Origin of the sequence: Lentzea sp. NPDC102401, from assembly GCF_044765805.1 — a bacterium.
In the GTDB taxonomy this organism is placed as follows: domain Bacteria; phylum Actinomycetota; class Actinomycetes; order Mycobacteriales; family Pseudonocardiaceae; genus Lentzea; species Lentzea sokolovensis.
This window is the reverse complement of record NZ_JBIWKS010000003.1, coordinates 224,058-450,337: the sequence shown is the minus strand read 5'-3', so window position 1 is coordinate 450,337 and position 226,280 is coordinate 224,058. Positions and strand designations below refer to the sequence as shown.

Below are 226,280 nucleotides of genomic sequence, written 5' to 3'. Positions count from 1 at the left end.
CCACGTTGTCCGGACTGGAGATCGGGCTGACCTGCGACTTGTCGTAGCCGCCGAAGTACGTGTTCGGGTCCTCCGGGAAGCCGCAGACCAGGAACAGGCCCCAGTTGAACGTCAGAGAGAGCGCGTCGCCGCGGCGTTCGACGATCTCCAGGACCTGGCCGTGGCGGTTGTTGACGCGCGGGTTCGGCTCGGTCGGACCTTCCTTGCCCGCGGTGACGCCGCGTTCGACGTTGTTGCTCAAAGCGCAGTAGATCGTGCCGGTGCGAGGGTGGCACTCGATGTCCTCGGGGCGGTCCATCTTCGTCGCGCCGACCTTGTCGGCCGCGATGCGCGTGAAGACGTAGACCTCTTCGGCCGTCATCCCCGGCACGAAGGACTTCTTGCCCGACGCCAGCGGGATCCACTCGCCGGAGCCGTCGAACTTGCCGTCGCTGGGCAGCTTTCCGGTGCCGTCGATCTCGGACACCGGGCTGTCGCCGGTGAACCGGCCCACGTACAGCGTGCCGTCGTCGAGCAACGTCATGTTGTGACGCCGCGCGGCTTTGCTGTTGCCGTGCTTCATCTTGCCGTTCGAGATGAACTTGTAGATGTACTCGAACCGCTCGTCGTCACCGGAGTACGCGACGATCCGGCCGTCGTCGGCGACGCGGATGTTCGCGGTCTCGTGCTTGAACCGGCCGAGGTGCGTGTGCTTGATCGGCGTGGAGTCGGGGTCGTGCGGGTCGAGCTCGATGACCCAGCCGAACCTGTTGACCTCGTTGGGTTCCTGCGCGAGGTCCCAGCGCTTGTCGAACCGCTCCCACTTGCGCGTGGTCGCCGTGCCGGTGACGCCGTAGCGGGTCAGCCTCGGGTCGTTGCGGCCGGCGGCGTTCGCGAAGTACTGGTTGAAGTTCTCCTCGCCGGACAGGATCGTGCCCCACGGCGTGACGCCGCCGGAGCAGTTGTTGATCGTGCCGAAGACCTTCTTGCCCGTCGGGTCGGCGGACGTCTTGAGCAGGTCGCTGCCCGCGACCGGACCGCGCACATCGAACGCCGTGTTCAGGGTGATGCGGCGGTTGTACTTGCTGAAGCGCGGCTTGTAGTGGCCGGAGAACAGCGAGCGCTTGATCATGAACACCGAGAGGCCGTGCGCGGCCCAGGCGATCTTCACCTGTTCCTCGGTGGGGTTCGCGGCGTTGTAGCCGCTGAACATGAACGGCTCACTGGTGTACTCGTGGTTGGTGACCATGATCCCGGTCAGTTCCAACGGGTCCAGCGGCAGGATCGCGGCGAAGTCGCAGTTGAAGCCGAACTGCTTCTCCTGTTTCGCCGCGGTCTGGTTGTCGAAGTCGAACTCGGGGACGCCGGGGAAGAGCGGGTCGCCCCAGCGGATCACGATCCCCTGCTCGTACCCCTCGGGGACGACGACCTCGTCCTTGGTGTTGACCGCGACGGGCTTGAAGTCGAGGCCCTTGGGTGGGCGACCCTGGGCCTCGGGTGCGGCGGCCGCGGCGGCCGGGATCGAGACGGTGGCGGCGGCTGCGACGACGGCACCGGCTTTGAGAGCGGTCCGCCGGCTGACCAGGTCGCCGAAGTAGGGGTTGTCCGAGGTGTTCGGGACCTCGTGGAAGCAGGCGTCGCCACAGCGGTACTCACATGTCACCGCTGCTCTGCCGACGCGATGGTTGACGAGCGGCAGGGGGATCATGGTGGTGGCCTCCTACGGTCGGTGCGGGAACCGCGACCGACCGTAGTTCACCTTTTGTTAACCGACTAGCTGCTCGCTCGCGATCACGACTTCCGTAGGTACCTCGTGCGTATCAGTACGGTTGAACGCCAGCAGCACCGCGGCGACCGCACACAGCACCGCCGCCACGACGAACGGCTGGGCCAGGTGGCTCACGAACGTCGCCGCCAGCGCACCGCCGAGCCAGCGCAGGAAGTTGTACCCGGCACTCGCCACGGGCCGCGGCGCGTCGCTGACACTCATCGCGGTACCGGTGAACAGGGTGTTCAGCAGGCCGCTGACCAGGCCGCTCATGACCACGGCGACCACCAGCAACGGCTTGCTCGGCACCGCCATCAGCAGCATGAGCACGGCGAACGCGAGGACCGACCCGATGATCGCCCGCTTCTCGCCCACGCGGTCCGCGAGCCGTGGCGCGAGGAAGACGCTGGAGACCGCTACGCACACGCCCCAGCCGAAGAAGATCAGTCCGATCTCGACGGCGCCCCAGCGCAGGACGAACGGCGACCAGGCGAGGACCGTGAAGAACGCGGCCGTGTAGAGCGCCGCTCCGACCGAGGTGCGGAGCAGAACGGGGTTCTTGAGGGCCTTGAGCGGGTCGAGCAGGCCGATCCGCGGACGTTCCAGGTGCGAGTCCCTCGCCAGGAACACTGCACAAAGGATCAGTGCGACGGCCATGAGGACCGCGGTGCCGAGGAACGGCCCGCGCCACGAGAAGCTGCCGAGCAACGCGCCGAGCAGCGGTCCGACGCTCAGACCGAGGCCGAGCGCGGCTTCGTAGAGCAGGATCGCGGCCTTCTGCCCGCCACTGGCCGCGCCGACGATGACGCTGAGCGCGGTGGCGATGAAGAACGCGTTGCCGAGCCCCCACACGGTCCGCAACCCCACGAGCTGGCCGATGCTCCCCGCCGCCGAGCACGCCAGCGTGGCGACGACGATCAGCGCGAGCCCGCCGACGAGCGTGTGCTTGGCCCCGAACCGCGCCGTCGCGGCGCCCGTGAAGAGCATCGCCACGACCTGAACGCCGAGGTAGGACGAGAAGAGCAGGGTGACCTGCGAGGGTGTTGCGTGCAGACCCTCCGCGATGGACAACAGGATCGGGTCCACGAGCCCGATCCCCATGAAGGCGATGACCGCGGCGAACGCCGTGATCCACACCTGCTTGGGCTGAGCTTTGAAATTCACTTAGCTATCCTAACCGATTTTACTTAGCATAGCGAAGTATCATGGGCCACAAGGTACGGTTCTCGGTGTGGATGCGGTGATCTTCGACCTCGACGGCGTGCTGATCGACTCCGAGCAGGTGTGGGACGAGGTGCGCCAGGCGTTCGCCGCCGCCCACGGCGGCACGTGGACGCCGACCGCGACCCCTGACATGCAGGGGATGTCGACGCCGGAGTGGGGCGCGTACCTGGTGTCGGACGTGGGTGTTCAACTGACGCCCGCCGAGGCGTCCGCCGGCGTGGTCGCCGAGATGGAGAAGGCCTACGCCGCGCACCTGCCGGTGATTCCGGGCGCCGTGGACGCCGTGCGCGCCGTGGTGTCGCGCTTCCCGGTCGCGATCGCGTCGTCGGCTCCGGCCGTGCTGATCAAGGTGTTCCTGGAGGTCACCGGACTGCCGGTGCCCGTCGCGGTGTCGTCGGAGTCGTGCGCCGCCGGGAAACCGTCACCGGACGTCTACCTCGCGGCCGCCGCCCAGCTCGGCGTCTCTCCGGCTTCCTGTTATGCCGTCGAGGATTCGACCAACGGACTGAAGGCGGCGCTGGCGGCGGGCATGACCGTGCTGGCCGTGCCGAACCCGCACTTCCCACCTGCCGAGGACGTGCTGGCTCAGGTGCGGGTGCTGTCCTCGATCGCCGACCTGCCGGACGCGCTGGCGTAACTGATCGCGGCCATGCCGATCGCGATGCACGTGCAGGCGATGACGCCCTTCGGCCAGTAGATGTGGCTGTCGAGGAACAGGTAGCTGCCGACCAGCAGGAAGACGGCGCCGGGCAACGCTTTGACGCGGTTCTTGAGCAGAGCGCAGACCGCGATCGCGAGGCTGGCCGCGAGGAAGCACCACGCGCCCACGGTCCCGAGCTGGTTGCCGATCTTGAACAACGGTTCGTCCATCGGCGAACGACCGCCGTTCCCCAGGGTCAGCGCACCGCCGCCGATCCCGGCCAACGCGTCGAGCGCGCCGTAGAAGACGACGAAGCCGAACGCGGCGACGCGCGCCGGGAAGCGGACGTACTTCGGGCTGTCGTCGAGCAGAACCCATTGCGCCGCACCGAGGAGCGGGAAGATCAACGCCAGGATGATGTGCATGTTCTGCCACCACTGCGCGGTCGACGCGTCGAGGTAGTGGGGGTGAGTCAGCCCGATGCCGGCGAGGATCAGGCCGGGGAGGGCGACGAGGAGCGTGCGCACCGGCCGAACCTAGCGGAAGCGTGGCTGTCGCTGAGACTCCGAACACGCGAACGTGGCTGTGCCTGAACGGCCGCCGCTGCCTAGCGTGGCGGGCATGACGCAACGAGTTGCTGTGGTCACCGGCACCGCGCAGGGCATGGGCCTGCGGATCGCGGACGTGCTGCGCGAGGACGGGTTCGCCGTCGTCGGGTTCGACCTGCAGGAGAGCAAGGACGGGATCGTCGGCAACGTCGCCAGCGCCGCGGACGTCCAGCGCCTGACCGATCACGTGACCAGCACCTACGGCCGCGTGGACGTGTTGGTCAACAACGCCGGGATCGCCGGCATCGTGCCGTTCGAGGACACGAGCCTCGAGCAGTGGGAACGGATCATGGCGGTCAACCTGACCGGGCCGTTCCTGCTCACGCAGGCGCTGGGCAGGGTCATGCTCGACCAGGGCAGCGGGAGCGTCGTCAACATCGCGTCCGTCGCCGGGCTGCAGGGTGTGGCGGACCGGGCCGCGTACAACACGACCAAGCACGGGCTGATCGGGTTGACGCGGACGCTCGCCGTCGAGTGGGGCGGGCGGGGGATCAGGGTCAACGCCGTGTGTCCCGGCTGGGTCAAGACCGAGATGGACGTCGAGTCGCAGGCCGGCGGGTACTACGTCGACGACGACATCACCGACCACGTGCCGATGAACAGGTTCGCCGCGCCGGACGACATCGCGCAGGCGGTGCGGTTCCTGGCCGGCGACAACGCGCGGTACATCAACGGTGTCGCACTGCCCGTCGACGGTGGGTGGACCGCGGACGGCAGCTGGCAGAAGCTGCGGCTCTCGAAGCGCTGAACGAGAAGGGCCGCCCTCGCGAGGAGAGCGGCCCTTCACCGCATCAGACCTCGCCGCGAATGAACTTCTCGACGGCCTCGTGCGCCTCGGAGTCCGAGTACTGCACGGGCGGGGACTTCATGAAGTACGACGACGCCGAGAGGATCGGGCCGCCGATGCCCCGGTCGAGGGCGATCTTCGCCGCGCGCACGGCGTCGATGATGATGCCCGCGGAGTTCGGGGAGTCCCAGACCTCCAGCTTGTACTCGAGGTTCAGCGGCACGTCGCCGAACGCGCGACCCTCGAGGCGCACGTAGGCCCACTTGCGGTCATCGAGCCACGCCACGTAGTCGGACGGGCCGATGTGGACGTTGCGCTTGCCCATCTCGCGGTCCACCTGGGACGTGACGGCCTGGGTCTTGGAGACCTTCTTGGACTCCAGTCGCTCCAGTTCCTTCATGTTCAGGAAGTCCATGTTGCCGCCGACGTTCAGCTGCATGGTGCGGTCGAGCTGGACGCCGCGGTCCTCGAAGAGCTTCGCCAGCACGCGGTGCGTGATGGTGGCGCCGACCTGGGACTTGATGTCGTCACCGACGATCGGGACGCCGGCGGCGCGGAACTTCTCCGCCCACTCCGGGTCCGACGCGATGAAGACGGGCAGGGCGTTGACGAACGCCACACCGGCGTCGATCGCGGCCTGGGCGTAGAAGCGGTCCGCGTCCTCCGAACCGACCGGCAGGTACGAGACCAGCACGTCGACCTCGGCCTCGCGCAGCGCCGCGACCACGTCGACCGGCTCGGCGTCGGACTCCTCGATCGTCTCCCGGTAGAACTTCCCGAGACCGTCGAAGGTGTGACCCCGCTGGACGACGACGCCGAGCGGCGGCACGTCCGCGATCTTGATCGTGTTGTTCTCGCTGGCCCCGATGGCCTCAGAGAGGTCGACACCGACCTTCTTGGCGTCGACGTCGAACGCTGCGACGAACTCGACATCGCGCACGTGGTAGTCGCCGAACTGCACGTGCATCAGACCGGGCACGCGGGTGTTCGGGTCGGCGTCACGGTAGTAGTGGACGCCCTGCACCAGCGACGCCGCGCAGTTGCCCACCCCGACGATGGCCACTCGAACGGTGCGGCGGTTTTCGCCCATTGCCGAGTCCTCCTTGATCAACAGTGAATCGCTACTCGTCCTGCTCGGACTTCTCGTGCGCGATGAGCTCGTTGAGCCACCGCACCTCGCGCTCCGTGCTTTCCAGGCCTTGGCTGTGCAGCTCACGGGTGTAGCGGTCGATCTGCTCACCCGTGCGCGTGAGCCGCTCGCGAAGCCCCTCCCTGCGTTCTTCGACACACCGCCGGCGGCCTTCCAGGATGCGCATCCTGACGTCGGCCGGCGTGCGCGAGAAGAACGCCAGGTGGACCCCGAACGAGTCGTCGTCCCAGGTCTGCGGACCCGCGTTGGCCAGGAGGTCGGCGAACCGCTCCTTGCCCTCGGGAGTCAACTTGTAGACCTTGCGTGCCCGACGTCCCCAAGAAAGAGCCGACTCCTCCGGCCCCTCCTCCGCGATCAGGCCCGCACGTTGGAGTCGCCGCAGTGTTGGGTACAGCGATCCGTACGAGAACGCTCGAAACGCTCCGAGCAGGTCATGCAAGCGCTTGCGCAGCTCGTAGCCGTGCATGGGCGCCTCGTGCAGCAGGCCGAGCAGCGCGAACTCGAACACGAGTCACCTCCTCGCACCTGCACCGATAGGTGAGGCGATTATATCGGCTCGATACATCGATGGCTCCTCGTAACTGTGGGATGTGGCACACCGTGATACCGCGCCGGACCTCGCTGCCCTGAACGGCCCATCATCGGAAAGCGGTCGGCACGTACTCTGGTCACGTGTTGACCCAACGGCAGGTGGTGGACTACTCGCTGCAGCGGCGTGCGCTGCTGGCGGAGGTCTATGCCGGTCGCACGGGCACCATGGAGGTCTGCGACGCGAACCCGTACCTGCTGCGAGCTGCGAAGTTCCACGGGACGGCGACCGACGTGCCCTGCCCCGTGTGCCGCAAGGAACCGCTCACTCACGTGTCGTGGGTCTACGGTGACGAGCTCAAGCACGCGGCCGGCTCGGCGCGCACGCCTGAAGAACTGGTGAAGATGGCGAACCTCTTCGACGAGTTCTCCGTGTACCTAGTTGAAGTTTGTCGCACGTGCAGTTGGAACCACCTGGTGCAGTCATACGTCCTGGGGAAGCGTGGGCTGGAAAAGCCACGCAGGAGGACTGCAGCGGAATGACCCACAGGTGACACTGCTCCGAATGAAGTACGACCACCGAACCGTGTGCTGATGCACGCCGGTCTGGGAGGCCTTTTCACGTGAACGACCAGCATGATGACCGGCAGCGCGGAGGCGAGCCGCAGTGGCCGACCGGGGACGACCCGGACGGCGGCGGCACGAGGCGCGATGTCCCGAATCAGCCACGACCGGGGACTCCACCCGGCGGTTTCGCGCGCCCTCCCCAGGGTGGCACGCCACCTGGTGGTTTCCCACAGCAACAGCCTCCACGCCGCCCGAACGGACCAGGCGGTCCGCAGGGCGGCCCTGGCGTGCCTCCAGGCGCTCAGGGGCGTCCGCCGGGACCCGGGATGAACGGTCCCGGCGGTCCTGGTGGCCCTCAGGGCGGCCCCGGTGGTCCGGGTGGCCGTCCTCCGACGCCTCCCGGCGGGATGCCGATCGCACCGCCTCCCGGTGGCCGTCGCCCCGGTGGACCTGGCGGACCCGGCGGCCCTCAGGGCGGCCCTGGTGGTCCCGGTCGCCCCGGCGTGCCCCCGCGCAAGCCCGGTGAGGAACGCACCACGCAGATGCCGCCGGTCAACCGGCCGACGCAGCGCGAACCCGAGCTCATCACGCACCGCGAGCCGGACGACGAGTTCCTCATGGCCGGTGTCGCCGACGATGACGACGAGTACTACGACGACGAGCCGGAGCTCACCGAAGAGGAGGAGCGTCGTCTGCGCAAGAAGAAGATCTGGAAGCGCATCCGAATTGGCGCGTTCGTCGCGATCGGGCTGATGATCCTCGGCCCGGTGATCGCCATCGCGGTCGCGTACCCGCTGGTCGAGTGGCCGCGACCGAACGAGATCGCGGACGCCCAGGACAAGACGATCACGCTGCTCTACTCGGACGACACCGAGATGGGCAAGATCACCTCGCCCGGTCAGAACCGCACGATGCTGACGTACGAGGAGATTCCGGACAACGTCAAGAACGCGGTCATGGCCGCGGAGGACGCGAACTTCTACGACAACCCCGGCTTCGACGCCAAGGCCATCGTCCGCGCCGTCTGGATCCAGGCGACCGGCGGCAGCAGTGGTGGTTCCGGTCTGACGCAGCAGTACATCAAGAAGGCGACGGGCAACGAGGAAGCGACGCTGACTCGTAAGTTCACCGAGCTCGTCAAGGCCTACAAGATGAGCAACGAGTCGGACCACAACACGATCCTCACCGCGTACCTCAACACGGTGTACTTCGGCCGTGGCGCGAACGGCATGAAGGCCGCCTCGCAGGTCTACTACAACAAGCCCATGAAGGACCTCACGCCGTCCGAGGCCGCCTTCATCGCCGGCATGATCCAGGTCCCCTCGTGGTCCGAGGACGAGGAGCACGCGAAGGGTCGCTGGGAGTTCGTGATGAAGCAGATGCGCGAGAAGGGGTGGATCAGCCAGGCCGACTACGACGCCCGCCAGTACCCGCAGCCGCTGCCGTTCGAGCAGACGCAGCCCGCCGGTCTCGACGGCCCGCTAGCCCGCGTGAGCCAGCAGGTCCAGAACGAGATCGACAGCGAACTCGTCGGCCTCACGATGGAGAAGGCGCAGAAGGTCGGCGTCACCGTCCACACGACGATCGACCCGAAGATGCAGCAGGCCGCGGTCGACGCCGTGAACTCCGTGATGGAGGGCCAGGACGCCGACCTGCGGACGTCGCTCAGCGCGATCGAACCGCAGTCCGGCGCCGTCAAGGCCTACTACCCCGGCAAGGACGGCCTCAAGGGCATCGACTACGCCAAGGGCACGATCCAGGAGGCCGGCTCGTCGTTCAAGCCGTTCGACCTGGTGGCCGCCCTGAAGATGGGCAAGGGCATCGGCGACACCTACGACGCCACGCCGCGCAAGATCGCCGGCGTCGAGATCCGCAACGCCGGCAACACCACCTGCGGCAAGCAGTGCACGATCAAGCAGGCCATGAAGGAGTCCCTCAACACCGTGTTCTACGACATGGTGGCGGGCCCCGAGGGCACGGGCACGAAGGCCGTGGCGGACGCGGCTCACGCGGCCGGCATCCCGAAGGTCGTCCGGGTCGGCGGCCAGGACAAGGAGACCCTGGTCGGTGAGGGCGGCAACCCGCCCACCGCCGGTATCTCCATCGGCGCCGACAGCGCCCAGGTGCGGCCGTTCGACATGGCCTCCGCGTTCGCGACGTTCGCGGCCCGCGGCATGTACCGGGCTCCGTTCTTCGTCACGAAGATCGTCGGCCCCACCGGTGACGTCCTCTACCAGCACGTCGACCAGCCGGTGCCGGCGTTCGACCCGGTCGAGACGAAGAGCCGCGACATCGCCGACAACGTCACCGAGACGTTGAAGGAGATCCCGTCAGGACCGATCGCGTGCGCCGGCGGCCGCCCGTGCGCCGGCAAGACCGGTACGCACGAGCTCCCCGGCAGCGTCGACCAGAACTCGAAGGCCTGGATGGTCGGCTACACGCCGCAGCTGTCCACCTCCGTCTGGGTCGGCAAGGACCAGGGCAACGTGGCCATCAAGACCAAGCAGGGCAACCCCATCTTCGGTAGTGGCCTGCCCGGTCTGATGTGGAAGAAGTTCATGGACACGGCACTCGCGGGCGCGCAGAAGGAAGCGTTTGCGAAGCCGGTCCCGCTGGGCAACTTCAACCCGCCGCGCAAGTCCGACCCGCCGTCGCCGCCGCCGAGCAGCAACAACCCGCCGAGCAACAACCCGCCGTCGCAGACTTCGGAGCCGACCAAGCCGTCGCAGACGAAGCCTCAGAACCCCGGTTGCATCCCCGGCATCAGCTGCCCCGATCCGTCCGAAGATCCCGATCCGTCCACCAGCGGCCGCCCCCGAGGCGGTAGTCCAGGAGACGGCTGACCCGCGAAGGGGCCCGGTGCACGTGCACCGGGCCCCTTCGCTTTGTGCGGTACCTGGGATGTTGACCACGGCGAAACGGTCTTGGCCGTAACATCCGCGACGTGCCCAGCAGCCCTGCCGAGCTTCCCGCCGAGGCCCCCGAGAAGGACCTCTCCGAGGAAACCGACTCGCTCACTCACGAAGAGCGCGTCGCCCCCACGTGGACCGAGTCGCTCGCCCGCGGCCTGAGCAGACCGTTCGGCGGTCCCCTCGGCGAGCACGCGCAGATCGGCCGGAACTACTTCTGGACGGCGCTGCGGGTGATCCTGATGCTCGCCGTGGTCACGTTGCTGCTGGGATGGGTGCAGAAGTCGCCCTGCGTCCAGCAGTACACGGACGACAAGGGCGTCGTGCAGCTCGACTGGCGGGGCAGCAAGCAGTTCACCGCGCTCTGCTACTCCGACACGGTGCCGCTCTACACCGCGGAACGGCTCGACCAGCGCGGTGCCTTCCCGTACATCACCTCGTGGAAGGACGACGAGGGCAAGCCGACCGAGCACGTCCGGTACATGGAGTACCCGGTGGTCACCGGCGTGTTCATGTGGCTCAACGCGCGGGTGGCGCAGGGGCTCGTGGCGCTCGTCCCCGGGCTGCCGATGACGGTGATCGTGTTCTTCGACGTCACCGCGTTCTGGCTGGCCGTGGCGTGGCTGGTGACGGTGTTCTCGGTGGCCAGGATCGCCCGGCGCCGAATGTGGGACGCGGCGATCGTCGCGGTGTCGCCGCTGGTCATCGTCCACGCGTTCACGAACTTCGACACGATCGCGACGGCGTTCGCCACGGCCGGTCTGCTGGCGTGGGCGCGGAAGAAACCCGTGCTCGCCGGCGTGCTGCTGGGGCTCGGTGGCGCGGCGAAGCTCTATCCGTTGTTCCTGCTCGGTCCGTTGCTGTTGTTGTGCTGGCGGTCCAACAGGATCAAGGCAGGCCTCACCACCACCGCGGCCGCCATAGGCGCGTGGGCGCTCGTCAACGCGCCTATCGCCTTGAACCCTGCCTCGCAGACGGGGTGGAGAGAGTTCTTCCGCCTCAACACCGAACGCAACGCCGACCCGGACACGCTCTACAACGTGCTCGTCCAGTGGACGGGGTGGCAGGGCTTCGACCCCGGACTGACGCAGGGTCAACCGCCGACAGTCCTCAACACGGTCAGCTCCGTGCTGTTCCTCGTCTGTTGCGCCGGCATCGCCTACGTGACCCTCTCGGCGCCGACGAGGCCTCGGCTCGCGCAGCTCGGGTTCCTGGTCGTGGCGGCGTTCCTGCTGACGAACAAGGTGTGGAGCCCGCAGTACTCGCTGTGGCTGGTGCCGCTGGCCGTGCTGGCGTTGCCGCGCTGGAAGCTGCTGCTGGCGTGGATGGCGGTCGACGCGCTGGTGTGGGTGCCGCGCATGTACTTCTACCTCGGCACGGACAACAAGGGTCTGCCGATCGACTGGTTCCTCGGCGCGGTGCTGCTGCGGGACGCGGCTGTCATCACGTTGTGCGTGATCATCCTGAAGGAGATCTACCACCCGGAGCGCGACCTCGTGCGGATGGCGGGCGACGACCCGTTGGCTGGCGTCCTGGCCGATGCGCCGGACCGGCAGATCGTCAGACCCGCACGAGGCGAGCCATCGCACCGAATGCGGTCCCGTTCGGATGCAGGTGATCACCGGAGTCGAACTCCGGACGCAGTCTGAGCGGATCGGCGGGGTCGCGCACGGCCTCGTCGAAGTCGATCGCGGCGGGGAAGGTGGCGCGGATCCACGCGTTCACCTTCTGCCGCTGCCGCTCCTTCTCCTCGGTCCACGTGTACCAGCCGTGCCACGGCGTGATGGTGCCGATGTGGAACTCCACGTCCTGGTTCTGGCACCGCGACTGAACGGTGCGGATGCCGGCGATGACGTTCTCGGCGCTGACGCCGTTCTGGATGTCGTTGATGCCGCCCAGCAACACGACCTTGCGCACTTCCTTGCTGTAGAGGACGTCCCGGTGCACACGGGTGACCATCGGCGCGTTGCCCAGCACCACGCCGTTGCCGTTGATGCCCGCGTTCAGCACCGCGTAGTCGCTCTCGACCAATGACGGCCAGGTGTTCTCGTAGAAGCCTTCGGTGATCGAGTCACCGAACATCACCACCGCACCCGGCGCGGTGAAGCCCGCGACCTCGACCGCCGAGACGAGGCAGATCTGCTCTCGTGTCGACGTGATCGTGCGATGGGCGCGCGCCTGACACGGCGTGCCGGCGGGGGAGTACGTGCTGATGTCGAGCGTCTTGGTGACCTTGAGCTGCACGGCGTCGCTGTAGACGTCGTCGCGGGCCCTGATCGTGACGGAACGGGACCTGCCGAACGTGAGCTGCCGCGTCTCGCCGTCAGCGGTGACGGTGACCTGCTCGACGCGGACCGGCTTGATGCCCATCAGGTTCGACAGCCGCACCCGGACCGACGTGCCGCCCGCCGCGAGGTCGACGGTCGTGCGCACGCTCTGGTCCGGCACCGAGCTCGACAGCGTCGGCACGGCCTGCCACACGGGCAGCCAGCGGATCAACTCCGAGCGCACGGGCACGCCGGAAGCGCCGCAGGCCAGCAGCAACGCCAGCACGATGATCACCCTCACGGGTGAAGTCTGCGGCTGATCAGGTCTTCGCTGCTACGGCCCCGCGGAGGAACTTCAGGTCTTCGTGATCGTCCTCGGTCACGTCCCTGGCCTTGAGGAAGACCACGAACAGCGCCACGAGCAACGCGGCCCTGCCCCACACGCCGATCATCACGGCCTGCGCGGAGAAGCTGTCGTAGATCCCGGCCGGCTGACCGAACTCGATCGCCCAGAACCAGCGGAAGATGCCGATGCCCATCGCGAGGTCGACCACGAAGTACGCGAAGGCCCACATCAGCCGCACGCGCAGAAGCACGAGGAACGGCACCAGCCACAGCGTGTACTGCGGCGAGTGGACCTTGTGCAGCAGCATGAAGCCGCACAGCATCGCGCCGGACACCGCGATCCACGGGTAGGTGCCCTCGCGCCGGAACCGCGTCCAGCCGTAGCCGGCGGCGATCGCGAACGAGATCAGGATCGTGATCGGCGAGATGACGCCGACCAGCGATTGCATCGCGTCGTCACCGATGAACGGCCGCAGGCCCCAGTACCAGATCGAGTTCGTGGTGATGTCGACCCGGCGCAACTGCTGGAACTCGAACGACGCCGCCCAGCCGTCGTAACCCGCGATCGCGAACGGCAGGTTGACCAGCACGACCGTGATGATCGAGGCGAGCCCGACCTTGACCGCGCCGGCGATGTCGAACTTCTTGCCGGTTCCCTGGAATCTGGCCGGCATCTCCTGGCCGCGCCAGCCGCCGGTGGCGACGAAGAGCATCAGCGGCAGCACGAAGGCCGCCGGGTAGACCTTGAACGCGAACCCGAGCCCGAGCAGCACGGACGCGACCGTGGCTCTCTCGACCAGCGGCCGGTTCCAGCGGTGCACCACGAAGACCGCGGCGACCGAGCACAGGACGACCGGCAGGTCCCAGTTGTGGAAGGCGTAGAGGATCAGCGGTGGACCGATCGCCCACAGCAACGCGCGCCAGCGGGCGAGTTTGCCCAGCAGCCAGCCCGTGAGCAGGCCGAACGGCGCCATCAGCAGCGACGAGTAGAGCAGGTACTCCGCGTCGTTGTGCGCGAAGATCGCACCCGCCCAGATGATCAGGCCGGAGAGCACCGGGTACTCGACCGAGCCCCCGATGAGGGTGCCCTTGTCGTTGATGTTGCCGTCGACGTACGGGAAGACGTGCCGGTCGATGTCACGCCCGATCCAGAGGTGCTGGATGTCGGAGTAGCAGACGTCTTCCTTGTTGCGCTCGTCGTAGTCGGGCTGCGTGCGGCCCCACTGGTCGAACGCGGGACCGGTGCAGCGGTCCTTGTTGATGAAGCCCAGCAGCAGCGTGAGCCCGCACAGCAGCACGAGCACGACAGCGGCGGGCCTGCCGAAGCGGGTCGCGAAACGCCCGGCGTCGCCTCGCTCGGGCGTCACGCTCACCACCTCGTGCACGCTGTTCACCGGCCGGCGCGGTCGCGCAGGAAGGCGATGTCGTCGGCCTGGCCCTCGTCCGGCGTCTCCACCACGACGGGGCATCCGGCACTGGCGACCACGGCCGCCAGCTGGTCCGCGTCGATGGTGCCAGTCTTGATGTTGTCGTGCCGATCGCGCGAGGAACCGAACTCGTCGCGCGAGCTGTTGAGGTGCACCAGGTCGATGCGGCCGGTGATGGCCTTCACCCGATCGACGATGCCGACCAGGTCCTCGCCGGCGGCGAACGCGTGGCAGGTGTCGAGGCAGAAGCCGGCACCGAACTCGCCGACCGCGTCCCAGAGCAGCTTGAGGGAGTCGAACGTGCGGGCCATGGCGCCGTCGCCGCCCGCGGTGTTCTCGATCAGGACCGGAACCGCGAAGCCGCCGTCGGCGACCTGGCGTTCGAAGAACTTGCGCCAGTTCGCGAAGCCCTCGGCCGGGTCCTCGCCCTTCGTGACGTGCCCGCCGTGCACGATCAGGCCCTTCGCGCCCACGGTCGCGGCGGCCTCCGCGTGCTGGATCACGTTCTTCCTGGACGGAATCCGGATCTTGTTGTTCAGCGACGCGATGTTGATCATGTACGGGGCGTGGACGAACACTTCGAGGTCGGAGGCCAGCAGGGCGTCCGTCTGCGGATGAGGTTTGGGTTTCTTCCAGCCCTGGGGATCCGACAGGAAGAACTGGACGACCTCGGCCCCGCGTTCGGCCGCGGCGCCGACCGGGTCGTCGTCGCGTACATGGGCCCCGATGCGCATACGCAGGAGGGTAGTCGGCGTCCATAACGCCATCGCAGCCGCCGCCGATAGGAGTAATTGGAAAAACTGGGGATGGTCTACGTCACCACCAGGACCTACGGTCGTTACTAGAGAGTAGGAAAGGGGTTCGCATGAGGCTGTTGAGCGTGGCCGCCACGGCGCTGCTGGCCCTCGTGTCCGCTTCGGTGGGCGGGGTCGCGCACGCGGCGGAACCCATCGTGGTCGGCAGTTGCGCCACCACCGTGCAGGGCGCGCCCGGCACCCCCGTCTCCCTCAGTCCCGCCGCGGTCACGCAGCCGATCACGGACCTGGTGCGCGCCGTCCCGTTGCTCGGGCCGCCGCTCGCGGAACCGTTCAAGCAGGCGTTCGCGCAGGCCAAGCCCATGCCCATCGGTGCGGTGCAGGTCGGCACGACGACCATCAGCGGTGCCACGATCGCGAACGCCGTGATGGCGGAGGTCCAGAAGATCCCATTGCTCGGCCCGATCCTCGGCACGCTCGACAAGACCGTCCGCGCCACCCTGACGCAGGGCTGCCAGGTGACGGTCGTCGCCGTCAACCAGGTCGTGGCACCCGTCCAGGACGGGTCCAAGGCGATCGCGGACGCCTCGCAGCAGGCCGTCGGCGCGATCCCCGGAGCACCGAAACCTCCTGGTCAGCAGCCTTCGCCGCAGCCTGGAACCCCGCCCGGTCAGCCCGGCGCGCAGCCAGGGGTTCCCGGTGTGGGCGCCGGCGCGCCGAGCAACCGCGACTTCTCGCTCTACCCCATCGGCTCCAACTTCGGGCGCGTGCCGCTGTTCAGCTACGGCTCGCTGCCGTTCGCGATGCCCGGCCTGTACTCGCCGTCGCCCGGCGTCCGGTACGGCTCGCAGGTGCCTCGCGCGTCCAACGGCACCGGCGTCCAAGGCGACTCGGTGCAGGCGGCCGGCCGCGCGACGGCGTTGCCCCGGCTCAGCGGTCCCGGCGGCGTCGGCGCTCCGGTGCTGGTCGCGGTGCTGCTGCTGGCCCTGGTCACCGGCGCGCTGGTGCGGACCTGGGTGCTCCGCCGCACCCCTGCGTAGTCGCCGGACGCGCTCTGTTAACCTTTGTCAGTTGCTGACGCGACGACCCTCCTGCCACGGAAAGCCCGTGGCCGCGAGTCCACAGGAGGTGAGTGGTCCTCATGCGTCATTACGAAGTGATGGTCATCCTCGACCCCAGTCTCGACGAGCGCACGATTGCGCCGTCTCTCGACACGTTCCTCAACGTCATCAAGACGTCGGGCGGCAACGTGGAGAAGGTCGAAGTTTGGGGCAAGCGCCGGTTGAGCTTCGAGATCAACAAGAACAGCGAGGGCATCTACGCGGTGCTCGACCTGACCTCGACGCCTGACGCGGTGAAGGAACTGGACCGCCAGCTCGGTCTGCAGGAGACGGTGCTCCGGACGAAGGTCCTGCGCCGCGAGCCCGCCAAGGCTGCCAAGTTGGCCGCCAAGGCCGCGGCCAAGTCGGACGCCAAGTCGGCCAAGTCGGCGGCCAGGGCCGCCGCCAGGGCCTGACGAACCTCGATTAGGGGAGCTCCCAAGACATGGCTGGTGAGACGACGATCACGGTAGTCGGGAACCTGACTGCCGACCCTGAACTCCGCTTTACCCAGTCCGGTGCGGCGGTGGCCAGCTTCACGGTCGCCTCCACGCCCCGCACGTTCGACAAGAATTCGGGCGAGTGGAAGGACGGCGAAGCGCTGTTCCTGCGGTGCAACGTGTGGCGGCAGGTCGCCGAGAACGTGGCCGAGTCGCTCACCCGCGGTTCGCGAGTGCTCGTCTCCGGACGGTTGCGCCAGCGTTCCTTCGAGACGAAGGAAGGCGAGAAGCGCACTGTCGTGGAGCTTGAGGTCGACGAGATCGGCCCCTCGCTGCGCTACGCGACCGCGAAGGTCAACAAGGTCAGCCGTGGAGACGGCGGCGGTGGCGGCGGCTTCGGCGGCGGCGGCGGTCAGCAGTCTCGTGGCGGTGGCGGCGGCGCGCCGGCAGACGACCCGTGGGGTTCCGCCCCGCCGGCCGGCTCCAGCGGCTTCGCCGACGAGCCCCCCTTCTAGACCGACTGCACCGGTCATCCAGTACTTCATTCATCGCGTATTCAGGAGTTAGAGACACATGGCCAAGCCGCCTGTGCGCAAGCCCAAGAAGAAGGTCTGCGCCTTCTGCAAGGACAAGAGCGCGTCCCTGATCGACTACAAGGACACGACGCTCCTCCGCAAGTTCATCTCCGACCGCGGCAAGATCCGTGCCCGCCGCGTCACGGGCAACTGCTCGCAGCACCAGCGCGACGTCGCTGTTGCCGTGAAGAACGCCCGTGAGATGGCCCTGCTGCCCTACACCTCGACCGCTCGCTAAGAGAAGGAGACACTGCGATGAAGCTCATCCTCACCGCTGACGTTTCCGGCCTTGGCGCTCCCGGCGACATCGTCGAGGTCAAGGACGGCTACGGCCGCAACTACCTGCTCCCCCGTGGCTTCGCGATCGTGGCGACCCGTGGCGCGCAGAAGCAGATCCAGGTCATCACCCGCGCGCAGGACACCCGCCGCGTGCGCGACCTGGACCACGCCAAGGAGATCAAGACCGCGCTCGAGGGTCTCTCCGTGACGCTCAAGGCCAAGGCCGCCGCCGGCAGCACCAAGCTGTTCGGCTCGGTCACCGCGTCGGACGTGGCGGCTGCCGTCAAGTCCGCCGGTGGTCCGGTCCTGGACAAGCGCGCCATCGAGCTGCCGGGTCACATCAAGACCGTCGGCAAGCACTCGGTCACGGTTCGCCTCCACCCCGAGGTCACCGTCGCTCTGCCGCTGGTCGTTACCGCCGGCGAGTGATCTTTGGGCGCCTCCACCGAGTAGCGAGCCCTGCTCGCCGCTGATGCGGCTTCGCAGGGCTTGGCTTCGGGTGTTGGTCGCGGGTGCTCCCGCAGACCCCGGCACCACACGTTGGTGGGGATCGCCCACAGTTCAGTTTGCTGAAGCGCTGCCTACCCGGAATGCTCCGGGTGGGTGGCGCTTTCGCTCGTTCGGACCAGTGCCGCTCTGTCCACGTCCTGTGGATAAACCGCGCGTTCAGCGTGGCCGCGACACGCCGAAGAGGGTGTTTTTCGCGACACGCCGAGGGTGTGTCGCACAACTTTTTCCACAACTTGTGCACAGCCACTGAGCTGCGGTTACTTCTGTCACTCCACTGGTTGTCAACAGGTTGTCCCCAGTGCCGCAACCCCTGTGAGCATCCATCCACAGGTTGTCCCCCAGTTGTCCACAGGGCGATCCACACGCTGGTTTGCTTGCTCCGGACGGGTCCCTCTAGCGTCGCGACCAGGGCAAGGCCATCGCACAGCGTGGCCACCCGAAATTGTCGGTGCCTCGCGGTACAACTAGGGGACTCACGCACCGGCTTTCGACTCTTCGCAGGGGTGATTCAGCAGTGGCGCTCGTGGACGACCGGGGCATGGCGGAGCCCGCATTCGAGCGTCAGCCGCCGCAGGACCTCGCCGCGGAGCAGTCCGTTCTGGGCGGCATGCTGCTGTCGAAGGACGCGATCGCGGACGTCATCGAGGCACTCGCGCCGAACGACTTCTACCGCCCTGCGCACCAGGCGATCTACGACTGCATCCTCGACCTGTACGGCCGCGGCGAACCGGCCGACCCGATCACCATCTCGGCCGAGCTCGAACGCCGCGGCGAACTGCTGCGCGTGGGCGGAGCGCCGTACCTGCACACGTTGATCGCGACGGTCCCCACGGCCGCGAACGCCGGCTACTACGCCGAGATCGTCGCCGAGAAGGCGGTGCTGCGGCGTCTCGTCGAGGCGGGCACCCGCATCGTGCAGCTCGGGTACAACGGTGCCGAGGGCGCGGACGTCGACGAGGTGGTCGACCGCGCACAGGCCGCGATCTACGAGGTCACCGACCGCCGCACCACCGAGGACTACGTCGCCCTCGAAGACCTGCTGCAGCCGACGATGGACGAGATCGACGCGATCGCGTCCCGTGGCGGCATGTCGCAGGGCATCCCCACCGGCTTCGCCGACCTCGACGCGCTGACCAACGGCCTGCACGGCGGCCAGATGATCATCGTCGCCGCCCGCCCCGGTGTCGGCAAGGCGCTGGCCCTGAACACGCCGCTGCCCACCCCGTCCGGCTGGACGACGATGGGCGAGGTCTCCGTCGGGGAGTTCCTGATCGGCGCCGACGGCCGCCCGACCCGAGTGGTCGCCGCGACCGAGGTGATGACGGGCCGCCCGTGCTTCGAGGTCGAGTTCTCCGACGGCACGGTGATCGTGGCCGACGGCGAGCACCAGTGGCTCACGGAATCGTGCAGCGAGACCGGCGGCTTCTGGGCGATCCGCACCACCGCGCAGCTGTTCGAGCGCGTCGGCGTGTGCCGCATGTTCGTGCGCCTGTCCGCGGCCTGGGACCTGCCGACGGTGGCGCTGCCGCTCACGCCGCGCTCGCTCGGCCTGTTCCTCTCGGGCCTGGGCGACCTGGAACTGACCGACGACGAACTGCGCGTCGCCAAGGACCTCGACCTGGCCGACGATCCGCACATCCCCGCCGCGTACCTGCGCGCGTCCCGCAAACAGCGCGAGGAACTGCTGGCCGCGCTGCAGATCGACGGCCGCTTCGCGCGCCTGCGCCGCGACCTGGCCGAACTGATCGCGGGCCTCGGCAGGCACGACCAGGTGGAGATCGTCGCCGTGCGCCCGATCGCCTCCGTGCCGGTGCGCTGCGTGGAGGTCGACAACCACGACCACCTGTACCTCGCGGGCGAGACGATGATCCCGACCCACAACTCGACGCTGGGCCTCGACTTCGCCAGGTCGTGCTCGGTGAAGCACGGCATGACCAGCGCCATCTTCAGCCTGGAGATGAGCCGCACCGAGATCGTCATGCGCATGCTCTCCGCCGAGGCGCGCATCCGCCTGAGCGACATGCGAGGCGGCACGATGAGCGACGACGACTGGACCCGCCTGGCCCGCCGAATGAGCGAGATCAGCGAGGCCCCGCTCTTCGTGGACGACAGCCCGAACCTGACGATGATGGAGATCAGGGCCAAGGCCCGCCGCCTCAAGCAGCGGCACGACCTCAAGCTGGTGGTCGTCGACTACCTCCAGCTGATGTCGTCGGGCAAGAAGACCGAGTCGCGCCAGCAGGAAGTCTCGGAGTTCTCGCGAAACCTGAAGCTGATCGCCAAGGAACTCCACGTCCCGGTGATCGCGATCTCCCAGCTGAACCGCGGCCCGGAACAACGAACCGACAAGCGCCCGATGCTCTCCGACCTCCGTGAGTCCGGCTCCCTGGAGCAGGACGCCGACATGGTCATCCTGGTCAACCGCCCCGACGCCTGGGAACGCGACGACCCGCGCGCCGGCGAGGCCGATCTGATCATCGCCAAGCACCGCGCGGGCCCGACCGCGACCATCGTCGTGGCGCACCAGCTGCACTACAGCCGCTTCACGGACCTGGCCCAGACCTGATCGTTCCTGCTTCTGCTGGCTGATCACCTTGCCGCGGAACTGTTCCGACGAGTCGCCCCCGAAATGCACCACGGCGGCGGCGAGGTTGTTGTTCGAGCAGACGGGTTCATCCGTGCGGGTCTGATCGACGCGCCGGTCCTGGTCAACGGCCCTGGCCTCGGCTAGAACCGGACTGTGCTGCACGACCCGCTCACGGGCCTGCCCGGCCACGCGCTGCTGCTCGACCGCCTGGAGCAGTCGCTGATCCGCGCCCGCACGCGCGGCACGCTCGTGACGCTGGTCCTGGTCACGGGGCCGGACGACGTGCTGGCAGCGGCAAGAACTCTGAGGCAAGGGCTGAGACCAGACTTCACGGTCGCGCGGTACGGCGACTCGGTGCTGGCGGTGCTGGCCGAGCACGACTTCGGGGACGGGGCGCCGATCGCTGAGTTGATCAGGCAGCTCGTGGGGGAGCGGCCGCACGTCCACTGGGTGACGAGTGACGGTGATGCGGAGCCGCGGAACATGCTCTCAACAGCACAAACACCCCCCGCACGGCACTGAGCCCCAGCGACAACGTCTGTCGCTGGGGCTCAGTTTCTTACCGGAGGAGGGTGTTACAACTGCGGGGTGTTGCTTACAGCGAGCCGGTCACCGTCTGGAACAGGTTGGCCGGGTCGATCGAGGCGAGCGCCGGGGCGTTGAACGGCAGCTGCGGCAGCGCGCGCTCGTCGGCCTTCGGGGCCAGGCCCTGGGTCGGGTTCAGGTTCAGACCCGAGAGGGAGGCCGGACCGTCGACGGGCAGCGTGGGCAGCGAGCGCTCGGTGGGGAGCGCGGGCAGCTGCACGGGCACCGGCAGGGCCGGGGCGGTCACCGGGAGGGACGGCAGCGAACGCTCGGTGCCGGCGGCCGGCACGAGGCCCTTCGCGGCGTCGAGCAGCTGGCCGAGGGGCAGGCCCTGGACGTTCGGGGACAGGCTCGCCGCGCCACCGTTCACCGGCAGAGCGGAGCGCTCCTGCGCCACCGCGGGCAGCGCCGGGGTGGGCAGCTGGCCGGTCAGTGCCGCCAGGTCAGCCGGGTTCGGGAGCTGGTTCACGGGCAGCTTGCTGTCGAGGCCGTGGAACGCCGGAACCTCGTTGGCCTTCATCAGGCTGTCGACGCCCTTGGGGAGCTCCAGGCCCTTGAGCTGCGCGGCACGCAGGGTGCCGGTGTCCTCGCCGGTGAGCTGCGTGTCGTCATCCGCGCCCTGGGTGACGGCCTGGCCGACGACCTCGACGGGGATGCGCGCCAGCTCGACGGCCGCCTCGACCGGAACGGTCATCTCACGGGCGGTCAGCGGTCCGCTGCCCTCCGTGAGCATCTCGCCACCGGCCTGGGTGTTCGACGTCTTGTCGGTGACGGTCGTCGCGTTGCCCGCAACCGCGACCGCGTCCGCGTACACGCCGGCGAAGGCGTTGGCGGGGACGTGGATCAGGTTGCCGGACACCGAGGCGTCGTCGGCCTTCGAGTAGCTGTCGGCACCGGACACGACGTTGGTGTCGGACACCACGTCGGAGTTGGTGATGCCCGCCGCGGCGACGGTGTTGCCCGGAACGGCCGGGAGCACGGCCGGCTGCGCGCCGATCAGGTTGCCCGAGACCGCGCCCTGGTCGCCGTTGCTGTTGACGTCGCCACCGGCGACGGACGACAGGGCGTTGGTGGAGAAGGCGTCGACGTTGCTGCCGCCGCCGACCGACCAGCCGAGCACCTGGGTGCCGGTGGCGACCGGAGCCGAGATGACGTTGCCCGCGATGGAGCCCTTCTCACCGGTGGTGAGGGCGTCGCCGCCGGCCTTCATGTCGGTGTCGTTGTCACCGGTGGTCTTGTTGTTGCCGACCAGGGTGACACCGTCGGCGAAGACCTGGGCCGGCGTCGAGGTCGGGACCTGGACGATGTTGCCGGAGGCCGAGCTCTTCTTGCCGGTCGCGTGGGGGTTGTTGCCCGCCTTGACCGTGGTGTCGTTCGACGTGTCCGAGAAGGTGTTGCCGACCAGGCCGGCGGTCACCGCGAAGACCTGCGGTGCGGCCGCAGTCGGGGCGGTCACGATGTTGCTGGAGACCGTGCCGTTGTCGTCCTCGGTGTTCGGGGTACCGCTGGAGCGGACCTCCTTGACCTCGTCGGCCGAGCCGGTCGCCTGGCCACCGAGGGCGGCGGCGAGGCCGTAGACCTCGGCGGGCGTCGCGACGGGGGCCGACGCGATGTTGCCGGAGATGACGGAGTCGGTGCCCGTCGTGCCCTGGTAGCCCGAGGTGATCGACTTGACGTCGTTCTCGCAGGTGCCCGCGGACTGACCGGCCAGCGTCGCACCGTTACCGCACACGTCGATGGCCGTGGCCGGCGGGACGTCCGCGATGTTGCCGGACAGCACCGAGTGGTCGGCGACCGTGTAGGCCTCGCCGCCCGACTTCGAGTACGACTGGTTGGTGTGGTCGGTCAGCGCGTTGCCGAGGATCGACGCGCCGTTGCCGCCCGCGGAGGTCGGCAGCGCGACCGGCGCGCCGGCGATGTTGCCGGACGCCGTGGAACCGTCGCCGAACGTGTGGATGATGCCACCGGCGACCGACTCGTTGGTCGTCTCGCTGACGGCGGTCGCGTTGCCACCGGCGGCGGCGGCGTTGTCGTCGACCGTGACGGGGCCCGAGAGGGCCGGCGCCACGACGTTGCCGGCGAGCGTGGCCGGGTCGCCGTTGGTGTCGGTCTTGCCACCGGCGTACGCGGTGCCGGACTGCACCGAGTCGGTGGCGGCGTTGCCCGCTGCGGCGGCCGCGTTGCCGTTGACCTCGGCCAGCGGGGCCAGGGCGACGGGCACGGTGTTGCCGGAGATCGAGCTGTTCTTGCCGCTCGTCAGGACGTCGCCCTCGGAGGAGGCGAACGTGTCGGCGGTCGAGTTGGCGTTGGCGATGCCGGCCGCACCCACACCGTTGCCGGTGATCTGGACCGGGGTCGCACCGTGCTCGGAGACGACGTTGCCGGAGATGGCGCCCTTGTCACCGTTGGTGGTGATGTCGCCGCCGGTCGTGGAGACCTGCTTGGCGTCGGTGTTGGTGGTGGCGTTGCCACCGGCCGCGATCGCGTTGCCGGTCAGCTGGACCGGGAGCACGTGGTTGACGGCGACGACGTTGCCGGCGAGAGCCTGGCCCGCGCCGTCGGTGACGATCGTGCCGTCGCGGTGCGTGGTCTGGGAGCAGTCGCCGGTCGCCTCGGTGTTGGCGAGAACCGCGATCGCGTTACCGCAGATGTTGATCGGCACATCGACGTGCGCCTGGATCGTGTTGCCGCGCACCAGGTTCTGGAGCGGGGTGCCCTGCAGACGCTCGCCTGCGGAACGGACCAGCGGGTTCGCGACGGGCGCTGCCGTGCGGGTGGGCACCGCGCTGGTGACGCGGTCCGTGCTGATCGTGCGGTCCACCTTGGGGACCGTGATCTCCTTGACCGGGGTGGCCAGCTTGTTCTGGTCGGCCTTGATCGGAACCGCGGCCGCGACGTCGACGGCCGGAGGCGCTGCGTCCGGGTCGACGTTCTCCTGGGCAGAAGCGATGCCCGTACCGAGCATCAGCAAACCACCAGTGACAAACGCGGTCTGAAGTCCGCGCTTTGCCCAGGTCTGCATTAGATCTCCTTCATCGGTTTCCCGTCGAGAAAGCGACGGGGGCTCAAGGGGGTGGGGCCGAAACGCGCAGGGGAGGGCGCGTCATCACCGGGGGAATCGCACGCGGTGATCGACCTGTGTGAGCGCAAGAAAAAAGCGCGACGGTCGACTTCCGGACAGCCGGGGGAGGAGGCTGCCGCGGACCGCGCGCTGGAATCAGTCGGGGTTGATACCGGGCTGCTTGCCCGGCGTCACGGTGACCTCGTCAGTGGACGGCGCGAGAGCGCTCGTCGACGAGATGCCGTGAGAGTTGCCGGACGCAGCGAAGGCAGCGAACGTGCTGCCCTTGGCAGAGCCAGAACCGTCGTTGCACGAAGAGCACTGCACTGGCGCGGGGGCCGGGACGGGCAGCTTCGGGAACGGGTTGCTGGGCAGGGACGGACGCTGCTCGGAGGGCACGACGAAGTCGCCCGGCTCCAACAGGTCCGTCCACTTGGCACCGGACGAGCCGGTGAACTGCGAGACCACCGGTGCCGGCGACTGTCCGGCATCGGTGGCGGGGGCCGGGATCTCCGGGAACGTCACGTCCATGGCCCGCTCGCTGGCGGGGGTGCTGGACTGACCGATCCTGGTGACCTGCGGCAGGATTCGCGCGGCAATCTGTTCGACCGCCTGGGAGACCTGCACGTCCGGCAGGGCGGCGCGAGCCTTCTCCTGCTCGGCGCGCAAGGTCTCGTCGAGCTTGTGCACTGCCTTGGCGGCGGGAACGACGACCGGCAGCTTCTCGTCCGTCTTGGCGACGAGCTTGCTGACGACGTCGACCTGCTGCGCATCGGCAGTAGGCACCGTCTCCGCGTTCGCGGCAGACGTGGTGAGCGCCCAGGCAACGGCCGTTCCCGCGATCGCCCCACCGACGGCGAGCAGCGCTCGGGTGGCGAACCGGCGGATGCCGTTCGCTCCCGTCTTCGCTCGCATGTCAGCGGACAACGCAGGAAACCTCGCTACTCGGTGGCGCTCAAGGGATTCGCCGACGATCAACGTGATCAAGTCGACGTCGGCGACTCTGCCAGTCCATCCACCCCGAATGCACGCTCTGAGCGCCCGGTTAACTACATCGTGTGAACGCCGTCCTGGGACTCACACCCGCTTCAGCACGCGTGCCGCACCCGCCGCCGCGGTCGACGCGAGCACCCAGCCCACGGCCACGAGCAGCGAAGATATCCACTGCGACGCACCCGTGAACTGCCACTTGCCGTCGTGGCCGAAGTCGATGATCGGGATCAGCAGGTCGAGCGCGAGCAGCCATGCGTTCCAGACCGGGTCCTCGTCCTGGTTGAGCTTGACCATCGGGTGCCAGTTGAACCACAGCGCGCCGAACAGCCAGAACACGCCGAGCCAGCAGATCGCGAGCCACGGCCGGTAGCCGTAGCCGACCGTGAACCGCTGCACGACGCCCCAGACCCGCCCGGCACGGCCGAGTTCGGAGTAGCGGCGGCGTTGTTTCTCCAGCTGGACCTTCTGCGCGAGCTCCTCCTCACCGCCCTGCTGGTAGACGGCGGCGAGCTGTTCGTACGGTCCTGGCGCGAAGTCCGGCTGCACCTTGAGCAGCCACCTGAGCCGCGTCTGCACCGGCACGTCGGGGTCGGCGGTGATGCCGGCGAACTCGAAGTCGTCCACGGCGACGCCACCCTCGGCGTCCCACAGGCCAGGCCCGTCGGTCACCGACACCGCCTTGAGCCGGCTCAGCACGACCTTGCCCTTGGGCTGCTGGCCCTCGGGGATGTGCAGGCGGAACTGGTGGACGGTGAGGCCGTAGGCGTTCAGCGCGATGTCCGCGGTGGTCGAGCCGAGGTGCGAGTTGCTGAACGTCGCCATCTTGCCGACCTCACCGAGCCGGAGCCGGACGCCGCCGACCGCGGTGAACCCGCGGCTGCACAGGAGGTCCTTGCCGATCGTGATGGCGCGAGCGTCGAGCGACGGCTTCTGCGTGCCGTTGGGACGGAGCCTTGGGAGGGTCAGTTCGGCGCCGGACATGTCGAGCGTCGAGCCGATGTTCGCGTTCTGCAGGCGGACCGAGCCCTTGGCCCTGAGCTCGCGCAGGAAGAGCGTGCCGCCGATCTGGAGGCGGTCGGCGAACAGGACGTCGATGCCGGGCCCGTGCAACGACACCCCGGACATGCTGGCGCTGCCGTTGATGGTCGCGTTGGAGAGCCGGACCTGGCCGTAGGTCTGCAACGCGAGCGAACGGGCGCCCGCGCCGTTGACCGCGCTGCGCGCCTCGACGTCGCCGCGGACGTGCATGCCGTCCGCGTGCAGGGCGACCGGAATGCGGTTCGTGACGTCGCCGGCGAGTTCCTCGGCGATCTCCCGCGGCCCGATCACCGCGCCGGACAGCCGGAGGTAACCGCCGATGCTCGCGTTGGGCAGCCGGACCGTGCCCTCACTGGTGAAGCCGTCGTCGAGTTCGACGTTGCCCTCGACCCGGATGCGGTCGGCCACGAGCGTCGCGGCCTCGTCGGCCGATCCGTGCGGCAGGACCAGCACCTGGTTGTCGACGCGGTGGGCGGAGTGCAGGCGGGCGCCGGTGAACTCGACGTTCCCGCCGACGCGCGCACCGTCGAACAGCACCCGGCCGTCCGCGTTGAAGCGGCCGCCCTCGGCGTTGCAGAAGACGTTGCCCGAGACGACGATCCCGGACGCGTCGAGCGCGTCCTTGCCGGTGTTGATCAGACGGGCGCCGCCGAGGTGGACGCTGCCGCCGATCGACGCACCCCTCAGGCGGACCTCGCCGTTGGCCCGCATCGCGATGGCCTGGACGGAGCCGCTGACCCGCAGCCGTGCGCCCAGCAGTGCGTGGTCGGTGTTGCTGCGCAGGACCGCGCCGGCCAGCCGGAGCGTGCCGTCGACGGCGGCGTCGGTGAGGTCGACGGTGCCGGTGCAGGTGAAGCCGGCTTCGAGGACCAGGTCGCTGAACACGCGGAGGTTGCGGCCCTGCAGGCCGGGGACGCGGGTGCCGCGCAGCCGCAGGCCGATGAGGCGGGCCATGCGGAGGTCGAGCGACTCCTCGAAGGCGCAGTGGGTGAGGTCGATGACCCGCGTGACGCGCGTGCCCTCCAGTTCGAACCTGCCGGTGATCCGCGCGTTTCGAAGCCGCAGAGCGGGCAATCCCTTGCGCGGCACCCGGTACAAACCGGTCAACAGACCGGTGAGCACCTCGCCGCGAACGCTCTGTCCGGTCAGGTCTGTCTCGGTACCACCCGCGTAGGCCCCTGCGACCTGGCGCTCGACTTCGGTCAAGTCTTCCGGCTTGATCACTTCGTCCTCCCCTGACGAGTCGGATCATCCCTTCTGGAGTTCCGGCTTGGCGAGGGTTCGAACAGTTACCGTGAGGTCCATGAGCGCGCCGGAGTCGGAGATCAGCAACCGCGTTCCCCTGCTGCTACGGGTCAGTGCCGCCCTGAGCTGGCGGTTCGTCGTCGTGATCGCCGCGTTGTACGTGGTCGCCTACGCGTTGAGCTTCCTGGCGTCGATAGTGATTCCCGTCGCCATCGCGCTGCTGCTGGCCGCACTGCTGTCGCCCGGCGTGGCGAAACTCGTCGAGTGGCGGGTGCCGCGCGGCGTGGCGACGACCGTGATGATGATCATCGGCATCGGCGTGCTCGGCGGCGTGCTGACGTTCGTGATCAGCGAGTTCTCCCGGGGCCTGCCCGAACTGCAGACACAGGTGGCGGCCTCGCTCGACACGATCCAGACGTGGCTGAAGGACGGGCCCGCGCACCTGTCCGACCAGCAGCTGCAGAACTACGTCAACGAGATCGTGAAGACGATCAAGGAGAACCAGGCCGAGATCACGTCCGGCGCCCTGACCACCGCGGCCACCCTGGGCGAGTTGCTCACCGGGTTGCTGCTCGCACTGTTCACTCTCATCTTCTTCTTGCACGACGGCGACGGGATCTGGCGCTTCGTGACGCGTGCGGTGCCTCGCGACGTGCGTCAGCGTGTCGACGTGGCCGGCCGCCGCGGGTTCGGCTCTCTCGTTTCTTATGTGCGCGCTACGGCCGTGGTCGCGATCGTCGACGCCGTGGGCGTTGGTGTCGGCTTGGCGATCATCGGGGTGCCGCTCGTGGTGCCGCTGTCCGCCTTGGTGTTCCTCGGTGCGTTCATCCCCATCATCGGTGCGGTGTTCACGGGTGCCGTGGCGGTGTTGATCGCGTTGGTGACCAACGGGCCTATTGCGGCTCTTGTCGTGCTGGCCGTGCTCATCGGCGTGATGCAGTTGGAGTCGCACGTGCTGCAGCCGCTGTTGCTGGGCCGTGCGGTCAAGCTGCACCCGTTGGCCGTAGTGCTGGCGATCGCGGGCGGGTTGGTGACCGGGGGCATCGCCGGGGCGCTGCTGGCGGTGCCGTTGCTGGCGGTGCTGAACTCCGGGATCCGGTCGCTGATCTCCGACTCGGACGCCGTGCAGAAGCCGGAGAAGGTGGACGTGCTGAATCCCCAGGACACGGCGCCGAAGGACGACAAGAGCGAACGGGTCAAGGAGCTCTGACGCCAGCCCGCAAGCTGACGTCGTCTGCAAGTACTACCAACTCATGATCAATCGCCGATAACTGCACCCAACCTGTTCGGTGATCGCCGAACAGGTTGGGTGCAGTTGTGCGCCTGTTGATGTTCAGTTGGTGGTACTTGCAGACGCCTTCAGGCCATCGACACGAGGTTGCGGCCGTACGCCTTGGCCGCCAGCAGCGCCGCGTCGGCCGCCACCAGCAGGTCCGGCAGCTCGTACCCGAACCGGGTCGTCGTCGACACCCCGATGGACACAGTCAGGCCGTGCAGCTCGTGCGGCTTGCCGTCGGTGGCCATCGTGGGCACGCGCAACGCGGCCACGGCCTTGCGGACGCGTTCGGCGACGTACTCGGCCTCGTCCGGCGTGGCTTCGGGCAGAAGGACCACGAACTCCTCGCCGCCGAACCGGCCGACCAGGTCGCCTCGGCGGACGGTTCCGCGCAGCAGCAACGAGATCGCGGCCAGGGCGGCGTCGCCTGCCAGGTGACCCACCTCGTCGTTGACGCGCTTGAAGTGGTCGAGGTCCAGGAGCATGACGGCCATGGGGCGGGTGCGGCCGGAGCCCTTGGTCAGTTCGTAGCGGGCTCGGCTGTCCCAGTGGACTGCGTTGGCGAGGCCGGTCTTGGCGTCGCGCTGGGCTGAGCGGCGCCATTGCGGGAGTTGGGCGGCTCGCTCCAGAAGAGCCAGAGGTGGGCCTGCGATGAGGGCGTGGATGGCGTTCGCCTCCGCCACGCAGCCCATGAGGCCGCCGATCGACACGGCGACTATGCCCAGGATGGCGTCGATGGGTTCGCCGACGTTCTCCTCGAAGGTGGCGGAGGGGCTGCGCAGCTTCAGGCCGAACGAGATCAGGCCCGCGCGCAGGATCAGCAGCAGGGCCGCGCCCAGGGCGAGGATCAGGAGGTTGGCGTGCGGGTCCGCCCAGCCGAGCACGTAGCGGGTGGCGAAGACGGCCAGTGCGGTGGCGCTCAGGGTGAACAGCCAGCGGTGGGTCTCCGGGCGTGGAGAGAGCAGGCTGTGCAGGGCGGGGCCGAAGAGGAGCAGGACGAGCAGGTTCGGCGGGAGGGCGAGGATGCCCGCCGTCAGGTAGCAGAGGTGGGCTGCCCACGGGTTGCGCTCGGTCTCGCCCAGGCGGTGGCTGTAGATGGAGCTGCCGATGATCACCGCGCCCGCCGTGCCCGCGATGGCGGCGAATCTGCCGATTTCGGAGGGTGACGGCGTTTCGGAGGAAACGATCGTGTAGACGACGGTCGCGAACGCCGCCATGTCGATCAGCAACCAGTAGCAGAGCGCAGGCCGCCGCAAAGTCCACACCGGCCAGTCCCGCACCTGCATCGCCCTCCCCCGAACCCGGAGAGCGTCGCACATTCCTCCGTTCGGCAGAAGACGGCCACCTGGGGGTTAGCCAGCACACGTTCACGCGGCAGGATGGTGTCCGAAAGGAGCACAGCGTGCGCAAAGAGCCTGCCGAACGTGTGACGAAGGTGATCGACGACCCGGCCACGCCCCTGTGGCGCGGGACGATTGCGCTACGCATAGTCACATTCCTCTTCGCGGCGGCGAACGTCATCGCGAACCAATCCGGTTACGTCCGGCCGTGGCTCGCGTGGACCACGCTCGGGGTGATGGCGCTGTGGTCCGTCTTCACGAGCCGCGCCTACAGCACGACGTGGGGCAGGCGGTGGCCGCTCGTGCTCGTCGACCTGGCCCTGACCTGCGGTCTCATGTCGCTGTCGCCGTTGATCATGTCCGACCACCAGCTGCTGGTCCTGCACGTCCCGCTGATCACGACGATCTGGGCGTGCGTGCCGGCGGTCGCGCTGGGCGCGCTCGGCGGGCCGGCCGCGGGCTTCGGCGGAGGGCTGACCGTCGGCCTCTTCACCTATCTGTCCCACCGTTCGCCGAGTCTCGACCTGCTGCGCGACGTCGTGCTGCTGGCCGGCGCGGGCATGGTCGTCGGCATGGCGTCCGCCACGGCACGGCGGTCCGCGGTGCTCCTCGCACAAGCTTTGAGAGCCGAAGCGGCCACGGCCGAACGGGAACGGCTTGCCCGTTCGATTCACGACAGCGTGCTGCAAGTCCTCGCCCGCGTGCGCAAGCGCGGCCTCGAAGTCGGTGGCGAGGCGGCCGAACTGGCCAAGATGGCGGGCGAGCAGGAGGTGGCCCTCAGGAATTTGGTGGCCGCCGCTCCCGTCGACTCCACTGTGGATGGAGAGATCGACCTGCGGCCCGGACTGCAGGTGCTCGCCACGCCCAGGATCCAGGTGTCGACGCCCGCGACCCAGGTGATGTTCGAGGCACCGGCGGCGGGCGAGCTCACGTCACTGGTGCGTGAGGCGCTGTCCAACGTGGACAAACACGCCGGTGAGGACGCACGGGCCTGGGTGCTGCTGGAAGATCTCGGGGAGGAGATCGTGCTGAGCGTCAGGGACGATGGACCTGGCATCCCGGAAGGCCGGATCGCGTCGGCCGCCGCGGAAGGCAGGATGGGGATCGAGAAGTCGATCAAAGGCCGGGTGGAGTCGCTCGGCGGAACGCTGGAGCTCCAGACCGGGCCGGGGGAGGGCACGGAATGGGAGGTTCGGGTGTTCAGGAAGGGGGCGGCAGGATGACGGTCTCGGTGATGGTCGTGGACGACCACCCGATGTGGCGCGACGGCGTGGCGCGCGATCTCCAGGAGCGGGGCTTCGAGGTGGTGGCGACCGCGAGCGACGCGCCCTCGGCCGTGCGCATCGCGAAAGCCGTGCGGCCCAACGTGGTCCTGATGGACCTCAACCTCGGCGAACTCTCCGGGGTCGACGCCACCGCGATGATCACCAGCGAACTGCCGGAGACGCGCGTGCTCGTGCTGTCCGCGTCCGGCGAGCACGACGACGTGCTGCAGGCCGTGAAGGCGGGCGCGTCCGGATATCTCGTGAAGTCCGCGTCCTCGGAGGAACTGGTCGAGGCCGTGTCCCGCACCGCCGCCGGTGACGCCGTGTTCACCGCGGGCCTCGCGGGCCTGGTTCTGGGCGAGTACCGGCGCATGGCCGCCGCGCCGGACGGCTCGGAGGAAAAACCGCAGCTCACCGATCGGGAGACCGAGGTGCTGCGGCTGGTTGCCAAGGGCCTGACCGCACGACAGATCGCGAACCGCCTGGTGATCTCCCACCGCACGGTCGAAAACCACGTCCAATCGACTTTGCGGAAGCTTCAACTGCACAACCGGGTGGAGTTGGCGCGTTATGCCATCGAGCACGGTCTTGACGCCGAACCGGAGGCAGAGAAATGACAGACCCCAGAGAGTTACGCGTGTCCGATGCGGAACGTGAGCACGTCGTCACCCTGCTGAACAAGGCGGTGGGCCGAGGCATGATCACGCTGGACGAGTTCACCGTCCGCACGGACACCGCTCTCGCCGCGAAGACCAGGGCCGACCTGAACGTCGTGCTGGTCGACCTGCCCGGCATGGTCAACAACGAGGTGGCCCGCGAGCGGACCGAGCTGAAGAACACGATGAGCACCACGACCCGCAAGGGCCACTGGGTCGTGCCGAACGAGCTCGTCATCCGCAACACCCTCGGCACCACGAACCTCGACTTCACCGCCGCCGACGTGCCACCGGTCGTCAACGTCGACCTGGACGTGTCGCTCGGCACGGTGAAGCTCCTGCTGCCGGCCGGGTCGTCGGTCAACGCCGACGCCGTCGAGATCACCGCGGGGGAACTGAAGGACAAGGTCCACAACTCGGTGGGCAACCCGCACTTCCAGCTCAAGGGCGCGGTGCGCGGCGGAACCGTGGTGATCAAGCGGAAGCGCTGACCCCGCTCGTCAGCTGAGCGCACAGTGCGTCGAGCGCGTGCGCGGCACGAGCGAGCCCGATGTGGTCGAAGTAGTCCCGCGACTCGACGATCAGCCCGTCGCGGACCCGCAGGACGATGACGCCCGGCACCGCCCAGCCCTCGTCACCGCGGTAGGTGAACTCGCCGATGACCACCTCGGGATCGGCCGTGTGGTGGACGCGCACGTCCTCGACGCGGAACCCGGCCGGGCGCGGCCGTTCCGCGGCGAAGTGCTGCCGCAGCACCTCCCGGCTCAGGAGCGGGGTGTCGCCGAGCGGTGCCATCGGGTGCCGCACGTCGGTTTCCTCCGCGTAGTACCCGGCCAGCCGCTCGACCTGGTCGCGATCACCGCCGCGGAGGCGGCGTACGCCGTCGAGCAGGCCGTGGAACACGTCTTCTGGGGTTCGCATCGAACACACCTCTCAATCGGAGTCTTCACTCCGGATAATACGGAGTAGAGACTCCGGATATCAAGGCTCGATCACCGTGCCCGCGGGAGCGGACCCGTGGCGAGGAAGAATGGGCGCATGCGGAGCGACGCGCGGGCGAACCGGGACCGGGTGCTGGCCGCTGCCGAGGAGGTCTTCGGCGAGTCGGGCAACGCCGGCTCGACCGAGGAGGTCGCGCGCAGGGCCGGCGTCGGGATCGGCACCGTCTTCCGGCACTTCCCGACCAAGCAGGCGCTGGTCGAGGCAACGGTCGTCCGGCACCTCACCCTGCTCACCGGCACGGCTCTGGCGCGGGCCGAGGCCACCGACGCCGGAGCGGCGTTCCGGGCGATGTTCCGCGAGATGGTCTTCGGTGCTCCGGCGAAGATCGCGCTCCTCGAACTGCTGGAGGAACCCGCAGGCGAGGCGGTGGCAGCGGCCGCCGCTCTGCGTGAGGCCGTCGCGGACCTGCTGTCCCGCGGCCAGCAGGCAGGCGAGGTGCGCGTGGACGCGACGGTGGCCGAGGTGTACGTGCTGATCACGGCACTGGCCAACGTCCGAGGCGACCGCGCCGTCCTGGACAGAGCGGTCGGCGTGGTGCTCGACGGACTGTCCCCGCGAAGCTCCGCCTAGCCGCCTGATCTGCGGCAGGACCCGCGAACCCGCAGGATCGAGGCATGCGATGCCTCGTGACCGGCGCGACCGGATACCTCGGCGGACGACTGGTGCCCAGGCTGCTGGCCGAAGGACATCAGGTCCGCTGTCTCGTGCGTTCACCGGAGAAGCTGCGCGACGTCCCGTGGGCCGCTGACGTCGAGATCGTGCGCGGAGACGTGCTTGGCGACCTCGACGAGGCCATGCGTGACGTCGAGGTCGTCCACTACCTCGTGCACTCGCTGCAGTCGAAGGACTTCGCCGACGCCGACCGCAAGGCCGCGGAGAACACGGCGCGGGCTGCCGAACGCGCGGGCGTGCAGCGGATCGTCTACCTGGGCGGGCTGCACCCGGACAACGTCGAACTGTCGCCGCACCTCGCCTCCCGCAAGGAGGTGGGCGAGGTCTTCCTGCGTTCGAACGTCCAGGCCGTGGTGCTCCAGGCCGCGGTGATCATCGGGTCCGGGTCGGCGAGCTTCGAGATGCTGCGCTACCTCACCGAACGGTTGCCGGTCATGGTCACGCCGCGCTGGGTCCACAACCGGATCCAGCCGATCGCCGTGCGGGACGTGCTGCGCTACCTGGTCGACGCCACGACGCTCGAAGGCCAGAACCGGACGTTCGACATCGGCGGACCGGACGTGCTGACCTACCTGGAGATGATGCTCCGGTACGCCGAGGTCGCCGGGCTGCCCAAGCGCCGCGTGCTGCCCGTGCCGCTGCTGACGCCGGGCCTGTCCTCGCACTGGGTCAACGTCGTCACGCCGGTGCCGAAGTCGATCGCCAGGCCGTTGATCGAGTCGCTGGTGCACGAGGTGGTGTGCCGCGAGAACGACATCCGCGAGGTGCTGCCCGGCGAGAACACCGGCTTCGTCAAGGCCGTCGAGCTGGCGCTGGACAAGATCCGTGACGCCGACGTGGAGACCCGCTGGTCAGGGGCGTCACTGCCGGGCGCACCGAGTGAGCCGCTGCCGACCGACCCCGACTGGTCCGGTGGCTCGGTCTACACCGACGAACGCGAGCGCCGCACCAACGCGTCCCCGGAACGCCTGTGGGAGGTCGTCGAAGGCATCGGCGGCGAACGTGGCTGGTACTCGTTTCCGCTGGCCTGGGCCGTGCGCGGCTGGATGGACAGGGCCGCGGGCGGCGTCGGGCTCAGGCGTGGAAGGCGTGACGCGAACCGGTTGAACGTCGGCGAGGCGCTCGACTGGTGGCGCGTCGAGGAGATCGAACGCGGGCACCTGCTGCGGCTGCGGGCCGAGATGAAGGTGCCGGGGAAGGCATGGCTGGAGCTTCGAGTGGCGGGCAACGAGGGACACGGGTCCACTTACCGCCAACGCGCCGTGTTCGTGCCCAAAGGGCTCGCCGGACACCTCTACTGGGCGGCTGTCTGGCCGTTTCACGGCATCGTGTTCGGCGGCATGGTGCGCAACATCGCCAATGAAGCTGAGCTGCACAAGAACTTCAGAAAGTCCTGATGGACTGCACAAGCAGCAAAGGGTGAAACTTCCCGCATGAAGGCTCTCGTCAAGGTCGCCGCAGGGCCTGGCCTCGAACTGACCGACGTCCCGGATCCCACTCCCGGACCGACGGACGTGCTGGTCAGGGTGTTGCGCACCGGCATCTGCGGCACCGATCTGCACATCGACTCGTGGGACGACTGGGCAGCGCAGAACATCAAGGCGCCACTGGTCCTCGGGCACGAGTTCGTCGGCGAGGTCGTCGAGACCGGCAACAGCGTCACCGGCGTCAAGGTCGGCGACCTGGTCAGCGGCGAGGGCCACCTCGTCTGCGGGACCTGCCGCAACTGCAAGGCCGGCCGCCGCCACCTCTGCGCCAACACGCGTGGTCTGGGCGTGCACTCCAACGGCGCGTTCGCGCAGTACGTCGTGCTGCCCGAGCAGAACGCGTGGGTGCACCGCACGAAGGTCGACCTGGACGTGGCCGCGATCTTCGACCCGTTCGGCAACGCCGTGCACACCGCGCTGAGCTTCCCGGTCATCGGCGAGGACGTGATCATCACGGGCGCCGGGCCGATCGGCATCATGGCCGCCGCCGTCGCCAAGCACGCGGGCGCGCGCAACGTCGTGATCACCGACATCTCCGAGCACAGGCTCGATCTGGCCCGCAAGGTCGGCGTCGACCTCGCGGTGAACGTCGCCGAGAAGACGATCGCGGACGCCCAGGCCGAACTCGGCATGGCCGAGGGCTTCGACGTCGGCATGGAGATGTCCGGCAAGCCGGTCGCGATGCGGGACATGATCGCGAACATGGCGCACGGCGGCCGCATCGCGATGCTCGGGCTTCCCGCGGACGAGTTCTCCGTCGACTGGAGCAGCGTCGTGCTGAAGATGCTGCACATCAAGGGGATCTACGGCCGCGAGATGTTCGAGACCTGGTACTCGATGACCGTGCTGCTGCAGCGCGGCCTCGACCTCACGCCGGTCATCACGCACCGGTACGACCACACGCAGCACGCGGAGGCCTTCGCCACCGCGCGCGAAGGCAAGTGCGGCAAGGTCATCCTCGACTGGACGGGAGCCTGATGTACGGCGAGCTGAAGAACGACCTCCTCAAGACGATCGAGGAGATCAGGGAGGCCGGGCTCTACAAGTCGGAACGCGTGATCGGCACCCCGCAGAACGCCGCCGTCCGGGTCGGCAAAGGTGACGAGGTCCTGAACTTCTGCGCCAACAACTACCTGGGTCTCGCCGACCACCCGCAGCTCATCGAGGCAGCCAAGAAGGGCCTGGACGACTGGGGCTTCGGCATGGCCTCCGTCCGGTTCATCTGCGGCACCCAGGAGCCGCACAAGGAACTGGAGCGCAAGCTCAGCGAGTTCCTCGGCACCGAGGACACGATTCTCTACAGCTCGTGCTTCGACGCGAACGGCGGTCTGTTCGAGACGCTGCTCGGCGCCGAGGACGCGATCATCTCCGACGAGCTGAACCACGCGTCGATCATCGACGGCGTGCGGCTGTCGAAGGCCAAGCGCTTCCGCTACAAGAACCGCGACATGGACGACCTGGAGCGCCAGCTCAAGGACGCGGCCGACGCCCGCTACCGCCTGATCGCGACCGACGGCGTGTTCTCGATGGACGGCTACCTCGCGCCGCTCGACGAGATCTGCGACCTGGCCGAGCGCTACAACGCCCTGGTCATGGTCGACGACTCGCACGCCGTCGGCTTCACCGGCCCGACCGGCCGCGGCACCCCGGAACTGTTCGGCGTGCAGGACCGCGTCGACATCGTCACGGGAACGCTCGGCAAGGCGCTGGGCGGCGCGTCCGGCGGCTACACGTCCGGCCGCAAGGAGATCGTCGAACTGCTGCGCCAGCGCTCGCGCCCGTACCTGTTCTCGAACTCGCTGGCCCCGTCGATCACCGCCGCCGCCATCGCCACCCTGGACATGCTTTCCAGTTCCACGGAGTTGCTCACCCAGCTGAGGTCGAACACCGAGCTCTTCCGCCGGCGGATGACCGAGGCGGGCTTCGATCTGCTGCCCGGCGAGCACCCGATCATCCCGGTGATGATCGGCGACGCGGCGGAGGCGGCAAAGCTCGCGGATCTGCTGCTTGAGCAGGGCGTCTACGTCATCGGCTTCTCGTACCCCGTGGTGCCGCACGGCAAGGCACGCATCCGTACGCAGATGTCGGCTTCACACACGACCGAGGACGTTAACCGCGCGGTTGACGCGTTTATCGCCGCGCGCGAAAAGATGTGAACACTGTTCTTGTACCGGCTCCAAAAACTACTTCTTTCGAGGAAAAACTGGAGCCGGTACAGGTTCTTCTTCTACTTTCGTCGTCATGCCACGACGAACGTCCACCGTGGTGGGACGAGAGTTCGGCGATGCCGTTCGCGGCATCATCGAACAGACCGGAATGACCCACCGCCAGCTCGCCTCAGAACTCGGCTGGGACGAAGCGAAGCTCTCCGACATGGTCCGCGGCAAAGGCGGCGTGACCGAGGCAGAACTGATGCAACTGCTCGGCTTCTGTCGAGTCAAGCCACCAGTGATCGAGCACTTGGTGGCGCTGTACCGAGAGACGCGCGAGTTGGGTCATCTCAAGCTGCCGGACGGGCCGCCGGACCAGTTGCCCACCCTGCTCAGCCAGGAACGCCTTGCCAACGCGATCATCGTCTGGTCGATGAACCTCGTACCCGGTCACCTTCAGACCGCCGACTACATGCAGGCCGTCATCGATGGTGAAGCTCGCAAGAGGGCGGTCGACTACAACAAGATCATCGCTGCGAAGCTCGAACGCCGTGCGCTCTTCCATTGGAGCCGCACGTTCCGGTTCTACATCCATGAGCAGGCTCTGCGACTGCCGGTGGGCGGGCCGAAGGTGATGACGGACCAGTACCTCCACATCTTGGCGATGGCTCAGCACAAGTACATCACCGTGCGAGTCCTACCTGTGTCCATCGGTGCACATGCAGGGGTTTCCGGGTCATTTCTCAAGCTCGGCTACGAGAAACTCGAACCGGTCATCTTTCTCGAAGGCAAGAACTCCGGCCTCTTCCTCGAAGACGCGAAATCGCTGGCCGTCTATGACTCCGTGCTCAAGGCACTCGACTCTCAGGCCATGGATCCGGAACAATCGAGGCAGCTGATCAACAGCATGCTGACTTGAGGAGCGTTCCGGATGACCACCTGGCGCAAGAGCTCTTACAGCGCAGACTCAAGTGACTGCGTCGAGGTCGGACGTGGTGTCGGCATCCGCGACAGCAAGGCGCCGGCCACCCACCTGCCCGTGTCCGGCGAGGCGTGGTCGGCGTTCCTCGCAAGTGTGACCCGCGTCACTCAGCTGTAAGAACCGGCCCGGTCAGCGCACTTCCTCACGTGGAGGAATTCTCGATCGTCTACCGCGAGTGCTACCCGCGAGTGCTCGCCTATGCGGCGAGCCACGCGGGCGGCCGAGTCGCCGAGGACATCACCAGCGAGACCTTCACGATCGCCTGGCGCAGGCAGGCCCAGATGCCGTCGAACGCGCTGCCGTGGCTGCTCGGCATAGCCCGCAACCTCGTGCGCGCGACTCGTCGCGAGGCGACGACCTACGAGCTCACCGACTTCCCGGCCGACGACGACTTCGCGGTGATCGAGCTGCGTGCGGCTCTCGCGAGCCTGTCCGAGACGGACCAGGAGGTCCTGACGCTCATCGCGTGGCACGGGCTGGCGGCGGCGGAGGCCGCGCAGGTGGTCGGGTGCACGACGGCGACGTTCTTCGTGCGGCTGCATCGGGCTCGGCGGCGCCTGCAGGCCGCTCTCTGGACTCCGAAATTCGACAGTGCGAGGGCGTCGTGGAAGACATCCTGAAAGACCTGGCCCAGGCCAAGCCTCCGACGCCAGAGGTCGACTCCGAGCGGATGGAACGCGATCTCGCGCGCATCGTGACGTTGCCACGGGAGAGGCCCGCCAGGAAGCTGCTCGTGCGGCGGTTCGCTCCGTTGGCGGTCATCGGTGCCGTGATCGTGCTCGCGGTCGTGCTGCTGCCTGCACCTCCTGAGCCCGCGCAGCCCGCTTCGCCGCCGAAGTGGTGGCACGCGCTCACGCGGCAGTGGTCGATGATGATCGTCGGCGACCCGGCGAAGCCGTATGTCACGTTCTTCGACTCCAAGACCGAACGGTGGCTGGCCGCCAACCAGCAGATCACGGTCACCCAGAAGGACGGTGACGTGCGGCCCTTCTCCCTTGTTCCCTACGGCAACGAGTGGGAGGAGGCCGGCAAGCCGGAAACGGTGCCCCAGGTCGGCGGGAGCCATCTCGTGCGCATCGGCCCGATGAAGCCGGCCGTGCAGAAGACCAACGTCTCCGGGTTGCAGATGTCCCTGCACAGCCAGGAGCGCTTCGACTCGCTCGACTCGTTGCCCGCCGAGCCGCAGGAGTTGCGGAACGCGCTGGAGACCGTCGTGGGGAAGGACACCTACCGGGTCGCGTCGCTCGCGATGGACCTGATGAGTTCGAACGTGCGCGACGACCAGCGGCGGGCGGCGTTCGAGCTGATCAAGACGCTCGACGGGGCGCGGTTCCTCGGTGAGGTGACGGCGCACAACGACCGCAAGGGAGTCGCGGTGGCGATCGCGGCGCCGTCGACGTTCCAGTTCTCCCACGTCGAGACGCAGCTGGTGATGAACCCGGAGACGGGCCTGCCGATCATGAAGAGGGACGTGATCACCACGTCTCAGTACGGCCTGCCGGCGCAGATAGCCATCACGGAGGAGGAGTACCTCCTGCTGGAAGAGGTGGGCTTCGACCCGATCCTGCCTCAGGACGTCCCCGTGAACGGCGAAGTGGAATCCCCCATCATTGAGCGGTGATCGACCCACGACGGCTCCGCGTGCTACGCGCACTCGCTGACCACGGCACCGTGACGGCCGCAGCCGCCGCACTGCACCTCACGCCGTCAGCGGTGTCGCAGCAGCTCGCGGCGCTGGAGTCCGAGGCAGGGCATCCGTTGCTGCTGCGCAAGGGACGCCGGGTGTCGCTGACCCCGGCCGGTTCGTTGCTCGTCGCGCACGCCCACGTGGTCGCCGCGGAACTGGAACGCGCGCAGGCCACTTTGGACGCTCTCGCCTCCGGTACGGCGGGGCGGGTGGCGGTGGCGGCGTTCGCGTCGGCGATCACGCAGGTGGTGGCGCCCGCGTTGGCCGCGTTGAAGGAACGGTCGATCGAACTGTCCGTGCGCGATGCCGAGGGTCACGAGAGCGTGCGGCTTCTGCTCGACGGCGAGATCGACGTGGCGATCACCGAGGAACACCGCGCGACCGACCGCTTCGCCCGGTTTCCGCTGTACACCGAGCCTTTCGACGTGGTGCTGCCACCGGGGCACCCGCTGACCGGACCGGTGGATCTGGCGGCGCTGGCCGACGAGGACTGGGTGGTGACGCTGCCCGGCAACCCGCTGCGGGACGTCGTGGAGATGGCGTGCGCGCAGGCCGGGTTCACGCCGCGCATCCGGCACACGTCTGATGACTTCCGCGCGATCCAGGCACTCGTCGCCGCTGGAGCCGGGGTCGCATTGGCTCCGCGCAACGCCGTGCGGGGCGTGCCGGTGGCGGGGGTGGCGCCGTTGCGGCGGGTGGTGGCGGCGGTGCGGCGAGGTTCGGAGGACCACCCGTTGATCAGCGCAGTCCTCGACGAACTACGGGCCCCGTCCCCGGTTCGCCGGGTGACCTCACGGGTGGCAGCTCGCCCTGACCACCCGTGACTGCCCAGGAAACAGCAGCCTTGTGCTCCCCGATGATCTGCTCCCCTCCCCGTTCCCGAGTGCACGCGGGGCGCTTTCGTTCGGTCGTACCGCACGAAAGCGCCCCGCGTGCACTTCGGCTACGGCGTGGCGAAGCGCGACACGCCGTCAAGAGAAGAGCGGTCCAAGCTCACGACCCTCAGGCGCGGGATGCTAGTGCGGGGCGCGGGCAGCGAGCTTGGCCGTCGCCGGGTCGCCCGCCGCCAGCGCGCCCCGTGCCGCGAGCTGGCAGATGTCCACACTGGTCGTCGCGAGCTTCGCGCCGACGCCCGTGAGAGCCGTGTGGTTCATGGACAACGACGTGATGCCCAGGCCGATCAGCACGCAGGCGAGCAGCGGGTCGGCCGCTGCCTCGCCGCAGACGCCGACGGGCTTGCCGGTGGCGGTCGCCGCATCGCCGACCTGGGCGATCAGGCGCAGCAACGCTGGCTGCCACGGGTCGTTCAGCGCGGCGACGCCACCGAGCTGGCGGTCGGCGGCGAAGACGTACTGGGCCAGGTCGTTGGTACCGATGGAGATGAAGTCGACGACCTGGAGGATCTCCTTCGCCGACAGCGCCGCGGACGGGACCTCGACCATCACGCCGGCACGCTGGATGCCCGCCTTGCGCGCACGGTCCACGAACCAGGCGGCCTCGGCGGCGGTGGCGACCATCGGGGCCATGACCGAGACGTCGGCGCCGGAGGACTTGGCCGCGGCGGCGATGGCTTCGAGCTGGCGGTCGAGGATCTCGGGGCGGTCGAAGGCGACGCGCAGGCCGCGGACACCGAGGGCCGGGTTGGGCTCGGGGTCCGGGTTCAGAAACGCCAGCGGCTTGTCCGCGCCCGCGTCGAGGGTGCGCACCACAACGGGTTTGCCCGCAAACGGCGCCAGCACAGCCTCGTAAGCAGCAGTCTGCTCAGCAACGGTCGGTTCCTCTGCGGCGTCCAGGAAGCAGAACTCCGTGCGGAAGAGGCCGACGCCCTCCGCACCCGCCTGAGCAGCGGCTTGAGCATCGGCGGGGGAGCCGACGTTGCCCAGGACCTTCACGCGGTGGCCGTCCTTGAGGACACCGACGCCGTTCCACTCGGCCTTCTTGCCGGTGCCGGCCGCGCGGACCTTGCCGTCCGACTCGCGGACCTGACCGGTGTCACCGTCGACGTCGAGAGAGGTGCCCTCGAACGCCAGGATGCCGCGGCACGCGACGACGGCCGGGATGCCCAGCGACCGGGCGAGGATCGCGGTGTGGGAGGTCGGGCCGCCCTCCTCCGTGACCAGGGCGAGGACCTTCGACGGGTCGAGACCGGCGGTGTCCGCGGGCGCCAGATCGCGCGCCACCAGCACGGACGGCGAGGCCAGGTCCGGAACTCCTGGTGCGGGCAGGCCGAGGAGTTCGGCCACCACGCGGTCGCGGACGTCCTGGACGTCGCGGGCGCGTTCGGCCATGTAGCCACCGGCGGCCCGCAGTGCCGAGATGAACTTCTCGGCGGCCTGGTGCACCGCACGGGCGGCGGTCAGCGACTGGTCGACGACGAGCTTTTCGGCGGCCTTGATGAGCGACGGGTCGCCCGCCATCGCCGCCGTGGTCTCCAGAACGGCACGGGCGTCGCCCTCGACCGTCTTCGCGCGCTCCATCAGGCGCTGCACCACGACCTCGGCCGCAGGACGGATGAGAGAGGCTTCCATCTTCGTATCCGCTGTTCGCAGGCCCGCAGGAGGTTCGGGGAGAGCCTCCGCGACCCTCACCACGGGGCCGGTTGCCCGTCCGCTGCTCACACCGACACCGCTCAGCCGCGCGCTCGACATGGTCTAGACCATACCCTCCGACGGGAAACCCTGGACAGCTCAGTCTGGCCAATCGAGCGGCAGAACGCGCAGCGGTGGCCCGTTCGTCATCATGGCTTAACACGAACAGCCGACAGCGGTGTGACATTAGGCCATTCGGAGCAGTACGGTCCCCGGCTGTGCGCCTTCTGTTCGTCTTCGCCGCAGTCCTCCTGGTCGCCGGATGCACGTCGGCGCAACCAGGCCTCGGCCCCGAGATCAACGTTCCCGCTCAGCTGAGCACCATCCAGGACGCCGTCGACGTGGCGCAGGAGGGCGCGACCATCGTCGTGTCGCCGGGCGTCTACGAGGAGTCGGTGCTGGTCAGGACCAAAGGCCTCACGATCAGGGGCGCCCGGCGCGGCAGCGTGATCATCGACGGCGAGGTCAAGCGCGAGAACGGGATCGAGGTCGCCGCCGCGGACGTGTCCGTGCAGAACCTGACGGTCCGCAACCACACGGCCAACGGTGTGCTGATCTCCGAACAGCGCGGCTTTCGCGTCTCGTACGTGACGGCCAGCAACAACGCGCGGCACGGCATCCACGCGTCCGACTCCCAGAACGGCGTGATCGAGCAGAGCTACGCGAGCGGCAGCGCGGACTCCGGGTTCTCCGTCAGCCGGTGCAAGCCGTGCGACGTCGTCGTGCGCGGCAACGTCGCCGAGCGCAACGCCGTCGGCTACGAGGGCACGAACGCGTCCGGGCGGATGTTCGTGCTCGGCAACAGGTTCAGCGGCAACCGCGTCGGCCTGACCTCGGCCGCCGAGCGCCAGGAGGACGTCGCGCTCGTCGGCAACCTCGTCTCCGACAACGACGAGGCCCTCTCGCCCGCGCAGGCAGACGGCGCGTTCGGGCTCGGCATGAGGATCCTGTCCAGCACGAAGAACCTGGTGTCCCACAACCTGATCACTGCCAACCCCGGCGTCGGGCTGGCGCCGAGCTCCAGTCAGGACCGCCTGGAGAGCAACGTGATCGTCGGCAACGGCCAGGACGTGCGCTACGACGACGTGCCGCAGAAGAAGTCCAAGGCGCCGCGCGGGATCCCGTTCAACCAGGTCGCCGCGCCGCCGCTGCAGCCGGAGATGCCCGCGGACCCGTTGCCGGACAGGACACCGGACGTCGAGAAGTACCTGGTGCCGAGCGAGGACCTGTTCGACGACCGCGCGGCGGTGCGGACCTAGGGCGTGTCCCGTGGGTCAGCCGACCTCGGCGGCGGTCGGGTAGGACGGTTGCGCGCCCGCCTTCGTGACGGACAGCGCGGCCACCTTCACCGCGTACTCGGCGGCCTGGACGAGGTCGTCGCCCTCGGCGAGTCGAGCCGACAGTGCTCCGGCGAACGCGTCACCGGCGCCGGTCGTGTCGACCACCTCGTCGACCTCGATCGACGGCACCTCGACGACTCCCGACTGGGCCACCACAGCGGCACCACGCGAGCCGAGCGTGACGATCGCCGACGTCGGGCCGAGCTCGAGCAGGTCACGCCAGTCCGAAGCCAGTTGCGCGGCCTCGTGCTCGTTCACGATCAGCACCGTGAGCTGCTTCAACGTCTCGGCGGGCAGTTCGGCCACCGGCGACAGGTTGAGCACCGTCGCGACGCCGGCCCGCGACGCGACGCCGATCGCGTGGATCACCGTCTCCAGCGGCACTTCCAGCGAGCAGGTCAGCACCTGGGCACCGTCGAACGACACACCGTCCACATCGGACAGCGACACGTCGGCGTTGGCGCCGGGCGAGACGACGATGGAGTTCTCGCCGTCCGGCGTCACGGTGATGTAGGCGATCCCGGTGGGGCGCGCGGAAGTCTTCACCAGAGCGGTGTCGACGCCGGACGACTCCAGCGACTCCCGCAGCAGCGAGCCGTACCCGTCGCCGCCGACGGCGCCGATCAACGCGACGGAAGCGCCGACGCGAGCGGCGGCAACGGCGGTGTTCGCGCCCTTGCCACCGGGCAGCACGACGGTGTCGCCACCGAGCACGGTCTCACCGCCGGCGGGCCGCCTGCCGACCTCGACCACGAGGTCGGCGTTGGCGGACCCGAGAACAAGCAGAGCGTTCGTCACTTGATGAACTCTGCCACGTTCTTCGCGTTGATGACCTTGACCTCGACGTCCACGACCTGCTGGACCGGCTCGCCCTTGGCGGCGTGCACGGCCTGTTCGACGGCCTTGGAGCCCAGCAGCTTCGGCTGCTGCGCGATGGTCGCGGTGAGCGTGCCGTCCTGGATCGCCTTCAGGCCGTCCGGGGTGCCGTCGAAGCCGACGACCATGACGTCCTTGCCGGCACGGGCGCCGAGGGCCTTGATCGCGCCGAGCGCCATCTCGTCGTTCTCGGCGAAGATGCCCTTGAGGCCGGGGTGTCCCTGCAACAGGTTCGTGGTCTCGTTGAGGCCCTTGGCGCGGTCGAAGTCGGCCACGGCGGTGGCGGTGACCTTGATGTTGCCGCTGTTCAGGCCCTGTTCGAAGCCCTGACCGCGGTCACGCGACGCCGACGCGCCGGGAATGCCCTTGAGGTGCGCGACCTCGCCGGAAGCGGCGCGGCCCAGTTCGATGGCCGCGAGGCTGCCGCCCGACACGTTGTTCGAGGCGACCTCGGCGGCGACCTTGCCGCCCTCGACGGCGCGGTCGACCGAGATCAGCGGGATGTTCGCCATCTCGGCGGCCTTGGCGGCGGGCGCGGACTGCTTGGAGTCGACCGGGTTCAGCAGGATCGCCTTGACGCCCTGCGTCACCAGCGTCTGCACCTGGTTGATCTGGTTCGTCGCGTCGTTCTGCGCGTCGACCACGGTCAGCTTGGCGCCGAGCTGGTCCGCCATCTCCTGCGCGCCCTGCTGCAGTTCCACGAAGAACGGGTTGTTCAGAGTGGACACGGCGAGGCCGATGGTGATGTCACTTCCTCCGGACGCCCCAGTTCCGCTGCACCCGGTCGCCACAAGAGCTGCGGCACCGAGCGTCAACGCGATCCGTCGGGTCACCTTCATTGGTGTCTTCCTTACCTGTTGCGGGTTTTCAGCGACGGCGAAGTGAGTCGAGCAGCGCGGCGAGAGCGATCACCGCGCCGATGACGACCTGCTGCCAGAACGGCGGCACTTGCAGCAGGTTGAGGCCGTTGCGCAGGACGGCGAGCACAAGTGCGCCGACCAACGTCCCGGTGGCGCGGCCAACACCACCGGACAACGACGCACCACCGATGACGACAGCGGCGATGGCGTCGAGCTCGTAGCCGGCCGCTGCCTGCGGACCGGCGGACCCGAGCCGTCCCGCGAGCACGAGGCCCGCGGCGGCGGCGAACAGGCCGGAGAGTGCGTAGATCCAGAGCTTCTGCCTGCGCACGTCGATGCCGCTGAGCTTCGCGGCCTCCTCGTTGCCGCCGATCGCGTACATCCGACGGCCGAGGTTGGTGCGCGTGAGGATCAGGCCGGTGATGCCGAAGAACGCCAGCATCAGCAGCAGTGGCAACGGAACCATCGGCGCGAGGTTCGAGCCGAGGAACGTGACCAGCGCGTCGGTCTCGTGCGGCTGGCCTTCGGAGAACACCAGCGTGAGCCCGCGGGCGACGCTGAGCATGGCGAGCGTCGCGATGAACGGCGGCAGCTTGCCGTAGCTGATGAGTGCGCCGTTGACGAGGCCGCAGAGCGCGCCGACGACCAGTCCGATCGGTCCCGCGGTGAGGGCGCCGACCATCGCGGCCAGCGCGGCGATGCTGCCGACCGAGAGGTCGATACCGCCCGCCACCACCACGAACGTCATGCCGAAGGCCATGATCGCGATGACCGCGGCCTGCACGCCGACGTTGAGCAGGTTCTGCGCGTTGAGGAACGCGGGCTGCATGATCGCGATGACCAGAGCGAGGATGACGAGCCCCGCGAGGGCGCCGTTCTCTGCCAAATACTTCTTGGGTGCGTACTTGCGAATGCTGATCGTGGTCATGCCGAAATCTCCTGCACGGCGAGTGCCATCACCTGGTCTTGAGTCGCGCCCTTGGGCAGTTCACCGGCCACCCGGCCGTGTGCCATCACGACGACGCGATCGCTCATCCCGATCACCTCGGGCAGGTCGCTGGACACGAGCAGCACGGCCCGGCCCTGCGCGGTCATGCGGTTGATCAGTTCGTAGATCTCGACCTTGGCGCCGACGTCGACGCCCCTCGTCGGTTCGTCGAGGATCAGCACCTTCGGGTCGGCCAGCAGCCACTTGCCGATGACGACCTTCTGCTGGTTGCCGCCGGAGAGTTCCTTCACCGGCTGCTCGACGCGGCCCTTGATCCGGAGCTTGCCCGCGATGTCGTGCAGGCGTTTCTCGTCGCGGTTGTCGAGGGTCACGAGTTCGAGGTTCTGGCCGACCGTGGCGGTGAGGACCAGGCCCTGGCCCTTGCGGTCCTCCGGGACCAGGCCGAGGCCCGCCTTGATCGCGGCCTGGACGTCGTGGCGGGGCAACGGTTTCCCGTCGACCGCGACCGTGCCGTGGTCGTAGCCGTCGACGCCGAACGCGGCCCGCGCGACTTCCGTTCGTCCCGCGCCGACCAGGCCCGCGATGCCGACGACCTCGCCCGCGTGGACCTCGATGCTGATGTTCTCGAAGACTCCGCGCCTGGTCAGGCCCTGGATGCTCAGCAGAGGCTGGCCCGGACGTTGTCGTGCGCGTGGGTACTGCTCGTCGATCGGGCGGCCGACCATCAGCTCGATCATGTGCCGGGTGGTGGCCTTCGGACCCAGGACGCCGACCGAGCGGCCGTCGCGCAGGATCGTGATCCGGTCGGCGACGCGCTGGATCTCGTCGAGGTGGTGGGTGATGAAGACGAGGCCGACGCCGTTGTCGCGCAGCTGGGCCATGATCTGCAGCAGGCGGTCTGTCTCGGTCTCGGTGAGGACAGCGGTCGGCTCGTCCAGGATCAGCACGCCGGCGTTCTTGTCGAGCGCGCGGGCGATCTCGATCATCTGCTGCTGGGCGATGCCGAGGTCTTTGACCTTGGCGTTCGGGTCGACGCTCAGCCCGACCCGTTCCAGCAGCTTCGGGGCCCTGCGGCGCATCTCGGCGCGGTCGACGAAGCCGTACTTCCGGGGGAGGCGGTTGAGGAACAGGTTCTCGGCGACGCTGAGCTCGGGGACCAGCGCCAGTTCCTGGTGGATGACGGCGAGGCTGGCGTGGCCCTCGATCGTGCCGGCGTCCTGTCCGTGGATGCCCGCGAGGACCTTGACCAGCGTGGACTTGCCCGCGCCGTTCTCGCCGAGCAGGACGTGGATCTCGCCCGCGTTGATGTCGAGGTCGACGCCGTCCAACGCCTTGGTGGCGCCGAAGTGCTTGATGATGCCGCGTGCGGTGATCAGGGTGTTCACAGCTCGGCCTCCCCGAGCGAGCCGCGCAGCACGAGCTTCGCGGTGAGACGGATGTCGTCGGGCTGCTGGCCGTTGATCAGGGCCAGCAGGCTGCGGGCGGCGGCACGGCCCATCTCGACGGTCGGCTGCGCGATGACCGTGATCGGCGGGTCGAGCAGCGGGAACCACGGCTGGTCGTCGAACACCGCCAGCGCGATGTCGTGCGGGATCTGCAGGCCGCGGGCCCTGACCTCGCCCAGCGCGCCGAGACCCATCAGGTTGTCCATCGCGACGAGCGCGGTGGCGCCGTCGTCGATCAGCCTGGCCGCGGCCTGACTGCCGCTCTCCTGCCGGAAGTCGCCGTGGACGACCTGCGCGAGACCGCCGAGCGATCCCGTGAGCACGTCTGTTCGTTCTCTTCCAGTGGAGGTGTTCGGCGGACCCGCGATCACTCCGATGCGGGTGTGGCCGGCGCCGACGAGCCGCCGGGCGAGCGCGGTCAATGCCTCGCTGCCGTCAGCGCGGACGACGGGGCATGTGGCGCCCCTGACCGTCCGGTCGAGCAGAACTAGCGGTACGCCGCCTGCGCTCACTTCGCGAACCAGACTCGGGTCGTCGGTCGCGGGGCACAGCAGGAGGCCGTCCACCCGGCGGTCGAGCAGGGTGCGCACGTAGGTCGCTTCCTGCTCGGCGCTCTCGTCGGCGTTCCCGATCACGACGCAGTAGCCGTGTGACCGGGCTTCGTCCTCGACCGCTCGCGCGATCTCGGCGAAGAACGGGTTCAGCAGATCGCTGATGACCAGACCGAGGGTCTGGGTGCTGGTGGTCCTGAGGGATCGCGCCAGGGCGTTCGGCCGGTAGCCGAGCTCGTCGATCGCGGCGAGCACGCGCTCACGGGTCTCGGGCGTCGGCGCGGCATGGCCGTTGAGCACGCGCGACACGGTGGCCGTGGAGACGCCGGCGTGCAGCGCGACGTCCTTCATGGTCGTCACGAGGCCGTAGTTAATCGATTACACATGTATGTAGTCAAGCCGAGACCAGTGGATGAGTAGGTGTACGGATGTCACTGGGCGTGCTCTGCCTCACTCTGATCACATGGACGGACAGGATCGCCTCGGAGACGAGCAGCGCCTCGCGCTGGAGCTCGCGGCCATCGGGCAGCGGCTGACGACGATCAGCTCGGAGCTGCGTCAGCACTCCACCTCGACCGCGGTGCTCGACGCACCCGAGGTGGCGCGGCCCGGTGAGGTGCCGCAGCCACCTGCCACGACCGTCCCGACGCCGCCTGCCGGAGTGCCGCAGCAGCAGCCGCCCACGAGTGCGCCGCAGCAGCCCGCCGGTGTGCCGCAGCAAGTTTCCGGACCTGCACCGCAGCAGTCCCCTGTGGGCGCGCCGCAGCAGCCGAACCCGTGGTCGCAGCACGCCGCCGCCTCGGCCCAGATGCCTCCCGGCCAGCAGTTCCCCGGCCAGCAGCCGCTTCCCGGCCGCAACTTCCCGCCGCCTCCCCAGGCGCAGTGGCCCCACCCGCAGCAGCAGCCGTGGCCACAGCAGCCGCAGGCGCCGCGCGAGACCCTGTTCGAGAAGCTCGGCAAGGACGGCGCGGGCGCGAAGCTGCTGGCCTGGGTCGGTGGCGCGATCACCGTGCTCGGCTTCGTGTTGCTGCTGGTCCTCGCCGTGCAGCGTGGCTGGCTCGGCCCGATGCCGCGCGTGATCGGCGGCGCGGTGTTCAGCGGCGCGATGGTCGGCATCGGCATGTGGCTGCACCGCAACCCCGCCGGTCGTACCGGGGCGATGGCGCTGGCCTTTACCGGTTTCGCCGGTCTCTACCTGGACGTGATCGCCGCGACCAGCCTCTACGGCTACCTGCCGGAAGGCGTGGGCCTGGTCGTCGGGCTCACCGTCGCGGCCGCCGGTGTCGCGCTCGCGCTGAAGTGGGACTCGCAAGCGCTCGCGGTCACCGTCGTCGCAGCCTGCGCCCTGTGCTCGCCGATCATCACCGAGGGCTTCACGGTCCTGCTCGTCGGCTTCCTGCTGGTGCTGAAGATGGCCAGCACGCCGGTCCAGATCAAGCGCAACTGGCCGGGCCTCGCGATCGCCGGTGGCTTCCCCGCGATCCTCGCCTCGCTGCTCACCACCGCGAACGCCATCCCGCGCTCCTACGAGTGGACCGTGGTCGGCGTCGCGGCGGCCACGACCGTCGTCGGCATCGCGGTCGCGTTCCTGACGATCCGCAAGCGTCCGGACGACATCGTCGCGGTCGCGTTGATCGCGGGTTCGGCGTTGCCTGCCCTGTTCGCGACGACGTTGTTGAAGGACCCGGCCAACTCGATCCTCGCCGGGGTGGTCGCCGCTGTGCTGCTGGCGATCTGGATGGTCCCCGACCTGCCGCGCGGGTTCACGACGGCGGCCGGTGCGACGGGCATGCTCGCGTTGTTCCAGACCACGGTGATCGCGCTCGACGGCAACGTCCGCACGGCGATCGTGCTGGCCGAGGCCGTGCTGCTGGCGGTCCTCGCGGCCCAGCTGAACAAGAAGAGCGCGCTGGTCGGGTCGGTGGCGTTCGGCGTGCTCGGGTTCTTCATGGCGATCGGGCAGGCCGTGCCGATCACCTGGCTCGTGGAGGAGCCGCGGTTCTTCAACAACGTCGAGCCCGGCGACTACGCGGCGGGCCTGGTGACCGCGGTCGTGCTGGCCGTCTTCGCTGCCGTGCTGCCGTGGGCCGCGTTGAAGATGCAGGTGCTGCGCGAGCCGGCCAGGCACCCGTTCCCGTGGATCGTCTCCGGGCTCGTGCTGCTCTATGGCGCGGCTGGTGCGGTGCTGTGCACGGCGCTGCTGGTCTCGCCGGACGAGACCGGGTTCCTCTTCGGACACTCGGTGGTCACGGTGTCGTGGACGATCGCCGCGTTGTTCCTGCTGGTCAGGGGGATCAACAACAAGGCGCTGCGGATCTCCGGTCTGATCCTGGTCGGTGCCGCGGTCGTGAAGCTGGTGCTGTTCGACCTCTCCGCGCTCGACGGAATCGCCCGCGTGCTGGCGTTCCTCGGCGCCGGTCTGGTCCTGCTCACCGCGGGCACCCGTTACGCCAAACTGGTGACATCGGCGAAGAATCCCGAGTCGTATGAATCCAAACCGGTGGCTCCGCACTCCTACTGAGTGTGCGACCGTCGCCCGCGCCGCCGTCGCGGGCGACGGTCGTACTACATCCAGGCAAAGATTTCCCTCGACAGAGTGACGGAAGTAGATCGAAAGCACCCGGAAGTGGTCCCATCGGGCGTATGGCAAAGCCACGCCTCGTGGCCGCGGTTATAGCGCTCTCAGCGGCCTTCGCGGCGACGGGTGTTCACCAAGGGCACGAGTACACAACCACTTCCTCCGCATCGGTCGCACCGCTTGCGTACGTCGTGGGCAAGACCGGTCTCGTCCAGGTCGTCGACACCCGCAACGGCGCCGTTCTCGTGCAGGCCGACACCGGGGGGCGTGCGACGGGTGTCGCCGTTTCTCCTGACGGGCGCCGCCTCTACGTGATCAACGGGTGGACCGGCGCGATCACCGTGGTCGACCCGGCCACCGGCGAGATCGTCGACCGGCTCTTCACCCAGGTCCAGCTCTCGCACGCGGCGATGCGCCCGGACGGTCAGCGGCTCTACGTCTCGGCCAGTGGCGGCATCGCGGTGGTGAACCCCGAGAACTTCCAGATGGTCGCGGTGATCAAGGCGGGTGGACAGCCGCAGGGCCTGGCCGTCCACCCGGACAACAAGATCCTCTACGTCGCCAACTCCCAGGACGGCACGGTCGGCCTGGTCGACACGGCGACGGCGTTCCAGACGTCGACGGTGCAGGTCGGCGGGCTGCCGCAGCACCTCGCGATCTCGCCGGACGGCAAGCGCCTCTACGTGAGCGGCATGCGCCTCGGCGAGAAGACGCCCGGCACTCTGTCGGTGATCGACACGGCCACGAACCAGGTCGTCGGCACGCTGGAAGCAGGCAGGGGAGCGGGCAGCATCGCCGTCACCCCGGACGGCGCCACGGTCTACCTGACGATGCCGAAGGAACGGTCGGTCGTGGTGGTCGACGCGGCGACCATGACGGTGCGCGAACGCTTGCGCATCGACTCGCCGAGCGTCGCCATCGCGCCGGGGGACACGAGGGTCTTCCTCGCCACCGGCACGACGACGACGGTCCTGGACAGCACGAACGCGGTGCTCACCACGTACCGGATGAAGACGGGCGAACTGCAGGAGGCGAGGCCGCGCCAGTTCGACGCGGCCATGATCGCCTTCCCGCCCGGTCAGCCGACGGCGACCGGCTTGCGGACCTCGTCGTCGAACGGGTCGTCGAGGTCGGCCGGCTCGTCGTGAAGCGCGAGGCGTTCCTGGATCCGCTTGAGCGGGCCGGGTGACCACCACGCGGCGTTGCCGAGCAGCTTGAGCACGGCGGGCACGAGCAGCATCCGGACGATGGTGGCGTCGAGCGCCAGCGCGAGGATCATGCCGACGCCGACGAACCGCATCATCGCGACCTGCGAGAACGCGAACGCGCCGGTCACCACGATCAGCAGCAACGCGGCCGAGGTGATCACCCGGCCGGTCTTCGCGAGGCCGGTGGTCACCGCCTCTTCCGTAGTCGCGCCCTGGCCGCGGGCCTCGACCATCCTGCTGAGCAGGAAGACCTCGTAGTCCGTCGACAGGCCGAACACGATGGCCGCCATCAGCACGACGATGCCGGATTCCAGCGGCCCCGGCGTGACGCCGAGCAGGTCGGCGCCGTGGCCGTCCTGGAAGATCCACACGAGCACGCCGAACGTCGCCGACAGCGACAGCGCGCTCATCAGCACGGCCTTGATCGGCAGCACGACCGAGCCGAACGCCAGGAACATCAGGATCAGCGTCGCGCCGACCAGCAGCGTGACCATCAACGGCAGCCCGTCGGCAATGGCGTCGAGCGAGTCGCTGACCGTGGCGGTGTTGCCGCCGACCAGCACCTCGGCTCCGGGCGGGGCGGGCAGCGCGCGGACGTCCTTCAGCGCCTGCTTCGACTCCTCGCTCAGCGCGTCGTTGTCCAGACCCGCGGCCGCGGCCGTGACGCCCTTGTCCGCACCCGTCGGCTGGACGTCGCCGACGCCGGGCACGTCCTTCACCTTGCCCAGGTACTCCTGGACCGCGGCCTGGTCACCGCCCTTGACGACGATCTTGAAGCCGGTGTTGGAGAGCGCCGAGAAGTTCTGGTTGATGTTCTCGGTGGCCACGCGCACGGCGTTGCCCTCCGGCAGGACCTTCTCGGTGACCTGGCCGAACTGGACGCCGAGGAACGGCGAGCCGAGCGCGAGCAGCACACCGACGATCGGCACGGCGATCAGCACGGGCCGCTTCATGACCTTGGTGCTGAGCTTGCGCCAGCCGCGTTCGCTCGGCTCCTTCTTGCGCCACGGCATGGCGAGCTTGTCGACCCGGTGGCCGAGCACGCCGAGCAGCGCGGGCAGCAGCGTGACCGAGACCAGCGCCGCGATCGCGACCGACGACACACCGCCGTACGCGAGGGACTTCAGGAAGCCGTGCGGGAAGAGCAGCAGTCCGGCCAGCGCGATGACCAGCAGCGTCGCGCTGAACACGACGGTGCGGCCGGCGCTGGCGACCGTGCGTCCGACGGCCTGTTCGGTCGTGCGGCCCTGGGCGAGCTCCTCGCGGAACCGGCCGACCATGAACAGGCCGTAGTCGATCGCCATGCCCAGGCCGAGCAGCGAGGCGACGTTGACCGCGAACGAGTTGACCTCGGCGAACAGGGCGACGGCATGCAGCACGCCGAGCGCGCCCATGATCGCGAGACCACCGACGACGACCGGCAGGGACGCCGCCACCAGACCACCGAAGATGATCACGAGCAGCAACAGGACCAGCGGCAGCGAGAACATCTCCGCGCGCGTCAGGTCCTCCTGGGACATGTCGTTGATGGCCTTCTGGGTGGGCACGAGCCCACCGACCTGCTCGCTGAAGCCGTCGATCTTGAGCTGCGACTGGACGTCCTGGAACTGCTTGATCTGCTCGTTCGAGTCGCCGCTGCTCAGCGTGATGGCGACGAGCGCCTGCTGCTTGTCGTCGGACGGCACCGGCCCGACGGCCTTGAGCACGTCGTCCTTCGGGAAGCCGCTGATGTGGTCGGCGATCTTCTTGAGTTCGAGCGGGTTCGCGAAGTCGCCGCGATAAATGACGATCACGTCACCGTTCTGCCGCCCGAACGCCTCCTCGGCTACCTTGTCGGCCCGCGCCGCCTCACTGGAGGGAGCCTCGTAGCCGCCCTGGCTGAGCTTGTCGAACACGCCGATGCCCCACACGCCGCCGACCACGGCGAGCAGTACGGTCGCGATCAACACCACCCACCGGCGGCGATATGCGATAGATCCCCACTTCGCGAACATCGACGACGGCCTCCTGGGTTACCGTGCTGTTAATCCCGTGAACTCTCGTAAACACCGTTCACTAAAACCGTACGGGTCCATGGACGGGGTCTACAACCCGATGGAGTGACATATGACCGAGGCCACTCGCCGAGAACGGCTTCGCGCCGAAACCGAGCGTGAGATTCGGCAGGCGGCCCGCGCCCTTTTGGTGGAGAGCGGCCGCGACGCAGTTACCCTGCGTGCCATCGCGCGCAAACTGGGGATCACCGCGCCGGCGTTGTATCGCTACTACGACTCCCACGACGCGCTATTGCGGCAACTCTGCGACGACATCTGCGCGGACATGGCGGCAGCTCTGTACGCCGACCTCGCCGCGGACACGTCAGGCCAGGTGGGATGCCAGGTCAGGGCGGTCTGCCACGCCTTCCGCCGCTGGGCACTGGCCCACCCGCAGGAGTTCGCGCTGGTCTTCGCCTCGCCACGCGACCCGCTCGGCGCCGACCAGTTCGGCTCGGTGTTCCTGCAGCTGGCGGGACGGCTGATCGCGTCCAATCTGGTGGCGAACCACGCGGACGACGACGTGCCCGAAATCCTGCACGAGGACCTGGCGAGGTTCCAACAGGTCCTGATGGACGCGGTGTCGGTGCACGGCGTCGTAGTCGAGGACTCCGTCCTCAACCTGGGCAAGATCTACCACGTCGTCCAGTCGTGGGTGCGGCTGTACGGGCACGTGGCGCTGGAAGTGTTCGGGCGGTTCCCGTTCACGGTGAGCAACCCGGAGCCGATGTTCGACAGCATGCTCGACCAGATGCTGACGGACATCGGCTTCCAGGACGCCCCGGACTCAGCTCTTCACTGAATCGCGCACGTAGTCGCGAAACGTGCGCGGCGCGTGCCCGAGCAGCTTCGTCATGGTCGCGACCTCGGCCTCGGTCGTGGGGCTCGGCACCGAGCTGAGCAGCTCGAAGCTGCGAATCCAGTCCACCAGCTTCTGACCCGACAGCCTGCGCTCGAACGCCCTGCGCCACTCGGGGTCGTCACCGGTGTAGACGACCGGCCGCCCGAGCTCCTCGGCCCAGATCTGCGCCGACTGCTCGCCGTTCAACGACTCGGGGCCCACGAGCTGGTAGGAGCCGGCCGCGAAGCTCACGTCGACCAGCGCGTTGGTGAGCACCTCGGCCGCGTCGCGCAGGTCGATCCGGTTGACCCCTCCGGGATGCAGGGGCGTCGGGAACGTCCCCGCCTCGATGTCCTGACGGAAGACCTCGTCGTTCTGGGCGAAGTTGGTGATGCTGACCATCGCGGGCTTGGTGTCGGTGCCCGCGAGGAACGCCGCCAGCTTCAGCTTCGGGATGTAGGCCGGGATCGCACTGCCCGCCGCCTCGCGCGCGTCGTCGTCCTCGATGTGGAAGCCGCCGAACACCAGGCGTGCGCCGGCTCGTTCGGCCTCCTGACCGAAGATCGTCGCGATCTCGACCTCGTTGGTCTCGTGCGGCGACACGTAGAACGCCGAGTCGACGCCCCTCAGCGCACTGGCCACGGCGTCGCGGTCGGCCAGGTCTCCTTGGACCAGCTCGACCGTGTCGGGCAGGTTCGCCCGTTCCTTGTTCCGCACCAACGCGCGCACGCCCACACCTCGGCGCACGGCCTCGGCGAGCACCAAACCGCCCACGGTGCCCGTCGCTCCGATGATCAGTGACTTCGTCATCTCGCATCCCCTCGTTGACTTTGAGTCAATGACTCTTAATCAAGATTTACTCCTTCACTGACTCGGAGTCAACGAGCTGTTAGCGTGGTGACATGACCCGAGCCGCCACCGCAGCCGCCACCAAGGAGAAAGTCCTGGCAGCGGCCCGAGAGCTGTTCATCACGTCCAAGTACGACGACGTGAAGGCAGCCGACATCGCCCGAGCGGCCGGGGTCGCGCACGGGTTGGTGTTCCACCACTTCGGCAGCAAGCAGGGGCTCTACGGCGAGGTGCTGTGCTCGATCGGCCGCGAGGTGCTGGACCTGCACGTCAGCGACCCGGCCGTGCCGTTGGGGAAGCGGATTCGTCAGTCGCACGCGGCACACCTGACGTACCTGGCGGCGCATCGCGACCTGGCGCTGAACCTGGTGCTGCGGCCGTGGGGCGTGGAGGAGCCGTTCGACGCCGTGCGGGACGACGGCAATCGCCGGCTGTGCGAGAACCTGGGGCTGGACTTCGAGCGACCGGCGGTCCGGGCCGTGCTGCGGATGTACACGACAGCGGCCGACCAGCTGGCTCGCGACTACCTGCTGAACGAGCACCCGTTCGACAAGGACGTGGTCGTCGAGATGCTCATGACAGTGCTCGGGGGAGCGTTGCGGGCGGCTCGCGTGGCCGACCCGTCGCTGGAGGTGGAGCAGGTGCTGGCAGAGCTGGCGCGGCCGTAGCCACGCCAGCTCCTCTCGTTGCTACAGAACGATGTTCACCAGGCGGCCGGGAACGACGATCACCTTGCGCGGTTCGCCACCGGCGACCAGCTCGGCGATCTTCTCCTCGGACAGCGCCGCGGCCTTGATCTCGTCCTGCGACGCGGACGCCGACACGACGACCCGCGAGCGGACCTTGCCGTTGACCTGGATCGGGTACTCGACCGTGTCCTCGACCAGGTACTGCTCGTCGGCCTTCGGGAACGGGCCGTGCGCCAGCGAGCCGTCGTTGCCCAGCTTCGACCACAGCTCCTCGGCCACGTGCGGGGCCTGCGGAGCCAGCATCAGCACCAGGGCCTCGGCCAGCACGCGGGGCGTGCCCGCCGAGTAGTGCTTGGTGACGTAGTTGTTCAGCTCGATCAGCTTCGCCCCCGCCGTGTTGTAGCGCAGGTTCGCGTAGTCGTCGTGGACGCCGGCGATCGTCTTGTGCAGCAGGCGCAGCGCTTCGACGGACGCCTCTTCGTCCGTGACGCGCAGCGAGCCGTCGGTCTCGTCGACCAGGTTGCGCCACAGACGCTGCATGAACCGTTGCGCGCCGACGACGTCCTTGGTCGCCCACGGACGTGACACGTCCATCGGGCCCATGGACATCTCGTAGAACCGGAAGGTGTCGGCGCCGTACTTCTCGCACATCTCGTCCGGCGTGACGACGTTCTTCAGGCTCTTGCCCATCTTTCCGTACTCACGGCGGACTTCCTCACCGTTGTACGTGTACTTGCCATCGGCCTCGACGACCTCGTCGGCCGGCACGTAGACGCCGCGCGGGTCGACGTACGCGTACGCCTGGATGTAGCCCTGGTTGAACAGGCGGCGGTACGGCTCGTCGCCGGACAGGTGGCCCAGGTCGAACAGGACCTTCTGCCAGAAGCGCGAGTACAGCAGGTGCAGCACCGCGTGCTCGACGCCGCCGATGTACAGGTCGACGCCGCCGGGGTCGGTCGGGCCGTGCTCGGCCGTGCGCGGGCCCAGCCAGTACTTCTCGTTCTCCGGGTTGACGAACCGCTCGGTCTCGACCGGGTCGACGTAGCGCAGCTGGTACCAGCACGAACCCGCCCAGTTCGGCATGGTGTTCGTGTCGCGGCGGTACGTCTTCAGGCCGTCGCCCAGGTCCAGCTCGATCGTCGTCCACTCGGTGGCACGCGACAGCGGCGGCGACGGCTCGGTGTTCGCGTCCTCCGGGTCGAAGGTGCGCGGCGAGTAGTCGTCGACCTCGGGCAGTTCGATAGGCAGCATCGACTCGGGCAGCGCGATGGCGGTGCCGGCCTCGTCGTAGACGACCGGGAACGGCTCGCCCCAGTAGCGCTGGCGGCTGAACAGCCAGTCACGCAGCTTGAACTGGACGGTGCCGTGGCCGTGGCCGTTCTCCTCCAGCCAGCCGATCATCGTCTTCTTGGCGTCGTCGATCGCCATGCCGTCCAGGAACCCGGAGTTCACCGCAGGCCCGTCGCCCGTGTAAGCGTCGCCCTCGAAGCCCTCGGACGGCTGGACCGTGCGGATGATCGGCAGGTCGAACTTCTTCGCGAAGTCCCAGTCGCGCTGGTCCTGACCGGGCACGGCCATGATCGCGCCCGTGCCGTAGCCCATCAGCACGTAGTCGGCGATGTAGACCGGAATCTCCTTGCCGTTCACCGGGTTTGTCGCATACGCCCCGATGAAGACGCCGGTCTTCTCCTTGTTCTCCTGACGGTCCAGCTCGGACTTCAGGGACGCTGCGCGCCGGTACGCGGCGATGTCTGCCACGCGATCGGGCGCCGCAATCTGGTCCACCAGCTCGTGTTCCGGTGCCAGGACCATGTAGGTCGCGCCGAACAACGTGTCCGGCCGGGTCGTGAAGACCTCAATGCTCTCGTCTCCCACCGCGAATCGGACTCGGGCGCCATGCGAGCGCCCGATCCAGTTGCGCTGCATGGCCTTGACCTTGTCCGGCCAGTCCAGCCGGTCCAAGTCGTCGATCAGCCGGTCCGAGTACGCGGTGATGCGCATCATCCACTGGCGCAGGCTTTTCCTGAACACCGGGAAGTTGCCACGCTCACTGCGACCGTCCGCGGTGACCTCTTCGTTCGCCAGCACAGTACCCAGTCCGGGACACCAGTTGACGGGCGCCTCCGACATGTAGGCCAGCCGGAATTCGCCCAAGATCCTTTGCTGGTCGGCAAAAGACAGCTCAGACCACTTGCGGCCACCCTCGACGTCCCGCTCGCCAGACTCGAACTGCGAGATCAACTCGGCGATCGGACGAGCCTTGCGCGCGTCGGCGTCGTACCAGGAGTTGAAGATCTGCAGGAAGATCCACTGAGTCCACTTGTAGTACTCGGGGTCGATCGTCGAGATGCGGCGACGCTCGTCGTGGCCCAGCCCCAGCCTGCGGATCTGACGCAGGTAGGTGTCGATGTTCGCTTCGGTGGTCTTGCGCGGGTGCTGCCCGGTCTGCACCGCGTACTGCTCCGCGGGCAGGCCGAACGCGTCGAAACCCATGGTGTGCAGCACGTTGCGGCCGTTCATGCGGTGGTACCGCGCGAAGACGTCCGTGCCGATGAAGCCCAGCGGGTGACCGACGTGCAGGCCGGCACCGCTCGGGTACGGGAACATGTCCTGCACGAACAGCTTGTCCGCGGGCACGTCACCCTTGAGCGCCCCAACGGGGTTGGGTGCGTGGTAGGTGCCGTTGCTCTCCCAGTACCGCTGCCACCGCTCCTCGATCTGGTTCGCCAGCTCGGCGGTGTAGCGGTAGGCGGGAATCTCCGCCGCGTCCGTGCTCATTTCAAGGTCCCTCTCACGTCGTTCCTGCCCCTGACATGACGAAACCCCCCAGCCCAGACAGGGCATGGAGGGCGGCCGCGCCGACCGTCTTGCGATCAGGTCGTCGCGGCTAGATAAGGAGCAGGCGGGCCGTGCTCATGTCGTCAACGGTATCAGCGGACCGCAAGCGCGATGAACCGGGCGGTGGCCTGTGGCACACCTGACCGGGGTGACTGCCGGGCGAACCGGGGATTCGTCTTACCCTCATGGGGTGAACATCGTGCTGTCGGTCGTCCTGGGTGTGCTCGGCGTCGCTCTCGGCGCGGTCGGTCTGCTGGGTCTGCAGGGCAAGCTGCGCCGCAACCGCTTCGTCGGCGTGCGCACCGCCGCCGCCGTGCGTGACGAGGAGACGTTCGCGCTGGCCAACCGCGTCGCCGGCGTGCCGAACGTCGCCGCGGGCGTCGTGGCGATCGTGTCGGGCGCGATGGCGTTCGTCATGGCCGACCTGGCCGTCACCGCTGGGATCATCGGACTGGTCGGGGCGCTCACGATCGCCTTCGCCGGTGGGCTCGTCGGTAGCCGCGCGGCTGAGGCTCTGCCGGAGCCGGTCAAGCCGAAGGGCTGCGGCGGGTGCGCGTGCGGTGGCGGCGGATGCTCCCCGCTCGCGGGTCTGTAACCCGACGTTTCACGTGAATCAGGGCCGCTACGCGGAGGCCTGGTCGGATGCCTCGTCGCAGCCTTGGGGCTGAGCAGCCCGGTTGGTAGTAGGTATGTGCTCGATGATCATGAGTTGGTAGTACTTGCACACGCCCTACCTGCCGTCCGGGTGAATCAGTTGTCGCGGACGTCCTTCGGGTAGGTCGACAGCAGCGCCAGCGGCATGCCCTGGCGGCGCAGCACCCGTCCCCACAGGTCGACGTTCGCGCCGGTCAGCACGTCGTCGGCCAGTCCGGTCACGACGATCCAGTCGCCGCGGTCGATCTCGCCCTGGAGTTGGCCCTCGCCCCACCCGCTGTAGCCGGCGAACACGCGCAGGCCGCGCACCAGCGGCATCAGGTCGTCCGGTTCGGCGTCGAGGTCGACGAGGGCGACCGGGCCCTGCACGCCGACGAGTCCCTCCACGGTGGACGGGTCGGTGCCCACCTTCAACGCTGCCAGGCACAGCGCCGTCTTCTGCTCGACCGGGCCGCCTACGTAGATGCACTGCGGCTTTGTGACGTGGGAGCCCCACGGTGGCAGTACGTCGTGGACCGCCACCTCGGAGGGGCGGTTCAGCACGACGCCGAGGGTCCCCTCTGGACGTTGGTCGATGATGTAGACGACGGTGCGTGAGAAGTTCGGGTCGTTGAGGCTCGGAGCGGCAACCAACAGGGAGCCTGGCTCGACTTCGACTTCGTCATCGGGACGCACGTCACCATGAAATCACCCGTGATCGCCGGAACAACTCAGGGCCGCGCCCCGTTAGACTGAGGTGTCGGATGTCTTTGTGTCCCCCGGGCTCAACAGACAACCGCCTTCGCGGAATACCGTTCGGCTGGAGCCGCGTAGTGCGCCGCGCCGTGAGGCGACCTGGCATCCGATCCAAGAGAGCCGGACCGTGAGGTCCGGCTTTCGTGGTTTTCACCACTACGCGCATACAGTGCAACGGTGACAACGCTTGCGGTGGAGAAGCACCACTGGGGATCACGCCGGTTCCTCGGCATCCCCGCCTACCGCAGGCTCCTCGCCACACGTCTCGCCTCGCAGTGGGGCGACGGGCTCTTCCAGGCCGGTCTGGCCGGCGCTGTGCTCTTCAACCCCGAACGGCAGGCCGATCCGGCTGCGATCGCGGCAGGGTTCGCGGTGTTGTTGCTGCCGTACTCGCTGATCGGGCCCTTCACGGGTGCGTTGCTCGACCGGTGGGACCGCAAGAAGGTCATCGTCGTCGCGAACATCGCGCGGGCCACGTTCGTGCTGTTCACGGCCCTGGCGGTCGGTGCAGGCCTGAGCGGGCTGCCCCTCTACGTGTCCGCGCTCATCGTCATGGGCATCGGCAGATTCGTCGGGTCCGGGCTGTCCGCGTCACTGCCGCACGTCGTCGACGAAGATCACCTGGTCGAGGCGAACGCGCTGACCACGACGGCCGGTGCGGTCATGGCCGTGATCGGCGCCGCCTGCGCGATCGGGTTCCGCACGCTGCTCGGCGCCGGGGACGGCGGTTCGGCGTGGACCACCAGCATCGCCGTGGTCGGGTTGCTGCTCAGCGCGTTCATCGCCAGCCGGTTCAAGGCGGGCGTGCTCGGGCCGGACGAGGTCGACGAGCCGCACAACGCCCTCACGGCCGTCGCCCGCGGGCTGATGGACGGCGCGAAGGCCACCTGGCACACGCCGAGCGTCACGGCAGGGCTGGCCGCGTTGCTGGCGCACCGGGCGGCGTTCGGCATGAGTCTGATGATCACGCTGCTGCTGATGCGCTACAGCCTGGAGGACGTCGGCATCCTCAAAGCCGGCATCGGCGGGCTCGGCGAGGTCGCGGTCGCCGGCGGCGCAGGTGTTCTGCTCGCCGGATTCCTGACCGACCGGGTCGTCGACAGGTTCGGCGTCAGGCGCACGATCTGCGGCGCGTTGCTGCTCACGGCCGCGGCCCAGGTCGGGCTCGGGCTGCCGATGACGCTGCCGTCCATCCTGATGGCCAGCTTCGTGATCATCTTCGCCGGTCAAATCGTCAAGCTCTGCGTGGACACCGCGGTGCAGCACGACGTCGGTGACGAGGTGCGCGGGCGCGTGTTCGCCCTCTACGACACCCTCTTCAACATCGCGCAGGTCACCGCGGTGACCATCACGGCGACGGTGATCCCCCTGGACGGGCGCTCGCCCGGCCTGATCCTCGTCGCCGCGAGCCTCTACCTGGTCGGCATGGCCGCCTACCTGCTCCTGTCAGCGCGGAAACGGCAGGTGCAACATGCCGGCCTCGTGGGCGAAGACGACAGCCGCCACACGATCGGGTAGATCCAGGCGCCGCAGGATCTCGGCCACCTCGTCGGCCACCCGCTGCTGCCCGATGCCGAGCACCCACGCGATCTCGTGCTCGGCGTGACCTCGTGCGAGACACCTCAGCACGGCTCGTTGATCGTCGGTCAGAACGTCCAGGTCCCGTACGGCAGGACCTGCGGAAAGTCCCCAAGCGAACATCTGCACCACCCCCGTGCGCCCCCTAGCGCACTTCTCATGGTGCATCCCCGCGCTGACACTTCGCTAACGCGGGGATTCCATTCGCTCACTATGCGTCACGGAGCGGGCGGTGTGATGCCCTGTTCGCGGGCCCACTCGAGCAACGCGGCCTCCGCCTCGTCGCGGTCCAGCGGTCCCCGGTCGAGCCTGAGCTCCTTGAGGAACTTCCACGCGGCACCGACCTCGCGACCCGGCGACAGGCCGAGCAGCTTCATGATCTCGTTGCCGTCGAGGTCCGGGCGTACGCGCGCGAGGTCTTCCTCCGCCGCGATGCGCGCGATGCGTTCCTCAAGAGAGTCGTAGGTCCGCTTCAGCAGGTTCGCCTTGCGCTTGTTGCGGGTCGTGCAGTCGGCACGGACGAGCTTGTGCAACCGCGTCAGCAGGTCACCGGCGTCCGTCACGTACCGGCGCACGGCCGAGTCGGTCCACTCGCCGTTGCCGTACCCGTGGAAGCGAAGGTGCAGGTAGACGAGCTTCGCGACGTCCTCGGTGATCTCCTTCGAGTACCGCAACGCCCGCAAGCGCTTGCGGACCATCTTCGCGCCCACGACCTCGTGGTGGTGGAACGAGACGCCGCCGCCGGACTCGAACTTCCGGGTCGCCGGTTTGCCGATGTCGTGCAGCAGCGCGGCGATCCTCAGCACCAGATCGGGTGACTGATCAACTTCTTCAAGATCAATTGCCTGTTCCAGCACAACCAGCGAGTGGTCGAAGACGTCCTTGTGTTGATGATGTTCGTCGATCTCCAGCTTCATGGCCGTGAGCTCGGGCAACACGATGTCGGCCAGCCCGGTCTCCACCATGAGCTCGATGCCGCGGCGCGGATGCGCGCCGCACAGGAGCTTCGAGAGCTCCACCTGCACGCGCTCCGGCGTGATGCGGGCGAGTTCGCCTGCCATCGACCGCATCGCCTCGATCACCCTGGGCGCGGCGGTGAAGCCGAGCTGGGAGACGAACCGGGCGGCGCGCAGCATGCGCAGCGGGTCGTCGCCGAACGACTCCTGCGGGGTCGCCGGCGTGTCCAGCACGCCGTCGCGGGCAGCCTGGAGGCCGCCGGTCGGGTCCACGAACTCACTCGCCGCGATGTCGAACGCCATCGCGTTGACCGTGAAGTCGCGCCGGACCAGGTCGCCGTCGATGTTGTCGCCGAAGGTCACCTCGGGGTTGCGGGTCACGCCGTCGTAGACGTCCGCGCGGAAGGTCGTGATCTCGATGATCTCGCCCTGCTTCGACGCGCCGACCGTCCCGAAGGCGATTCCGGTGTCCCACTGCGCCTCGGCCCAGCCGCTCAGCAGCTTCTGGATCTCCGCAGGTCGCGCGTCCGTGGTGAAGTCGAAGTCGTTCGTCGGGCGCCCCAGCACGGCGTCGCGCACACTTCCACCCACGAGGTAGAGGCGCTTGCCCTCGGCTGCGAACCGAGCGGCGAGCTCAGCGACGACTGGTGCGATTGCGGGAGCTTCCACCACCGCATTCTGCTGGAGCGATCGAGACACGAGAAACCAGCGTACTCAAGGTTCGTAAGTACGATCGGCCGTATGCCCTCGTCAGCCGCACGTTCCGGGAGCCCCAAACCGGGGCGCCGGAAGAGGCGCAGGGGCAGGAGGCTCAAGACCGTCGACGAGACGTCGGCGGGTGGCCTGGTGCTCGACGCCGAGCAGCGGGCCGCGGTGATCGGCAGACTTGACCGGCGAGGCCGGTTGCTGTGGTCTTTGCCCAAGGGTCACATCGAGGCCGGCGAGACCGCCGAACAGACCGCGGTGCGCGAGGTCGCCGAGGAGACCGGTATTCATAGCAGGGTGCTGCGCCCGTTGGGGTCGATCGACTACTGGTTCGTCGCGGACGACCGCCGGGTGCACAAGACGGTTCACCACTTCCTCCTCGAAGCGACGGGGGGAGAGCTTTCCGACGAAGACGTGGAGGTCACCGAGGTGGCGTGGGTGCCCCTCGGCGAACTGGACGAGCGACTCGCATATGCCGATGAGCGCCGTCTGGTCCGCCGAGCCGCCGATTTGCTCGCCGACCGCTGCCGCAACGGGGCGGAGTCGGCGTGAGCCTGAGGAAGCTCGTCTGCACAGCAGCTGTCGCCGCGTTCGTGGTGATCACAGCGCCGCCCGCCGGCGCTCAGCAGGCGCAACCCGACGAGATCGACGCGTTGCCCTTCATGCCCGCTCCCGCCACCCAGGTGTGGGCGACCAGATCGCTCTCCGCCCAGCCGGGTCAGGCGCAACAGCAGTTCCTGCGGCTCGACATCGACCAGCTCACCCCCCGGTTCGTCACGAGCGACTCCCCGGCGACCGTCAAGATCACCGGCAAGATCGTCAACGTCGGCGACCGCAAGGTGTCCGACATCGTGCTGCGCCTGGAGCGCGGTGAGCCGCTCGGCACCGAGGACGACCTGCGCAAGGCGTTGCGGGAGCCCGCGGCGGCCGAGGCCGTGCAGCCGAAGTTCACCCCTGTCGCCGGCGAGCTCGAGTCCGGCCAGCAGAAGGACTTCACGCTGGAGGTGCCGCTGCGCGGTACCGAGCCGACCTCGCTGGAGATCGAGCAGCCGGGCATCTACCCGATCCTCGCGAACGTCAACGGCAGGCCCGACTACGGCGGCCAGGCACGTCTCGCGGCGCTGTCGACGCTGCTGCCCGTGCTCGGGGTGCCCGGCGGCGAGACCAAGGGCAAGCCGGGCACGCCCGCGAAGCTGACGGTGCTGTGGCCGATCGCGGACCGCCCGCGGCTGGTCAGGCTCGGCGGCGAGGACGACTCCGAGCTGATCGACGACGAGCTCGCGACGTCGCTGTCGGTCAACGGCCGGCTCTACGGCCTGTTGCAGGCCTACGAGCAGGCGATCCCGTCGATGAGCACGGCCATGTGCCTGGCCATCGACCCCGACCTGCTGCGGACCGTGCAGGCCATGAGCAACGGCTACCAGGTGCGTGGCGGGTCGGAGGGCAAGGGCAAGGCCGAGGCGAAGCTGTGGCTCGACCGGCTCAAGCTCGCCGTCACCGGCCGTTGCGTCGTCGCGCTGCCGTACGCCGACGCCGACCTCGTGGCGTTGAACAGGGCGAAGCTCGGCACGATGCGCACGCTCGCGGTGACCGACGGCCCGAAGCTCATCCAGGACGTCCTGTCCGTGCAGCCGCTGCCCGACCTGGTGTGGCCCGAGGACGGCGTGCTCGACCAGTCGACGTTCGACGAGCTGGTCACCCCGCAGCCGGACAAGCGCTACCCCGGCGCGAAGTCGCTGCTGCTCGACCCCACCGGTCTCGCCGACGCGCCGGGCACCGCGCCCGTCGGTGTCGGCGGCAAGAACCCGGTGACCGCGGTCAAGATCGACTCGATGGTCTCGGACGCGCTGCAGGGCAGTGAGTCCCGGCCCCGCACGCTGTCCGGCGTCACCGCGCCGTTCGAGAGCCAGCCGGTGTCGGTGCAGAACGCGCTGGCGGTGCTGGTGTTCCGGGCCGGCTGGCAGGGCGACGGCCGCAACGTGCTGATCGCGCCGCCGCGCCGCTGGCACGCGCCGCTCTCGGAGATGACCGAGTTCCTCACCACCTCCAAGAAGCTGCTGGCCGACGGCTACGCGGCCCAGACCGGGCTCGAGGAGCTCACCAGGGCCACGCCCGCGACGACGAACGCCAAGATCGCCTATCCGCCGGAGGCCGGTGCGCGGGAGATCTCGGAGATCATCTCCAGCTCCGTGACGAGCCAGAGCGTGGAGCTCAACGGCCTGGTCGCCGCCATGCAGCAGGAGGACAGCGAGCACGCCTCGCCCGCCGACCTGGCCGACCCGCTGTGGCTCGGGCTGCTGCGGGCCATGTCCGGCGCGTGGCGGGGCAACGAGCAGGGCGCCCGGTCCGCGGCCGAGGTCAGCCAGGGCGAACTGAACGCGCTGACCGGCATGGTCGGCGTGACGCAGCCGAACAGCCCGATCCTGCTCGGCTCCGGCGACAGCCCGATCCCGATCACGATCACGAACAAGCTCGACGTCCGCGTGACGGTCAGGATCAACCTCGCCGACACCCCCGGCATCCGCAAGCTCGACCTCGCCGACCAGGTGCTTCCCGCCCGCGGCGAACGAGTCGTGCGGGTGCCCGTCGAGGTGCTGCGCTCCGGCCGGTTCCCGGTCAGCGTGCGACTGACCACTCCCGAGGGCGTCCCGCTCGGCGACACTGTCAAGCTGGAGGTGTCGTCGTCCGCCTACGGCACCATCACGGTGATCATCACCGTGATCGCGGGCATCGCGCTCGTCCTGCTTTCCGGGCGCCGGATCTACAAGAGGGTCCGTGCTCGCAACGGCGAGAACGGCGACGCCCCGTCCATCGAGAACGTCACACCGGAGAAGTCGAGCGCGTGAGCGAGACAGCCACGACCACCCAGCCAGAGCAGCAGAAGCAAGCACCGTCGGTCGCCAAGGCGAGCGGCTCGATGGCGATCGCGACGATCGTCAGCCGAGGCACCGGCCTGCTGTCGAAGGTGCTGCTCATCGCGGTGATCGGCGCCGAGGTCCTCGGCGACTCGTACCAGGCGGCCTCCACGCTGCCGACGATGATCAACGAGCTGCTCCTCGGCGGCATCCTCACCAGCGTGGCGATCCCGCTGCTGGTCAGGGCCGAGAAAGAGGACGGCGACGGCGGCGAGTCGTACGCCCAGTGGCTGATCACCATGGGCACGCTGATCCTCGGCATCGGCACGGTCGTCGCGATGGCCTGCGCCCCGTTGCTGACCGACCTCTACATCTCCGACGCCGAGACCGCGAACCCGGCGCTGGTCACCGCGTTCGCGTACCTGGTGCTGCCGGGCATCGTGTTCTACGGCCTGACGGCGCTGCTCAGCGCCGTGTTGAACGCACGGCACGTGTTCGGCATCCCCACGTGGGCGCCGGTCCTGAACAACCTCGTCGTGATCGTCGTGCTGGTCGTCTACGCGCTGCTGCCGGGCGAGCTCACGCTCAACCCGGTCCACATGACCGACGTGCACCTTCTGGTGCTCGGCCTCGGCACCGCGCTCGGTGTGGCCGTCCAGGCGTCCGTGCTGTTCCCGGCGCTGAAGAAGACCGGCTTCAAGTTCAGGTGGCGCTTCGGCTGGGACTCGCGCCTGTCGGAGTTCGGCGGTCTCGCGTTCTGGGTGCTGCTCTACGTGGGGCTGGGCCTCGCCAGCATGACGGTGCTGACGAACGTGGCGACGAGCGCCCAGGGCACGCTGACGGCGTTCAACTACCAGTGGCTGATCGCCCAGGTGCCGTACGGCGTTCTCGGCGTCTCGCTGCTGACCGCGCTGATGCCGAAGATGAGCAGGGCGGCCGCGCACAACGACAACGAGTCGATCGTGCGGGACCTGCTGTTCGGCAACCGCATGTCGGCGATCCTGCTGATGCCGTTCAGCGCCCTGATGACGGTGTCCGGTCTGGCGATCGGCCTCGCGGCGTTCGCCTGGGGCAACTCCGGCGTCGAGGGCGGCACGAGGATCGGTCTCGCGCTCGCGCTCTCCGCGTTCGGTCTCGTGCCCTACGCCGTGACGCTGCTGCAGCTGCGGGTCTTCTACGCGATGAAGGACGCCCGCACGCCGACGCTCATCCAGGCGTTGATCGTGGCGGTGCGCATCGGACTGCTCTACCTCTTCCTCGCCGTGTCCACGCCGGGTGACGCCTCACAGCTCGCCGTCGGCGTGTCGCTCGCCATGTCGCTGAGCTTCGTCTTCGGCGCGATCGTCGGTCAGGTGTGGCTGCGGATCCGCCTCGGACGGCTGCGCACCGGCTTCACGATCTGGACCGTCTGCCTCACCGTCGTGGCGTCCTCGCTGGCCTTCGCGGTCGCCAAGGGCGTGAACTGGCTGGTCCTGGGCGCGCTCGGGCTCGAGGACCCGGTCATCGCCGCGTGGGTCGAGGTCGTTCTGGTGACGTTGGTCGGTCTGCCGCTCGCGTTCGGCCTTTTGGCGGCGTTCCGGGTGCCCGAGATGAAGCCGGCGATCGACAAGATCAACCGTTTGGTGCGGCGAAGGTGACTCCAGTCCGTGAGCGCCGTCCCGTACCCTCGTCTCCGTGAGTAGCGGAGTTCACGCCGCGCTGGTTCCCGGCGGCGTCATCGGCAATGGCCGCTACCGGCTGCTCGCGAAATCCGGCGCCGACGCCAGGTCCAACGCGGAGCTGTGGCGCGCGCGGGACGGTCAGCTCAACCGGGACGTCGCGCTGACGGTGCTGCTGGGAGATCTGGCGGACAACGAGGCGGCGGCCCGTGCCCGCCGGACGGTCGAACGCGCGATGCACGCGGCGTCGTTCACGCATCCCGGTGTGTCGCGGGTGATCGACGTGCTGACGCCCGGCACCGGCATCCGCGGCGACGAGGGCATCCTCGGCATCGTCATCGCCGAGTGGACCCAGGGCACCGACCTGATGGACCTCATCGCGGAGGGCCCGCTGCCGGCGGGCGCCGCGACCCGGCTGCTCGAACCGCTGGGCGCCGCCATCGAGGGCGCGCACCACGCCGGTCTCGTGCTGGGCGCCGACCACCCGCAACGCATCCGGGTCACCTCGGACGGCCGTCTGCGCCTCGCGTTCCCCGGTCCCCGGCCGGACGCGATCGCGCGCGACGACGTCAAGGGCCTCGGCGCGATCCTGTACCTGCTGCTCACCGGCCGGTGGGCGCTGCCGGGCGGCCCTCAGGGCGTGCCGGTCGCACCGACCGGGCCGGACGGGTCCGTGGTCGCACCGAACGCGTTGCACCCGTACCTGCCGCACGACCTGTCGTCCGTCGCGGTGCGGTCGTTGGAGGACACGTCGGTCGGCGGCATCCGCACGTCCGCGGCGATCCTCCAGGTCCTCGACCAGATCGCGGCCGAAGAGGCCCAGACCTCGCTGATCCCCGCCGTGTCGGCGTCGCGCGATGACGACGACCAGGTCGTGTGGACGACACAGCGGCCCAGGCAGGACAAGCAGCAGAAGAAGAAGCTGTGGATCAGCGTCGGCGTGCTCGCCCTGGCGACGCTGACCGTGATCGTGTGGCTGAGCGTGCAGATCGTCGGGTTCTTCAGCGACGAGCCGTCCAAGGGCGGCGGCCCGACCGTGGTGATCAACCAGCCGGGGTCGAACGGCCAGACCGCGCCTCCGCCCGCGCCGGCCGGACCGGTGCAGCCGGGCCAGATCGGCGTCTACGACGTGACGAACCAGCCCGACAACGCGAACCAGGCGAGCCGGGCGGTCGACAACAACGCGGGCACGTTCTGGCGGACTGACAACTACTTCCAGCCGTTCCCGACGCTGAAGCCCGGCATCGGGCTGATGGCGTCGTTCGCGGAGCCGGTGAAGCTGGCCTCGGTCACGATCACCTCGCCCAGCAAGGGCACGAAGGTCGAGATCCGGGTGGCGTCCGCGCTGGACTCGCCGATCGAGGAGACCAAGGTCATCGGCGTCGCGGACCTGTCCGACGGGCAGACGCAGATCCAGCTCAACGACCACGAACCGACCGGGCACGTCCTGATCTGGATCACGCAGCTGACGAACTCCGGCGGCGGCAAGAACCAGTCGGAGATCCGCGAGGTCGTCTACACGAGGGCCCAGTAGAACTACCTGGGCACGCTGCGTAGACCTGTCCGGGTGATCTGTGATCACTCTCGCTATCCTCCCAGCGTGACCGCCGCAGCCAGCTCGGACGCCGATCTCATCTCGGCCCACGCCGCAGGTGACCCGTACGCGTTCTCGGAGCTGGTCAAACGGCACCGCGACCGGATGTGGGCGGTGGCGCTGCGCACGCTGCGTGATCCGGAAGAGGCCGCGGACGCGCTCCAGGAGGCGTTCATCTCGGCCTTCCGGGCGGCGTCGTCGTTCCGCGCCGAGTCACAGGTCACCACCTGGCTTCACCGGATCGTGGTGAACGCGTGCCTCGACCGGATGAGACGACGACAAACAAGACCGACAGTGCCGTTGCCCGAGGCAGGTCCCGGCGAGCCCGTCGCGCCCCGTGACGCGATGAGCGACCGCGAGACCAGCCTCATGGTGCAGCAGGCGTTGATGGAGCTGCCGGAAGAGCAGCGGGCGCCCATCGTGCTGGTCGACGTCGAGGGGTATTCCGTCGCCGAGACGGCGAAGCTCCTGGGCATCGCGGAGGGCACGGTCAAGAGCCGGTGTGCGCGAGGTCGCGCCAAGCTGGCCAAAGTTCTCGGGCACCTCAGGAACCGAATCGCAGATGCGAACGTCCCAGCTGACGGTGTGAATGTGCAAGAGCAACGTCAGTGGGAGGGCCGATGACCGGCATGGAGCGCGTGCCGATGGGTCCGCCGTGGTCTGTTGACCTCATCGCGGACCTGCACGCGGGCGTGCTGCCCCCTGAGGTCGCCGCACAGCTGCGTCCGAGGGTCGAGGCGGACGCGGAGGCCAGGGAGATCCTGCAGGCGCTGGACGCCACGCTGATGGACCTGCAGTCGTTGCCGCCCGTCGCGATGCCCGACCACGTGGCCGCGCGGATCGACGCCGCGCTGGCCGCGGAGGCCCGTCCCGGCATCGCGCCGGTCGTGTCCCTCAACGACGCCCGCAAGCGCCGCAACCGCAGGCTGGGCCTCGGCGGTGGCGTGCTGGTGGCCGCCGCCGCGGCGTTCGGCATCGTGCTGGCCGTGTCGCCGGGCTCGCAGACCCCCACGAACGACAGCGCGCAGCCTCCGCAGGCGACGTCCAAGCCGACCTCGGCCGACCTGCAGTCGCTGACGAAGGCCCAGCTGGGCTCCGCGGTCGGCGAAGTGCTCAAGGCGCAGAACTACGGCCCGCTGGAGACGCCGGACCGGTTGGCCGGCTGCCTGCAGGGCGGCGGCATCACCAGCTCGGGCAACCCCCTCGGCATCAGCCCGGTCAACCTGGAGGGCAAGGACGCCGTGATGGCGATCCTGCCCGCCGGAATCGGGAAGTACCGGCTGGTCGTGCTGGATCCGGCGACCTGTGGACCGGACAAGCCGGAAGGCGTTCTCGCGGACACGACCGTGGGCCAGAGGTAGTCGCTCAAGTCACGGAATTAGCTGCACCTACGATCCGTTGAGCCAGTCAGACGACGAGATCGAGGAGTTGCAGAGCCGTGAGCGTGCGCAACGTGATCATCATTGGATCGGGACCGGCGGGCTACACCGCGGCGGTCTACGCGGCACGCGCGCAGCTGGAGCCCCTGGTCTTCGAGGGTTCGCAGTACGGCGGCGCCCTCATGACGACGACCGAGGTCGAGAACTACCCCGGCTTCCGCGACGGCATCATGGGCCCCGAGCTCATGGAGCAGATGCGCGAGCAGGCGATCCGCTTCGGCGCCGAGCTGCGCGCGGAGGACGTCGAGTCGGTCGAGCTGACCGGTGAGATCAAGAAGGTCGTCGCGAACGGCGTCGAGTACGAGGCCAAGGCCGTCATCCTCGCGATGGGTGCCGCTGCCCGTTACCTGAACATCCCCGGTGAGCAGGAGCTGCTCGGCCGCGGTGTGTCGGCGTGTGCGACGTGTGACGGCTTCTTCTTCCGCGACCACGACATCGCGGTGGTCGGCGGCGGCGACACGGCGATGGAGGAGGCGACGTTCCTCACGCGCTTCGCCAAGTCCGTGACGGTCATCCACCGCCGCGAGGAGTTCCGCGCCTCGAAGGTCATGCTGGAGCGCGCCCGTGCCAACGAGAAGATCAGGTGGCAGCTGAACACGCAGGTCACCGACGTTCTGGGTGACGGCACCGTGTCCGCGATCAAGATCAAGGACACTCAGACCGGCGCCGAGTCGGAGATGCCCGTCACCGGCTTCTTCCTCGCGATCGGCCACGACCCGCGTTCCGCGCTGGTCAAGGGCCAGGTCGACCTCGACGAGGAGGGTTACGTCCTGACCAAGGACAAGTCCTCCTACACGAACCTGGACGGCGTGTTCGCCGCCGGCGACCTCGTGGACCACGAATACCGTCAGGCGATCACCGCCGCCGGCTCCGGTTGCAGCGCTGCGATCGACGCGGAACGGTGGCTCGCCGAGCACGGCACCGAGCAGGCCGAAGTCGCCGCCGAGGCCGTCGGTGGCGGCTACGGCAAGAGCATCTGAAGTTCCTTCTGCGAGACGTTTTAAGGGAGAGCAACATGGCAGGCGCCACCGTCACGGTGACCGACAAGTCGTTCGCGGACGACGTTCTGACCAGCGAGAAGCCCGTGCTGGTCGACTTCTGGGCGACCTGGTGCGGCCCGTGCAAGATGGTTGCGCCGGTGCTGGAGGAGATCGCGGCCGAGCACGGCGAGAAGATCACCGTGGCCAAGGTCGACATCGACGCCAACCCGTCGATCGCCCGCGACTACCAGATCATGTCCGTCCCGACGCTGATCCTGTTCCAGGGCGGCCGTCCGGTGAAGCAGATCGTCGGCGCGAAGCCCAAGGCCGCGCTGCTGAAGGACCTGCAGGACGTCCTGGCCTGACGCAAGAATTTGCAGTGAGCTGAGAAGTTCCTTGCAACGCGCAACGTGACCCGCCCGTCTATCGATAAGACGAGCGGGTCACGTTCGTTTTGGTGCCGAGACGGTGATCTCGGTACGACTGTGAGTAGCCCTGCATCGATCACTTAGCGCAGCAGGGCACAATGAGGACTTCCCAACTGACGCGCCGACCACGTTCGGCGCCATAGTCGAGCGAGGGTGCATGCAGCTGCTCCGCCGCGGGGACGTCGGAAGTGATGTTGCCGAGATCCGGTCGACCCTGACCAGGCTCGGACTGCTTCCGCCGGCCGACCCACAGGCGCCGCCGGTGTTCGACCAGCAGGTCGAGCACGCCGTGCGCGCGTTCCAGCAGCAGCGGGGGCTGATCATCGATGGCATTGTCGGCCCGGCGACCTATCGCTCGCTGCGTGACGCGACGTTCCGGTTGGGGGACCGGCCACTCGCGTTCCTGATGTCACAGCCGACGACCGGCGACGACGTGCTGGCTCTGCAGGAACGCATGCTGGAACTCGGTTACGACGCCGGCCGCGCCAACGGTGTGTTCGGCCAGCAGACCGAGCAGGCCCTGAAGAACTTCCAGCGCGACTACGGACTGATCGTGGACGGCATGTGCGGTCCCGACACCGTGCGCGCGTTGCGTCAGCTCCAGCCGAAGGTGCGAGGCGGCCGTCCGCAGTTGCTGCGGGAGCAGGAGAAGCTCCGCGGGGCGGGCTCGCGCCTGTCCGGCAAGCGCATCGTCATCGACCCCGGCCACGGCGGCCAGGACCGCGGCGTGGTCGTGGACGGGCTGTCCGAGTCCGAGCTGATGCTGGATCTGGCACGTCGTCTCGAAGGCAAGATGGCCGCCACCGGCATGGAGGCATTTCTCACCCGCGGTCCGGACAACTGCCCGGACGAGGCGGAGCGGGCCAGGTTCGCGAACGAGGCGGGCGCAGACCTGATCCTGTCGCTGCACAGCGACGGCAACTCGTCGCCGAACGCACAGGGCGTGTCGACGTTCCACTACGGCACGGGCAACGGCACGTCGTCCACGGTCGGTGAGGCGCTGGCGGGGTTCATCCAGCGCGAGGTCACCGCCCGCACGTCGATGTCGAACTGCGGTTCGCACCCGAAGACGTGGGACCTGCTGCGACTCACCCGCTGCACGGCCGTCCGCGTCGAGGTGGGCTACCTGACGAACACCGAGGACCGCGCCCGGCTGGCGACGCCCGGATTCCGCGACATCGTGGCCGAGGGCATCCTCGTGGCCGTGAAGCGTCTCTACCTGCTCGGCAAGGACGACCAGCCGACGGGCACGTTCACGTTCAACGACCTGCTGCGCTACGAGATGGCCAAGGGCTGATCTCCGGCTCTGCTGGCTGACTGACGAAAAAGGCCCCCTCGCTGCCTGCGAGGGGGCCTTTTCGCTGTCCTACACGGGGCGGAAGCTCGGTTCCGCGGTGGAGACGGTGACGCTGTTGAGAAGCCGTTCGAGAGCAGCCTCGACGTCTTCCTTCCACGTGATGGCGCTGCGCAGTTCCAGGCGCAACCGCGGCCAACGCGGGTGCGGGCGCACGGTCTTGAAGCCGACGCTCGTGAGGAACTCCGCAGGCGTGACGCAACTCGACTCTTCGTCGTCCGGTCGCATGTCGCCGAACGCCTCGATGGCCTTCACGCCACGACGCGTCAGATCCTTCGCCACGGCCTGCACGAGCACGCGCGCGAGTCCTCCCCCTCGGAACTCCGGGAGAACGTCCAGCGACGTCATGAGGACCGCGTCCGGGCTCACCGGAGAGGTGGGGAAGGCGGCGCTGCGCGGAACAGCGGCCGGTGGTGCGTAGAAGACCGAACCAGCGGGGATGCCGTCGCAGTAGATCATGCGACCGCACGAACCCCACTCGAGCAGGACGCTGGAGACCCAGGCTTCCTTCTCGAACTCGGTGTCGCCGTATTCCTCAGCCTGTTCTCGCAGGTGAGGGGCCAACTCCCAGAAAACGCACGTCCTGCTGTGCTTGGAGAGATGCTCCAGGTTGTCCAGCGTGACGCCCACGACGCGACGGGACACCCCAACCTCCACCCGTTAACACACACAGTGAACCCATACGAGGGTAGGCGAATGTGACGGAACCCGGAAGGCGCGTGCCCTGAACGGGACGACGGTTACACTCGCTCGGGACATTTCCTATACAGGAGTCCCACATGACTGCGCCCGGACAGCCCGCCAAGCAGGGCCCCAGAAGCCTTGACCCCCACCTCCGCCGCTACGCAGCGCGCACGGCAGGGATGACGGCATCGGAGATCCGGGCACTTTTCGCAGTCGCGTCCCGTCCCGAGGTCGTATCGCTGGCCGGCGGCATGCCGCACCTGGCCGCTCTGCCTCTGGAGTCGCTGTCCGCGGAGATCGGTCAGCTGGTGGCCACCGACGGACTGGTGGCGCTGCAGTACGGCTCGGCGCACGGCGTTCCGTTGCTGCGTGAGCAGATCTGCGACGTCATGGCGCTGGAGGGCATCAACGGCCACCCGGACGACGTGGTGGTGACCGTGGGCTCGCAGATGGGCCTCGACATGGTCACCCGGATCTTCTGCGACCCAGGCGACGTGGTGATCGCGGAGGGGCCCTCCTACGTGGGCGCTCTCGGTTCGTTCACGGCGTACCAGGCTCAGGTCGTGCACGTCGCCATGGACGCTGACGGGCTCGTGCCGTCGTTGCTGCGTGAGGCTCTGGAGGCCTGCAAGCGCGCGGGGCAGCGGGTCAAGTTCCTCTACACGATCCCGAACTTCCACAACCCGGCCGGCGTGACGCTGGCGGTGTCGCGGCGGGCCGAGATCCTGGAGATCTGCCGGACCTATGGCGTGCTGGTCGTGGAGGACAACCCGTACGGACTGCTCGGGTTCGACGGCCAGACGTACCCGGCGCTGCGGTCGATGGACCCGGACAACGTCGTGTACCTCGGGTCGTTCTCGAAGACGTTCGCGGCCGGTCTGCGGGTCGGCTGGGTGCTGGCGCCGCACGCGGTGCGCGAGAAGCTGGTGCTGGCGGCCGAGTCGGCCACGCTGTGCCCGCCGACCCTGAACCAGATGATCGTGTCCCGGTACCTGTCGACGCAGGACTGGAAGGGGCAGATCAAGACCTACCGCGAGGCGTACCGGGAACGCCGGGACGCCGCGATCTCGGCTCTCGAGCAGCACATGCCGCAAGGTTCCACGTGGAACATTCCGGATGGCGGCTTCTACGTCTGGGTGACGGTGCCGGAGGGCATCGACACGAAGGCGATGCTGCCCCGCGCCGTGACGGCCCGAGTGGCCTACGCGTCCGGTACCGGTTTCTACGCGGACGGCTTCGGCTCCCGGCAGCTGCGGATCTCGTACTGCTACCCGACGCCCGAGCGCATCCGTGAGGGCGTCCGCCGCCTGGCGAACGTCATCGAGGACGAGATGCAGCTGGCCGCGACCTTCGGGGCGACACCGGGCCGTCAGCTGTCCGGTCCGCAGACCCCCTCGCCTGACACCGCCTGATCTTTCTTTGGAGTTGTGCTGTGGCTGACCGCATGGTCGCTGTGCTGTCCGGTGGGCTCTCCCACGAACGCGAGGTCTCGATCCGCTCCGGTCGCCGTCTGTCGGCTGCCCTGCGGTCGGCGGGCGTCACGGTGGAGGAGTGGGACGCGGACGCGTCTCTGTTGACGCGTCTGCGGGACCACCGCCCGGACGCCGTCGTCGTCGCCCTGCACGGCGGTGAGGGTGAGAACGGTTCGGTGCAGGCGATCCTCGAGATGTTCGGCGTCCCGTACGTGGGCACCGACTCACGGGCGTGCCGGCGGGCCTGGGACAAGCCGACCGCCAAGGCCGAACTCGCCCGCGCCGGGCTGACGACGCCGGAGTGGATCGTGCTGCCGCACGCCACGTTCCGGGAGCTGGGTGCCAAGCCGGTGCTCGACGCGATGGTCTCGACGCTGGGACTGCCGTTGATGCTGAAGCCGGACCAGGGCGGGTCGGCGCTGGGCGCTCAGGTCGTCAGGGACGCCGCCGAACTGCCGCCGGCGATGGTCGGGTGTCTGGCGTACGGCGACACCGTCCTGGCCGAGCAGTTCATCTCCGGCGTGGAGGTGGCGGTCGCGGTCGTCGACGGCCCGGACGGTCCGTACGCGCTGCCGGCCGTCGAGATCGTTCCGGAGACCGGGGTCTACGACTACACCGCTCGGTACACCGCGGGGCTGACCGACTTCCACGCGCCGGCTCGGCTGGACGCGGCCGCCGCGAAGTCGGTCGGGGAGCTCGCGGTCGCGGCGCACCGGCTGCTCGGGCTGCGGGACGTGTCGCGGACCGACGCCATCGTGGCCGAGGACGGGACCGTCTACTTCCTCGAAGTGAACGTGTCGCCGGGGCTGACCGAGACGTCGCTGCTGCCGATGGCGGTCGAGGCGGCGGGGGAGTCGTTGGGTGAGATCTACGCCGGGTTGATCGAGCGCGCTGTCGCTCGCTGAGTTCTCTCCGGTCTGAGTGCGGTGCCGAGCTTCTCGGCGCCGCACTTTTTGTTTGTCGGCGGCGGGCTCGGCGGCTCGAAAGCCCGCGTTGACTGATCGACAAATAGGTGACGCCCCGTATCCGCATGGATGCGAGGCGTCATCGTCACCGTGACATAAGGCCCTGGTGTGATCCTATGGGCCTACTCCGATGTCCGAATTGTCGTTTCTGGGCTCATCATGCCGATGATCCTTTGAAGATCATCAACTGACCCGAATTCGACCACGATCCGGCCTTTTCGCTGCCCGAGTTCGACCTTCACGCGGGTGTCGAAGTTGTCCGAGAGGCGCTCGGCGAGCTCCTGCAGACCGGGCGCGTGCAGCTGCTTGCGCGGAGCCTGCTTCGGTTTCGCCGGCTTCTCGTTCTTGGCGATCGTCACCGCTTCTTCGGTCGCGCGGACCGACATGCCCTCAGCGATGATCCGTGCCGCGAGGTCTTCCTGTGCTCCCGCGTCGTCCAGACCGAGGAGTGCCCGCGCGTGCCCGGCGCTCAGGACACCCGCCGCGACCCGTCGCTGGACGGCGAGGGGGAGCTTCAGCAGCCGGATGGTGTTCGTGACGACGGGGCGGCTGCGGCCGATGCGGTCGGCGAGTTCCTCGTGCGTGACACCGAACTCCTCCAGCAGCTGCTGGTAGGCCGACGCTTCTTCGAGCGGGTTGAGCTGGACGCGGTGGATGTTCTCCAGCAACGCGTCGCGCAGCATGACGTCGTCGGCGGTCTGCCGCACGATGGCCGGGATCGTCTTGAGCCCGGCCTGCTGCGTGGCACGCCACCGGCGCTCGCCCATGACGAGTTCGAACGTGTCCCCGGTGAGCTCGCGGACCACGATCGGCTGCATGAGCCCGAACTCCTTGATGGAGAACGAGAGCTCGTCGATCGCATCCTGGTCGAACACCTGGCGCGGCTGCTTGGCGTTCGTGCGGATCGCGGTGACCGCGATCTCGCGGTACACCGCCCCCGCGACCTCACCGATCGGCTGCTGGGCCTTGGCCCCGTTGCCGGCCATGGCGGGCCGGATGGTGCTGGGTGCACCGGCAGGCGGACCCTGCGGGATGAGTGCGGCCAGGCCGCGCCCGAGTCCGCCCTTGCGCTGCTCGGTCATGCGCCCTCCTTCTGGGCCCCGCGGATCGCGATCTCCTTGGCGGCGTCGAGGTAGCTCATCGACCCGCGCGAGCCCGGGTCGTACGTCAACACCGTCTGCCCGAATCCTGGTGCCTCGGAGACCTTCACGCTGCGCGGAATCACCGTCTTGAGGGCGACGTCGCCGAAGTGGCCACGCACCTCACTGGTCACCTGGTCCGCGAGCTTCGTGCGGCCGTCGTACATCGTGAGAAGGATCGTGGAGATCGAGAGGTCCGGGTTGAGGTGCTGCTGCACGAGCTCGATGTTGCGGATCAGCTGACTGAGCCCCTCCAGCGCGTAGTACTCGCACTGAATGGGGATCAGCACCTCCTGCGCCGCGACCATCGCGTTGACGGTCAGCAGGCCGAGGCTCGGCGGGCAGTCGATGAAGACGTAGTCCGGCTGCAGCTGGTCGAGCGCCTCGGAGGAGAGCGCTTCCTTGAGTCGCGACTCGCGGGCCACCATCGAAACGAGCTCGATCTCGGCGCCAGCGAGGTCGATCGTCGCGGGCACGCAGAACAGGTTCGGTGACGTCGGGCTGACCTGAGCCGCCTCGGCGATGGAGATCTCGCCGAGCAGCACCTCGTAGACGGACGGCGTGCCACTGCGGTGCTCGACGGAGAGCGCCGTACTGGCGTTGCCCTGCGGGTCGAGGTCGATCACGAGCGTCTTGAGCCCGTGAATGGCGAGCGCGGCGGCGAGGTTCACCGTGCTCGTCGTCTTGCCGACGCCGCCCTTCTGGTTGGCGACGGTCATCACCCGGCGATGGGTCGGGCGGGGGAGCAGTGACTCGTCGGGGTGCAGCACGCTTGCCGCACGAGCCGCCTCTTCTGCAATCGGGGTCCACACCACGGCGCTGTCATCTCCGTTGTTGGTCGGCTTGACTTTGGGTTTGGAGGGCTTCGTTTCACGTGGAACATCGGCGGACTGGAACTCCGGATACACGCTCACCGATCCCTCCGCGTCTGGCGCTCCACGATGAGCACCGTCGTAGGCACCTCAAGTACGTCCGCTCCCACGACGACGACCTTGGCGTTGGCGCCCCCAGCCTTGAGCACCGCCGCGCCGTCGCGTTCCAACTCTTCCTGCGCACGCTCGCCCTTGAGCGCGACCATCCGCCCGCCACCCCGGAGGAGCGGGAGGCACCACTTCGTCAGCTTCTCCAGCGGGGCCACCGCCCTCGCAGTGGCCGCGTCGCAGTTGAGGAGCTGCTTGCGGATCGGTCCTTCCTCCGCACGCCCGCGGAGGACCGTCACGTTGTCGAGCTGGAGCCGTTCCTTCACTTCCTCAAGCCACGCGATGCGGCGAGCCATCGGCTCCAGAAGCGTGATCCTCAGGTCGGGCCGCGCGATGGCGAGCGGCACCCCCGGCAACCCAGCGCCTGAGCCCACGTCAACGACACGTTCGTTGGGTTCGAACAGCTCCTCGATCACTGCCGAGTTGAGCACGTGCCGATCCCAAATCTTCTCGACTTCACGAGGACCGATGAGTCCGCGCTCGACGCCGTGCTCCTCCAGGAGCCGGACGAACTCGGCGGCGCGATCGACGTGCTCACCGAAGACGAGCTTCGCGTTGTCGGGCAAATCCCCGGCCATGTTCTCCATCCGCGTTTCACGTGAAACCACGCGGCGGCGGTGTTCCAGCGGCCGGTGGAAAAGCTGGCGAATGCCAGGGCACCATCATGACGGATCGACCGTGCGCTCTGCCAAATCCTGAGCGCCGTTTCACGTGAAACTTGGGGGAAAGTTGCGTCCGATGCTCTACACGGTCTCTCGGCCCGGTCCCGGCGCCGTCTCGACGATGGCGCACCCGGCCGGCGGCGTGTATCTGGAGGGCAAGATTCGCGAGCTCCGCCAGCTTGGTGTGGACGTGCTCGTGTCCGCGCAGACCGACAGCGAACGGGTCGAGTGCGATCTGGTGGACGAGGAGCGCGCGGTCGTCGCCGCGGGTCTGCAGTACGTCTGCTTCCCGATCGAGGACCGCTCGGTGCCGGACCTGGCATCGGCCGTTGCTCTGGTTCAGCCGCTCCATGCGCTGTATCTGGGTGGGGCGCATGTCGTGTTCCACTGCTGGGCTGGGATTGGGCGGTCGTCGTTGTTGGCCGGGTTGCTGTTGGGGATGGACGGGGTGGAGCCGGGGGAGGCGTGGAGGTTGATCGCGGCGGCTCGCGGGTTTCCGGTGCCCGACACGGCGGCGCAGCGGGAGTGGCTTGCTGCTTGGTGGGCGGGGCGGGGGTAGGTGTTTCACGTGGAACGTTGGCGGGCGCTGGGCGGGGTGGCTTGTGGTGGCGAGTGTCAGCTGGGGCGGCCTGTGGTGGGGGTGCCTGCCAGAGGGCGACTTGGGTCGGCTGGGCCTTGTTCCAGCCGGGAGCAGTCGCCCTGCTGGGCGGGGGCTGCCGGACAGGTGGTCGCCTTGCGGGCGGGTGGGTGCTGGACAGACGGGTGCTGGACAGACGGTCGCCTTGCGGGCTGGCGGGTGCTGGACAGACGGTCGCTCTGCGGGCGGGACCGCGCGAGTGGCCTGCGTTGGCTAGTCGCGTTTCGGCTGGGCGGTCAACGGCTGGGCGGTCACCTGCCGAGCGGTCACCTGCCGAGCGGGTGGTCACCTTGCGGTGGGCGGGGTGCCACGCGGGTCGGCTGGCGTTGGCATGTCGCGTTCCAGCGAGGCGGTCACCTGCCGGGCGGACGGTCACCTTGCGAGAGTGGCCGGGCGGGCAGTACCGAGCCGGTGCCGGTCATCGCCGCTTCGCGACGATAGCGATTGGGGCTTGACCTTGAGCCTCTGGCGGGATGCTTGACGGCCGGAAAAGGCCGGGCTGAAAAGCGCCCGGCCGTGCCCATGAGGGGAGCATCCCGCCCACTCAAGGTAAAGCCCCAATCGCCGAGTGCGTGGGTCACCACCGCTTCACCGGCAGGTCTTGGTTCACACGCCTCGGCTTCGCCATTGCCGTTGGCGGAAGGTGGCTTGGCTTCGCCGTTGCCCGTTGGGTGCGGAGAGACGTCTCGGCTTCGCCGTTGCGTTGGACGGCAGGGTGGCTCGGCTTCGCCGTTGCCCTGACCGTGTAAGGGGGAGGGGGAGTCGTCTTGAGGCGTTGCACGTGTCGACAAGTCGCCATCGGATGCTGCACTCCTCGCTGGGCTTGCGTGTCAGCGGGACTGTCTGTTGTTCGCGTCGCGACTGTCAGGCGGGATGTCCGTCCAGCTCGGAGCTGAGTTCCTCCTGCCCCCGCCATCTCGTCTCGCGCTCGTTCTGGCTGGGACAGCAAACGGCCCCTGGTTCCGGTGGGAACCAGGGGCCGTGAGTGAAAGCTGAGCCGTCAGGGCTTGGTGAAGATGATGACCCGACGCTGCGGCTCCTCACCCTCGCTCTCGCTGTGCACGCCCGCGACCGCGGCGACGGCGTCGTGGACGACCTTGCGCTCGAACGGGGTCATGGGGTGCAGGCGGGCGCGCTCGCCTGAGGCGGCCACCTTCTCCGCGGTGGTGCGGCCCATTTCGGCCAGTTCGGCGCGGCGGCCCGCTCGCCACTGGGCGATGTCGAGCATCAGGCGGGAGCGAACTCCCGTTTCCTGCTGCACGGCGAGGCGGGTGAGTTCCTGGAGCGACTCGAGGACGTTGCCTCGGGGGCCCACCAGCTTGGCGAGGTCCTCGCCGCCGTCGATGCTGACGATGGCCCGGCCGCTTTCCACGTCCAGGTCGATGTCGCCGTCGTAGTCGAGCAGGTCGAGGAGGCGCTCGAGGTAGTCGCCCGCGATGTCGCCTTCCTGGACGAGCAGGTCCTCGGTCTTGCTCTGCGACTGCGGCTCGGCCGCAGCCTCGGACTCGGCCGAGGCGTCTGACGACGCCTCCACGTCGTCGGTCGCCTGCAAGGTCTCCGACACGATGTCTCCTCTCCGGGGCGAACGCCCGAAATCAGCGGCGCTTCTTGCTGCCCGGCTTCTTGCTGGTGGATCGGCCTGGGGTCAGGCCGGGGATCTCGGTGTTGGAGTTGCCGTTGGCGGCGGTCTCCGACGACGCCGACGGGGAGGGGCCGCTCGGGCCCGCGGTCGGCATGCGCTTGGCGCCGTTGGCCGGCTTGGCTCCCGGTGCGGGCTTCTTCGGGTTCACCGGCTTCACACCCGGCTTCGGGGCGAGGGCCTGGCGGGTCTCGACGACCGTCGCCTTCTTCTCCTCTTCCTCGGAGTCGATGCGCTTGTACACGAAGTGCTGCTGGCCGAGGGTCCACGCGTTGTTGGACAGCCAGTACAGCAGGATCGCGACCGGGAAGAAGAAGCCGCCGGCGAGGACGCCCAGGGGGAAGACCCAGAGCGTCAGCTTGTTCATGATGGCGGTCTGCGGGTTGTCCAGTGCCGACGCGTTCTGACGGGCCACCGAGTGACGGGCCGTGAAGTGGGTCGCGATGGACGCCACGATCATCAGCGGCACCGACAGCAGGATGACGTTCAGGCGCTCCGTGCCGTACGTCGCGAGCTGGTCGGCCGGCATCGTGATGAACGTCGAGAGGTTCGTGCCGAAGAGCTTGGCGTTGACGAACGAGTCGACGCCCTGCTTGTCGAAGAAGTAGACCTCGCCCCAGCCGGGCTTGAACGAGCGCAGCACGTGGAACAGACCGATGAACACCGGGATCTGCACCAGCATGGGCAGGCAGCCGCCGAGCGGGTTGACGCCGTGCTCGGACTGGAGCTTCTGCATCTCCTGCGCCTGGCGCTGGCGGTCGTTCGGGAACTTCTTCTTGATCTTCTGCATCTCCGGCGCGAACTCCTGCATCTTTCGCATGGAGCGCACCTGGCCGACGAACGGCTTGAAGAGGATGGCGCGGAGGGTGAAGACCAGGAAGATGACGGCCAGGGCCCAGGCGAAGCCGCTCGACTCACCGAAGACTTTGCCGAACACCCAGTGCCAACACCACAAGATGAAGGACACCGGGTAGTAGATGAAGTTGAGCACGGAGCTACTCCTCGGTGGATACGTCGGGGACCTGCCGCCTCGGCGGAACGGGGTCCAGGCCTCCAGGGTGCCAGGGTCCGCAGCGCAGCAACCGGCGGATGGTCAGCCAGGTTCCGCGCAGCGCACCGTGGACGGTCAACGCCTCCACCGCGTAAGCGCTGCAGCTCGGGTAGAAGCGACAGGTCGGCGGCAGCAGCGGTGAGATGAACCGCCGGTAGAAGTGCACCGGCAGCAGCGCGACCTTCGCGGGCAACGTGGTCATCGCAGCACCTTGCGCAGGGCGGAAGAGAAATCAGCGGCGAGCTCGGAACTCGACGCTTCGGCTGCTGGAGCCAACGCGCGCACCACGACGAGAGTTCCCGGCGGCAGTTCAGCCAGTGCCGGGCGCACGACGTGACGCAGACGTCTGTAGACACGGTGGCGAACCACCGAGTTGCCCACGGCCTTGCTCACGACGAAGCCCACCTTGGACGAATCCAAGGTGGGCACGTCGGGCTTCAAGACGTGGACGACCAACCGGGGCCGTCCGGCGCGGCGGCCTCGGCGGACCACCAGGCCGAAGTCCTGGCTGCGGGTGAGCCGGGCGGCCGGTGGTAGCACGACGACGCTGCGCTTACCAGCCGCTGTCAGGCGGACAGCGTGTCACGGCCCTTGCTGCGGCGCGCAGCCAGAATGGCGCGGCCGGCGCGGGTCCGCATGCGCAGCCGGAAGCCGTGCGTCTTCGCGCGGCGGCGGTTGTTGGGCTGGAAGGTGCGCTTACCCTTGCTCACGGTCGGTCTCCCGGTGCTTCACTGCTGACAAAGCCTGTGTGGTTGTCCCCGACGACAGTGGACGTAGGCGCGCGAAAGGCGCCCGTCGCAAGCGGGAGACTCGTACGAGGGTACGCATGCCCGGGTGCGGCAACCAAATCGGGGTGCCCTGGGCCACGTCTTGTGAGGCGTGCCGAGCCTTGTTACCGTTCGTCCTTCGCGCGTGCCGGGGTTGGCGTGGGAGCCGCCGCCTGACCGGCAACACAACGCACCTTTTAGTGCACAGTTGTGGATAACTCTGTGGATACCTCTATCCTCCGTGTCCACATGTGGAGTCTTGGGCTCCGGTGGAGGGGAGGGGAGCGCGGAGTGTCGAACCAGCAGGTCGATCTTGGTCTCGTGTGGGCCGAGGTAGTGCAGGAACTGGCTACGAGCCACCTGTCCCCTCAGCAGCGCGCGTGGATGAGGGTCACCCGTCCGATCGGTTTGCTGGATGGAACGGCACTGCTCGCGGCCCCCAGCGACTTCGCGAAAGAGGCGATCGAACGCGCACTGCGCGACCCGATCACCGCGGCGCTCTCCCGCAGGCTGGGCCGCACTGTCTCCCTCGCGGTGAAGGTGGACTCGCCGGAACCCGTCAGTCCCGTGAGCCCGCCGACCACGCCGATCCCGGTCCAGGCGATCCAGCAGGTGGCGCCGATGCCGGGGATCCAGGGCGTTCCCCACGGCGACACGCCCGGCCTCGCGGACGAGCCGACCAACGTCGACGGCGCCGAGGAAGAGGTCGACGAAGCCGGCGACGCGCTCGCCGCCGTCACCGAGATCTGGCCCACCTTCAACACCGCCAGCGCGGCGGGCGGCGCGACGCCGAACGGGAACCTCCCGTACACCCGGCCCGCGAACCCGTCGCCGTCGCAGACGCGCCTGAACGAGAAGTACAACTTCGACACGTTCGTCATCGGCGCCTCGAACCGGTTCGCGCACGCCGCGGCGGTCGCGGTGGCCGAGGCTCCGGCCCGTGCGTACAACCCGCTCTTCATCTGGGGCGAGAGCGGCCTCGGCAAGACGCACCTGCTGCACGCCGTCGGGCACTACGCCCAGCGCCTGTTCCCCGGCATGCGCGTGAGGTACGTGTCAACCGAGGAGTTCACCAACGACTTCATCAACTCGCTGCGTGACGACCGCAAGGTCGCCTTCCAGCGCCGCTACCGGGACATCGACGTTCTTCTCGTCGACGACATCCAGTTCCTGGAGGGCAAGGAAGGTACGCAGGAGGAGTTCTTCCACACGTTCAACACGCTCCACAACACGAACAAGCAGATCGTGGTGTCGAGCGACCGGCCGCCCAAGCGGCTGGAGACGCTGGAAGACCGCCTGCGCACGCGGTTCGAGTGGGGCCTGATCACGGACATCCAGCCGCCCGAGCTGGAGACCCGGATCGCGATCCTCCGCAAGAAGGCGGCCCAGGACCGGCTCGCGGCCCCGGCCGACGTGCTGGAGTTCATCGCCTCCCGCATAGAACGCAACATCCGCGAGCTCGAAGGCGCGCTCATCCGCGTCACGGCGTTCGCGTCGCTCAACCGCCAGCCGGTCGACATCCAGCTCGCCGAGATCGTGCTGCGCGATCTGATCCCGGACTCGCACGCGCCGGAGATCACCGCACCGATGATCATGGCGGTCACCGCCGAGTTCTTCGGTGTGTCGATCGACGACCTGTGCGGCCCCGGCAAGACGAAGGCGCTCGCGCAGGCACGGCAGATCTCCATGTACCTGTGCCGCGAACTGACGGACCTGTCGCTGCCGAAGATCGGTCAGACGTTCGGCGGCCGCGACCACACGACGGTCATGCACGCGGACAAGAAGATCCGCAAGGAGATGGCAGAGCGCCGGCGGATCTACGACCAGGTGCAGGAACTGACGTCCCGGATCAAGCAGCGCGCTCGCCACGCTCCCTGATCCACCCGGGTGGCATCGAAGGGGTCCTCCATCGCGGAGGGCCCCTTTTTCGTTCGCCGCGGCGGAGCGGGCGAACGGACCCCTGCGCCTGGGGACGCGACGAGCGGACGCGATGGCGAGCACCCGGGTACGCGGCTGCCGCTCGACGGCCAACACCCGGGGACGGCTTCAGCGAAGTGATGGGACTGCATCAGTGCGTGCGGCTCCAACCACCACCACGCGCCGCACACGTACCCGGGTAGACGCGGGCCGATCGGCCGCCCGCCGAGGCTTTCTGTTCGCCCCCGGCACTCGAAGGGGTGGGGACAACTGGAAAAGTCTGTGGCCCCGGCCACGATCTGGCCACAGAAGCCTGTTGAACACCCGGGTACAACTGGCCCGCACCCGGGGACGCACCCGGGGACAACTGTGGACGATCTGTGGATCGAGAGCTGTGCACAACTGGCTGTCCCCGGGTGCGCCGATCTGTCCCCGGGTGCCATCCCCCCTTAGTCCACATGGTGGGTGACACCTTGACCTGCAGGTTTAACGGCTGTCCCCACAATCCACAACCCTTACTGTTACTGCTGTTTGATCTCTTCTAGAGAGAACTCAAAAGCAAAACAGCGGTGGATGGTTCCCGGGGATCGGTGCCGAACCCCGAAGTGACGGGAAGGGCCAGGACGCTCTAACGTTGTTGCTCCGCACCTCGGTCAGCTCGGTCAGCCGAGGTCGAGGCTCCCTAACCCCCACTGGCACGTTGTCGTGGTTGGGCTTGTCGACTGTCGAGGAAAGGACGCCTCATGAAGATCCGCGTCGAACGCGACGGCCTGGCCGACGCAGTCGCCTGGGTCGCTCGCAGCCTTCCGTCCCGTCCACCGGTTCCCGTGCTGGGCGGCGTGCTGCTCGACGCGGAGTCGGACGACTCGCTGACGGTCTCCGGGTTCGACTACGAGGTCTCGGCACAGGTCGGTGTTCCCGCGACGATCGCCGACGGTGGCCGTGCTCTGGTCTCCGGGCGTCTTCTCGCCGACATCACCAAGGCGCTGCCGAACCACCCCGTCGAGATCGCGGTCGACGGCTCTCGGATGATGATCAGCTGCGGCAGTGCCAGGTTCAGCCTCCCGACGATGCCGGTCGAGGACTACCCGGCCCTGCCGTCGATGCCGCAGTTGATCGGTGAGCTTCCCGGCGAGATCTTCGGTGAGGCCGTGAGCCAGGTCGCCGTCGCGGCCGGCAAGGACGACACGCTGCCGATGCTGACCGGCGTCCGCGTCGAGATCGGCGAGGGCAAGCTGACCCTCGTCGCCACCGACCGGTTCCGCCTGGCGATGCGCGAGTTCCCGTGGGAGCCGGACGAGGCGCTCGGTGAGGTCGCGGTTCTCGTTCCCGCCCGCACCCTCGGCGACGCGGCCAAGACGCTCGGCTCGAACGGCGGCAAGGTCGAGATGTCCCTCGCGGCCAACGACGGACTGCTCGGTCTGTCCGGTTCCGGCAAGCGGACGACCACCCGCCTGCTCGACGCGGACTTCCCGAAGTACCGCCAGTTGCTGCCCTCAGAGCACTCGGCCGCGGCGATCATCGACATCGACGCGCTGCAGCAGGCGATCAAGCGCGTGTCGCTCGTCGCCGAGCGCGGTACGCAGGTGCGCCTCGAGTTCGTGGACGGCGGCCTGCGCCTGTCCGCCGGCGGCGACGACGAAGGTTCGGCCGAGGAAGAACTTCCGGTCGAGTACACCGGCGACGCCGTCACCATCGCGTTCAACCCGGGCTACCTGCTCGACGGACTCGGGGCCGTCCGCACGCAGAAAGTCCACTTGTCCTTCACCACACCCAGCCGACCGGCGCTGCTGAAGCCGGTGGACGAGGATGGGAACGTGGCGCCGGGCTATCTGTACCTGCTCATGCCCGTTCGCCTTCCCGGCTGAGAAAACCCTTACCGGGTAACAGAAGAACGTAGGGGAGAACACCGTGCAGCTCGGACTCGTCGGCCTCGGCAAGATGGGTTTCAACATGCGCGAGCGGGTGCGCCGGGCCGGTCACGAGGTGATCGGCTACGACCGCAACCCGGAGGTCAGCGACTCGGAGTCGTTGGCGGACATGGTGTCCAAGCTCGAAGCGCCGCGCGTCGTGTGGGTCATGGTGCCCGCGGGCGAGATCACCCGTGACACGGTGAAGGAGCTTTCCGAGCTGCTGGCGCCCGGCGACCTCGTCGTCGACGGCGGCAACTCCAAGTTCACCGACGACCGGATCCACGCGGACCTGCTGGCGGAGAAGGAGATCGGCTACCTCGACTGCGGCGTGTCCGGTGGTGTGTGGGGCCTCGACAACGGCTACGCGCTGATGGTCGGCGGCGACGCCAAGCACGTCGAGCAGGCCCAGCCGATCTTCGACGCGTTGCGTCCGGAGGGTCCGCGCGAAGAAGGTTTCGCGCACGCGGGCAAGGTCGGCGCCGGCCACTACTCGAAGATGGTGCACAACGGCATCGAGTACGGCCTGATGCAGGCGTACGCCGAGGGCTTCGAACTGCTCGACAAGACCGACGTCGTCGACAACGTGCCCGCGGTCATCACGGCGTGGCAGCGCGGAACCGTTGTGCGGTCGTGGCTTCTCGACCTGCTCGTGCGCGCGTTGGAGTCCGACCCCGAACTCGACGACCTGCGCGGTTACGTCGAGGACTCGGGCGAGGGCCGGTGGACCGTCGAGGAGGGCATCAACAACGCGGTGCCGCTCCCGGTGATCTCCGCCGCGCTCTTCGCGCGGTTCCAGTCACGCCAGGAGGACTCGCCGGCGATGCGTGCCGTCGCCGCGCTGCGCAACCAGTTCGGCGGTCACTCGGTGCACCTCGCCGGTCCGTCGTCCGGCGCGGGCAGCACTCAGGCCTAGCGAGTGCACGTCAGACACCTCCAGGTCAGCGACTTCCGTTCCTGGGAGCTCGCCGACCTGGAGCTCGAGCCCGGCGCGTCGGTGCTCGTCGGGCGCAACGGCCAGGGCAAGACGAACCTGGTCGAGGCGATCGGGTACGTGGCGACGCTGGGTTCGCACCGCGTGTCCAGCGACGCACCGCTGATCCGGCACGGCGCCCAGCGCGCCGTGGTGCGCACGGCCGTGGTCAACGAAGACCGCGAGCTGCTCGTCGAACTGGAGATCACGGCCGGCAAGTCGAACCGGGCGCGGATCAACCGGGGACCGGTGCCGCGACCGCGTGACGTGCTCGGGATTCTGCGGACCGTGTTGTTCGCGCCGGAGGACCTCTCTCTTGTGAGGGGCGATCCGAGCGACCGGCGGCGGTTCCTCGACGAGATGCTGGTGTTGCGCGCGCCCCGGTACGCCGGTGTTCGCAGCGACTACGACCGTGTCCTCAAGCAGCGCAGCGCGTTGTTGAAGACGGTGAAGCACTCCCGATCGGCGGACCTCTCGACGCTCGACGTCTGGGACGGGCATCTCGCCAAGCACGGCGCGGAGCTGCTGGCCGCGCGGTTGAAGCTGGTCCGCGACATGAAGGACCACGTGACCTCGGCCTACGCGGAGGTCGCTCCGGAGTCACGACCGGCGCTCATCTCGTACCGGTCGAGCGTCGGTGAGATCCCGGAGGACAGGGAGAGCATCGAGGATCTGCTGCTGGCCGAGCTCGACCGGGTGCGGAAGCAGGAGATCGAACGCGGCGTGTGTCTCGTCGGTCCCCACCGGGACGATCTCGACCTGACGCTCGGTGAACTCCCCGCGAAGGGCTACGCCAGTCACGGAGAGTCATGGTCTTTCGCGCTCGCCCTGCGGCTCGGCGGGTACGAACTGATGCGTGTCGACGGCATCGAACCGGTGCTCGTGCTGGACGATGTCTTCGCGGAACTCGACCGCGGCCGGCGTCGGCAGCTGGCCAAGGTGGCGGCCGCCGCCGAGCAGGTGCTGATCACCGCGGCGGTGGCGGAGGACGTTCCGGACGAGCTGACCGGGGCCCGGTTCGAGGTCCACGGCGGGGAGGTGCGACGTGTCTGACTCGGAGACTGACTCAGGGGGTTCAAAGCCCCCACATGTAGCTCGATCGGGTGTGTCCGCCCACACATCTGGGGACAAGTCTGTGGATGGTGTGGATAACTCCGTCACAAATCCGGACTTGTCCACAGATTCATTCACACCTGAGGGTGAGTCACTGAAGGGGTCCGACCTCGCGAGGGCCGCCCTGGAGGCGGCGAAGGCGAGTGCGAAGGCCCGCGGACGGGTGCCGGGGAGCAAGTCGAAGGGCCGTCCGGCCGACCGTCGCCGGCGTCGCTGGTCGGGTGCGGGGCCGGACGACCGCGACCCCCAGCCGCTCGGGCGGATCGCGTCCAGGATCGCGGCGGACCGCGGCTGGGTCGCGCAACTGCAGGGTGGCCAGGTCTTCGGTCGTTGGGCAAAATTGGTGGGCGAGGAAGTCGCCGAGCACGCGAAACCGATCGCGCTCAGTGACGGGGAACTGACGGTCCAGGCGTCGTCGACGGCGTGGGCCACTCAGCTGCGCCTTCTGCAGCGCGAGCTGATCAAGCGGATCGCCGCGGGTGTCGGCAACGGCGTCGTCAAACGACTCAAGATCAAGGGACCGGACGCGCCAAGCTGGCGACACGGCCCCAGGCACGCGCCTGGGCGCGGTCCGCGTGACACCTACGGGTGAGGTCCTGTCAAGGGCTCAGCGGCGATTCTGCGGCTCAATGAGCGTTCACCTGCGGATTTGAACCCCCGTTTCAGCGGTCCTGACCCGTCTGATGGCGCTTGAGGCGCTCTGTGACCGAATCAAAGGTGTCCTTGGCCCCGTTCTGTCGGGGTGCACCGGTAGAATCACAGAAGCGTCACCCATCACCGTGCGGGTTCTGCCCGCATCAGCGAGGAGACTCCAGGCCCGTGTCAGCTAAGAAGAATGAGTACGGCGCGTCCTCGATCACCGTCCTCGAAGGCCTCGAGGCCGTGCGCAAGAGGCCGGGCATGTACATCGGCTCGACCGGCGAGCGCGGTCTGCACCACCTGGTCCAGGAGGTTGTGGACAACTCCGTCGACGAGGCGATGGCCGGCTTCGCGACGAAGGTCGACGTCACCCTGCTGGCCAACGGCGGCGTCCGGGTGATCGACGACGGTCGTGGCATCCCGATCGACATGCACCCGGTCGAGAACGTGCCGACCGTCGAGGTCGTCATGACCAAGCTGCACGCGGGCGGCAAGTTCGACAGCGACTCCTACGCGGTGTCCGGCGGTCTGCACGGCGTCGGCATCTCCGTGGTGAACGCGCTGTCCACCGCCGTCGACCTCGAGATCAGGCGCCAGGGTCACGTCTGGACCCAGCGCTACGAGGCCTCCAAGCCCGCGCACGAGCTGCGCCAGGGGGAGGCGACCGACGAGACCGGCACCACGACCACGTTCTGGGCCGACCCGGAGATCTTCGAGACCACGACGTACAACGTCGAGACGATCGCGCGCCGCCTGCAGGAAATGGCGTTCCTCAACAAGGGGATCACCATCATCCTGCGCGACGAGCGGGTCTCGGAGGAGGACGAGGTAGCCGACGCCGAGGGCCACCAGGCCGCGGTGAAGGAACGTGTCTACCACTACCCGGGTGGTCTGGAGGACTTCGTCCGCCACATCAACCACACGCGCGAAGCGGTGCACCAGAAGGTCATCGCGTTCGAGGCGAAGGGCGAGGACCTCGAGGTCGAGGTCGCGATGCAGTGGAACACCGGCTACACGGCCTCGGTCTACACCTTCGCGAACACGATCAACACGCACGAGGGCGGCACGCACGAAGAGGGCTTCCGCGCCGCGTTGACGCGTGTCGTCAACGAGTACGCGCGCGAGAAGAAGCTGCTCAAGGAGAAGGACACCAACCTCACCGGTGACGACATCCGCGAGGGTCTCGCCGCGATCATCTCGGTGAAGTTGAAGGAGCCCCAGTTCGAGGGCCAGACGAAGACCAAGCTGGGCAACAGCGAGGCCAAGTCGTTCGTGCAGAAGTCGACGAACGAGCACCTGGCCGACTGGTTCGAGCGGCACCCCAACGAGGCGAAGACGATCGTCAGCAAGGCGGTCTCGTCGGCGCAGGCCCGCATGGCCGCGCGCAAGGCCCGTGAACTGGTCCGTCGCAAGGGCGCGCTCGACATCGGCGGCCTGCCCGGCAAGCTGAAGGACTGCCGCTCCACCAACCCGGAGGAGTGCGAGCTCTACGTCGTCGAGGGCGACTCCGCGGGCGGCTCGGCCAAGGAAGGCCGGGACTCCATGTACCAGGCCATCCTGCCGATCCGCGGCAAGATCATCAACGTGGAGAAGGCGCGCATCGACCGCGTGCTGAAGAACAACGAGGTCCAGAGCATGATCACCGCTCTGGGCACGAGCATCCACGACGAGTTCGACCTGTCGAAGCTGCGCTATCACAAGATCATCCTGATGGCCGACGCCGACGTCGACGGCCAGCACATCCGCACGCTGCTGCTCACGCTGCTGTTCCGCTTCATGCAGCCGCTCCTCGAACACGGGCACGTCTACCTCGCCCAGCCGCCGCTCTACAAGATCAAGTGGCAGCGGATCGAGCCGGAGTACGCGTACTCCGACCGCGAGCGCGACGGCCTGATCAAGGAAGGCCTCGCCGCCGGCAAGAAGCTCGGCAAGGACGACAACATCCAGCGCTACAAGGGTCTCGGCGAGATGAACGCCGCGGAGCTGTGGGAGACCACGATGGACCCCGCGAACCGGGTGCTCCTCCAGGTCACCATGGACGACGCCGCCACCGCGGACGAGCTGTTCAGCGTGCTCATGGGTGAGGACGTCGAGGCGCGCCGCTCGTTCATCACGCGTAACGCCAAGGACGTGAAGTTCCTGGACGTCTGAGTCCGGTCCCTTCTAGACATCCACGGCTGGCGAAGAGGAAAGAAGAACCGTGACTGAGACGACCCTTCCGCCGGAGCACGACCGCACCGAGCCGGTCGACATCCAGCAGGAGATGCAGAACTCCTACATCGCGTACGCGATGAGCGTCATCGTCGGCCGAGCACTGCCGGACGTGCGTGACGGACTCAAGCCCGTCCACATCCGCGTCCTCTACTCGATGTTCGACTCGGGGTTCCGGCCGGACCGCGGCTACAACAAGTGCGCCCGTGTCGTCGGCGACGTGATGGGCAACTACCACCCGCACGGCGACTCGTCGATCTACGACGCGCTCGTGCGGCTCGCCCAGCCGTGGGCCATGCGCTACCCGTTGATCGACGGGCAGGGCAACTTCGGCTCACCGGGCAACGACCCGGCCGCCGCGATGCGCTACACCGAGTGCCGCCTCACCCCGCTGGCCATGCAGATGCTCGCGGACATCGAGGAAGAGACCGTCGACTTCCGCGACAACTACGACGGCCGCATCCAGGAGCCGACGGTCCTGCCGTCCCGCATCCCCAACCTGCTGATCAACGGCAGCTCGGGCATCGCGGTCGGCATGGCGACGAACATCCCGCCGCACAACCTTCGCGAGGTCGCGTCGGGCGTGGTGTGGGCACTGGACAACTGGGAGGCCTCCGACGAGGAGACCCTCGAGGCCGTGATGGAGCGGATCAAGGGCCCGGACTTCCCGACGCACGGCCAGATCCTCGGCAACTCGGGCATCCAGGACGCGTACCGCACCGGTCGCGGCTCGGTGAAGATGCGCGCGGTCATCGAGGTCGACGAGGACGCCAAGGGCCGCACGATCCTGGTCGTCACCGAGCTGCCGTACCAGGTCAACCCGGACAACCTCGTCGAGAACATCGCCGCGCTCGTGCGCGACGCGAAGCTCACCGGCATCTCGAACATCGCGGACGAGTCGAACAGCCGTCGCGGCATGCGCATCGTGGTCACGCTCAAGCGCGACGCGGTGGCGAAGGTCGTGCTGAACAACCTCTACAAGCACACCCAGCTGCAGTACTCGTTCGGCGTGAACATGCTGGCGCTGGTCGACGGCGTGCCGCGCACCCTGCGGCTCGACCAGATGATCCGCCACTACGTGAAGCACCAGATCGAGGTCATCGTCCGGCGGACCAGGTTCCGCCTGCGCAAGGCCGAGGAGCGCGCGCACGTGTTGCGCGGCCTGGTCAAGGCGCTCGACCACCTCGACGAGGTCATCGCGCTGATCCGCCGGTCGCAGACGCCGGACATCGCGCGCACGGGCCTGATGGAGCTGCTCGGCGTCGACGAGATCCAGGCGAACGCGATCCTGGAGATGCAGCTGCGCCGCCTGGCCGCCCTGGAGCGCCAGAAGATCATCGACCAGTTGGCCGAGATCGAGATCGAGATCGCGGACCTCAAGGACATCCTCGAGAAGCCGGAGCGGCAGCGCGCCATCGTGCGCGACGAGCTCATGGCCATTGTGGACAAGTACGGCGACGACCGGCGCACGGAGATCATCCCGTTCGACGGCGACGTGTCCATGGAGGATCTGATCGCGGTCGAGGACGTGGTCGTCACGATCACGCGCACCGGCTACGCGAAGCGCACCAAGACCGACCTCTACCGGGCGCAGAAGCGCGGCGGCAAGGGCGTTCAGGGCGCGCAACTCAAGCAGGACGACATCGTCGCGCACTTCTTCGTGTGCTCGACGCACGACTGGATCCTGTTCTTCACGAACAAGGGCCGTGTGTACCGCACGAAGGCGTACGAACTGCCTGAGGCGAACCGCAACGCCCGCGGCCAGCACGTCGCGAACCTCCTCGCGTTCCAGCCGGAGGAGGAGATCGCGCAGGTCATCCAGATCCCGAACTACCTCGTGTCGCCGTACCTGGTGCTCGCCACTCGCAAGGGTCTGGTGAAGAAGTCGAAGCTCTCCGACTTCGATTCCAACCGATCGGGTGGACTTATCGGCATCAACCTGCGCGAGGACGACGAGCTGGTCGGAGCGGTGCTCTGCTCGGCCGACGACGACCTGCTCATGGTCTCCGCCGATGGCCAGTCGATCCGCTTCCACGCGACCGACGACGTGCTGCGCCCCATGGGTCGCGCCACGTCAGGTGTGCAGGGCATGCGGTTCAACGCCGATGACGAGCTGCTTTCCGTCGGCGTCGTCCAGGAGGGCCTGTTCGTTTTGGTCGCGACGGACGGTGGGTACTCGAAGCGAACGCCGATCGAGGACTACCCGGTCCAGGGCCGTGGCGGCAAGGGTGTGCTGACCATTCAGCACGACCGCCGACGTGGCAGGCTGGTGGGCGCGCTCATCGTCGACGTCGACGACGAGCTCTACGCCATCACCTCGACGGGCGGGGTCATCCGGACCCGAGCCGAGCAGGTGCGCAAGGCTGGACGGCAGACGAAGGGCGTGCGGCTGATGAACCTCGGCGAGAGCACCACTTTGATCGCCGTCGCACGCAACGCGGATGAGCCCAGCGACGTCACTATCAGTGAAGCGTCTGCTGCGGAGGATTCTGCCGCCGACCAGGCAGCCACCCCCACCGACTCGGCTGAGTAGTCGGAATCGCTAGCGAGAGGTCAAGGACAAGCTCGTGACTCCACCCGAGAACCGCGAAGGTCGGGACGCGGACAAGACCGCGGTGATCACCAAACCGACTCCCCAGAAATCTGCGGAGAAGAAGTCGGACTCGACCGCCCCGGCGGCCTCCGGTTCCTCGGGTGGAAACGCGCAGGACAAGACCAAGCCGGTGTCGGCGGAGAAGGCGGCCGAGGCCGCCACCCCCGCCGCACCCGCCAAGGAGAAGGCTCAGGAGAAGCCGGCCGCACCGGCCGCCACTCCTGCTCCGGCTCCCGCCCCGGCCGCCGCGACCCCGGCCCCGGCTCCCGCACCGGCTGCTCCGGCAGAGGAGAAGACGGTCTCGCTCGGCACCGCGGCACCCGCGGCTCCGGCCGCGCCCGTCGCCGACGAGCCGGTCGTCGTCTCGGCACCGCCGCCCTGGCAGCGAGTGACGAACGACACGGAGGCCACCCAGCACGACGCGACGGAGACGTACGTGGCTCCGTCCGCGCCGCCCACTCCGTCGGCCACGGAACCGTCGCCGGCCTTCCCGGTCACCGACCCGGACACCGTCAAGGTGCAGAAGCCCGTGGTCACCGGCTCGGCCGTGCCGGTGGGCCTGGGCAGCAGCCGCACGTCGGTGAACATGGGCAACAGCGCCCGCCCCGCGGCGTCCAGCCCGTCGGCCCGCCGTCCCGGCCGCGGCCCGCGCCGCGCCTCGCTCCAGGTGAAGCGCGTCGACCCGTGGTCGGTGCTCAAGCTGGCCCTGGTGCTCGGCGTCGCGTTGTTCTTCGTCTGGCTCGTGGCAGTCGGTGTGCTCTACGGCGTCCTGCACGGCATGGGCGTCTGGGACAAGATCAACAGCACCGCGAACGACCTGCTCCAGGCCAACGAGCCGGGCGAACCGCTGATCAGTGCCGGTCGCGTGTTCGGCGTCTCGGCGATCATCGGCGCGGTCAACATCGTGCTGTTCACGGCCCTCGCAACCGTGGGTGCGTTCGTCTACAACGTGTCCGCGGATCTGGCCGGTGGCTTGGAGTTGACGCTCTCCGAGCGTGAGTGACCCCCGATTTGGGAGCGGCGAGGACGATCCTGTAAGGTTCTCCTCGTCGCCCCGAGGGGTGACAGTTTGATCGAGGGCCTATAGCTCAGGCGGTTAGAGCGCTTCACTGATAATGAAGAGGTCGGAGGTTCAAGTCCTCCTAGGCCCACTCGATTCGAAAACTTCTCTCGAATCACTATCTCGATTCTGTCCGGACGTTGAGTTCCGGAGCCCCGGCCGAAGACCCAAGAAGCCTGTAGGCTGGTCCGGTAGTCGGGGCATAACTGTCTTTGGAGGGGTTCAGAGTGGCTAAGAAGATCATCGCACTCGTCGTGGTCGCCGGTGCGGTCCTGTTCTTCGTTAAGCGCAGCCGTTCGGCGAAGGCCGACGCGGACCTGTGGCGCGAGGCCACCGCTCCCACCGACTGATCTTTGCTCTGACGGGCGGTTCGCCGCCCCCAGACTTGGGGACGTAGCTCAATTGGCAGAGCACCGCCTTTGCAAGGCGGGGGTTAGGGGTTCGATTCCCCTCGTCTCCATTCGTTCCTCGGGCCGAGGAGTGTCTGCAGAAAGCGCAGACCTCCTCGGCCCGAAGTGTTTTTTGGGGGCCGAGCCCCCAAACCCCATGCCGGGGGCAAGCCCCCGGACCCCCAGCCGTCTCGGCGGCCCATCAGGCGACTGCTCGGTGGTGACGCAGAAGCCCCGCTCGCGTCGTTGCGAACGGGGCATCAGTGCGTTCCGCGCATCACGTCACGCTGCGGTGAGTGACTTCTTCGGCGACTTGCGAAGCGTGTCGATGCTCCAGGCGCCGGCACCTGTGAACGCCAGCAACAGGAACGCCCACGAGTAGACGGCCGCGAGCTCGCCGCCGTTCTCGATCGGCAGCAGTCCCTGCGGCTGGTGCACCACGAAGTAGGCGTAGGCCATGGCGCCGGAGCTGAGCAGCGCCGCCCAGCGGGTCCACAGGCCGATGAGGATCAGGCCGCCACCGATCAGTTCGATGAGAGCCATCGGGCCGGCGGGCCAGGACAGCAGCTCGACTCCCTTGGACAGCTTCTGCACCCCGTGAAACACGAAGAACAGTCCGATGACGATGCGGAAGAGTGCGACAGCGTGCTCTCGTCGTTGCTCCAGGAACTCCATGAGCGGTGTCCTTCCAAGGCGGGGCAGGGGCAGGGGCACAAAAGGTATGGACCAATTTAGAGTGTCCCGCTCAAGGCGCTTTAGGTATCTGGTTGACTGTTGCCCCTATGAAACGAGCACTGTTGCTGCCCCTGCTCGGCCTGCTCGCCGCCTGTGGCCCCGATGTCGTCCCCAGCAAGCCGGTGCCCGCGCCCCAGAACCAGCAGGCCCCCGCCACGACCAGCGCGGCTGCGACGGTGCCGCCCGCGCCCAAGCCCGCGAACGATGGCACCTGCCCGTACCTGGCGACCAGTTTCGTCGCGCAGGCCAACGGACAGCTTGTACCCAGAGTGAAACTGTCAACGGACGAGCCTCACCCAGCGTGTTTCTTTTACGCGAACGCAACTGAGATTCAGTTGACCGTGCGCGTGTACGTGGGTGACGAAAAAGTTGCCAAGCTCATCGTGAACGAAGCGGCGCCGGACGGTTCACAGCCCGCGAACTCGCCCACCGGCTGGACCGGAGGGTACGTGAACAACGACAGCGGCGTCGTCTACGCCGTAGCGAAGAGCGACGCCGCTGTGGTCGTCACGAGCAATCAGAAGCAGTCCATCAAGGCCCGCCGCATCGCCGAAGAGGCGATCAAGGGCCTCAAGCTCTGATTCGAACTACTTGACCGGCTCCTTCTGCGAGGGCACCTGCCCGTTGAGGACGGGCTCCGCGTGCGGGGCCTGCTCCTCGTCCTGCAGGTGGACCTCCTGCGGCCTGCGCGTCAGCGCGACGTAGCCGGCCGCCGCGGCCGCGACCAGGAGACCGAGCACCCACGGCCAGCGGCGCCGCTTCGGTGCGTCCGCACCGAGCTGGGCCGCGGCCTTGCGGATCTCCTTGGCGCGCACCTTGGCGTCCTTGCGGGCGCCCTTGGCTGCTTTCTTCACTTCCTTGCGCACGACCTCGGCCTTGCCCATGAGGTCGGCGCGAGTCTTCGCGCTCTTCTTGGCGAGGCGCTTGCGAGAGCGACGAGTCTGCTTCTCCCAGTCCTCGGCCTTGCCCATGAGCGTGTCGGCCCGCTCGACGAGTGCGCCGCGAACCTGGTCAGCGGTGATGCCGCGGTCAGCGAGCTTGGCCTCGGCCGCGTGACCAGCGCGAACGACACCCTGACGCGCGGCCTTCAGGCTGGTGCCGACAGCCTTGCCAACGTTCTCGCCGGCGCGGGTCATGACGTCCACCTCGTCCATCCTGTGCTCCACACGTTGTCGTCCGGTGATGTCATAGAGGTACCCATCGTGCCCCTTTCTGAACATCGCCGCCCGTGGATGGCACGATGGGGTGGTGGCTGACAGCAACGAATCCTTTGTCGGGACCAAGGTGACGGCGACTCTGCACACCACGCAGGGCGACATCCGCATCAACCTGTTCCCCGACCACGCCCCCAAGACGGTGGCGAACTTCGTGACTCTCGCCGAGGGCACGAAGACCTACACCGAGGCGAACGCGAGTGGCACGAAGTCGGGTCCGTTCTACGACGGCACCCTGTTCCACCGCGTCATCGCGGGCTTCATGCTCCAGACCGGCGACCCGACCGGCACCGGCCGCGGTGGCCCCGGCTACCGCTTCGGCGACGAGTTTCACCCCGAACTCCAGTTCAACAAGCCCTACCTGCTCGCGATGGCGAACGCCGGGCCCAACACCAACGGCTCGCAGTTCTTCGTGACCGTGGCGCCGACGACGTGGCTGAACTTCAAGCACACGATCTTCGGTGAGGTCGCGGACCAGGAGTCGCGCGACGTCGTCGACGCGATCGGCAACACCACGACCGGTGCGGGCGACCGTCCGGTCAACGACATCAAGATCGAGCGGATCACGATCGAACGCGCGTGAGCAACGCCCCCGTGCCACCGGACGGGCCGATCGGAGCGCAGCCGGAGACCCCGGTCTGCGCACGTCATTCCGATCGGCCCACCCGGCTGCGCTGCACCAGGTGCGACCGTCCGGCGTGCCCGGAATGTCTGCGCGACGCCTCAGTCGGCATGCAGTGCGTCGACTGCGTGAACGAAGGCGCCCGCACGGTCCGCCAAGCCCGCACGTCCGCGGGCGCGGTGGTCTCGACCGGCCGGCCGATCATCACGCAGGTGATGATCGCGCTCAACGTGCTGGCGTACGTCGTCACGGTCTTCCAGTCCGGCAGCCCGATGAACAACCAGCGCGCAGGGCTGTTCACGGCGACGTCGATGATCCCGGAGCTCACCGCCAACGGTGAGTGGTGGCGCATCCTCACCTCGGGCTTCATGCACTTCGGCCTGATCCACCTCGCTCTCAACATGGCCGCGCTCTTCGTGGTGGGGCCTGTCGTCGAGCAGGAGCTGGGCAAGCTGCGGTACAGCGCCGTCTACTTCCTGTCGCTGCTCGGCGGCAGTGCGGCGGCGTTCTACTTCGGCACCGTCTGCCAGCAGCTCGCCGGCGCGTCCGGCGCGGTGTTCGGCCTGATGGGCGCCTTGCTGATCGTGTTCAAGCGGCAGAAGCGGGACATCTCGACGATCGTCGTGATCGTCGGGATCAACCTGGTGTCGAACCTCTTCACCAACGCCTCGCTGCTCGGGCACCTGGGCGGGTTCGTCATCGGCGGCCTGCTGACGCTCGCGATGGTCAAAGCGCCGCAGAAGAACCGCAACCTGTACCAGATCGGTGCGGTCGCGGTGGCGCTGCTGTTGCTCGGCGGCATGTTCGCGTTGCGCGCCGCCGAACTCGACACGGCGGCCGAACTCGTCCTGGAGTACGCCAGGACGTGTCGCTAGAACCGATTCACGGCCGCAGTGCGTGGAGCACTCCGGCGACTTCTTCGGGATCGGCGCCGAGGTCCACTCTCGTGAGCACCACGAGACGGTCGTCGGCGTCGAGTTCCAACGTCTGCTGTTCCCTGCCGAGCCGGCGGGTGGTCTGCAGCTTGACCTTCACCTCGTGCCACGGCAGCCGCGTCGTGCTCGCGAACCCGCGCACGGCCAGGCCGTCGACGTCCGCGGTGAGCCTCGGCCGCGCGATCGTCGCGAACGCCGCGAGGTAGGTGACCAGCAGCGTTGCCAGTCCGATGAGGAGACGGCCCGCGTTGTCGTCGACCGTCAGCGCCGCGACGGCAAGGGCGAGGGCGACCACCCACGCGACGGCGACCAGCGGGGCGGGAGTGGACCAGGTACGAGTCACACTGTCGAGTGTCCCGCATGAAATGTGGACAACTGAACGGGTCCGCATGAGGGAAAACCGTCGCTTGTGCATTTTGGTGCAAAGTTGTCCACAGGACTTGTCCCCAATGGGGATGACTTACAACTGTGTGCTTCGGTGACGCTCGGATGAACCCGGTGAACGTGACGCGAACAAAGGTCGGCCCGGACGTGTTACGTCCGGGCCGACCAGTACGAACAGTGAGCTGCGGGCGCCTAGCGCCAGCGCATCGTCATCAGCAGGCCGATGATCATCAGCGCGAAGCCGATCGCGAAGTTCCACGCGCCCAGCTCGAGCATGAACGGGATCTTCTCGGCGGCGATGTAGTTGACGACCAGCCACGCGAGGCCCAGCAGCATGAAGCCGAGCATGACAACGACGTAGACCGGGTGAGACGGCCCCGCTGCCTTGACCTTGACCGGCGTGCGGCGGTCAGTGGGTGCGGTGTAGACCGCCTTCTTCCGGACCTTCGACTTGGGCATGCTGTCCTCGCCTGACGTGGATATCCGTGAGTGACGCGAGTTTACGTGCACTACTCAGTAGACACGTTAACGTAGCGGCGGTGGTCAGCGAACCATCCTTGTAGACGCAGTTGTTTTCAGTTCACAGTGCGCGCGGAGGTTCTCAGGTGAACTCGGGACCGCAGCAGCCGCCACCACGGCGTCCTGCACCCCGTCGTGATGACCTTCAGCACCCGCGGGCCACCCCAGCTCCCCACCCGCTGCCTCCGCCGGAAGCAACGCAGTTCACCAGCGCTTTCTCCGGAAGCCTGCCTCCGAACGGCCAGACGCAGCACCGTCAGGGACCGCCTCCGTGGACCCCGCCGCCGGGCACTCCCGTGCGCGGAATCCCGGTGCCGGGCCGTCCCGGTCCGCCGCCCGGAACGCCGCCTGCACCGCCTGGAACGCCACCGCGGGGCATGCCTCCGCGCCCGATGCCGCCGCGTCCCCGCCCGGTCGATCTGCCCACCGAGGTGATCCCGCGCGTCGAGGACGATTACGACGACTACGACGATGACGAGTACTTCGACAACGAGCCCGCGGCCAAGGACGAGTTGCCGCCGGACAGCATGGCGCGCAAAACGGTGCGCGGTGTCGGCGAAGCCCTCATCACGATGGGCCTGATCGTCCTGCTGTTCGTCGTCTACGAGGTCTACGTGACCGACCTGCTCTCCGCGGAGAAGCAGCAGGACGCGACCGCCGCGCTCGACTCCGAATGGAACTCGAACGTCGTCACACCCCCGCCCGCCGACCCGAACCGCCAGTCGAAGCTCAACCTCATCGAGGGCAAGGCCTTCGCGAAGATGTACATCCCGGTCTTCGGCAACGACTGGAAGTTCTCCGTGGTCGAGGGCACCACCGACAAGCACCTCGAAATCGGCCCTGGCCACTACAAGGACACCGCCCAGCCCGGCGAGGCAGGCAACTTCTCCATCGCCGGCCACCGCGTCGGCAAGGGCGCGCCGTTCAACGACCTGGACCTGCTCGAATCCTGCAACGCGGTGGTCGTCCAGACCCAGACCCAGTGGTTCGTCTACCGCGTGCTGCCGATGAGCAGCGAGGTAGCCGGCTGGGCCACGAACCCGAAGGCGAAGGAAGCCGCCTGCACCGGCGTGGCACCACTCTCCACGACGCTGGGCGACGCCTACTCCAAGACCGTCGGCCAGGAGATCGTCGTCCCGACCCAGGGCGAGGTCATCGCCCCGATCCCGCACCAGGTGGGCGCCGCGGTCCCGGCCGACAAACAGGCCCGCCTGCTCACCCTCACGACCTGCCACCCGCGCTTCTCCGACAAGCAGCGCCTGATCGTGCACGCCATCGAGACCAAGAGCTACCCGGTGGCCGACGGCTTCGTGCCGCCCGAGATGACGGAGGGCTGATGTACGGCTGGATCTGGCGGCACCTGCCGGGCCCGCTGTTCCTGCGAGTGATCGAGGCCGTCGTGCTGGTCGTCGGCATCATCGGGCTGCTGATGTTCGTGGTGTTCCCGTGGGCGGAACCGAAACTGCCGTTCAACAACGTCACCACTCAGTGAGCCGCTCGTCGGCAAGCCGCAGGTACTCCCGCACGTAGCCGCGGAACGGCTCCGGGTCGTACTCGTAGGTGTTGAACGCGGCGTAGACCCCGTCGTTCTCGTCGTTCACCCTCGTGGTGATGCGCCAGGTCTTGTTCTTCCACTCGGCGCGAGGTGCACCGGCGAGGATCTTGCGGGCGGTCTCGCGGCCGAGGTACCAGTCGGCTTCCTCTTCGGTCATCAGCGTGACGCCGAGTTCGACCAGCACCTGCCTGACCAGTGCGTCGGCATCCCTCTGCTCCAGGCGGGCAGGCGACTCACCGGCGAGTTCTCGCAGCGTCGGGGAGTCCAGACCGGCGATCAACAGGTCGCACGCGAGCCACACGACCCGTTCCGGGTCGATGGTGCCGTCGGCGTGGTCCAGGTTGAGGCGCAGCAGGCGGTCGCGCGGGTCAGGGCTCACTCGCCCAGTGTCCGTGCGGGCGCGACCGAAATTGGTGAAACCGCCACCGCGCCCACACGCGATGGCGGCTTCATCGGGGAACGGCCGTCAGTCGTTCAAGTTCTCAGCCGTTCGAGATCGAGGTCATCTCCTCGCGCGACACGACCTTCACGCGTTCACGGCCGTGCGCCGCGCCCAGGGCGATCTCGTGCGCGTCGAGCCTGCTCCAGCCCTCGTTGGTCACGAACGGCACGCCGCGCTGCGCCAGGAACTCGACCACCGAATCCGGTTCGGGCGAGGAGGCGAGGGGCAACCCAGGGGCGTCTTCGAGGAGGCTGGTGATGGTCTCCAGGGCGTCGCCTTTGGTGTGGCCGATGAGGCCGATCGGGCCGCGCTTGATCCAGCCGGTCGTGTAGACGCCGGGGATCGGCACCTCGTCGAGGTCGAGCACGCGGCCGGACTGGTGGGGGATCGTGCCTGAGACGTGGTCGAACGGAATGTCGGCGAGGTGCGTCGAGAGGTAGCCGACCGCGCGGTACACGGCCTGGACGTCCCAGTCGGTGTAGGCGCCGGTGCCTCGGACGTTGCCGTCGCCGGTCAGTTCCTGGGTTTCGGTGCGCAGGCCCGTGACGCAGGACGTGCCGAGCACCTCCACCGGCGCTTCGAGGAAGTGCAGGTGCAGGCGGCGAGGGCGGGTGCCGACGTCGCGGATCGCCCACTCCTGGAGGGTCTTCACGATCATTTCGACCTGCTTGTTGGTCCTGATCGCGTGCATCGAGGCCTCGTCGAACTCGATGCCCTCGGCGTGGACGATCACCTCCACATTCGGCGAGTGGTCCAGTTCGCGCAGTTCCAGCGGCGTGAACTTGGCTTGTGCCGGGCCTCGGCGGCCGAAGACGTGCACGTCGGTCACCGGGGAGGTGGCAAGGCCCTCGTAGACGTTCGCGGGGATTTCCGTCACGAGCAGCTCGTCGGCGGTCTTGGCCAGGATGCGGGCGACGTCCAAGGCGACGTTGCCGACGCCGAGCACCGCTACCGAGGTGGCCGTCAGCGGCCAGGTGCGCGGGACGTCCGGGTGGCCGTCGTACCAGGACACGAAGTCCGCGGCGCCGTAGCTGCCCGGCAGGTCGATGCCCGGGACGTCCATCGCGCGGTCGCTGGAGGCGCCGGTCGAGAAGATGACGGCGTCGTAGAACTGGCGCAGGTCGTCGAGCTTGATGTCGACGCCGTACTCGACGTTGCCGAAGAAGCGAACCGACGGACGGTCCAGCACCTTCTGCAGTGCGCCCACGATGCCCTTGATGCGGGGGTGGTCCGGTGCGACGCCGTAGCGGACGAGGCCGTAGGGCGCGGGCAGCTTTTCGAACAGGTCGATCTGCGCGTCGACGTCGGACTTGGTCAGGATGTCGGCGGCGTACACGCCGGCCGGTCCGGCGCCGACGACCGCGACGCGCATGGGGCGACTCATGACACCTATTTTAGGTTAGCCTAACCTGCTCGCGGACGAGAGCTAACTCACTCGACGCGACCGACTAGGCTCTCTTCATGCGCGTGCTCGTGGTCGACAACTACGACAGCTTCGTCTACAACCTCGTCCAGTACCTGGCTCAGCTGGGTGCCGAGTGCGTCGTGCGGCGCAACGACGAGGTGGACCTCGACGAGATCGACGAGGTCGACGGTGTGCTCGTCAGTCCCGGTCCCGGTACGCCGGAGCGCGCGGGCGCCAGCATCGACGTCATCAAGAAGTGCGCCGACATCGGCAAGCCCGTCTTCGGCGTGTGTCTCGGCCATCAGGCGATCGGCGTGGTGTGGGGCGGCACGGTCGACCGCGCGCCAGAGTTGTTGCACGGCAAGACGAGCATCGTTTTCCACGAGGGCAAGGGTGTTCTCGGCGGGGTGCCGCAGCCGTTCATCGCGACCCGCTACCACTCGCTGACGGTGCTGCCGGAGACGATCCCCGCGGAGTTCGAGGTCACCGGCAAGACCGAGACCGGCATCGTGATGGCCATGCGCCACAAGGAACTCCCGGTCGAGGGTGTGCAGTTCCACCCCGAGTCGGTGCTGACCGACGGCGGCCACCGGATGCTCGCCAACTGGCTCAAGGTCTGCGGCTTCGAGGTTCCGGAAGCCACGGTCGCGCAGCTCGAGAACGGCATGCGCACGCTCGCCGCGGCCGCTCGCCTGTAAAGCAAAAGGGGCGGCTCCCCGAAGGGAAGCCGCCCCGAAAGTGCTTGAGCGCTACGACGAGATGATCCCGAACTTGCCGACGTTGATCGTCACCGTCGACCCCTTGGTGATCGCGGAGCCCTTGGCCGGGTTCTGCGACTGGACCTTCCTGTTCTGATCCGGGGTACCGACCTGCTGTTCCTGGACGTTGAGGTTTCCGTTCCAGCCCAGCGACTTCAGCTTGTTCGAGGCCTCGTTCTCGGTCAGGCCGGTCAGGTCGGGCATCTCGATCTGGTTGCCCTTCGAGACCTTCAGCGTCACCGTCGTGTCCTTGGCGGCCTTGCTGTTCGGCGCCGGGTTCTGCGAGAGGACCTGACCCTCCGGCTTGGCGCTGTCGGTCGGCTCGATGACGACCTTGAAGCCCGAACCCTCCAGCGTCTGGCGCGCGTCGGCCTGGTCGTCGCCGACGACGTTCGGCACGTTCTGCTTCTCCGGCGCCCTGCCGAGCTGGATCGTGATCGTGCCACCCTTCTTCAGCTTCACGCCGACGTCGGGGTTCTGCGAAGCGACCTTGCCGACCTTGGCCGGGTCGTCGACCTCGGTGGTCTGGTCGCTCTGCTGCAGCTTGAAGCCGTTGGGGTCCTTGTCCAGGATCGCCTGGGCCTCCTGCGGGGTCTTGCCCTTCAGGTCGGGGGCGACGCCCTCACCGGGGGGCGCACCGACGGAGATGGTGACCTGCCCGCCCTTCGCCACCTGGGTGCCTTCCGGCGGGTTCGTGCCGATCACCTTGTTGATCTGGTCGGCCGTGCACTTCGCCGCGGCGCCGTTCGGACCGGGCTCGCAGGCCACGGTCTCCTGGGTTGGAACCAGGCCGACCTTCGTGATCTTCTCCGAGGCTTCCACGGGGCTCAGGCCCACGATCGACGGGACGGAGACCTTCTCCGCCGCCTCGTTGCCGGAGTTCATGACGTTCGCGGTGATCCACGCGGCGAGGCCGAGCACGGCCACGCACAGGATCACCACCAACGTCACCATGATGGCCTTCTTGCGCTTCGCGCGACGTTCTTCTTCCTCGTCGGCGATCGGGTCGTAGTCGTCGTCCGGCTCCGACTTCAACGCAGCCGGACGGTGCCGTCCGCCGGACACGACCTGCGTGCGCTGTGAACGCGCCGCCGCCTGCTCGTTCATCACGGCGGTGCGGTCCTCGGCCGTCATCACGGCCGGCGCGGACGGGCGCTGACCCGACAGCACGCGCACCAGGTCGGCGCGCATCTCCGCGGCCGACTGGTAGCGGTTCGCCGGGCCCTTCGACATCGCCTTCAGCACGATCGCGTCGAGCTGCGGCGACACCTTGGGGTTGAGCTGCGACGGCGCCTTCGGGTCCTCCCGCACGTGCTGGTACGCGACCGCGACGGGAGAGTCACCGGTGAACGGAGGCTCGCCGGTGAGCAGTTCGAACAGCACGCAACCGGCCGCGTAGACGTCGGAACGGCCGTCGACGGACTCACCGCGCGCCTGCTCCGGCGACAGGTACTGGGCGGTGCCGATCACCGCGGCGGTCTGGGTGACGGCGGCCTGGCCGTCGTGCAGAGCACGGGCGATGCCGAAGTCCATCACCTTGACGGCGCCGGACTTGGTGATCATCACGTTGGCCGGCTTCACGTCGCGGTGGACGATGCCGTGCCGGTGGCTGAAGTCGAGCGCGGCCGAGACGTCGGCCATGACCTCCATGGCGCGCTTGCCCGACAGCGGGCCCTGCGTCTTCACGATGTCGCGCAGCGTCCGACCGTCGACGAACTCCATCACGATGTACGGCAGCGGGCCGTACTCGGTCTGCGTCTCGCCGGTGTCGTACACCGCGACGATCGCCGGGTGGTTCAGGGCGGCCGAGTTCTGGGCCTCGCGCTTGAACCTTTCCTGGAACTGGGCGTCACGGGCGAGGTCGGCTCGCAGCACCTTGATCGCCACGTCTCTGCCGAGGCGGACGTCCCGCCCCTTGTGGACCTCGGACATGCCGCCGTACCCGAGAGTCTCACCCAGTTCGTAGCGGTTTGAGAGCAGTCGCGGAGTGCTCATCGGTGCTTCGTCCCGCTCCTCGTCGACGGTATTCCGAACTCGGTTCTTGTGTTGCTCATGGCGCGCACGTCACCTTCACCTGCGAGCCGACCGGCACATCGCCTGTGGGCGCGATGGCGGTGACCCGGCACTTCTTCAAGTCGCCCGGTGGCGTGCCCTGCGCGCTCTGCACCTTGGGTTCCATGCCTTGGTCGATCAGCGCGATGCTGACCTCGTCGCCGGAACGGCCGATGTAGTCGTCCTCGTCGATCCGCTTCGGCGAACTGCCCGGAATCCGGTCCGCCGAGTCGGGTTGACCGTTCGCCGGGGCGTTCGAGTTCGCCGTGCTGGACGTCGTCGGCCGGCCACCTTGCCCGGTGCTGTCGTTCGGCTTGACGGTGTACTTCCACAGGAGGAACACGCCAAGGATCAGCAGCACTGCCACCAGGAGAGCGACCATAACCCAGACGGCGGTCCGGTTTCTCCCCGGTGGCGTCGGCATGGGAGTGAACGTTCCGGTTTGGTGCACCGGCTGCATTCCGGTCTGATGCACCTGTTGCATGCCCGTCTGGTGCGCCGGTTGCATGGTCGGATGGGTGCCGGGACGTCCCGGTCCTCCCGGGTGGTGCGCCATCTGCGGTGGAATCGGCAGCGGCTGTGACGCCTGCGGAGGCGGTGGTGCCTGCACCTGCTGCGGGATCACCGGAGGCATCGCGAACCCGGACGGCGTCGGCAGCGGCTGGCCCACCCGCACCGCGCTGACGGCCGCGGCGAACTCGCCACCCGTCCGGTAGCGCTTCCGCGGGTCCTTCACCAGCGTCGCCTCGATCAACGCCCGCGCACCAGGCGGAACGTCCGGCGGCAACGGTGGCGCCATGTCGCGGATGTGCATCATCGCGACGGTCACCGCGTTGTCCGACAGAAACGGCCTGTGTCCGGCCAGGCACTCGTAGCCACACACCGCCAACGAGTAAACGTCGCTCGCCGGTTCGGCCTCGCCACCAAGTGCCTGCTCGGGAGCGATGTAGTGCGCGGTGCCCATCACCATGCCGGACCGCGTCACGGGTGCCGCGTCCACGGCTTTGGCGATGCCGAAGTCGGTGATCTTCACCTTCCCCGACGGCGTGACCATGATGTTGCCGGGCTTCACGTCGCGGTGCACGAGCCCGCGTTCGTGGGCCGCCTGCAACGCGTTCCCGGTCTGCTCCAGCAGGTCGAGAGTCACCTCGGCGGTCAGCCGGCCGCGGGAGATGATCGTCGCGAGCGGTTCGCCCTCGACGAGTTCCATCACCAGGTACGCCGTGTCCTCCGGTCCGTCGGTGACGGACGCGGTCTCGCCGTAGTCGTGCACCGACGCGATGCCGGGGTGGTTGAGCGACGCGGTCATCCGCGCCTCGACGCGGAACCGGTGCAGGAACTCGGGGTCTCCGGAGAGCTCCGCCTTGAGCACCTTCACCGCGACGCGGCGGTCGAGCCGGTCGTCCGCGGCTTCCCAGACCTCGCCCATGCCACCGACCGCGATCCGCCTGCTCAGGCGGTAGCGGTCGGCGAGGAGCTGGCCCTTGGTCAGCATCAGCGGCCTGCCAGGTACGCGTTCATCACGGCGCGCCCGATCGGGGCCGCGACCTTGCCGCCGGTGGCGCCCAGACCGCGGTCGCCACCGTCCTCCACGATGACCGCGATCGCGATCTCCGGCTTCTGCGCCGGCGCGAACGCGATGTACCAGGCGTGCGGGTTGTTCTGCTTCACGTCGGTGCCGTGCTCGGCGGTACCGGTCTTCGACGCCACCTGCACGTTCTGCAGACGGCCCTCACCACCGGTGTTGATCTCGGACTGGATCATCATGTCGCGCAGGGCGTTGGCGTTGGCCGTGGTCATCGCGGTGTCGACCTGGTCCGGCTTGGTGTCGTCGATCGACTTCAGGTCCGGGCCGAGGATCTTCGACACCAGGTACGGCTGCATGCGCTTGCCGTTGTTCGCGATCGTCGCCGCCACCACGGCGTTCTCCAGCGGCGTGATCTGCACGTCGCGCTGGCCGATGCCGGTCTGGTAGAGCGCCGCGTCGTCGGGGATCGGGCCGAGCGTCGAGGTCTCGACGACCAGCGGCACCGCGAGGTCCGGGTCGTTGAAGCCGAACTTCTCCGCCTGCCTGCGCAGCTTGTTCGCGCCGAGCTGGCCCGCCATCTCACCGAACGCCGTGTTGCACGACTTGGCGAGCGCGGTCTCCATCGGCACCGTTTCGCCGGGGCCGCACGGGGTGCCGTTGAAGTTCGGCAGCTGCGTCTGGCTGCCCGGCAGCGTGATCGATCCCTTGGCGGTGTACTGCGTGTCCTTGTTCTTGCCGTCGGCCAGCGCGGCCGCCGCTACGACGACCTTCAGCGTCGAGCCGGCCGGGTAGAGGGCCTGCGTCGCGCGGTTGACCAGCGGGTCGTTCGAGTCCTTGGCGGTGAGCTGCTTCCACGCCGACGCCTGCTCGTTCGCGTCGTGGCTCGCGAGCAGGTTCGGGTCGTAGGACGGCGTGCTCGCCATCGCGAGGATCTCGCCGGTGTCCGGCTTGATCGCGACGACCGAACCGGTGAAGCCCTTCGCCGTCAGCTGGTCGTACGCGGTCTGCTGCACCTTGGCGTTCAGGGTGAGCTGCACGTTGCCGCCGACCGGGTCGCGACCGGTGATCAACGCCGAGACGCGGCGCGCGAACAGCCTGTCGTCCGAGCCGTTGAGCAGGTCGTTCTCAGCGCGCTCCATGCCGGAGGTGCCGTAGGTGACGGACAGGTACCCCGTCGCCGGCGCGTACACCGGCCCGTTGTTGTAGGTGCGCAGGAACCGGAGACGGTCGCTCGTCTCCTTGACGTCCGCGATCACCGTGCCGTCGGCGACCGTGATCAGACCGCGCTTGCGGGCGTACTCGTCGAGCAGCACCCGGCGGTTGTAGGCGTTCTTGCGCCACTCGTCGGCGTTGATCACCTGCACCCACGTGGCGTTGCCCAGCAGAAGCAGGATCATCACCATCATGGCCATGCCGACGCGGCGGAGCGGTGTGTTCATTTGGGACGCTCCACCATCACAGTGTGCTGGTCGGCGATAGCCGGTTGTTGCGGTTTCGGCTTCGCGACCCGCTGCGGGGCCCTGGCCGCCGCGGAAATTCGCAGTAGCAACGCGACCAGGATGTAGTTCGCGAGAAGGGACGAACCGCCGTAGGACAGGAACGGCGCGGTGATACCCGTCATCGGGATCAGCTTGGTGATACCGCCGACGACGATGAACACCTGGAAGCAGACCGCGAACGCGAGACCGCCGCCCAGGAGCTTGCCGAAGCTGTCGCGCACGGCGATGGCGCCGCGCAGGCCGCGCAACGCGAAGACCATGTAGACCAGCAGCAGCGCCGCGAAGCCGACGAAGCCCAGTTCCTCGCCGATCACGGCGGTGATGAAGTCGGTGTTGGCCTCGGGGATCATCTCCGGACGGCCGGCGCCGAGGCCCGCACCGCCGATGCCGCCGGTCGCGAGAGCGAACAGCGACTGCGAGATCTGGTACCCGCCGCCGACCACGTCGTAGCGCGCGATCGGGTCCTGCCAGTTCGCCACGCGCTGCTGGACGTGCGTGAACAGCTTCCACGCGATGATCGCGCCACCGGAGAACATGCCGAGACCGAGCACGACCCACGCCGCGCGTTCGGTGGCGATGTAGAGCAGCACGAGCACGATGCCGAAGAACAGCAGCGAGGAGCCGAGGTCCTTCTGCAGCACCATGACCGCGACCGTGACGCCCCAGGCCGCGAACAGCGGGCCGAGGTCACGGGCACGGGGCAGGTCCATGCCGAGGAACCGGCGGCCCGCCACGGTGAAGAGGTCCCGCTTCGACACGAGGAACGCGGCGAAGAAGACCATCAGCAGGATCTTGGCGAACTCACCCGGCTGGATGGACAACGGTCCGATGCGCAGCCAGATCTTCGCGCCGTTGATCGTCGGCGCGATGAAACCGGGCAGCACACCGGGAAGCAGCAGCGCGACCAGTCCGACGAGGCCGAACGTGTAGCCGAACCGCGCGAGCATCCGGTGGTCGGGCAGGAACTTCAACGTGGCCGCGAACAGCAACAACCCGATGCCGGTCCAGATGACCTGTTTGAAGGCCACCGGGTCCCACGTCGAGCCGTCGGGGAAGACGGTGCCTTCCAGGGCCAGGTCGATCCGGTGGATGACCACCAGGCCGAGCCCGTTGAGCAGCGCGACGCACGGCAGGATCGCCGGGTCGGCGTACGGCGCCCACCTGCGCACGGCGAGGTGGGCACAAGCGAAGAGTCCGAGGTACGCGAGACCGAGGTAGAGGATCCTCAGACTCAGCGAGCGCTCCTGGTTCAGTTCGACCAGGATGAGAGCGAGCGTCACGAGACCGGCGGCGAACGACAGCATCACCAGTTCGGTGCCGCGTCGCGTCGGCGCCTTCAGGCCTGGCGACGTGTTGGTCGCCGCCGACGCACCTGGTGAACCTTCCCCGGAGGGGACGGGCGAGCCCATCAACTACGGACCCTCCCGGCATTCCACACCCGGCTTTTGCTGGGAGGGGGTGAGCGAAGGCTCGGTGGAACCGGTCTCCGGGTTCGGGGAACCGTTCGTGGGCGGCGCGCTGGACGCACTGCTCGACGGGTTGCTGCTCGGCGTGGACGGCGTCGTCGAGGGCGTCGTGCTGGTCGACGTCGACGACGTGTCCTTGCACAGCGGCAGCATGTGCTCGGTGCGCAGCAACCGGACCGCGGCGCGCGCGCCGTCGAGGCCGTTGTCGCTGCGGATGCCCGCGGTGATGGTCTTGCGACCGGCTTCCTGCAGGTCCTTCAGCGTGATCGGGGTGCAGCCCGTGGATCCGGGCGGGCAGGAGTCCTCGACCTTGGACGACAGCTTGAAGCCGATGACGGTGCCGTTGAGACCGCGGAAGATCGCGACCTGGCCGTCCTCGGTGGCGCCGACGTAGTACTGGGTGTTGAGCCACAGCTTGCCGCCGACAGCCACCACACCGGTCAGCAGGAGCAGCACGAAGATGATCGCGAACGCCTTGATGGCGCTGCGCTTCTTGCGCTTCGGGTCCTGCGGAGGCGGGGGAGGCGCGTCCATGCGCTGCTGCATGGGCGGGCGCTGCTGCGTGATCGTCGCCGCTCGCGAGGCCGCGGAGTCCGGCGGAGGAGTGTGGTCCTCGCTGCCGTCACCTGCCGCGCCGCCGACGATCGGGTAGTCGTCGCCGAAAGCGACGTCCTGGACGTCCGCCACGATCACCGTGACGTTGTCGGGACCGCCGCCCTTGAGCGCGAGCTCGATCATCCGGTCCGCGCAGGCCTGCGGGTCCGGGATGCGGATCGCCTCGTCGAGCGTCTCCAGGCTCACGACGCCGGACAGACCGTCCGAGCAGAGCAGGAACCGGTCGCCGGCACGCGCTTCGCGCACCGTGAGGCTGGGCTCGAAGTCGTGCCCGGTGAGGGCGCGCAGCAGCAACGAGCGTTGCGGGTGCGTGGCGGCCTCGTCCGCGGTGATCCGGCCCTCGTCGATCAACGACTGGACGAACGTGTCGTCGTGCGTGATCTGCGCGAAGGAGCCCTCTCTCAGGAGGTACGCGCGCGAGTCGCCGATGTGCACGAGTCCGAGACGGTTGCCCGCGAACAGGATGGCCGTGAGCGTGGTGCCCATGCCTTCCAGGTCCGGGTCGCTCGTCACGAGCTCGGAGATGGCGCCGTTGCCACTCGCGACCGCGTCGCGCAGCTTGCCGAGGAGGTCGTCGCCAGGCTCGTCGTCGTCGACGTGGGCCAGCGAGGCGATGACCACCTTGCTCGCGACTTCACCGGCGGCGTGGCCACCCATGCCGTCGGCTACTGCGAGCAGGCGGGGGCCCGCGTACACGGAGTCCTGGTTGTTGTTGCGAACCAGGCCCCTGTCGCTTCGGGCCGCGTATCGAAGAACCAAGGTCATGAGCGCAGCTCGATCACCGTTTTGCCAATGCGGATCGGGGTGCCGAGAGGTACGCGCAGGGGTGCGGTGACCTTGGCTCGGTCTAGGTAGGTGCCGTTCGTGGAGCCGAGATCCTCCACGTACCAGTCGGTGCCGCGCATGGACAGCCTCGCGTGCCTGGTCGACGCGAAGTCGTCGTCCAGCACGAGAGTGGAGTCGTCAGCGCGGCCGATCAGGATCGGCCTGCCGTCGAGTGAGATTCGGGTGCCGGTCAGCGCCCCGTGGGTGACCACGAGTTGCCGAGGCGCCTTGCTTCCCCTCGCCGACTTCTCGGACCTCCGGAAACCGGGCAGACCTGACGCCCGGAGCCCTGAGGCTGCGTAGAGATCAGAGCGGACCACACGTAGGGCGGCCAGCACAAAGAGCCAGAGGAGCACGAGAAAGCCCGCTCTGGTCAGCTGCATCACCAGCTCTGGCACCGGTTGTAACCGCTCCTGCCTTGAGTTGCTTACCGACGCCCGTATCGACCTCTAGCCCGCGGTGCGGAAAACCAGTGACGAGTGGCCGATGCGGACGACGTCGCCCTCCGCGAGCTGCCAAGTCTGCACTGGCGTGCCGTTCACCGTGGTGCCGTTGGTCGAACCGAGATCAGCGAGCATCGCATTCTGCCCGTCCCAGGAGATTTCCAGGTGGCGCCTGGAGACTCCGGTGTCCGGGAGGCGGAAGTCGGCTTCCTGCCCACGTCCTACGACGTTTCCACCCTGCTTCAGGTTGTACGTGCGGTTGGAACCGTCGTCGAGGTGCAACGTCGCGTTGAGCTGACGGTTGGCGCCCTGGGTGGCCGGCGGGGCGTATCCGCCCTGGTTGTAGCCCTGGTCGTAGCCGCCCTGCTGGCCGTAGCCCGCCTGCTGGCCGTAACCCTGGTCATAACCGCCGGCCGGCTGCTGGCCGTAACCCTGGTCGTAACCGCCGCCCTGCTGGCCGCCGGCGTAACCCTGGTCGTAGCCCTGCTGGCCGTAGCCCGGCTGCTGGCCGTAACCCTGGTCCTGGCCGTAGCCAGGCTGCTGGCCGCCGGCGTAACCCTGGTCGTAGCCCTGCTGCTGCTGGCCGTAACCCTGGTCCTGGCCATAGCCCTGCGGCTGGCCGTAACCCTGGTCGTAGCCCTGCTGGCCATAGCCCTGTTGCTGGCCGTAGCCCTGGTCCTGCGCCTGGCCGTAACCCTGCTGCTGGCCGTAACCCTGCTGGTCATAGCCCTGCTGCTGCTGGTCGTAGCCCTGCTGGCCGTAGCCGCCCTGACCATAAGGGTCCTGGGCGGGCTGGCCCTGTCCTTGTCCGTAGCCGGGAGGCTGGCTCATGGGTCGGTCTCCTGCGGTGCGAGGTGGTGCTGACCGTCGGCTGGCCGCTTTCACGTCGGGGTCGACGGACGAGCTGGTTCGGAACTGTCCGGTGTGCAGCGCCTCGGAGCGCTCCAGGGAGACTACGACGTCACCATAGGTATCCCATCCGGACTCGGCCAGGTGCTCTCGCAGGCCCTCTGCGAGAAGCTGTGTGATGCGTAGTTCATCCTGCTCGTCGCCCGCAAGACGTTCGTGGTCCTGAGGTCCGAGGAGCACCTTGTAGTGGTTGGGGGCTAGCAGTCTGCCACCCGCGAGCTCGCGGATGTTGCTGTCACCCTCCCGTTGCAGTGCCTGTGCCACCTCTTGGGGCACGACGCTGCCGCCGAACACGCGCGCGAACGTGTTGCCGACCAGACCTTCCAGCTTGCGCTCGAAGCGTTGCAGGCCCATGTCGACTCCTTCCGCTCGTTCCGCTCGGCCGGGCTCCTGTACCGATCGTATCCGGGTACGACCGCACCTACAGGGGGCGATTAGGAACCTGGTTTCGGCGCGTGCTAGTGTTCCTCTCGTCGCCAGGGCAAGTGGCGGAATGGCAGACGCGCACGGTTCAGGTCCGTGTGTCCGAAAGGACGTGGGGGTTCAACTCCCCCCTTGCCCACAAGCGAAAAGCAGAAAGGCCCCGCACATGTGCGGGGCCTTTCTGCTGTCCGGAGTTGTGTCTTCCCCTCCGTCTCGATGTGGCACGTACCACTCTTTCGGGCTAGTGCTGTGACCTGACCGGATGGCGTCTGTTCGGTGATCGCGCCTCCCGAACGCCTCCGCGCCAGGGTGCTGCGTCCGGTCAGGACGGCCCGCGACCGCAGGCCTCGTAGTGATCTTCGTCGCAGTGCGTCAGGTCGCCGTTCATTCGGTTGGCCTAAGGGCAAGCCCGGTTGACGGCCGAATAGGGTCCAAGAAGAATCAGATTCATGGATTTGGATCCCCGAATCGACGATTTCCTCAAAGCCAACATGGAAGAACGCGGCTACCGCGTGGTGCGCGAGAACCAGCTCCTCGCCCTGGGGCTTCTGGCGGCTCGTGGTGATGCACCGGCTTTTCCCCTGGACGTCATCAGGGGATGGCGACGCCTGGTGACGACACATCGCCGGCAGGTCGATCAGTCCGAGGAAAAGCTCCTCGAAGTCGTGCAGCGACAGGAACTGAGCGAGGCGGAGATCGTCGAGCACCTGGGCGTCGAGAGCGCCGCCGCGGTCGAACGGCGACGCCTGGAAGTGGTGGAGCAGCTGGCGGCGAACCATCCCACGACAGCGCCGGGGAAGTGGACCTGATGAGCAGGAGGACCTGTGGCCGTGCACAGGGGACGGCACGGCCACAGGTCCTCGGCTCAGCTCAGTGCGTCGCTCCTGGTCGGTGACCCGCGGTTCGACTAGTGATGGCTGACCCAGAGGTCGATCGAGTACCAGGGACCGGGGGCGGTCATCCAACAGTAGTAGTCGCGCCAAGCCCCGCCACCGAGGCCCTCGAGGCCCATGTCGATGCATTCGTCACAGGCACTCGCACCGAAGTACGTGTGGTTGTAGAACCACGTCTTCTCCTGCGGCGGCGCCTCTCCCCGGCAGAGCAGGAGCTTCTCCTCGCGCACCTTCGCCAGCGCTTCGGCCTTCTGCGCACTGGTCGCCGCGTAGCTCGGCGGAGCGGACACCAGGAGTGAGAGCACGACCGCGAACGCGGCCATCAACAGTTTCCTCATGTGCAAGACTGCCCCCAATTTTCGTGTTTCTGTTTCGGCACAACCGATCGGCGTGCCCGCTTCAGAGTTTCCCGATCACCGTCGACCGTTTGCGGAAACGCAGGAAGATCCAGGTGATCAGCGCGGCCGCCGCCAAGGTGAACGCGCTCGATTCGATTACCTGGAACAGAAAAAGGCGAGATCCGGGTTGATAGACGGTCACCACGTCCTGGACGCCGTGTCCGCGGACGCAGGTCTGGAACTCTTCGCGAGTTCCCGCCGACCTGCACTCCGTCCAGGGAAACGGCTTGGGGGCGCCGGACGCATCGGCGTACTCCACACCGAGCCGTCTGGAGTTCTCCCCGATCGGAGCCGCGCGGGTGACGCCCGTGTCACCCGTGAACGGGGTGGCCAGCCGCTCCGGCGGCAGGTACTCGGACCTCGACGTGGTCGCCACGACCCTGGCCGCGATGAAGACGCCCAGGGACAGTCCGATCGCGGGAACCGTGCGCCGCAGGAGCGCGCTCGCGGCGAGGCCGATGGCGAAGGCGAACAACGAGTAGCCGATCTGGATCGGGACCGACGCCTCGAACAGGACGGACTCGAAGAGGCTGGCGGATTTCTCGACCGACTGGATCGACCGGGCGAGTTGTGCGGAGCACACGCCCGTCCAGGCCGCCGCGACCAGCGTCAGCCCGCCGAGCATCGCCACCTTCACCGTCAACCAGGCCGCGGGCTTCACATCCTGCGTCCAGACGAAGACCGCGGTGCGCTGCTCGTGCTCCCTGGCGATGGCGGGTGCGGTCCAGAACGTCGCGATCAGCACCGGAGCCAGGATCTGGGCGATGAGCAGGATGTTGGCGAGCTCGGTGAGTTGCTCGAGCTCTCCTGGCGCCGTCGACGGCGAGCGCAGCATCCGCGACAGGATCACCATGCCGATACCGAGCAGGCCGATGGCGGTCATCGTCCAGACGACCGTCGCACGGTGCTGACGCCATGCCAGCCACAGCAACTGGCTGGTCGTGTTCTGACGGGATGGGACGTGTGTGCGCGTGATGGTGTTCATTCGCTGACCAACTTCTTGGACGCACCGAGGTAGGAGATGACCAGTTCTTCGAGCGTCGGCCGCCGCGTTTCGCGGTCGCCGGCGTCGGCTGCCTCGACGACTCGCCACGTCGCCCGGTCCCGTCCGGTGCGGCTCTCGCCCTCGGCCCCTTCGCCGATCAGGACGTGCGACCCGAGAAGGTCGTCGACCCCGGCATCGAGCAGGAGCCGTCCCCGGTCGAGCAGCAGGAGGTGATCGGCGGTGCCCGCCAGCTCGGTCACGACGTGGGTGGAGAAGAGGACGGTCATGCCTTCGTCACGTGCTTCGTCGATCAGCTGGTCCGTCACTTCACGACGTGCGATCGGGTCGAGGTTCGCGAGCGGCTCGTCGAGCAGCAGCACGGTCGGGCGTTTGCCGATGCCGAGCGCCAGCGCGACCTGAGCCTGCTGACCTCCGGACAACCGGCCGCACGTGGTGTTCAGCGGGATGCCGAACGCATCGATCCACCGAAGCGCCCGAGACTCGTCCCAGACGTGGTTCAGGCTCTTCCCCGCCCGCAGCATCTCGGCCACGGTGAAGTTGCGGTAAAGGGGTTTGTCCTGGGTGACAAGGGCGACGGCGGTCGTGGATCCGTGCTCTCCGCTGACTCTCACGACTCCGGACGACGGACGCAGGATCCCCGCGATGAGGGACATCAGCGTGGACTTTCCAGCGCCGTTCATCCCGACGAGTGCGGCGATCGATCCGTTCGGCACGGAGAGCGAACAGTTCTCGAGCGCCGATCTGCGCCCGGCCTTCTGTCGCTGGCGTGAATAACTGAAGCAGAGATCCGTCGCCGTAATCGCCGACGCGCTGCCGACGCGCACTTCGGCCCGGTCGGTCGAATTCATGATCTTGTTCACCTCTATGCGTCCCTGGGCTGGTGAAAGAGCAAATCCAAAGCGTCGAACGTCATGAATGAGAAAGGGTGCTACCCTGATTTGGTCCCTTAGTGGGCGGCGGTTCTTCGGGCCAGAGCGCAACTGGCCCGAAGAACCGTGCTGTCATGCCAGTCCGGCGACCACCGATTCAACGGCTCCCCAGCAGTGACCGGCCAGCGTGCCCTGGCTCTGGGCCGGGATGTCCGCGTAGTTGGTCACGTCCGGGTCCCAGAAGTCGACGCACGTCACCACGATCTTGAACGTCTTGGTGACTGCAGAGCTGTTGTAGCACTGGGCTTTGCCCCACTCGCCGTCGATCCAGGTGTCGCACCCGCTCATGACCTGAGCGGGTCCCGGAGCCGGAGCCGGCGCCGCGGAGGCCGTCGGTGTGAGCGTCAGTGCGGGGCCAAGTGCCAGAGCACTCGCCAAGACGGCAATGCTTCTCTTGTTCGGCATCAGGTGAAATACTCCTGTTTGTTCGCATGGTGAATCGACGGGCCGGGTGGCCCGACGCCGAGGTGCGCAGAAGTGCGCGAAGGGCGGTCGGCGACAATGTGCAGCGACCGGAATTCGAGAAGCTTCTCAGCTGTGTGAGGTGCGTACCGCAGGGGTCAAAGACCGGCTACTGCGGAAATGGTGTGCGCACAATGCGCAGAAGTAGAACATCTAGTTGCCCCCCCAGGCTTGTGGCGATGAATGATCAATCGCGCAGAACCGATCGTATCGGCGTGGTTCTGCGCGCAATAGGTCAGAACGGGTGAACGGAATGTCCAGTTTCGGTTGTTCTGAGTGTCTCGAGCAGTGCTCGGATCGCCGATTCTCCCGTCGTGCGACCATTCGTGTGAATAACTGTTAAGTTGATGGACACGCTCGGTAGTGTTGCTCGTGCCATGGAGGAATGAGATGTGGGCAGTAGCTGCTGCGGAATTCGGTGCTGAACTCGAACTCGTCGAACTCCCCGAGCCGACCCCCGGTCCTGGGGAGCTCAAGGTGCGGATGCTGGCGGCGAGCGTCAACCCGTTCGACCGCAAGGTCGTGGACGGGATGCTGCGCGGCTCGGCGGAGCACCGGTTCCCGATGGTTCCCGGCACGGACGGCGCGGGGGAGGTGGAGGGCTCTGGCGAAAGGATCTTCGGCACCTTCTTCCACCGTCCGGTCGGCGGCGGAACGTACGCCGAGTACGTCACAGTTCCGGCCGGGAACGCGTTGGCTCCCTTGCCGGACGACATGGATCCCGCGGTCGCCGCCGCATTGCCGACCGCGGGAATGACCGCTTTGCAGTTGGTCGAGTCGCTCGGGGCCGCGGAATCCGTGCTGATCGTCGGTGCCTCCGGTGGCGTGGGGTCGTTCGCCGTCCAGATCGCGCGTGCGGCGGGCAAGCGGGTCATCCCCATCGGCCGTGGCGACACCCTCGTCGAGGCCGACGCTCTGATCGACCTCGTCAGCGCCGACCGTTCGTCGTTCGAGGAGAACGCGCGCTATGCGCCGCTGGCCTTCAACACGAACTACGTTTCCGCTGATCAGAAGCAGAACTTCGGCATGAAGGGCTCGCGCGAAACGTTGGTGCGGCTGGCGTCGATGGTGCAGGCGGGGGACCTGGAAGTACCGATCGCCCGACGCGTGCCGTTGCGTGAGGCGACCGACGTTTTCGCAGGTCACGGGCCCGGCAAGACCGTGATCATCATGTAGGTGGTCGTTCTGGCGCGGTGAACGGTCGACGGACGGTGACCGGTACCGCTGACCGGCTTTTTGCCCCCACGCCTGGCGCACACACCCTGAGCAGGTCTTTTGGTGCGTCCATACGGATTAACGTCACCCAGACGGCAGCACCGTAGGACCGAACTCCCCTCACCACTCCTCGACCGGTCACCGACCGGTCGGCGCCGTCGATCGCAGGGGGTCCTGTGGCCTGGGGGCGGGCCGCGCGCTTACTGCTAATTCTTTATCCAGAGCACGAGTCGAAACGCGGCGGATCTCCCGCCGCGGGTGACGAGGAGGCACTGGCGTGAGCAGCACCCCAGCAAGGATCGCGGCACTCGACAGCTCGAACGGTCTGTCGACCACCCCGGTCCCGGTTCCGGAACTGCCCGCGTCCGTCGAGGAGTTGGCAGCCGCTGCGGCGATCCGCCTCGGCTGGCACGGCGTGGTTCTCCCCGAAATGGTCCTGATGGGCCGCAAGGTCGTCGTCGTGGCCGAACTCCTGGCCGACGCCCACGCCGAGCGCGTGTGCGTGGGTGCGGGCCCTGAGGCCGACAAGACCACCGTCTCCACCTGGGTGTGGCCGGAGATGGAAGGCCGCGTCCCGCCGGCCGCCGTGCGCATCGTCGGCGTCCTGGCAGTCGCCCGCCACTGGCGCACCGCGCTGGCCTCCGCCGTCCCCTTCGCCCGCTACGGCAACGCCGCGGTCGTCCTCCCTGAGTCGGTCGCGTTCTCGCACGACTACCTCGCGAACTGCCTGCCGCGCGTCCGCCGCTACGGCGTCTCCGTCCTGCTGGCCGACGACGAGAAGGACCTCTCGGTCGACGTGTCCGGCCGCCAGGAGAACGCGCCCGCCGAGGACACCGCCATCACCCGCTGGGTCAACGAACTGGTCTACGAGCAGGTGCTCGCCACCGCGTCCTGATCCACGCGTCGTGCTGGTCGCCGCTCACTGATCTACGGTCAGACCATGCGAGTAGTGATAGCCGGCGGACACGGGCAGATCGCGCTGCTTCTCGAGCAGCAGCTGGCCACCCGTGGAGACGCCGCCACCGCGCTGGTCCGGAACCCCGATCACTTTGGTGACGTGCAGGAAGCCGGAGCCGTTCCGGTGTTGTGCGACCTGGAGTCCGCTGATCTGGACTCGGTCGCGGCGTATTTGAACGGTGCTGACGCGGCAGTGTTCGCCGCAGGTGCCGGCGCCGGATCTGGTGCCGCCCGCAAGGACACCGTGGACTACGGGGCCGCCGCTCTGTTCGCCTCTGCTGCTGTGGAGGCCGGGGTGCGGCGGTTTCTCCAGGTTTCCACCGTCGGGATCGAGTCTGCCGACTCGCCTTCGGTGGATCCGGAGTTCGCTGTGTACCTGAAGGCGAAGAAGCTCGCCGAAGAGGATTTGAAGGCTCGGGATCTGGATTGGACGATCCTGCGGCCTGGGCCGTTGGTCAATGATCCTGCTACCGGGCTGGTCACCCTGGCTGAGCCTCGGTTGCCTCGGGCTTCTGTCACCCGTGCGGATGTTGCTGCTGTGCTGGCGGCGTTGCTGGATGCGCCTGGGACTGTTGGGAAGACGCTGGAGTTGGTGAACGGGGAGACGCCGGTTGTCGAGGCGGTCCGGGCAGTTCTCTGATCTTGTCGGACCCTCTGAGTAGGTTGAGTTGTAGGGGTTCCCGGATCGGGGGGACCCCTGCGTCAGCGTGGTCAGCTTTGCGATCCGCGGCTTTGTCGGGTGGTTGCCTTGCGTATCCGCAGCCGGTGGGTGGTTGCCTTGCGATCCGCGGCCGAGCGAGTGGTCACCTTGCGGGCGGCCAGCTTGCGTTGGGTGCTTCCCCTGGGGGCTCTGCCCCCAGACCCCCGGCAATCTGATCGGGGGGTGGCGCCGCGGGCGGGTTGATGGCACGCCTGTTGCGTTGGGCGGCTGCCTGTTTCGTAGTTTCGGTGCGTTGGCGGTGGGGTCCCGTCACGAGCCGCACCAAGAGCGGGCCACATGCAGGTAGGGGTGTCAACTCGACGAAAAGCGTGTCGAGTTGACACCCCTACCTGCATGCAGCAAGAGCTGTGGTGCGACTCGTGACGGGACCCCACCGCCGGGCCCGCTCGGTAGGACCGCTCGGCTTCGGCTTCGCGGGTGAGTGGGCTGGTGGTTTTAGCCGAGCACGCGGTCCAGGTAGGCGTTGGTGAAGGTTCGGTTGGGGTCCACCTCGTTGCGTACCCGCAGGAAGTCGTCGAAGTTCGGGTACAGCGGGCGGAGCTCCGTTGCGGTCAGGTCGTGCATCTTGCCCCAGTGTGGGCGGCCGCCCACCGACGCCGCGATGGCTGCGTACGCGTCGAAGAAAGCCTTGTACTGCATGCCCAGTGCTTGGTGCATTGAGATGTACGCGGTGTCTCGGCCGCTTGCCGTCGAGAGCCAGATGTCGTCGGCCTGGGCGATGCGCACCTCGCACGGGACGATCAGGTGGTCGCGTTCGCCCAGTTTGTTCGCCACGGCGCGGAGTTCGCCGATCACGTCCATCAGGGTTTCGCGGGGGATGGAGAACTCGGTCTCCACGAAGCGGACTCGTCTTGGGGTCACGAAGACGTTGTGCGAGTAGTCCGAATAGGACCGTTCGGAGATCAGGGAGCCGCAGAGTTCGTTGAGGCGCTTGGTGTAGCGCGGGAAGGTCTTGGCCACCTTGGTGACCGCGCCGAACGCCGCGTTCTCCATCACCTCGTACTCCCACGCCTGGCGGAGCTTGGAGAGCGGGCGGGCTGGTTCGGTGATCCTGTTGTTGCGCTTGAGGATCACGCGGTCCGAGTGGGTGAACCAGTGGAACTCGACGTGGTCCTCGACGGCGCAGAGGTCGTCGAACTGTTCCAGCACCGCGTCCAGGCGGCCGGGGGACTCGGAGGCCCGCAGTACGAACGACGGGACGCACTGGAGGGTCAGGGTGCTGATGACGCCGAGTGCGCCCAGGCCCACTCGGGCGGCGTTGAAGAGGTCTGGGCGGTTGGTGCGGTTGCAGGTCACCACTGAGCCGTCGGCCAGGACCAGTTCGAGTTCCACGATCGCGGTGGCGAGGACGCCCAGTTTTCCGCCGGTGCCGTGGGTCGAGGTGGAGACTGCGCCGGCGACGGTCTGGGCGTCGATGTCGCCCAGGTTCGGCATCGCGAGGCCAAGGCGGTGCAGGTCGGCGTTGAAGGCCCACAAAGGGGTGCCTGAGCGGACGGTCACGAGGCCGGTCTCCGCGTCCGCGCGTACGATTCCTGTCCATCGGTCCAGGTCAAGCGCTACTTCTGGCGCTACGGCGATGTCGTTGAACGAGTGACCGCTGCCTCGCGCGCGGACTCGGGATGCGGAGAGGATCGTTGTGGCGATCTCGTCCGTGCTGGACGGGTGGACCACGCGCGCCGTGCACGAAGCCGTTTTAGCCCAGTTCGTCCACACGCGTACCTCCACGAGAGAGTGTGACCTGCGAGTAACGTAAGTGAAAGCTCTTCACGTTTCAAGGGTTCAGCACGTACCGTCAGAGCATGCGCAGAACTCGACTCGATGCCGCGACGAAGGATCTGGATCCTCCGTTCGCGATCGTCGACCTGGATGCCTTCGACCACAACGCGGCGGACCTCGCCCGTCGCGCTGCCGGTCATCCGATCCGGGTGGCGAGCAAGTCGATTCGGGTGCGTGACCTGGTGAGCCGGGCGCTCGAACGGCCCGGTTACGCCGGGGTCATGTGCTACTCGCTGGCCGAGGCGCTGTGGTTGTCGGAGCAGAACGTCAGCGAGGACCTCCTCGTGGCGTACCCGACGGCCGACCGCGCGTCGCTGCAGAAGCTCGCGGCCAACGAAACCGCACGTCAGCGCGTCACGATCATGGTCGACTCGACCGAGCACCTCGACTTCGTCGACGCTGCCATCGGTCCGCACGCCGACATCCGGGTCTGCCTGGAGCTGGACGTGTCGTGGCGGCCGCTGCCGGGTGTGCACATCGGCCCGCGCCGGTCGTCGATCCACACGCCGCAGCAGGCGAAGGCGCTGGCCGCCAAGATCACGCAACGCACCGGCTTCAAGCTGGTCGGCGTCATGGCGTACGAGGGTCAGATCGCCGGCCTGGGCGACAACCCGCCCGGTCAGCCGCTGCGGGCGCTCGGGATCCGGTTCATCCAGTCCAAGTCCGGGCCCGAGTTGGTCCACCGCCGCACGGCAGTGGTGAGCGCGGTCCGGCAGGTCGCAGACCTGGAGTTCGTCAACGGCGGCGGCACCGGAAGTCTGGAACTGACCGGGTCCGACCCGTCCGTCACCGAGCTCGCGGCGGGCAGTGGTCTCTTCGGGCCGACGTTGTTCGACGGGTACCAGGCATTCAGGCCGGAACCTGCCGCGCTGTTCGCGTTGTCGGTGGTGCGCAAGCCGACCAAGCGGGTCGCCACGCTCTTCGCCGGCGGCTACATCGCGTCCGGCACGCCGACTCCCGACCGCCAGCCGTCGCCGTACCTGCCGTCCGGGCTGAAGACGCTCGGCCTCGAAGGCGCGGGCGAGGTGCAGACGCCGGTCACCGGCAAGGCGGCGGAGCAGCTGAAGATCGGTGACCGCGTCTGGATGCGGCACGCCAAGGCGGGCGAGCTGTTCGAGCGGTTCGACGAGGTGCACCTGGTGCACGGTGACCGCATCGAGCGCACCGTGCCCACGTACCGCGGCGAGCGCCGCAACTTCGGTTAGACCGGGAGCCGCGACGACAGGTAGCCCCTGACCAGAGCCCTGGCTTCGGTCAGGATCGCCTGGTCGCCCGTCGGGTTCTTGCGGAACGCCATCTTCATCACGGCGTCGGCGGCTTCGACGGCGATCGCGATGGGCACCTGGACCTCGACCATCGGGATGCCGAACTTGCCCGAGATCAGCTCCGAGATCTTGTCGGAGATGACGGCGTTGTTGTCGCGGCGGTCGTCGAGCAGGCGCATGTCCACGACGTCACCGAAGTGCAGCTTCCCGAACGCGGGGATCTCCCGGTGCATCGTCACGTAGACGTCGAACACCGTGTCCACGGCGTCCCACCAGTGCTCGAGTGTCGCCTGCTCGAGCCGTTCGGTGATGCCCAGGGAGAACTTGTCGACGTTGCGCAGCGTCAGCGCCTGCACGACGGCTCTCTTGTCGGGGAAGAACTGGTAGAGCGAGCCGACCGCCACGCCCGCTCTCTCCGCGATCAACGTCGTGGTGACGCCGTCGTAGCCCACCTCGTCGATGAGCGTCGCGCAGGCCTCGAGCATGCGCTCGACTCTCTTGGCGCTGCGCTGCTGGACGGGCTGACGGCGAAGCGGGGTGGTGCTCGTCACGGCGACTCCCAGTAGTTCGGGTACTTCCATCTTGCCTGTTGTACGGCTCTTTCACTTCCCTGAACCAGTCAACACGCCTACGATCCGAACAAGTTTCACATTTTGGAGGATCGATGAGCGACTTCCTTTGGGGAGTGTCGACGTCCGCGTTCCAGATCGAGGGCGCGTTCACCGCCGGCGGCCGCGGCCCCTCCGTGTGGGACGAGTTCTCTCCGGTACACGAGAACCAGGACGCTTCCGTTGCGTGCGACCACTACAACCGGTGGCGCGAGGACGTTGCGCTCATGACGCAGCTCGGCGTGAACGCGTATCGGTTCTCGATCGCGTGGCCGCGCATCCAGCCGTCCGGCAAGGGACCTGTCAACGCCGAGGGCCTCGACTTCTACGACCGCCTGGTCGACGCGCTCGTCGACGTCGGTATCGCCCCCGTGGTGACGTTGTACCACTGGGACACGCCCCTCGAACTGGAAGCGGAGGGCGGGTGGCTGAACCGGGACATCGCCGACCGGTTCGCCGACTACACGGCGCTGGTCGCGGACCGGCTCGCCGACCGCGTGAAGATGTGGATCCCGATCAACGAACCCGCGATGGTGACGTTGCAGGGTTATGCGATCGGTGAGCATGCTCCCGGCAAGGCGCTGCTCTTCGACGCGTTGCCCACCGCCCACCACCTGAACCTCGCTCACGGCCGTGCGGTCGAGGTGCTCCGTTCGCACAACGCGCAAGCGGTTGGCACGGCGAACAACCACACGCCGGCCTGGCCGGTTGGGCCGAACGACGTAGCAGCGGCCGAGGCCTACAGCGAAATTCACAACTGGATCTACGCGGACCCCATGTTGTCGGGCCGATATCCCGACGCAGTCGCCGAGCTTCTGCCTATCGCCGATGGTGACCTGGCCACGATCCACCAGCCGCTCGACTTCTACGGCGTGAACTACTACAACCCGACGCGGCTCAAGGCGCCGTCCGAGGGCAACCCGCTGCCGTTCGAACTGGCGGAGATCGACGAGTACCCGCTCACCGGTTTCGGCTGGCCGATCGTTCCGGCCGGACTGACCGAGATGATCAACGCGCTGCGTGAGCGATATCCGGACCTGCCGCCGGTGTACGTCACCGAGAGCGGCTGCAGCTTCCCCGACGAGATCGCGGACGCCGACCGGGTCTCCTACCTCGACGGACACCTCAAGGCCGCGCAGGCAGCGGACGTCGCCGGGTACTTCGTGTGGTCCCTGCTCGACAACTTCGAGTGGGAAGCCGGATATTCACAGCGGTTCGGCCTGGTCCAGGTCGACTACGAGACGCAGCGACGCACGCCGCGCGACTCGTTCCACTGGTACAGAAAGGTGATCAGCGGTGAGTGAAGCCCTCGCTGAGCCGGTGGTGCGGGTTCGCCGCGGCTGGATGGCCTGGTTGTTCTGCGCCAACCTCGGGTTGTGGCTGGCGGTCTACGCGCCGATCCAGGTGCTGCTGCCGCAGCAGGCCGAACTGCTGAACAAGGCGAACAAGGAGCTGGTGTTCGGCATCGTCACCGGCTTCGGCGGCATGGTGTCACTGCTGGTCGTGCCGTTGATCGGGTTCCTGTCCGACCGCACGACCTCGCGGTTCGGCCGTCGCCACCCGTGGACGCTGGCCGGAGCGGCCGTCGGCGCCGTCGGCCTGGCCGTGCTCGCGAACGCGCCTTCGGTGGTCGTGATGACCATCGGCTGGTGCCTGGTGCAGGCAGGAATCGGCGGAATGCTCGCCGCACTGACCTCTGCCGTGCCCGACCGGGTGCCGGTCGAGCAACGGGCCCAGGTCGGCGGGCTCATCGGGATCAGCCAGATGCTCGGCACCGTGCTGGGCGCGGTCGTGGTGACGCTGCTGGTCAGCGGACTTCAGGCCGGCTATCTGGCGTGCGCGGTCATCGTGCTGGCCGGCGCCATCTTCTTCGTCCTGCGCACGCCGGACACGCAGCTCATCACCAAGCCCGTGCGGCCGACTTTCTGGATCTCGCCGAAGCAGCACCCCGACTTCGCGTGGGCGTGGGGCGGGCACCTGATGATCAACCTCGGCAACGCGTTCGGCACCCTCTACCTCCTCTACTTCCTCGGCGACGTGGTCCACCACGAGTCGCCGGAGGACGGTCTGCTCGTGCTCATGGCGCTCTACGGGGTGGCGCTCGCCGCAGGAGCAGTGCTGTTCGGCGCACGGAGTGATCGTTCTGGCCGCCGAAAGCCGTATGTCTACGGTGCCGCGGCCGTGATGGCGCTGGCGGCGTTGATCCTGGTGATCTGGCCTACCTGGACCGCCGTGCTGATCGCCTCCCCGTTGCTCGGCGTCGGTTTCGGCACGTACTGGGCCGTCGCGATCGCGCTGCTCACGCAGGTGCTGCCGACCGCGTCCGACCGGGCCAAGGACCTGGGTGTGCTCAACGTGGCCAACGCGTTGCCGCAGGTCATCGCCCCCTTGCTGACCGCGTTGATCCTCGCCAACCTGGGCGGTTACCGCGGTCTGTTCGCGGTGTCCGCGCTGGCGACGACGCTGGCCGCGGTGTTGATGAGTCGAGTGCGATCGGTGGTCTGATGCAGGTCGAGGGCAAGAAGGTTCTGGTCACGGGGGCGTCCCAGGGGATCGGCGCGGAGGCGGCGTTCCGGTTCGCCGCCCACGGCGCTCATGTCCACCTTGTGGCCCGGAGCGCCGAACTGCTCGATCTGCAGGTCAAACGGATCAAGGAGTTCGGCGGCTCGGCGACCGCTCATCCGGCCGATCTGGCGGACGCCGAGCAGATTCGCGCACTCGCGGAAGAGGTGCCGGCGCCGGACGTGCTGGTCAACAACGCGGGTGTCGGACGCTGGTTGTTCCTGGACGACACGTCGGCCGACGAGTTGCAGACCATGACCGCCGTGCCGTACCTGGCCGCGTTGCTGCTGACCAGGGAGTACCTGGGCGCCATGCGGTCTCGCGGCTCCGGCTGGATCGTCAACGTGAACTCGCCGGTGTCCAGGCTGCCGATCCCCGGCTGCGTCGGTTACCAGTCGTCGCGCTGGGCGTTGCGCGGACTGACCGCGTCACTGCGCCTCGACCTGCGGGGGACCGGCGTCGGGATCAGCGAAGTGGTGCCGGGCAAGGTCTCCAGCGAGTACTTCAACAACAATCCCGGCGCCGAGGAGCGGATCCCGGCCATCGCCCGGCTGATGATCCCCACGGTCACGCCGGAGCAGTGCGCGAAGGCGATCGTCGACGCGGTGGAGAAGGAACGTGCCGAGCACCTGTTCCCGTGGCAGCTCAAGGCGTTCGAGATCTCCGGCCGGCTGTTCCCCGGCCTGACGTCGTACCTGGCCTGGAAGACCGGCACCCACCGCTAGAAGTGAAAACGGCCCTCGTCTGCGCGGGAGGTGCAGACAAGGGCCGTGGTTGGTGACCGCGGACCGACGACGGTCGGGGAGGGAAGGTGCACGTCACCGGCCCGCGGGAATCTGTGGAGTGGTAAAGCTGACCGGGGCCCGCGATGTAGCGGTCGGGGGTTCGCACATCGCGGGCCACCGGTCAGTAGGCGGTTTGCAGACCTGGTCGTGTCGGGGGGACGCCAGGTCAGTCGCAAACGCCCGTTAGTGGGCTCGAGCCACCGCGCGGCGGGACCGGGTGACAGGAGGAGTCACCGGGGCCTCGCGCAGATGGCGAGCCGGGCGCGGGGCGAGTCCGCCCGCAACCAGGTGTTCGTACGCGGCGCGCCACACCGAGCAAGGTGACTTCTGCTGGCGCCAGCGGCCGGAACATTCAGGGCAGTTGCCCTTCTCGTCCGGCTCGTGCGCTGCCAGCAGAGCACGCCATCCCTCGGTCAGCCGAGGGAGCTCGGATCGAGCCACCGACAGGAGGGACGGGGCGTCAGCGCGGCTCGCCAGCTCTGTGAGCAGGTCGAGGCGTTCCCACACAGCGTTGCGAAGAACCTGTCCGAGGATCGCGTCCATCGAAACGTCACCGTCACCTTTCCGCCTGGTCGGCGGCTTCGCGTAGCGCAGCCCTGAGCTGTACGAGCTGGTCGTGGGACAAGACTGCCGTCTCCCCGGGAGGGCCTACCAGGACCACTTGGCCCTGAACGACCTTCACGGTGAGCTGGCGGTCCCGGTCGACCACGTCGCCGCAGCTGATCTGCCACGTCCGACGTTGCCCGGTCATGCCGCGCCATGTGGATTCGGTGTCACCCGTCTCCACAATGGAGGTGGAGCCTGAGGAGGAGCTGTCCACTATTAGGTCGTTCCTCTCCGTGCTCACTCGCTTACCGGAATCTAGATTGCGATGATTCATGCCGGAACGGGACGTCACAGCGCCCACCGGTGGAAGTCTTACGGTGAGCGGTAAGCGGTGTTCGGTAGAGCCGATCAGCTCCGCCGAAGAGGACTTCTCGGGCTCGGGGACCTGCCCCTAGTCTGCCGATGACGCCCAACGGACTGTGAGGGTGCGCGATGAACACCATGAGTTCCCAGGGCTCTCCTATCCCCACCGAGGTGTGGGACCACCAGGAGATGCGGGACGCACTTGCCCGACGAGAGATCAGCTCGGTCTACCGGCTGCTCCGAAGGCACGGCGTGTCCCAGCGCCAGATCGCGGCGCTCACTGGGCAGTCGCAGTCCGAAGTCTCGGAGATCCTCAAGGGACGCCAGGTCATGGCGTACGACGTCCTGACGAGGATCGCCATCGGCTTGGGTGTCCCACGTGGATACATGGGTCTCGCCTATGACGAGACAACGGCAGTAAGGGTGGCCGCAGCTGCGGACTCACCCCATCCGGAGGAGGAAGAGTCGGTGAAGCGTCGGAAGTTCCTCGCGCACGCCGCCGCCGTGACAGTGGGCGCGGCCGTGTTCGGAGCGGACTCCGGGTCGTGGGTTTCACACCCCACACAGACTCCGGCTCCGGGACGCATCGGCATGACGGACGTGCGGCAGGTCGAAGCGGCCACCCGTGCTCTGCGTGCCCTCGACTACCAGTACGGCGGCGGCTCCTGCCGTGACGCCGTGGTCGCCCAGCTGTCCTGGGGACAGCAGATGCTCGGCGCGAGCTCCACGGACATCGTTCGCCAGCGGCTCTTCGTCGCCTTGGCAGACCTGCACAACCTCGCCGGCTGGACGTCGTTCGACACGGGCCTGATGGACTCGGCCCGCAACCACTTCGGTCAGGCGCTCGACCTCGCGAAGCAGGGCGAGAACGAGGCCCTGATGGCGAACATCCTGTACCGCATGGGCCGCGTCTACTTGCACCAGAACGCCCCGGACGACGCGCTGAAGGTGTTCCAGCTGGGTCAGCTGGCCGCGCAGAACTCCGGTTCCGAACTGGCGGTGGGCATCCTGTGCGCGAACGAGGCCTGGGCCTACGCGAAGATGGGTTCCGACGAGCAGGCGCTCAAGCTGCTCGGCCGCGCGCGTGACGAGTTCTCCCGCGCCGACGTCGTCGAAGCACCCGCGTGGGCGCGGTTCTTCAACGAGATCGACCTCTCGTCGATGATCGGCACCGTGCACACGGAGCTCGCCCAGTCCGTCGACGTCAAGTACGCCCGCACCGCGATTCCCTACCTGTCGAAGGCGATCAACAGCTTCGGCGACGACATGGCCCGCAGCCGGTCCTTCAACCTCACCTCGATGTCGATCAACCACCTCATCCAGGGCGACGTCGACCACGGCGCCAAGGTCGGCGGCCAAGCCGTTGACCTGTCGGAAGGCCTCAAGTCCGTGCGCACCAAGCAGCGCATGGAGCCTCTTCGCCAGGAGGCCGAGAAGCGCCGCAACAACCCCGAGGCCCGTGAACTGGCCGAGCGCGTCGCACGCTTCACCGGGGCTGACAGCGCTGCCTAGCGGCAATCTCGTTTGGGTCCTATAGCAGCACGATCGGATGGCGTGGGACACGAACCGGTAACGCCAGGGCCTTCGCACACGAATGCAGCATCGACGGGCGAGAAATCCACGCCTAGGGTGCGGCAGGTCGGGGCGAAGGACGAGGTGCGGCGCGTGAGCCTTACTCGGAGGTGGCGTTCCAGGAGAGCGCTGCGGTCCGCGCAGTTGCTCGACGAGGTGGTGGACACCCAGCTACCGCTGTTGGCTGGCTTTGACGAGGAGCGACGGCGACGATCCGCCGACTACCTCGCCGAGCTCGTGGCGCTGGCTCAGGACTACCGCTACTACGCCAACGGCTGGATCGACAGCCGTGAGCTGGACCGCCGCGGTCAGCGGACGATGAACCGGCTGGCGCGAATGCGGGAAGAATCTTCGGCCCGGCTGATCACCGACTAGTCCGTTCGCGCACAGCTCGTCGCGCCGATCAGACCACTCGCCGAGTCCGCGGCGAAGTGCATGAATGTTTCACGTTGAACATTTGCCTCACCAGGGAACGACCCCGGCGTCGTCGAAGAGACCGCCGGTCGGGCCGTCATCGGGCAACGTGGCCAGCCTGATCGCCGCTTTGGCACCGTCTGCCGGCGTGCTGGTGCCCTGGAACCCGTTGAGGTCGGTCGCCACGTAACCAGGGCAGACGGCGTTGACCTTGATGTTCGTGAGTTCCTTCGCGTACTGGACGGTCAGCGCGTTCAGGAACGTCTTCGACGGCGTGTAGATGCCGTTGACCTCGCCGAACTCCACTTCAGGGTTGGTCTGCAGCGTCAGCGACGCCAGGTGGCTCGACTGGTTGACGATCCGCGGCCGTGCGGAACGAGCCAGCAGTGGCAGCATCGCGTTGGTGACCCGGACGACGCCGATCACGTTGGTCTCCAGCACCTCCCGCAGGCTTTCCGGTGTGGCGGCGGACGGCGCCGCGGGCCACGCTCCGGCGATCGCCGCGTTGTTGACCAGCACGTCGAGGCGGCCGAACCGTTCCTCGAGCAGTGCCACCGCTGCCTGGACGCTCTCGTCGTCGGTAACGTCCAACGGCACGAAGAACGCGTCAACGCCGTCCGCGCGCAGCTTCGCCACCGCCTCCTCGCCACGCCGGGTGTCTCGCGCGCCGACTCCGACGGTCATGCCGAGACCTGCGGCGATCTCGTAGCCGATTCCCTTGTTCGCGCCGGTGACCAGCGCAATCGTCTGTTCGCTCATGCATTTGATCGTGGTCGGCGGCGTCGTCAGAACCAACATCACTTCGGTCTGGCACCGATACCCGGCGGATATCGATACGGTGGCCAGGTGGAGACCAGAGAGCTCCGGTACTTCGTCGCGGTGGCGGAAGAACTGCACTTCGGCCGCGCCGCCGACCGTCTCGGTATCGCCCAGCCGCCGTTGTCGCGGACGATCGCCCAGCTCGAACAACGGCTCGGCGTCGCGTTGCTGACCCGCACCAGTCGCAAGGTCTCGCTCACCGACGCGGGCGCGGTGCTGCTGGCCGAAGGCAGGGCGATCCTCGGGGCGGTGGCCGCGGCGGAGAGGCGCACCCGCACCGTCGAAAGGCCCTCGCTGGTGCTGGCCGCCAAGGCGGGTGGCTCCAGCGAACTGCTGGCGAAGCTGCTCGACGCCTACGCCGCCGAACCCGGTGCGGTCGCCGTCGACCTGCTGTTGTGCGAGGCCCACACCCGGCAACCGCTGCTCGACGGACGGGCGGACGTGGCGATCATGCACGAGCCGTACGACTCGACCGCGGGACTCGACGTCGAGCCACTGCGCACCGAGAGCCAGTTCGCGATCTTCGCGAGCTCGCACCCGCTGGCCGGCGCCGCGCGGTTGCGGATGGCCGACGTCATCGACCTGCCGGAACTCGCGCGCTGGCCGGAGCCCGACGGCTCCTACCTCGCGGGTACCGGCATGGAGGTGCACAACCTGACGCAGCTGTTCCAGATGATCGCGCTCGGTCGTGCGGTCGCGGTCATGCCGGAAGTCGTCCGCTCCGGCCTGCTCGAAGGCCTGGCCGCGGTACCGGTGGTGGACGCGCCGAAGGTGACGACGGTGATCGCGTGGCCGCCGCACAGCAGGTCGCGAGCGGTCGCCGACCTGGTCAGGGTCGCGACGGGGTTCAGCTGACCGGAGCGCGGCTCAGGATCACGGCGAGACCGAACGCGACGCCCATGATGGTCACCTCCAGGATCGCCCACTGCACGATCGCGGTGACCTTGTGCTGGGAGATCTTCGGCAGCAACCGCCACCGGATGTGCGCGCCGAGCACCGCGATCAGTCCCGCGCACACGGCCTTGCCCAGGAACAGCAGGCCGTAGCCGGTCGTGAACAGCGACTGCGGGAACGGCACGACGGGGTTGAGGATCAGTTCCAGCAACCCGTTGAACAGGCCCGTGACCGCGACGACGACCAGGCTGACGGTCGCGATCTTCGAGAACCTCGGCAGCGCGATCGCCAGCAGGCCCTTGCGGTAGGCGACCAGCGCCATCAACGCGCCGAGCCCGCCGGTCCACGCGGCGGCGCCCAGCACGTGCAGCTCCATGGAGACCATCGAGTAGTCGTGGTACTTCCAGTTGGAGGCGTGCCCGGTCACCGGGATCGGCAGCAGTCCGAACATCGAGACGAGAATCCGCAGCTCAGCGGGCACGGACTCGCCGCTGCGCACGGCCATCACACCGATGATCAGGTAGACGAACGCGCAGGACGCGCTGAACAGCAGGCCTTTTCCCGCGCCCACGTTCGCGATGTAGTCCACGGCGTTGCCGATGCTGACGTCACTGCCCGGCCGCAGCTCAGCGGCCTGCAGGACGATCGCCAGCAGGGCGGCGACCACCCAGACGGCGGCGGCGATCACCGCGGCCGGCCGGGCGAGCCGCATGACCGGTTCGGTGTGCGTCGGCCGGTCGAAGCCGAGCAGCTTCGGCAGGATCGACAGCCCGACGACGACCGTCGCCGAGATGTCGAGCAGCACCCGTGTGACCGGCAGGCCGTACCGGACCGCCGCCCCGGCGTCGACGACCCCGGCGACCACGACGGGTGGTGCCAGCACGAGGCCGAGCGCGATGCCTCCGAGTGCGCCGAACACGAGTCCGGCGAGCACGCGGTAGTGGGTGGGGGCGGCGGTCCGGACGTCGCTCATGCCTTCGCGCCTCCGCCACCGCGCAGGGCGAAGAACACGCCACCACCGAGCAGCACCACGGCGCCGACGATCCACACCCAGATGGGCAGGCCGTCGCTCGAACCCGAGTCACCGGACGTGGCGTCGTTCGTCGCCGCGGCAGGCGTGCCCGTGCCGTCCTTCGTGAGCGTGAACGTCAGCTCACCGGAGACGGGGTGCCCGTCCGCGGACAGGATGCGGTAGCCGATCTTGTACTCACCGGCCTTGCCCAGGGCGTTGACCTTCGCGGAGACCGCGGTGTCCTTGATCGTCGGGTCGCCCGCGACCTCGTAGTGGCCGCCGTTCGCGTCGACGACCGAGATCGCGTTGATGCCCTGGCCGCCCTGCACGTCCTGGTCGAACGTCAGCGTGACGGTCGACGGGCCGACCTCCAGCGAGGTCTTGTCCTTCGGGTCACTGCTGATCAGTGCGTTGTGAGCCGCCGCAGGGGCGGCCGTGGCGAGCACGGCCGCACCAGCGAACAGGAAAGCGATCAGAGCGCGCTTCATGCCTTGCGCCTCGAACGCAGGATCGCGCCGACACCGAAGCCGAGGCCGAGCGCACCGACCGCCAGACCGGCGCCACCGAGGTAGCGGGCGGTCTTGTCGGAACCGGCAACGGACGCCTCGTGCGTCTCGGTGCTGTTGGCGGCCGGGGTCGTGCCGTGGCCGTGATCGTCACCGGCGGCGGCCTTCGGGGCGAGCTTCAGCGCGGGCGCCGGGTGCTCCGGCTCCTTGCCGTCCGCACCGGCGGCCTGGGCCCAGTCCACGACCTCGCCGTTCTCGTAGGTCTGCTTGGTCGGGAGTTCGAGCTTGTCCTTGCCCTCCGGCAGCGTGCCGATGGCGACGAAGAACTCCTGGTACTCGTTGACGTTGATCTTCACACCGGGCTCGGCGGTCCAGGTGATCGTCTTGAACGCCTCGGTGACCTCCTTGCCGGCGAGCGTCACGGGCTTGTCGAGCTTGCCCTTGACGACCTCGGCCTTCCAGCCGGCCAGCGGCTTGGTGCGCACCGACGTGAGCGGCGTGTCCTGCGGCAGCGTCACTTCGATCTTGGTGGTGCCGGCGTTGTCACGCTCGTTCGGGACGCGGAACGCGAAGGTGGCGCGGCCACCCTGGGTGAACTCCGCGGGCTGGGCGCTGACGTGCGCCGATGCGATGGTCGGCGTGCCGAGCACGGCGAATCCGGCAACGGCGAGAACGGCGAGCGTGCGCACGCCAAATCGATTTGTAGACATGAAGTTGTGGCTCCTGATGCCAAAGGGGTCTGCAGAGGGATACGGATGATCAGGAGTCACAGGGCGGCCCGCGCCGCCCATTCGCCCGCGACAACTCCAGGTGGTGCGCGTTCTGGAGGTACGGCGTGCGGGGGAACGTCCGCATCGGCGTGGAGACCGGCAGCGGCGTGAGCCTGCGGGGGATCAGGCGGGTGACGGCGGCGAACAGCCTGAACAGGGCGTTCTCGGCGTGGAACAGCAACAGCCCGGTCAGCGTCGCGGCCACGAGGTGCGCCACGAACATCTGGCCGGTCAGCGTGTTGGTGTGCTCGTGGTTGACCCAGGTCAGCAGCAGGTGCTGAGCGAGCTGGGCCGTGCCGAGCCCGGCGATGACCGAGAGCCGTCCGGTGCGCTTGTCGGCCAGTGACGCCGCCGCGAACGCGATCAGCGCCACCAGTGGCAGCGCGTGGATGAACTCGGAGATCTCGCCGCCGCCCAGCCCGTGGGCGGTGATCGTGAGCGCGGCGGACGTCAGCGCGAGTGCGGCACCGCGAAGGGTGCGCAACTCACTCGTCCGTGTGCTCACGAGGGTGAGGGTAATCGGAGGAGTTTGGCCCGGTCTATGAGTGGGTATCTAGGGCCGCATGACCGTTCAATGCGACAAGCCGGGCCGTACCGACCGGGTTGTGTTCGGCGTTGCCGCAGGTCTCACGCTTGCGTTCGTGACCTGGGGAATCGTCGGTACCGAGAGTTTGGCGTCTGCCTCGAAGGCGGCGCTCGGCTGGATCATCCAGCATCTGGGCTGGGCTTTTGTGCTCTCCGCCACCGGCTTCGTGGTCTTCGCGCTGTGGCTCGCGTTCAGCCGTTACGGCAAGATCCCGCTCGGTCAGGACGACGAGAAACCCGAGTTCAAGACCGTGTCCTGGGTCGCGATGATGTTCAGCGCGGGCATGGGCATCGGGCTGATGTTCTACGGCGTCAACGAGCCTCTGACGCACTTCGTGAAGCCGCCACCCGGTTCCGACGGAGATCCGTTGGAGACCGCGATGGCGACCACGCTGTTCCACTGGACGCTGCACCCGTGGGCGATCTACGCCATCGTCGGCATCGCCATCGCCTACAGCAGCTTCCGCCGGGGCCGGTCCTCGCTGATCAGCTCGGCCTTCGCTCCGCTGCTGGGCAAGCGCGCCGCCTCCGGCTGGGGCCGTGCGATCGACGTCATGGCGATCTTCGCGACCCTGTTCGGCTCGGCCGCCTCCCTCGGTCTCGGTGCCCTGCAGATCGGGAGCGGGCTGGAGGCGGCCGGCTGGGCCGGTGACGTCGGCAAGGGCGTCCTGGTCGCGATCATCGCGATCCTGACCGTGGCGTTCGTCGCGTCCGCCGTCTCGGGGGTCGCCAAGGGCATCCAGTGGCTTTCGAACATCAACATGGTGCTGGCCGTGGTGCTGGCGCTGTTCCTGTTCGTCGTGGGCCCGACCGTGTTCATCCTGAACCTGCTGCCCACCGCACTCGGCGACTACTTCCGCGAGCTCGCGACGATGGCCGGCCGCACCGCCGCCTCCGGTGGCGACGCGACCGAGACCTGGCTGTCCGGCTGGACGATCTTCTACTGGGCGTGGTGGATCTCGTGGACGCCGTTCGTCGGCATGTTCATCGCACGCATCTCGCGTGGCCGCACGATCAAGCAGTTCGTCGCCGGCGTGATCCTGGTGCCGTCAGCGGTGTCGCTGGTGTGGTTCGCGATCCTGGGCGGCACGGCCATCTTCGAGCAGCGCAACGGCGTCGACCTCGCCGGTCAGTCCACTCCGGAATCGCAGTTGTTCTCGCTGCTGGACCAGTTCCCGCTGGCCGCCGTCGCCGGGGTCGTCGTGATGCTCCTGGTGGCGATCTTCTTCGTGTCCGGGGCCGACGCCGCGTCGATCGTGATGGGAACGCTCTCGCAGGAGGGCACCATCCGGCCGACGAAGCCCGTGGTGGTCTTCTGGGGTGTGGTGACCGGTGCCGTCGCGGCCGTGATGCTGCTGGTCGGCGGGTCCGATGCCCTGACAGGGCTGCAGAACCTGACGATCATCGCGGCGCTGCCGTTCATGGTCGTGATGATCGGGCTCTGCGTGTCACTGGCCAAGGACCTGCGCTCCGACCCGATGATCAGGCGCGAGGAACGGGTCGCCGAGGTGATGGAGGAGGTCACCGCGCATCTCGACCCCGGTCAGGTGGTCGAGGAGGCGGCGGTCAGGGCCGTGGCCGAGGTGACCGGCAGGAAACCGGACGTCAGCGCACGTTCAGACGCCTGAGCAACTCCTGCTCCAGAATCTCCAGATCAGTCCCGACGGCCCGGTGCGCTGCTTTGCGCCGGGCCGTCGGCATGCGCTCGGACGCGCGCACCGCCGCGAGGAGCTGAGCGAGTCGCGCCTCGGTCTTCGAAACCCAATCGGAATCAGTTGCCCGCAATGTCTCCATCGACTCGGAGAAGCCGACAATTCGCGCGTGCAGCCGTGCGCCGTATCCGGAGTACTTGCCGATGTCGGCGACGTCGATACCGAGCCGACGGGCCCGATAGCGGTCGTACTGCTCGCTCAAAACCCCAGCTCCGCGGGCGATCACGGGGGCCAGCACCGGAATGAGCGCGGGGGCCACCACCTTCGCGACACCGACCAGGCTCTTGGCCCTGCTGGGCGTGAAGCCGGCCTTCGCTTTGCGCGCCATTCGGGTACACCTCCTCCGTCACGTGAAACTTACTGCCCAGGTTGCCGACACATCTCCCCGACGCGCGACATACCCTCATCCTGTGACTTCCCAGGTGCAGCTAGACGCCGGCGTGGTCACTCGTTGTCGGCGGCGGGTGCACCTCGAAAACGATCCGGACATGCGCGACGTTCCCAAGGCGGCGCCAGATCCGGCTTCGGAACAACGGAAAGCGGACGCGACCAACCATCGGCGTGCGGTGGCGGACGCGCTCGGCAGGATCGTCGGCTCGAACCTCTTCGAGGTGCCGAGCGGGCCCGATGTGCGCAGCGCGGACCGGGAACGGGTGACGCTCGCGGCGATGGAGATGGGCGCCCAGTACATCTGGGGCGCCGCCCTGCCCCGTGATCCACGCGGCGGCCGTCGTGGCGGAATCGACCTGCTGGTCAAGGATTCCTCCGGCTACGTGCCGGTGCTCGTGGTCCGGCACAAGATCACCGATCCCGGCCAGGGCGCCCGCACGAGCCCGTTGACGATGCCGTTGCCCGACGGCAGCCGCACGGACCCGCATCGCAAGGTCCGTCCCCAGCCTCGTGATCAGCTGCGGCTGGCCCACGCGCAACGGCAGCTGCAGGCCGCCGGGTACGCGCGCAACGGCCGCGCCACGGGGGGCGTGATCGGCATGGACGCCGACGTGGTGCTGTGGCACGACCTGGAGGCGCCGACGTGGCCGGGCGGACGCAACGCGCTGGCCGAGTACGACGCCCGGTTCAGCGACCGGCTGGCCGTGGCGCTGGCGGCGGCGAACGAGCGGGAGCCACTCGCCCGGCCGTCGCGGATCGTCGACTGCAAGACGTGCCCGTGGTGGCCCACCTGCGACAACGATCTCAAGCAGGGCCGGGACGTCAGCCTCGTCGTGCGCGGCGAGGACGCGGTGGCGTTGCGGAAGATCGGCCTGTCCACTGTGGACGACCTGGCCGAGCTCGATCCTGCGGCCGTGGGTCCGATCCAGCTCGTCGGCATGCCGTTCGGGGACGCCGTGGTGCTGGCGCGGGCGTGGCTGCGCGACCTGACGCTGGTGCGTCGCGTACCCGAGATGAACGTGCCGCGCGCGGACGTCGAGGTCGACGTCGACATGGAGAGCTTCGGCGATCTCGGCGCGTACATGTGGGGCTGCCTGCTGTCCGGAAAGGACATCGACGAGGAGCACGGTTACCGCGCCTTCGTCACGTGGGACCCGCTGCCGTGCGACGACGAGGCGCGGTCGTTCGCCGAGTTCTGGACCTGGCTGACCGGGATCCGGTTGCGGGCCAAGGCGCGCGGGCTGTCGTTCCGCGCCTACTGCTACAACGAGCTGGCCGAGAACCGCTGGCTGCTGGCGTCGGCGGAACGGTTCGCGGGCAAGCCCGGCATTCCGACCGTGGCGCAGATCAAGGAGTTCATCAACTCGGACTCGTGGGTCGACCTGTTCGGCATCGTCCGCGAGCAGTTCCTGTGCGCGCACGGCAAGGGCCTGAAGGTCATCGCGCCGGTGGCGGGGTTCTCGTGGCGCGATCCCGAGGCCGGCGGCGAGAACTCCATGCGCTGGTACCGGTCCGCGGTCGGGATGAACGGCGACGTGCTCGACACCGATCAGCGGCAGCGGTTGCTGGAGTACAACGAGGACGACGTCCGGGCCACCCATCGCCTGCGCGAGTGGATGACCTCGGACGCCATGTCGCGTCTGCCCTTCGCAGGAGAGCTTTAGCGGGGTGCCATGCGGAGAGCGCCGTCCATGCGGATGACCTCTCCGTTCAGGTAGTCGTGCTCGATGATCGAGAGCGCGAGCTGCGCGTACTCGGACGGCTGGGCCAGGCGCTTCGGGAACGGCACGCCGGCGGCGAGACCCGCGCGGAACTCGTCGGAGACCGTAGCGAGCATCGGGGTGTCGACGATGCCGGGCGCGATGGTGAGCACGCGGATGCCGACGTTGCTCAGGTCGCGGGCGGCCGGCAGGGTCATGCCGACGACGCCGCCCTTGGACGAGGCGTAGGCGACCTGGCCGATCTGGCCGTCGAACGCGGCGATCGACGCGGTGTTGATGATGACGCCGCGGGCGCCGTGCTCCAGCTCCTCGGTCTTGCCCATGGCCGCGGCGGCCAGGCGCAGGACGTTGAACGAGCCGATCAGGTTGACCTCGATGATCTTGCGGTAGAGGTCGAGGTCGTGCGGGCCGGTCTTGCCGACGGTGCGAGACGACGGGCCGATGCCCGCGCAGTTCACCGTGATGCGCAGCGGGGCGCCGGAACCGGCCGCGGTGTCGACGGCGGCCTGGACCTCTTCGCCCGAGGTCACGTCGGCGGCCAGGTAGGTGACGTTCTCGACCGCGTCGGCGTTCGCGATGGCGCTCGGCAGGTCGAGAGCGAAAACCTGCGCTCCACGCGCCGCCAGCGCACGTGCGGTCGCGCCGCCGAGACCGGACGCGCCACCGGTGACGATGGCCGCGGTACCCGAGATCTCCATGCCTTCATCCTCCTCGAAGCGAACTGCTCGCGAGGAGGTTAACGCTCGTTACCTCGAACTCAACGGTCGGTCCAGTGGAGCAGGGCCACCAACGGCACCGCTGCCACGAGCGCGAGGCCGATGAAGATCGTCGCGACACCCAGAATTCCCATGCCTAGAACTGTGCCGTTCGACGGTGTTCGAAACATCGGCCGCGCCGGTAGACCTCTGGTAGGAGATCTGTCACCGTCCGCTACGACCAAAGTCGTACCCGTATCAGGGTCTGCTCCGTTCGGGTGTGGGGCATGCGTCACTTGGAGTCACACAATATAGTTAGCCTCGCGTACCTTTATTTCTGTGTTCACCACGCGCCCCGAACTCGTCGGCACCTTCGGCATGGTCGCTTCGACCCACTGGCTGGCCTCCGCGTCGGCCATGGCGGTGCTGGAGGACGGCGGCAACGCCTTCGACGCCGCCGTGACCGCCGGTTTCGTGTTGCAGGTGGTGGAACCGCACCTCAACGGCCCCGGCGGCGAGGTGCCGATCATCTTCTCGGCCGCGGGAGCGGCCCCGCGCGTGCTCTGCGGCCAGGGCGTGGCGCCCGCCGGAGCGTCGATCGAGCACTACACGGACCTGGGTCTTTCGCTGGTGCCCGGCAGTGGGCTGCTGGCCGCGACGGTGCCCGGCGCGTGGGACGGCTGGCTCACTCTGCTGCGTGACCACGGCACCAAGTCGTTGCGCGACGTGCTCGACCGGGCGATCGGCTACGCCCGCGACGGCTTCCCGCTGGTCGAACGCGCCGCACACACCATCGGACTCGTCTCGGACCTCTTCCGCGACCACTGGCCGACGTCCGCCGCGCAGTGGATGCCCGACGGCGTCCTGCCGGCTCCCGGCGGCCGGTTCCGCAACCCGAAGCTCGCTGACACCTGGGAGTGGCTGCTGGCCGCGGCCGAGGCAGCCGGCTCCGACCGCGAGGCGCAGATCGAGGCCGCGCGCCGGGCCTGGTCGCAGGGATTCGTCGCGGCGCAGATCGACGAGTTCTGCCGTTCGGAGTTCCGCGACGACTCCGGTCGTGACCACGCGGGAGTGCTGACCGGTGCCGACATGGCGTCGTGGGAGGCGTCGTACGAGGACGCGGTCGTCGCCGACTTCGGCGAGTGGTCGCTCGTCAAGGCAGGCGCGTGGACGCAGGGACCCGTTCTCGCGCAGCAGCTGCGGTTGCTGGAGGGCTACGACCTGTCCTATGTGGACGGCAAGCCCACCGCGGAGACCGTGCACCTCGCCGTCGAGGCCGCGAAGCTGGCGTTCGCCGACCGCGAGGCCTGGTACGGCGACGTTCCGGACGTGCCGCTGGAGACCCTGCTGTCGCGCGCCTACGCCACCGATCGCCGTGCGCTGATCTCCGACTCAGCGTCCCTCGAACTTCGGCCGGGCTCGCCCGACGGCCGGAAACCGCTGCTGCCCCAGCACATCATCAGCGGGCCGTCGACGTCGATCTCCGATCCGACCGGTGCGATCGGCGAACCGACCGTGGAACGCTCCGGCGTGACGCGCGGCGACACCGTGCACGTGGACGTCGTGGACCGCTGGGGCAACATGGTCTCCGCGACCCCGTCCGGCGGCTGGCTGCAGTCCTCGCCGACGATCCCGTCGCTCGGCTTCTGCCTGGGCAGCCGCGCCCAGATGTTCTGGCTGGACGAGGATCTGCCGAACTCACTGGCCCCCGGCAAGCGCCCGCGGACCACGCTGTCGCCGTCGATGGCGTTGCGCGACGGCCGTCCCGCGCTGGCGTTCGGCACCCCCGGCGGCGATCAGCAGGACCAGTGGCAGCTCGGCTTCTGGCTGGCGCACCGCGCGGGCCTGAACCTGCAGGAGGCGATCGACTCGCCGATGTGGCACTCGAACGCGTTCCCGAGCTCGTTCTACCCGCGGGCCTGGACGCCGGGCGAACTCGTCATCGAGTCCCGCGTCGGCGTGGACGTCCTGGATGCGTTGCGATCGCGTGGCCACCAGGTCGTGGACGCCGGCGAGTGGACGCTCGGCCGGATGTCCGCCGTGGCGAGGGATGCCTTCGACGCACTGCTGCGCGCCGGCGCGAACGCCCGCGGCGCGCAGGGCTACGCGGCAGGCCGGTAGTTCTAGCCGCCGATGATCCTGGTGCCGTCGTGGATCATCTCCACGTTGCCACCGAAGTTGTGCAGCGTGCTGACCCCGGCGCTGTCGCCGAACTCGCTGACCTTGCCGATCGGGTCGGCGTCGGGAAGCTGCGGCGCGGCACTCGCGGTGCCCGCCATCGCAGCGATCGCACCCGCGGCGATACCGGCGGAAGCGACGATCTTCTTGATGCCCAAGACGGTCCGCTCCTACAAAAGTGGAACGGCGCCCGATTCGAGGGGGAGGGAATCGGGCGCCGCCCCGGCCAGGAAGTGCTGGTCGGTCAGATCAGATGCCGATGGACGCGGCACCGGTCGGCACGCCGGCCGGCTCGTTCAGGCCGAGCAGCGTGGAGGCCGGCAGGCCCGTCGCGCCGGCGTCGACGTTCTCGACGAGCGCGTTGACGTCCGCGTCCTGCGCGTTGATCGCCTGGATCTTGCCCGTGGCGTCGGCGGTGTTGACGTGCGCGAGGTCGCCTGCCTGCGCGATGTCGCCCAGCTGGCCACCCAGGTCGGGTGCGGTGTGAGCGGCGGCGGACCCGGTGTCCGCGTGTGCGATACCACCCAGGCCGAGCATGACGGTAGCGCTGCCGAGGGCAACAGCGGCCCCCGCGACGGTCTTCCTGAGGTTCATGGGCGCGAACGTTTCTGGGTCCGGGCCCTCTACATCAAGCTGCGTAACTCAGGCGAGGGAAGTTCTTCATCCTTTGGGGGTACGCCACTCGATTCCGACCGTGCAAACCCGATCCTGGCCCCGCCACACGGATATCGCGTACGCGCCTGTTCTCGTTCCAGCCCGGGACATGAAGTCGTGCGCGCACTCCAGCGTGTACCGGCGGCGCCAGTCGTCGCCTTTCTTTATGTACCAACCGTGGTCGACGACCTCTTCGGTGTGTTCGAGGACCAGGGCGCCGCCGGGGAGGCGGCGGTGGTACTCGATGCGATGGAAGTGGTCCATGACCAGCACGTTCCTCACCGCACCCGGCGAGTGAGAATCTCATTTTCCGGATCTTGACCGTAACGTTTGGGCCGTGGCTGAACCCACGTTCCGGCAAAGGCGCCTCGGCGAGGCGCTCAAACTGCTGCGCGAACGAGCCGGGCTGAGTCAGCGTGAGGCTGCCGACCGGATCGACTACAACGTTCCGAAGCTCAGCCGCATCGAGAACGGCCAGGTGCCGGACGTCCACGCGTTGCGCACGATGCTCGACGTGTACGGCGTGATAGGCGACGAGTTGGAGCCCTACCTGGAGATGTGGAAACTGGCCAAGGAGAAGGGCTGGTGGAAGCAGTACCGGCTGGAAGATCAGGGTTACATCAGTTTGGAGCACGACGCCTCGGCGGTGCGGGAGTTCCAGCCGAACTACATCCCGGGGATGATCCAGAGCAAGGGGTACATGCGGACGCTGTTCGCCGGATCGCGGTCTCAGCGCTCGAAGAAGTGGATCGATGACCAGATCGCCATACGTGAGCGCAGGCAGAAGCGTCTCGCCGGCGACAACCCGTTCTCCTACCACGCGATCATCACCGAAGCGGCGCTCCGGTATGCGGACCAAGATCAACTCATCCACATCAAGAAGGTCGGCCTGCTACCGAACGTCACCATTCAGGTCGTATTGGACATCGCAGGACTGCACGACGGACACAACGGCGGCTTCAATCTGCTGGACTTTCCGTACAGCGGAGACCCGAAGATCCTCTACGTCGAGCACGTCGGCGGATCGCTTCACATCGACGATCCAGCACGCGTGAAAGCCACTATCCTTACCTTCAAGCACCTCTCGAAGCTGGCGTTGACTCACGAGGAGTCCGCAGCGTGGATCGAGAGGCTGGCTGCCGAGAGGTAGGGGTCCAAGTGTCTGTTGTGTGGCGCAAGAGCAGCCGCAGCAACAACGGCGGAAACGGAAGCTGCGTCGAGATTGCGCTGAACGGCTCAGCCGCGCGCGTGCGCGACTCCAAGAGCCGAACGAGTTCGGTTGTCGCCGCGCCCCAGTGGGCAGCGTTCATCAGCGCCGTAAAGCGCGGCGACTTCGAAAACAACTGACGGCCGGCCCTAGGCGATAGCCCCCGGCGGCAACTTCAGCTTGAACGGCAGCGTCGTCACGACAGCCAGGTCGGACGCGGTCGCCTTCATCAACGAGGGTGCGTTGCGCGCGCCGGGCTCAGGCAGGTCCAGCAGCCTGTCCACGGCCTCGACCAACGGGCCCTCGTAGATCCACACGGCCTGGGCCGGCCTGGCCGAGTCGCGAACCGCCGGCAGACGTCCTGCGCGCGCTTCCGTCTCCGACCAGAACAGGATCGAGTCGATGAAGCCTCTGCGCTGCTTGAACGCCATGATCCGGTCGAGCTGCCCGGCGTCGTCCCTCAGGTGGAGGAACTGAAAGCCACTCTCGCGCAGCTCGATGACCTTGTTCAGTGCGTGGTCCATGGCGCACCTACCCCTGTGAGGTCCCCTTCGGGTGACTGATCAGTCATACGACCCGAAAGGATCGTACGGTAAGTCAACGTTCCGCCGTAAGACGTACTCCGAACGAGTATCTCAATTGGCGGACGTTTGTGGCGCAGGGTAATCGTTGGCCTTCTTGGAAGAGGAAACGGCCAGGAGGACCGCTACGGTTCGCACCAAGAACGCCAAACCGCCCAATGTGACTAACGTCACGGTGATCAACATGTGTCGCCTCCGGGTGGTGACTTACACAAGTAGTAGACGTGTAGCACTGCCGGAAGGTTGTACGTACCCGCCACGCCGACAGCGCGTGGTCGGGCAGAATCCCAGGCGTGGACTTCGAGGTCGTGAAGAAGCAGGCTCTGGACTTCAGGCAAGAGCTGCTCACGCGCAAGGAACAACTACAGGTCGACTTCGACTGGTACCCGTACGACACGATGGCGAACATCTTCCACCTCGACGCCATGCTGACCGGCCCACGCAGAGACCTGTTCGCGCAGGTCGCGGGTGGCACGGTCGCGGACATCGGAGCGGCGGACGGCGACTTCGCCTTCTTCCTGGAGCAGCGGCTCGGGTGCGCCGTCGACCTGATCGACAACCCGCCGACGAACTACAACGGGGTGCGCGGCGCGCGGCGGATGCGCGAGGAGCTCGCGTCGGAGGTGCAGATCCACGAGATCGACCTCGACACCCAGTTCAGGCTGCCGCGAGACCACTACGACCTCGTGTTCTTCCTGGGGATCCTGTACCACCTGAAGAACCCGTACTACGTGCTCGAGGAGCTGGCGAAGCGCGTCGACCGCCTGGTGGTGTCGACGAGGATCGCGCAGCTCTCGCCGGATCACGGGACCGACTTCGCGCACCTGCCGGTGGCCTATCTGCTCCACCCGGCCGAGGCCAACAACGACTCCACCAACTTCTGGATCTTCTCCGAGGCCGGCCTTCGCCGGATCTTCGAGCGGACCGGGTGGACGGTCGAGGACTACGTCAGCGTGGGAGCCACGGAAGGTTCCGACCCCGCACACGCCGACCGTGACGAACGAGCCTTCGCCCTGTTGCGAAGCACCCGCCGATGAAAGGCGCTGGAGACAGATTCATGGAGCTGGATCGCCGGATCGAGTGGACCGGGGAGCGCTGCGTCCCGTGGACCGAGGACACGCAGGTGGTGTACGAGCACTACCACCGCTACGCGCTCGCGAGGGATCTCGTCGCCGGAAAGCGGGTCCTCGACCTCGCCAGTGGTGAGGGCTATGGCGCGGCCATGCTCGCCGAGGCGGCCTCGGAGGTCGTCGGGGTCGACATCGACGCACCGTCGGTCGAGCACGCGCAGCTGAACTACGGCGGCGCCACGCTGAGGTTCGTCGTCGGATCCATCACCGACCCCGCGGTGCTGGCCGAGGCGGGGCAGTTCGACGTGATCACCTGCTTCGAGGCGATCGAGCACGTCACGGATCACGCCGGGTTGATGGAGCTGGTCCGCGCACGGCTGGCGCCCGGCGGTCTGCTGGTGATCAGCACGCCGGACACCGAGGTCTACAGCCACCAGCACGACAACTGCAACGAGTTCCACCTCAAGGAACTCACCGAGCGCGAGTTCGGCGAGCTGTTGAAGGCGGACTTCGCCAACGTCGCGATGTTCCGGCAGAACGTCGCCGTCGGCTCGGTCATCACGGCGACCGGCACCCGCGAGGGCGCGGTCAGCGCGCACACGGCGAGGCCGAACGGCGACACGTGGTCGGTCGAGCGCGGTCTGCCGCACACCTACCTGTTCGCGGTGGCCTCGCAGGGCTCACTGCCGGCGCTGCCCGCGGCCGCGATCATGCTCGACCCCGAGCTGACGCTGGTGCAACGCAGCGTCGGCCAGCTGCGCGCGCTGTACGAGGCCAACAGGGCGGAGGTCGAGCAGCTCAAGTCGACGATCCAGACCCTGGAGCAGCACCGCCAGGCCGAGGAGCGGGACAAGCTGTCCGCGCTGGAGTCGGTGGCGGAATCGCGCGTCGAACGCGAGCGCCTCTCCGCCGAGTTGAATCAGGCGTTGCGCAACGCCGACCGGTCGGCGGCCGTCATCGAGTGGATGCAGGACTCGGCCAGCGTGCTCGAGCAGCGTGCGATTCGGGCCGAGGCCGAGGTGCAGCGGCTGTCCAGGCAGGTCGACGAGCAGAACGTCCTGGTGCAGCGCGCGCTCGGCAAGTACCGCAACGTCATCGAGAAGGTGGCACCGCGCGGCGGCACGTTGCGTGACACCTACGAAAGGGCTCTCGGGCGGCAGCCGGGCGTCGTGCCACACACGCCTGCCGAGCCGCGAACGCCCGTCGCCGTGCACACCAGTGACAAGCCGCTGGTCAGCATCATCATCCCGGTGCACGGCAAGTGGTCGTACACGCGGCAGTGTCTGCTGAGCATCAACAGCGTGCACTCCACTGTGCCGTTCGAGGTCATCGTGGTCGATGACGCTTCACCGGACGACAGCGCGGAGAAGCTCGCGGCGTGCACCGGCGTCCGGCTGGTCCGCACACCGCGCAACCTGGGGTTCATCGGCGCCTGCAACCTCGGCGCCGAGAAGGCGCGTTCCGAGCTGCTCCTCTTCCTCAACAACGACACAGAGGTGACGTCCGGCTGGCTGGAGGCGCTGGTCGAGACCGTGAACTCGGACGACCGGATCGGCCTCGTCGGCGCCAAGCTGGTCTACCCGGACGGCACCCTGCAGGAGGCCGGCGGCATCATCTGGTCCGACGCGACAGGCTGGAACTACGGCCGCAACGGCGATCCGAACGACCAGGCCGTCAACGTCCTGCGCGACGTCGACTACTGCTCTGGCGCGGCGATCCTGGTCCGGCGTGACCTCTTCGAGCGGGTCGGCAGGTTCGACACGCGGTTCGCGCCCGCCTACTACGAGGACACCGACCTGGCGTTCGCGATCAGGGCCTCCGGGCACCGCGTGGTCGTGCAGCCGAAGTCCGTGGTGGTGCACCACGAGGGCATCTCGCACGGCAAGGACGTCAGCAGCGGCGTGAAGCGGCACCAGGAGCTCAACCGCACGGTGTTCGCGGAGAAGTGGGCGGACGCGCTCAGCCGCCAGTTGCCGGGCCCGAGCGAGGCGAACCTGTGGCTCGCCCGCCAGCGCGACCCGTTCGACCGCGGTGGCCCGCTGGTGCTGGTCATGGACCACCAGGTGCCGCTCACCAGGATGGACTCCGGGTCCGTGCGCATGCGCGCGGTGCTCGAGGAACTGGTCGGCCTCGGTTGCCGGGTCGTGTTCTTCCCCGCCAACTTCAGCGAGCACCAGCCGGACACCGATGAGCTCCGCCAGCTCGGCATCACGGTGCTGACCCAGAACGAGCGGCAGTGGCAGTTCCTGCGCGAGGTGGCCTCCGAGCTGTCGTTCGCGTTGCTGTCCCGGCCCAACGTCGCCTGGATCATGCTGGAGGAGCTGCGCACGCGGGCCCCGCAGTGCGTCATCGCCTACGACACCGTCGATCTGCACTTCCTCCGGTTGGAGCGGCAGGCAGCGGTGACCGAGCGCGACGGGGACGCCGAGAGCGCGCTCGGATTGCGCCGCAAGGCCGAGGCCGCGCGCGAGCTGGAGATCGGCCTGGTACGGGCGACCGACGTGACGTTCGTGGTGTCCGAGGCGGAGCAGAACCTGCTGGGACAACTGGTGCCGACCGCCGACGTGCGGGTGCTGTCCAACGTCCACACGGTCGACTGGACACCGGCCTCTGTGGACGGTCGCACCGACCTGGTGTTCATCGGCGGGTACGACCACCTGCCGAACCGGGACGCGGCGCAATGGCTGGCCAAGTCCATCATGCCGTTGGTGCGCAAGGAGATCCCGGACGCGACGCTGCGCATCGTCGGATCCAACCCGACGAAGGACGTGCAGGCTCTGCACGACGAGGACGCCGGTGTGGACGTCGTCGGGTTCGTCGACGACCTCGGTCCGGTGTACGCGCGGGCGCGGATCACCTTGGCACCGCTGCGCTACGGCGCCGGGGTGAAGGGCAAGATCGGGCAGAGCGTCAGCGAGGGTGTCCCGGTGGTGGGCACGACCCTGGCGCTGGAAGGCATGCACCTGGTGCCGGAGCAGGACGTGCTCGTCGGTGACACCGAGGAGGAGGTCGCCGGCGCGATCGTCCGGCTGATGCGGGACGACGACCTCTGGTACAGGCTTTCCGGTTCCGCGAAGGAGAAGGTCGCGGAACAGTTCGGTCCGCAGGCCGCCCGCGCGATGCTGGAAGGCTTGCTCAAGTAGTAGACGCACAAGGGCCCCGAGTCGCCTCGGGGCCCTTGTGCTGTCTGTGGATCAGGAACGCTCGTTCGAGTGCGACGCGCCGGCTACCGCACCGTCGGGGGAGCGAACTCGAGCTGGTCCTTCAGCAGCTGCTTGAACTGGGTCTCCGCCGAGCTGCCCGACTCGGAGGTGAAGACCTCCACGACGACTGCCTTGTTGTAGTAGACGTAAACCGCGCGCAGGACCTTCTTGTCGGGGTCCGTGACGACCTTGACGCCCTTGTACGCGAGGTCCTTGTTCTCCTTCAGCGCGGACTGGTCCGCCAGGTAACCCGCCACCACCTTGCTCGCCGCGGCCTGGTCCGTGACCGCCATGACGATGATGCTCAGGGTGTTCGCGCCGTCGGTCGTGGTGCTGAGCGTCGCCTGGGTCATCCCGCCGGCGGTGAGCGCCTCGGTGGTCTTGCCGACCAGCAGCTTCTGCGCCGCCAACTTCGGCAGGTCGAACTGCCCGCCTCCTGGCCGCTCGGTACCGGGCAGCGGACCGAAGACCGAGTCGGTGGTCGTGCCGGCGTCCGGCTTCTGGGCGGGCGGATCAGCGAGCGGCTTGACCGTCGGGGTGGCCGACGTCGAGGTCTGGCCGACCGGTGGCTGCGCCTGGTTGTCCTTCTTGCTGGTGAAGAAGAAATAGCCGCCGACGCCGAGGCCGGCCACGAGCAGCACGATGATCACGATGCCGACGATCTTCTTGCCCTTGCCGGACGACTTGCCGGCCGAGTCGAAGACCTCGGGACCCTGGTTCCACGACGGCTGCGCGAAGGAGTCCTGGTCGCCGCTCAGCCACGGCGGTGGCGGTGCGCTGGTCTGCCCGCCCTGCCAGCCGCCGCCCTGGGGGAACTGCTGTTGCGGTTGTGCGTAGTTCGGCTGGGGGAACCCGCCGCTGCCCGGCACCACCTGGGTGGCGTCCGGGTTGTTGTTGCCGCCGCCGCCGTTGACGGACACGACCTGGGTCTTGTCCGAGTTCTGCTGCGGCGCCTGCTGAACGGGCTGGGGACCTGACACCGGCTGGATGTACTGGGTCTTCTCCGACGGCGGCATCGCCTGCCACCGTGCCGGAGGGGCGACCGAGCCGGCGTCCTGCGGCGCACCGGTGTTGCCCGCCAAGATGCCGTCGCGGCGCTGCCGGTACTCATCGGCGGACACGCGGCCGCTCGCCAACTCGGCGTCGAGCTTCTGCAACTCGTCCTGCCAACTCACAGTAGCCCCCTGCCGATGCGCTCATCCTGAAAACACGTCATTGTCGCACCTGTTCACGAGTGACTTCGGGCTGAGGGTAGTTGTTCACCGCGACTCGATACCGACGGGTCGATGGTCCAGTTATCGACTCGTAGTGATGGCGGCGTACGGGTGTTTCAGATAGGCCGCTTGGACGTCCTGAACAGGTCTGACGAAGAACGCGGCCGTCGATGAGTTGATCCCGGCTAGTACGGATATCAACCGCTACCTGAACTGTTCGGCCATCACGGGTGTTGGCCGGGCGACAGGAAGTTTCTTCTTGCGCCGCCCGTACGTCAGGAACCGCAGCAGCACCTCCAGGGGACCGCGAATGCCCGCGAGATGCATGCCCAGTGCCAGCAGGACGGTGGTGAGCCAGGTGAGAAGGCCTATGAGCGATGCCTGCGCGACGCCGATCTCGTAGCCGAGACCGCCGATCGTGAACAACGCCGTCCACGACACGGACTGCAGGATGTAGCACGTCAGCGAACGCTCACCGGTCGCCGCGATCGCCACCATCAGCAGGTTCGGCGTCTTCACCCGTGCCGAGATCCACCCCATCAGCGCCGCGTAGCCGAGACCGCCGGGCAGCAGACTGACGGTGTGCAGGATGGCAAGCGGCCTCGGCACGTAGTCCACCACCTGCGCGACCTTCAGCGCGAGCGGCAGGCAGCCGATGATCATGAACCCGATGCCCGCGAGCGCTGTGTTGCGCAGGAACCGCACGTGTCGTTCGGGTTCCGTCAGCATCCGGTGCCGTGCGGCCCACATGCCCAGCACCATCGGGACCAGCACGGCCGCCGGCCACACCACGGTGTGCAGTGCCCAGGTCTCGATCCCCTCCGGCAGCACCCCGTCGACCTTGAGGATCCCGGCCGCGGACAGGCCGATGTAGGCCAGGTGCACCACCATCCACCCGCCGGCGAGTGCCAGCAGGGACTGGTTGCGCCACACCATCGTGCTGACCAGCACCAGTCCGAGCACGCCGTAGGTGCCGAGGATGTCGGCCTCGAACAGGAAGTACGCGTGGAGACCGCCGAGCACGATCATCCAGAAGCAGCGCTTGATGATCACCCAGCGCGCCATGGGCCACGTGGCCTGCCGGCCCGCCATCTGCACCAGCCCGTAGCCGAACATCGCCGCGAACAGCGGAAGCGGTTGTCCGTCGACGAAGACCATCTGCACACCGGCGATCGCCTTGTCGAGCGAACTGCCGTCCGTGGGGTAGTAGCGATGGGTCGTCGGGTGGCCCCGGATGAACGAATGCGCGTGCGAGAGTGCGATCAACATCAACATCAAGCCACGCGCAAGGTCGGGCGCCAACGACCGCTTGCTCACTGTGTGCATCTGATTCCCCAGCGTCTCACTGCACCAGCGCGGTGAGTGACCTGCAAATGTACTGGGCGAAAGAGAGGCTTTCAGTGGTTTCCGATGTAGTTCGGGCGAAGTGTGGTGGACTCGTCACGATGGTCGGCAGAGATCTCTCCGCACTGGCTTCAGCTGACGAAGCCGCGTTCCCCGCAGGTCCGGACTCGTGAATGCCAAGGCCGGTTTCTTCGCCGACGTCGTGCAGACCGGCACCGTCCTCGGGCTCGACGCGAACCTGGGCCCGGACGTCGCGGCCGAGGTCATGGGTGGGCTCGGCGGGGAGAAGCACGGCGGGCGCACGTACTGGCGGTCGTACGGGCTGGTCGAGGTCGGCTGGTACCGGCGGGAACGCGAGCTGGGCTGGCAGGGCGAGCACCTCGCCGTGCAGGCGCATCGGCTGGAGTACGGCGACGAGTGGCTGGATGACGCCGTGGCCGCGAAGTACGGGCGGTTCGGCGGGGTGCTGATGTTCGACGAGCTCGCGGCCGAGTTGGAGCGGCGTGGGGTCGAGCTGGTCGCGGTCGGTGGGGTGGAGTTCGGGCATCAGCTGTACTGGCAGCCGGACGCTCAGGTCACGGTTCACGTGGGAGTGGATCCCGAGTTCCGGCCCGGCAGCGTGCGGAAGATCTTCACGGCGTTCGGGCAGGATCTGACGATCTCGTTCGACGGCGACCACCGGATGGTGTGGCGGCAGGTAAAAGCGCTTGCCTCGATGTCGGTGGAGGAGCGGATCGGTTGGGCTGAAAGGCCGGTGGAGGACTTCCGGTCGTGGTGGCGTTATTGCGCAAGGCTTCTGGCAGCGCGCACGGCTTCGCACGACGAGGTGCCTGAACGGCCCAGGTTCGTCGAGCTCGCCTTCTGGATGTGGGACCACGGCGTCACGAAGGGTGTGTACACGCCCAAGGAAATCGCTTACCTGCGTGCGGGTTTCGCTGCGCGAGTTGAGGAGCTGTATCCCGAACTCGCGTTGCCCAGCCATGACGAGCTGGTCGGCGCGTGTCTTGACCACGTCAGCGAACCGATGGCACGCGAGGACAAGAACCTCGTTGATGCCGCGCGGTTGTTGCGGCACGGGCTGCACGACACGAGCCGGTTCGACGCGATCTACGAGGGCCGCAGAACCGCCTGATCAGCAGAAGATCAGTCCGCACTGCTTGGTGGTCGTCGTCGTGGTCGGCGGCCGGGTGGTCGTCGTGGTGACGGGCGGCGGCGCCTTGGTGGTCGTTGTCGTCACCGCTGTGGTGGTGGTCGTGGTTGTCGTCGTAGTCGTTGTCTTGGAAGAAGAAGACGGCGCTGACGACGAGCTGGACGCCACTGTCTGTGACGGGGTCTCGGACTCCGTCGGGATCAGCGAAGGCGTGTTGATCAGTGAGACGCGGGCCGGTTTGTCGCTTCCCGGCCCTGCCGGATCGCCCGACGCGAGCGATCCGACAAGCGGTGCGAGCACGTAAAACGCGGCGACGACCGCACCCAGGAGAGCCCCGGTCGCGAGCCGTCCAGGCCCACTCATCGCCGCCAGCACCCCGATTGCCTATCCCGTTCACTCGATTGGGTCAAGCGAACCGGTTGTTTTCGGTTCAATCAAACCTTGGTGACCGTCACGCCGACTACGCCCTGTGACAGGGGCGCGATCGTCTTGAAGGCCTTCGGGGTCAGGTCGACGCATCGGCCGGTGATGAACGGGCCGCGGTCGTTGATCCGCACGGTCACCGTCTTGCCGTTGGAACGGTTCTTCACCTTCACTCGCGTGCCGAAGGGAAGCGTCTTGTGCGCGGCCGTGAGCTTGTTGGGGTCGAAGCGTTCACCGCTGGCCGTCGTGCCGCCCCCGGAGTAGTAGGAAGCCTTGCAGGTCTCGGCAGAGGCCACGGGGGAGAAGAACACAGCGGTGGCGGCGAGAGAGGCCAGCGTGAGGCCGGCGGCCGCGAGAGTCTTTGCCATGGTGCAAGGAACTCAGGTCCCGGCAAAGACTCGCCTAACGGGCGCCTAACCGGGAAACTGCTCGGCCGCGGACACCAGAAGGTGCCAGTCGCCGTCCGGCAGCGTGCGAAGTCGATCAAGAATTCCCGACATCCTGGCTAGTAACTCAGGGTGATCGGCCCAGAAGGAGTGGTCTACTCTCAGTAGAGCTGCGAGCAGGTCGCCGGGGTACAGGGCGACCGAGCACAGCGGGTCGCACTCGACGTGTTCCAGCGCCAGCAGCGCGGTCACGTCGAGCCCCACCTGATGCGTCACGAGCAGGTGCAACGACGTCGGCGTCAGCTGTCCCACCGGCAGGTCGCGCAGCGCGCACAGGTCGCGGTAGAGCTGGGTCGACGACGAGTCGGGTCTGCGCCAGTCGTCCTCGCTCAGGTGCGCGAGCGTGTTGTCCCGGTCCACGCACCCATGGTCCACGCAAAAGGGCGCCCTAGCGGGCTGACTGAGGCAACGGTTCGGCATTGGGCGACTGCCAGCCCACGCGGACGAGCACCTCGCCCTCGTGCAGCAACACCTGCGACGCCAGGCCCCACACCGTCGACGCCAGCAGCACGCCGCTCACCGCCTCGCCCACGCTCAGCCAGTCGTGCCCGACCATCCGCAGCAGGACACCGTTGCGCCGCGCGACCAGTTCGATGTCGCAGTTCTCGGCGCGGGCCGCGTGCAGCAGCCACGTCAGCGCCGAGTCCGGCACCTCGTCGGCCGTGTAAGGCCGCGGATCGGCCCTGCGCAACGAGATCGCCGCCGCCGGAGCCACCTCGCACGAGAACGGGTCGAGCTCCCAGCGCGGGTGCACCGACGCGACCTGGCCGTCCGGCTGAGAAGCCCGCAGCACGTGGCAGTCCCAGCCCATCGCCGACAACGCGACCCGTACGTGGTGCAGCACCGCACCACACGCGAGCAACGCCGCCTGGTCCGTGCGTGTCGTCAGGAGCTCAAGGCACTCGTTGCCAGTTCGCCATCGCCACGGCGGAACGATGCCGAACGACGGTGCCCTGGCGGCGAGTTTCAGCACTTCCTCGACGGTTCCCGCGTCTGGAGTGCGCACGCTGGTCCTCATCCGGCCAGCCTGCCCACCCCCGGTTGCACGGAACCTGCGTCACGACTGCGCGGCCGCGACCACCGAGGTCACGGTCATCGCCGCACCGCGCGCGAAGTGTTCTTCGTACGCTTCCGGTCCCAACGCCTGCCGGCACAACGCCACGCATTGGTCGTGCGAAGCGGCGAAGTTCGCGGAACCGAACAGCGGCAACCCGACCGACTGCCACACCCGGTCCGCGCCGCCCAGCAGCAGCGCGGCGTGCGACGCGGACCCGGTGACCACCGAGATCAACGCCAGCAGCTCCACGGACACCGCGATGCCCAGCAGGTCGTTGAACTTCTCCTTGATGCGCAACGCGGTGAGGGCCAGCTCACGGGCCCCGGCGACGTCACCGCGTCCCATCGAGACGAAAGCCAGGACGTACAACGCGAACGCGCGTGCCCACAGCTCACCGTTCTCCTCACACACGTCCCGTGCCTTGGCACAGATCTCCGCAGCACGGTCGAGTTCGCCGCCGAACGCCACGGTGATCGCCAACGCCACGCGCGCCATGACCACGTTGCTGTCCATGTGCCCGAGCTCGGCGTGCCGGCGGTCGGCCTCGGCCAGCAACGTCGCTCCCAGCGGCAGATCGTCGTCGAACACGGCCGACGCGCCCTGCACGTAGGTCGCGTAGACGTCGGCGTCCTCGTCGTCCAGCAGCGCGGCCTCGGTGCGGCACCGCTCCAGCAACGCCGGCACCGCGGACGTGTTGCCCTGCAACGTCGCCAGGTATCCGGTGACCCACAACGCCTTGCACCGTGCCCGTGACGGCTGGGTCTCGAGCGACAAAGCCCAGTTCAGCCAGTGCCGTCCCTCGGCGAACCGGCCGCAGCCGACCCAGTAGAACCACAGCGTCGCCGCCAGCCGCAGCCCCGAGTCGGCCTCTCCCGGTGTCGTCAGTGAGTGCTCCAGCGCCGCTCGCAGGTTGCCGCGTTCTGCCGTCATCGCTCCGACGGTCGCGGCCTGCCGCGGCGTGAACCAGGCCCGTTCTCCTTGCAGGGCAACACCTGCGTACCAGTCACGATGGCGCGTCTTCAGCCGTGGCTCTTCATCGCCCGCACGCAACCGCGTCTGCCCGAACTGGCGCATGGTCTCCAGCAACCGATAGCGCGCCACGCCCGCGTGTTCTTCGCGCTGCAGCACGGACTTGTCGACCAGCCCGTCGACCGCGTCGAACATGAAGTCCGCGGTCAGCGACTCGTCGGAGCACACCGCCTCGGCCGCGGCCAGGTCGAAGCTGCCGGCGAAGACCGACGCCCGCGCCCACAGCAGCTGTTCGCGCGGTGAGCAGAGGTCGAAGCTCCACTCCATCGTCGCGAGCAGGGTCTGGTGCTGCGGCAACGCGGTGCGTCCGCCGTCGGTGAGCACCCGGAACCTGTCGTCCAGCCGTTCCAGCAGCTGTGCCGGCGTCAGCGCGCGCACCCGCAACGCCGCCATCTCGATCGCCAGCGGGATGCCGTCGAGCCTTTTGCACAGGTCTGTGACGGCCTGCTCGTTCGCGCGCGTGATGACGAACGAGCCTGGAATCGCCGCGTCGGCGCGTTGGGCGAACAACGTCGCCGCCGGATACGGCACGGACAACGGCGCCACGGACATCACCTGCTCGCCATAGACCCGTAGCGCGCGACGGGACGTGGCGATGACACGGAGGTTCGGAGCCACCCGCAGCAGCGTGTCCACCAGGACCGCGCAGTGGTCCACGACGTGCTCGCAGTTGTCCAGCACCAGCAACGCGTCCTTGCCGGCCAGGAACTCCGTGAGGACGCTCAGCTGCCCGCGCCCGGTCTGGTCGACCACGCCCAGCGCCTCGGCGACGGTGTGGGGGACCAGGGCGCGGTCGCGCAACGCCGCGAACTCCACCAGCCACACGCCGTCCGGAGGCTGCTCGGCGCGCGCCACGTGCACCGCCAGCCGCGTCTTGCCCACTCCGCCGACGCCTATCAGCGTGACCAGCCGGTGCTTCCTGATCAGGTCGGCGACGTGCTCGGACTCCGGGCGGTCCACGAAGCTCGACCGGTCGGCGGGAAGGTTGCCGCGCACTGGGGCCGGCGCGCGTTCGGGCAGGTCGAGGCGCGGATCGGCGGTCAGCACCGCCTGTTCGAGATCGCGCAGCCGCGGGCCGGGCTCGATCCCGAGCTCGTCGACCAGGGCACCGCGCGCCCGTTGGAACGCGGCCAGCGACTCGGCCTGCCTGCCGCACCGGTAGAGCGCGATCATCAGCTGTTCCCACAGCCGTTCGCGGAACGGGTGCTGCTCGACCAGCGAGTTGACCAGCGGCGCCACCGCGGCGTGCTCGCCGAGCGCCAGCGACGCCTCCATCAGGTCCTCGGTCGCGTCCATCCGCAGGTCGAGGAGCCGCGCGGACTCCTGCCGGGTCCACTCGCCCGGCCGGCAGTCCGCGAGCGGGTCGCCGCTCCACAACGCCAGGGCTTCGCGCAGCATCTTCGCGGACTGCAACGGTTCGTCGCTGTGCCGTGCTGCTGCGACGAGCGCCTCGAACCGTGCGACATCAACGGTGTCCGCAGGCGCGTTCAGCACGTAGCCCGGCTCGCGGGTGGTGATCAACTCACCGAGCCCGGCGTCGCGAATCTGGCCGCGCAGACGGGCGAGCAGGCTGTGCAGGGTCTTCGTGGCGCTCGCCGGCGCCTCGTCCGACCAGAGCGCGTCCACGAGCGCACTCCTCGGCACCGTCTCTCCCGGGTTCAGCGCCAGCCGTGCCACCAGGGTTCTCTGTCCCGCGCTGCTGAGCTGGACTGCTCCGTTCGGACCGGTGAGTTCGAGCGGTCCGAGCAGCCGGATTATCACGTTTTCGTCCTGTCGTCAGCCCCCGACAAAGGCTGGAACCGCGCAAAGATATCGCAATGGAATTCGACCCGAGAATCAACGCCCAGCGCGTCACCGCATACGCCGACCTGCGTGCCGTGCTGGCTGATCCGGTGACGTTCTCCTCCCGGAACATGGCAGGTCCGCAGGTCGCGGCCGTGGCGGCGATGATGCCGCCGGAGCAGCGGCGATTGTTGGAACTGATGTCCTCGCTCAACGCGGCGGACGGCACCAGGCACGCCCGGATTCGTGCGGCGGCGAATCAGAAATTCACTCCAACGGCCGTGCGCCAAATGGCTGACACAATTAGGGCACGCGCACGGACTCTGCTCGACGAACTACCGGAAGAGGCCGATTTCGTCAGCCAGTTCGCCGCGCCGTTCGCGTTGGGCGTCGTCGGAGACGTGCTCGGTGTGCCGGAAGCGGACTTCCCGCTGTTCCGCGAGTTCGTGGCACCGGTGCTGGAACTGACCAGCGGCGAGGAGGTCAGCGAGCGCGTGCTCGGGTCGTACTTCGCCGGGATGAACGAGTTCTGCGCCTACTTCGCCCGCTCGGACGCGTTCAGGGGCGGGCAGCTGTCCGAGCAGGAACGGCTGTCGCTGTGCCTCGCGATCGTCGTGGCCGGGACCGACTCGACCACGAACATGCTGGCCAGCACGGTGCTGCGACTCGACGCCAAGGAGCGACGGCTGGGCGGCGTGGTCGAGGAGGTCGTGCGTCTGGACACGCCGTTCATCGGTTTCTTCCGGACGGCGACGTGCCCGGTGACCATGGGCGGGGTGAAGATCGCCGAGGGCGACCACCTGTTCCTCGACTACGCGGCGGGCAACCGCGACCCGAAGGTGTTCACCGAGGACTTCGACCCGGGAAGGCCGTCCGTGCCAGGCCATCTCGGCTTCGGGCACGGACCGCACTACTGCCTCGGCGCCCAGCTCGCGAAGCTGGAGGGCCGGATCGTCGCCGAAGAGCTGCTCGACCGCTCGTCCGAGGTGGCCGAGCAGCCCGGCGACGTGCGCTACCGCAGGCACCTGATCAGTCACGGGCCCGCGGCGCTGCGATTCAGACCAGGGCAGCGTCGAGGGTGATGTTCTCGACGGCCGCGAGCGCCTTGGAGACCGGGCAGTTCGCCTTGGCGCCCTCGGCGGCCGTGACGAAGTCCTCCTGGGACAGGCCGGGCACGTTGGCGCGGACGGTCAGGTGGATGCCGGTGATGCCGACGCCCGCCTGGAAGCTCACCTCGGCCTTGGTGTCGATCGAGGTGGGCGGGGTGCCGGCACCGGTCAGGCCGTGCGACAGGGCCATCGAGTAGCAGGCGGAGTGCGCGGCGGCGATGAGCTCCTCGGGGCTGGTCTTGCCGCCCGCTTCCTCGGCGCGCGCCTTCCAGTCGATGTCGAAGCTGCCGCTGTTGGAGGTGGCGAGGCTGACGTTCCCCTTGCCCTCGACGAGGGAGCCTTCCCAGTGAGCGTTTGCCGTCTGCTTGATGGCCATGATCTCCATGTCCTTTGTCGAACGGGCTCGATCAGGTTGATGCGAGCGGACTCCACCACCCTTTCACGGGTGGGCTCGGAGATCACCCCGAGAACCACTCGACTCCGGCTGCGAGAGTCTGTCGTGTGAACGTCGTGCTGCCTCCACGTGTCGTTGCCGGAGATCGGGTTCGTCTCGTGTCACCCGCGAGCTTCCCGAGTGAGGAGGAGCTCGCTGAGTCCGTGCGGGCGCTGGAGAGCTGGGGACTGGTCGCCGAGGTGGGCGAGCACGCGCTGGACCGCCACGGCTACCTGGCGGGCAGGGACTCCGATCGGCTGGCCGATCTCGACGACGCCTACCGCGATCCCGGAGTGCGGGCGGTCATCGCCACGCGAGGTGGCGCCGGCGCGTACCGCATCGCCCACGACCTCGACTTCGACGCCGTGCGCGCCGACCCCAAACCGCTGGTGGGGTTCAGTGACATCACCAGCCTGCACCTGGCCCTGTGGCGGCACTGCCGTGTCGCCGGGATCCACGGCTTCCTGGCCGGCGCTCGCTCGGCGGCCTCGACGCGGTCGTTGCTGATGGAGACCGAACCCGCCGTGCTGCGTCGCGACCAGGAGGCGCTCACGGCGGCCGTCCAGGTGGGTGGTGTGGCGACGGGCAACCTCGTCGGCGGGCATCTCGGCACCCTCGCCTGGTCCGTGGGTGCCGAGATGCCCGACCTGGACGGCGCGATCCTGTTCCTGGAGGCCCCGCGGGCGGTCGGGCTGGGACACGTCGACCGGCAGCTGACGCAACTCATCCGGTCGGGCTCGCTGCGGGGGCTGCGCGGGGTCGCGCTCGGCCGGTTCCCGGGGTTCGAGGACTTCGTCGACCGCGACTGGACCGTCCTCGACGTTCTGCGCGACCGGCTGGAGCCTCTGGGGGTGCCGGTGATCGGCGGCATCGACGTCGGCCACGGTGACCACCCGTTGTCCATCGCGCTTGGACCAATGGCCGAGTTGGACGCCGACGCGGGCACGCTCACCATCGACCCTGCCGTGAAGTGATCGCCGGGGGGCTTGGGGGGTCGTCCCCCCAAAATAATGGCGGAACGCAAACGGCTCATGCTCTCCATGAGCATGAGCCGCCTGTGCGTGGAGCGGATGACGAGACTCGAACTCGCGACCCTCACCTTGGCAAGGTGATGCGCTACCAACTGCGCTACATCCGCACTGCCTTACGGGAGAGAACTATACAACAGCCCTTAAACGGCATCTTGCGAGGGGGGTTCCAAACCGGCCAGCAGTTGATCTACCTCGTCCAACTGCTCCTTCGGCCAGCGCCACTCCCACAGCGCCCGCACCTTGGGCAGCACGTCGACCGGCAGCCACGCGGCCACCTCCTCGCGGAGGTCCCAGTCGTCGAACACGTGCTCGTAGAAGCTGATCAAGGCCGCGTTCTCCAGGAACTGCTCCGGCTGGTGGAAGCACCAGTGCGCGAAGCCGTACGCGCGCCGGAGCACGTCGTCGGCCTGCTCGCGGTGCGCTTCCTGGGCCAGCTGGTACAGCTCGGAGAAGAAGACGTGGCAGGACCACTCCTCGGTCTCGGCGACAGCCCGAAGTTCCGGCACGAGGGCCGAGGCGCGTTCTCGCCAGTCCACCACGGGCGTGACGATAGTCGCTGGATCTTCTTCCGCCGACGGGCCGACGCCCACCTGTGACCGTCCTGTCACCGAATGCGTTGCGCTGATCAGCCCACGCCGAACGGATGGTCTTGTGTATCGACCTGTTCTCATCGAGGAGCAGGTCTGGCCCCTTGTGGCATGTTGAAGCCTGTGATGGTCGACGAGAACGAGGTCGACCGGGACCTGCTCGCCAGAGTGCGCGAGGGAGATGACTCGGCCTACGGCGAACTGTTCTCCCGGCATGCGGACGCGATCCGCCGTTTCTCTCTCAGGCACGTCCGCGAGGCGGCTGAGGCGGACGACCTCACCGCTGAGGCGTTCTTCCGCATGCTGCAGGCGATTCGCCGCGGCAGCGGTCCCACGGACCACGTCCGCACCTACCTGCTGACCGTCGCACGCCGCGTCGCGTGGGAGTGGAGCGGGCGGCGCCGGGACGTGCCCGTCGAGGACGAGGAACTGGGCCGGCGCGTCGAACCGGTGAGCGACAACGCGAACAGCCGGGCCGAGCACAACCTCATCACCAGGGCTTTCTCCAGCCTTCCCGAACGCTGGCGGGTCGTGCTGTGGCGCGTCGAGGTGGAGGGCGAACGCCCCGCCACCGTGGCACCGCACTTCGGACTCTCGCCGAACGCCATGTCGGCGTTGGCCCGGCGTGCGCGCGAGGGGCTGCGCGCGGCGTACCTGCAGGCTCACCTCGCGGCTGACGACGGGCGTTCGTCGTGCGCGGCGATCCGTTCGAAGCTCGGCACCTACACCGCGGGCGGGGTCCAGGGCGTCGAAGAACGCCGGATCCGCGCCCACCTCGACACCTGTTCTGCCTGCACCCAGCTCTACACCGAGCTGAACGAGGTCTGCGCGACGCTGCGCGCCAACTCGGCGTTGCTGATCGTGCCGACCACGCTGGGGCTCGCGTTCGCCGGGAAGGTCTTCCTCACGAAGGCGAAACTGGCCGTCGCGGCGGCGAGCGTGGCGACCATCGGCCTGTTCGGGACGATGGCCGCGGTGTTCAACGGCGGCCCCGGTGTCGCCGTGCTGCAGCCGGACCAGAACCCGGTCGTCGCGATGAACACCTCGAACTCGACGAGCTCCGAGCACAGCCAGGAGCTCGTGGTCGCCCAGCCGCCGCCGCAGGGACACCAGCAGCAGCTGCAGGAGAACGTGATCAACCCCGGCGGCGGGCAGCGGCAGGAGACCGTGCGCAGGACGACGTCCGTGCCGGTGCCGACCAGCGACCAGCGCCAGGACCCGCCGGTGGAGCGGGCGGAGAAGATCGTGGAGTCGTCGGAGAAGTCCGAGGTCGTCACCTCGGTGCCGACCACGACGCGGGACATCACGTCGCTCGACACGCCGTCGTCTTCCGAACCGCCGTCGTCGTCTTCCGAACCGTGCTCGACGCCGCAGACCACGGCCACGACGATCACGCTCTACCCGAAGCCGGCACTCGAAAACTGACGGTGACGATCAAGCTCAGCCGAGTTCACCCACAAGGCTCTGCCTCCGCCAGGTACGGTTTGTCCAAGACCGACCGACTGTGGGAGACGGGTACATGACGCGGCTGGTGCGCGGTGCTGACGGGCGGATGTGGACTGTCCACAGCCGCATCGAGTGGCGCAACCCGGTGGAGTCCGACGACTTCGAACACGACGTCAGCGGTGGTGTGCTGCCCGGGATCATGATGGCGGGCATGCTCGCCGTCATGGTGGTCGTGCTGATCGCCTGGACGCCGGAGCAGGTCGTCGTCCCCGCCTGGCTGATCCTCGCGCTGATCTTCCTGTTCGCGTTCTTCCCGGTCCGCTGGGCGCTGCGCCGCCCGCACACGCTGGTCGCGGAGAGCAAGGCCACGGCCGACGAGCTGCCACCCGAGCGGTGGATCGGCTCGGTTCGCGGTCCGATGGCGGTGCGCCAGGAGGCCTCCCGCGTGGCCCGCACGATCGAGATGCACTCGCTGCCGGACGTCGAAGGTCCGCTGCAACCCGTCGACTGATGCGACACTGGTCTGGTGCCCGAGCTACCCGAGGTAGAAGCACTGGTCCACCACCTGCGTGAGAACGCGGTGGGCCGTGTGGTGCACCGCGTCGACGTGGCTTCGCTGCAGGTCCTCAAGACGTTCGACCCGCCGTGGACCGCACTGCACGGCCAAGAGGTCGTCGCCGCGCACCGGCACGGCAAGCACCTCGACCTGGAAGTCGCGGACGGCCTGCACCTGGTCGTCCACCTCGCCCGCGCCGGCTGGCTGCGCTGGGCGGACACCATGTCCGCACCACCGCCCAAACAGGGCCGCGGACCACTCGCGTTGCGCGTGCACCTCGGTCCGCCCGGCCAGGGGCCTGGGTTCGACCTGACGGAAGCGGGCACGAAGAAGGGCCTCGCCGCGTGGATCGTGCGCGACCCGAAGACCATCCCGAGCGTCGCCAGGCTGGGCCCCGACGCGCTGGGGATCACCCGCACGCAGCTGGAAGACCTGTTCGACAAGCGGACCGAGCGGCTCAAGACGTCGCTGACCGACCAGACCCTGATCGCGGGCATCGGCAACGCCTATTCCGACGAGATCATGCACATGGCCCGGCTCTCGCCGTACGCGACGACGGGCAAGCTGAACTCCGAACAGCTCGACCATCTGCACGAGGCGATGCTCACCACCCTGACCGATGCGGTCGCACGGTCCGTCGGTCAGGACGCGGCACGGCTCAAGGGCGAGAAGCGGTCGGGGCTGCGGGTGCACGCACGCACCGGGCTGCCGTGTCCGGTGTGCGGCGACACGGTTCGTGAGGTGTCGTTCGCGGACAAGGCCTTCCAGTACTGCCCGACGTGCCAGACCGGCGGCAAGCCGCTGGCCGACCGCCGGTTGTCCCGCCTGCTCAAATAACCGCTGCTTAACCGGCCCGGCCCATCCTCGGGCGCATGACACGTCTGAGGAAAGCCGCCGCCGTCGTGGCGGCCGCCGCCGCGGCCCTGGTCCTCGCGCCGATGAACGCCCACGCGGCCGAGTACGGGTGCACGGGCTCGTTGATCGACACCTACAAGGTGATGTCGCGCGTGCCGAACCACCTGAGCACCATCCGGCTCTACTACAACTCCAGCACGGGCTACAACTGCGCGGCCAACGTGAAGACGGCCTACTACTCGCAGTTCAAGCACCAGGCCAGCATCTCCATGTACAACCAGGACTTCCGCGAGGACGACAACAACCGCCCCGGCTACAACAACGACTTCGACTCCGGCAACTTCCAGTACTACGCCGGCCCGGTCAAGGTGTACGCCAAGGGCAAGTGCGTGACGATTCGCGCGATCACCTACTACTACGACGAGATGGCCATCAAGGACGCCGTCGGAGTCCACTGCGGTTAGGTGACGATCAGAACCTCCAGGGTGCGGGGGCCGTGGACGCCCTCCACCCGGCTGAGCTCGATGTCGCTGGTCGCCGACGGACCGCTGATGAACGTCAGCGGCCGCGTGGGATCCAGCCGCTGCAACGCTTCCGGCACCGACGCCGCGATCTGGTCCGCCCGCACCACGCACAGGTGGTAGTCGGGCAGCAGGGTGAGCGCGCGGCGTCCCTGGGCCTCGCCGGCGTCCAGCACGATCGTGCCGGTGTCCGCGATCGCGGCCGCGCACCCGGTCAGCACGCCGTCGGCCTGGTCGAGCTCGTCGATCGTGAGCGGCTCGTGCAGCCACGTGACGCCGTCGACCAACCACTCGGCCGGAACGTCCTGGGGAGCGACGATTCGCTTGCCCTTCAAGGCTTCCAGCGACTCGGGCACGTTCGTGACGACGTGCACGATCGCGCGGTAGTCCGCGACCCGTTCGGCGAACAGCTCGATGCTGCCGGAGCCTGTCTGGTTGTAGCCGCGGACAACGGGCACAGCCGCCGGCACTTGAGCGTTGCGGATGCGCTGAAGGATCTCTTCTCGTGCACTAGCCACGGTTCTTCCTCCACCACGCGCGGAACGACTCGGACGGCGGTGCGGGCACGTCGCGGGAGGACGTCCACTTCGAGCCCGGCCACGGCAGCGACGTGATCTTGCCGTCGCGCGCCAGGAAACGGGCCAGGGCACCGGCTTTCTGCGCCTTCTCGTAGCGCGAGGCCTCCCGGAACATCCACGCGGCGGCCGACATCGCGACGGACTCCGCGGTGCGTCCCTTGGCTTCCACGACCTCGGCGCGCAGGTGGGTCAGCACCGACGGGATGTCGATCCGCACCGGGCAGACCTCGAAGCACGCGCCGCACAGTGAAGAGGCATAAGGAAGTGAGGCCGCCTGCGGGTCGTGCAGGTCGCCGACCAGTTGCGGCGTCAGGATCGCGCCGATGGGGCCGGGGTAGACCGAGCCGTACGACTTGCCGCCGGTGCGTTCGTAGACCGGGCAGACGTTGAGGCACGCCGAGCAGCGGATGCACCGAAGTGCCTGGCGCCCGACGGAATCCGTCAAAGTCGCCGTGCGGCCGTTGTCGATCAGCACGAGGTGGAAGTTCTGCGGGCCGTCGCCGGGCGTCACGCCGGTCCAGACCGACGTGTACGGGTTCATCCGTTCCGCGGTGGACGAGCGGGGCAGCAACTGCAGGAAGACTTCGAGGTCCTGCCACGACGGCACGAGCTTCTCGATGCCCATCACGGTGATCAGGGTGTCCGGCAGCGTCAGGCACATCCGGCCGTTGCCCTCGGACTCCAGCACCACGATCGACCCGGTGTCGGCGACCGCGAAGTTCGCGCCCGAGATGGCGACCTTGGTCGTGAGGAACTTCTGCCGCAGGTACACGCGTGCCGCCTCGGCGAGGTCCGCCGGTTCGTCGGAGACCTCGACCCCCATGCGGCGCTGGAAGATCTCGCGGATCTCCGAGCGGTTGCGGTGGATCGCGGGCACCAGGATGTGCGACGGCCGGTCCTCGCCGAGCTGCACGATCAGTTCGGCGAGGTCGGTCTCGATCGCGCGCACGCCACCGGCTTCGAGGGCCTCGTTGAGCCCGATCTCGGCCGTGGCCATGGATTTGACCTTGACGACCTCGGTCGCCTGCTCCGCCCGGCAGAGGTCGAGCACGATCCGGTTGGCCTCTTCGGCGTCGCGGGCCCAGTGGACGACGCCTCCGCGCGCCGTGACCGACTCCTCGAGCTGCACGAGCAACGTGTCGAGGCGCGCCAGGACGTCGTCCTTGATCTGCTCGCCGGCGACCCTGAGCATCTCCCAGTCGGTCATCTCGGCGACGGCGGCCGCCCTGCGTCCCCGGATCGTCCCGGTGGCCTTGCGCAGGTTCTGTCGCAACTGGGTGTCGTTCAACGCCTCCTTGGCGGCCTTGGGGAACGTCGGGCTGCCCAGCCACGTCACGGGGTTGCGCGCCACGGGTCCTCCTCCGTCGAAGCCAGGATCTCCGCCAGGTGCACCGGCCGGACGCCCGCGCGCAGTCGCGAGAGCCCGCCTCCGATGTGCATGAGGCAGGAGTTGTCGCCGGCGCACAGCACCTCGGCGCCGGTGTCGAGCACACACCGCATCTTGTCCGCGAGCATCGCCGTGGACGTCTCGGCGTTCTTGATCGCGAACGTGCCACCGAAGCCGCAGCACTGCGTCGAGTCCGGCAGTTCCACCAGATCGAGTGCCTTCACGGCCCTGAGCAGCGCCAACGGCTTGTTGCCGACCCCCAGCATGCGCAACGAGTGACACGTGGGGTGGTAGGTGACCCGGTGGGGGAACCAGGCGCCGACGTCGGTCACGCCGAGCACGTCGACGAGGAACTCCGCGAGCTCGAACGTGCGCGGCGGAGACTCACCGAGCGTGGGATGGACCTCGCGGACCATGCCCGCGCATGACCCGGATGGCGCAACCACGTAGTCGTAGCCGCCGAAGACGTCGGTGTACTTGCGCGCCAGCGGCTTCGACAGTTCCCGGTAGCCGGTGTTGAAGTGCATCTGGCCGCAGCACGTCTGATCGAGCGGGAACTCGACCGTGCAGTCGAGCCGCTCCAGCAAACGCACCACGGCACGGGCCGTCTCCGGGAAGAACGTGTCGGTCAGGCAGGTCGCGAACAGAGCCACTTTCACGGGCACACCCTCTCCCCAAATTCATCGGATGTCTACCCGGATCGGTGGACCGTACGGGGGTACGCCGGGCGCGCCTCTTGCTATAGGGGTGCCCCACAGCACAGCATGTGCACCGTGGGCGACCTGTTGACCGAGCGCGCTGTGCTCGGCGTCATCGCGACCCTGGCCGTTCTGGGCCTCTTCGTGATGCTGTGCCGCGCTCGACGAGTCAGCACCTCCGTCGAGGATGCTGTGATGGACATGCTCGACCGGATGTCCAAGGCGTCGAGCGATCTCCGCGCGGGCCTGACCCAGGAGGCCGCCGACAAGGCCACACCGCACCTGCGCGAGATGCTGCGGTGCGTCGCGGTCGCCATCACCGACGAAGAGGGCACCGTCCTCTCGTGGGACGGCGGCGCGAACGACCACTACGAGTACCTCCGCGACACGGTCGCCCGTGCCATCAACAACTGCCACAAGGAACACGTCGACCACCGCAAGCTCGGCTGCGAACTGCAGGGCCCGTGCTCCCTGCACAGCGTTGTCGTGGTGCCGCTGGTTGTCGAGGGAGACGTCGCCGGCACGTTGATCGTGGTCTCCGGCGTCGCGTCGAAGCGCCAGATCCGCATGGCGGAGGAGACCGCCCGCTTCGTCTCGACCCAGCTCGAACTGGAAGTCGTCCAGAAGCAGCGCCAGGCGTTGGCCCAGGCCGAGGTCAAGGCCCTGCGAGCCCAGATCTCGCCGCACTTCGTCTACAACGCGCTGAACACGATCTCGTCGCTGATCCGCACCGACCCCGCGCACGCCCGAGAGCTGCTGCAGGAGTTCGCGGAGTTCACGCGTTACTCGTTCCGCACCGACGGCTTGTTCACGGCCCTCGCCGATGAGTTGACCAACATCCATCGCTACCTGACCATCGAACAGGCCCGCTACGGCGCCCGGCTGAGCGTCCGGTTGCGCATCGCGCCCGAGGTCCTGCAGGTCGTTCTGCCGTTCCTGGTCCTGCAGCCCCTCGTCGAGAACGCGGTGCGGCACGGCCTGGCCAAGAAGCCCGGCGGCGGCATGCTCACCATCACCGCCGAGGACAACGGCAACGAGGCCCTGATCAGCGTCGAGGACGACGGCGTCGGCATGGACCCCGACCGGCTCGACGACATCAAGGACGCCCACCAGACCGGCGCGCACGTCGGCATCGGCAACATCAACGACCGCATGCGGACCGTGTTCGGCGCCGAGTACGCCTTGGTCGTGGAAACGGCCCCGAACGCGGGCACGAAGGTGATCCTGAAGGTGCCGAAGTTCGCCCGCAACGTGCTGCCGAACCTGAACATCGGGTCGCAGATGACCGACGAGCCGATGACGGCGGAGCAACCGGCGATCCGCGCCTGAACTTGCACGGTCAATCATGCTCAACCCCGGCGTGAATCGTGCCGATTGTGGTGTTGACCAATGAACAGCCGGCCGTTTGACCGAACAGACGCCGCCCGCGAGCAAAGGCCATCATCCAGTGCACGAACACCAAGCACCCGAACGCGTCCGCGTCTGCATCAAGTGCACCGCCAAGGGGTTCAGCAGCTGCAAGTGCTGACAGGCCCGCAGGTCAGCGTGCTGCCACAGCCAAAGTCGTGATCAGCACGACGGCGCACACGCTCCAGCTCACCCACATCCAGTAGATGTGCATGGGCGTCGGCCCGGCCGCGTTCTGTCTGCCCCGGTCGTCCCACCACTCGACATACCGTTCGAGCCAGCGGATCGGGTTGAACGTCACACGCCGAACCTAGCACCTTGTGTTCCAGGTCACGCGGGAGCAACCGACAGCGCAGTTGGGCTCCCGCGTGTCCGCGAAACGCACGTACTGTCGAGTACATGAGCGTCACGGAGAAGATCGCGGCCCGTCTCCCGAGGGTCATGGACCGGGGTGAGCGGCCTCCGGTGGTCGCCGCGGTGCGGTTGCACGGGGTCATCACCCCGCAGTCCTCGCCCGTCGCGCGCAACACGATCAGCCTCCAGAACGTCGAGTCGGCCATCAACCGGGCGTTCGACAACGAGCGGCTCATCGCCGTGGCCCTGCTCATCAACTCGCCCGGCGGCGCGCCCACGCAGTCCGCCCTGATCGCCGAGCGCATCCGTGAGCTCGCGACCAAGAAGCACGTGCCGGTGCTCGCGTTCTGCGAGGACGTGGCGGCGTCCGGTGGCTACTGGCTGGCGTGCGCAGGTGACGAGATCTACGCGCACGGCACCTCTCTCGTGGGCTCCATCGGTGTCGTGAGTGCGGGATTCGGTCTCAACGGCCTGCTGGAGAAGGCCGGCGTCGAGCGCCGCGTCTACACGGCCGGGGAGAACAAGGTCCGGCTCGACCCGTTCCAGGCAGAGAAGCCCGAGGACGTCGAGTGGCTCAAGACGCTGCACTCCGATCTGCACGACCAGTTCAGGACGTGGGTCACCGAACGCCGCGGCGCGAAGCTCAGCACCGAGGCCGACCTCTTCAGCGGTGAGGTGTGGACCGGTAGCAAGGCCGTGGAACTCGGGCTGGTCGACGGCATCGGCACGATCAGGAGCGTCATCGCGAAGCGCTTCCCGGACGCCGAACTGACGATCGCGGAGCCGCGCAGGCCGTTGCTGGCCAAGCTCGGACTCACCGGCGCGTCCACCCGATCGGGGGATCTCGTGGCGCAGGTGCTCGCGAGCGTCGAGGAACGTGCGCGCTGGTCCCGATTCGGGCTGTGAGCATCAGTTCGGTTTCACAGGGCGTGTCGAGGCCTACCCCGGCGTAGACATGACCGCACATTGATGGGCAAGATGCCCGACACAGTGAGTACCCAAGACAACGCCGGTCTCCTCGTCCTCGCAGTCGATGACGAGGCTCCTGGCCTGAGCGAGATCAAGTTCCTGCTCGAGAGCAGCCCTCACATCAGGCGCGTCCTCACGGCGTTCGACGCCGCCGAGGCTCTGCGCATCCTGAGGGGTGACTACGAGCAGGAGGTCATGGCGAGGACCAAGGCCGGCCTGCCGCCGGTCGACGCGGTCTTCGCGGACATCAACATGCCCGGACTGTCCGGGATGGATCTCGCGCGGGTGCTCAGCGCGTTCCGGTATCCGCCCGCGCTCGTTTTCGTGACGGGCGTCGAGGAACGGGACGCGCTCGTCACGGCGTTCGACGTCGGCGCGCTCGACTTCATCAACAAGCCGATCAACGAGGAGCGCGTCCTCAAGGCGATCTCCCGGGTCGCGGATCGGGTGGGACGCACGGCGGCACCGACGTCCGCGTCCGGTACCACGGCCCAGAACCCCGCCGAACCGACCGACGACGAGGTCATCCCCGTCGAGCTCGGCGGCACCATCAAGCTCGTGCCGCGCGCGTCCGTGCGGTACGTCGAGGCGCAGGGCGACTACGCCCGCCTGCACACCCAGGACGGCAGCCACCTCGTCCGCATCCCGCTCGCGCAGCTCGAAGAACGCTGGGCGAACGCGGGGTTCGTGCGCATCCACCGCTCGTACCTGGTGGCGTTGCCGCTGGTGAGCGAGCTGCGGATGACGGCGAACGGCTACGCGGTCGTCATCGGCACCGGTGAGGGTGCCAAGGAGCTCCCGGTCAGCCGCCGGCACACCAAGGAGCTCAAGGAGCGGATCGTGCGACCGCCGAAGAGCGGCTGGTGAGCAGGCACGACGCGGGAAAGCCGGAGCAGCCCGCCCGTGAGGCCTGGCTCGGCGAGCAGGGCAGCAGGCCGCGCCGCCGCAGGGTCGTGCTCGCGGACTCCACGAAGTCGCGCGGCAAGGCGTTGCGCACGATCATCGAACTGGAGGAGCAGACCAGCGTCGGTGAGAAGCTGGTCCGCGACCTCATCCGGCAGCAGCTGAAGTCCGCGTTCGGACTGGCCTTCGTGGTCCTGATCGGCATGTGCCTGCTGCCGGTCACGTTCTACCTGGTTCCGTCGATCGGGGATCTGAAGATCCTCGGCATCCCCGTTCCCTGGCTCGTGCTCGGCCTCGCGCCCTTCCCGATCCTCTACGGCGTCGGCTGGGTCTTCCGCAGGCAGGCCGAACGGCACGAGCGGGACTTCGTGAACATGGTCGACCGCTGACGTGAACGCCACCGTCTACAGCCTCAGCGCCATCGTCGCCGTTGCGGCCGTCACGTTCCTCCTCGGCTACGTCGGGTCGCGCAAGGCGAACACCACCCCGGACTTCCTGGTGGCGCGCCGTGCGATCCCGGCCACCCGCAACGCCGCCGCGATCTCCGGCGAGTACCTGTCCGCGGCGTCGTTCCTCGGTGTCGCGGGACTCGTGCTCAAGGACGGCGTCGACGCCCTCTGGTACCCGGTCGGCTTCACCGCCGGCTACCTCGCGCTGCTGCTGTTCGTCGCCGCGCCCCTGCGCCGTTCCGGTGCCTACACGCTGCCGGACTTCGCCGAGGCGCGGCTGGGCTCGGCGAACGTGCGGCACTTCAGCACGTTCTTCGTGGTGTGCATCGGTGTGCTGTACCTGGTGCCGCAGCTGCAGTCCGCGGGTCTCACACTGACCACGATCACCGGCCTGCCCGCGTGGTTCGGCGGCCTGATCGTCACGGCCATCGTGGTGATCAACGTGCTGGGCGGCGGCATGCGCGCGATCACGCTCGTGCAGGCGTTCCAGTACTGGGGCAAGCTCTTCGCGATCGCCGCGCCCACGTTCGTGCTCTTCGTGGTGTTCCTGGCCTCTCCCGACCGCGGCACGCAGCCGATCAGCGACGACGGCGTGGTCCGGTTCCCGAAGGCCGAGTCGATCACCGTCGCCGAGCAGGTCGTGAAGGTCCGCGTCGACGAGCCGCTGACGTTGAAGGTGACCGGCCAGATCGACGGCAGGAACGCGGACGGGGCGGTCTTCTGGGGTCGCGGCGTTTACGAGCTGAGCCCCGGCACGAAGATGGAGTTCGCCGCGGGCAGCCCGGTGCCGGTGGTCGAGGGCTCGCCGACCACCAACTACGACTGGACGCGGCCGCAGACCGGCGGCATCTCCGAGCTGATCAGGACGTACTCGCTGATCTTCGCTACGTTCCTCGGCACGATGGGCCTGCCGCACGTCTTGGTCCGCTTCTACACCAACCCGGACGGCAAGGCGGCCCGCCGCACGGCGTTGCACGTGCTCTACCTGCTGGGCCTGTTCTACATCTTCCCGACGGTGCTGGGCGTGCTGTCGCGGCTCTACCTGCCGCAGCTGCTGGTGAACGGCAAGACGGACGCGGCGGTGCTGATGCTGCCGGAGACGATGATGCCGAACCTGGGCGGTCAGATCGTCGGCGCGATCGTCGCGGCGGGCGCGTTCGCGGCGTTCCTGTCGACCTCGTCCGGGCTCGTGGTGTCGGTCGCCGGAGTCGTCTCGACGGACATCATGCCGGGCAAGGTTCGTGACTTCCGGTGGGCAACCGTGTTCACCGGACTCGTCGCAATCGGTCTTGCTCTGCTGTTGCCGCGCTCCGACGCGTCACTGACGGTGGCGATGTCCTTCGCTCTGGCGGCATCGACCTTCTGCCCGCTTCTGGTCCTCGGCATCTGGTGGCGGGGACTCACGTGGGTGGGCGCCGTGTGCGGGCTCGTGGTCGGCGGCGGCATGGTCCTCACCGCTCAGGTCGTGAGCGTCGTGAGCTCCTACACCGGTCGCTGGGCGCCCGCGTTCATCACCCAACCTGCGCTGATCACGGTGCCGGTCGCGTTCACCATCATGATCGTGGTCAGCAAGGCGACCCGCAGACGGGTGCCCGCGGACGTCAGCCAGATACTGCTGCGGCTGCACGCCCCCGACCCGCTGGGCTTCATCCGCGACCGCGACATCGCCCGCTTCGGGACCGCCGAGGAGAAGGCCCGGCAGGCCGAGGACAAGCGCAGGGGAGCGGGTCGGACACGGTGAGTAGCCACCGTTTCGAATGGGTGAAATTTGGTCACTCGAATCGGTGAACGGTGAACAAGGTCACGCACAGTGCTGTTCGTCTACGCATACTGACCGTTCGTCGCATCACCCGACTGCTGGGCGCAACGGCACGAACGGGGTCTTACCTGAGTGACTCAAGTCTCCATACGGTTCCTGACCAAGAACAGACCGCACCTGGAGGCATTACGTGCACGTCACGTTGCTGACACCTACGACGAGTACCGCGAGGAGGGGACTGTGAGCAGCGTTGAACACACCCCGTCTGAGTCGGCCCCCGATGCACAGAAGTGGGTCGATGTCCAAGCGAGCGATGACTTCGCCGAACTGAAGCATCGACTGCGCAAGTTCGTATTCCCCGTCTCCGGCCTGTTCCTCGCGTGGTACCTGCTGTACGTGCTGCTCGCGGACTACGCGCACGACTTCATGTCCACCAAGGTGTTCGGCAACATCAACGTCGGGCTCATCTTCGGCCTGCTGCAGTTCGTGTCGACGTTCGTCATCACGACGCTGTACGTGCGGCACGCGAACAAGAACCTCGACCCGTTGGCGGAGAAGCTCCGCGGTGAGATCGAGGGAGACGGCAAGTGAACGAGTCCAGCCCGATCCTCAACATCAGCATCTTCGGTGTCTTCGTCCTGATCACGCTGTTCGTGGTCATCCGGGCGAGCCGCAACACCAAGACCGCTGCCGACTACCTCGCAGCCGGCCGCGCCTTCACGGGTCCGCAGAACGGCATCGCGATCGCGGGTGACTACCTGTCCGCCGCGTCGTTCCTCGGCATCGCGGGCGCCATCGCGCTCAACGGCTACGACGGCTTCCTGTACTCGATCGGCTTCCTGGTGGCGTGGCTCATCGCGCTGCTGCTGGTCGCCGAGCTGCTGCGCAACACCGGCAAGTACACGATGGGCGACGTGCTGAGCTTCCGGATGCGTCAGCGTCCGGTCCGCGCGGCGGCGGCCACGTCGACCATGGCCGTCTCGTTCTTCTACCTGCTGGCCCAGATGGCCGGTGCCGGTGGTCTCGTCGCCCTGCTGCTCGGCATCACGGGCACCGGTGGCCAGGCCCTCGTCATCGCCGTGGTCGGCGCCCTGATGATCGCCTACGTCCTCATCGGCGGCATGAAGGGCACCACCTGGGTGCAGATCATCAAGGCGGTCCTGCTGATCGTCGGTGCCGGCGTCATGACCCTCTGGGTGCTCGGCAAGTACGGCTTCAACCTCTCCACGCTGCTCGGTGCCGCGGTCGACAACGCGCCGAAGGCGGGCGAGAAGCTGCTCGGCCCCGGCCTGCAGTACGGCAAGACCGGCACCAGCAAGCTGGACTTCCTCTCGCTGGCGCTGGCCCTGGTGCTCGGCACCGCGGGTCTGCCGCACATCCTGATGCGCTTCTACACCGTGCCCACGGCGAAGGAAGCCCGTCGCTCGGTCGTGTGGGCCATCTGGCTGATCGGCATCTTCTACCTGTTCACCCTGGTCCTGGGCTACGGCGCCGGTGCGCTCGTCGGTCCCGACAGGATCAACGCGGCACCCGGCAAGGCCAACTCGGCAGCCCCGCTGCTCGCGCTGGAACTGGGTGGTCCGATCCTGCTCGGCCTGATCGCGGCGGTCGCCTTCGCGACGATCCTCGCGGTCGTGGCGGGCTTGACGATCACGGCGTCGGCGTCGTTCGCACACGACATCTACGCCAACATCATCAAGAAGGGCAAGGAGAACGGCAACGGTGACGCCGAGGACAAGACCGACGAGGTGAAGGTCGCCCGCATCACCGCGATCGTCATCGGTCTCGTGTCCATCGGTGGCGGCATCATCGCCAACGGCCAGAACATCGCGTTCCTCGTGGCGCTGGCCTTCGCGGTCGCCGCCTCGGCGAACCTGCCGACGATCCTCTACTCGCTGTTCTGGAAGAGGTTCAACACCTCGGGCGCGCTGTGGAGCATCTACGGCGGTCTGATCGTGACGATCACCCTGATCATCCTGTCGCCCGCCGTCTCCGGCACGCCGACCTCGATGTTCAAGAACGCCGACTTCCACCTGTTCCCGCTGTCGAACCCCGGCATCGTCTCGATCCCCGTCGCGTTCCTGCTCGGCTACGTCGGCACGATCCTGTCGAAGGACAAGGCCGACCCCGTCAAGCAGGCCGAGATGGAGGTCCGCTCCCTCACCGGCGCGGGCGCCGAGAAGGCCGTCGCGCACTAGTCACCGCTCGAAGAGAACGGGCCGTCCTTCACGGGGGCGGCCCGTTCTTCGTGCGTGCAACCCTGGACTGGCTGACCGCGTATTGGATGCGAAACGCGGCAGAACCTTGGGGGACCGGAGTGCGACGAGACGAGGAGTTCTCGGAGTTCTTCACGAGCAGATTCGACTGGGCCCGGCGCGCGGCGTACGCGTTGTGCGGCGACTGGTCCGAAGCGGAAGAACTCGCGCAGAACGCTTTCGTGAAGGCCTACGCGAAGTGGCCGAGCATCAGGCGTGAAACGGCGGAGGGGTACGTCCGCACCATCGTGACGCGCCTGTTCCTCGACAGCAGGCGTCGTGGCCGCGACCGCGAACGCCCTGTCGCCGACCTGCCCGAACTCGGCGTCGGCGGTGGTTTCACCGACCCGGACGCCCGGCTGAACGCGGCGCTGCAACAGGTGGCGCCGAAACAGCGGGCCGCGCTCGTGCTGCGTTTCGTGCACGACCTGTCCATCGAGCAGACGGCCGCTGAGCTGGGCTGCTCGGTGGGCAACGTCAAAAGTCAGACAGCCAGGGGTTTGGCGACGCTCCGCGAGGCGTACGGCGAACCGGTCAACTCGGAGTGTGCCTGATGAACATCGAAGACGAGCTGCGCGGAGCTCTTGACGTCTCCGCTCCGCCTCCTACGACGACCTTGGACCACGTGCTCAAGCGCGGCCGCCGCCGGGTGTTCGCCCAGCGTGCCGGAGCGATGTTCGGCGTGGCTGTGGCGGTGGTGGGCATCGGCATCGGCGCCACCACGCTGAACCACGCGGCTCCGGATCGCACGCCCGCGGACCAGCCGAACGAGGCTCCCTCCACCGTGGAGCACACACTGGGCTGGCCACGGGTCAACACGCCGACCCGGGCCCCGTACAGGACTTGGTCGCCCGCGGCGAGCGGGGGCGGGGCTGCGATCGATATCCCCCTGTGCACCGTCAAGGCGCCGTCGGTGCCGCGGGAGCCGGGCCTCGGGGCGCAACCGCTGGCCCGCGAGCTCGTCGCGAAGTGGCGCGACCAGGCGGAGAAGCTCCTGCCGGAGATGACCATCGGCGAAGTGACGGGCTTCCCGTCCAACGTCCTCTTCGAGTTCCACGTGTCCGACTCCAGCGGAACCGGCAGCATCCGGATCTGGGCCGCCAGGTTCGCCGGTACACCGCAGGCGAGCGCGGACGACGGGCTGTGGGAGACCGGAGACTGCGAGCCCGCCCGACGGCTCGTTCAGCCGGACGGCTCGGTTGCGCAACTGCACGAGGTGCGGCCGCACGAGTCGATCCAGGCACTCACCCAGACGCTCGCCGTGTACCGCGAGGACGGCCTGCTGATCCAGATCGAACAGCGCAACTACACCAGCGCGTCCGTCACCGCCCGCACCCCGGCGAACCCTGACGTCACGGGACGTCCGACGCTGCCGCTGACCGACGAGCAGTTCTCCAGGCTCGGGCCCATCATCGCGGAGGGGGTCTGAGGTGTGCCATGCCGGAGGTTCACGTGAGTGCAACCTCCGGCATGGGAACATCTACGGCGTGACTGTTCCAAGCGTGGAGATCGCCGAAGTTCCGGCACAGCTGCCCGAGGGCGCCGTACTGCTGGACGTGCGCGAGCAGGACGAGTGGGACGCCGGCCACGCACCCGGCGCGCTGCACGTCCCGATGAGCGAGATCGGTGCCCGTCTCGAAGAGGTGCCGAACGACGTGCAGCTCTACGTCGTGTGCCGCGCCGGTGGCCGTTCGGCCCGCGTGACCCAGTACCTCAACGAGAACGGCTGGGAGGCCGTCAACGTCGAGGGCGGCATGCAGCACTGGGAGGCCGCCGGTCGTCCTCTCGAGGGCGGCGCCGACGGCATGGCGCCCGAGGTCATCTGATCGTGCAGCCGCTGCAGCCGATGCGCGTGGACTGGGTGGCGACTCCGCCACCCGGCGCTTATCCGCAACCGCAGAACCGGTCACAGCGGCTGTCCTACGGCGGCCCGCCGAACTACCCGGTCCCGCCGCGGTGGGGTTTTCCGCTGCTGGCGTGGCGCTGGCCCACGGCCGTGCCCGGCACGGTCGAGCAGGCCGACTCGGTCGACGGCGTGCGCCGGCTGGGCCGCACCGCGCAGAACTCGCTCTGGCTGCTCGGCTTCGTCGCCCTGTGGGGTGCGTTCTCCGAGATCTGGCGCTACGTGCTGGTCGCGATGAGCCGGTACGGCGCGTTGTCGCCGGGCGTGGTCAGCGTGTCGGACGCCCTGGTGGTGTCCTCCTCGGCGGTCGCGATCACCGGCTGCGTGTTGTCGCTGATCCTCACGCTGCTGTGGGTGCGGCGCGCGCGGAACGTGGCCGCGTCACTCGTGGGCTACGGGCCGTCGCGTTCGGATCGGGCCGCGTTGATCGGGCTGGTCGTGCCCGGCGTGAACCTCGTCGTGCCCGGTTCCGTGCTGGCCGAGCTCGAACACGCCGTGGCTCGAAGGCCGGCCGACGAACGACCCCGTCCGTCGAAGCTCCTGCGCTGGTGGTGGGGCCTTTGGGCCGGTTCGGGCCTGCTGTTCGTGACCGCGGTCCTGTGGTCGTTCCGGGACAGCACCCAGGCTCTCGCGGACGGCGTGCTGCTGCACGCGCTCGCCGACCTCGTGCTCGCCGGTGTCGCGGTGACGACGGCGCTGGTCGTCCGCCGGATCACCACGCTGTTGCTGCCGGTGGACGCCGCGTCCGTCCGGCTGATGCGCGTCGTCGAGGTCAAGGACGCTCCCGAACCGCCGTTGCGGTCGGTCCGCGCGTCCGGCTCGCCCCGCTGAACCTGTTCAACCGACGTTCGCCCTGCTGGACCTGCCGGCGTACTCGCGGGCGTGCCAGGTTGGGTGAATGCGAACACTCATCGGGGCACTGGTGATCGCAATGGCCACCCCTGGCGCCGCCCAGGCGCACCACCGGGACTTCGACCTCCAGGCACACCGCGGCGGCATCGGCCTGACCGTGGAGAGCACGCTCAAGGCGTTCGGCAAGGCGCTCGAACTCGGCGTGACGACCCTGGAACTCGACATCCAGATCACCAGGGACGGCCGCGAGGTCATCACCCACGACCGCAGGACGAACCCGGCGAAGTGCCTGGACACGAAGCCTGCGTTCCCCGGCGACCCCGAGTTCCCCTACGCGGGCAAGTACGTGAAGGACCTGACGTTCGCGCAGGTGCGAACGCTGGACTGCGGCAGCACGAGGTGGTCGCAGTACCCCGACCAGGAACTCTCGCCGGGCGCCCGCATGCCCACGCTGGACGAGTTGTTCGACCTCGCGCGCAAGCACCGCGCGTGGGGCATCCGCTTCAACATCGAGACCAAGGTCGAGGCCGCCGCCCCGCACGAGACCGCGCCGCGCGAGCAGTTCGTGCAGCGCGCCGTCCGGGAGATCCGCCGCTCGGGCTTCCTGCCGAACGTGACCGTCCAGTCCTTCGACTGGGGCACTTTGATGCGGTTGCGCGAGGTCGAGCCGCGCATCCCGCTGGTCGCGCTGACCCAGCCGGAAATGCTGCGGCCGGGCTCGCCGTGGACGGGCGGTCTCGAACTCGCCGACTTCGGCGGCAGCGTCGCGAAGATGGCGAAGAGCTTCGGCGCGGCGGCGTTGTCGCCGGTGCACGGCAACCCGCAGGGCGGCAAGGTCGGCGACCCGGACTACGTGCCGTTCACGACGAAGGCGCTGGTCCAGGACGCGCATCGGCAGGGGCTCAAGGTGATCCCGTGGACGACCAACGACCCGGCCACCATGCACAAGCTGATCTACGACGGCGTCGACGGCATCATCACCGACTACCCGGACCGGCTGCGGAAAGTCATGCAGGAGCGGGGTTTCCCGCTGCCGCGCAAGTACCGCCGCTAGTCAGCCGTGCGGGCGGCGCGGGAGCTGAGGCAGGCCCAGCAATGACCTGACCTCGGTCGAGGTCAGCCCCATCCGCCGCACGATCCGCTCCGGGGCCCAACGCAGTTCGTGGTGCAGGGCCAGGACGACCGCGGTGATCTCCTGCTCCGCGGCGGTGATCTCCGCGGTCCGGTCCTCCTTCAGCCGGTCGGACTTCTCCGTCGCGGCACGGACCAGTTCCTCGAAGTCCTTTCCGTTCTGCCGCAGGTAGTTCTCGTGGTAGCGCCGCTTCGCGGCGTCGTCGGCGATTCGGAAGAACTCCGATCGCGCCATGTCCCAGGCCATCCAGCGCTGCCACCGTCCCAACCAGACCCGCGGCTGGCCGGGACCGTTCTTCTCCCACTGCTGCCACGCGAGCAGCCGCGCCTGGCTCACCTCCCAGTCGCGGTCCCTGGTCAGTTCCCGCAACGCGCGGTCCGCCGCCAGCGACTCGTCGCCCAGCGGCGTTCCGGTGAGGATCGCCTGTGCCGCATAGGCACGGCGCATCAGCTCCGCCTCGTCGCTCACCCCGCGCCCAGCGGCAGCGAGTGCAGGCCGCGGATCACGAACTCCGCGCGGCGGCTGGGTTCCTCGGCCAGTACTGCGCCGGGAAGCTTGCGGTGCAACGAGGACAGCGCCGCCTCCACCTCGATGCGGGCCAGCGGCGCGCCCAGGCAGTAGTGGATGCCCATGCCGAAGCCGAGGTGCTGGTTCTTCTCGCGGCCGATGTCGAGGACGTCCGGGTTCTCGAAGACCAGCGGGTCGCGCGCGGCCGCGCCGAGCAGGGCGGCGATCTTCTCGCCGGGTTCGATGACGTGGCCGGCGATCTCCACGCGTTCGGTGGCCGTGCGTTCGAAGAGCTGCAACGGCGAGTCGTAGCGGATGAGCTCCTCCACGGCCGTGGGCATCAGTTCGGGGCTCAGCCGCTCCCACTGCGAGCGGTGCTGCATCAGGGCGTAGACGCCGTTGCCGATGACATTGACCGTGGCCTCATGGCCCGCCATCAGCAGGAGCACGGCGGTGGCGACGAGTTCGTCCTCGGTGAGCCTGGCGCCGTCCGTGTCGGTGACGGCGACCAGGTCGGACACGAGGTCGGCGCCAGGGGTCTTGCGGCGCAACGCGATCAGTTCGCGCAGGTAGGCGACGAACTCGGTGGAGGCGCGTTCGGCCAGTACCTGCTGGTCGGCGGGCAGGCCGTACTCGTACATCTTCACGATGGCGTTCGACCACGGCTGCAGCAGGTACCGGTCCTGCTGCGGAACGCCGAGCAGCTCCGCGATCACCTCGACCGGCAGGGGCGCGGCGACGTGGGCGAGCAGGTCGGCCTGCCCCTGGTCCTTGATCTTCGTGGCCAGTTCGTCGACGAGCCGGTCGGCCAGGTCCGCGACCCACGGGCGCAGGCGCTCGACGTGACCGCGGCCGAACGCGGCGGCGACCAGGCGGCGCAGGCGGGTGTGCGTGGGCGGCTCATTCTCCAGCAGCGAGTTGCGGTGCAGGAGGTTGAAGGACATGAACTGCTCGACCGGCTTCACGTCCGACCAGATTCGCCCGAACGAGCGGTGCCGCAGCACGGCGGAACAGGCGGCGTGCGAGACCGCGACGGCGACGTCCATCTGCTCGTGGTGATGCACCTCACCGGCCTGGCGCAGGGCGGCGAAGGCCGGGTACGGGTCGGCGATGAACGCGGGATCACGCTGGTCGAACGTCACAAGGCGGGACGGTAAGTCGCGATCGGCGTTTCGTCCACGTCCATTTGATTGATGACTCAAATTGTTGCGCAGGAACTATCGTTCGGTCTTGTGCAGCAGCCTTCGATCGTCGCGCACCGTGGCGCGTCCACCGACCGTCCCGAGCACACCATCGGCGCCTACGAGCTCGCGCTCAAAGAGGGCGCTGACGGCCTTGAGTGCGACATCCGCCTGTCGAAGGACGGCGAGCTCGTGTGTGTGCACGACCGCACGCTCGCCCGCACCTCCAACGGCCGTGGCACGGTCAGCGCGCTCTCGCTCGAAGAACTGCGGAAGTTCGACTACGGCAGCTGGCACCGCCACGGTCAGCCGGCAGGGCTGCTGGTGCTGGACGAGCTGCTGGAGCTGGTCAAGGGCAAGAACGTGCAGCTCTTCGTCGAGACCAAGCACCCGGTCCGGTACCGCAACGAGGTCGAACGCAAGCTCGCCGAGGCGTTGAAGAAGCACGGGCTCGGCGCCCAGATCGTCATGATGTCCTTCTCGCCGACCGCCGTGAGGGCGTTCCGCGAGCAGGCGCCGGACATCCGCACGGTGCTGCTGCTCGACCGACTCGGCCGGTACCGCGGTGGTGCGCTGCCGTCGTTCGCCGACTACACCGGGCCCGGCCTGCACCTGCTGCGCAACGACCCCGGCTACGTCGATCGGGCGAGGCGCGCCGGTCACGAGACCTACGTCTGGACGGTGGACAACGCCGAGGACGTCGCGCTGTGCCGTGACCTGGGGGTCCGCTACCTCGCGACCAATGCCCCGGCGAACACCCGCCGCCTGCTGACGGCTAATTTGGCGACCTAGACAAGCCTGAGCACGAGGAGGGCCAAGGTGGCCAAGCGGACCGCGGTCAAGGACGCACCGAAGGACGGCATCAACCCGAAGCAGCCCTGCCCGTGCGGGTCCGGCAAGCGCTACAAGGCCTGCCACGGCGCACCCGGCGGCGCGACGGACGTCATCGTGTCCCGGCCGTTCGAGGGCCTCGCCGCCGAGTGCGAGCTGATCGCGCTGCGCGAGTTCGTGCCGTCGGCGATCGTGAAGCTGCCGGTCAAGGACGGCCGCGAGGTCACCCTCGCCACGGTGCTGCCGATGGCCGCCGCCGGCCTGATCCGCGGCGACGACGTGCCGTTCGTGGGCCTGCAGGTGCAGACGCGCTCCGGCGACATCAGCCGCGACCTGGCGCGGGCGCTGCAGTGGGCGCAGCAGGCGAAGACCGGTGACGTGCTGCCGGTCGTCGGTCCGGACAACGGCGACAACCCCGCCCGCCTGCAGGACCTGCTCGACGCGGACGCCGACATCACGCCGGTGCTGCACACCGACTTCATCTGGTGGATGCCCGAGGGCACCGAGCCGACGGGCGAGGTCGCGCTGTCCCTGGAGCGGGCGAACGCGGCGATCCTGCCGACCGAGCGCCTCGACGCCCCCGGCGTGAAGGCCGCCTACTGGGTCGACGCGGGCGACAAGGCGCACCTGCGCTGGGTCCGCCCGGAGCCCGAGGAGAAGCTGCTGCCCGCGATGGCCCGCCTGGCCGCCCGCGGTGAGCTCGACCTCGGTGAGGGCTCGCGCTACGCCGGTTCGTTCCGCGCGCACGGCCTGCTCGTGCCCGTCTGGGACCTCGACCGCGAGATGCACGCCCGCGAGTGGGCCGACCCGGCCGAGGCGCTGGGCAAGCGCTTGCTGGAGGCCCTGGCCGTCGACGAGCCGCTGAGCGACGCCGAGCGCCGCGCCCGTGACGGCCTGCGCGGCCGCCAGATCACCCTGCGGTAGTCCACCGGGTTGTCCACATGGTTGTGCACAGGGAGCTGTGGATAAGTGCTGCTGCACATCATCACGACGGCCGGCTGGGCTGCTGCCCGGTCGGCCGGGTCGATCCCGCCCGCCGAGGGTGAGGAGTTCGTGCACTGCTCCGACCGGGGCGTGGTGCACGTGACCGCGGGCAAGTTCTTCCACGGGCAGAGCGGGCTGCTGCTGCTCGTCGTCGACCCGAGGCTGCTGGGCGTGCCCGTCCGGTGGGAGGCGGTGGCGGACTCGCCGCTGTGGTTCCCGCACGTCTACGGGCCGATCCCGGTCTCCGCGGTGACCGAGGTGCACGAGTTCCCCACCGAGCGGGACGGTTCGTTCGTTCTGCCGGAAGCCGTTGCCGTTCTGTGATTTAGTTGGGCAACCGTTTGGTGCGCCCAGGCGTGAATCCCTCGAAGCCGGTGTGCTGCTTCGGGGGAGGGGGTGCGCCGTGACGGCGGTGCTGCAGCTGGGGACAGCCGCCGAGCGCGGCGGGGGAAGAGCGGAAGCCGTGGGGGACTTCGCTGAGTTCGTGCGCATGTCCATGCCCGGACTTCTGCGCTACGGGCACGCACTGACCGGAAACCCCCACGACTCGGCCGACCTGGTGCAGGCCGTGCTGGAGAAGGTCGGTTCGCGCTGGGCCGCCGTGCAGCGCAAGGGTGACGACCCGCTCGCGTACGTCCGCAGGGCGATGGCGAACACGCACATCAGCATCTGGCGCAGACGTCGCCGGGAGAGCCTCGTGGCCGACTTCCCCGACAGCGGAGCCGTGGCTCCCGAACTGAGCCGGCTCGAGAACGAACCGCTCTGGCAGGCACTGCGCGACCTGCCGCCACGGCAGCGCGCGGTGGTCGTGCTGCGCTACTACGAGAACCTCTCCGAGGCCGAGATCGCGAAGACGCTCGGAATCTCGTGCGGCACGGTGAAGAGCCAGAGCAGCAAGGCCATGGCGAGCCTGCGAACACGCTTGGGGAAGGAGTGACCGGTGGACGACCTGGATGATCAGCTGCGCAAGCTCTTCAGCGACGATCGGCTCGACGTGCACTCCCCACCCGTCGCCGCCGAGACCGTGGTGCGCGGTGCCGCTCGCCTTCGCCGCCGCCGTGCCGCCATCACCGGGACGTTCGTCGTGGCGGTCCTGGTCGGTGCCGGGGCCGGGCTTGCCCAGCTGGGCAAGGACAGTTCGGACGACGCGGTCGGCGCGTACCTGACCACGGCCACCCCGACCAGTTCGACGTCCACGCCGCAGACGTCGGTCAGCACGTACACCTCGACGGTGACGGTGACGACCAACCCGCCGCCGAACTCCAACGGCGCCAATCCCGACACTCCCAGCACGCCCGGCAGGAGCGCCCAGAAGTCGGATCCTCCTCCGGCGCCGCCCACACCGGAGGCGCAGCCCGGCCGGTACGGATCGCTCGCGCTGGGGATGTCCGAGGGCGACGCGCTCGAGACCGGCTCACTGGTCGAACCGAGCACCCCGGCCGATCCCGAGAACAGGTGCAGGGCGTACGCGACGAAGTCGGTGCCCGACAGCAACGCCGTGATCATCTCGCCGACGCGGGGAATCGTGCGGATCACGCTGGCGAGCTTCGCCAAAACACCCAAGAACGTCGGCGTCGGCTCGAAGGTCACCGACGTCAAGACCGCTTATGCGAATGCCACGCAAAGCGGTTCGAACGTGGTCGTGTCAATGAACGCGACACCAGCGTGGTCGTACATCTTCGAGAGTGACGGCACCACGGTGACCACCGTGTTCATGCGACTGAATGCGAACGACTGCACGGCCGTCTGACAATTCGATCTTGTTGAGGTCCCGCCGCTCATTGGGGGTGCGGCGGGGCTTCGGCGTACCGTTTTTCTGGACGTGTTCGCTGTGATCTATTCGTGACTCAGAACTGTGCAACCCAGCTTCCCGGGTGGCGTCTTACTGGTTGTCCGAAAGGGCATGGGGGTTCGTCATCAATGGGGGAAATAGAAATGAACAACTGTCTTAAGCTTGCTCTCGTTGCCGCAGTCGCTGTTTCCGGAATTGCCGCGTGCACGTCCGCTCCCTCGCTGAAGCAGGACTCCGCGCCTGCCACCGAACTGCCGTCCGCCACGCCGCCCGCGGTGGTCACGGAGGTCGTGACCGCGACGGTGACCAACCCGCCGCAGGCCGTCGTGAAGGTGGACGGCCGACCTGGGTATGGCGCTCTCAAGCTGGGGATGACGCTCGACGAGGCGAGAGCGGCCGGTCTGACGGACCTGACCTGGGACAGCGATGGTGACGGCCTTTGCGTTGCCGACGACCAGGTCGCGATCTCCAAGAAGTACGGCGTCGTCCGGATCACGTTGCCGCTGGACGCCAGGACTTCCAAGGGAATCGGCGTCGGCTCGACCTTCGCCGAGGTGAAGAACGCCTATCAGGCCGCCTCCGAATACCGCGCGGGCTGGTCGGCGAGGATCGGCGACAACGCCTCCTACTCGTTCATCGGCAGCGGCAAGCTCGACCATTTCCCGGACAGCGACGAGGTCGTCCTCATCAAGCTGGGATCGAGCACCACCGACTGCTCCCTGGCGTTGCTCTGAATCTCACCGAAACCGCCGTGCCCGCCCCGCTGGGGGTGGGGCGGGCACGGCACCTGAACGTCAACAATTTCCTGGGGGAAATGAAAATGAAGCGCTCCATCGCTCTCGTCGCAATCACCGCCGCTCTCGGTCTGTCCGCGTGCACGTCCACGCCACCGCCACGTCCAGTTCCGCGCCGTCCAGCGCGACGCCGTCGGCCACGGTGGTCACCACCGTCGTGACGCAGACGGTGACCAACTCGCCGCCGCCACCGGCCAAGCCGGTGATCGGCTCGTTCGGCTACGGCGACCTGAAGCTCGGCATGACGCGGCAACAGGCGCTCGACGCCAAGCTGAAGGCCGAGTACACCAATCTCAGGCCGACAGGCCCGAACTACACCTGGGTCGCCGACGCCGACGACAACCCGGCAGCCAGGTTCGTCTTCGGAGTGGACAAGGAGAAGAAGACTCTCTCGGCGGCGTACCTCGCGCTCGACGATCAGGACTGCCACAACTAGTCGAAAAGATCTTCGGTGGTGATGTCGAGATCCGCGTTCCGGCTCCGTCCCCGCGGTGGAAGTGACCATGATGGGTCGCAACAGGACCGAGGGAGACACCCGAGATGGCGAAGTACCTGCTGCTCAAGCACTACCGCGGTGCGCCTGCCGCGGTGAACGACGTGCCGATGGACCAGTGGACGCAGGACGAGATCACCGCGCACGTGAAGTACATGAACGACTTCGCGGACCGGCTCAGGACCACCGGTGAGTTCGTCGACGAGCGGGCGCTCGCGCAGGAGGGCACCTGGGTCCGGTACGACGGCGAGGGCCGGCCGCCGGTCACCGACGGGCCGTTCGCGGAGACGAAGGACCTCATCGCCGGCTGGATGATCATCGACACCGACAGCTACGAGCGCGCGCTCGAACTCGCGGCGGAGCTGTCTGCGGCGCCGGGCAAGGACGGCAAGCCGATCCACGAGTGGCTGGAGATCCGCCCGTTCTACGGCCACGCACCGACGATCACGGAGTAGCAGGTGGACGAGGCACTGCTCAGGAGCCTCATGCCGGCGGTGCTCGGTGTCCTCGTCCGCCGCGGAGCCGACTTCGCAGCGGCCGAGGACGCCGTGCAGGACGCGCTGGTCGAGGCCGTCCGGGTGTGGCCGGAGGATCCGCCGCGGGATCCCAAGGGCTGGCTCGTCACGGCGGCCTGGCGCAAGTTCCTCGACGCGACGAGGGCGGCGACGGCGCGGCGCAGGCGTGAGGACGCGATCGACGCCGAACCGGAGCAGGGCCCGGCGTCGGACACCGACGACACGTTGCAGCTCTACTTCCTGTGCGCGCACCCGTCGCTCACGCCGTCGTCGGCCGTCGCGCTCACGCTCAGGGCTGTCGGCGGACTGACCACCCGTCAGATCGCCCAGGCCTACCTGGTGCCGGAGGCCACGATGGCCCAGCGCATCAGCCGGGCCAAGAAGACGGTCGGCGACGTGCGGTTCGACCAGCGCGGCGACGTCGCCACCGTGCTGCGCGTGCTCTATCTCGTCTTCAACGAGGGCTACTCCGGCGACGTCGACCTGGCCGCCGAGGCGATCCGGCTCACCCGTCAGCTCGCGGCGGTGATCGACCATCCCGAGGTCTCCGGGCTGCTCGCGCTCATGCTCCTGCACCACGCCCGCCGCGAGTCCCGGACGGCGAGCAACGGCGGCCTGGTGCCCCTCGCCGCGCAGGACCGGGGCAGGTGGGACACGAAGCTGATCGCCGAGGGCGTCGAGATCCTGCAGGCGGCGCTGGCGCAGGACCGGCTGGGGGAGTTCCAGGCGCAGGCGGCGATCGCGGCGCTGCACGCGGACGCGCTCGTGGCCGAGGAGACCGACTGGGTGCAGATCGTCGAGTGGTACGACGAACTCCTCAAGCTGACCGACAGCCCCGTCGTCCGGCTCAACCGCGCGGTGGCCGTGGGCGAGGCCGACGGACCGCGTGCCGGGCTGAAAGCGCTGGCGGAACTGGACGACTCGCTGCCCCGCTACTCGGCCGTAGCTGCCTATCTCCACGAGCGCGACGGCAGTTCGCAAACGGCCGCGAAACTTTACGTGGAGGCGGCGGAGAAAGCGTCGAACCTCGCCGAGCGGGAATACCTCACCCGGCAGGCCGCGCGCCTCAACAACTGAAAGGACCGCCTCACCCGGTCAGGTGAGGCGGTCCTTTGTGATCAGGCACTCAAGCGTGCGAAGAAAAAATCAGAGCTTGCCGCCCGCTGCGGTCGGAGCGCTGGAGTCGGCAGCCTCGTCGCCCACGCTCTCGCGGGTCAGGAACGTCTCGACGTAGAACATGTTGCCGTCGGCGCGGTCCATGATGGTGAGCAGCGTCTTCATCGAGGAGACCTCCTCGACCTGCTCCTTCAGGAACCACTGCATGAACTGCTCGCCGATGTAGTCGCCCTCCTCGCGGGCGGCCTTGGCGAGGCCCACGATCTGGTCGGTGACCTGCTGCTCCTGGCGCAGGGCCAGGTCGACGAGGTCCCGCGGCGACTTGAACTCGCTGAACGGCGTCTCGACGCCGGGAATGGCGACCGGGATGTCGTTGTCCATGAGGAACTGCACGATCATCATCGCGTGGTTGCGCTCTTCGAGAGCCTGCTTGTAGAAGTGCGCACCGAGGCGCGGCAGGTCCTCGTTGTCGAACCACACGGCGAGTGCGATGTACTGCTGTGAAGCGGAGAACTCGTTGCCGACCTGAGCCTGCAGGAGTTCGTGGAACTTCGACTTCTTGGACAGGATCTTCTTCACGTTCGAGGCCATGAGGAGTACGTTAACTCAAAACGGCCACACCTGCATTCCAGGAAAAGCTAACCTTTGTTTGGAGAGGTAATCCAAACAAAGGTTAGGCGTCCCTAACGATCACACCAATGGCGCGCGGTCGATCGGGCACGACATGCAGCGGGGGCCGCCGCGGCCGGAGCCCAGTTCGGAACCGGCGATCCGCAGCACCTCGACGCCTGCTTCTTCAAGGCGCTCATTCGTCTCGACGTTGCGCTCGTACGCCACGACGAGACCGGGAGCCACGGCGAGAGTGTTGTTGCCGTCGTCCCACTGCTCGCGCTCGGCGGTGACGATGTCGAGGCCCGTGTCGATCACACGCAACCGTTCGATGCCCATCGCCTCGGCCGCCGCCTCCAGGAACGGCACGGGGCCGTCCACGCGCACTCCACCGTTGCCGTCGGCGCGCAACGGGTAGGCCGTCAGCGTGTGGCGGATCGCCGGGTACATCACCACGGCGTCGCGGTCGACCATCGTGCAGACGGTGTCGAGGTGCATGGTGGCGCGTTCCTGCTCGATCGGCACCGCCAGCACCGTGTGTGCGAGGCCGTCCGCGAGAGCGGAGCGGGCAAACGACTCCGCGCCCGCCGGGGTGGTGCGCTCGCCGACGCCGATGGCGATCACGCCCGGCGCGAGCAGCAGCACGTCGCCACCTTCCAGCGGCGCCGAGTGCGCGCCGTACGCGCGGCCCGTGCGGCGGAACCGCGGGTGGTAGGCGTAGATCAGGTCGGTCAGCGTCGTCTCGCGGTCGCGGGCGGGCAGCGCGAGTGACGTGATGGCCACGCGGTCGCCGACCCAGACCGAGGAGTCGCGGGTGAAGAGCAGGTTCGGCAGCGGGTCGACGGCGAAGTCGATCGGCAGGTGCATCTTGCGCACCAGCGACGCGCCCTCGGCGGCCGGCATCTCCTCGAACGTCATGCCCGTCATCAGCACCTGGGCGAGCTGCGGCGCGTCGAGCGAGGTGAGGTGGCTGCGCAGCGCGTCGGCCAGGTCGATGCCGAGGCGGCGCTCGTTGACGGCGCTGTGGACGCCCGCGATGCGCGCACGGTTGTCCTCCAGGGCCTGCACCAGCACGTCGGCCAGCAGCAGGACCTCGACGCCCTTCGAGGTCAGCGTCGCGGCGAACGCGTCGTGCTCCTCCTGGGCCCTGCCGACCCACGGCACGCCGTCGAACAGCAGCTGGTCGTTGTTGCGCGGGGTGAGCCTCTTGAGCTCGTTGCCCGGCCGGTGCAGCAGCACCGTGCGCAAGGGGCCGACCTCGCTGTCCACGCGGGGCGCGGCGTCCGGAAGTGCTTCGGTCTCAGCGATCGTGTGCGCAGTCACCGGACGAGCGTAACCCTGAACAGCACAAATCGCCGTCTGCGAGCCGAAAATCGCAACGAATGGCGGTAAATTATGGAATCTACCGTGGAATCGTTACGGCAACCAGCTCACTTTGCCGCGCAACATTGTGTAGCCGATGAACGCGACCACGTCGAGGATGGTGTGGGCGATGACCAACGGCCACAACCGCTTCGTGCGCTGCCAGTAGAAGCCGAACACGAGGCCCATGACCACGTTGCCGACGAACCCGCCGAAGCCCTGGTAGAGGTGGTACGAGCCGCGCAGCACGGCCGCCGCGACCAGCGCCGTGTACTGCCGCCAGCCGAGCTGCTCCAGCCGCGTGATCAGGTACCCGACGACGAGCACCTCCTCCGCCCACGCGTTGCCGGCGGCGGCGAGGATCAGCGCCACACTCATCCACCACTGGTCGTCCAGAGTGGACGGCTGGACGGCGAGGTTCAGCCCGAGCGCCCAGGCGGCGAAGTAGAGCCCCAGTCCGGGGATGCCGATGATCGCGGCGAGACCCAGCGCGCCCAGTGAGTCCGCGAGCTTGCGGGTGCCGTCGAGCCCGATGACGCGCAGCTTGATCCCGGTGCGCCACAACAGGTACAGCCCGATCCCGCCCCACGCGGCGAGCTGCAGCACGCCGAGCAGCTGCGCCACGAGGTCCAGCAGGTCGGCACGCGCCTGCGGGACGTTGATCGCGACGGACTGCTGGTTGAGCGGCGTCGGCTGCAGCAGGCTGTCGATCAGCCGCACGAGGCTGCGCAGGCCGGACAGCCCGAGCGTCATGCTGAAGACGATCAGCAGTTCGAGCTGGTAACCGCGCTTCTCTTCGGCGGGGATCAAGGTCACCGGCCAGACGCTACCTCTGGGACAGGAACGGGCACCCCATCAACCGCCGCAGTTCCGCGGCGAGTTCCTGCGGAGTGCTGACCGGCTTGGAGAACGCGATCCGCACGTCGTGGTCGTCGCACTCCGCCTCGACCCGCAGCCGCAGCCCGAACCGGTCGAGCCCGAGCGGCCGGACGTGACCGGTCCGCAGCTCCTCCGGCAGATGGCGGGCGAGCTGGTCCACGACGTCGCCGTGCGCGGCGTCCAGGTGCCGCAGCCAGTGGTCCTCGTTGCCGCAGAACGGGTCCGGCGCCGCGCCCGCGAACTGCTCCGGCCTGATCGACGACGTGCCCTCGGCGTCCGCGACCACCATCGACGCGGGCGTGAGCCGCAGCACCGAGGCGCCATGACCCGCGTCGAGCAGCCGGTGGTCAGGGCGGACGTCGGCGACCGCGAGGATCTCGTCGCGCGTTTCTTCGTCGTCGAGCGCCGTGACCCAGCCGGTGAGCCACAGCAGGCCGCGGACGGGTTCGCGCAACGGCACCGGCGCCTGGTCGGCGATCTCCAGCATCGCCGTCACCTCGGTCCGCGGCGTCTGCCACAACTGCCCGACCAGCGGGTGCTCGTCGGGCAGCAACAGGATCGTGGAACCGCACGGGTGCACGTGGTGGAACAACGGGCTGGTGCGGGAACCGGACTGAGGAAGCAGTGCGGCGGAGCCGTGGCGGGCCGCGATCGTGCGGGCGCGCTCTGCGGCGTGCGGCGCCGGCGGGCGCCTGGTCTGGGTGTCGGTCACCGCTGCACCTCCTCGAAGGTTAGGCAAGCCTAACTTAGCTTGCCGCGTCATGGGAAGCGTCACCTGTACGGTGGACGCGTGGTCGTGCCCAACAAGCCGTCCACCGAGGTGACGGCACTCGACGATCGGTGGACCCGGCACTGCGTCGACCGGGCGAGCCGCCGTGCACTGATGTGGACTGTGGTTGCCGGTGTGGCCTTCGCGCTCCAGTTCGTGCTGGTGCTCGTGTGGTCCTGGTCCTCACCGGTGGCATTGGTGTTGTTGTTCTTCGCCGCGGCCGTTCTCTGGACGGTCACGCGACGACGTCCGGTGCGTTTGCCGGAAGGGGAGCCGTGGATCTTCGCGCAGGCCCGGTGGGAGGGCGGCCGGTTGGTGGTGCTGGGGTCACCACCGCTGTTGCTGACCCTGAGAGTGGGTCCGCTGCTGCGCGGACGGATCGCCCGGCACCGCCGCGTGTGGTTCGTGCCGCTGGACGCCGCGGGGAACACCGTTGTGACATTCAGGGGAGTTCCGCGGCTCATCACCGCCCGCGTGTTTCGATGATCATCTAGATGGCAATGTCAATGGACGTGCACGTGACCACGGCGTGGAGCGACACCTGCCTCGCGCGGGCAGACCGGCGCGCGATCGGCCACATCCTCTTCGCCCTCGCCGTGCTCGGCGTCGTGCTCGTGATCGGCTGGATCTGGCTCACCGTGCTGTCCGTGCCGGTGGTGCTCGAACTGGCCACGCCGGGGTTGCGGCACTTCCTCACGCGGCGCGGCACCCTCGAGCTGATCGAGAAGTTCCCGTGGCGTCCGGTGTCGGTGAACTTCGTGGCGGGACGGCGCATCGGCCGGCAGGCATACCTGCGGGTCGAGGACTCCGAGAAGAACCTGCGGCTGCCGGAGCTTCCCGAACGGGCGCGGGTGCTGGTGCGGCACACCGGCCGGGTGTGGATCGCCGGCCCTGACGAACGCGGGCGTGTCGTCGTGATGACGCGCGGTCTGGCGTTTCTCACCCGCGGCCGGGTCATCGACCGCTAACGGCCCGTCGCGATTCCTTCGCTTTCGGCCCACTGGGTGAGGTCGTCCTTGCGCAGCGCGGCCGCCAGCAGCTCGGGGAACTTGTCCGGCGTGCAGGCGAACGCGGGCGCGCCCAGAGCGTGCAGCTTCGCGGCCAGTTCGTGGTCGTAGGCGGGTGTGCCGGAGTCGCTGAGCGCCAGCAGGTTCACGACCGTGACGCCGCTCGCGACCAGTTCGCGGACCCGGCGCTGCAACTCGGTCTCCGACCCGCCCTCGTAGAGGTCGCTGATGATCACGACGACCGTGTCGGTGGGTCTGCGGACCTGGGTCTGCGCGTAGGCGACCGCGCGGTTGATGTCCGTGCCGCCGCCGAGCTGGGCGCTGAACAGCAGGTCGACCGGGTCGCTGAGCTGGTCGGTCAGGTCGGCGACCTCGGTGTCGAAGACGACGAGCTTCGTCGTGATCGACCGGATGCTCGCGAGCGCCGAACCCAGAACCGCCGCGTGCACCAGCGATTCCGCCATCGAACCGGACTGGTCGACGAGCAGGATCACGTCCCGCATCGCCGCGGTCCGGCTGCGCCTTCGGTGACCGATCAGGTCCTCGACGATCACGGTCCTGTGCCGCGGCTGGTAGTTCTTGAGGTTCGCCTTGATCGTCGTCGCCCAGTCGACGTCCTGCAGCTGCGGCCTTCTGGTGCGCCGCGACCGGTCGACGGCTCCTCTGACGGCCTCGACGAGCCGGTCCTGCAGCCGCTTCTCGATGTCCTCGACCACCTTGCGCACCACGGCTTTCGCGGTGTCGCGGGTGCGGGCGGGGATGGCGCGAGAGAGCTGCAGCAGGGTGCTGACGAGGTTCACGTCCGGCTCGACCGACTGGAGCAGTTCGGGTTCGAGCAGCAGCTGTTTGAGACCCAGCTTCTCGACCGCGTCCCGTTGCATCACCTGCACGACGGAGGTGGGGAAGTACTTGCGGACGTCGCCGAGCCAGCGGTGCAGCTGCGGGGAGCTGGCGCCGAGGCCCGCGCCCCTGTCGCCGCCACCGCCGTAGAGACCCGTGAGCGCGCCATCACGCCGTTGGTCGTCCTCGCCCAGTTCGGACACGTCTTCCGCGCTCGGGCCCAGGAGCAACCGCCAGCGCCGTAGCCGCTCTTCGGTCATTTGAGCGCTGCCGCCACTTCTTCGGCCGCACGCACCACGTGAGGACCGACCACGTCCGCGTCGAGCTTTTCCAGCGCCACGACGCCAACGGACGCCCTGAGGCCGGGCACACCGCGCACGGGGGCCGCGACGCCGAAAGCGTTCGGCTGCAGCTCGCCCGCGGAGACGACCCAGATCTCGCCGGGCGTGGAAATCGCCCTGCCGGCCGCCCCGCGGTGCACCGGGTGGCGGGAACCCACCCGGTACGCAACGTGGAAAGCGGTCCACGACGGTTCGACGACGGCGACGGCCTGGGCCTCGGTGCCGTCCGCGACGGTGAGGTGCGCGGTGGCGCCGACCTTCTCGGCCAGTTCCCGCAGCGCGGGGTTGGCCGCCATGCGCAGCTGGGGGAGGACGTTGGAGGCGAGCCGCAGCACGCCGAGGCCGAGCCGGACCTTCGAGCCCTCCCTGCGCACGAGACCGCGCGCCTGCAGCGGCACGAGAAGCCGGTACACCGCGGCTCTGGACGCGCCGATGGCCGTGGCGAGCTCCGAGATCGACGGTGCCTCGGACTCCGCCTCAGCGACCGCCTGGAGCAGCGCCAGACCCCTTTCCAGGGTCAGCGAGCTCTCCTTCGTCGCTCCGACCATCACGCACTCCGAACTGTTCCCACCACCTCGGCGAGACCGACCACGGAGCCGCCCTCACCGGGAGCGGTGGCGGTCAGCTTGACCGTGTCGCCGTCCTCCAGGAAGGACCTCGTGGAGCCGTCGTCGAGCTTGAACGGTTCCTTGCCGCCCCAGCTCAGTTCGAGGAACGAGCCGCGCTCGTTCTTCTCCGGTCCGGAGACCGTGCCAGAGGCGAACAGATCACCTGGGCGCACCGTAGCCCCGTTGACCGTCATGTGCGCCAGCTGTTGCACAAATGACCACGACATCTCCCGGAACGGAGGCCGCGCGACGATGGTGTCGTTCAGCTCCACCGTGATGGTGATGTCCAGGCCCCACGGCTGGTCGCACGTCAGGTAGTCGTGCAGCTTGTTCGGCAGCGGCGGCGTCGGGACGCGTGCAACTGAGAACGCCTCCAGCGGCGTGATCCACGCGCCGATCGACGTGGCGAACGACTTGGCCAGGAACGGGCCGAGCGGCTGGTACTCCCAGGCCTGGATGTCGCGCGCCGACCAGTCGTTGACCAGCGCGACGCCGAAGACGTGCTCGGCGGCCCTGCTGGTGGACACCCTGGCCGCCTGCGGTCCGCCGCAGACGAAGCCGACCTCGGCCTCGATGTCGAGGCGCTCGGAGGGACCGAACTTCGGGCCCTCGCTGCCGCGCTTCTGGCCGTTCGGGCGGACGATCTCCGTGCCGGAGACGTACACCGTGCCCGCGCGGCCGTGGTAGCCGATCGGGAGGTGCGTCCAGTTCGGCGTGAGCGCGTCGCCGTCGGGGCGGAACATCTTCCCGACGTTCTCGGCGTGGTGCCTGCTCGAGTAGAAGTCCACGTAGTCGCCGACGGTGAACGGCAGCTTCGCGGTCTCGATCCCGACGAGCTCCGCGCCCTTGGGAGCGGAACTGGCCGTCACGATCTCCCGCAGTTTGGCGCGCAGCACGCTCCAGACCGGCCTGCCGGCCTTCAGCAGCGGGTCCAGCGAGTCGCCCTGGACGTACTCGCTGCACTTGCCCAGCGCGAGGCTCTTCAGGAGCAACGCGCGGTCGCCGACGCGGACGGCCACGCCCCCGTCGACGACGCCGTAGGGCAGGGTCTGCGGTCCGAACGGCTGGTCCTCGGAGAAGTTCGGGTCGCTGATCCAGCTCACAGAAGTCCAAGCCCCTCAAGGTCGGCGACGGGTTCGGCCAGCGAGCACGAGCCGTAGCTCGCGAACACGCCGCGCACGGCATGGGCGGCCTGGTCGCTGAGCGCCTTGGCCTCGGCGGTGAGCGCCTCGGCGTCGGTGCTCGCCAGCGCCTCGCGGACGTCGCGGCCGCTCAGGGAGCGCGCGGTGGCCACGAGGAGGTTCAGGAAGCCGTGGTGGGTGAAGCCCTGCTCGTCGGTGTGGCGGACGGCCTTGTGCAGGCCCGCCGTCGCCTTGAACGCGACGCCGCCGCCACTGACGACGGACAGGAAGTCGCCGACCTCCTCGACGCTGGGGAAGTTCTCCTGGGAGAGCCCGCCGCAACGCAGCTTGGGCCAGCTGCCGTGCTCGATGACCCGGCGGACGCCGTCGAGCCATTCGGCACCGCCGCGGCGGGGTTCGACGACGCGGATGACGTCCTCGGGCACGAACTCGGACACGCGCTCGAGCCACACCTCGTCCACATCGGACGGTGCGGGCATCTCGACCATGCGCAGTGCCAGGAGCTCGCTTCGGCTCTCGACGATCGAGACGGCCTTCGGCACGCCGCCGAGGCCGGTGTCGATCACGAGGCTCAGAGCGATCGGTTTGGCCGGCTTGACCTTGATCAGTTCGGTGATCAGCTCGGCGAGACGGGAGGCAGGACAGAGGAAGAGGCCCATGACGCCAGCCCACTCGCCGACGCGTCCGTCGAGGTGACCGCGCACCGCGTCGGGCATCGACGCGTTCCCCGGAGGGAACAGCGCGGCATCGTCCACAAGCCTCGCGAGCAGGGGCGGAGTACCGCGCGGACCGGGCGCACGGAGTTCGACAGCGCTTGACACGGCTGACACGCTAGCCGTGTACCGCCAACTGAACAAAGATGTCCGATAGTCGAACGCCTTGGAAGGACCCGGAGAGCACTCATGGCCTACTACCGCCAGGTGGGAGAGATCCCCCGAAAGCGCCACACCCAGTTCCGCAAACCGGACGGTGGCCTCTACGCGGAAGAGCTCATGGGGGTCGAGGGCTTCTCGGCCGATTCGGCGCTGCTCTACCACCGGTACCTGCCGACGGCGATCGTCAACGCGGAGACGGTGAAGGACGAGCGCGGGGGTGCGGCACCGAACCTGCCGCTGAAGCCGCGCCACTTCAAGACCACGGACCTGACCTGGGCTTCTGATGACGTGGACGCCGTCACCGGGCGCCGGAAGCTGTTCGGGAACCCGGACGTGACCATCGGTTTCGTCGTCGCCTCCGCGCCTTCTCCGTTGTACCGCAACGCGTTCGGCGACGAGCTGCTGTACGTGCAGGGCGGTTCCGGCGTCATCGAGACGATCTACGGGGCGATCGAGGTCGGTGACGGCGACTACGTCGTGATCCCGACCTCGTGCACCTACCGGGTCGTGCCGTCGGCGCCGATGTCGTTGCTGGTGCTGGAGGCGACCGGGCACATCGGACCGCCCAAGCGGTATCTGTCGAAGGCCGGCCAGTTCCTGGAGCACTCGCCGTACTGCGAGCGGGACATCCGCGGGCCCTCCGAGCCGTTGCTCGTCGAGGGGACCGACGTCGACGTGCTCGTGCGGCACCGTGCGGGGCTCACGAAGTTCACCTACGCGAACCACCCGTTCGACGTCGTCGGCTGGGACGGGCACCTGTACCCGTGGGCGTTCAACATCCGCGACTTCGAGCCGATCACCGGCCGCGTGCACCAGCCGCCGCCCGTGCACCAGACGTTCGAGGGCCCGAACTTCGTCGTGTGCTCGTTCTGCCCGCGCAAGGTCGACTACCACCCGCTGGCCGTGCCGGTGCCGTACAACCACGCGAACGTCGACTCGGACGAGCTGATGTTCTACGTCGGCGGCAACTACGAGGCGCGCAAGGGCTCGGGCATCGGCATCGGCTCGATGTCGCTGCACCCGTCCGGCTGCACGCACGGCCCGCAGCCCGGAGCCGTCGAGGCCTCGCTGGGCCTGGACTACTTCGACGAGACCGCGGTCATGGTGGACACGTTCCGCCCGTTGGAGTTGGGCGAGGCCGCAGAGGCCTGTGAAGACCCTGCTTACGCGTGGACGTGGGCCCGTCGCGGTCCGGCCTGATTTTCTGTCGGGGGTCCTCGCTAGTTTGGTTCCGTGAGGACACGAGCCGTTCCGATGCGCTGGCAGGGCCTGGGCAAGGCCCTGCCGGTGCTGTGGGGCCTCTACACGGGCTCCGGCTCCATGCCGTACCGCGTGTGCGTCGACCTGGCCGCGGGCTCGGCCAAGTGCACCTGCCCGTCCCGCAAGTTCCCCTGCAAGCACGCCGTGAGCCTGCAGGAGCTCGACATCCCGGACGCGCTGCCGCCCGACTGGGTGGAGGAGTGGACCCAGCGGCGCGCGGCTCGTGAGCTGGACTCCTCGCCCGAGGCCGTGGCCCGCCGTGCGCGTTCTCGGGAGAAGACGGCGGCGAACCGCGCGTCCGCGATGTCCTCGGGCATCGACGGTCTGCGCGACTGGCTCCTCGACGTGGCCTCGGCCGGCATCGCGTCCCTGCCCGGCCGCCCGGCCTCGTGGTGGCAGGCGTTCATCGCCCGCATGATCGACGCCCAGGTGCCCGGCGTGGCCGCCGCGGTGACCGAGATCCAGGAGATCGTCGCGCGCTCGGGCCCTCGCTGGACCGCCGACGTGGCCGACCGTCTGGGCGGCCTGCACCTGTTGTGCTTCGTGCAGCCGCGCACCCGTCTCGGCGTCACCGTGCCCGAGGAGACGGTGAAGGCCTCGCCGGGAATCTCCGACCGCTGGGTCGCCCTGCTGCGCCTGGAAACCGACGACGGCAGGGTCCGCACCATCCGGCAGTGGTGCTGGGGCCGTCAGACGGGCCGCTGGGCGGTGGCAATCCGCCACTCCGCGGTCGGAGCCCCCGTGCCGTTGCTGCCTCACGGCCTGGAGTCCTCGGCCCTCGTCCACCCGTACCCGGCCTCGGACCGGGTGGCACTGGGCGAACTGGAAGGTTCCCGGGCGCCCGACCCGGTCCCGGCACCCGAGTCGTGGCGCGCGTCGCTGGCGTCGCTGGAACCGATGCTGGTGGCCGACCCGTGGCAACGCCTGTTCCCGCTCGGCTGCGCGACCGTCCGCCTGCACGGAGCCTCCCTGGTCGACACCTCCGGCCACGCGTTGCCGGTCCGTGACGACACGGGCCTGGACATGGCCCTGGCGCTGACCGGGGGCACCCCGTTCGACGCGTGGGGCCTCTGGGACGGCCACGCCCTCCGCCTGGGAGCGATCGCGCTGGACGGCGCGCTCGAGGTGGTGGCGTGAAGGCCGACTGGTCCAAGACCGTCCAGGACCTCCTCATCGGCACCACGAGAGGAGGCGGCGACCCGGCGGCCCTGCTGGCCGACTGCGCCGCCCTGGGCGTGGCCGCGTTCGGCTCCACCCTCCCGCAGGAGGCCACCGCCGACCCGGTGCCGCTCGCCCCGCCCGAGACCGCGGAACTTCCCAGGCCGGCCGCCAGAGCGGTCCTGGACGCGATCATGAGCGTCGACGACGAGGTGCTGCTCACCGAGTGGTGCGCCCTGGCCAAGGCCAACCACGTCGTGGCCGAGCACCGCATGCTGCCCGCCCTGCTCGCCCTCGGCACCGCACGGCCCGGACTTCGTGCCGCGGTGGTCGAGGTCCTGGGCACGCGCGGCCGCTGGCTCGCCGGTACCCGTCCCGGCTGGTCCTGGGCGAGTGGCGCCGCACCGCTCGTGGACGAGGTCCCGCTCCAGGAGATCCTCGATCTCCCCAGCGCCCAACGGGTCCGTGCCCTCCGCCGCAAGCGCAAGGCCGATCCGGCCGGGGTCGGCGCGTTCATCGCGGAGGAGTTCGAGGCCTCCCGCCGCTCCGCAGACCGCCAGGTCCTCATCAGCGCCCTCGAGACGGGTCTGGGCCCGCAGGACGAGCAACTCCTGGAAACGGCGCTCGACGACAAGGCGGCCGCCGTCCACGACGAGGCCCTCCACCTGCTGCGCAAGCTGCGCACCTCGCGACTCGCCACCCGCGCGGCGCGTCGCCTGCGCCGCGGCCTCCGGCTGACCCAGGACGGGCTCGACGTCCGGCCGGACGAGCTCTGGACCGGGCAGGCCGACGCCGAAGAGCAGCGCGACCTCATGCGTGACGGCTCCGAGAAGGGTGTGGCGGGCCGCATCCGGGCCGCGGCCGCGAGCGTTCCGCCGTCGTACTGGACCACGACCCTCAAGGCCGACGACGCCAAGGCCGCCGGCGTGCTCAGAAGGGGTCCGTGGGCCGCCGCGCTGCTCAGAGGCGTCGCCGACCAGCTCGCCGCGGCACGGGATCCGCGGCCCTGGGCCGTCGCCGCCGCCGAGACGCTGACCGGCATGGAGCAGCTCGAAATGCTCGCGGCGCTGCCGGCCGAGGTCGCCGAACAGGCGGTCGTCGCCGTGTCCAAGAACTGGCACTACGACCTCCTCGACCACGCCTGCGCCCAGCTCCCGGCGCCGTGGTCGCCCGAGACCACCCGCGCGCTCCTGCACCGGTACGCCGCCCTGCCCGATCCGCGCTGGCGGGCGGGTCGTCCGCCGGCCGTGCTGCTGGCGCGGGGCGACGCGGACCTGCTCGGCGCGAGCTGGGAGGCTCTGACCCGTCGCTGGCCGGAGAACTCCCTGGAACTGGAGGTTCTCCGCCTCCGCATCCGACTGCGTGAATCGTTCGCACCAGCACCGCCTCAGGAGGCCCAGTGACCGCCGTGCTCAGGCCGACGGCCGAACAGCAGTACGCCGCCGAGCTGGAAGCCGTCGCGGCCCAGGACGACCGGCAGCGGCCGCCCAACTGGCGGCTGTCCCCGCAGGCCGTGGTCACCTACGTCCTGGGCGGCACGCTGCCCGACGGCACCGTGATCTCGCCGAAGTACGTGGGCGCGCGCAGGCTCGTCGAGGTCGCGGTGGGCACGCTGGTGACGGACAGGGCGCTGCTGCTCGTGGGTGTGCCGGGCACGGCGAAGTCCTGGCTGTCCGAGCACCTCGCGGCGGCGATCAGCGGCGACTCGACGCTGGTGGTCCAGGGCACGGCCGGCACGAGCGAGGACCAGGTCCGCTACGGCTGGAACTACGCCCGCCTGATCGCCGAGGGCCCGAGCGAGAACGCCATCGTGCCGAGCCCGGTCATGCGCGGCATGCAGCTGGGCACGGTCGTCCGGGTCGAGGAGCTGACCCGCATGCCGTCCGAGGTGCAGGACTCGTTCATCACGGTGCTGAGCGAGAAGTCGCTGCCGGTGCCGGAGCTCAACACGCAGATCCAGGCCGTGCCGGGCTTCACGGTCATCGCCACGGCCAACGACCGCGACCGGGGCGTCAACCAGATGTCGTCGGCGCTCGCGCGGCGCTTCAACACCGTCGTGCTGCCGCCGCCCGCGACCGAGGACGCCGAGGTCGAGATCGTCCTCACCAGGTCCCAGCAGCTCGGCAAGGCGCTCCAGCTGCCGGCCGAACCGCCCGCGCTCGACGAGGTGCGCCGCGTCGTGCGGATCTTCCGCGAGCTGCGCAACGGCTCCACCGTGGACGGTCGCACGCAGCTGAAGAAGCCGAGCGGCAGCCTGTCGACGGCGGAGGCGATCTCGGTCATCGCGAACGGCATGGCGCTGGCCGGCCACTTCGGCGACGGCACGCTGGGCGCGGACGAGCTGGCCAGCGGCCTGATCGGGTCCGTGATCAAGGACAGGGTGTCGGACGCGACGGTCTGGCAGGAGTACCTGGAGACGGTGCTGAAGGAGCGCGCCGAATGGCGTGACCTCTACCGGGCCTGCCTGGACGCCAGCGGTGACTGAGCCTGACTCCGCGCCGGTCCTCCTGGGCATCCGGCACCACGGTCCCGGCTCGGCCAGGATGGTCAAGCGAGCGCTGGAGCAGACGCGTCCGGCGCTCATCCTGATCGAAGGGCCACCCGAGGCGGACGCGCTCCTCGAACACGTCCACGCCCTCACCCCGCCGGTCGCGATCCTGCTGCACGACGAGACGGAACCCGAGAACGCCGCCTTCTGGCCGTTCGCGGAGTTCTCCCCGGAGTGGCAGGCCCTCCGCTACTCGGCCGAGCACGGCGTCCAGGCCCGCTTCTTCGACCTGCCGGCGGCGGCGTCGATCGGTGACGACGGCCCGAGCGGCAACGTCGACCCCATCGGCCTGCTCGCCGAGGCCGCCGGCTTCGACGACCCGGAACGCTGGTGGGAGGACGTGGTCGAGCACAGCGCGTCGGACCCGCTCGACCTCGCGGACGCCATCGCCGAGGCCATGGTCGCCGTGCGCAAGGAGTTCGAAGGCGAAGTAGGCGAACGCACTCTGCGCCGAGAAGCGTTCATGCGCCAGACGATCCGCAAGGCGCGCAAGGACACCGAGGGCCCGATAGTCGTCGTCTGCGGCGCGTGGCACGTCCCGGCTCTGCTCACCAAGCCGACCGTCGCCGCCGACACCGCCCTGCTGAAAGGCCTGCGCCGCCGCAAGATCTCCGGCACCTGGGTCCCGTGGAGCCACGGCCAGCTGGCCGCCGAGTCGGGCTACGGCGCCGGCGTCGACTCGCCCGGCTGGTACGCGCACCTCTGGCAGCACCAGTCCGACGTGGTCCCGCGCTGGTTCGCCAAAGCCGCGGCGGTGCTCCGCGCGGAAGACCTCCCGGCCTCGACGGCGAGCGCCGTGGAAGCAGTCCGTCTCGCGGAAACCCTTGCCGCACTGCGTGAACGTCCGTCGGCGGGCTTGAGCGAGGTGAACGAGGCGGCGCTGGCGGTCCTCTGCGGCGGCGACGAGATCCCGCTCCAGTTGGTCCACCGCAAACTCGTCGTCGGCGAACGCCTCGGCGAGGTGGGCGAAGCCGTTCCGCGCTCACCCCTGGCCGCGGATCTCCAACGCCTGCAACGCAGACTCCGTCTCCCCGCGGACGTCCAGCCCAAGCAGCTCAAGCTGGACCTCCGCAAGGACACCGACCGCGAACGCTCGAAACTCCTGCAACGCCTGGAAGTCCTCGGCGTCCCGTGGGGCAAGCCGGACCGTTCCAACTCGCTCGGCACCTTCGCCGAGGTCTGGCAACTGCGCTGGGACCCGATCTTCGCGGTGTCCGTCGCCGTGGCCGCCCGCCACGGCACGACGGTCCACACTGCAGCGGAGAACGTCCTCACCCAGGCCGCCAAGGACGCCAAACGGGTCGCCGACGCCGCCGCGACCCTGACCAAGTCCGTGGGCTGCGAACTCCCGGTGGCCGTGACCGAGGCGCGCCAGGCCCTGGACCGCTGCGCCGCCATGGCCACCGACGCCCTCGAACTGCTCGCCGCCCTCCCGGACCTGGCCAGGACGGTCCGCTACGGATCGGTCCGGGGCACCGACCCGGAACTGCTGCGCGTGGCCCTGCACGGCCTGCTCACCCGAGGAGCCGTCGGCCTCCCGCTCGCCTGCCGCAACGTCGACGACGAAACGGCGGAACACGCCCTCCAGGTGGTGGACGGCGCCCACGAGGCCACCCGCCTGGCGGCCGACGACGACCACCAGAAGACCTGGTGGCGAGCCCTGCACGCGCTGGTCAAGGCAGAGGCTCACGGCCTGCCGACGGGCAGAGCCACCCGCCTGCTCTGGGAGGCGGGGGAGCTGACCAGCGACGACGTGGCGGCCCGCCTGCACCGCAACGTCGCCAGCGCCTTCGTGGCCGGCTTCCTCCGCGGCTCGGCCACGCTGCTGGCCGCCGACCCGCGCCTGTTCGGCCTCATCGACGACTGGCTCAGCGGCCTGCGCGGCGAGGCGTTCGACGACGCCCTGCCTCTGCTCCGCCGAGCCATCACCGACTTCACGCCCGCCGAGCGCCGCCTGCTCGGCGAACGCGTCGTGGCGGGCCAGACCCCTCAACCGGCCGCCGACGACGAGTGGGACCTGGAGATCGCTGCACGCCTGGCCGCGCACGTCCGCGGCCTGATGGCCGGAGTTTCACGATCGTCGGATTCGCCGATCCCAGAGCCGTGACCACACCGGACGAAGACCGCCTCACGAAGCCCGACGAAGACGGCCTCACCCCGCCTGACGAGAGCCGCCTCGAAGAGTCCCAGGAACTCATCGACGACGCCAAGAAGTTCGCCCGCGAGCTGCGCGAAGAGGTCCCGGACACCACGCCGGAGCCTCCTCGTGAGGAAGGCTCCCCGGCCAACTAGACCGACCAGGGCGGCGTGATCGTCTGCCCGTCCGCCAGCGTGCCCTGGATGCCCACCGACGTGGCCACCAGGACCCTCGCCGGTCCACCGGTCAGCGCCAGCTCGGTGTTCGGCGGCACCACGATGGCGTCGCCGACGCCGGCGGTCTGACCCTGGATCGTCACCGACCCGGACAGCACGTAGAACACCTCCTCCTTCGACGCACGGTGTGGCGTCCCGTCGCCGCCTTCCGGCACGTCGACGGTCCACAGCGCGATCTCCGAACTGCCGCGCGACGGCACGGCCAGTGACCTGAACTCGAACCCGCCGAACTCGTGCAGCTCCGCGGAATCGCCAGTGACCAGCAAGACAACCTCCAAAGTAGTCAACCAAGTTGTCTAACCTTAGAATAAGGTCAACCAGGTTGTCTACCTGAACGAGGAAGCAAGATGGAACCGGTGCCGATGCTGCTGGCGATGACGTACCGCGCCATGGGCGACCAGTTCCACGACCGCCTCCGGCAGATCGGCCTCGAACCGCTCAGGCCCGCCCACGGTTACGTCTTCCGGTTCCTCAAGGAGAGGCGCGCGACGACCGTCGACATCGGACAGCACCTCGGCGTCACGAAGCAGGCGGCGGCGAAGATCGTCAACGAGCTAGACGAGTGGGGTTACGTCCTGCGGGAGCCGCACCCGACGGACAAGCGCGCCCAGTACGTCACGCTGACCACGAAGGGCCGCGACTACCTGAAGCTCGCGGACAACCTGTGGTCGGACCTGGAGGGCGAGATGGCCGAGGCGATCGGCGAGGACACCCTCGCCACCATCAGGCAGGGCCTCGCCGCGTACCTGCGGAACGTCCACGGCGAGGACCAGCCAGGGCTTCGACCGGTCTGGTGACCGGCTAGAACACCTGCGTCAACGCGATCACGGCGAACACCGCGAAGATCGTCCCGGCCACCCGCTGGATCCAGTGCGTCGGCAAGCGCCCGGCGAGCTTGCGCCCCACCAGCACGGCCAGCCCGGCCACGGCGACCAGCGCCAGCCAGGCGCCCAGGCCGACGGCCAGCGGCTCGCCGTACCGGGCGGTGATGCCGGCGGTCGCGAGCTGCGAGGCGTCGCCCCACTCGGCCGCGAACAGCACGCCGAACGACGTCAAAGCCGCCCGCCAGAACGGCACGGCGGCAGTCGCCCCGGTTTCGTCGGCGGAGTCCTCGTCCCGCGAGAACCCCTCCTTCAACAGCATGAACGCGCCGATGCCGAACAGCAGCGCCACGACTCCGGCCACCAGCCGGTCGGGGAGCAGGGTGATGGCCGAACCGAACGCGGCGGCGACCACGCTCTGCACGGCGAAGGCGGCGATCACGCCGACGAACACCGGCCACGCGCGATAACGCGTGGTCAGGACCAGGGTGGCGACCATGGTCTTGTCCGGGAGCTCGACGAGGAACACCACCGCGAAGGCGGTGATGAACGCGAGCAGTGATGTGGCCACGAAGGTCCTCCACGTCCGAATACGAACCCGGACGGAGGCGCAACAGACCCCGACCGGGCATGCTGCAACCCGGCCGGAGGTCTCGTTCGCCCGACAAGATCATCGGGTGTGGGACCGGATCCACTCGAAGGCGGATCAGTATGTCGATCACCACGCCACCGGCAACGTACTCCGGCGGGAACTACTCCCCTCTGGCGAAATCATCGTAACCGACGCATGTCACCCGAAAGGCGTGACTTCGCGCACGGGACTTAGGTCCCGAGTCCGAACGGGACCGTCGTACCTGATGACGGCCGTGATCCACACATACGCTCGTCGACGTGGACGTACTCGAACTCGCGCGGTGGCAGTTCGGCATCACCACCGTCTATCACTTCCTGATGGTGCCGCTGACGATCGGCTTGTCGCTGCTGGTGGCAGCGATGCAGACCGCGTGGGTGCGCACGGGCAACGAGCGCTACTACAAGATGACGAAGTTCTGGGGGAAGCTCCTCCTGATCAACTTCGCCATGGGTGTCGTGACGGGCATCGTGCAGGAGTTCCAGTTCGGCATGGCCTGGAGCGCCTACTCGCGGTTCGTCGGCGACGTGTTCGGCGCTCCGCTCGCGATGGAGGGGATCGTCGCCTTCTTCGTCGAGTCGACGTTCCTCGGACTGTGGATCTTCGGCTGGGACAAGCTGCCGAAGAAGGTCCACCTCGCCTGCGCCTGGGCGTTCAGCCTCGCCACGATGGCCAGCGCGTACTTCATCCTCGCCGCCAACTCGTGGATGCAACACCCGGTCGGCATCGTGCTGGACGAGGGGCGTCCGCGCCTCACCTCGATCTGGGCCGTGCTGACCAACAACACGACGCTGGCCGCCTTCCCGCACACCATCGCCGGCGCGTTCGCGGTCTCCGCCACGTTCCTCGTCGGCATCGGCGCCTGGCACCTGTGGAAGAAGTCGGACGAGACCGGCGTCTGGCGCAGCTCGCTCAAGCTCGGCACCTGGGTCGGTGTCGTGGCGTTCGCGGTCCTCGCGATCAGCGGCGACATCCAGGGCAAGCTCATGTTCCAGCAGCAGCCGATGAAGATGGCCGCCGCGGAAGCCCTGTGCCACACGGAGGAACCCGCCGCGTTCTCGATCTTCGCGATCGGTGACGTCACCAGGCCCGACTGCGAGAACGTCAAGAGCATCACGGTGCCCGCGCTGCTGAGCTTCTTGGCGCACAACGACTTCAGCAGTGAGGTAAAGGGCATCCAGGACCTCGTCCCGATGTACCAGGAGAAGTACGGCACCAACTACCCGGTGGACGATCGGCTCGGCGAACTCAGCGGCAAGCCGATCGACTACGTGCCCGCGCTTCCCGTGACCTACTGGGGCTTCCGCCTGATGATCGGGTTCGGCGCGATCTCGGCCGGACTGGGCCTCGTGATGCTGTGGCTCACGCGGGGCGGTCGCGTTCCGCGGGGGAAGTGGTTCCCGATCACCGCGCTCGCCGGCATCGCGACGCCCTTCCTCGCCAACAGCTTTGGCTGGATCTTCACCGAGATGGGGCGGCAGCCGTTCGTGGTGGTGCCCAACCCGTCCGGTGTGGACGGTGTCTGGATGTTCACCGCCCAGGCGGTCTCGGCGTCGACGCCCGGCGAGATCCTCACCTCGCTGATCGCGCTCACGGCCGTGTACGGCGCGCTGGCCTGTGTCGAGGTCTACCTCATCCGCAAGTACGTCCGCGGTGGCGTCGCCGGGGTCATGCCCGCGAAAACCGACGACGGCGCGCTGGCGTTCGCGTACTAGGGGAGAAGCTGTGGAGACGCTCTGGTTCTGCGTGATCGCCCTGCTCTGGCTGGGCTACCTGTTCCTCGAAGGCTTCGACTTCGGTGTCGGCATGCTGCTGCCCTTCCTGGGGCGTGACAACACCGAGCGCCGAGTCATGATCAACACCATCGGGCCGGTGTGGGACGGCAACGAGGTGTGGCTCCTCGTCGCGGGCGGTGCCACGTTCGCGGCATTTCCCGGCTGGTATGCGGCGCTCTTCAGCGCCGCGTACCTGCCACTGACCTTGTTCCTGTTGGCGTTGATCGGTCGCGGTGTGGCGTTCGAGTACCGCGGCAAGGTCGACTCGGAGCGCTGGCGCAAGGTCTGGGACGCGGTGATCTTCGTCGGGTCGTGGGTGGCCGCGCTCGGCGTCGGGCTCATCATCGCCACGACCGTCACGGGCCTGCCGATCGACGCCGCCGGTGATCGGGTCGGCTCGCCCTTCGCGGCGATCAAGTGGGAGACGGTGCTCGGCGCACTCGCGATCGCCGGATACGCCCTCGTCCACGGTGCGATCTTCTTGGCGCTCAAGACCGAGGGTGAGATCCGCGAACGTGCGCGACTCGTGGCGTTGCGGATCGCACCGGTCGCCTTGCTGCCGCTGGTGGCGTTGTTGCTGTACGTCGCAGGGGCGTGGGCGCTGCCGGTGCTCCTGTTCGCCGGGCTCGCGTTGTGGCGGCTCTGGGTGGGGCGCGAAGGACAGTCGTTCGCGTTCATGGGGCTCGCCGTCGCGGCGACCGTCACGGTGCTGTTCGCCTCGCTGTACCCGAACGTCCTTCCGTCCACTCTGGACCCGGCGTACTCGCTCACCGTGGCGGGCGCGGCGTCGAGCCCGTACACGCTCACCGTGATGACGTGGGTGGCGGCGTTCGGCACGCCGGCCGTGCTGATCTACCAGGGCTGGACCTACTGGGTGTTCCGCAAGCGCATCGGCGTTCAGCACATCCCGGCAGCCCACTGATGAAACGAGGCCCGCTGGGAGCTCTGCCCCAGCTCTCCAGGAACGCCAGGCGCGCCCTCGTCGGGGTGGGCGCGCTGGCGTTCCTCAACGCACTGGCGCTCGTCGCCCAGGCCGTCGCATTGGCGTCGGTGATCACGACCCGCGAAGGCCTTCCGCTGCTGGCCGCGGCGATCCTGGCGCGCGCGGGTCTGTCGTGGGCGACGGAATCGGCCGCCGCCCGTGCCGCCGCCGGTGCGAAGGAAGAGCTGCGGACCCAGCTGCTGGCCAAGTCGTTCGAACGCGGCCCCGGCTGGATCGCCGACCGCGGCACGGCCGAGCTGTCGGTGCTCGCGACCAAGGGCCTCGACGCACTCGACGCCTACTTCACCCGCTACCTTCCCGCGCTGGTCACGGCCGTGATCGTGCCGCCGCTGGCCGGTGCGTGGATCCTCTTCACCGACTGGCCGTCGGCCGTGCTGATCGCGGTCACCGTGCCGCTGATCCCGGTCTTCGCGGCGTTGATCGGCTGGTACACCGAGAAGCGCGTCCGCAAGGCCGCCGACGTCACCGAGCTGCTTTCAGCTCAGCTCCTCGAACTGCTCCGAGCCCTCCCGGTGCTGACCGTCTTCGGCCGCGCCAAGCAGCAGGCCGGCGCGGTCCGGCAGATCGGTGAGCAGCACCGCAAGGCCACGATGGGCACGCTCCGGATCGCGTTCCTGTCCGCGCTGGTGCTGGAGATCGCGGCATCGTTGTCGGTGGCGCTGATCGCGGTCGGCATCGGCATCCGGCTCGTGCACGGCGACATGACGTTGATGACCGCGCTGGTCGTGCTGATCCTCGCGCCCGAGTGCTACCTGCCGTTGCGTGCGGCCGGTGCCGCCCACCACGCCAGCGAGGACGGGCTGGAAGCGGTCCGGCGAGTAGCCGAGGTCGTGGAACACGAGGACAAGACGCGGCCGCGGCTGCCCGGCGGTGCGGTCCACGTCGACAACCTGCGCGTGCTGCGCCGCGACGGTTTCGCGCCGGACGGCATCAGTTTCGACGTGCGGCCGGGGGAGATTTATCGACTTGAAGGCGCGAGCGGTGCCGGAAAGTCGACAACGTTCCAGGTGCTGCTCGGCTTCCTGGAGCCGACGGACGGCACCGCGTTCGTCGCCGGCGACATCGCCTACGTGCCGCAGAAGCCCGCGTTCGCCGCCGCGACCCCGCGTGCGGAACTGGAACTCACGGTTCCCGGTGCCGAGGACATCGAGCAGATCGCTGACGAGGCCGTGGCCGCTCATCTGCTCGACCGTCGGATCACGGACCTGTCGACGGGCGAACGCCAACGTGTCGCAATCGCGCGCGCCCTGCTGAGGGTTCGCCACGGCGCGACGGTGCTGCTGCTCGACGAACCGACCGCGCACCTCGACCCGGTGACAAGTCGAAAAGTCGACAAAGCGATCAAGAGAGCCAGCGACACGGCGGCGGTCGTCCTCGCCTCGCACCGCGAGAAGGAGGCGACCGACGACGAGACGTTCGCCAGGGTCGTCACCGAGGAGACGCAGCAGGAACGTCCGAAGCGCCTGCCGATCCCGTGGAAGGGCGCAGGCCTGGGCGTCCTCGCGGCCGCCGCGGGCATCGCGCTGACCGCCCTGGCGGCCTACCTGATCGCCCGTGCCGCCGAGATGCCGCCGATCCTGACGCTGTCGGTGCTGGTCGTGGGCGTGCGGACGTTCGCCCTGAGCAAGGGCGTGCTCCGCTACATCGAGCGGTTGGTGACGCACGACGAGACGTTCCGTCTCGCGAACGATCTGCGCGCGGAGCTGTGGTTGCGGCTCGTGCGGACGCAACGCCGAGACGGGCTGCAACGGCTCGTCGAGGACGTCGACACCGTCCGCGACCTGGTGCCGCGTGTGCTGGTGCCACCGGTCGTGGCGATCGGCGCGGGCATCGCGACCACGGTCCTGTTCGCGTTCATCGACCCGGTCGCCGCGCTGACGCTGGGCGGCCTGCTGCTCGCGGCCGGACTCGCGGCGCCCGCCGTCGCCGTCTGGACCGAGCGGCGGGCCAGCACGAAGCTCGCCAGGGGTCGCCGCAAGGTTGCCCGCGAGACGATCAACGCCCTCGCCGCCGCACCGGACCTCATCGCGCACGACGCCCACCACCGCCTGCTGGCCCAGCTGCACGCCGAGGACGTCGAGCTCGCGGGACAGACCCGCCGGCAGGCGTTCGGCACTGGCGCGGCCACGGCGATCGTCCTGCTCGCGACCGGTGCGGCGGCCCTGCTCTGCGCCACCACCGGCAACCCGGTGCTCGGTCTCGTCCCGCTCGCCCTCGCCGAACCGCTGGCCGCGCTCCCGCTGGCGGCTCAGCAGCGCAGGGCGTTGCGGGAAGCGAGCGCACGGCTGCAGTTCGACGCGCCGGAACGCCCCGAGCAGCCACGCGGCAGGCGGATCCGGCTGGAGAACGTCGACGTCCGCTGGCCCGGCGCGACCGAGCCGACGCTGCGGGACCTCCACCTCACCATCGAACCGGGCACGCACGTGGCGATCGTCGGGCCGTCGGGCAGCGGCAAGTCGACGCTGTTCGCGCTGCTCCTGGGCTTCCTGCAGCCCGAACGCGGCATCGTCGAGCTGCCCAGGGCGACCTGGTGCCCGCAGGAGCCGATGCTGGTCAGCACGACCGTGAGGGAGAACCTGCGCATGTCGGGACAGCACGACGACGAGGCCTTGAAGGAGGCGCTGCGCAAGGCGTGCCTGTCTGAGTGGGTGGACCGGCTCGACACGGTGATCAGGCCGGACCAGGTGTCGGGCGGCGAGGCCCAACGGCTGGCGTTGGCGCGGGCGTTGCTGCACGACGCCGACGTGGTGCTGCTCGACGAGCCCACCGCGCACCTCGACGAACCGACCGCGCGCAGACTGTTGCGGCAGCTCAGGCAGGACGGCAGGACGGTTCTGCACATCACGCACCGCCCGGACGAGGCGGCGAGGGCGGATCTGGTGCTGGACCTCGGCACACCCGCATACCGTTGAGGACCATGGACCCCTCTCTGGCGCGGCGCGTGCTCGTCGCGTCCACCGAGATCACGTCGGCGGCGCTGGAAGACCCGGAGCACGTGCTGCGGCTCGTGGTGAAGGCGGCCGCGGAGATCGCGGACGCCGACCTGGGCCTGGCCATGCTCGCCACGGAGGACGACGACGGCACGCTGACCGTCGAGGCGTCCAGCGGCGAGCCGATCGTCGCGACCCTGAGCCCGCGCAGTGCCGCCGCCAAGGCCGCGCGCACGGGCGTTCCCGTCATGGCCGACGACGTCGCGAACGATCCGCGCACGGCTCCGTACGTGCCGCAGGCGTTGCGGAACTACGGGCCGTTCGCCGTGGCCCCGTTCGGCACCTCGGACCGCAAGATCGGCGCTCTGGCCGTGTACCGCCGCAGGGACAAGCCGCCGTTCACGCAGGAGACGGTGGACGTGCTGACGGCGTTCGCGGCCCAGGCAGGGCTCGCCGTCGTGCTGTCCGAGGGCTTCACCGCACGGCAGCGCGTCGCGGTCTACGAGGAACGCGAACGGATCGCCCGCGACCTGCACGACGTGATCATCCAGCGGCTCTACGGCGCCGGCGTGCAGATCAGCCTGCTGCAACGGCGCCTGGGCAAGCAGCTCGACGCGGGTCAGCGCGCCCGCATCGAGGAGGCCGTCGACCTGGTCGACGAGACGATCGCCGAGGTCCGCGCGACCGTCCGCAAGCTGCGCAACACCGACCCCGCCGACTCGGCCGACCTGCACGACTCGATCAAGGCCGAGGTCCGCACGGCCGGTGAGCTGCTCGGCTTCGCGCCGCGCCTGCATGTGGCCGGTGATCTGGCGAACGTGCCGCGCAAGCACGCCGACGACGCACGGGCGGCGTTGCGTGAGGCGTTGTCGAACGTCGTGCGGCACTCAGGCGCGACGCACGTCCAGATCGACGTACGGCGCGATGAGAAGCATCTGCTGCTGCGCGTCGCCGACAACGGGTGCGGCATCCCGTCCGGCGTGACTCAGCGCGGACTGCGGCACCTCGCCGAACGGGCGAAGGCCGCGAGCGGTGATTTCCGCGTGGTGAGTTCGCCGAACGGGACGACGCTCACCTGGTCCGTCCCCGTTTAGCCACCCAGGCGGCGGCCTGCGTACGGCGTTCCATGCCGAGTTTGGACAGAACGGACGTCACGTAGTTCTTGACGGTCTTCTCCGCGAGGAAGAGCCGTTCACCGATTTGGCGGTTCGTGAGGCCTTCACCGATGAGTTCGAGCACGCGCTGTTCCTGGTCCGTGAGGCCAACCGGGGCCGGATTGCGCATCCGTTCGAGTACCCGGCTTGTGGTCGCGGGGTCCAGAAGGGACCGTCCAGCCGCGACCTCGCGCACGGCCGTGACGACGTCCTGACCCCGAACCTGCTTGAGCAGATACCCCGACGCCCCGGCCATGATCGCGCCGACGAGCGCTTCTTCGTCGTCGAATGCGGTCAGCACGAGGCAACGAATGCCAAGGTCGCGCAAGGAACGGCACAGGTCGACGCCGCTGCCGTCGGGGAGCTGGACGTCGACGACGGCCACGTCCGGTGGCGTCGCCGCTGCTCTGGTCACCGCCTCGTCGACGGATCCGGCCTCGGCCATGACCGAGATGTCCGGCTCGTCGTCCAGCATCTCGCGCAGACCTCTGCGGACTACTTCGTGATCGTCAACCAACAAAACGCGCACTGGCACGAATCCACCGTACGTCGAATGGCTGTTCCTGAGTGTGACTCAAATTGGCACAGTTCTTGTCATGGCAGAAGGCTCGGTACGACCGGTCGAGGAAGCAGATCGCATAGTTGTCGCCCGATTGGTCCTCGAGCTATGGGGAGCGCACACCGCCGTCGCGCACGGCGAGGTGTTCTTCCCGGCGAGTCTGCCGGGCTTCCTCGTGGAGAAGCAGGGGCAGGTGCTGGGTCTGCTGACCTATGCGGTGGCGAACCACCAGCTGGAGATCGTCACGATCGACGCGCTTCGGCGAGGCCGCGGCGTCGGCACCGCGCTGGTCGACGCCGCGGTCCGCCAGGCACGCACGATCGGCTGCAACCGGGTGCGCCTGACGACCACCAACGACAACCTCGACGCGGTCCGGTTCTACCAGCGCCGCGGGTTCAAACTGGCGGCGTTGAGACCGGACGCGGTCCGTGAAGCGCGCAAACTCAAACCGGAGATCCCGGCTGTCGGAGAGTTCGGCATCCCCATCACAGACGAGATAGACCTCGAACGATGGGTCGCGCCACGGCAGTAGTCCACAAGCATCCACAGCTTTGTCCACAGGGTTGTGCACAGCCGGAACTCAGACGTGCAGAGGGTTGAACGCCTCGTCCCACGCGGCGGCGACCTGATGGGCGCAAGTGGACGGTGCGACGCCTCCCACCCCGGTGCCGAGTCCCGGCATCGCGATGGTGTGGACGGCGTCGCGCACCGGCGTACCGTCCTCCAGGCGACCGCCGAGCCAGAGCATCAGCACGGCGCGCGCGGCCAGGTACGGGTGGACGGTGTCGACCGGCAGCCGTTCGCCGGGCCGCCGCATCGTCGGAGCGCTGATGAGCCACGCCGGTTCGGTCTCGCCGGTCGCCACGATCTGCGCCTCGCCCACCGGGAGTTCACCGCCGTGCAGCGCGAGGACGGCGCTGCGGACGTTGTTCTCGACCTGGGGGAACGCCGTGGCGTAGACGGCGTCGATGCCACCGCGCATCCAGCCCTGCGAGTTCGCCGGGCTGACGATGGCCTGCGCGTGGATGTCCAGAACGGACCCGCGGTGCACCCTCACCCCGGCGCGGCCGTCCGCGACGGCGAGCCAGGCGTTCGCCATCGGTTCGTCGACCGCGCACAACACGAGTTCTGGCGCTAGAGCGGGCACGCCCCAAGCATTCCAGTTCGAACGGTCCCGGCGGAACCCAGGATTGGCCCCCGACACAGGCGTGATTCGCGCCTCTACTGTGTGCGGGTGCCTCGCATTGCGTACTTCGGACCACAGGGGACCTTCACCGAGCAGGCCGCCATGCGGTTCGAGGGTGAACTCGTCCCCGTCGAGACCATCCCGCTCGCCTTCGCCGCGCTGCGCGACGGGTCGACCGACTTCGCGTGCGTGCCGATCGAGAACTCCGTCGAGGGCGCGGTGCCCGCGACGCTGGACGCGCTCGTGCGCGACGAACCGGTCGTCGCGGTGGCCGAGACGGTGCTGGACGTCCGGTTCAGCGTCCTGGTGCGTCCCGGCACCCCCGAGATCCGCACCATCGCGTCGCACCCGCACGCGCTCGCCCAGGTCCGCGAGTGGATCGCCGCCTCGCTGCCCGGCGTCACCTCGATAGCCACCTCGTCGACCGCGGCCGCCGCTGCCGCCGTGGAACGCGGTGAGTTCGACGCGGCCGTGTCAGCTCCGGTCGCGGTGAACCACTACAAGCTGGACGAGTACGCGACGGACGTCCTGGACGTGCCGGACGCCCGCACGCGGTTCCTGCTGCTCCAGCGTCCGGGTCAGTTGCCTGAGCCGACCGGCGCAGACCGCACGAGCGTCGTCGTGACCACCCCGAACCGCGTGGGCGTGCTGTCCGAGCTGCTCACCGAGCTGGCGTTGCGTGGCATCAATCTCACCGGCCTCGAATCGCGCCCCCAAAAGGGCAAACTGGGGACGTACCGCTTCTACATCGACGTCGAGGGGCACATCGCGGAGCCGAGGATCGGTGACGCGCTGGCCGCGCTGCACCGACACTCGCGCGAGATCCGGTTCCTCGGGTCCTTCCCGAAGGCCGACCAGGGGCCCGTCGAGGCTCACAACGCCGAGTTCGCCGCAGCCGCCTCCTGGGTCGATGCTGTCAGAAAGGGCGAGCGCGGGTGAGGTTGCTGCTGGTCAGGCACGGTGAGACGGCGTCGAACATCGAACGCAGGCTGGACACGGCCATGCCAGGCCCCCCGCTCACCGAACTGGGCCGCAAGCAGGCCCGCGAACTGGCCGACGGCCTCGCCGCCGAGGAGATCGTCGCGGTCTACGCGAGCATCGGCCTGCGGGCCCAGCAGACCGCCGCGCCCACCGCCGAACGCTTCGGCCTGCCCGTCCAGATCCTGCAGGGCGTGGAGGAGATCCAGGTCGGCTCGCTGGAGGGCCGCAACGACACAGATGCCTACAAGGCGTACCTGGAAACCGTCATCAAGTGGGCCGAAGGTGCGCTTGACGTGGCGTTTCCCGATGGCGGCGAGACCGGGCAGCAGGTGCTGGACCGGTTCCTGGGCGCGGTCGAGTCGATCAGGCAGGATGGCACCGTCATGGTCGTGACGCACGGTGGCGCCGGGCGGATGGGCGCGCTGGCGCTGGCATCGAACGTGCCGGTGGAACTGGCCGAGAACCTGCTGCCGAACACCGGCGTCGTGGTGCTGGAGTCCGACGGCGACGGCTGGGTGTGCCGGTCGTGGGCGGGCGTCGAGGTTCAGTAGTCCAGGTCGAGCCACTCCCCGACGGCGAGCACGTGCGCGCGTTGCCCCGCGTGCTCGCGGAACTCACCCTCCGGGTCGGCGACCTCGACGTAGCCGGGCAGCTTCACCGGCTGTTCCTGCTCGTAGTGCATCGGCACGGCGTGCCGGGCTCCGAGGATCGTCGCCGCGGCGGCGGCCTGGAACGGGTCCATCGCGGCGAGCACCGGGCTCGGCGGCTGGAGGTGTGGCGCGTTCACCACCGCGCCGTTGGCCGGTAGAAACGCCGCGTCGAACGGGCTGAACCGGCGCGCGACCAGCCACCACCAGCCGTGGAACATCGTGTCGCCGCCGTGGAAGACGCGCTGCCCGTCCGCCTCCACCACCCAGTTGAGCTGCGGATCGCCCAGCCCGTCGACGGACGGGACGGCGGTGACGCGGAACGGTCCGATCTCGCGTTCGGACCAGATGTCCACCACCTCGGCGGCCAGCTGGTGCCCGGCCAGTTCGTGCTCGCTCAGCAACGTCGTCACGTTGTCCACGTCGTCGCCGAGGCCGGGCGCCGGGCGAAGAACCGGTGCTCCCGGCGTCAGCACCCCGGCGAGCGCCGTCGCATCGGTGTGGTCGCGGTGCAGGTGGGTGACCAGTGCGGCGGTGACCTTCCCGCCCGGCGGCATCAGCCCGATCCCCGGCCGCCAGCCGGTGAACAGCGGTGACAGGTCCTGGACGTAGTCGATCACCAGCCGCGCCCCGCCGGCCTCGGCCTCGATGCCGGCCCAGCCCAGTCGTCGTACTCGCATCTCACACTCCTCGCGTCGGTGAGCCGAACTTAGAGTACGAGCGTTCGCCAAATCAATAGCGAACGTACGTACGCTATTCTGGCCGCATGTCCCCGCGACGCTCCGCAGCCGACGCGCTCCTCACCCGAGGCCGGATCCTGAGCCGCGCCGCCGAGATCGCTTCGGAGGAAGGGCTCGACGGCATCACCATCGGCCGCCTCGCCGAAGAGCTGGAGATGAGCAAGTCCGGGGTGCACAAGCACTTCGGCACCAAGGAGACCCTGCAGATCTCCACGCTCGACAAGGCGTTCGTCGACTTCTGGCACCGCGTGGTCGAACCGGCCCTGACCGAACCGCCCGGCCTGCGGCGGCTGCGCGTGGTGTGCGCGAACTCCGTCGACTACCTGGCCGAACCGCTGCTGCCCGGCGGCTGCCTGATGACCGCGGCGCTGAGCGAGTACGACGGCAGGCCCGGCGCCGTGCGGGACGCGGTGGCCGAGGTGTGGTCGCGCTGGCAGGGACAGCTGAGGGCGGACCTGGTCGCGGCGGTGCGGGGCGGTGAGCTGGGCGGCGGGTTCGACGTCGACCAGGCGTTGTTCGAGATCCTGGCCGCGGGGCTCGCGTTGAACGCGGCCATGCAGCTCCAGCACGATCAGGCTGCGGCCGGCCGGGCGCGGCGGGCGATCGAGCGGGCACTCGACCAGTCCTGACTCGGACGGTGACGGTGAACGGATGGCCGTCGCCAGGGCTGCCGGTCATCGAGTCCGGGTGGTTGTCCACGCGGATGACGATCGGAGGAAGGTCGTCACCCGGCGGGAGCTGCGCCTCACTGCGGCACGTCGCGGAGTCATCGGAGGAACTGCAGGTCCAGCCGTCGCCGTCGGCGCCGAGGATCAAGGCGTCGGCTCGTCCTTCGACAGCAACTCCAGCTCGACGGTGGGTTCGTCCAGCATCTCCTCACCGGCGTTGAGGAAGTGCGCTTCCAGGTTCGACGCGCCCGCGTGTCTGACTCTGTCCGGTTGCGGGTTCAGGTGGCTCGGCTCCGTCGGCGCGACAGGTCCTCCACCGTCGCCGAACAGCCCGCGATCGGCGGTGAAGCGCAGGTCAGCCCCAGCCCAGCTCGTGCAGCTTGGCGTCGTCCACCCCGAAGTGGTGCGCGATCTCGTGCACGACGGTGATGATCACTTCTTCGATCACGTCGTCCTCGCTGTCGCAGATGTCGAGGATCGCCTCGCGGTAGATGAAGATGTGGTCGGGCAGCGCGCCGCCGTAGTCGGAGTTGCGCTCGGTCAGCGCGATGCCCTGGTAGAGCCCGAGCAGTGACGGCTCGGTGGGGTTGCGGTCCTCGACCAGCACCACGACGTTGTTCATCGCGTGCATGAAGTCGGGCGGGACCAGGTCCAGGGCTTCTTCGACCAGCTCGTCGAAGCGAGCTCGGGTCATCTCGACGGTCATCGGTTCTCAGTGCTCGAAGGGGGCGCGCTGGAGGACGGCTTGTCGGGCTTGCCCGAGTCGGAGGGCTTGCCGGACTCGCCGGAGGGCGGCTGGCCGGACTCGGAGTGCAGCGGGGCGCCGGTGGGTTCGGCCTGGGCCTTGACCGAGGTGGTCTGCGGCGGGTTCGCGGTGGTCAGCGGCGCGCCGTTGGGGTTGCGGACGGAGCCCTCCCACGCGACGAGCTTCTCGCCCTGGGGGACGGCGCCGATCTTGCAGTTGGCCTTGCGCGAGCCGACGGCCCAGCTCTCCTCGGCGCGCGTGTCCCAGGTGATCAGCAGGTTCTTGGCCTTCAGGTCGGCGCCGCCGGTGTACTCGGTGGCTATCGCGGCGCACTTCTCGGACATCACGGTGTCCTGCTGCTCGGGCGCCACGAACGCGCCCTCCGGGTGCTGCACGACGCCGATGATCTCGAACGCGTGCGGCTTGGCGCACTCGATCGGGTCACCGACCGTGTTGTTGTCGGCGAGCGCGACGCAGACGCCGGGGTCGTAGACGTTCGACTGGTCCTGGGTCTTCGCGCTGCCGAACGACGGCAGGGCGGCGCCGGAGGGGGCCGTGACCTGCAGACCGCACCTGAGCTGGCGGTAGCCGCTCGACCAGCGGCTCTCGTCCGGGTTCAAGGTGCTGACGCCGTACTTGCCCTTCGGGTCGAGCTTGCCGGCCATGTAGGTGGTCGACGCCTGCGCGCAGTTGTCCTGCGCGATCTTCTCCCAGGCCTCGCCGTTCGGGAACGGCGCTTCCTTCGGGTACGCGGCGGTGATGTCCGCCGTTCCGGTGACCTCGAACTTGTGCGCGGCGGCGCAGTCGACCTTCTGCGCGTCCGACAGGTCGGGTTTCTCCCAGTTGAGGCATTCTCCCGCGACGGCCTGGTACGCGGCGTTGACCAGCTCGCGTTTGGCGCCGAGCGGGCCTCCTGCCAGCACAGACGTGAACGCGGACAACATCAACAAGCCGAACGCGCCCACGAAAGCGCCGACCATCACAAGCCGCGTGTCGCGGATGTGACCAGATCGACTCAACCAACCGGCGCTCGGAGACATCTCAACCATGATGCCCGTGCCGTGTGAGACGGCTGTGCGCCGGGCTGGGTCGAGTGTTGCTATTAGGACACTCGTACCTGAATTGGCCGTGTTTCAGCTGTCTCGCTAGGTACCTTGCCCGCGGGAGTGGTGATGACTGACAACAACCTGCCAGGACCTGGCCAGCCGACGCCCCAGCCTGGGTCGCCGTCGGGACAGCCCGGCCAGCCGCAACAGCCAGGCCAGCCTCAGCAGGCAGGCCAGCAGCCGCCGCCGTACCAGCCGGCGGCACCTCAGCCTGGCCAGAACCAGCCGGGACAGCCGCCCGCCAAGGGCAAGGTGCGCCAGCAACAGGCCGGCATGACGAAGCCGCGCCAGGCGACGGTCGCCGAGCAACGCGCTCGTGCCGCCGCGCTGAAGGCGCAGCAGGAGCGGTTCGCCGCCGAGTCCGCCGCCTTCGAGAAGAAGCGGAAGACGCGCAAGCGCCTGCTCATCGGCGGTGGCGTGACCGTGGGCGTGATCGCGCTGGTCGCGATCTGGTACGCGGCCGCCAGCCCCAAGAACGTCACGGCGCAGTGCACCGACTCGAACAACGTGATCGTCGACGACGACTACTGCGACCAGTCGTACTACAGCAGCCACGGCGGCTACAGCAGCGGCGGTTTCATCTACATCGGTGGCAGCTCGTACCGCTACAACTACGGCGGCTCGGGCGCGGTCGGCCAGAAGGTGACCGGCGGCAGCTACACGATCCCGAAGGGTGCGAACGTCAGCACCAAGTCGGGCACGTCGGTCCAGCGCGGCGGCTTCGGCGTGAGCAGCGGCTCGAAGAGCAGCGGAGGCTGAGCACAGTTGCGTCGTGAAACCTCGCAGCCGCGGCCGAACTGGCAGCGGACGGTCTCTGACCAGGGGTTGGTGTTCGGCCTGCCCGCGAAGTACGCGAACGGCGCCGACCGTCCGTACTGGGACGAGTCGGTGCACTACGTGTTCGAGATGAGCGACATCCTCTCGCTCGAAGCCGACGTCGAACTGCTCCACTCCATGTGTCTCGACGCGGTGGACAACGTGGTGCTCACCGAGCGGTACCGCGACTTCGGCATCCCCGAGTGGGTGTGGCCGCACATCGCCGAGTCGTGGCGGCGGCGCGACCCGCACGTCTACGGCCGCTTCGACCTGCGCTACGACGGCTCGGGTCCGGCGAAGCTGCTCGAGTACAACGCGGACACCCCCACGTCGCTGCTGGAAGCCGGCTACATCCAGTGGCAGTGGAAGGAAGACGTCTTCCCGGACGACGACCAGTGGAACTCGCTGCACGAGCGCCTGGTCGAGCGGTGGACGGAGATCGGCGCCAAGCTGCCTTCCGGCGAGCTGCACTTCACCTGGTCGGGCGCCGACCCGTCCGGCGAGGACCATCTCACGATCGCCTGCCTGCAGGAGACGGCCGCAGAAGCCGGCCTGAACACCGTGGGCCTCGCGATCGAGGAGGTCGGCTGGGACACGCTGCTCAACCGGTTCGTCGACCTCGAAGAGGCCCCGATGGGCACGGTCTTCAAGCTCTACCCGTGGGAGTGGGTGGTCGAGGAGCAGTTCGGCCGCCACGCCGTCGAGTCGCTGCCCGGCACGCTGTGGATCGAGCCGCTGTGGAAGATGCTGCTCTCCAACAAGGCGCTGCTCGCGGTCCTGTGGGAGATGTACCCGGGCCACCCCAACCTGCTCCCCGCCTTCCTGAACGACCCCGGCATGCTCACCGAGTACGTGCGCAAGCCGCTGCTCGGCCGCGAGGGGTCGAACATCCAGATCGTCGCTCCCGGCTACGAAACGCAGACCGGCGGCGTGTACGGCAAGGAAGGCTTCGTCTACCAGCTGTTCGATCCGCTTCCGGAGTTCGACGGCTACCGCCCCGCGTTGGGTGCCTGGGTCGTCGGCGACACGTCGGCCGGCCTCGGCATCCGGGAAACGGTCGGTCTGGTGACCGACGATGGCGCGGCGTTCGTGCCGCATCGAATTGTTGAGTAAGACTCCGAAAGGGAACGGGAAATGGACTACACGCTCGCGTTGGACCCCGGCTTCGGCTCGGCAATCGGCCGGGGCATCGGCGCGATCGCGCTGTACGCCGTCGTCGGTCTGATCCTCATGGTGTTCGGCTTCTACGCGATCGACTGGACGACGCCGGGCAAGCTGTCCGCCCTCGTCCGCAACGGAGCCCCGAACGCCGTCATCGTGACCGCCTCCGGCCTCGTGTCGATGGCGTTGATCGTCGTCGTCGCCATCTACAGCTCGGCGGGCAAGCTCGACGAGGGTCTGCTCTCCTCCCTGATCTACGGCCTTCTCGGCATCATCGTGCAGGTGGCGGCCGTCCGGTTGCTGGAGTGGGTGACCCGCCTGGACATCGGCTCGCTGATCGAGACCGACCGCTTCGCCCCGGCCTCCGTCGTCGTGGCCGCCGCGCACGTGGCGCTCGGCCTCGTGGTGGCCGTCGCGATCATCTAGTACCGCTTCGCCGAGGGACCCGGTGCTCAGGCGCCGGGTCCCTTCGCGTTGGCGGGGGCGGTGACGGTCAGCTCGGCCGGTGGGTCGCGTCCGGCCGCGTTGTCCTCCGTTGAACAGCGCGAACCGGATATCCGGGTGAAGTGAGGATCAGGTGGGGTCTACCCTTTTCAGGGTGATTGACCTCAAGGTGTTGCGCGAGAACCCGGAGACCGTGCGCGCTTCGCAGCGTGCCCGTGGCGAGGACGAGGGCGTCGTCGACAGCCTGCTGTCCGCGGACGAGCGCCGGCGGTCCGCCATCTCCCGCGCGGACACCCTGCGCGCCGAGCAGAAGGTGCTCGGCAAGGAGGTCGGCAAGGCCAAGGGCGACGATCGCGCCGCCCTGCTGGTCAAGGCGAAGGACCTGGCCGCAGAGGTCAAGGCCGCCGAGGCCGAGCAGCACGCCACCAACGACGAGGTCCAGGAGCTCCTGGCCAGGATCCCGAACCTGGTGCACCCGGACGCGCCGGTCGGCGGCGAGGACGACTTCGTGGTCGTCAAGACCGTCGGTGAGCCGCGCGTGTTCGACTTCGAGCCGCAGGACCACCTCGACCTGGGCACCAAGCTCGGCGCGATCGACATGGAACGCGGCGCGAAGGTCGGCGGCTCGCGGTTCTACTTCCTCAAGGGCGTCGGCGCGCAGCTCGAGATCGCGCTGCTCAACATGGCGGCGGCGCAGGCCACGGCCAACGGGTTCGAGCTCATGATCACGCCCACGCTGGTGCGGCCGGAGATCATGGCGGGCACCGGGTTCCTCGGCGCGCACTCGAGCGAGATCTACCACCTGCCGAACGACGACCTGTACCTCGTCGGCACGTCGGAGGTGCCGCTCGCCGGGTACCACGCCGACGAGATCCTCGACGGGGAACGCCGGTACGCGGGCTGGTCGTCGTGCTACCGCCGCGAGGCAGGGTCGTACGGCAAGGACACCCGCGGCATCATCCGCGTGCACCAGTTCAACAAGGTCGAGATGTTCTCCTACGTCAAGCCCGAGGACGCCGAGGCGGAGCACGCCCGGCTGCTCGGGTGGGAAGAGGAGATGCTCGCCAAGATCGAGGTGCCCTACCGGGTCATCGACACGGCGACGGGTGACCTCGGCACGTCGGCGCACCGCAAGTTCGACTGCGAGGCCTGGGTGCCGACGCAGCAGAAGTACCGCGAGCTGACCTCGACGTCGAACTGCACCACGTTCCAGGCGCGCCGCCTGAACATCCGCTACCGCGACGAGAACGGCAAGTCGCAGATCGCGGCCACGCTCAACGGCACGCTGGCCACCACCCGGTGGATCGTGGCGATCCTGGAGAACCACCAGCAGGCCGACGGCTCCGTCGTCGTCCCCGAGGCGATGCGTCCGTTCATGGGCGGCCTGGAAGTTCTCAGGTAGAACTTTTCCAAAACCTGTATTTCTCCGGGCCTGACGGCGTCCTTCTTGCAGAACACCACATGGGGGTGTGGGGTCGGCAAGTAGGGGGTTAGTTGTCATGTCATTCCAAGCTGCGGTCGGCGAAGTCGACATCACTCCGGAGAACCCGCCCTATCCGAGCCTGTGGATGGGCGGGTACGGGTGGAGCCCGCGCGGCAACCACGGCGCGATCGCCCGCCGGTTACGTGCCCAGTGCCTCGTGCTCTGGGACGGCGGCGTGCCGAAAGTCCTGCTGCGCGCGGACCTCATCAGCATCCCGAGGGACGTCAACCAGGCGATCAGGGGGACCCTCGTAGGCGAGGGACTGGTCGCCGCGAGCGACCTGATGCTGCTGGCGAGCCACACGCACTCGGGCCCGTTGTACGGCGACACCAAGCCGAGCCCGCGGGTGATGATGGGCCTGACCCAGGCCGACATCGACGCGGTCAACGGCACGACGTCTCTGATCACCGACGCGCTGGTGCAGCTGGTCCGCGACACGCTGGACCTGGAGCGGACCGACGTCACGCTGTCGTACGCCGAGGGCGAGGCCAAGATCGGCCACAACCGGGTGGCGGACGACTTCGCCGTGCTCGACACCGTCCCGGTGCTGCGCCTCGACAACACCGACGGCGACCTGTTCGCCGTCGTGTTCGGAGCGGCGTGCCACCCGGTCTCGCGTGGCAACGACGAGGTGTTCGACGGTGAGTTCCCGGCCGTCGCGTCCGAGCTGATCGAGAACGAGCTGGGCGTGCCCGCGCTGTTCGTCCAGGGCGCGTGCGGCGACCAGGAGGCGAACGACCCGCACGTCCCGGCAACCACCGAGCAGCTGGGCACCGTCCTCGGCCAGGCGGTCGTCGACCTCCTCGGTGACGACGGCTTCGACGCCGTCACCGGACCCGTCAGTACGGCGATGACCGAGGTCGACCTGCCCTTCCACACCAACACCGCAGACCCGGCCGTGCGGGCCGCGGTCCGCGCGAAGTACAAGCTCCGGCTCATAGTGCTGCCGCAGGCGGACCCGAACCGCCGGCACGCCGCGCTGATGGTGAAGCTGATCGACGCGGGCGAACTGCCCACGTCGATGCCGATGCCGATCCAGCGCTGGCGGTTCGGCGGCCTGAGCATCCTCGCTCTCGCGCACGAGCCGGTGTCCGCCTACGACGTGAACCTCCACGCGGCGTTCCCCGGAAACCTCTGGGTCATGGGATACGCCAACGAGTGCGAGGGCTACATCGCGGACAACGACACGCTGCGTTCCGGCGGCAACCTGCACGCCGGCTACGAGGCCGGGTGGAACCAGGACGACGACGCCATCGCGGGACTCGGCAGCTACTGCGTCTCCTACGCGTGGCCTGGTCCGCTGAAGTTCTCGGACACCGTCACGCCCGCCGCCGGCACCACTGAACGGATCGTCATGGACGCGAGCTTGAGCCTGCTCAACTCGTAGCCGGTCAGGCCCTGTTCTGCCCGTGAAGTAGAGTGGCCCACCGGCCCCGTCGGGTGGAAGTGCCCTGGTGACGTGGGTTACACATCAACTCACGGGCAGGACGGGGATCAGTGGCGAACCGCATTCACGAGACCGCGATCATCGGCAAGGACGTCGAGATCGGCGACGACAACGTGATCGGGCCGTACACGGTCATCGCCGGGCCCGCCCGGATCGGTGACGGCAACTTCATCGGCCCGCACGTCAGCATCGGCGGTCCCGCCGAGTACCTGAGCGCGCCGCACCTCGCCGGCTGGGACGGCGAGAACGACGGCCCCGGCGTGGTGATCGGCGACCGCAACCGCATCCGCGAGTTCGTCACGATCAACCAGGGTGTCAGCCACGCGACGACGCTGGGCAGCGACAACTACGTGATGGGCCGCGCGCACGTCGCGCACGACTGCACGATCGACAACAGCGTCGTGATCACGAGCGCCGTGCAGATCGCCGGCCACTGCCACGTGTGGAGCGGCTCCAACATCGGCCTCGGCACCGTCGTGCACCAGGGTGTGCAGATCGGCCCCGGCGCGATGATCGGGCTCGGCTCGGCCATCCGCAAGGAGGTCGGTGCGTTCACCATCACCCTGGGCAACCCGGCCCGCACGACCGGCGTCAACGTCATCGGCCTGTCGCGGCGCGGCTGCGACGAGGCCGCGATCGCCGCTCTCACCGGTTTCCTGACCGGCAAGGAGGCGGAGGTTCCCGCCGGCCTGCCGGAGGAGCTCGCCGCGCTGCTCAAGGCGTGGACCGAGCGTTCGAACGAGCACTGACCCAGACCGTCCGAGAGAACGAGAGAACGATGTCCCTGAACGACCGTCTTCGTGGTGTCTTCGTGGACGCCCTCCAGCTCGACGACTCGGTTGACGTCGAGAACCTGAAGTACCGCGACATCGATGAGTGGGACTCGGTCGGCCACATGGCGCTCGTCGCCGCCATCGAGGACGAGTTCGACGTCGAGTTCGAGACCGAGCAGGTCATCGACATGAGCAGCTTCAAGGTCGCCGTCGACATGCTGAAGGGCCTCGGCGCGGGTGAGTGATTTCGCCGGCAAGGTAGCGGTCGTCACCGGCGGCACGCGTGGCATCGGCTTCGCCACCGCCGCGGCGCTGGCCGAGGCGGGCGCGACCGTCGTCATCACCGGCCGCGATCGCGAGACGACCGAGAAGCGTGCCGCCGAGCTGGGCGAACGCGTCCACGGCAGGGCGCTCGACGTCGCCGACTCCGCCGCGATCAAGGACGTCTTCAAGGCGATCTCGAAGGAGCACGGGCGCATCGACGTGCTCGTGGCCAGCGCGGGTGTGCTGGAGGGCGGCCTCATCGGCATGCTCACCGACGACCACGTGAACCGGACGCTGACCACGAACGTCGCCGGCACGATCAACTCCGTGCAGGCGGCGGCGCGGGCCATGATGCGCAAGCGCACCGGCTCGATCGTGCTGATCGGCTCGATCGTCGGCGAGCGCGGCAACGCCGGTCAGATGGTCTACGCGGCGTCCAAGGCGGCGCTGGTCGCGGCCGCGAAGTCCGCGGCGAAGGAACTCGGCAGGCACGGGATCAGGGTCAACGCGGTCGCGCCCGGCGTGATCCAGACCGACCTGATCTCGGAGCAGTCCGACGAGGTGCTGGAGCGGGTGAAGGGCGACACCGCCCTCGGCCGGCTCGGCACCGCGGAAGAAGTGGCCAAGGTGATCCGATTCCTGAGCAGTGACGACGCCTCGTTCGTCACCGGTCAGGTGCTCGGGATCGACGGAGGTTTGGTGCTGTGACGCTGCTGCACGCTCAGGCCCGCCTGCGTGACGCCGCGACCGGTGAGCTGCTCGGCGGTGCCGAGCTCGCCGGACGCGTGTCCGAGGCGGCGAAGGAACTCGCCGATCTGCCGTCCGGGGTGCTGTTCCTCCGGGTCGGCCTGGACCTGACGAGCGTGCTGCGGTACCTGGGTGCGTTCGAGGCGGGCCGCGCCGTCGCGCTGCTCGACCCGGCGCAGGACCGCGAGGTGCTCGACGGGCTCGTGTCCCGCTTCCGCCCCGCGGCCGTGCTGGGCATCGACGACGAACCCGCGCCGGGGTACTCCCAGGACTGGGTGCGCGAGGACGCGGACGGCGTCGCCCCGCACCCCGACCTGGCCGTGATGCTGCCGACCAGCGGCTCCACGGGGAACCCGAAGTTCGTGCGGCTGTCCCGCTCGGCGATCCTCGCGAACGCCGACGCGATCGCCGAGGTGCTCGGCATCGACGAGGACGAGGTCGCGCCGACCAGCCTGCCGCTGCACTACAGCTACGGCATGTCCGTGCTCAACAGCCACCTGCGCAAGGGCGCGACGGTGCTGC

The 226,280-nt window shown here is 68.3% G+C and carries 226 protein-coding genes, 4 tRNA genes and 1 pseudogene (2 of these 231 cut by a window edge); 135 read left to right on the top strand and 96 right to left on the bottom strand.

The window, feature by feature from the left end:
- Together ACIRG5_RS12800 and ACIRG5_RS12795 are read right to left on the bottom strand one after the other, a co-directional pair.
- Positions 1-1,687, bottom strand: partial view of a PhoX family protein gene (locus ACIRG5_RS12800; RefSeq protein ID WP_402904155.1) — the 5' portion only. It extends 329 nt beyond the left edge of the window; only the first 1,687 of its 2,016 coding nucleotides appear in the window; it begins with the start codon at positions 1,685-1,687; its stop codon lies off the left edge, out of view.
- Between the two features lie 57 nt (positions 1,688-1,744).
- Positions 1,745-2,911: an MFS transporter gene (locus ACIRG5_RS12795; RefSeq protein ID WP_402904153.1), complete on the bottom strand. Its 1,167-nt coding sequence runs from the start codon at positions 2,909-2,911 to the stop codon at positions 1,745-1,747.
- 67 nt (positions 2,912-2,978) lie between these two features.
- Here ACIRG5_RS12795 and ACIRG5_RS12790 point away from each other — a divergent pair, with 67 nt between their 5' ends.
- Complete coding sequence (locus ACIRG5_RS12790; RefSeq protein WP_402904150.1) at positions 2,979-3,608, top strand: HAD family hydrolase; 630 nt, start codon at positions 2,979-2,981, stop codon at positions 3,606-3,608.
- On the opposite strand, the gene ACIRG5_RS12785 is transcribed toward ACIRG5_RS12790, so the two are convergent.
- Complete coding sequence (locus ACIRG5_RS12785; protein WP_402904147.1) at positions 3,557-4,138, bottom strand: hypothetical protein; 582 nt, start codon at positions 4,136-4,138, stop codon at positions 3,557-3,559. The two genes, ACIRG5_RS12790 and ACIRG5_RS12785, sit on opposite strands and share 52 nt — an antisense overlap.
- Positions 4,139-4,232: 94 nt before the next feature.
- On the opposite strand from ACIRG5_RS12785, the gene ACIRG5_RS12780 reads away from it, so the two are divergent.
- Complete coding sequence (locus ACIRG5_RS12780; RefSeq protein WP_402904144.1) at positions 4,233-4,967, top strand: SDR family NAD(P)-dependent oxidoreductase; 735 nt, start codon at positions 4,233-4,235, stop codon at positions 4,965-4,967.
- Between the two features lie 43 nt (positions 4,968-5,010).
- Here the strand turns inward: ACIRG5_RS12780 and ACIRG5_RS12775 are convergent, their stop codons facing one another.
- Together ACIRG5_RS12775 and ACIRG5_RS12770 are read right to left on the bottom strand one after the other, a co-directional pair.
- Positions 5,011-6,096 carry an inositol-3-phosphate synthase gene (locus tag ACIRG5_RS12775; protein WP_319976417.1) on the bottom strand — a complete coding sequence of 362 codons (1,086 nt, stop codon included), beginning with the start codon at positions 6,094-6,096 and terminating at the stop codon, positions 5,011-5,013.
- A gap of 31 nt (positions 6,097-6,127) precedes the next feature.
- A complete protein-coding gene (locus ACIRG5_RS12770) occupies positions 6,128-6,664 on the bottom strand; it encodes a PadR family transcriptional regulator (RefSeq protein WP_402904140.1) in 537 nt (178 codons plus the stop codon).
- A 164-nt stretch (positions 6,665-6,828) separates the two neighbouring features.
- Here ACIRG5_RS12770 and ACIRG5_RS12765 point away from each other — a divergent pair, with 164 nt between their 5' ends.
- From ACIRG5_RS12765 to ACIRG5_RS12755, 3 genes are all read left to right on the top strand, one after another.
- Positions 6,829-7,227 carry a DUF5318 domain-containing protein gene (locus ACIRG5_RS12765; RefSeq protein WP_030480154.1) on the top strand — a complete coding sequence of 133 codons (399 nt, stop codon included), beginning with the start codon at positions 6,829-6,831 and terminating at the stop codon, positions 7,225-7,227.
- Between the two features lie 527 nt (positions 7,228-7,754).
- Positions 7,755-10,094 carry a transglycosylase domain-containing protein gene (locus tag ACIRG5_RS12760; protein ID WP_402904137.1) on the top strand — a complete coding sequence of 780 codons (2,340 nt, stop codon included), beginning with the start codon at positions 7,755-7,757 and terminating at the stop codon, positions 10,092-10,094.
- Between the two features lie 101 nt (positions 10,095-10,195).
- Positions 10,196-11,809 carry a glycosyltransferase family 87 protein gene (locus tag ACIRG5_RS12755; RefSeq protein WP_402904135.1) on the top strand — a complete coding sequence of 538 codons (1,614 nt, stop codon included), beginning with the start codon at positions 10,196-10,198 and terminating at the stop codon, positions 11,807-11,809.
- Here ACIRG5_RS12755 and ACIRG5_RS12750 read toward each other — a convergent pair.
- Genes ACIRG5_RS12750 through ACIRG5_RS12740 form a run of 3 tightly spaced genes read right to left on the bottom strand, consistent with a single transcriptional unit; the run spans position 11,721 to position 14,933 of the window.
- Positions 11,721-12,728 carry a GDSL-type esterase/lipase family protein gene (locus ACIRG5_RS12750; protein WP_402904132.1) on the bottom strand — a complete coding sequence of 336 codons (1,008 nt, stop codon included), beginning with the start codon at positions 12,726-12,728 and terminating at the stop codon, positions 11,721-11,723. The genes ACIRG5_RS12755 and ACIRG5_RS12750 overlap by 89 nt on opposite strands.
- A gap of 19 nt (positions 12,729-12,747) precedes the next feature.
- A complete protein-coding gene (locus ACIRG5_RS12745; RefSeq protein ID WP_402904130.1) occupies positions 12,748-14,139 on the bottom strand; it encodes a glycosyltransferase family 87 protein in 1,392 nt (463 codons plus the stop codon).
- 23 nt (positions 14,140-14,162) lie between these two features.
- On the bottom strand, positions 14,163-14,933 hold the full coding sequence (locus ACIRG5_RS12740; protein ID WP_402904127.1) for a deoxyribonuclease IV: 771 nt from the start codon (positions 14,931-14,933) through the stop codon (positions 14,163-14,165).
- 131 nt (positions 14,934-15,064) lie between these two features.
- On the opposite strand from ACIRG5_RS12740, the gene ACIRG5_RS12735 reads away from it, so the two are divergent.
- From ACIRG5_RS12735 to ACIRG5_RS12705, 7 genes are all read left to right on the top strand, one after another.
- On the top strand, positions 15,065-15,994 hold the full coding sequence (locus tag ACIRG5_RS12735) for a hypothetical protein (RefSeq protein ID WP_402904125.1): 930 nt from the start codon (positions 15,065-15,067) through the stop codon (positions 15,992-15,994).
- A gap of 101 nt (positions 15,995-16,095) precedes the next feature.
- A complete protein-coding gene (gene rpsF, locus ACIRG5_RS12730) occupies positions 16,096-16,470 on the top strand; it encodes a 30S ribosomal protein S6 (protein WP_319976410.1) in 375 nt (124 codons plus the stop codon).
- A gap of 29 nt (positions 16,471-16,499) precedes the next feature.
- Entirely contained in the window at positions 16,500-17,009 is a 510-nt protein-coding gene (locus tag ACIRG5_RS12725) for a single-stranded DNA-binding protein (protein WP_319976409.1), read from the top strand.
- A 58-nt stretch (positions 17,010-17,067) separates the two neighbouring features.
- Positions 17,068-17,307: a 30S ribosomal protein S18 gene (gene rpsR / locus ACIRG5_RS12720; RefSeq protein WP_030480165.1), complete on the top strand. Its 240-nt coding sequence runs from the start codon at positions 17,068-17,070 to the stop codon at positions 17,305-17,307.
- Positions 17,308-17,324: 17 nt separating this feature from the next.
- The gene (gene rplI / locus ACIRG5_RS12715; protein ID WP_402904121.1) at positions 17,325-17,777 is read left to right on the top strand and encodes a 50S ribosomal protein L9; all 453 of its coding nucleotides are present in this window, start codon (positions 17,325-17,327) and stop codon (positions 17,775-17,777) included.
- Positions 17,778-18,396: 619 nt separating this feature from the next.
- Positions 18,397-20,424 carry a replicative DNA helicase gene (dnaB, locus tag ACIRG5_RS12710; protein ID WP_402904909.1) on the top strand — a complete coding sequence of 676 codons (2,028 nt, stop codon included), beginning with the start codon at positions 18,397-18,399 and terminating at the stop codon, positions 20,422-20,424.
- Between the two features lie 174 nt (positions 20,425-20,598).
- Positions 20,599-20,967 carry a hypothetical protein gene (locus tag ACIRG5_RS12705; RefSeq protein WP_402904118.1) on the top strand — a complete coding sequence of 123 codons (369 nt, stop codon included), beginning with the start codon at positions 20,599-20,601 and terminating at the stop codon, positions 20,965-20,967.
- A 73-nt stretch (positions 20,968-21,040) separates the two neighbouring features.
- Here ACIRG5_RS12705 and ACIRG5_RS12700 read toward each other — a convergent pair whose 3' ends face one another.
- The 3 genes from ACIRG5_RS12700 to ACIRG5_RS12690 form a co-directional block, all read right to left on the bottom strand.
- Positions 21,041-24,052, bottom strand: coding sequence for a beta strand repeat-containing protein (locus ACIRG5_RS12700; protein WP_402904115.1), 3,012 nt, complete (start codon positions 24,050-24,052; stop codon positions 21,041-21,043).
- Between the two features lie 195 nt (positions 24,053-24,247).
- Positions 24,248-25,006, bottom strand: a complete 759-nt coding sequence (locus ACIRG5_RS12695; protein ID WP_402904112.1) for a hypothetical protein — start codon at positions 25,004-25,006, stop codon at positions 24,248-24,250.
- A gap of 162 nt (positions 25,007-25,168) precedes the next feature.
- Complete coding sequence (locus tag ACIRG5_RS12690) at positions 25,169-27,346, bottom strand: hypothetical protein (RefSeq protein ID WP_402904109.1); 2,178 nt, start codon at positions 27,344-27,346, stop codon at positions 25,169-25,171.
- Positions 27,347-27,425: 79 nt separating this feature from the next.
- Here ACIRG5_RS12690 and ACIRG5_RS12685 point away from each other — a divergent pair, with 79 nt between their 5' ends.
- On the top strand, positions 27,426-28,577 hold the full coding sequence (locus ACIRG5_RS12685; RefSeq protein ID WP_402904106.1) for an AI-2E family transporter: 1,152 nt from the start codon (positions 27,426-27,428) through the stop codon (positions 28,575-28,577).
- 149 nt (positions 28,578-28,726) lie between these two features.
- On the opposite strand, the gene ACIRG5_RS12680 is transcribed toward ACIRG5_RS12685, so the two are convergent.
- Positions 28,727-29,929 (bottom strand): diguanylate cyclase, encoded by a 1,203-nt coding sequence (locus ACIRG5_RS12680; RefSeq protein WP_402904103.1) that lies wholly within the window; start codon positions 29,927-29,929, stop codon positions 28,727-28,729.
- A gap of 116 nt (positions 29,930-30,045) precedes the next feature.
- On the opposite strand from ACIRG5_RS12680, the gene macS reads away from it, so the two are divergent.
- From macS to ACIRG5_RS12665, 3 genes are read left to right on the top strand one after another with little or no spacing between them, the layout of a single operon-like run.
- The gene (macS, locus tag ACIRG5_RS12675; protein WP_402904100.1) at positions 30,046-31,206 is read left to right on the top strand and encodes a MacS family sensor histidine kinase; all 1,161 of its coding nucleotides are present in this window, start codon (positions 30,046-30,048) and stop codon (positions 31,204-31,206) included.
- On the top strand, positions 31,203-31,865 hold the full coding sequence (locus ACIRG5_RS12670; RefSeq protein WP_402904098.1) for a response regulator: 663 nt from the start codon (positions 31,203-31,205) through the stop codon (positions 31,863-31,865). The genes macS and ACIRG5_RS12670 overlap by 4 nt, the downstream gene beginning before the upstream one ends.
- A 20-nt stretch (positions 31,866-31,885) precedes the next feature.
- Positions 31,886-32,395: a DUF1707 domain-containing protein gene (locus ACIRG5_RS12665; RefSeq protein ID WP_402904096.1), complete on the top strand. Its 510-nt coding sequence runs from the start codon at positions 31,886-31,888 to the stop codon at positions 32,393-32,395.
- Here the strand turns inward: ACIRG5_RS12665 and ACIRG5_RS12660 are convergent.
- Positions 32,379-32,825 (bottom strand): nuclear transport factor 2 family protein, encoded by a 447-nt coding sequence (locus tag ACIRG5_RS12660; protein ID WP_402904093.1) that lies wholly within the window; start codon positions 32,823-32,825, stop codon positions 32,379-32,381. The two genes, ACIRG5_RS12665 and ACIRG5_RS12660, sit on opposite strands and share 17 nt — an antisense overlap.
- 117 nt (positions 32,826-32,942) lie before the next feature.
- Here ACIRG5_RS12660 and ACIRG5_RS12655 point away from each other — a divergent pair, with 117 nt between their 5' ends.
- The 9 genes from ACIRG5_RS12655 (at position 32,943) to ACIRG5_RS12615 (ending at position 40,708) form a co-directional block, all read left to right on the top strand.
- The gene (locus ACIRG5_RS12655) at positions 32,943-33,476 is read left to right on the top strand and encodes a TetR/AcrR family transcriptional regulator (RefSeq protein WP_402904090.1); all 534 of its coding nucleotides are present in this window, start codon (positions 32,943-32,945) and stop codon (positions 33,474-33,476) included.
- Positions 33,477-33,520: 44 nt separating this feature from the next.
- Complete coding sequence (locus ACIRG5_RS12650; protein ID WP_402904088.1) at positions 33,521-34,975, top strand: SDR family oxidoreductase; 1,455 nt, start codon at positions 33,521-33,523, stop codon at positions 34,973-34,975.
- A gap of 36 nt (positions 34,976-35,011) precedes the next feature.
- Complete coding sequence (gene tdh / locus ACIRG5_RS12645; protein WP_402904085.1) at positions 35,012-36,043, top strand: L-threonine 3-dehydrogenase; 1,032 nt, start codon at positions 35,012-35,014, stop codon at positions 36,041-36,043.
- On the top strand, positions 36,043-37,221 hold the full coding sequence (locus tag ACIRG5_RS12640) for a glycine C-acetyltransferase (RefSeq protein WP_402904082.1): 1,179 nt from the start codon (positions 36,043-36,045) through the stop codon (positions 37,219-37,221). The genes tdh and ACIRG5_RS12640 overlap by 1 nt, the downstream gene beginning before the upstream one ends.
- Positions 37,222-37,306: 85 nt before the next feature.
- Positions 37,307-38,134 carry a Scr1 family TA system antitoxin-like transcriptional regulator gene (locus ACIRG5_RS12635; RefSeq protein WP_402904079.1) on the top strand — a complete coding sequence of 276 codons (828 nt, stop codon included), beginning with the start codon at positions 37,307-37,309 and terminating at the stop codon, positions 38,132-38,134.
- Between the two features lie 12 nt (positions 38,135-38,146).
- The gene (locus ACIRG5_RS12630) at positions 38,147-38,314 is read left to right on the top strand and encodes a DUF397 domain-containing protein (protein WP_402904076.1); all 168 of its coding nucleotides are present in this window, start codon (positions 38,147-38,149) and stop codon (positions 38,312-38,314) included.
- 29 nt (positions 38,315-38,343) lie between these two features.
- Positions 38,344-38,817: an RNA polymerase sigma factor gene (locus ACIRG5_RS12625; protein WP_402904073.1), complete on the top strand. Its 474-nt coding sequence runs from the start codon at positions 38,344-38,346 to the stop codon at positions 38,815-38,817.
- Positions 38,802-39,818, top strand: a complete 1,017-nt coding sequence (locus ACIRG5_RS12620; RefSeq protein ID WP_402904071.1) for a hypothetical protein — start codon at positions 38,802-38,804, stop codon at positions 39,816-39,818. Before ACIRG5_RS12625 ends, ACIRG5_RS12620 begins: the two co-directional genes overlap by 16 nt.
- Positions 39,815-40,708, top strand: coding sequence for a LysR family transcriptional regulator (locus ACIRG5_RS12615; protein WP_402904068.1), 894 nt, complete (start codon positions 39,815-39,817; stop codon positions 40,706-40,708). Before ACIRG5_RS12620 ends, ACIRG5_RS12615 begins: the two co-directional genes overlap by 4 nt.
- 192 nt (positions 40,709-40,900) lie before the next feature.
- Here the strand turns inward: ACIRG5_RS12615 and ptsP are convergent, their stop codons facing one another.
- Entirely contained in the window at positions 40,901-42,532 is a 1,632-nt protein-coding gene (gene ptsP / locus ACIRG5_RS12610; RefSeq protein ID WP_402904066.1) for a phosphoenolpyruvate--protein phosphotransferase, read from the bottom strand.
- Between the two features lie 158 nt (positions 42,533-42,690).
- Between ptsP and ACIRG5_RS12605 the strand changes: the two genes are divergently transcribed.
- Positions 42,691-43,731 carry a nitrous oxide reductase family maturation protein NosD gene (locus ACIRG5_RS12605; protein ID WP_402904063.1) on the top strand — a complete coding sequence of 347 codons (1,041 nt, stop codon included), beginning with the start codon at positions 42,691-42,693 and terminating at the stop codon, positions 43,729-43,731.
- A gap of 15 nt (positions 43,732-43,746) precedes the next feature.
- Here the strand turns inward: ACIRG5_RS12605 and ACIRG5_RS12600 are convergent, their stop codons facing one another.
- The 5 genes from ACIRG5_RS12600 to ACIRG5_RS12580 are packed head-to-tail and all read right to left on the bottom strand — an operon-like array spanning position 43,747 to position 48,844.
- Complete coding sequence (locus tag ACIRG5_RS12600; protein WP_402904060.1) at positions 43,747-44,610, bottom strand: ribokinase; 864 nt, start codon at positions 44,608-44,610, stop codon at positions 43,747-43,749.
- Positions 44,607-45,527: a substrate-binding domain-containing protein gene (locus tag ACIRG5_RS12595; protein WP_402904057.1), complete on the bottom strand. Its 921-nt coding sequence runs from the start codon at positions 45,525-45,527 to the stop codon at positions 44,607-44,609. Before ACIRG5_RS12595 ends, ACIRG5_RS12600 begins: the two co-directional genes overlap by 4 nt.
- Before the next feature lie 28 nt (positions 45,528-45,555).
- A complete protein-coding gene (locus tag ACIRG5_RS12590) occupies positions 45,556-46,476 on the bottom strand; it encodes an ABC transporter permease (protein ID WP_402904054.1) in 921 nt (306 codons plus the stop codon).
- Positions 46,473-47,882 (bottom strand): sugar ABC transporter ATP-binding protein, encoded by a 1,410-nt coding sequence (locus ACIRG5_RS12585; protein ID WP_402904051.1) that lies wholly within the window; start codon positions 47,880-47,882, stop codon positions 46,473-46,475. The genes ACIRG5_RS12590 and ACIRG5_RS12585 overlap by 4 nt, the downstream gene beginning before the upstream one ends.
- Positions 47,879-48,844 carry a LacI family DNA-binding transcriptional regulator gene (locus tag ACIRG5_RS12580; protein WP_319976940.1) on the bottom strand — a complete coding sequence of 322 codons (966 nt, stop codon included), beginning with the start codon at positions 48,842-48,844 and terminating at the stop codon, positions 47,879-47,881. The genes ACIRG5_RS12585 and ACIRG5_RS12580 overlap by 4 nt, the downstream gene beginning before the upstream one ends.
- A 112-nt stretch (positions 48,845-48,956) precedes the next feature.
- Here ACIRG5_RS12580 and ACIRG5_RS12575 point away from each other — a divergent pair, with 112 nt between their 5' ends.
- The gene (locus ACIRG5_RS12575; RefSeq protein ID WP_402904048.1) at positions 48,957-51,014 is read left to right on the top strand and encodes a DUF2339 domain-containing protein; all 2,058 of its coding nucleotides are present in this window, start codon (positions 48,957-48,959) and stop codon (positions 51,012-51,014) included.
- Positions 51,015-51,262: 248 nt separating this feature from the next.
- Entirely contained in the window at positions 51,263-52,219 is a 957-nt protein-coding gene (locus ACIRG5_RS12570; RefSeq protein ID WP_402904045.1) for a hypothetical protein, read from the top strand.
- On the opposite strand, the gene ACIRG5_RS12565 is transcribed toward ACIRG5_RS12570, so the two are convergent.
- Positions 52,150-54,273, bottom strand: coding sequence for an MMPL family transporter (locus tag ACIRG5_RS12565; protein WP_402904042.1), 2,124 nt, complete (start codon positions 54,271-54,273; stop codon positions 52,150-52,152). The two genes, ACIRG5_RS12570 and ACIRG5_RS12565, sit on opposite strands and share 70 nt — an antisense overlap.
- 112 nt (positions 54,274-54,385) lie before the next feature.
- On the opposite strand from ACIRG5_RS12565, the gene ACIRG5_RS12560 reads away from it, so the two are divergent.
- Positions 54,386-55,114 (top strand): TetR/AcrR family transcriptional regulator, encoded by a 729-nt coding sequence (locus ACIRG5_RS12560; RefSeq protein WP_402904039.1) that lies wholly within the window; start codon positions 54,386-54,388, stop codon positions 55,112-55,114.
- Here the strand turns inward: ACIRG5_RS12560 and ACIRG5_RS12555 are convergent.
- Complete coding sequence (locus ACIRG5_RS12555; protein WP_402904036.1) at positions 55,100-55,963, bottom strand: NmrA family NAD(P)-binding protein; 864 nt, start codon at positions 55,961-55,963, stop codon at positions 55,100-55,102. The genes ACIRG5_RS12560 and ACIRG5_RS12555 overlap by 15 nt on opposite strands.
- Positions 55,964-56,055: 92 nt before the next feature.
- On the opposite strand from ACIRG5_RS12555, the gene ACIRG5_RS12550 reads away from it, so the two are divergent.
- Positions 56,056-56,670, top strand: a complete 615-nt coding sequence (locus ACIRG5_RS12550; RefSeq protein WP_402904033.1) for a TetR/AcrR family transcriptional regulator — start codon at positions 56,056-56,058, stop codon at positions 56,668-56,670.
- Between the two features lie 21 nt (positions 56,671-56,691).
- Here the strand turns inward: ACIRG5_RS12550 and leuS are convergent, their stop codons facing one another.
- The gene (leuS, locus tag ACIRG5_RS12545) at positions 56,692-59,469 is read right to left on the bottom strand and encodes a leucine--tRNA ligase (protein ID WP_402904032.1); all 2,778 of its coding nucleotides are present in this window, start codon (positions 59,467-59,469) and stop codon (positions 56,692-56,694) included.
- 250 nt (positions 59,470-59,719) lie between these two features.
- Here leuS and ACIRG5_RS12540 point away from each other — a divergent pair, with 250 nt between their 5' ends.
- Positions 59,720-60,124, top strand: coding sequence for an SdpI family protein (locus tag ACIRG5_RS12540; RefSeq protein WP_330271795.1), 405 nt, complete (start codon positions 59,720-59,722; stop codon positions 60,122-60,124).
- A gap of 155 nt (positions 60,125-60,279) precedes the next feature.
- Here the strand turns inward: ACIRG5_RS12540 and ACIRG5_RS12535 are convergent, their stop codons facing one another.
- A complete protein-coding gene (locus ACIRG5_RS12535) occupies positions 60,280-60,858 on the bottom strand; it encodes a YqgE/AlgH family protein (protein ID WP_402904029.1) in 579 nt (192 codons plus the stop codon).
- Between the two features lie 237 nt (positions 60,859-61,095).
- Between ACIRG5_RS12535 and ACIRG5_RS12530 the strand changes: the two genes are divergently transcribed.
- Positions 61,096-62,436: an MFS transporter gene (locus ACIRG5_RS12530; protein WP_402904026.1), complete on the top strand. Its 1,341-nt coding sequence runs from the start codon at positions 61,096-61,098 to the stop codon at positions 62,434-62,436.
- Here ACIRG5_RS12530 and ACIRG5_RS12525 read toward each other — a convergent pair.
- Both ACIRG5_RS12525 and ACIRG5_RS12520 read right to left on the bottom strand, forming a co-directional pair.
- Positions 62,365-62,619: a LuxR C-terminal-related transcriptional regulator gene (locus ACIRG5_RS12525; RefSeq protein ID WP_402904023.1), complete on the bottom strand. Its 255-nt coding sequence runs from the start codon at positions 62,617-62,619 to the stop codon at positions 62,365-62,367. The genes ACIRG5_RS12530 and ACIRG5_RS12525 overlap by 72 nt on opposite strands.
- A gap of 95 nt (positions 62,620-62,714) precedes the next feature.
- Positions 62,715-64,151 carry a CCA tRNA nucleotidyltransferase gene (locus ACIRG5_RS12520; RefSeq protein ID WP_402904020.1) on the bottom strand — a complete coding sequence of 479 codons (1,437 nt, stop codon included), beginning with the start codon at positions 64,149-64,151 and terminating at the stop codon, positions 62,715-62,717.
- Between the two features lie 42 nt (positions 64,152-64,193).
- Between ACIRG5_RS12520 and ACIRG5_RS12515 the strand changes: the two genes are divergently transcribed.
- The 9 genes from ACIRG5_RS12515 (at position 64,194) to ACIRG5_RS12475 (ending at position 74,408) form a co-directional block, all read left to right on the top strand.
- On the top strand, positions 64,194-64,709 hold the full coding sequence (locus ACIRG5_RS12515; RefSeq protein WP_319976369.1) for an NUDIX hydrolase: 516 nt from the start codon (positions 64,194-64,196) through the stop codon (positions 64,707-64,709).
- The gene (locus ACIRG5_RS12510; protein WP_402904017.1) at positions 64,706-67,003 is read left to right on the top strand and encodes a DUF6049 family protein; all 2,298 of its coding nucleotides are present in this window, start codon (positions 64,706-64,708) and stop codon (positions 67,001-67,003) included. Before ACIRG5_RS12515 ends, ACIRG5_RS12510 begins: the two co-directional genes overlap by 4 nt.
- Entirely contained in the window at positions 67,000-68,649 is a 1,650-nt protein-coding gene (murJ, locus tag ACIRG5_RS12505; RefSeq protein WP_402904014.1) for a murein biosynthesis integral membrane protein MurJ, read from the top strand. The genes ACIRG5_RS12510 and murJ overlap by 4 nt, the downstream gene beginning before the upstream one ends.
- A gap of 37 nt (positions 68,650-68,686) precedes the next feature.
- Positions 68,687-70,204, top strand: coding sequence for a protein kinase family protein (locus ACIRG5_RS12500; RefSeq protein ID WP_402904011.1), 1,518 nt, complete (start codon positions 68,687-68,689; stop codon positions 70,202-70,204).
- A gap of 66 nt (positions 70,205-70,270) precedes the next feature.
- Positions 70,271-70,888: an RNA polymerase sigma factor SigM gene (sigM, locus tag ACIRG5_RS12495; RefSeq protein ID WP_089927514.1), complete on the top strand. Its 618-nt coding sequence runs from the start codon at positions 70,271-70,273 to the stop codon at positions 70,886-70,888.
- Complete coding sequence (locus tag ACIRG5_RS12490) at positions 70,885-71,625, top strand: hypothetical protein (protein ID WP_402904007.1); 741 nt, start codon at positions 70,885-70,887, stop codon at positions 71,623-71,625. Before sigM ends, ACIRG5_RS12490 begins: the two co-directional genes overlap by 4 nt.
- A 77-nt stretch (positions 71,626-71,702) precedes the next feature.
- Positions 71,703-72,683: a thioredoxin-disulfide reductase gene (gene trxB, locus ACIRG5_RS12485; protein ID WP_402904004.1), complete on the top strand. Its 981-nt coding sequence runs from the start codon at positions 71,703-71,705 to the stop codon at positions 72,681-72,683.
- 35 nt (positions 72,684-72,718) lie between these two features.
- Positions 72,719-73,048: a thioredoxin gene (gene trxA, locus ACIRG5_RS12480; protein WP_093595124.1), complete on the top strand. Its 330-nt coding sequence runs from the start codon at positions 72,719-72,721 to the stop codon at positions 73,046-73,048.
- A gap of 220 nt (positions 73,049-73,268) precedes the next feature.
- Positions 73,269-74,408 (top strand): N-acetylmuramoyl-L-alanine amidase, encoded by a 1,140-nt coding sequence (locus tag ACIRG5_RS12475; RefSeq protein ID WP_330271784.1) that lies wholly within the window; start codon positions 73,269-73,271, stop codon positions 74,406-74,408.
- A gap of 69 nt (positions 74,409-74,477) precedes the next feature.
- Here the strand turns inward: ACIRG5_RS12475 and ACIRG5_RS12470 are convergent, their stop codons facing one another.
- Positions 74,478-75,110: a GNAT family N-acetyltransferase gene (locus ACIRG5_RS12470; RefSeq protein WP_093595118.1), complete on the bottom strand. Its 633-nt coding sequence runs from the start codon at positions 75,108-75,110 to the stop codon at positions 74,478-74,480.
- Between the two features lie 134 nt (positions 75,111-75,244).
- Here ACIRG5_RS12470 and ACIRG5_RS12465 point away from each other — a divergent pair, with 134 nt between their 5' ends.
- Entirely contained in the window at positions 75,245-76,561 is a 1,317-nt protein-coding gene (locus ACIRG5_RS12465; protein ID WP_330271783.1) for a PLP-dependent aminotransferase family protein, read from the top strand.
- A 20-nt stretch (positions 76,562-76,581) separates the two neighbouring features.
- Entirely contained in the window at positions 76,582-77,526 is a 945-nt protein-coding gene (locus ACIRG5_RS12460; RefSeq protein WP_319976360.1) for a D-alanine--D-alanine ligase, read from the top strand.
- A gap of 182 nt (positions 77,527-77,708) precedes the next feature.
- Here ACIRG5_RS12460 and ACIRG5_RS12455 read toward each other — a convergent pair whose 3' ends face one another.
- From ACIRG5_RS12455 to rsmG, 3 genes are all read right to left on the bottom strand, one after another.
- Complete coding sequence (locus ACIRG5_RS12455) at positions 77,709-78,668, bottom strand: ParB/RepB/Spo0J family partition protein (RefSeq protein ID WP_402903998.1); 960 nt, start codon at positions 78,666-78,668, stop codon at positions 77,709-77,711.
- On the bottom strand, positions 78,665-79,540 hold the full coding sequence (locus ACIRG5_RS12450; protein ID WP_319976939.1) for a ParA family protein: 876 nt from the start codon (positions 79,538-79,540) through the stop codon (positions 78,665-78,667). Before ACIRG5_RS12450 ends, ACIRG5_RS12455 begins: the two co-directional genes overlap by 4 nt.
- Before the next feature lie 95 nt (positions 79,541-79,635).
- Positions 79,636-80,283, bottom strand: a complete 648-nt coding sequence (gene rsmG, locus ACIRG5_RS12445; protein WP_402904906.1) for a 16S rRNA (guanine(527)-N(7))-methyltransferase RsmG — start codon at positions 80,281-80,283, stop codon at positions 79,636-79,638.
- Between the two features lie 160 nt (positions 80,284-80,443).
- On the opposite strand from rsmG, the gene ACIRG5_RS12440 reads away from it, so the two are divergent.
- A complete protein-coding gene (locus ACIRG5_RS12440; protein ID WP_402903996.1) occupies positions 80,444-80,926 on the top strand; it encodes a hypothetical protein in 483 nt (160 codons plus the stop codon).
- A 1,078-nt stretch (positions 80,927-82,004) separates the two neighbouring features.
- Here ACIRG5_RS12440 and ACIRG5_RS12435 read toward each other — a convergent pair.
- From ACIRG5_RS12435 to rpmH, 5 genes are read right to left on the bottom strand one after another with little or no spacing between them, the layout of a single operon-like run.
- Positions 82,005-82,568: a R3H domain-containing nucleic acid-binding protein gene (locus tag ACIRG5_RS12435; protein ID WP_319976357.1), complete on the bottom strand. Its 564-nt coding sequence runs from the start codon at positions 82,566-82,568 to the stop codon at positions 82,005-82,007.
- 31 nt (positions 82,569-82,599) lie between these two features.
- Positions 82,600-83,634, bottom strand: a complete 1,035-nt coding sequence (yidC, locus tag ACIRG5_RS12430) for a membrane protein insertase YidC (RefSeq protein WP_402903993.1) — start codon at positions 83,632-83,634, stop codon at positions 82,600-82,602.
- A gap of 4 nt (positions 83,635-83,638) precedes the next feature.
- Positions 83,639-83,896, bottom strand: a complete 258-nt coding sequence (gene yidD / locus ACIRG5_RS12425; protein WP_030465621.1) for a membrane protein insertion efficiency factor YidD — start codon at positions 83,894-83,896, stop codon at positions 83,639-83,641.
- Entirely contained in the window at positions 83,893-84,234 is a 342-nt protein-coding gene (gene rnpA, locus ACIRG5_RS12420) for a ribonuclease P protein component (RefSeq protein WP_402903990.1), read from the bottom strand. The genes yidD and rnpA overlap by 4 nt, the downstream gene beginning before the upstream one ends.
- A gap of 26 nt (positions 84,235-84,260) precedes the next feature.
- On the bottom strand, positions 84,261-84,404 hold the full coding sequence (gene rpmH / locus ACIRG5_RS12415) for a 50S ribosomal protein L34 (RefSeq protein WP_189157525.1): 144 nt from the start codon (positions 84,402-84,404) through the stop codon (positions 84,261-84,263).
- 348 nt (positions 84,405-84,752) lie between these two features.
- Here rpmH and dnaA point away from each other — a divergent pair, with 348 nt between their 5' ends.
- From dnaA to ACIRG5_RS12360, 11 genes and pseudogenes are all read left to right on the top strand, one after another.
- On the top strand, positions 84,753-86,339 hold the full coding sequence (gene dnaA / locus ACIRG5_RS12410; protein WP_402903987.1) for a chromosomal replication initiator protein DnaA: 1,587 nt from the start codon (positions 84,753-84,755) through the stop codon (positions 86,337-86,339).
- A 782-nt stretch (positions 86,340-87,121) separates the two neighbouring features.
- Complete coding sequence (gene dnaN / locus ACIRG5_RS12405; RefSeq protein WP_402903984.1) at positions 87,122-88,246, top strand: DNA polymerase III subunit beta; 1,125 nt, start codon at positions 87,122-87,124, stop codon at positions 88,244-88,246.
- A 43-nt stretch (positions 88,247-88,289) separates the two neighbouring features.
- Positions 88,290-89,204, top strand: coding sequence for a phosphogluconate dehydrogenase (NAD(+)-dependent, decarboxylating) (gene gnd / locus ACIRG5_RS12400; RefSeq protein WP_319976352.1), 915 nt, complete (start codon positions 88,290-88,292; stop codon positions 89,202-89,204).
- Positions 89,205-89,207: 3 nt separating this feature from the next.
- Entirely contained in the window at positions 89,208-90,314 is a 1,107-nt protein-coding gene (recF, locus tag ACIRG5_RS12395) for a DNA replication/repair protein RecF (RefSeq protein ID WP_402903982.1), read from the top strand.
- Between the two features lie 118 nt (positions 90,315-90,432).
- A complete protein-coding gene (locus tag ACIRG5_RS12390; protein WP_402903979.1) occupies positions 90,433-90,966 on the top strand; it encodes a DUF721 domain-containing protein in 534 nt (177 codons plus the stop codon).
- A gap of 227 nt (positions 90,967-91,193) precedes the next feature.
- Positions 91,194-93,164 (top strand): DNA topoisomerase (ATP-hydrolyzing) subunit B, encoded by a 1,971-nt coding sequence (gene gyrB / locus ACIRG5_RS12385; RefSeq protein ID WP_402903977.1) that lies wholly within the window; start codon positions 91,194-91,196, stop codon positions 93,162-93,164.
- A 49-nt stretch (positions 93,165-93,213) separates the two neighbouring features.
- Positions 93,214-95,757, top strand: coding sequence for a DNA gyrase subunit A (gyrA, locus tag ACIRG5_RS12380; RefSeq protein ID WP_402903974.1), 2,544 nt, complete (start codon positions 93,214-93,216; stop codon positions 95,755-95,757).
- A gap of 34 nt (positions 95,758-95,791) precedes the next feature.
- Positions 95,792-96,820 carry a DUF3566 domain-containing protein gene (locus ACIRG5_RS12375; RefSeq protein WP_402903971.1) on the top strand — a complete coding sequence of 343 codons (1,029 nt, stop codon included), beginning with the start codon at positions 95,792-95,794 and terminating at the stop codon, positions 96,818-96,820.
- Between the two features lie 74 nt (positions 96,821-96,894).
- Positions 96,895-96,968, top strand: a tRNA-Ile gene (locus ACIRG5_RS12370).
- 136 nt (positions 96,969-97,104) lie between these two features.
- Positions 97,105-97,224 (top strand): annotated as a pseudogene (locus tag ACIRG5_RS12365) (DLW-39 family protein); the annotation flags it as partial.
- A gap of 40 nt (positions 97,225-97,264) precedes the next feature.
- Positions 97,265-97,337: transfer RNA gene (locus ACIRG5_RS12360), tRNA-Ala, on the top strand.
- 211 nt (positions 97,338-97,548) lie between these two features.
- On the opposite strand, the gene ACIRG5_RS12355 is transcribed toward ACIRG5_RS12360, so the two are convergent.
- On the bottom strand, positions 97,549-97,941 hold the full coding sequence (locus ACIRG5_RS12355) for a DoxX family protein (RefSeq protein ID WP_402903968.1): 393 nt from the start codon (positions 97,939-97,941) through the stop codon (positions 97,549-97,551).
- Positions 97,942-98,048: 107 nt separating this feature from the next.
- On the opposite strand from ACIRG5_RS12355, the gene ACIRG5_RS12350 reads away from it, so the two are divergent.
- The gene (locus tag ACIRG5_RS12350; protein WP_402903966.1) at positions 98,049-98,582 is read left to right on the top strand and encodes a DUF2020 domain-containing protein; all 534 of its coding nucleotides are present in this window, start codon (positions 98,049-98,051) and stop codon (positions 98,580-98,582) included.
- A gap of 6 nt (positions 98,583-98,588) precedes the next feature.
- Here the strand turns inward: ACIRG5_RS12350 and ACIRG5_RS12345 are convergent, their stop codons facing one another.
- Positions 98,589-99,155 (bottom strand): hypothetical protein, encoded by a 567-nt coding sequence (locus ACIRG5_RS12345; protein WP_402903964.1) that lies wholly within the window; start codon positions 99,153-99,155, stop codon positions 98,589-98,591.
- 94 nt (positions 99,156-99,249) lie between these two features.
- Between ACIRG5_RS12345 and ACIRG5_RS12340 the strand changes: the two genes are divergently transcribed.
- Positions 99,250-99,798 carry a peptidylprolyl isomerase gene (locus ACIRG5_RS12340; RefSeq protein ID WP_319976344.1) on the top strand — a complete coding sequence of 183 codons (549 nt, stop codon included), beginning with the start codon at positions 99,250-99,252 and terminating at the stop codon, positions 99,796-99,798.
- Positions 99,795-100,712, top strand: coding sequence for a rhomboid family intramembrane serine protease (locus tag ACIRG5_RS12335; RefSeq protein ID WP_360047546.1), 918 nt, complete (start codon positions 99,795-99,797; stop codon positions 100,710-100,712). The genes ACIRG5_RS12340 and ACIRG5_RS12335 overlap by 4 nt, the downstream gene beginning before the upstream one ends.
- A 7-nt stretch (positions 100,713-100,719) precedes the next feature.
- Here the strand turns inward: ACIRG5_RS12335 and ACIRG5_RS12330 are convergent, their stop codons facing one another.
- A complete protein-coding gene (locus ACIRG5_RS12330) occupies positions 100,720-101,115 on the bottom strand; it encodes a PH domain-containing protein (RefSeq protein WP_319976342.1) in 396 nt (131 codons plus the stop codon).
- A gap of 233 nt (positions 101,116-101,348) precedes the next feature.
- On the bottom strand, positions 101,349-101,615 hold the full coding sequence (crgA, locus tag ACIRG5_RS12325; RefSeq protein ID WP_030465604.1) for a cell division protein CrgA: 267 nt from the start codon (positions 101,613-101,615) through the stop codon (positions 101,349-101,351).
- Positions 101,616-102,067: 452 nt separating this feature from the next.
- On the opposite strand from crgA, the gene ACIRG5_RS12320 reads away from it, so the two are divergent.
- Positions 102,068-103,012, top strand: a complete 945-nt coding sequence (locus ACIRG5_RS12320; RefSeq protein ID WP_402903960.1) for a class E sortase — start codon at positions 102,068-102,070, stop codon at positions 103,010-103,012.
- Positions 103,012-103,167, top strand: a complete 156-nt coding sequence (locus ACIRG5_RS12315; RefSeq protein WP_330271764.1) for a hypothetical protein — start codon at positions 103,012-103,014, stop codon at positions 103,165-103,167. The genes ACIRG5_RS12320 and ACIRG5_RS12315 overlap by 1 nt, the downstream gene beginning before the upstream one ends.
- Here the strand turns inward: ACIRG5_RS12315 and ACIRG5_RS12310 are convergent.
- Positions 103,154-103,609: a hypothetical protein gene (locus ACIRG5_RS12310; RefSeq protein WP_402903957.1), complete on the bottom strand. Its 456-nt coding sequence runs from the start codon at positions 103,607-103,609 to the stop codon at positions 103,154-103,156. The genes ACIRG5_RS12315 and ACIRG5_RS12310 overlap by 14 nt on opposite strands.
- 103 nt (positions 103,610-103,712) lie before the next feature.
- Entirely contained in the window at positions 103,713-105,056 is a 1,344-nt protein-coding gene (locus ACIRG5_RS12305; protein WP_402903954.1) for an FAD-dependent oxidoreductase, read from the bottom strand.
- A 77-nt stretch (positions 105,057-105,133) separates the two neighbouring features.
- On the opposite strand from ACIRG5_RS12305, the gene ACIRG5_RS12300 reads away from it, so the two are divergent.
- Complete coding sequence (locus tag ACIRG5_RS12300) at positions 105,134-105,775, top strand: aminodeoxychorismate/anthranilate synthase component II (RefSeq protein ID WP_319976339.1); 642 nt, start codon at positions 105,134-105,136, stop codon at positions 105,773-105,775.
- 51 nt (positions 105,776-105,826) lie between these two features.
- On the opposite strand, the gene pknB is transcribed toward ACIRG5_RS12300, so the two are convergent.
- The 7 genes from pknB to ACIRG5_RS12265 are packed head-to-tail and all read right to left on the bottom strand — an operon-like array spanning position 105,827 to position 115,526.
- On the bottom strand, positions 105,827-107,830 hold the full coding sequence (gene pknB, locus ACIRG5_RS12295) for a Stk1 family PASTA domain-containing Ser/Thr kinase (RefSeq protein WP_402903951.1): 2,004 nt from the start codon (positions 107,828-107,830) through the stop codon (positions 105,827-105,829).
- A 55-nt stretch (positions 107,831-107,885) separates the two neighbouring features.
- Positions 107,886-109,382: a serine/threonine-protein kinase gene (locus tag ACIRG5_RS12290; RefSeq protein WP_402903948.1), complete on the bottom strand. Its 1,497-nt coding sequence runs from the start codon at positions 109,380-109,382 to the stop codon at positions 107,886-107,888.
- On the bottom strand, positions 109,382-110,854 hold the full coding sequence (locus ACIRG5_RS12285) for a peptidoglycan D,D-transpeptidase FtsI family protein (protein ID WP_402903945.1): 1,473 nt from the start codon (positions 110,852-110,854) through the stop codon (positions 109,382-109,384). Before ACIRG5_RS12285 ends, ACIRG5_RS12290 begins: the two co-directional genes overlap by 1 nt.
- A complete protein-coding gene (locus tag ACIRG5_RS12280; RefSeq protein WP_330271757.1) occupies positions 110,851-112,323 on the bottom strand; it encodes an FtsW/RodA/SpoVE family cell cycle protein in 1,473 nt (490 codons plus the stop codon). The genes ACIRG5_RS12285 and ACIRG5_RS12280 overlap by 4 nt, the downstream gene beginning before the upstream one ends.
- Positions 112,324-112,326: 3 nt before the next feature.
- Entirely contained in the window at positions 112,327-113,760 is a 1,434-nt protein-coding gene (locus ACIRG5_RS12275; protein ID WP_402903941.1) for a PP2C family protein-serine/threonine phosphatase, read from the bottom strand.
- Complete coding sequence (locus tag ACIRG5_RS12270) at positions 113,757-114,218, bottom strand: FHA domain-containing protein (RefSeq protein WP_030465595.1); 462 nt, start codon at positions 114,216-114,218, stop codon at positions 113,757-113,759. Before ACIRG5_RS12270 ends, ACIRG5_RS12275 begins: the two co-directional genes overlap by 4 nt.
- Before the next feature lie 51 nt (positions 114,219-114,269).
- Positions 114,270-115,526: a DUF3662 and FHA domain-containing protein gene (locus ACIRG5_RS12265; protein WP_402903939.1), complete on the bottom strand. Its 1,257-nt coding sequence runs from the start codon at positions 115,524-115,526 to the stop codon at positions 114,270-114,272.
- 125 nt (positions 115,527-115,651) lie between these two features.
- Between ACIRG5_RS12265 and ACIRG5_RS12260 the strand changes: the two genes are divergently transcribed.
- Both ACIRG5_RS12260 and ACIRG5_RS12255 read left to right on the top strand, forming a co-directional pair.
- A tRNA-Leu gene (locus ACIRG5_RS12260) sits at positions 115,652-115,734 on the top strand.
- A 310-nt stretch (positions 115,735-116,044) separates the two neighbouring features.
- The gene (locus ACIRG5_RS12255) at positions 116,045-116,404 is read left to right on the top strand and encodes a hypothetical protein (protein WP_402903936.1); all 360 of its coding nucleotides are present in this window, start codon (positions 116,045-116,047) and stop codon (positions 116,402-116,404) included.
- A 98-nt stretch (positions 116,405-116,502) separates the two neighbouring features.
- Here the strand turns inward: ACIRG5_RS12255 and ACIRG5_RS12250 are convergent, their stop codons facing one another.
- The 4 genes from ACIRG5_RS12250 to ACIRG5_RS12235 form a co-directional block, all read right to left on the bottom strand.
- Complete coding sequence (locus ACIRG5_RS12250) at positions 116,503-116,826, bottom strand: hypothetical protein (RefSeq protein ID WP_402903933.1); 324 nt, start codon at positions 116,824-116,826, stop codon at positions 116,503-116,505.
- Between the two features lie 61 nt (positions 116,827-116,887).
- On the bottom strand, positions 116,888-117,871 hold the full coding sequence (locus ACIRG5_RS12245) for a hypothetical protein (protein WP_402903930.1): 984 nt from the start codon (positions 117,869-117,871) through the stop codon (positions 116,888-116,890).
- Positions 117,868-118,872, bottom strand: a complete 1,005-nt coding sequence (locus tag ACIRG5_RS12240; RefSeq protein ID WP_402903928.1) for an ATP-binding cassette domain-containing protein — start codon at positions 118,870-118,872, stop codon at positions 117,868-117,870. Before ACIRG5_RS12240 ends, ACIRG5_RS12245 begins: the two co-directional genes overlap by 4 nt.
- 21 nt (positions 118,873-118,893) lie before the next feature.
- On the bottom strand, positions 118,894-119,109 hold the full coding sequence (locus ACIRG5_RS12235; RefSeq protein ID WP_402903925.1) for a hypothetical protein: 216 nt from the start codon (positions 119,107-119,109) through the stop codon (positions 118,894-118,896).
- Between the two features lie 564 nt (positions 119,110-119,673).
- Between ACIRG5_RS12235 and ACIRG5_RS12230 the strand changes: the two genes are divergently transcribed.
- From ACIRG5_RS12230 to ACIRG5_RS12220, 3 genes are all read left to right on the top strand, one after another.
- On the top strand, positions 119,674-120,459 hold the full coding sequence (locus ACIRG5_RS12230) for an NADP-dependent oxidoreductase (RefSeq protein ID WP_402903922.1): 786 nt from the start codon (positions 119,674-119,676) through the stop codon (positions 120,457-120,459).
- 316 nt (positions 120,460-120,775) lie between these two features.
- Complete coding sequence (locus ACIRG5_RS12225; RefSeq protein WP_089928501.1) at positions 120,776-121,393, top strand: hypothetical protein; 618 nt, start codon at positions 120,776-120,778, stop codon at positions 121,391-121,393.
- A 45-nt stretch (positions 121,394-121,438) separates the two neighbouring features.
- Positions 121,439-122,095: an NAD(P)H-binding protein gene (locus tag ACIRG5_RS12220; RefSeq protein ID WP_402903918.1), complete on the top strand. Its 657-nt coding sequence runs from the start codon at positions 121,439-121,441 to the stop codon at positions 122,093-122,095.
- A gap of 516 nt (positions 122,096-122,611) precedes the next feature.
- Here the strand turns inward: ACIRG5_RS12220 and ACIRG5_RS12215 are convergent.
- Positions 122,612-123,901 (bottom strand): D-arabinono-1,4-lactone oxidase, encoded by a 1,290-nt coding sequence (locus tag ACIRG5_RS12215; protein ID WP_402903915.1) that lies wholly within the window; start codon positions 123,899-123,901, stop codon positions 122,612-122,614.
- A gap of 74 nt (positions 123,902-123,975) precedes the next feature.
- Between ACIRG5_RS12215 and ACIRG5_RS12210 the strand changes: the two genes are divergently transcribed.
- On the top strand, positions 123,976-125,157 hold the full coding sequence (locus ACIRG5_RS12210; protein ID WP_402903912.1) for an amino acid deaminase/aldolase: 1,182 nt from the start codon (positions 123,976-123,978) through the stop codon (positions 125,155-125,157).
- Here ACIRG5_RS12210 and ACIRG5_RS12205 read toward each other — a convergent pair.
- A complete protein-coding gene (locus ACIRG5_RS12205; RefSeq protein WP_402903909.1) occupies positions 125,154-125,798 on the bottom strand; it encodes a TetR/AcrR family transcriptional regulator in 645 nt (214 codons plus the stop codon). The genes ACIRG5_RS12210 and ACIRG5_RS12205 overlap by 4 nt on opposite strands.
- Before the next feature lie 83 nt (positions 125,799-125,881).
- On the opposite strand from ACIRG5_RS12205, the gene ACIRG5_RS12200 reads away from it, so the two are divergent.
- Genes ACIRG5_RS12200 through ACIRG5_RS12190 form a run of 3 tightly spaced genes read left to right on the top strand, consistent with a single transcriptional unit; the run spans position 125,882 to position 129,112 of the window.
- Complete coding sequence (locus ACIRG5_RS12200; RefSeq protein ID WP_319976325.1) at positions 125,882-127,129, top strand: GH1 family beta-glucosidase; 1,248 nt, start codon at positions 125,882-125,884, stop codon at positions 127,127-127,129.
- A 40-nt stretch (positions 127,130-127,169) separates the two neighbouring features.
- Positions 127,170-128,330, top strand: a complete 1,161-nt coding sequence (locus ACIRG5_RS12195; RefSeq protein WP_402904904.1) for an MFS transporter — start codon at positions 127,170-127,172, stop codon at positions 128,328-128,330.
- Positions 128,330-129,112: an SDR family NAD(P)-dependent oxidoreductase gene (locus ACIRG5_RS12190; protein ID WP_402903905.1), complete on the top strand. Its 783-nt coding sequence runs from the start codon at positions 128,330-128,332 to the stop codon at positions 129,110-129,112. The genes ACIRG5_RS12195 and ACIRG5_RS12190 overlap by 1 nt, the downstream gene beginning before the upstream one ends.
- Positions 129,113-129,355: 243 nt before the next feature.
- Here ACIRG5_RS12190 and ACIRG5_RS12185 read toward each other — a convergent pair whose 3' ends face one another.
- Together ACIRG5_RS12185 and ACIRG5_RS12180 are read right to left on the bottom strand one after the other, a co-directional pair.
- On the bottom strand, positions 129,356-129,715 hold the full coding sequence (locus ACIRG5_RS12185) for a hypothetical protein (RefSeq protein WP_030480258.1): 360 nt from the start codon (positions 129,713-129,715) through the stop codon (positions 129,356-129,358).
- 13 nt (positions 129,716-129,728) lie between these two features.
- Positions 129,729-130,019 carry a hypothetical protein gene (locus ACIRG5_RS12180; protein ID WP_307790106.1) on the bottom strand — a complete coding sequence of 97 codons (291 nt, stop codon included), beginning with the start codon at positions 130,017-130,019 and terminating at the stop codon, positions 129,729-129,731.
- A 191-nt stretch (positions 130,020-130,210) separates the two neighbouring features.
- On the opposite strand from ACIRG5_RS12180, the gene ACIRG5_RS12175 reads away from it, so the two are divergent.
- Entirely contained in the window at positions 130,211-131,593 is a 1,383-nt protein-coding gene (locus ACIRG5_RS12175) for a helix-turn-helix transcriptional regulator (RefSeq protein WP_319976323.1), read from the top strand.
- 153 nt (positions 131,594-131,746) lie between these two features.
- The gene (locus ACIRG5_RS12170; protein ID WP_093596166.1) at positions 131,747-132,028 is read left to right on the top strand and encodes a hypothetical protein; all 282 of its coding nucleotides are present in this window, start codon (positions 131,747-131,749) and stop codon (positions 132,026-132,028) included.
- 87 nt (positions 132,029-132,115) lie between these two features.
- Here the strand turns inward: ACIRG5_RS12170 and ACIRG5_RS12165 are convergent, their stop codons facing one another.
- Complete coding sequence (locus tag ACIRG5_RS12165; protein WP_402903901.1) at positions 132,116-132,826, bottom strand: SDR family oxidoreductase; 711 nt, start codon at positions 132,824-132,826, stop codon at positions 132,116-132,118.
- Between the two features lie 87 nt (positions 132,827-132,913).
- Between ACIRG5_RS12165 and ACIRG5_RS12160 the strand changes: the two genes are divergently transcribed.
- Positions 132,914-133,741, top strand: a complete 828-nt coding sequence (locus tag ACIRG5_RS12160) for a LysR family transcriptional regulator (protein WP_402903898.1) — start codon at positions 132,914-132,916, stop codon at positions 133,739-133,741.
- On the opposite strand, the gene ACIRG5_RS12155 is transcribed toward ACIRG5_RS12160, so the two are convergent.
- The 4 genes from ACIRG5_RS12155 to ACIRG5_RS12140 form a co-directional block, all read right to left on the bottom strand.
- The gene (locus ACIRG5_RS12155; RefSeq protein WP_402903895.1) at positions 133,734-134,753 is read right to left on the bottom strand and encodes a copper resistance D family protein; all 1,020 of its coding nucleotides are present in this window, start codon (positions 134,751-134,753) and stop codon (positions 133,734-133,736) included. The genes ACIRG5_RS12160 and ACIRG5_RS12155 overlap by 8 nt on opposite strands.
- The gene (locus tag ACIRG5_RS12150; RefSeq protein ID WP_402903891.1) at positions 134,750-135,280 is read right to left on the bottom strand and encodes a copper resistance CopC family protein; all 531 of its coding nucleotides are present in this window, start codon (positions 135,278-135,280) and stop codon (positions 134,750-134,752) included. The genes ACIRG5_RS12155 and ACIRG5_RS12150 overlap by 4 nt, the downstream gene beginning before the upstream one ends.
- Positions 135,277-135,987 carry a YcnI family protein gene (locus ACIRG5_RS12145; RefSeq protein WP_402903888.1) on the bottom strand — a complete coding sequence of 237 codons (711 nt, stop codon included), beginning with the start codon at positions 135,985-135,987 and terminating at the stop codon, positions 135,277-135,279. Before ACIRG5_RS12145 ends, ACIRG5_RS12150 begins: the two co-directional genes overlap by 4 nt.
- Positions 135,988-136,057: 70 nt before the next feature.
- A complete protein-coding gene (locus tag ACIRG5_RS12140) occupies positions 136,058-136,573 on the bottom strand; it encodes a hypothetical protein (RefSeq protein ID WP_402903885.1) in 516 nt (171 codons plus the stop codon).
- Positions 136,574-136,631: 58 nt separating this feature from the next.
- On the opposite strand from ACIRG5_RS12140, the gene ACIRG5_RS12135 reads away from it, so the two are divergent.
- Positions 136,632-138,281, top strand: a complete 1,650-nt coding sequence (locus ACIRG5_RS12135) for a BCCT family transporter (RefSeq protein WP_402903883.1) — start codon at positions 136,632-136,634, stop codon at positions 138,279-138,281.
- Here the strand turns inward: ACIRG5_RS12135 and ACIRG5_RS12130 are convergent.
- Positions 138,259-138,693 carry a DUF6474 family protein gene (locus ACIRG5_RS12130; RefSeq protein WP_402903881.1) on the bottom strand — a complete coding sequence of 145 codons (435 nt, stop codon included), beginning with the start codon at positions 138,691-138,693 and terminating at the stop codon, positions 138,259-138,261. The genes ACIRG5_RS12135 and ACIRG5_RS12130 overlap by 23 nt on opposite strands.
- Positions 138,694-138,775: 82 nt before the next feature.
- Between ACIRG5_RS12130 and ACIRG5_RS12125 the strand changes: the two genes are divergently transcribed.
- A complete protein-coding gene (locus ACIRG5_RS12125; RefSeq protein ID WP_402903878.1) occupies positions 138,776-140,419 on the top strand; it encodes a TM0106 family RecB-like putative nuclease in 1,644 nt (547 codons plus the stop codon).
- On the opposite strand, the gene ACIRG5_RS12120 is transcribed toward ACIRG5_RS12125, so the two are convergent.
- On the bottom strand, positions 140,416-141,174 hold the full coding sequence (locus ACIRG5_RS12120) for an SDR family NAD(P)-dependent oxidoreductase (RefSeq protein WP_402903875.1): 759 nt from the start codon (positions 141,172-141,174) through the stop codon (positions 140,416-140,418). The two genes, ACIRG5_RS12125 and ACIRG5_RS12120, sit on opposite strands and share 4 nt — an antisense overlap.
- A gap of 336 nt (positions 141,175-141,510) precedes the next feature.
- Here ACIRG5_RS12120 and ACIRG5_RS12115 point away from each other — a divergent pair, with 336 nt between their 5' ends.
- Positions 141,511-143,292, top strand: a complete 1,782-nt coding sequence (locus ACIRG5_RS12115) for a gamma-glutamyltransferase family protein (RefSeq protein ID WP_402903873.1) — start codon at positions 141,511-141,513, stop codon at positions 143,290-143,292.
- A gap of 2 nt (positions 143,293-143,294) precedes the next feature.
- Here ACIRG5_RS12115 and ACIRG5_RS12110 read toward each other — a convergent pair whose 3' ends face one another.
- The 3 genes from ACIRG5_RS12110 to ACIRG5_RS12100 form a co-directional block, all read right to left on the bottom strand.
- Complete coding sequence (locus ACIRG5_RS12110; protein ID WP_402903870.1) at positions 143,295-143,507, bottom strand: hypothetical protein; 213 nt, start codon at positions 143,505-143,507, stop codon at positions 143,295-143,297.
- Between the two features lie 91 nt (positions 143,508-143,598).
- Complete coding sequence (locus ACIRG5_RS12105) at positions 143,599-143,943, bottom strand: hypothetical protein (RefSeq protein WP_402903867.1); 345 nt, start codon at positions 143,941-143,943, stop codon at positions 143,599-143,601.
- A 66-nt stretch (positions 143,944-144,009) separates the two neighbouring features.
- Positions 144,010-144,285 (bottom strand): hypothetical protein, encoded by a 276-nt coding sequence (locus ACIRG5_RS12100; RefSeq protein ID WP_402903865.1) that lies wholly within the window; start codon positions 144,283-144,285, stop codon positions 144,010-144,012.
- Between the two features lie 55 nt (positions 144,286-144,340).
- Here ACIRG5_RS12100 and ACIRG5_RS12095 point away from each other — a divergent pair, with 55 nt between their 5' ends.
- The gene (locus ACIRG5_RS12095; protein ID WP_402903862.1) at positions 144,341-145,153 is read left to right on the top strand and encodes a helix-turn-helix domain-containing protein; all 813 of its coding nucleotides are present in this window, start codon (positions 144,341-144,343) and stop codon (positions 145,151-145,153) included.
- 8 nt (positions 145,154-145,161) lie between these two features.
- On the top strand, positions 145,162-145,350 hold the full coding sequence (locus ACIRG5_RS12090; RefSeq protein ID WP_402903859.1) for a DUF397 domain-containing protein: 189 nt from the start codon (positions 145,162-145,164) through the stop codon (positions 145,348-145,350).
- 9 nt (positions 145,351-145,359) lie between these two features.
- On the opposite strand, the gene ACIRG5_RS12085 is transcribed toward ACIRG5_RS12090, so the two are convergent.
- The gene (locus tag ACIRG5_RS12085; protein ID WP_093594958.1) at positions 145,360-145,734 is read right to left on the bottom strand and encodes a hypothetical protein; all 375 of its coding nucleotides are present in this window, start codon (positions 145,732-145,734) and stop codon (positions 145,360-145,362) included.
- Between the two features lie 350 nt (positions 145,735-146,084).
- On the opposite strand from ACIRG5_RS12085, the gene ACIRG5_RS12080 reads away from it, so the two are divergent.
- Together ACIRG5_RS12080 and ACIRG5_RS12075 are read left to right on the top strand one after the other, a co-directional pair.
- The gene (locus ACIRG5_RS12080; RefSeq protein ID WP_402903856.1) at positions 146,085-146,828 is read left to right on the top strand and encodes a class I SAM-dependent methyltransferase; all 744 of its coding nucleotides are present in this window, start codon (positions 146,085-146,087) and stop codon (positions 146,826-146,828) included.
- A gap of 20 nt (positions 146,829-146,848) precedes the next feature.
- A complete protein-coding gene (locus tag ACIRG5_RS12075) occupies positions 146,849-150,004 on the top strand; it encodes a glycosyltransferase (protein WP_402903853.1) in 3,156 nt (1,051 codons plus the stop codon).
- Between the two features lie 83 nt (positions 150,005-150,087).
- Here the strand turns inward: ACIRG5_RS12075 and ACIRG5_RS12070 are convergent, their stop codons facing one another.
- Positions 150,088-151,239: a DUF1707 domain-containing protein gene (locus tag ACIRG5_RS12070; RefSeq protein WP_402903850.1), complete on the bottom strand. Its 1,152-nt coding sequence runs from the start codon at positions 151,237-151,239 to the stop codon at positions 150,088-150,090.
- A 243-nt stretch (positions 151,240-151,482) separates the two neighbouring features.
- Positions 151,483-152,547 (bottom strand): DUF418 domain-containing protein, encoded by a 1,065-nt coding sequence (locus tag ACIRG5_RS12065; protein WP_402903847.1) that lies wholly within the window; start codon positions 152,545-152,547, stop codon positions 151,483-151,485.
- A 244-nt stretch (positions 152,548-152,791) separates the two neighbouring features.
- Between ACIRG5_RS12065 and ACIRG5_RS12060 the strand changes: the two genes are divergently transcribed.
- Complete coding sequence (locus tag ACIRG5_RS12060; protein WP_402903844.1) at positions 152,792-153,754, top strand: hypothetical protein; 963 nt, start codon at positions 152,792-152,794, stop codon at positions 153,752-153,754.
- A 28-nt stretch (positions 153,755-153,782) separates the two neighbouring features.
- Complete coding sequence (locus tag ACIRG5_RS12055; protein ID WP_402903841.1) at positions 153,783-154,076, top strand: hypothetical protein; 294 nt, start codon at positions 153,783-153,785, stop codon at positions 154,074-154,076.
- A 130-nt stretch (positions 154,077-154,206) separates the two neighbouring features.
- On the opposite strand, the gene ACIRG5_RS12050 is transcribed toward ACIRG5_RS12055, so the two are convergent.
- Genes ACIRG5_RS12050 through ACIRG5_RS12035 form a run of 4 tightly spaced genes read right to left on the bottom strand, consistent with a single transcriptional unit; the run spans position 154,207 to position 158,488 of the window.
- The gene (locus ACIRG5_RS12050) at positions 154,207-154,563 is read right to left on the bottom strand and encodes a septal ring lytic transglycosylase RlpA family protein (protein ID WP_030480284.1); all 357 of its coding nucleotides are present in this window, start codon (positions 154,561-154,563) and stop codon (positions 154,207-154,209) included.
- Positions 154,564-154,608: 45 nt separating this feature from the next.
- On the bottom strand, positions 154,609-155,001 hold the full coding sequence (locus ACIRG5_RS12045) for a contact-dependent growth inhibition system immunity protein (protein ID WP_402903838.1): 393 nt from the start codon (positions 154,999-155,001) through the stop codon (positions 154,609-154,611).
- 28 nt (positions 155,002-155,029) lie between these two features.
- Positions 155,030-155,659 carry a hypothetical protein gene (locus ACIRG5_RS12040; protein WP_402903836.1) on the bottom strand — a complete coding sequence of 210 codons (630 nt, stop codon included), beginning with the start codon at positions 155,657-155,659 and terminating at the stop codon, positions 155,030-155,032.
- A gap of 39 nt (positions 155,660-155,698) precedes the next feature.
- On the bottom strand, positions 155,699-158,488 hold the full coding sequence (locus ACIRG5_RS12035; RefSeq protein WP_402903833.1) for a BTAD domain-containing putative transcriptional regulator: 2,790 nt from the start codon (positions 158,486-158,488) through the stop codon (positions 155,699-155,701).
- A gap of 56 nt (positions 158,489-158,544) precedes the next feature.
- Here ACIRG5_RS12035 and ACIRG5_RS12030 point away from each other — a divergent pair, with 56 nt between their 5' ends.
- Entirely contained in the window at positions 158,545-159,591 is a 1,047-nt protein-coding gene (locus ACIRG5_RS12030) for a cytochrome P450 (RefSeq protein WP_402903830.1), read from the top strand.
- On the opposite strand, the gene ACIRG5_RS12025 is transcribed toward ACIRG5_RS12030, so the two are convergent.
- Positions 159,566-159,994: an OsmC family protein gene (locus ACIRG5_RS12025; protein ID WP_030480288.1), complete on the bottom strand. Its 429-nt coding sequence runs from the start codon at positions 159,992-159,994 to the stop codon at positions 159,566-159,568. The genes ACIRG5_RS12030 and ACIRG5_RS12025 overlap by 26 nt on opposite strands.
- A gap of 176 nt (positions 159,995-160,170) precedes the next feature.
- On the opposite strand from ACIRG5_RS12025, the gene ACIRG5_RS12020 reads away from it, so the two are divergent.
- Entirely contained in the window at positions 160,171-161,025 is an 855-nt protein-coding gene (locus ACIRG5_RS12020; RefSeq protein WP_402903827.1) for an LD-carboxypeptidase, read from the top strand.
- An 88-nt stretch (positions 161,026-161,113) separates the two neighbouring features.
- Here ACIRG5_RS12020 and ACIRG5_RS12015 read toward each other — a convergent pair.
- Both ACIRG5_RS12015 and ACIRG5_RS12010 read right to left on the bottom strand, forming a co-directional pair.
- Positions 161,114-161,189: transfer RNA gene (locus tag ACIRG5_RS12015), tRNA-Gly, on the bottom strand.
- 33 nt (positions 161,190-161,222) lie between these two features.
- A complete protein-coding gene (locus ACIRG5_RS12010; protein ID WP_093596160.1) occupies positions 161,223-161,621 on the bottom strand; it encodes a hypothetical protein in 399 nt (132 codons plus the stop codon).
- Positions 161,622-161,780: 159 nt separating this feature from the next.
- On the opposite strand from ACIRG5_RS12010, the gene ACIRG5_RS12005 reads away from it, so the two are divergent.
- From ACIRG5_RS12005 to ACIRG5_RS11990, 4 genes are all read left to right on the top strand, one after another.
- The gene (locus ACIRG5_RS12005) at positions 161,781-163,094 is read left to right on the top strand and encodes a sigma-70 family RNA polymerase sigma factor (RefSeq protein ID WP_402903824.1); all 1,314 of its coding nucleotides are present in this window, start codon (positions 161,781-161,783) and stop codon (positions 163,092-163,094) included.
- A 94-nt stretch (positions 163,095-163,188) separates the two neighbouring features.
- Positions 163,189-163,626, top strand: coding sequence for a DUF983 domain-containing protein (locus tag ACIRG5_RS12000; RefSeq protein WP_266036465.1), 438 nt, complete (start codon positions 163,189-163,191; stop codon positions 163,624-163,626).
- 15 nt (positions 163,627-163,641) lie between these two features.
- Positions 163,642-164,508, top strand: coding sequence for an Fpg/Nei family DNA glycosylase (locus ACIRG5_RS11995; RefSeq protein ID WP_402903822.1), 867 nt, complete (start codon positions 163,642-163,644; stop codon positions 164,506-164,508).
- 35 nt (positions 164,509-164,543) lie between these two features.
- On the top strand, positions 164,544-164,990 hold the full coding sequence (locus tag ACIRG5_RS11990; protein ID WP_402903819.1) for a hypothetical protein: 447 nt from the start codon (positions 164,544-164,546) through the stop codon (positions 164,988-164,990).
- On the opposite strand, the gene ACIRG5_RS11985 is transcribed toward ACIRG5_RS11990, so the two are convergent.
- Genes ACIRG5_RS11985 through ACIRG5_RS11975 form a run of 3 tightly spaced genes read right to left on the bottom strand, consistent with a single transcriptional unit; the run spans position 164,987 to position 167,665 of the window.
- Positions 164,987-165,565 carry a lactate utilization protein C gene (locus ACIRG5_RS11985; protein ID WP_402903818.1) on the bottom strand — a complete coding sequence of 193 codons (579 nt, stop codon included), beginning with the start codon at positions 165,563-165,565 and terminating at the stop codon, positions 164,987-164,989. The two genes, ACIRG5_RS11990 and ACIRG5_RS11985, sit on opposite strands and share 4 nt — an antisense overlap.
- Positions 165,558-166,976, bottom strand: a complete 1,419-nt coding sequence (locus ACIRG5_RS11980) for a LutB/LldF family L-lactate oxidation iron-sulfur protein (RefSeq protein ID WP_402903815.1) — start codon at positions 166,974-166,976, stop codon at positions 165,558-165,560. The genes ACIRG5_RS11985 and ACIRG5_RS11980 overlap by 8 nt, the downstream gene beginning before the upstream one ends.
- On the bottom strand, positions 166,958-167,665 hold the full coding sequence (locus tag ACIRG5_RS11975; protein WP_402904902.1) for a (Fe-S)-binding protein: 708 nt from the start codon (positions 167,663-167,665) through the stop codon (positions 166,958-166,960). The genes ACIRG5_RS11980 and ACIRG5_RS11975 overlap by 19 nt, the downstream gene beginning before the upstream one ends.
- A gap of 111 nt (positions 167,666-167,776) precedes the next feature.
- Here ACIRG5_RS11975 and ACIRG5_RS11970 point away from each other — a divergent pair, with 111 nt between their 5' ends.
- Complete coding sequence (locus ACIRG5_RS11970; RefSeq protein ID WP_402903813.1) at positions 167,777-169,039, top strand: histidine kinase; 1,263 nt, start codon at positions 167,777-167,779, stop codon at positions 169,037-169,039.
- 211 nt (positions 169,040-169,250) lie between these two features.
- On the opposite strand, the gene ACIRG5_RS11965 is transcribed toward ACIRG5_RS11970, so the two are convergent.
- Positions 169,251-169,418: a hypothetical protein gene (locus tag ACIRG5_RS11965; RefSeq protein ID WP_166048541.1), complete on the bottom strand. Its 168-nt coding sequence runs from the start codon at positions 169,416-169,418 to the stop codon at positions 169,251-169,253.
- 98 nt (positions 169,419-169,516) lie between these two features.
- Between ACIRG5_RS11965 and ACIRG5_RS11960 the strand changes: the two genes are divergently transcribed.
- The 11 genes from ACIRG5_RS11960 (at position 169,517) to ACIRG5_RS11910 (ending at position 179,615) form a co-directional block, all read left to right on the top strand.
- Positions 169,517-170,377, top strand: coding sequence for a S49 family peptidase (locus ACIRG5_RS11960; protein ID WP_402903810.1), 861 nt, complete (start codon positions 169,517-169,519; stop codon positions 170,375-170,377).
- A gap of 63 nt (positions 170,378-170,440) precedes the next feature.
- A complete protein-coding gene (locus ACIRG5_RS11955) occupies positions 170,441-171,307 on the top strand; it encodes a LytR/AlgR family response regulator transcription factor (RefSeq protein ID WP_402903807.1) in 867 nt (288 codons plus the stop codon).
- Positions 171,304-171,732 carry a hypothetical protein gene (locus ACIRG5_RS11950; protein WP_402903804.1) on the top strand — a complete coding sequence of 143 codons (429 nt, stop codon included), beginning with the start codon at positions 171,304-171,306 and terminating at the stop codon, positions 171,730-171,732. The genes ACIRG5_RS11955 and ACIRG5_RS11950 overlap by 4 nt, the downstream gene beginning before the upstream one ends.
- Before the next feature lies 1 nt (position 171,733).
- Complete coding sequence (locus ACIRG5_RS11945; RefSeq protein ID WP_402903801.1) at positions 171,734-173,533, top strand: cation acetate symporter; 1,800 nt, start codon at positions 171,734-171,736, stop codon at positions 173,531-173,533.
- 258 nt (positions 173,534-173,791) lie between these two features.
- The gene (locus ACIRG5_RS11940; protein ID WP_402903798.1) at positions 173,792-174,142 is read left to right on the top strand and encodes a DUF485 domain-containing protein; all 351 of its coding nucleotides are present in this window, start codon (positions 173,792-173,794) and stop codon (positions 174,140-174,142) included.
- A complete protein-coding gene (locus ACIRG5_RS11935; RefSeq protein WP_402903797.1) occupies positions 174,139-175,749 on the top strand; it encodes a cation acetate symporter in 1,611 nt (536 codons plus the stop codon). Before ACIRG5_RS11940 ends, ACIRG5_RS11935 begins: the two co-directional genes overlap by 4 nt.
- Before the next feature lie 119 nt (positions 175,750-175,868).
- Complete coding sequence (locus ACIRG5_RS11930; protein ID WP_402903794.1) at positions 175,869-176,360, top strand: SigE family RNA polymerase sigma factor; 492 nt, start codon at positions 175,869-175,871, stop codon at positions 176,358-176,360.
- On the top strand, positions 176,360-177,235 hold the full coding sequence (locus ACIRG5_RS11925; protein ID WP_402903791.1) for a hypothetical protein: 876 nt from the start codon (positions 176,360-176,362) through the stop codon (positions 177,233-177,235). Before ACIRG5_RS11930 ends, ACIRG5_RS11925 begins: the two co-directional genes overlap by 1 nt.
- 58 nt (positions 177,236-177,293) lie before the next feature.
- A complete protein-coding gene (locus ACIRG5_RS11920; protein WP_319976276.1) occupies positions 177,294-177,632 on the top strand; it encodes a rhodanese-like domain-containing protein in 339 nt (112 codons plus the stop codon).
- 2 nt (positions 177,633-177,634) lie between these two features.
- A complete protein-coding gene (locus ACIRG5_RS11915; RefSeq protein ID WP_402903788.1) occupies positions 177,635-178,540 on the top strand; it encodes a DUF4328 domain-containing protein in 906 nt (301 codons plus the stop codon).
- Between the two features lie 67 nt (positions 178,541-178,607).
- Positions 178,608-179,615 carry a glycerophosphodiester phosphodiesterase gene (locus tag ACIRG5_RS11910; protein WP_402903785.1) on the top strand — a complete coding sequence of 336 codons (1,008 nt, stop codon included), beginning with the start codon at positions 178,608-178,610 and terminating at the stop codon, positions 179,613-179,615.
- Here ACIRG5_RS11910 and ACIRG5_RS11905 read toward each other — a convergent pair whose 3' ends face one another.
- Both ACIRG5_RS11905 and ACIRG5_RS11900 read right to left on the bottom strand, forming a co-directional pair.
- Complete coding sequence (locus tag ACIRG5_RS11905; RefSeq protein WP_402903782.1) at positions 179,616-180,161, bottom strand: hypothetical protein; 546 nt, start codon at positions 180,159-180,161, stop codon at positions 179,616-179,618.
- On the bottom strand, positions 180,158-181,342 hold the full coding sequence (locus tag ACIRG5_RS11900) for a cytochrome P450 (protein WP_402903780.1): 1,185 nt from the start codon (positions 181,340-181,342) through the stop codon (positions 180,158-180,160). The genes ACIRG5_RS11905 and ACIRG5_RS11900 overlap by 4 nt, the downstream gene beginning before the upstream one ends.
- A 90-nt stretch (positions 181,343-181,432) precedes the next feature.
- Between ACIRG5_RS11900 and ACIRG5_RS11895 the strand changes: the two genes are divergently transcribed.
- The 9 genes from ACIRG5_RS11895 to ACIRG5_RS11855 all read left to right on the top strand — a co-directional run bounded on the left by ACIRG5_RS11895 (position 181,433) and on the right by ACIRG5_RS11855 (position 187,867).
- Positions 181,433-182,173, top strand: a complete 741-nt coding sequence (locus ACIRG5_RS11895) for a glycerophosphodiester phosphodiesterase family protein (RefSeq protein WP_402903777.1) — start codon at positions 181,433-181,435, stop codon at positions 182,171-182,173.
- A 27-nt stretch (positions 182,174-182,200) separates the two neighbouring features.
- Positions 182,201-183,136 carry a DUF5926 family protein gene (locus ACIRG5_RS11890; RefSeq protein WP_402903774.1) on the top strand — a complete coding sequence of 312 codons (936 nt, stop codon included), beginning with the start codon at positions 182,201-182,203 and terminating at the stop codon, positions 183,134-183,136.
- A gap of 45 nt (positions 183,137-183,181) precedes the next feature.
- Entirely contained in the window at positions 183,182-183,520 is a 339-nt protein-coding gene (locus tag ACIRG5_RS11885; protein WP_402903772.1) for a DUF952 domain-containing protein, read from the top strand.
- Positions 183,521-183,608: 88 nt separating this feature from the next.
- Positions 183,609-184,133 carry a SigE family RNA polymerase sigma factor gene (locus ACIRG5_RS11880; RefSeq protein ID WP_402904900.1) on the top strand — a complete coding sequence of 175 codons (525 nt, stop codon included), beginning with the start codon at positions 183,609-183,611 and terminating at the stop codon, positions 184,131-184,133.
- Between the two features lie 3 nt (positions 184,134-184,136).
- On the top strand, positions 184,137-184,946 hold the full coding sequence (locus ACIRG5_RS11875; RefSeq protein ID WP_402903770.1) for a hypothetical protein: 810 nt from the start codon (positions 184,137-184,139) through the stop codon (positions 184,944-184,946).
- A 185-nt stretch (positions 184,947-185,131) separates the two neighbouring features.
- Positions 185,132-185,722 carry a hypothetical protein gene (locus tag ACIRG5_RS11870; RefSeq protein WP_402903768.1) on the top strand — a complete coding sequence of 197 codons (591 nt, stop codon included), beginning with the start codon at positions 185,132-185,134 and terminating at the stop codon, positions 185,720-185,722.
- Positions 185,723-185,861: 139 nt separating this feature from the next.
- Positions 185,862-186,218 (top strand): hypothetical protein, encoded by a 357-nt coding sequence (locus ACIRG5_RS11865; RefSeq protein WP_402903766.1) that lies wholly within the window; start codon positions 185,862-185,864, stop codon positions 186,216-186,218.
- Positions 186,219-186,322: 104 nt separating this feature from the next.
- Entirely contained in the window at positions 186,323-186,730 is a 408-nt protein-coding gene (locus tag ACIRG5_RS11860) for a YciI family protein (RefSeq protein WP_093594853.1), read from the top strand.
- Between the two features lie 3 nt (positions 186,731-186,733).
- Positions 186,734-187,867: an RNA polymerase sigma factor gene (locus ACIRG5_RS11855; protein ID WP_402903764.1), complete on the top strand. Its 1,134-nt coding sequence runs from the start codon at positions 186,734-186,736 to the stop codon at positions 187,865-187,867.
- A gap of 69 nt (positions 187,868-187,936) precedes the next feature.
- Here ACIRG5_RS11855 and ACIRG5_RS11850 read toward each other — a convergent pair whose 3' ends face one another.
- The 4 genes from ACIRG5_RS11850 to ACIRG5_RS11835 all read right to left on the bottom strand — a co-directional run bounded on the left by ACIRG5_RS11850 (position 187,937) and on the right by ACIRG5_RS11835 (position 191,468).
- Positions 187,937-188,497: a ferritin gene (locus ACIRG5_RS11850; RefSeq protein ID WP_402903761.1), complete on the bottom strand. Its 561-nt coding sequence runs from the start codon at positions 188,495-188,497 to the stop codon at positions 187,937-187,939.
- A gap of 99 nt (positions 188,498-188,596) precedes the next feature.
- Positions 188,597-189,784 carry an arginine deiminase gene (locus ACIRG5_RS11845; protein WP_402904898.1) on the bottom strand — a complete coding sequence of 396 codons (1,188 nt, stop codon included), beginning with the start codon at positions 189,782-189,784 and terminating at the stop codon, positions 188,597-188,599.
- 147 nt (positions 189,785-189,931) lie between these two features.
- Positions 189,932-190,630 (bottom strand): CPBP family intramembrane glutamic endopeptidase, encoded by a 699-nt coding sequence (locus tag ACIRG5_RS11840; protein ID WP_402904896.1) that lies wholly within the window; start codon positions 190,628-190,630, stop codon positions 189,932-189,934.
- A gap of 73 nt (positions 190,631-190,703) precedes the next feature.
- Positions 190,704-191,468 (bottom strand): DUF2470 domain-containing protein, encoded by a 765-nt coding sequence (locus tag ACIRG5_RS11835; protein ID WP_402903758.1) that lies wholly within the window; start codon positions 191,466-191,468, stop codon positions 190,704-190,706.
- Between the two features lie 78 nt (positions 191,469-191,546).
- On the opposite strand from ACIRG5_RS11835, the gene ACIRG5_RS11830 reads away from it, so the two are divergent.
- Together ACIRG5_RS11830 and ACIRG5_RS11825 are read left to right on the top strand one after the other, a co-directional pair.
- Complete coding sequence (locus ACIRG5_RS11830; protein WP_402903756.1) at positions 191,547-192,011, top strand: hypothetical protein; 465 nt, start codon at positions 191,547-191,549, stop codon at positions 192,009-192,011.
- 8 nt (positions 192,012-192,019) lie between these two features.
- Positions 192,020-192,493, top strand: a complete 474-nt coding sequence (locus ACIRG5_RS11825) for a hypothetical protein (RefSeq protein ID WP_402903753.1) — start codon at positions 192,020-192,022, stop codon at positions 192,491-192,493.
- Here the strand turns inward: ACIRG5_RS11825 and ACIRG5_RS11820 are convergent.
- The 4 genes from ACIRG5_RS11820 to ACIRG5_RS11805 are packed head-to-tail and all read right to left on the bottom strand — an operon-like array spanning position 192,490 to position 196,284.
- Positions 192,490-193,632 carry a VWA domain-containing protein gene (locus ACIRG5_RS11820; protein WP_402903750.1) on the bottom strand — a complete coding sequence of 381 codons (1,143 nt, stop codon included), beginning with the start codon at positions 193,630-193,632 and terminating at the stop codon, positions 192,490-192,492. The two genes, ACIRG5_RS11825 and ACIRG5_RS11820, sit on opposite strands and share 4 nt — an antisense overlap.
- Positions 193,629-194,261, bottom strand: a complete 633-nt coding sequence (locus ACIRG5_RS11815) for a helix-turn-helix domain-containing protein (RefSeq protein ID WP_360047156.1) — start codon at positions 194,259-194,261, stop codon at positions 193,629-193,631. Before ACIRG5_RS11815 ends, ACIRG5_RS11820 begins: the two co-directional genes overlap by 4 nt.
- On the bottom strand, positions 194,261-195,424 hold the full coding sequence (locus ACIRG5_RS11810) for a fumarylacetoacetate hydrolase family protein (RefSeq protein WP_319976259.1): 1,164 nt from the start codon (positions 195,422-195,424) through the stop codon (positions 194,261-194,263). The genes ACIRG5_RS11815 and ACIRG5_RS11810 overlap by 1 nt, the downstream gene beginning before the upstream one ends.
- A complete protein-coding gene (locus ACIRG5_RS11805; RefSeq protein ID WP_319976258.1) occupies positions 195,421-196,284 on the bottom strand; it encodes a hypothetical protein in 864 nt (287 codons plus the stop codon). The genes ACIRG5_RS11810 and ACIRG5_RS11805 overlap by 4 nt, the downstream gene beginning before the upstream one ends.
- An 81-nt stretch (positions 196,285-196,365) precedes the next feature.
- Here ACIRG5_RS11805 and ACIRG5_RS11800 point away from each other — a divergent pair, with 81 nt between their 5' ends.
- The 6 genes from ACIRG5_RS11800 to ACIRG5_RS11775 are packed head-to-tail and all read left to right on the top strand — an operon-like array spanning position 196,366 to position 203,596.
- Positions 196,366-197,538 (top strand): homogentisate 1,2-dioxygenase, encoded by a 1,173-nt coding sequence (locus ACIRG5_RS11800; protein ID WP_402903744.1) that lies wholly within the window; start codon positions 196,366-196,368, stop codon positions 197,536-197,538.
- Positions 197,539-197,571: 33 nt separating this feature from the next.
- Positions 197,572-198,735, top strand: a complete 1,164-nt coding sequence (locus tag ACIRG5_RS11795; RefSeq protein ID WP_402903741.1) for an SWIM zinc finger family protein — start codon at positions 197,572-197,574, stop codon at positions 198,733-198,735.
- Positions 198,732-200,159, top strand: a complete 1,428-nt coding sequence (locus ACIRG5_RS11790; protein WP_402903738.1) for a DUF5691 domain-containing protein — start codon at positions 198,732-198,734, stop codon at positions 200,157-200,159. The genes ACIRG5_RS11795 and ACIRG5_RS11790 overlap by 4 nt, the downstream gene beginning before the upstream one ends.
- The gene (locus ACIRG5_RS11785) at positions 200,156-201,241 is read left to right on the top strand and encodes an AAA family ATPase (protein ID WP_319976254.1); all 1,086 of its coding nucleotides are present in this window, start codon (positions 200,156-200,158) and stop codon (positions 201,239-201,241) included. The genes ACIRG5_RS11790 and ACIRG5_RS11785 overlap by 4 nt, the downstream gene beginning before the upstream one ends.
- Positions 201,234-203,411, top strand: coding sequence for a DUF5682 family protein (locus tag ACIRG5_RS11780; RefSeq protein ID WP_402903735.1), 2,178 nt, complete (start codon positions 201,234-201,236; stop codon positions 203,409-203,411). Before ACIRG5_RS11785 ends, ACIRG5_RS11780 begins: the two co-directional genes overlap by 8 nt.
- A complete protein-coding gene (locus ACIRG5_RS11775; RefSeq protein ID WP_402903732.1) occupies positions 203,408-203,596 on the top strand; it encodes a hypothetical protein in 189 nt (62 codons plus the stop codon). Before ACIRG5_RS11780 ends, ACIRG5_RS11775 begins: the two co-directional genes overlap by 4 nt.
- Here ACIRG5_RS11775 and ACIRG5_RS11770 read toward each other — a convergent pair.
- Entirely contained in the window at positions 203,593-203,943 is a 351-nt protein-coding gene (locus tag ACIRG5_RS11770; protein WP_330271683.1) for a cupin domain-containing protein, read from the bottom strand. The genes ACIRG5_RS11775 and ACIRG5_RS11770 overlap by 4 nt on opposite strands.
- Positions 203,944-204,024: 81 nt before the next feature.
- Between ACIRG5_RS11770 and ACIRG5_RS11765 the strand changes: the two genes are divergently transcribed.
- A complete protein-coding gene (locus ACIRG5_RS11765; protein ID WP_402903728.1) occupies positions 204,025-204,474 on the top strand; it encodes a MarR family winged helix-turn-helix transcriptional regulator in 450 nt (149 codons plus the stop codon).
- Positions 204,475-204,478: 4 nt separating this feature from the next.
- Here ACIRG5_RS11765 and ACIRG5_RS11760 read toward each other — a convergent pair whose 3' ends face one another.
- Positions 204,479-205,069: a TMEM165/GDT1 family protein gene (locus ACIRG5_RS11760; RefSeq protein ID WP_402903725.1), complete on the bottom strand. Its 591-nt coding sequence runs from the start codon at positions 205,067-205,069 to the stop codon at positions 204,479-204,481.
- Between the two features lie 320 nt (positions 205,070-205,389).
- Here ACIRG5_RS11760 and ACIRG5_RS11755 point away from each other — a divergent pair, with 320 nt between their 5' ends.
- Genes ACIRG5_RS11755 through ACIRG5_RS11740 form a run of 4 tightly spaced genes read left to right on the top strand, consistent with a single transcriptional unit; the run spans position 205,390 to position 211,931 of the window.
- The gene (locus tag ACIRG5_RS11755) at positions 205,390-206,844 is read left to right on the top strand and encodes a cytochrome ubiquinol oxidase subunit I (RefSeq protein ID WP_402903722.1); all 1,455 of its coding nucleotides are present in this window, start codon (positions 205,390-205,392) and stop codon (positions 206,842-206,844) included.
- A 10-nt stretch (positions 206,845-206,854) separates the two neighbouring features.
- Positions 206,855-207,826 (top strand): cytochrome d ubiquinol oxidase subunit II, encoded by a 972-nt coding sequence (gene cydB, locus ACIRG5_RS11750; RefSeq protein WP_402903719.1) that lies wholly within the window; start codon positions 206,855-206,857, stop codon positions 207,824-207,826.
- The gene (cydD, locus tag ACIRG5_RS11745; protein ID WP_402903716.1) at positions 207,826-210,819 is read left to right on the top strand and encodes a thiol reductant ABC exporter subunit CydD; all 2,994 of its coding nucleotides are present in this window, start codon (positions 207,826-207,828) and stop codon (positions 210,817-210,819) included. Before cydB ends, cydD begins: the two co-directional genes overlap by 1 nt.
- A gap of 5 nt (positions 210,820-210,824) precedes the next feature.
- Positions 210,825-211,931: a GAF domain-containing sensor histidine kinase gene (locus tag ACIRG5_RS11740; protein WP_402903713.1), complete on the top strand. Its 1,107-nt coding sequence runs from the start codon at positions 210,825-210,827 to the stop codon at positions 211,929-211,931.
- Here ACIRG5_RS11740 and ACIRG5_RS11735 read toward each other — a convergent pair.
- Positions 211,909-212,526 carry a response regulator gene (locus ACIRG5_RS11735; RefSeq protein ID WP_402903710.1) on the bottom strand — a complete coding sequence of 206 codons (618 nt, stop codon included), beginning with the start codon at positions 212,524-212,526 and terminating at the stop codon, positions 211,909-211,911. The two genes, ACIRG5_RS11740 and ACIRG5_RS11735, sit on opposite strands and share 23 nt — an antisense overlap.
- Positions 212,527-212,644: 118 nt before the next feature.
- On the opposite strand from ACIRG5_RS11735, the gene ACIRG5_RS11730 reads away from it, so the two are divergent.
- Positions 212,645-213,082, top strand: coding sequence for a GNAT family N-acetyltransferase (locus tag ACIRG5_RS11730; RefSeq protein WP_402903707.1), 438 nt, complete (start codon positions 212,645-212,647; stop codon positions 213,080-213,082).
- 48 nt (positions 213,083-213,130) lie between these two features.
- Here the strand turns inward: ACIRG5_RS11730 and ACIRG5_RS11725 are convergent, their stop codons facing one another.
- On the bottom strand, positions 213,131-213,649 hold the full coding sequence (locus ACIRG5_RS11725) for a macro domain-containing protein (protein ID WP_402904894.1): 519 nt from the start codon (positions 213,647-213,649) through the stop codon (positions 213,131-213,133).
- Positions 213,650-213,784: 135 nt separating this feature from the next.
- Between ACIRG5_RS11725 and pheA the strand changes: the two genes are divergently transcribed.
- The gene (gene pheA, locus ACIRG5_RS11720) at positions 213,785-214,675 is read left to right on the top strand and encodes a prephenate dehydratase (protein ID WP_402903704.1); all 891 of its coding nucleotides are present in this window, start codon (positions 213,785-213,787) and stop codon (positions 214,673-214,675) included.
- The gene (locus ACIRG5_RS11715) at positions 214,672-215,268 is read left to right on the top strand and encodes a histidine phosphatase family protein (RefSeq protein ID WP_319976241.1); all 597 of its coding nucleotides are present in this window, start codon (positions 214,672-214,674) and stop codon (positions 215,266-215,268) included. The genes pheA and ACIRG5_RS11715 overlap by 4 nt, the downstream gene beginning before the upstream one ends.
- Here the strand turns inward: ACIRG5_RS11715 and ACIRG5_RS11710 are convergent.
- Entirely contained in the window at positions 215,262-216,044 is a 783-nt protein-coding gene (locus ACIRG5_RS11710) for an MBL fold metallo-hydrolase (protein ID WP_402903700.1), read from the bottom strand. The two genes, ACIRG5_RS11715 and ACIRG5_RS11710, sit on opposite strands and share 7 nt — an antisense overlap.
- Before the next feature lie 86 nt (positions 216,045-216,130).
- Between ACIRG5_RS11710 and ACIRG5_RS11705 the strand changes: the two genes are divergently transcribed.
- Positions 216,131-216,733 (top strand): TetR/AcrR family transcriptional regulator, encoded by a 603-nt coding sequence (locus ACIRG5_RS11705; protein WP_402903697.1) that lies wholly within the window; start codon positions 216,131-216,133, stop codon positions 216,731-216,733.
- A gap of 394 nt (positions 216,734-217,127) precedes the next feature.
- Here the strand turns inward: ACIRG5_RS11705 and ACIRG5_RS11700 are convergent, their stop codons facing one another.
- Together ACIRG5_RS11700 and ACIRG5_RS11695 are read right to left on the bottom strand one after the other, a co-directional pair.
- A complete protein-coding gene (locus ACIRG5_RS11700; protein WP_402903694.1) occupies positions 217,128-217,478 on the bottom strand; it encodes a metallopeptidase family protein in 351 nt (116 codons plus the stop codon).
- On the bottom strand, positions 217,475-218,497 hold the full coding sequence (locus ACIRG5_RS11695; RefSeq protein ID WP_402903691.1) for a septum formation family protein: 1,023 nt from the start codon (positions 218,495-218,497) through the stop codon (positions 217,475-217,477). Before ACIRG5_RS11695 ends, ACIRG5_RS11700 begins: the two co-directional genes overlap by 4 nt.
- A 192-nt stretch (positions 218,498-218,689) precedes the next feature.
- Between ACIRG5_RS11695 and ACIRG5_RS11690 the strand changes: the two genes are divergently transcribed.
- The 9 genes from ACIRG5_RS11690 to ACIRG5_RS11650 all read left to right on the top strand — a co-directional run.
- Positions 218,690-219,382, top strand: coding sequence for a hypothetical protein (locus ACIRG5_RS11690; RefSeq protein ID WP_402903689.1), 693 nt, complete (start codon positions 218,690-218,692; stop codon positions 219,380-219,382).
- Between the two features lie 6 nt (positions 219,383-219,388).
- Positions 219,389-220,552, top strand: a complete 1,164-nt coding sequence (locus tag ACIRG5_RS11685) for a glutathionylspermidine synthase family protein (protein WP_402903686.1) — start codon at positions 219,389-219,391, stop codon at positions 220,550-220,552.
- A 21-nt stretch (positions 220,553-220,573) separates the two neighbouring features.
- Complete coding sequence (locus tag ACIRG5_RS11680; RefSeq protein WP_402903684.1) at positions 220,574-221,026, top strand: DUF350 domain-containing protein; 453 nt, start codon at positions 220,574-220,576, stop codon at positions 221,024-221,026.
- A 172-nt stretch (positions 221,027-221,198) separates the two neighbouring features.
- Positions 221,199-222,446, top strand: coding sequence for a serine--tRNA ligase (gene serS / locus ACIRG5_RS11675; protein WP_402903681.1), 1,248 nt, complete (start codon positions 221,199-221,201; stop codon positions 222,444-222,446).
- Between the two features lie 97 nt (positions 222,447-222,543).
- Positions 222,544-223,914 carry a hypothetical protein gene (locus ACIRG5_RS11670; protein ID WP_402903679.1) on the top strand — a complete coding sequence of 457 codons (1,371 nt, stop codon included), beginning with the start codon at positions 222,544-222,546 and terminating at the stop codon, positions 223,912-223,914.
- A 110-nt stretch (positions 223,915-224,024) separates the two neighbouring features.
- Entirely contained in the window at positions 224,025-224,723 is a 699-nt protein-coding gene (locus tag ACIRG5_RS11665; RefSeq protein WP_319976229.1) for a UDP-N-acetylglucosamine acyltransferase, read from the top strand.
- Between the two features lie 29 nt (positions 224,724-224,752).
- The gene (locus tag ACIRG5_RS11660; protein ID WP_319976228.1) at positions 224,753-224,992 is read left to right on the top strand and encodes an acyl carrier protein; all 240 of its coding nucleotides are present in this window, start codon (positions 224,753-224,755) and stop codon (positions 224,990-224,992) included.
- A complete protein-coding gene (locus ACIRG5_RS11655) occupies positions 224,985-225,719 on the top strand; it encodes an SDR family NAD(P)-dependent oxidoreductase (protein ID WP_402903675.1) in 735 nt (244 codons plus the stop codon). The genes ACIRG5_RS11660 and ACIRG5_RS11655 overlap by 8 nt, the downstream gene beginning before the upstream one ends.
- Positions 225,716-226,280, top strand: partial view of an AMP-binding protein gene (locus ACIRG5_RS11650; protein ID WP_402903672.1) — the 5' portion only. 809 nt of this gene lie beyond the right edge of the window; only the first 565 of its 1,374 coding nucleotides appear in the window; it begins with the start codon at positions 225,716-225,718; its stop codon lies off the right edge, out of view. Before ACIRG5_RS11655 ends, ACIRG5_RS11650 begins: the two co-directional genes overlap by 4 nt.

Coding starts and splice junctions, on each gene's coding strand:
- ACIRG5_RS12245 (WP_402903930.1), bottom strand. CDS start 117,871: ATGAACACCATCACGCGCACACACGTCCCATCCCGTCAGAACACGACC.
- ACIRG5_RS12280 (WP_330271757.1), bottom strand. CDS start 112,323: ATGGGCTCGCCCGTCCCCTCCGGGGAAGGTTCACCAGGTGCGTCGGCG.
- ACIRG5_RS12135 (WP_402903883.1), top strand. CDS start 136,632: ATGACCGTTCAATGCGACAAGCCGGGCCGTACCGACCGGGTTGTGTTC.
- ACIRG5_RS12190 (WP_402903905.1), top strand. CDS start 128,330: ATGCAGGTCGAGGGCAAGAAGGTTCTGGTCACGGGGGCGTCCCAGGGG.
- ACIRG5_RS12205 (WP_402903909.1), bottom strand. CDS start 125,798: ATGGAAGTACCCGAACTACTGGGAGTCGCCGTGACGAGCACCACCCCG.
- ACIRG5_RS11725 (WP_402904894.1), bottom strand. CDS start 213,649: ATGGCGAACGCCTGGCTCGCCGTCGCGGACGGCCGCGCCGGGGTGAGG.
- ACIRG5_RS11840 (WP_402904896.1), bottom strand. CDS start 190,630: ATGACGCTCGGGCTGTCCGGCCTGCGCAGCCTCGTGCGGCTGATCGAC.
- ACIRG5_RS12065 (WP_402903847.1), bottom strand. CDS start 152,547: ATGTTGATCGCACTCTCGCACGCGCATTCGTTCATCCGGGGCCACCCG.
- ACIRG5_RS11970 (WP_402903813.1), top strand. CDS start 167,777: ATGTGCACCGTGGGCGACCTGTTGACCGAGCGCGCTGTGCTCGGCGTC.
- ACIRG5_RS12175 (WP_319976323.1), top strand. CDS start 130,211: ATGAACACCATGAGTTCCCAGGGCTCTCCTATCCCCACCGAGGTGTGG.
- ACIRG5_RS11925 (WP_402903791.1), top strand. CDS start 176,360: ATGAACATCGAAGACGAGCTGCGCGGAGCTCTTGACGTCTCCGCTCCG.
- ACIRG5_RS11960 (WP_402903810.1), top strand. CDS start 169,517: ATGAGCGTCACGGAGAAGATCGCGGCCCGTCTCCCGAGGGTCATGGAC.
- ACIRG5_RS12735 (WP_402904125.1), top strand. CDS start 15,065: ATGAGGCTGTTGAGCGTGGCCGCCACGGCGCTGCTGGCCCTCGTGTCC.
- ACIRG5_RS12465 (WP_330271783.1), top strand. CDS start 75,245: ATGACTGCGCCCGGACAGCCCGCCAAGCAGGGCCCCAGAAGCCTTGAC.
- ACIRG5_RS12120 (WP_402903875.1), bottom strand. CDS start 141,174: ATGGAGATCTCGGGTACCGCGGCCATCGTCACCGGTGGCGCGTCCGGT.
- rsmG (WP_402904906.1), bottom strand. CDS start 80,283: ATGGCCGGGGATTTGCCCGACAACGCGAAGCTCGTCTTCGGTGAGCAC.
- ACIRG5_RS12155 (WP_402903895.1), bottom strand. CDS start 134,753: ATGAGCGACGTCCGGACCGCCGCCCCCACCCACTACCGCGTGCTCGCC.
- ACIRG5_RS12575 (WP_402904048.1), top strand. CDS start 48,957: ATGGACGGACAGGATCGCCTCGGAGACGAGCAGCGCCTCGCGCTGGAG.
- ACIRG5_RS12235 (WP_402903925.1), bottom strand. CDS start 119,109: ATGAGCGGGTGCGACACCTGGATCGACGGCGAGTGGGGCAAAGCCCAG.
- cydD (WP_402903716.1), top strand. CDS start 207,826: ATGAAACGAGGCCCGCTGGGAGCTCTGCCCCAGCTCTCCAGGAACGCC.
- ACIRG5_RS12660 (WP_402904093.1), bottom strand. CDS start 32,825: ATGCGAACCCCAGAAGACGTGTTCCACGGCCTGCTCGACGGCGTACGC.
- ACIRG5_RS12550 (WP_402904033.1), top strand. CDS start 56,056: ATGACCCGAGCCGCCACCGCAGCCGCCACCAAGGAGAAAGTCCTGGCA.
- ACIRG5_RS12085 (WP_093594958.1), bottom strand. CDS start 145,734: ATGGACCACGCACTGAACAAGGTCATCGAGCTGCGCGAGAGTGGCTTT.
- ACIRG5_RS12555 (WP_402904036.1), bottom strand. CDS start 55,963: ATGACGAAGTCACTGATCATCGGAGCGACGGGCACCGTGGGCGGTTTG.
- dnaB (WP_402904909.1), top strand. CDS start 18,397: ATGGCGGAGCCCGCATTCGAGCGTCAGCCGCCGCAGGACCTCGCCGCG.
- ACIRG5_RS12780 (WP_402904144.1), top strand. CDS start 4,233: ATGACGCAACGAGTTGCTGTGGTCACCGGCACCGCGCAGGGCATGGGC.
- trxA (WP_093595124.1), top strand. CDS start 72,719: ATGGCAGGCGCCACCGTCACGGTGACCGACAAGTCGTTCGCGGACGAC.
- ACIRG5_RS12000 (WP_266036465.1), top strand. CDS start 163,189: ATGACGCGGCTGGTGCGCGGTGCTGACGGGCGGATGTGGACTGTCCAC.
- ACIRG5_RS12635 (WP_402904079.1), top strand. CDS start 37,307: ATGCCACGACGAACGTCCACCGTGGTGGGACGAGAGTTCGGCGATGCC.
- ACIRG5_RS12685 (WP_402904106.1), top strand. CDS start 27,426: ATGAGCGCGCCGGAGTCGGAGATCAGCAACCGCGTTCCCCTGCTGCTA.
- rplI (WP_402904121.1), top strand. CDS start 17,325: ATGAAGCTCATCCTCACCGCTGACGTTTCCGGCCTTGGCGCTCCCGGC.
- ACIRG5_RS12775 (WP_319976417.1), bottom strand. CDS start 6,096: ATGGGCGAAAACCGCCGCACCGTTCGAGTGGCCATCGTCGGGGTGGGC.
- ACIRG5_RS12005 (WP_402903824.1), top strand. CDS start 161,781: ATGTTGAAGCCTGTGATGGTCGACGAGAACGAGGTCGACCGGGACCTG.
- ACIRG5_RS12165 (WP_402903901.1), bottom strand. CDS start 132,826: ATGAGCGAACAGACGATTGCGCTGGTCACCGGCGCGAACAAGGGAATC.
- ACIRG5_RS12305 (WP_402903954.1), bottom strand. CDS start 105,056: ATGAGTCGCCCCATGCGCGTCGCGGTCGTCGGCGCCGGACCGGCCGGC.
- ACIRG5_RS12185 (WP_030480258.1), bottom strand. CDS start 129,715: ATGGACGCGATCCTCGGACAGGTTCTTCGCAACGCTGTGTGGGAACGC.
- ACIRG5_RS11800 (WP_402903744.1), top strand. CDS start 196,366: ATGGCCTACTACCGCCAGGTGGGAGAGATCCCCCGAAAGCGCCACACC.
- yidD (WP_030465621.1), bottom strand. CDS start 83,896: ATGACCACGTTGCCCGCGAAGGTCGCGCTGCTGCCGGTGCACTTCTAC.
- ACIRG5_RS12650 (WP_402904088.1), top strand. CDS start 33,521: ATGCGATGCCTCGTGACCGGCGCGACCGGATACCTCGGCGGACGACTG.
- ACIRG5_RS12050 (WP_030480284.1), bottom strand. CDS start 154,563: ATGGCAAAGACTCTCGCGGCCGCCGGCCTCACGCTGGCCTCTCTCGCC.
- ACIRG5_RS12105 (WP_402903867.1), bottom strand. CDS start 143,943: ATGAACCTCAGGAAGACCGTCGCGGGGGCCGCTGTTGCCCTCGGCAGC.
- ACIRG5_RS11705 (WP_402903697.1), top strand. CDS start 216,131: ATGTCCCCGCGACGCTCCGCAGCCGACGCGCTCCTCACCCGAGGCCGG.
- ACIRG5_RS12580 (WP_319976940.1), bottom strand. CDS start 48,844: ATGAAGGACGTCGCGCTGCACGCCGGCGTCTCCACGGCCACCGTGTCG.
- ACIRG5_RS12150 (WP_402903891.1), bottom strand. CDS start 135,280: ATGAAGCGCGCTCTGATCGCTTTCCTGTTCGCTGGTGCGGCCGTGCTC.
- ACIRG5_RS12320 (WP_402903960.1), top strand. CDS start 102,068: ATGCCGCCGCGTCCCCGCCCGGTCGATCTGCCCACCGAGGTGATCCCG.
- ACIRG5_RS12040 (WP_402903836.1), bottom strand. CDS start 155,659: ATGAGGACCAGCGTGCGCACTCCAGACGCGGGAACCGTCGAGGAAGTG.
- ACIRG5_RS12440 (WP_402903996.1), top strand. CDS start 80,444: ATGCTCTACACGGTCTCTCGGCCCGGTCCCGGCGCCGTCTCGACGATG.
- ACIRG5_RS11910 (WP_402903785.1), top strand. CDS start 178,608: ATGCGAACACTCATCGGGGCACTGGTGATCGCAATGGCCACCCCTGGC.
- ACIRG5_RS11695 (WP_402903691.1), bottom strand. CDS start 218,497: ATGGTCGGCGCTTTCGTGGGCGCGTTCGGCTTGTTGATGTTGTCCGCG.
- ACIRG5_RS12230 (WP_402903922.1), top strand. CDS start 119,674: ATGTGGGCAGTAGCTGCTGCGGAATTCGGTGCTGAACTCGAACTCGTC.
- ACIRG5_RS12030 (WP_402903830.1), top strand. CDS start 158,545: ATGGAATTCGACCCGAGAATCAACGCCCAGCGCGTCACCGCATACGCC.
- ACIRG5_RS12315 (WP_330271764.1), top strand. CDS start 103,012: ATGTACGGCTGGATCTGGCGGCACCTGCCGGGCCCGCTGTTCCTGCGA.
- ACIRG5_RS12525 (WP_402904023.1), bottom strand. CDS start 62,619: ATGTTCGCTTGGGGACTTTCCGCAGGTCCTGCCGTACGGGACCTGGAC.
- ACIRG5_RS11850 (WP_402903761.1), bottom strand. CDS start 188,497: ATGGCCTCGAACGTGAAGAAGATCCTGTCCAAGAAGTCGAAGTTCCAC.
- ACIRG5_RS12475 (WP_330271784.1), top strand. CDS start 73,269: ATGCAGCTGCTCCGCCGCGGGGACGTCGGAAGTGATGTTGCCGAGATC.
- ACIRG5_RS12455 (WP_402903998.1), bottom strand. CDS start 78,668: ATGACCGAGCAGCGCAAGGGCGGACTCGGGCGCGGCCTGGCCGCACTC.
- dnaN (WP_402903984.1), top strand. CDS start 87,122: ATGAAGATCCGCGTCGAACGCGACGGCCTGGCCGACGCAGTCGCCTGG.
- ACIRG5_RS11820 (WP_402903750.1), bottom strand. CDS start 193,632: ATGACCGAAGAGCGGCTACGGCGCTGGCGGTTGCTCCTGGGCCCGAGC.
- ACIRG5_RS12740 (WP_402904127.1), bottom strand. CDS start 14,933: ATGCGCATCGGGGCCCATGTACGCGACGACGACCCGGTCGGCGCCGCG.
- crgA (WP_030465604.1), bottom strand. CDS start 101,615: ATGCCCAAGTCGAAGGTCCGGAAGAAGGCGGTCTACACCGCACCCACT.
- ACIRG5_RS12630 (WP_402904076.1), top strand. CDS start 38,147: ATGACCACCTGGCGCAAGAGCTCTTACAGCGCAGACTCAAGTGACTGC.
- ACIRG5_RS12025 (WP_030480288.1), bottom strand. CDS start 159,994: ATGGCCATCAAGCAGACGGCAAACGCTCACTGGGAAGGCTCCCTCGTC.
- ACIRG5_RS11990 (WP_402903819.1), top strand. CDS start 164,544: ATGACACGTCTGAGGAAAGCCGCCGCCGTCGTGGCGGCCGCCGCCGCG.
- ACIRG5_RS12200 (WP_319976325.1), top strand. CDS start 125,882: ATGAGCGACTTCCTTTGGGGAGTGTCGACGTCCGCGTTCCAGATCGAG.
- ACIRG5_RS12210 (WP_402903912.1), top strand. CDS start 123,976: ATGCGCAGAACTCGACTCGATGCCGCGACGAAGGATCTGGATCCTCCG.
- ACIRG5_RS12515 (WP_319976369.1), top strand. CDS start 64,194: ATGCCCTCGTCAGCCGCACGTTCCGGGAGCCCCAAACCGGGGCGCCGG.
- ACIRG5_RS12345 (WP_402903964.1), bottom strand. CDS start 99,155: ATGGACGAGGTGGACGTCATGACCCGCGCCGGCGAGAACGTTGGCAAG.
- ACIRG5_RS12695 (WP_402904112.1), bottom strand. CDS start 25,006: ATGCGAGCGAAGACGGGAGCGAACGGCATCCGCCGGTTCGCCACCCGA.
- ACIRG5_RS12725 (WP_319976409.1), top strand. CDS start 16,500: ATGGCTGGTGAGACGACGATCACGGTAGTCGGGAACCTGACTGCCGAC.
- ACIRG5_RS12220 (WP_402903918.1), top strand. CDS start 121,439: ATGCGAGTAGTGATAGCCGGCGGACACGGGCAGATCGCGCTGCTTCTC.
- ACIRG5_RS12640 (WP_402904082.1), top strand. CDS start 36,043: ATGTACGGCGAGCTGAAGAACGACCTCCTCAAGACGATCGAGGAGATC.
- ACIRG5_RS12290 (WP_402903948.1), bottom strand. CDS start 109,382: ATGCTGACCAAGGGCCAGCTCCTCGCCGACCGCTACCGCCTGAGCAGG.
- tdh (WP_402904085.1), top strand. CDS start 35,012: ATGAAGGCTCTCGTCAAGGTCGCCGCAGGGCCTGGCCTCGAACTGACC.
- ptsP (WP_402904066.1), bottom strand. CDS start 42,532: ATGTCGAGCGCGCGGCTGAGCGGTGTCGGTGTGAGCAGCGGACGGGCA.
- pknB (WP_402903951.1), bottom strand. CDS start 107,830: ATGAGCACTCCGCGACTGCTCTCAAACCGCTACGAACTGGGTGAGACT.
- ACIRG5_RS12355 (WP_402903968.1), bottom strand. CDS start 97,941: ATGGAGTTCCTGGAGCAACGACGAGAGCACGCTGTCGCACTCTTCCGC.
- leuS (WP_402904032.1), bottom strand. CDS start 59,469: ATGAGCACGGACGCGGCGGAGATTCCCGCCTACCGCTACACCGCCGAG.
- ACIRG5_RS11765 (WP_402903728.1), top strand. CDS start 204,025: ATGGAACCGGTGCCGATGCTGCTGGCGATGACGTACCGCGCCATGGGC.
- ACIRG5_RS12595 (WP_402904057.1), bottom strand. CDS start 45,527: ATGAAGGTGACCCGACGGATCGCGTTGACGCTCGGTGCCGCAGCTCTT.
- ACIRG5_RS12285 (WP_402903945.1), bottom strand. CDS start 110,854: ATGAACACACCGCTCCGCCGCGTCGGCATGGCCATGATGGTGATGATC.
- rpsF (WP_319976410.1), top strand. CDS start 16,096: ATGCGTCATTACGAAGTGATGGTCATCCTCGACCCCAGTCTCGACGAG.
- ACIRG5_RS12195 (WP_402904904.1), top strand. CDS start 127,170: ATGGCCTGGTTGTTCTGCGCCAACCTCGGGTTGTGGCTGGCGGTCTAC.
- ACIRG5_RS11870 (WP_402903768.1), top strand. CDS start 185,132: ATGAACAACTGTCTTAAGCTTGCTCTCGTTGCCGCAGTCGCTGTTTCC.
- ACIRG5_RS12590 (WP_402904054.1), bottom strand. CDS start 46,476: ATGACCACGATCAGCATTCGCAAGTACGCACCCAAGAAGTATTTGGCA.
- ACIRG5_RS11680 (WP_402903684.1), top strand. CDS start 220,574: ATGGACTACACGCTCGCGTTGGACCCCGGCTTCGGCTCGGCAATCGGC.
- ACIRG5_RS12265 (WP_402903939.1), bottom strand. CDS start 115,526: ATGGGCCTGCAACGCTTCGAGCGCAAGCTGGAAGGTCTGGTCGGCAAC.
- ACIRG5_RS12350 (WP_402903966.1), top strand. CDS start 98,049: ATGAAACGAGCACTGTTGCTGCCCCTGCTCGGCCTGCTCGCCGCCTGT.
- ACIRG5_RS11825 (WP_402903753.1), top strand. CDS start 192,020: ATGGCAATGTCAATGGACGTGCACGTGACCACGGCGTGGAGCGACACC.
- ACIRG5_RS12275 (WP_402903941.1), bottom strand. CDS start 113,760: ATGACCTTGGTTCTTCGATACGCGGCCCGAAGCGACAGGGGCCTGGTT.
- ACIRG5_RS11710 (WP_402903700.1), bottom strand. CDS start 216,044: ATGCGAGTACGACGACTGGGCTGGGCCGGCATCGAGGCCGAGGCCGGC.
- ACIRG5_RS11815 (WP_360047156.1), bottom strand. CDS start 194,261: ATGGTCGGAGCGACGAAGGAGAGCTCGCTGACCCTGGAAAGGGGTCTG.
- ACIRG5_RS12680 (WP_402904103.1), bottom strand. CDS start 29,929: ATGCAGGTGCGGGACTGGCCGGTGTGGACTTTGCGGCGGCCTGCGCTC.
- ACIRG5_RS11700 (WP_402903694.1), bottom strand. CDS start 217,478: ATGACCGTCGAGATGACCCGAGCTCGCTTCGACGAGCTGGTCGAAGAA.
- ACIRG5_RS12560 (WP_402904039.1), top strand. CDS start 54,386: ATGACCGAGGCCACTCGCCGAGAACGGCTTCGCGCCGAAACCGAGCGT.
- ACIRG5_RS11955 (WP_402903807.1), top strand. CDS start 170,441: ATGGGCAAGATGCCCGACACAGTGAGTACCCAAGACAACGCCGGTCTC.
- ACIRG5_RS12670 (WP_402904098.1), top strand. CDS start 31,203: ATGACGGTCTCGGTGATGGTCGTGGACGACCACCCGATGTGGCGCGAC.
- ACIRG5_RS12130 (WP_402903881.1), bottom strand. CDS start 138,693: ATGGCGCGCAAAGCGAAGGCCGGCTTCACGCCCAGCAGGGCCAAGAGC.
- ACIRG5_RS11670 (WP_402903679.1), top strand. CDS start 222,544: ATGTCATTCCAAGCTGCGGTCGGCGAAGTCGACATCACTCCGGAGAAC.
- ACIRG5_RS12700 (WP_402904115.1), bottom strand. CDS start 24,052: ATGCAGACCTGGGCAAAGCGCGGACTTCAGACCGCGTTTGTCACTGGT.
- ACIRG5_RS12655 (WP_402904090.1), top strand. CDS start 32,943: ATGCGGAGCGACGCGCGGGCGAACCGGGACCGGGTGCTGGCCGCTGCC.
- ACIRG5_RS11690 (WP_402903689.1), top strand. CDS start 218,690: ATGACTGACAACAACCTGCCAGGACCTGGCCAGCCGACGCCCCAGCCT.
- ACIRG5_RS12250 (WP_402903933.1), bottom strand. CDS start 116,826: ATGAGGAAACTGTTGATGGCCGCGTTCGCGGTCGTGCTCTCACTCCTG.
- ACIRG5_RS12300 (WP_319976339.1), top strand. CDS start 105,134: ATGCGCGTGCTCGTGGTCGACAACTACGACAGCTTCGTCTACAACCTC.
- rpsR (WP_030480165.1), top strand. CDS start 17,068: ATGGCCAAGCCGCCTGTGCGCAAGCCCAAGAAGAAGGTCTGCGCCTTC.
- ACIRG5_RS11740 (WP_402903713.1), top strand. CDS start 210,825: ATGGACCCCTCTCTGGCGCGGCGCGTGCTCGTCGCGTCCACCGAGATC.
- ACIRG5_RS12490 (WP_402904007.1), top strand. CDS start 70,885: ATGACCGGCATGGAGCGCGTGCCGATGGGTCCGCCGTGGTCTGTTGAC.
- ACIRG5_RS12565 (WP_402904042.1), bottom strand. CDS start 54,273: ATGTTCGCGAAGTGGGGATCTATCGCATATCGCCGCCGGTGGGTGGTG.
- ACIRG5_RS12075 (WP_402903853.1), top strand. CDS start 146,849: ATGGAGCTGGATCGCCGGATCGAGTGGACCGGGGAGCGCTGCGTCCCG.
- ACIRG5_RS11860 (WP_093594853.1), top strand. CDS start 186,323: ATGGCGAAGTACCTGCTGCTCAAGCACTACCGCGGTGCGCCTGCCGCG.
- ACIRG5_RS12255 (WP_402903936.1), top strand. CDS start 116,045: ATGGATTTGGATCCCCGAATCGACGATTTCCTCAAAGCCAACATGGAA.
- ACIRG5_RS11660 (WP_319976228.1), top strand. CDS start 224,753: ATGTCCCTGAACGACCGTCTTCGTGGTGTCTTCGTGGACGCCCTCCAG.